This window comes from Arthrobacter monumenti, assembly GCF_054511255.1.
In genome coordinates, this window is record NZ_JBTNCY010000004.1 from 113,684 (window position 1) to 344,369 (window position 230,686).

Genomic DNA, 230,686 nt, shown 5'->3' on the forward strand with positions numbered 1-230,686 from the left:
CAGGGCCTGGCTTAAACTTGATGTACCGGTTATTCCAAGGATGTGGGAACAATGGCTGGACATCGAAGCTTTCTCGATATGTTGATGCGCCAGACGGACAAACTCCAGCGCCTTTTCGGGCCTGCCGACCGCGACGACCCGGGCAGCCCGGTCGTACACCGGCACGATTCCTATGAGGACGCGTCGGACAAGCAACTGCTCGATTTCGACATCGAATCCGATACGCGCGGCCACCACTACGCGGTGCGGAAGTCGGGTAAGCCCTGGGACGTTTAACGTTTTAAAGCTGGAGTGCAGCGGTCGCCTCATCGCCCCTGCGTATTGTCCTCTTGAGGTGATAGTAACGCGGCGAAACGGATCTTAGCAGGTGCCCCCGGACGACGCTAGAGTGACGATCCGTTTGCGATCAAACCTGTGGATTCTCGTTGACGGACCTTCTCCACATTGGAACGCTTGGTTTGTCCCAATCGCTCGATGTTGGAGTTAAACGTGAGTTCAGAAAGTCAAACAAAACAGTCGAAGGCGTCCCGCAGATCCGGCAGGAAGCGCCTGATCGGTTTGGCCGCAGCGGTCGCCTTGGTTCCGATGGGCTTTTCGGCCAGCGCCGTCGCCGAACCACAGAGCACTCCGAACGGCCCATGGAACGGGGAGAACTCTTCCAACCTGGCGGCGATCCACAGCTATGAGCAGCTGTGGTCAACGCTGGAGAGCATCGAGAACCATGCCAAGGGATCGTTCGATCTTTCGCCGGCGCCATTGGAAAGCAACACCGGCAGGGAGATTCCGGTCGTCACCATCGGGGACGGACCGACGTCGGTCATGTACATTGCCAATCAGCACGGCAACGAGTACGTCGTCTCCGAGGCGATGCTCGATATCGTCCGGACCATCAGCGGCAATTCGCCAACAGCCCACAACATTCGTGATGAGATGACCGTGACCATCGTGCCGCGCGTCAATGTGGACGGGTTCGACGCCGATGTCACCGACGCTTCAGGCGCAACAACTCCGTGGCGCCAGAACTACGATCCGACGTGCGTCCTCGCCTGTGATTCGTTCTATGAGGAGGGCCGGGGTTACGACATCAATCGCTTCCACTCCTACAGCGACAATGCGTTCGACCACCCCTATGTAGCGGGCGATGACAACCTTAATCCGGTTCCCGAATCCATCGCAATGCGCCTGCTCTGGGAGGAGCGCCAGCCTGAACTGGTGATGGACTTCCACCACCAGGGTTCCTACGTCGACGAGGCTGGCAAGCTGATTACGGCGTCGACCATGTGGCCGAACGCGCTGGAGGAAGCCGGGAAGCTGGGGATCTCGGAAGAGTTCGACGACACGATTGTCCGGTCGAAGCAGGCAGTCTCAGTGCTGCTGCAGGAACTGGACCAGTACGGCTACGCCAACGTCACCCGGTACCCCAGCACGACGACGCCGGGCATCGCCCGTAACGCCTACGGACTGTTGGGCTCGGCATCGGTGCTGTTTGAGATGCGCGGTGACATCGACGCGAAGTCGAACGGCTACATAGCCAAGACCGCTGAGAAGGCGGGCATGTCAGTGCTGGAGGCCGTCGCCAATGGCGAATGGTTGACCGCGAGCCTGGAGCCCGTCGAGAACATCCGCGAGCGTGGTGACTTCATCACCGATCCGCACGAGTAACACCTGGCAAGCAAAAGGGCGCCGTGGCGGACGGATCGATTTCCCGTCACGGCGTCCTTTGCCTTTGAAGCAGCCATATCCCCAGCGGTATCTGAACGTTAGACTTTGGCCATGGGCATCGAGAATCCGGAAAATGAAGTCAAAGAGCTGGCGCCTAACGAGTGCTGGGCATTGCTCCGATCCGTCCAGGTAGGGCGGTTGGCGGTGCTAATCGACGGTCACCCGGACATTTTTCCGGTCAACTACGTCGTCGACCACGGCGGGATCGTCTTCCGCAGCTCCAAGGGAACCAAACTGGCCGGCGCCCTGTCTGCCTATCCGGTGGCCTTTGAAGTGGACGGATATGATGCAACCACGTCGCAGGCATGGAGCGTCGTGGTTAAGGGCGATGCGGAATCGATCCGTAAAACCGAAGACGTGCTGGAGAGCTTTACCTTGCCGCTCTTTCCCAGGCATGGCGGCAAGAAAGACCATTTCGTGCGGATTGTGTCGAAGTCGTTGACCGGCAGGCAGTTCACGACGACTAACCCCGACCACTGGCGGACTCCGTTCATGGACGCGCCGCACGCCGCCCCGGAATAAGGCGCTCGGCAGCACAGACGGAAGATCCAGCCTCGCCGTTTCCTATTGCGTGGGCTAGCGCGTTCCGATCGTCTCGAACTGGCTGCCGGAACGTCCTTGTAAGCGGCGGTGAATGGATTGGGCGATGCGGCCCGCCTGTATTTTGGCCAGCTCCGCCTTCGGACCGGCATAGCGGTCGTCGACATTCGCGGTCCAGATCGCCAGCCAGCGGTCAAAGTGCTCCGCTCCCAGCGGCGCCTTCTCATGCAGATCAATATGCTTTTGCAGAGCGTTGCGCTGATAGAGCCCGGCACGGAACAGTACCGTCTCCCAGAAGTCGCACATGATCGGCATATGCGCCTCGAGATCCATGTGCGCCACGTCGATGAAAACCGGACCCAAAAGTTCGTCCTGGAAGACGCGCTGGTAGAAACCGAAGACCAGGTCGTAGACGTCATCGCGGTTCCGCAGATCGGGCAATTCTGTTTTCATACCGATAATTCTACAGGGCGTAGAAAATAACCGGGAGGGTGTCGAGCACGTTCACAGCAGCATCCGCAATGGCTCTTCCAAGGTGCGCTTGAGGTCGCGAAGGAACGCCGCTGACACTGCGCCGTCGAGAACGCGGTGGTCCGAGGTTAGCGTGATCTTCATCGTCTTACGGGTGCGCAACTCTCCATCCTGGACGTACGGCTCCTCGGCTGCCGCTCCGACAGCGAGGATGGCGGATTCCGGCGGGTTGATCACTGCAGTGAAGTTGTCGATCCCGAACATCCCCAAGTTGCTGATGGTGAACGTGCCGCCACTGAACTCGTCCGGCTTCAGCCGTCCTGCGCGGGCACGCTCGGCCAGATCGCGCATCTCTGCGGCGATGATGTCCAGCCCCTTGGCGTCTGCGCCATTGATGACAGGGACCATCAACCCTTCATCAATGGCGACGGCGACACCCACGTTAATGTGGCGGTGCCGCAGGATCTTGTCCCCGCCCCAGGATGAATTGATCTGCGGATGCGCACGCAGCGTGACGGCGCAGGCGCGGACCAGAAGGTCGGTCACGCTGACTTTGGTGCCGGTATCCGCGTAGCTGGCGTTCACCTCCTGACGGAATGCCAGCAGCCGGTCGACGTGGACGAGGTTGGTCAGGAAGAAATGCGGAGCGGCCGCGCTTTCGGTCAACCGCCGTGCGGTCACCCGGCGCATATTGGACAGCGGAATCTCCTCGGATTCCTCACTGGTTGGGGTTGGGGCTGCGGCACCGGTGGACGACGGCGGACTGGCAGTTGGCGCCGAAGGCCTAGTAGCAGCGGTCGTCCCGCCCTGACCGCCCTGGGCCTCAACGGCGGCTTGGACATCGGCACGGACAATACGACCTCCCGGACCGGTGCCATTCACGGTTGTCAGATCCAGATTGTTCTCGTGGGCAATACGCCGGGCCAGCGGAGAGGTGAGGAGTCGTTCCGCCCCGGATGGCTGGGACCCTGCCGGCGTCGACGTGGATTGCGCTGGCGCCGGGGCGCCGGCCGCCGCCGCCGATTCCGCCGGAGTGGGAACCGGATCCGCAGGTCCCGGAGCAGGTTCTGCAGCCGCCGTCGTTTTCGTTGCTGCCGCACCACCCGGCGCAGGTCCTCCGCCGGTCCCGCTGCCGTCACCAATGATGGCTACCGGCTCGCCAATGGGGACCGAAGCGCCCTCGGGAACCAGCTGGCGCTCCAACACCCCGGCCTCGAACGCCTCCAGATCCATGGTGGCCTTGTCGGTTTCAATCTCAGCGAGCACATCGCCCTTTTTGACGGCGTCGCCCTCATTCATCAACCAGCGGCTGAGCACACCCTCCGCCATCGTGTCGGACAGGCGGGGCATCACTACTTCGGACATGGGAACTCCTATCGGCCGAAGCTGGTGGCTTCGAGCAGCTCGCGGATGACCTTGATCAGGTCCTTGGCGTCGGGAAGCGCGGCCGACTCCAACGGTTTGGCGTAGGGCAGCGGCACTTCGGCGGCTGCCACCCGGCGCACCGGCGCGTCCAGATAGTCGAAGGCACCTTCCATCAGCGTGGCCGAGATCTCTGCCCCGATGCCGTAGCTGAGCCAATCGTCTTCGAGTACGACGGCGCGGCTGGTCTTCCGTACCGACTCGCAGATGGTGGGCCGGTCCAGCGGGCGGAGGCTGCGCAGGTCCACCACCTCCACGGAGATGCCTTCCTCTTCCAGCTGCCGGGCGGCTTCGACGGCGACCACGCTTGCCCGGGAGTAGGCGATGACCGTGACGTCGGTGCCTTCCCGAGCCACCGCGGCCTTGCCGATCTCTGCAACCTGTTCGCCGTCGGGCACTTCGCCCTTGGTGTTGTAAAGCGACAGGTTCTCCAGGAAGATCACCGGGTCATCGTCGCGGATCGATGCCGTCAGCAGCGCCTTCGCGTCGGCGGGCGTGGACGGTGCAACCACCTTCAGGCCAGGGATATGTGCGTACCAGACCTCGAGGTTCTGGGAGTGAGTGGCTGCCAGTTGCTGCCCGCCGCCGCCGGGAGTGCGGATTACCATCGGCACCGGCGTCTGCCCGCCGAACATGCCGTAAATCTTGGCCGCGTGGTTCACGATCTGGTCTATCGCAATCAGGCTGAAGTTGATCGTCATGATTTCGACGACGGGCCGCAGCCCCAGCATCGCCGAACCAATAGCCGCGCCGACAAAACCCTCTTCGGCAATCGGAGTATCCCGCACCCGCTTCGGCCCGAATTCGTCGAGCAAGCCGGCAGTGATCTTGTAGGAGCCTTCGAAGATGCCGATCTCTTCGCCCATCAGGTACACGTTCTCGTCGCGGGTCAGCTCTGCCCGCAGCGCGTCGTTGAGCGCCTGCCGGTAGGTGATGACGGGCATCTGGTCTCCTCCGCTGGTGGTCATGGCATCTCCACTACCGGGTCGCCGGGCAGTGTATGCGGGGCGTTCGGCACATCAGTGGCGTAGGCGTAGTCGAAGAGTTCGTCCGGTGATGGGTCCGGGCTGGAATCGGCGAAGGCGACGGCGGCAGCCACTTGTTCATCGGCGTCGGCCTCGATCTTCATCGACTGGTCTTCATCAAACACTGACGCCCGCAGCAGCCGCTCCCGCATGGCAGGCAGCGGATCGGCTTCGCTGGCCTCCGCAGTATCTTCTGCCGAGCGGTAGCGTGCCGGGTCAACCACCGAATGCCCCTTCAACCGGAAGCTCATCACTTCGAGCAGATAGGGCTTCCGCTCAGTCCTTGCCCGGTTCATCGCCTTGGCTGCAGCCTCCCGGACGGCGAGGACATCGTTTCCATCGACGCGCTCGCCGGGGATACGGTACGAGGCACCACGCTTATACAGCTCAGGTTCGCCGGATGCCGCCTCCACGGTGGTGCCCATCCCCAGCCGGTTGTTGACGATCACGAACACGATCGGCAAATCCCAGATGGCGGCAATGTTCAAGGACTCATGGAAGGCGCCGATGTTGGTGGTGCCGTCTCCCAGTTGGCACATCACCGCTTCCGCCTCCGGTCCGGGTTCTCCGCGGTAGGCCACTGCCAGCGCGGCGCCGGTGGCTGGCGGCAGCTGCCCGCCGACAATGCCATACCCGCCCAGCATCCGGGTCTCGGTATCGAACATGTGCATGGAGCCGCCGCGGCCCTTCGCGACCCCGGTCGTCTTGCCAAACAATTCAGCCATCACCGCGCCCGGTTCCATACCCTTGCAGAGTGCGTAGCCGTGATCGCGGTAGTTGGTGAACAAGTAGTCACGGCGTTCGAGGGCCGCCATCAGCCCGACGACGGTGGCTTCCTCGCCGAGGTTGAGGTGGCAGTAGCCGCCGATCTTGGCCCGTTTGTACATCTCCGAAGCCGTCAGTTCGAAGGACCGGATGAGCACCATCTGCCGGTAATAGTCCAGCAGCACCTCCGGGCGCTCAGCCTCCCAGGAACCCTCGTCGCTAACGCGGCCCTCCGCCGTCGTACCCGTCGTCTCAGCCATTACGAACCTCTCTCACGAATCCTGCCATTGCCGTAACCCCGGCACGATCAGGGCCCCGGCAGCTGCTCCTGGAAGTGGAATCCCTCGCCGCCGGCATGGCATTTCGGGCAATTGGCGGGCGGACGCTCGCCCCGGGACGATTCGCCACAGACGCCGCACACCCATTCGGTCGCCAACAGCGCCACAATGTCTCCGCGGCTGACAATTCCCGCCAGCTTGCCGTCCTGCAGGATAGGTAACCGGCGGATCCGCTGTTCGACCAGGAGCTGCCGGATATCGGCGATCGGTGTGTCAGCCGTGGCCGAAATGACGGAAGTGCTCATGACATCTGCGGCGGCGGAGCCGGTCTTTGCCAGCAGATCGTATTCGCTGACCAGTCCCACCACGTGTCCGCCGTCGTCGACCACGGGAACGGCACTGATGCGGTGCTGCCGCAGAAGGGTGGCGATGTCCGCCACACATGTGTCCGGCGACGCCGTCAGCACGGGCGTCGTCATGATCTCCGATGCTTTCGTCGCGACTGTCGCTTCCACCGCACACCTTCTTTGGCTCGCCGGCTCCGTCTCGCCTGGACGGGTGGGACAGACTTGCTCTCAACGACGAGCCTAGCCAGAAACGCCGCTATTTCAAACAGCGTCAACAATCGGCGTTCGGTGAGCCAGCGGTGCAGAGCAGTGGCCGCATCTTTTCCACGCAGGCAGGATTGGTTAATGGTTCGATTTCGAACTTGACGGTACGCATTTGGTGAGTTTCAGCATAGGCTTGCCGGACTGTTGCCGCGGGCTTATCGACAACTGCTTAGGGCATGAGGAGAGGGAGCACTGATGGCGGCCAGGACACCCGGTACCTTGTACAGGGGCCAACAAGGTCAATGGGCATGGGTTGGCCAACGGATCACCGGCGTCGTGATCTTCTTCTTCCTGCTGGTGCATGTGCTGGATACGTCACTGGTGCGGGTCTCGCCGGAGGCCTACAACGCCGTTATTGGCGCTTACAAGAATCCGCTCATGGGACTCGGTGAAGCGGCTCTGGTCGCCGCCATTGTGTTTCACGCCTTCAACGGCATCCGCATAATCCTCGTGGACTTCTGGAAAAAGGGCTGCCGGTATCACTTGGCTATGCTATGGATCGTGCTCGGCCTGTGGGCCGTCACCATGACCTTTTTCCTGATCCGGCATCTACCCAACGTCTTCGGACACTGAAGCGCGCAAGTGGGTGGTTTCCGCCGGCACAATGGGGTGTCCGGCGGCGACCGGTCAGTCAAGGGCGCGATGGATCAAGCTGCGCTGTGGGAGTTACCCGCGGCGGGATGGACGAAGCGTGAAGGAGCATCATGTCACTCGATGGCAGGCCCACCCCAGATGAGCTACCGCCCCCGGCGGCCTCCAATATCAATCCGGAGGCATTGGCCGGTTTCCGGGATGAACTGGACCGGAGGAAGTACGACGTCGTAGACGGCTCTTGGGCAGGTTCTGTTCCGGCGCAATATGGCGTCGCACCCCGGCTCCGGATTGGCAGGAGTAAGTGGTTTAATTTGCTGTGGCTGCTGCCGATCGGCTTCGTTCTGCTCATCGTCGGCATCGCCGTGGCCAAGGGATTGCGGGAAATTCCCGTCGTGGCGCAGTTCATGGAAGAGTATCCCGGCACCGTCTTTCCGGGCGGGGCAGAGGCGAATGCGGGCTTCCCCACGTGGGTTGGCTGGCAGCACTTCTTCAATATGCTGCTGATGATTCCGATCATCCGCTCCGGTCTGACGATCATTGCCGACCATCCGCGGTTTTACTGGACCCGGCATTCGACGCCGGGCAAGGATTGGTTCCGGGTGCAGAAGCCGGTTCCCGCCGATCCTTTGTGGACAGCTAAACAGGATTCGATCACGCTGCCCGACGGGGTTGGGTTGCCAGGGCGGCGACATTCCATCGGTCTCGCCCGGTGGTGGCATCTGGGCATCAACTCGCTTTGGCTGCTCAACGGTATTATTTTCTATATCCTCGTTTTCGCCACCGGGCACTGGCTGCGGCTGGTACCCACCAGCTGGGAGGTTTTCCCCAACGCCGTATCGGTGATGATCCAATATTTGTCGTTGGATTGGCCCACCGACGACGCATGGGTTGCCTATAACAGCCTGCAGGTCATCGCCTACTTCATCACGGTGTTCATCGCGGCTCCATTGGCGTTCATCACCGGCCTGGGCATGTCGCCTGCACTGTCCACAAAGTTCAGATGGATCAGTTCATTCTTCAGCATCCAGGTTGCGCGCTCGCTGCACTTCCTGGTGTTGCTCTGGTTCCTGCTGTTCATTGTCATGCACGTGACTCTGGTGGTCGCCACGGACGCATTGCACAACTTCAACATGATGTACGCCAACCGTAACGACGCGGACAGCTGGGTCGGTTTCTGGATCTTCGCCGCGTCGCTGGTCGTGATGATCTTGCTGTGGGTCGCGGTGACCCCTTTCACGTACCGGCATCCGCGTACTGTCCAGCGCATCGGTTATGCCTTGATTGGGCCGGTTCAAAGACTGTTTGAGCATCTTGATTCCAAGCCCGGCCAGTACACCGAAAAAGATATCTCCCCATACATGTGGCACAACGGCAAATATCCGGAAACGCCTGAGTACAAGGAACTCTATGAGAACAATTTCGCCGACTACAGGCTGCGGGTATCCGGCTTGGTGGAAAATCCGTCTGACCTCGATTTGTTCCAGTTGCGGAACCTGCCGTACCACGAGCAGATTACCCAGCACTTCTGCATCCAGGGCTGGTCCGGGGTTGCGAAATGGGGTGGCATATCGATGCAGACCATCGTCGATGTGGTGAAGCCAAAGCCCGAAGCGAAATGGGTAATCTTCTACTCCTTCGCGGAAGGACCCGACGGCGGTATTTACTACGACGCCCAGCCCATTGAACAGATGAGCTACCACCTGACCATGCTTGCCTACGACATGAACGGTGAAGCCTTGCCGTATGGGCACGGCGCCCCACTTAGATTGCGCAATGAAGTGCAGCTCGGATTCAAACTGGTCAAATGGATCAAAGGCATCGAATTCGTCGAGGACTTCTCGGAGTTCGGGGGTGGCGAAGGTGGCTACAACAATGACCACGAGTTCTTCGGCTACCGACAATCCATTTAGCCGATGAGGGAATTGGGCGCTGGCGGCGGTGATGCGGATCCGGCAGAGCCATTCTACATAATGTAGAAATCGTGTAAGTTCGGTCCCATGACGGCGGATATAACACTTGCATCCATCAGTTCAGGAGCAGTCACATGAATGTTCGGCAAGAACGCTTCACCGATACATCACGGCTGAGTCCATTCCGCGTCCTGGGGACTGCCTGGATCATCTCCGGCGGTCTGGTCGCCGCCGTCACTGGACCAATGCGGCTTGAACATGGTTCCTGGGCTGCCGCCTATCAGGTTCTGGTGGCCGGAGTCGCCCAGTATGCGTTTGGCACAGCGCAGTCGGCATTGGCTCCAGGATCTCCTTCACGCCGAAAAACCGCAGCTGAACTTGCTGCCTGGAATGTTGGCAGTGCCGCCGTGATCGGTGGAACTGTCGTCCGAATGCCATTTATCGTTGACGGCGGCGGATTGCTGCTCGTGATCGCACTCGCACTCATGATCCACACCGTGCGGGGGAAGGGCAACGGTCCTACATGGGCGCTGTGGACCTATCGCATCCTGCTTGTCGTCATTCTGGTCAGCATCCCCATTGGGCTGACGCTGGCCCACTTGCGTGCTTAGGGCTGCAGAAGGAGTTTTCCCTCGAGGCTACTGCAGCTTTGCCACGGTCAGGAGCACGACAGAGTCTTCGATAGCCTCCAGACCATGCCGTTCCTGGGGAACGATCAGCAGATCTCCGGGCGAGCCGTTCCACGAATTCTCTCCGGCCGTCATCGACACCCGGCCCTGGAGGACGTGCAACGTTGCTTCCCCCGGATTTTCGTGTTCGCTCATCCGGCTGCCGGCACGTAACGCGATCATAGTTTGGCGCATGACGTGCTCGTGGCCGCCGAAGACAGTATCGGCGCTGCGGCCGCTCGAACTGCGCAGCGCAGTCTCCAATAGTTGGCGCATCAGAGCTGTAAGTGAAACTTTTTTCACGGCATATCTCGTTTCGTCGGCCGTCGTCGTAATTGCATAAACGATACCAATCCGGCGGGTGCTGAAACGGTCCGTTACTCGTTCTTGCGGGGGCCGCTCTCGTGTAGAGCATGCATGGCGAGCGCGGAGTGTGCGTAAGCTCCACCGGCGCGCATCTCCGCCGCCACCCAAATAGCTTCCATCACTTCGTTATCGGTTGCGCCTTTGCGGTTGGCCAGCTTTGTATGTCCGTCAATGCAATATGGACATTGGGTGACATGGGCGACGGCGACGGCGATTAGCTGCTTGGTCTTGCCGTCCAGGGCACCGTCTTTGAACACCTCTTTGCTGAACCGTGTGAAGGCATCCTCAATATCCGGTGCCAGCTCCTTGCGGCGCTTGGCCATGTCGGATGTTGCTTTTTGGATACATGTGCTCAGCCATGACGCTCCTTTTTCAAACGACAGCGATAGCGGTTACCCGCCGATACAGGACACATCCATCATTGCATCGAAAGTCCGGCCTTCCGGCTCCGTGCAAATCGGGGCATTTCAGCCGCCGATATAGGACATCTCGATCTTGCCGCGTTGGGGTAAATCTTTGGTGTTGGCGCTGCGCAACTCGGAGTACCGGTCCGTGCGGGAACGCCACAGATGCGCCATCACTGTCTCCAGCTCGGCATCGGAACAGCCTCCGCGCATCAGCGCGCGCAAATCATGGCCGTCACTGGCGAAGAGGCAGGTAAAGAGCTTGCCCTCAGTAGAAATACGCACCCGCGTACAGGTGGAACAGAACGCCTGGGTAACGGAGGAGATCACGCCGACCTCCCCGCCGCCGTCTTTGTATCGCCATCGTGCCGACACCTCACCGGTGTAGTTGGGGGAGACTTCCTCGAGCGGCATTTCAGCGTTGATCCGGCTAATGACCTCGGCGGACGGAACGACTTCCTCCAATTTCCAACCGTTGGTGGTGCCGACGTCCATGTATTCGATGAAGCGGACAATAAACGGCGAATCCTTGAAGTGGCGGGCGATGTCAACGATGTCCTGGTCGTTCTGGCCGCGCTTGACTACTGTATTGACTTTGATGGGCCCAAGACCGACGTCGTCAGCCACCGCAATGGCCTCGAGGACCCGGGCGACAGGGAAGTCCACGTCGTTCATAGCCTTGAACCGCCCGTCGTCGAGCGAGTCCAATGACACCGTTACCCGCTGCAGCCCTGCATCCTTGAGGGACTGCGCTTTGTGTGCCAGCGCCGATCCGTTTGTCGTCAACGCGATGTCGAGGTCGTTTCCCTCAATGGTTTTTATCCCGGCGATCATTTCGATCAACTGCTCGATATTCTTCCGCAGCAATGGCTCACCGCCGGTCAGCCGGATCTTCTCCACGCCGTGGGCAGCTGCGATCCGCACCAGCCGGGTGATCTCCTCGAAGGTGAGCAGGTCGGCTTTGGGCAGAAACGCGTAATCCCGGCCGAAGATCTCTTTTGGCATGCAGTAAACACAACGGAAATTGCAGCGGTCCGTAACGGAGATCCTCAAATCGCGCAGCGGACGATTGAATTTGTCTCTGACATTTCCGTTCGGCTTTTCCAAGCGCGCGGGGACATCCTCGACGCCACGAAAGTATCTCGGCCCGGGGTCTGGGAGGTCTGCCTTGGTCACCCTTCCAATGTAGGCTCTCCCGCCGAAAATGTCCCGGGCGAGTCCCGGAGTTTCAAAGTGAAAGCCGGTTAATTGATCTGGATTAGCATATGTTTCCGTTGACTAATTCGGTTTCGAGGATTATCTCTGGCCCTTAATTTATTACTGGCCTATGTTGGGCTTATGGCAGCTCCATTCGCCGCCGGGCTTGATGGACCGGCGTCAGATGCAATGTTGAAGTTCGGCCGGTTCTTCACCCGGTGGGATGAGAGCGACGACGGCCGGGCGGTTTTCCGCGAAGGTGGCCGCAAGGGCGATATCTTCTACCGCGACCGCTGGAGCCACGACAAGGTGGTCCGCTCCACCCACGGCGTGAACTGCACAGGCTCCTGCTCGTGGAAGGTGTACGTCAAGGACGGCATCATCACCTGGGAGTCGCAGCAGACGGACTACCCCTCGGTCGGTCCGGACAGCCCGGAGTACGAGCCCCGCGGTTGCCCCCGCGGCGCGGCGTTCTCCTGGTACACCTACTCGCCGACACGGGTCCGCTATCCATACGGCAGGGCTGTGTTGATCGAGATGTACCGCGAGGCGAAGGCACGCCTGAAGGATCCGGTGTTGGCTTGGGCGGATATTGTCGGGGATCCGGAACGACGACGGCGGTACCAGCAGGCGCGCGGCAAGGGCGGGCTGATCCGCATCTCCTGGCAGGAATCCATCGAGATCGCCGCGGCCGCACACGTGCACACCATCAAGACGCACGGGCCGGACCGGGTGGCGGGATTTTCGCCGATTCCGGCCATGTCGATGGTCTCGCACGGGGTGGGTAACCGTTTCATCCAGCTTCTCGGCGGCGTGATGACGTCCTTCTATGACTGGTACGCCGATCTTCCGGTGGCCAGTCCGCAGGTGTTCGGGGACCAGACCGATGTGCCGGAATCCGGCGACTGGTGGGACTCGACCTTCCTGATGATGTGGGGCTCGAACGTACCGATCACCAGGACCCCCGACGCGCACTGGATGACCGAGGTCCGGTACAAGGGGACGAAAGTGGTTGCGGTCAGCCCGGACTATGCGGACAACACCAAGTTCGCGGATGAATGGCTGCCGGCGCAGGCCGGAACGGACGCCGCGCTGGCAATGGGCATGGGCCATGTGATGTTGAAGGAATTCTTCGTAGACCGAAGGGTTCCTTTTTTTACGGACTACGTCCGCAAGTTCACCGACCTGCCATTCCTGCTCCGGCTGGAACGCCATCCCGACGGCGGACTGGTTCCGTCGAAGTTCCTCACTTCCGCCGACATGGAATCGGAGCCCGGCAGCGAGGACGACGCCTTCAAGACGGTGCTGTTCGACCAGAAGACCGGCCGCGCCGTCGTACCGAACGGATCCATGGGGTACCGCTACAACGACAGCGGAATCGGAAAGTGGAATCTGGATCTCGGTGCAGCCGATCCGGCCCTGTCGATGATAGACACCGGCAGTACGGAAACGGCGGAAATCCTGCTTCCGGCCTTTGACGACCCCGCCGGTGAAGGCACGATCCAGCGGCGGGGCGTCCCCGTCCGCGAGGTTGATGGCCATTTGGTGACGACGGTCTTCGACGTGATGCTCGCGCAGTATGGCGTTGGCCGGCCCGGGCTGCCGGGGGAGTGGGCAAGCGGGTACGACGACGTCGACACTCCCTACACTCCCGCATGGCAGGAGCAAATCACCAGCGTCCCGGCCAAGGCGTGCATCCGAGTCGCACGTCAGTTCGCGCAGAACGCCGAGCAATCCAACGGCCGTTCCATGATCATCATGGGCGCCGGAATCTGCCAGTGGTTCCATGGCGACGCCACTTACCGGGCGGTGCTGTCGCTGCTGATGTTGACCGGCTGTATGGGCCGCAACGGCGGCGGCTGGGCGCACTACGTCGGACAGGAGAAGTGCCGCCCGATCACCGGCTGGATCTCGTTGGCCAACGCGCTGGACTGGAGCCGGCCGCCTCGGACCATGATCGGCACCGGTTACTGGTACATGCACACCGACCAGTGGCGGCAGGACGGCTACTCCGCCGACGCCCTCAAATCTCCCTTGTCCTCCGGCAGCCTCGACGGCATGCATACCGCCGACGCGATGGCCCAGTCCAACCGGCTCGGCTGGATGCCGTTCTATCCGCAGTTCGACAAGAACCCGCTCGACCTGGCGGATGAGGCCCAAGGCGCAGTCGACGACGGCAAGGCGGCGGACCCGTCGTCGTACATTGCCGATCAACTGAAGAACCGCCGGCTCAACCCAGCCATTGAGGACGTCGACGCACCGGAGAACTGGCCGCGGACGCTGATGTTGTGGCGGTCCAATCTCTTTGGTTCCTCGGCCAAGGGTAACGAGTACTTCCTGCGGAACCTGCTGGGCACGCATAACAATGTGATGGGTGAGGACCATGTCGAGGGGATGATGCCCAAAGACGTGAAGTGGCACAAGGACGCGCCCGAAGGCAAGCTCGATCTGCTCGTCACCGCCGACTTCCGGATGACCTCAAGCACCCTGCTGTCCGACATCGTCTTCCCTGCTGCCACCTGGTACGAAAAGCACGACCTGTCCTCGACCGACATGCACCCTTTTGTGCACGCCTTCAGCCCGGCGATCGATCCACCGTGGCAGTCGAAGACCGACTTCGAGACCTTCCACCTGCTGGCTAAGGAGTTCTCCCGGCAGGCCAAAACCCACCTTGGCGTCCGGAAGGACCTGGTCAGCGTGCCGCTGCAGCACGACACCAAGGGGCAGGTTGCCCAGCCCGGAGGGATCGTCCGCGACTGGAGGCAGGAGGATATTCCCGGTGTTCCCGGCCGGAATATGCCCATATTCCAGGTGGTCGAACGGGACTACACCACCATTGCGGACAAACTCGCCACTGTCGGGCCGCTGGCGGAAAAACTCGGTTTCACGGTCAAGAACATCACCTACAAATTGGGCAAAGAAGTCGACCGGCTCGGCCACACCAACGGGGTCATGCTTGGCGGTGCCGGTGACGGCCGTCCGGCGATAGACACCGACTCCAAGTTCGCCGAAGCCATCCTGAGTTTCTCCGGCACCACCAACGGACAACTCGCTGTGCAGGGCTTCAAGGACCTGGAAGTACGCACCGGTGTGAAGCTGGCGGACCTGGCCGAAGGCTCCGAGGAAAAGCGGATCACTTTCCCACAGACCCAGGCCGGCCCGGTTCCCGTTATTACCTCGCCGGAATGGTCCGGCTCGGAAACCGGTGGCCGGCGGTATGCGCCCTTCACCGTCAACGTGGAACGGCTCAAGCCTTGGCACACCCTGACCGGACGGATGCACTTCTTCCTGGACCATGACTGGATGCGCGACGTCGGCGAATCACTCCCGATCTACCGGCCGCCACTCGATATGCACCGGCTCTTCGGGGAACCCAAACTCGGGGCGGACGGTTCGAAGGAAATCACCGTCCGCTACCTGACGCCGCACTCGAAATGGTCAATCCACTCCGAGTACCAGGACAACCTGCTGATGCTGTCACTCTCCCGCGGCGGACCAACCGTGTGGATGAGCCCGGCCGACGCTGCCTCCATCCACGTGGCCGACAACGACTGGGTCGAATGCGTCAACACCAATGGTGTGCTGGTCGGCAGGGCGATCGTCAGCCACCGGATGCCCGACGGCGTCGTCTTCGTCTACCACGCGCAGGAACGCACCATCGATGTGCCGAAGTCCGAAGCGACCGGCCGGCGCGGCGGCATTCACAACTCGGTGACCCGGCTGCTGGTCAAGCCGACGCACATGATCGGCGGCTACGCGCAGCTGGCCTACGCCTTCAATTACCTGGGACCCACCGGAAATCAGCGCGACATGGTCACCAGGGCCCGCCGCCGCTCACAGGAGGTTCAGTACTGATGCGTGTTATGGCCCAAATGGGCATGGTGATGAACCTGGACAAATGCATCGGCTGCCACACCTGTTCGGTCACGTGCAAGCAGGCGTGGACCAACCGGGCCGGCACCGAGTACGTCTGGTTCAACAACGTCGAAACCCGGCCGGGCCAGGGCTACCCGCGCCGCTATGAGGACCAGGAGAAATGGAAAGGCGGCTGGGAACTGAACAAACGCGGCCGCCTCAAACTCAAGGCAGGCGGGCGCGCCCGGAAAATGCTCGGCATCTTCGCCAGCCCGGTCCAGCCCGAGCTGAAGGACTACTACGAACCCTGGACCTACGACTATAAGACCCTGGTCGACGCGCCCCTGGGTGACGACTTCCCGGTGGCGAAGCCGAAGTCCCTGATCACCGGCAAGGACACCAAAATCACCTGGTCCGCGAACTGGGATGACGACCTCGGCGGCACCACCGAGATGGGTCACCTGGATCCCATAGTGGAGAAGGTGCGGCAGGAATCCGAAGACAAGATCAAGTTCGAGTTCGAGCAGACCTTCATGTTCTACCTGCCGCGGATCTGCGAACACTGCCTCAACCCATCCTGCATGGCGTCCTGCCCCTCCGGAGCCATCTACAAACGCGTCGAAGACGGCATCGTTCTGGTCGACCAGGACCGCTGCCGCGGCTGGCGCCAATGCATCACCGGCTGTCCCTACAAAAAAATGTACTTCAACCACAAAACCGGCAAGGCGGAGAAGTGCACGTTCTGCTACCCGCGGGTGGAAATGGGCCTGCCAACCATCTGCTCCGAAACCTGCGTCGGCCGGCTCCGGTACCTCGGGCTGTTTTTGTACGACGCCGATAAGGTCACCGAGGCGGCCTCCGTCAAGGACGACAAGGACCTCTACGAAGCCCAACTGGATGTGCTGCTGGATCCCAACGATCCCGCCGTCGTCGCCGCCGCCCGGGAACAAGACATTCCGGACGACTGGATCGACGCCGCCCAGCGCTCGCCGGTCTACGCGATGGCGAAAGTCTACAAAATCGCATTGCCACTGCACCCGGAGTACCGGACGATGCCGATGGTCTGGTACGTTCCGCCGCTGTCACCAATCGTCGATTTGCTCCGGGACCAGGGCCACGACGCCGAAGACCACTCGAACCTCTTCGGTGCCATCGAGGAACTGCGCATCCCGGTCGAGTATCTCGCCGAACTCTTCACCGCAGGCGACTCGGACATGGTCACCGGCGTCCTGAAGAAACTCGCGGCCATGCGGTCTTTCATGCGCGGCATCAGCCTGGGCGGGGATCCGGATGACTCCATCCCGGAATCCGTCGGGATGGACGGCGAAACCATGTACGAAATGTACCGTCTGATGGCGATCGCCAAGTACGAGGAACGCTACGTCATCCCCAAGGCACATATGGAGCAGGCGCACGATCTGGAGGAAATGGGTTGCTCGCTCGACTTCGACGGCGGACCCGGTATGCAGGATTCGCCGTTTGGAGAAGCCAGCGGCAGCCCGACGCCGGTGGCAGTGGACACCTTCAATGCCCTAAAGCAGCGGCAGACCTCGGATGAACCCGCCGGAGGGGAAAGCCTCCGCGGCCGGGTGAACCTGTTGAACTGGGACGGCAACGGTGTGCCGGCGGGCCTGTTCCCGGAAGAACCCACCGACGATCCGGTAATGAGTATCGATTCACCAGCACACGGCGGCGGCCATGCCGGTCCCAGTCCGGATGCTGCCGGGCCAAGTGCCAGCGCATCAGGTTCCAGCGGTGACCCGGAGGACAACCAATCCGGAGGCCGGAGATGAGCTTCAAGCAAGCCTGGGGACGTGATAAATCCGTCAAGGGCACTGCGGGGAAACGCACAGGTTCTGCGGGGAAGGAGGCCGGCTCTGCAGGGAAGCAGACCGGCTCTGCGGGAAAGCCCGCCGACCGGATTACCTATCTGGCAGCAGCGTGGTGCCTGTCCTATCCGGATGAGGAACTGCTCGGACGGATTCCGTTGATCCGCGACGCACTGGCGGAACATGATGCAGGTGAACCCTTCGAACCCGTATTGCAGGAACTGGAGAATACGGAGTTGGCGGCCGTGCAGGCCAGCTACGTTCAGGAGTTCGACCTGAGCCGCCGGCATGCGTTGCACCTGTCCTACTGGACCGACGGCGACACCCGGCGCAGGGGAGAGGTGCTGGTTGAATTCAAGCAGGTGTACCGCCAATGCGACATTCTCGTCGATACCCATGGCGAACTTCCGGACTACCTGCCGATGGTGCTTGAGTTCGCAGCGACCGTCGATCTGGCGGCCGGACGGGAGCTGCTGCTGAAGTTCCGGCCCAGTGTTGAACTGCTGAGGCTGGCACTGATGGATGCGAAGTTGTCCCATGCCGGCGTCGTCCGGGCCGTCTGCGACACCTGGCCTGGTACATCACCGGCTGACCGCAGCGCCGTCCAAGCGATGGCCGGCTACGGTCCGCCGACCGAATCGGTTGGCCTCGACCCCTATGATCCGCGTTTGTTGCCTTTGCAGGGAGCTTAATCATGGACATACTGCTCTGGGGAGTCCTGCCCTACGTCATGATGGTCGTCCTGGTCGGCGGCCTGATCTGGCGGTACCGGTACGACCAGTTCGGCTGGACCACCCGCTCATCCCAGCTCTACGAATCGAGGCTGCTGCGCTACGGTTCGCCGATCTTCCACTTCGGCATCCTCGCCGTCCTAGCCGGCCACTTCTTCGGTCTGGTGATCCCCAAGTCCTGGACTGAAGCCGTCGGAATGAGCCAGGACTTTTACCATTTCAACGCGCTGTTCGTCGGCAGTATCGCCGGGCTGGGAACGCTCGGCGGAATAGTCATCCTGATCTACCGGCGCCGCAAAACCGGCCCCGTATTCATGGCAACAACGCGGAACGACAAGATGATGTACGTCGTCCTGGTCGCTGCAATCGTCTTTGGAATCTGGACGACTCTGGCCAGTGTTTTCCTTGGCGGACACGGACATGACTACCGGGAAACAGTTTCTCCCTGGTTCCGTTCACTGTTCGTTTTCCAGCCCGAAATCGCCTCGATGGCGGCAGCGCCGCTGTCCTTCCACCTGCACACACTGGTCGGCATGCTGTTGTTCATCGTCTGGCCATTCACCCGGCTGGTTCATGCCTTCACCGCACCGCTGCACTACTTTTTCCGTCCCTACATCGTCTACCGTTCCAGGGACAAGACCGCGACATCGAGTTCGCCGGTCCGGCGCGGCTGGGCTGCCGTCGGGACCCAGGACCGCGACACGCACCACCGCTGATCCTTAGTCAGGCGTTTTCGAGTCGTTTCAGCAAGTCAGCGTCATGGGACTTGACGAAGCTGTTCGTCCCGGGAGTACAACGAGGCTTTCTGCTGCACAAAAACGCGAAATTGGGCAAAAGTTACTCCCCGGCCGAACGGGTGGGACGGCGACACCGAGCGGGAACCGACCGTGCCTGGCCGTAGTTCGTTGACAACAGCCGCAGACCGCCTATCCGATAGCGATGCAGAACTGGCACTAGTCGGCCGCGGAATCAGGTTCCGCCTCCTGCCATTACCAAGGCTGAACCAGGTACCAAGGTGAACACGTTCTCTTCGCCGAGGGGTTTATCGGCAGGGCAGGACAACAGCAGGTTTAGCCGCGCGAAAACGCGAAATGGCGAATTTTCCTGTCCGGCCGAACGGGAACGGGATCCCTAGCCGTGGTTCGTCGAGAACATACGCTCGGACCCGGACATCCATGCGGCGATCACCAGATAGCCGCTCCCGAACGCGAGGAGATCATCATCCCACCGGCGGATCTTTTTGCCGCGGTCCGTGCGCAGCAGAAGCACGGCCACGGCAATGTTCATTGCGGACCAGATCCCATTTACCGCGGGACCGGATTGCTTGCCCGCAAGTGGCGTCAGGTGGCGTCGCCCTGCAGCGGCAGTTGCCAAGTGGGGTGCGCTGTTGGCCGCCAACATTCCGGCAATAAACGACCGGGTTCGCGTATTCTTCATCACATGAGCCTAGTTCCTGACCTCAATTGCGGCAATAGCCGCGGCTTCGGCCTGCCACATGGGCAGGAAGGCGCAAAGCTTGTTGTTTCAAGCACCGACTTCGTATATAGTTATGTTCGGCAATTATCCTGCCCACACCCCCTCATTTCATAGCCGCTACGTGCGGTCGTAAAAAATGTCGGAGGCAGACCATAGTGTCGCTTATGTGGGGCTGACGTTGTCTCACTGGCCCCTGGGGAACGGGGCCAACATCACTCGCATCTCAAGGGGAGATCATGTCGAATCATCAATATCATCCTGCTCCGAACCCGGACGCAGGGTACGGTTATCCGCCGCAGCCGGCGGCTCCGCGTGGCAACGGCGTGGGAGTCGCTGCCCTCGTTGTCGGTATCGTCGCAATAGTTGTGGCCCTGATCCCGCTGCTGGGCATGGTCTCCTTCTTTCTGGGGCCGGTCGCTGTCATTCTCGGCGTCATCGGACTCTTCCTGAAGAACCGCAAGAAGGGCACGGCAATTACCGGAGTCATTCTGGGCGTCCTCTCCGTCATCGTCGCCGCCATTTGGACAGCGGCACTCGGCGCTGGAGTCGAGGCCATGGATAAGTCGTTGAATGCCGAGCAGGCCGTTGAGGCACCCGCCAATGAGGGGACGCCCGCCGACGAGGCCTCAGCAGGCAAAGACGCAGCAGGCGATGAAGCAGCTGCTGAAAAAGAGGCAGAGCCGGCTTTCCCAGGCGCACAGGAAAGTGACGTCGTCGGTAAAGCCGGGGACGAACTCAAGTTGGGTGACGTCACGGTCACGTCTCCTGCCCTGACCGAAGGCGCTAATCCGGAGCTTGCCGGGCCAACCCTGTGCTCGACAGTGTCATTGACGAATACCTCGGACGAAACCATCGACTTCAATGGCTTCGATTGGAAGATGCAAGAGCCGGGCGGGACGATCCTTGACGTCGGCTTTATGGGCAGCGACAACATTCTCAGCGCTGGGCAGATCGCACCGGGCGGAACCGCGAGCGGTGACGTTTGCTTCGACAGCAAAGGTGCACAGTCCGGCACATACGTAATGCTCTACGAGCCGATTTTCTCGTTCTTCTCCGATCGAGGCGCATGGATTAACGAACGCTGATTCACAACACTTCGGACGCTGAGAGCCGCAGCCGGACCTGGTCCAGCTGCGGCTCTGCTGTCTGAAAGCGGTCTGGTCACTGCCGGGGGATAAGCGGCTTGTCTTCCCGTACTTTCATCTGTTGCACGGTCCAGGTGTTGCCGTCCGGGTCGCTGAAACCGAACAACGTGCCGCCATCGCGCTCGTCGATGACAACGACCTCGCCAGCGTCAACACCCCGGCCGAGCAGTTCCTCCCGTGCGGCATAGGCATCGGCGACCACCAGTTGCAGACCCCGCATCGAACCCGGCTCCATCTCCTGCTGTGCTGGCAGGGTTCCAATGACGATCGAGCAGCCGGAACCTCGCGGAGTCAGCTGGGCAATATCCATCTGCTCATTAACCGTGTGGTGGTCCAGGTCGAAGCCGAGCTTGTCCCGGTAGAACTCGATAGCGCGGTCGATATTACTTACCGGGAGCAATACCACCTCCAGCGTCCAGTCCATGCCTGGGTTCCTTCCTATGTCAGCAATTCTTCGACGTTTGTATCCCGCGGTCAGGTTGGGGCGGCGCGCACTGGGGCGCGCCGCCGTCGTACTTCTATGCCACACGCTGACTGGAGAGCAATTCATCCAGCCGTTCGTAGCCCTCGGTCATGCCGCCCTCCATGCCGGAAGCCGCCATGCCATCGCGTGCCTCCTGGGTTGGATAGACCGAATGTCCGCGGAGAAGGGTGCGTCCGTTGCCGAGATCCTCGAACGTCATGAATTCGAGGCTGACCACGTCCGGATAGCCGCCGAACTCGAAGGTCTGGATGGCGAACTCGTTCTCCCGGACCGTGTGGAAGATGCCGGTGAAGGTGTAGGGAACGCCGTCGGGGCCGGTGTGGATGTAGCGGTAGCTGCCGCCGGTGCGGAAATCGTAGTGGTCGATCTCCATCTTCATGCCCCGCGGTCCGAGCCATTGCTTGATGAGCTCGGGTTCCTTGTGGGCGCGGAAGACATCCTCAACGGGGAAGTCGACTTCGCGCTCGTAATCGATGAAGGGGAGATTTTCCGGAACAGTGAGTTTCAGAGCGTTGCTCATGATGGATCCTTTGTCTGCGGGCCACGTGAAGCGGCCTGTTCGCTAAGCACGGCATCGAGGCTGCGGAACTGCTCCTCGCGGACCAACCTGTAGCGGTCGATCCAGGCGGTGAGCGCCTCCAACCGTGCGGGGTCCAGGTGCACGGGCCGGCGCTGGGCATCGCGTGTCCGCGTGACCAAATGCGCCTGCTCGAGAACCTGGATGTGCTTCGAGACCGCTTGCTTACTGATCGCGAAGGGTTCCGCCAGTTCGTTGACTGTCGCCGGACCACGGCTGAGCCGGGCGATGATGCGGCGGCGGGCCGGATCGGCGAGGGCAAGGAAAGCCCTGTCGAGGAGGTCGTCGTCGCTGGTGTTCATGGCTCTAATCAACGTTTCTCTTTATAAACCGATTGGTTGATTACAAGTTACTCCTGGTCGGGAGGGTCGTCAATAGGTCTGCGCGAACTTTTTCCGGATTCAAATCCACCACTGACGAACTGGACCTTCATCCGCAGCGTCGGCTTGTACTGCTTTCGCGTAAAGGGTTCGTGTTCGTCAGTCCAGCCCGGTCAGGGTTCGACGGCGACTGGCTGCCTGTCGTCGTCGTAGTCCCCGATGACATCGGTGGGTTTACGGATGAAGAACGCGGCGACGATGGCGACCAGCGAGATGATCGCCCCGGTCATGAACGCCGCCCGCACGCCACCGGCGACGGCGATTCTTTCCGCAGCACCGGCGGCGCCCAGATTTGCGGCCCCGATCGACATCACCGTGATGAACAAGGCGGTGCCGATGGCGGCCGAAACCTGCTGGGTGGTGCCCACGATGGCGCTGCCGTGCGAATACAAGTTGCGGGGGAGCGAGCCGAGACTGGCGGAGAACAACGGCGTGAAGAGCAGCGCCAGACCGACGCTCAACGTCATGTGCGCGGCCACCAGTTGCGGGGCAGTGGTGTTGACGGTGACGGTGCTCAACACCCACAGCACCGTGCTCACCAGGATCGTTCCCGGCAGCACCAGCACGCGTGGGCCGAAGCGGTCGTAGAGCCTGCCGACGAAGGGTGCGAGCAGGCCCATGATGAGTCCACCAGGCAGCAGCATCAGACCGATCTGGACCGGTGGGAATCCCAGCACCTGCTGCATGTAGATCGGCAAGAGGATGATCGTGCCGAACAGAGACGACATCATGATCACCATCATCGCGACCGCCACCCTGAAGATCGGCGAACGGAAGGTGCGCAGGTCCAGCAACGCCCGGTTGGCGCGCTGCAGCAACCGCTGGCGCAGGAGGAAAGACGCCAACGAGACGGCACCCACGACCAGGGCGATCCACATCGGCGCCGACGACTCGGCCGATCCGCTGTCCGCGCCGACCTGGCTGAGGCCATATAGGAGTCCGCCGAAGCCGAAGGCCGAGAGCACAACCGAGAGGACGTCGATCGGTATTTTCCTCGGCTCGGTGACGTTTTCGACCCGGCGGTAACCGATGATCAGCATGGTCACGGCAATCGGCAGCACGATCAGGAACATCCACCGCCACGACAGCGTGCTCAGGATAACGCCGGAAATGGTCGGGCCAATGGCGGGCGCCACGGAGATCACGATGGAGACGTTGCCCATGGTCTTGCCGCGCTCGTTCGACGGCACCAGTGTCATCAAAGTCGTCATCAGCAGCGGCATCATGATCGCCGTTCCGGACGCCTGGACAATCCGTCCCAGCAGCAGCACTTCAAACCCGGGAGCGACGGCGGCAATCAGCGTCCCGGTGCAGAACAGGCTCATCGCGGCGATGAAAACCGGCCTCGTATTAAACCGCTGCAGCAAGAATCCAGTAATCGGAATGACCACCGCCATGGTCAACATGAACGCCGTCGTCAACCACTGGGCCGCGCGGGCGGTGATATTGAGGTCGATCATCAATTCGCGGATGGCGACGCTCATAATGGTCTCGTTCAGGATGACGACGAACGCCGCTCCCAGCAGCAACCGGATGACCAGCTTGTTCCGGCCGGAGTGGTCAGGTGCACCACCTGAGTGACCGGGTGCGCCACCCGAGTGGTCAGGCGCACCACCCGAGCGGTCAGGCGCCTCTGCCGTGCTGCCAACATCGGCGCGCGCCGCTGCCGACGTCGTCGTTTCGGCAGGGCTGTGTTCTGTCACGGATGTGTCCTATCAAAAATCTAAGGTACTGAGGGGAGTGCTGCAGGGTGGAATTGCTGAAGAGGCCGACAGAGAAGGATAACCCTCGAATGTACCCGCGCATTCCCTCCTCATAATAAAAGGGAGGAAAAGGAGGACCAACATGAGAACCGAAACGGATCCGCCGTGGTTCAGCGCAGCCGACATCACGACCAGGATCAGCCCCGGACGGGCACGCCGTCTTATCCAGCAGGTGCTCCAAAGCGATTTCGATCCGGCATCGGATCCGGACCGGATCAACAGCCCTGCCGGTGCCGGCCACCTGCTGTTGATGCCGTCCGTTCTGGGCGATTGGGCCGGGGATCAAGATCGCCTCCGTCTCGACGGACAACCCGGCGCGTGGCCTGCCTCGGATTCAGGCCACGTACCTGCTGATGGATGCGCAGACCCTGACCACGCAAGCGATCCTGCAGGGCTCCGTCCTTACGACCCTGCGGACGCCGGCGATGTCGGCCGTGGCCGCGGACGCCTTGGCACCCCCTGAGGCGGAACATCTGGTTGTGTTCGGAACCGGCCCGCAGGCGCTCGCCCACATTCAGGCATTCGCCGACATCCGCTCCCTCAAGCACATATCCGTCGTCGGCCGTAACCCCGCCAAGGTGGACGCCGTCGTCGTCGAAGCCCGGTCCTGGGGACTGCCCGCGGGCCCGGGAACGGCGGCGGAGGCAGCCGAGGCGGACATTATTGTTTGTGCCACGTCGGCGGCCGAGCCACTGTTCGATGGTTCCGTGGTGAAGGATGGTGCCTGCGTCGTCGCGATGGGATCGCATGAAACCGACCGCCGTGAACTGGACTCCGCGCTGATGGGCCGGTCTCTGGTTGTGGTCGAGGACATCGGAGCGGCGCTGCGGGAGGCCGGTGACGTTGTGATGGCAATTGACGACGGCGTCCTCGGCCGGGACGCGCTGGTCTCCGTCCGCGATGTGGTCACCGGTGCGGTCACCCGGGCCGATGATCGGCCGAATGTGTTCAAAGGCGTCGGTATGTCGTGGCAGGATCTGGCTGTCGCGAGGGGCGTTGTAGAACCGGAGCTCTGAGCCGGGCCAGCTGCGGCGCTCGCAGCCAGACGGGTGCGTGCTTCCGTGCTGGCTTGCCCGGCTGGCCTCAGTCCCGGATCCGGACCGCCGTCTCCCGAAGGTATTGGTCCACCCGGGTGTACGCGTCGCGGGTGAGCGCCCGCCACAGCTGAACCGCCAACCGCGGGTCTTCCTCCTCCAGCTGCTCGATCGCCTCAGCGCTGAGCACCATGAGTTTCACCGCGCCTTCGGCCTTTTCCGTCGTCTCCTGCCGGTCCTCGCTGCCCAGCGCCAGTTCGCCGAAAGTCATGCCCGCGCTGAGGGTCGTCAGTTTGACGCGCTGACCTTCGGGACCTGTCGTGATGGTGCTGATCCGGCCGGAAATGATGAAGAAAACGCCACCGAACCGCTGCCCCACGCGGCGTACGATATCGCCGTCGTCGTACATTTTTGGTTCCATCCAGGCCGCCAGCGCCTCCGCATCCGCAGGCGTCAGCGTGCTCAACGCCGGCGAATCCGTCACCGGGACCGCATCCGGCAGGCTCTGTTCGTCGCCGAATTTTGTGATCAGCCGGTTTTCAGCGAATTCGACGGCGGCCCTGCGCGTTTCGAACGTCGGCACCGCCCGGGCCGCGTCCTGAAAGGTGGCGGACAGCGAACCTTCGCCGTCGATCAGCACCAGCTCCCGGCCTTCGTCGGAAAGGCCTTCCTCCAGCCTGGCCAGCATCCGCATGGCCACCCCGCCGACCTCGTCCACCCGGCGCAGGTCAAGCAGGACAAGTTCGACGTCGGCCTCCAGCGAGCTGATTTCCCGCACCATCGATTCGGCGCCGGCAAAGAGCAGGTCGCCGTTCAGCTCGATCACCCGGGCCCGGTGGCCGTGCTCGCTCAGGATCGCCGCCGCTTCCTCGTTGCGGCGCACGCCCGACGGCGTCTCGGTGATGTCGTAGCTCGCGCGGATCGCGGACTTTCCCGCGCGTGCCGAGCGGACGAAGTGCATCTCCATGTCGTGCGAGAGCCGTTGGCAGGTGGCCAGGCCGCGCACGCTCGCGCCGTGTTCGTCCAGCGGCGGCGAGAAGACGGCCACGCCGACCTGGCCGGGCAGTACCGCGATGGTCCCGCCGCCGACTCCTGATTTGGCAGGCATGCCAACGTCGCTGACCCAGGCGCCGGCGTCGTCGTACATTCCCGACGTCATCATCACCGACAGCACCCGCTCCACCGGACCAATCTCCAGCGCTTGCTTGCCGGTCAGCGGGTTCTGGCCTGCGTTGGCGAGCGTCGCGGCCATGATGGACAAGTCGCGGCAGGTGACCTGCACGGAGCACTGGCGCAGGTAGTTCTCGAGCACGGAGGTGGGGTCGTCCTCGATGATGTTGAACGAACTCAGCAGGTAGGCAAGCGCGTGGTTCCGGTCGCTGTTGCGCATTTCACCCTGGAAGATCTTCTCGCTGGCTGCAAGCTTCCGCCCGGCGAAGTCCGAGTAGGTGTTGATGATGCGTTTGATGGCGGACCGGCCGCCGGAGCCCTTGATCAATCCCGTCGCGGCCAAGGCACCCGCATTGATCATCGCGTTAGCGGGACGGCCGGTGCCGTGGCCGAGCGAGATCTCGTTGAACGAATCGCCGGACGGCTCCACATCCACCTTCTCGTCGACCACATCGGTGCCCCAATCGGACAGGGCGAGCCCATACGTGAACGGTTTCGACACCGACTGCAGCGTGAACTTCTTACGGGTATCACCGACCTCGTAGACGTAGCCATCCACGGTGGCCAGGCAGATTCCGAAGTTGTTCGGATCGGCGTCGGAACGTCCCGGAGTGGCGCTGTAGGGTTCACCGTGCCTGAGCTGCGAAATTTCCGCGTGGAGGGTCCGCAGGTAACTCTCGATGGGCGACTTCATGGCACCAGCCTATTGGGTCAAACTGCGGGTTCGTTCCTCCAGCAACTCGAGCACGTGTTGGTAGTTTTCACCCGTAGCCCGCGTCATGCCCAGTTCGCAGGTGCGGTTGCAGGACGCGTGGGCGGAGGCATCCAGGGCGATGATTTCGGCGCCCTGCCGGTCGGTTGCCGATGCGGTGAGTTCGGGATGCAGCATGCCGCGGTCGCCGGCGAAGGCGCAGCATCCCCAGTTCTCCGGCACCACGACTCGTTCAGCCACCGCACCCGCGACTGACGCGAGGGCATCGTTCAGGCCCAGCCGGGTGGAGGAACAGGTCGGGTGAAGGGCGAGTGAATCCAGTTTCGCCAGCTCCTCCGCAAGTTTCGGCAGGATATGGTCGGCGGCGAACTGAACGGCATCGACGACGGCGAGTGGGCGTTGGCCGCGCACAGGAACGTCCGCCGCAATGGCACCCAACAAACCTTCCGTACAGGAGGTCGCATCGCAAATGATGGGAAGTTCGCCGTCACCGGTGGCTTCGCGCAGGGCAGCGATCGTCTTGTGGCGCATGGTTTCCTGGCCGTCGGTCAGACCCTTGGATGACCACGGCGTGCCGCAGCAGAGAGCGTCGATCCCGTCCGGCACCTTCAACGTGATTCCGGCCCGTTCGCAGAGCTGCTCGAAGCTGTACTGCACTCCACGATTGCCTTCTCCAGCCGCTCCGAACATCGTTCCCACGCAGGCGGGGAAGTAGACGGCCTCCGCTGGAGGAAGGCTGCGCCCGTCACCAACTTGCTCGCCACCCTTCCTGCGCGAGGTCCCGCCGGTGGGAAGTTCGGGGGAGTACAACGGAATGTTGTCCGCACCGAGCACGCCGCGCGCCAGTTTGTTCGGCGTAATAACGACGCTGGCGAGAACGACGCCGGCAGGCAGCTTTGCGACGGCGTCGAGCGCCACAGCGGCTCCGCGGGTGACGGTGCTCCAGTTCTTCGCGGCCGCGTTCCCGATCGTGTTCTTGACCCGCCCGTTCGCTTCGCCGCGCAGCCGCTTCACCAAGTCGCCGGTGTTGATGTCGACAGGGCAGGCCGTCTGGCACATCCCGTCCGCGGCGCAGGTCTGGACCGATTCGTAGTCGTAGTCCTTCTGCAGCTCGGCAACCAGGGCTGTATCGCCGTCGAGCCGTGCCTGTTCAATGGCGCGCAGGGTGACGATCCGTTGCCGCGGCGTGAGCGTGATGTCCTTGCTGGGGCAGACCGGTTCGCAATAGCCGCAGGAGACGCAGCGGTCCACCTCCTCGGCCACGGCCGGAGCGGTTTTGATGTGGCGCAAATGGGCCTGCGGATCGTCGTCGAGGATCACGCCCGGGTTGAGCATTCCGGCCGGGTCGAAGAGCCGCTTCACCTCGCGCATGATGTCGTAAAGTTCGTCGCCGTACTGCCGGCGCACGTACGGCGCCATCACCCGTCCGGTGCCGTGCTCGGCCTTCAACGAACCGCCCTCGCCGAGCACCAACTCCACCATGTCCTTCGTGAAGGCGCTGTAGCGGTCCAGTTCCTCGGGCGTCGCGAAGCGGTCGGTCAGCATGAAATGGATATTGCCATCCTTGGCGTGGCCGAAAATCACGCTGTTCCGATACCCATACTTTTCGAACAGCCGGGTCAGCTCCTTGCAGGTGCGGCCGAGCGCCGGAACCGGAACCACGATGTCCTCAAGCAGCGCCGTCGTACCCTGCGGCCGGGCGCCGGACACCGACGCGTACAGCCCCTTGCGCAGATGCCACAACGCCGCTCGAACGGCCGGGTCCGTCCCGAATTCCGCAGGCACACTCAGCTCCAGAGCGGCCGCGGTTTGGAGTCCTTTTTCCTGCAATTCCGCAAGCGCTTCGGGGGTGTCCGCGGAGTATTCGACCAGCAGCGCGGCATGGTCCCCCACCTCCAACCCATGGACGACGGCGGGTGCCCCGGGAAGCGACTGGCCCACCTTCAGCGACACGGCATCCATCAATTCCAGCGTCGCCGCACCGGTCTCGACCAGTGCCGGCAGGGCGGCCGTGGCAGCGTCGAGGTTGTCGAAAACCAGCAGACCGGTGGCCGTGTGCGGGAGCTTCGGGACCGTACGGAAAACCGCTTCGGCCACGAATCCCAACGTCCCTTCGCTGCCAATCATCAGATGCGCCAGCATGTCCACCGCACGGTCGAAGTCCAACAGCGCGTTCAGGCCATAACCCATGGTGTTCTTCCGGGAAAACAGCCGCCGCACCGTCTCCGCCGAAGCCGGGTTGGACCGCAGCCTGTTCGAAAGTTCCAGCAGGCCCTCATACAGGGCCGGTTCCAGTTCCCGCAGCCTGGCATCCGCATCCGTCGCGCCGGTGTCGAGGACCGTTCCGGACGGCAGCACCACCGTCATCGAATCGATCGTCTGATACGCGTTATCCACCGTGCCGCAATGCATCCCGGACGAGTTATTCGCGACGACGCCGCCCACCGTACAGGCCGTCTCGCTCGCCGGATCAGGTCCAAACTTCCGCCCGTACCGCGCCAACCGGGCGTTGAGGATCCGGACGGTGACGCCCGGCTGCACCCTCACCCGCGCGCCGTCGTCGAGCACGTCAATCTTCTTGAAGTGTTTCCGCACGTCCACCAGCAGGCCGTCGGTCACGGCCTGCCCGCTCAGGCTGGTTCCAGCCGAACGCAACGTCAGCGGAAGGCCCTGCGCGGCGGCCACCTGCAGGATCCGTCCGACCTCGTCCGCGTCGAAAGGAATGGCCACCGCCTGCGGAATCAGCAGGAAATGCGAAGCGTCGTGGGCAAGGGCGTGCAGGTCGATGGCACGCGTCTTGATCCGGTCTGGATCGGCCACCGCGGCGCGGAGCGCACTGAGCATGTTTCTCCCTCATCGTCTGTCGGGACACTCTCAGCGTAGACGCGTGCGGCCCTGTCCGGTGCCTCCGGTTCTCACCAAGCGAGAACGACCCTTTGACCTGAGGGGCGGGCAGCGAAAGACTGCTGTCACCAACACTTCCCGTCCCAGTGCTGAAAGGCGCCGAACCCATGATCTTCATCGTCGTGAAATTCAACGTCAAGCCCGATTGGTCCGACCGCTGGATCGACCTCACCCGTTCCTTCACCGAGACGACCCGCAAGGAGCCCGGAAACCTCTTCTTCGACTGGTCGCGCAGCGTGGACAACCCCAACGAGTTCGTACTCGTCGAGGCGTTCCAGGAGGATGCCGCCGGGGACCACGTCAACAGCGAGCACTTCGCCCAGGCCATGAAGGACATGCCTCAAGCCTTGGTGGAAACGCCGCAGATCATCAGCGAGAAGATCGACGCCGAAGGCTGGGGCCGGATGGGCGAGCTCACCGTCGAATAGACGCGTGCGCATACCCCCCATACGCCGACTAACCGAGCTGGCGCGCGATCTGGGTGGCCGTTTGCTGCATGAGCGGGAGGCGGGCCTTAAGAGTCTCAAGGTCTTGCACCATACGAATGGCGGTCACCGACAATGCTCCGACCACGTCACCTGAGCTCATGATCGGCACGGCGACGCAGTTCACGAAGTCCTCGAACTCTCCGTCGTCTGCCGCCCACCCCTGCTTGGCGATCGCCGCCAGCTCCACGTCGAGTTCTGCGCGCGTGGTAATCGTGTTGTTGGTGTACTTTTTCCAGTCCGTCAAGGCGAGTACTGCATCGCGCCGGGTGATGTCCAGGTTTGCGAGGATCGCCTTGCCGACGCCGCTGCAGTGAGGCTGCACGGGTGCGCCGATCCGCGAGTACATACGCACACCGCTCGCGTCTTCGACCTTGTCGACATAGATGATGGAAGTTTCCACCAGGGCCGCGAGGTGCACGGTGTTTCCCACGACCTTATGCAGACGGCGCAAGGGACCGGACGCGACCTCACGCACGTCGATGCTTTGCAATGAGCTCTGTGCGAGGGCGGCGAGGTGGAAGCCAAGGGCGTAGGTGCCATTTTTACGACGGCGGGCATAGCCAACCTCTTCGAGCGACTGCAGTTCCCGGAACATCGTCGAACGGTGGAGCCCGAACTCCTCGGCCAGTTGCGCGACAGTTTTCGGCTCGGCCGCTATGGCATCCATGATGCGGGCCGCCCGCTTCACGCTTTGCGACATTCGCTATCCCTTCACCGGCTCGCGCCGCAGCCCCCGGCCAGGCAACTCTGGCTGTAGTTCTCCGCCAACGAGCACGGGCACGCCAGCGACGAGAACGTCATCAATGCCAACGGCCTCGCCCAGCGGCGACATATACGTTGCGGTGTCAGTGACCTCCGCCGGGTCGACGACGATGAGGTCGGCGATCCAGCCTGGGGCGATACGGCCGCGCCTGCCCAGGCGGAAGCGCTGTGCGGGCATCGCGGACAGGTGCGAGGCGGCCTCCGGCCACGACCAGGTGGGTGTCTCGCGCACGTACTCGCGCAGATAGCGGGCGAAGGTGCCGCGGGCCCGCGGGTGGGGATGAGCACCGATGAAGATGCCGTCGGATCCACCGATGTGGCCAGGATGGGCGAAGATGCGTGCGAGTTCTGCGACAGGCCGATCGTACCGGACGGCCATGACCGCGTTCACCTGGAGCCGTGCGGCGGCGAGAATGTCGAGGGCAAAGTCGATCGCGTCGGTGCCGGCGCGCTCGGCAGCCTCCCTTACGGTGAGACCGTGTGCCCAACCGAATCCGGGCGCTGCGACGTGCCCAAGTGTGATCATGTCCGGCCACTCCGGGCCAAGGCTCGCCTTGCGGTCGACCTCCGGGAACCAGTCCCGGCGCAAACGCTTCCGTTCGGTCGGATCGGAGATCATGTGAACCACCTCATCCACCGGCCGGGCCGACAGCTCAGGAGGCAGAAGCGGCATCGCGAGCAGTGTGCAGCCGCGGGTGTACGGGTAGGCGTCGAAGCTGACGTCAGCGCCCCCATGCTCGAGAGCGTTGAGCTGACCGAGCACGATGTCGGCCTCCGCATGGAAGTGCGACACGTGGACACGTATTCCGGATGCTGCCGCAATTGCCGCGATCTCATCGATGCCCTCGGCCGAGTTGGCTTCGTAGCCGCCGCGCATATGACTGACATAGACACCCCCAGCGCGCGCCACGGGCAAGCATAGGGCGGAGATTTCCTCGGTGTTCGCGAAGATGCCGGGAACGTAGTCGAGGCCGGTCGACAGGCCGACGGCTCCTTCACTCATGCCTGTTTCCACGAGGTCGGCCATTGCGGAGCTTTCGGCGGTGTCCGCCGGCGCTGTCGATCGGCCACATATCTCCCAGCGAACGGTGCCGGCCGGAATTAAATAAGCGGCGTTGAGGCGGGAAGCACCGTCGACGGCGGCCAGGTACCCCGCGACGCCGCCGCCGCTGTAACCCGGATGCGCTCCGTTGATCGCGGCAAAGTACTCCGACGCATATGCACCGTCGCCGGGGGCGTAGGAGACGCCGTCCTGGCCGGCGATAACGCTCGTCACGCCCTGGCGTAGCAACGCACGCTGCACATCGTCGTCGGTCAATAGCCCGTCGGCGTGCGAATGCGCGTCGATGAAACCCGGCATGACATAGCGACCAGCGCAGTCGATGACGTGGTCGCCCGGGCGGGCGGCATCCGCGCTGACTTCGACGATGTCCCGGCCCTCCACTACGACGTCCGCAGACCTCCCGCCGTCGCCATCGACGATGGTTCCTCCACGCAGCACCACGCGCATGCTTTGCTCCTTCACTCTGCCAGCTCTGTATCAGCCCGTTAGAAGTACGTCCGCACGAGATCAATCACTCGATCGGACTGGCTGGATTCGACGACGGGCAGATAGCGCCACTTGTCGAAAACCGTACAGGGATGAGAGAGACCGAGCGCGACAACGTGACCGATGGACACTTCGGATTCGCCAATACGCAGATAGCTGTGCTGATCGTTCATCGCTGTGACGCCAGCGTCGTTGAGAGGCGACCAGGTACGCCCCAACTCAGGTGCGACCGCCCGCGGGATCGGAAGTCCCTCATCGAACGGGAAGTCGCGTTTGCCGCCGTCGAGCAGAGCAAGGTTGCTCTCGGGGTGTGAGACGACCCGTGCAATGCCGTGCATCGCCGGCCGGAGTGGTCTTTGGACGTTCGTTCCGGCTTCGTCGAGCGGCGAAATGCCGCGGTAGAACCCGTCGTCGTGCGTGATGTAGGCACCGGAGCGCAACGTCCAGTGCGTACGGGGGTCGTCTTCTATCGCTTCGGCGTACACTTCAGCGACGATGTCGAAGTACGCGCTGCCACCGGCCGTGACAAAGACATCGCCGTCGTCATAGAGGTCGTAGATTGCCCGATGCAGTTCGAGCTGACTCTGCAAGTACCCCCGGATGGCGTCGAGCGAGCGCGACGACCTGTCGTGACCGAGGCTGCCCTCATAGCCCGCAACCCCGGCAAGGCGGATCGTGTCGGATGCCGCCGCCCGGCGTGCCACTTCGATCGCCGCGTCGACAGTACGTGCACCGGTTCGGCCACCTTCAGCGCCGAGCTCGACGCACACGTCGATGGGGTGCGGAAGTTCGACGTCGCGAAGCGCGCGTTCCATGGCCTCGAGGGTCGCTACTGAGTCGGCCCAGCACACGAATCGGAACCCGGGGTCGGCAAGCTCGCCCGCGAGGTAGCGCAGGGAGCGCGCATCCACCACCGAGTTCGCGAGCATGACGGAGTCCAGGCCGAACGACCGCGCCGTGCGCACTTGTCCCATTGTCGCGAGCGTGATTCCGAGGCAGCCGGCGTCGAGCTGCTTCTGCCACAGCGCTGGCGCCATCGTGGTCTTGCCGTGGGGCATGAGTTCCAGTCCGCGCTCGCGCGCCCACTCTGCCATGACGTCCAGATTGTTTGTCATCGCCTCGGCATCGAGGACGACGAGCGGAGTCCAGAACTCCTCGAGGCGGGGTTCGGTGCCGAGGAACTCGCGGACGGTCAGCCCGGAGGCGCGGCTCGGAAGCCCTTTGTCTCGTAATGAGAGGCGTTCTTCCGCGAGCTCATCAAGCAGAAGCGATTCCGTCATTGGCGCTACCTCCAGAAGGATGTGTGCAGTTGTTGCACAGTCTGTTGCGAATTTTAGTCTACGTAACCATGACTGACGGGACGATGCAAGCGAATAGCTATGTTGCAATAAATGCAACGATGATTGCATGAAGCGCACACAATGTGCATAGTGGATTCATGCTCCTTGAACCTGTTCCCCGCGTGATCACGATCGGCGAGACCATGGCGCTTGTCACTCCGGCATCGGCCGAACCATTGGCCACGGCGACGGATTTTCACCTCGACGCCGGCGGCGCAGAATCCAACGTCGCCTCCCACCTTGCCCGGCTCGGAGTGCATGCGGCCTGGGTCAGCGCCGTCGGTGATGACGCTCTCGGCGAGCGCCTGCGCGCTACCATTGCGGGTCGCGGCGTCGACATCCGTTGGGTCGAATCGGATGATGACGCGCCCACCGGTGTCTATTTCAAGGATCCAGGAAACGGGGTACTCTACTATCGCGCCGGTTCGGCTGCGTCCCGCATGGGGCCGGCATCGGTGGCGCACGTACCGCTCGAGGACGCGGAAATCGTGCACGTGTCCGGTATCTCGCCGGCACTCTCGCCCAGTTGCGCCGCGCTCATTGAGGCGGTGCAGGACCGTGTCGCCGCGAGCGACGCCATTCTGAGTTTTGACGTGAACCACCGGTCCGCATTGTGGGCGGAGGGTGCGGCGGCTCCTGCACTTCGATCCCTCGCCCGCCTCGCCGATATCGTCTTTGTCGGGCTCGACGAGGCCGAAACGCTCTGGGGATGCCGGACAGCCGGCGACGTGCGGGCTCTCATCCCCGAGCCTGACCGCCTCGTCGTCAAAGACGGCGGGATTGGGGCCACCGAGTTCCGCGGCGACGAGCAGGTCTTCGTCCCGGCGATTCCCACCGAGGTCATCGAAGCAGTCGGTGCCGGAGACGCATTCGCGGCCGGTTACTTGGCCGCCACCCTCGAGGATGTCGACGCCTCCGAACGGCTGCTCGCCGGTCATAACCAAGCACGTCTCGTACTCGCATCGACAAGCGATTTCATCACCAATCAACAGGCACAGAAAGGCTGATATGGTCAGCAACTCGGAATACGACGCGATCTTCGGCAGGGCGCCCCTTATGGCGATCCTGCGTGGCATGGGAGTGGAGCGAAGCCTTGCAACTGCCAATGCGGCGTGGGATCTCGGCATCGACGTCGTGGAGCTCCCCATCCAGTCGGCAGAAGACATCGAAGCCCTTCGTCTAGTGTCCGACGCCGGCCGCCACCGCGGCAAATGGGTGGGCGCCGGAACGGTGGTGACGCCAGCACACGTGGAGCAGGCTGCGGCCGCCGGGGCAGCGTTCACTGTTAGCCCCGGCTTCGACCTCGACGTCGTCCGGGCGTCGGCCGAAGCAGGACTGCCCCCGCTGCCTGGCGTCGCGACAGCCACCGAGGTGCAGATCGCGATGCGCGAGGGGCTGACGTGGCTCAAGGCATTTCCGGCCTCGCTGCTCGGAACCGGTTGGTTCGGAGCGATGCGCGGGCCGTTCCCCGGTGCGAAGTTCGTCGCGACGGGCGGGATGGACGCGTCGAATGCGCGTGAATTCCTCGACGCCGGTGTACGGGTTGTCGCCGTCGGCTCAGCCCTCGAAGACGAATCCCAGTTGCCTCTTCTCGCTCAGCTGCTGAAGGATTGAGGGGATGAGCAGGACGGGGCGGATCGCGTTCGTTGAAGCGCGGCTCGCCTACGAGATCGACGTCGTCGATGCAGCCGGGGCGCAGGCTGACGGTTCGGCGACGATTGTTGATACGCGCAAGACCCGCTCCTGGGACAACGGTCACGTAACCGGCGCGCTGCACCTGCCGTCGAACCGGCTCGACGGCGACGGCGGCTTGGACGACCTTCCGCGGGATTGCACGATCGTCGTCTATGGTTGGGGCCCCGGCTGCAACGGCGCGACGCGCACGGCGCTGGCCCTGCTCAAGCGCGGTTTCGATGTGCGCGAGATGATCGGCGGGTTTGAGTACTGGGCACGAAACGGATTTCCTGTGGAGGACGCGACGGGCGACGCGACCGGCCCCGCTGACCCAATGGTCACTGCCGAACGCTGAACAGCCGAACGCTGAACAAACGTGAACGTGAAGGGCGGATGCTGCCAGCAGGCAGCAACCGCCCTTCATACGTTCGGGCCGCCATGCACCGCACGGCGACCCGGACGGCTTATGAACCTACCTGCCCTCTGGGATGGCCGCGACGACGTCGATCTCCACGAGGATGTTCGCGAGCTGCGACCCGACCGTTGTGCGCACTGGGTACGGCTCGGTGAAGAACTCCTTGTACGCCTCGTTGAATTCGGCGAAGTCGACGAGGTCTGCCAGATGCACCGTCGTCTTCACGCAGTCGTCGAGCGTGAGACCCGCCTCGGCGAGAGCGGACTGGACGTTCCGCAGTACCTGTCGCGTCTGCTCCGCCACCGTGCCTGGCACCGCGTTGCCTTTCGCGACATCCTGGGGCCCGAACCCGGCCGTGTAGACGAAGCCGTTTGCCTCGACCACTTGGCTATACGGCCCCGCCGGTTGTGGAGCCTTCGTTGTTTGGAATGCCTTCTTTGACATGATTCCTCCTCTTTCTCTTACAGGTAATTAACGGATCGACGGATCGCGTCGCGCTCAGTCGAGTGCGTGCAGCCGCCCGGCATCCTCTATGTCAGGCCGGATCCTTGCGTATGCGGTCGCGATGATACCGATGACGGCGATCACCGCTGCATAGATAATGACCGGCCAGATGTTGCCGTACGCCGCGTACAGCGCCGTGCAGATCAAGGGGGCGAAGCCGCCGCCAAGAGTGTTTGAGAACTGGTAGCCGATGTTCACACCGGTGGTGCGGGATTCGACGTCGAACATTTCGGTCAACATTGTGTGCAATGTCGATTGCATGGCAACCCCGGGGATCACGAATCCGATGATCATGCCCAACCAGATCATGACCGCCATCTCGGTGGCAAAGAGTGTGAACGCCGGGTAGAGCAGTAGTGCAAAGGCGATACACGCGCCGATGTAGAACCGGCGGCGACCGACCTTATCGGAGATGTGGCCCCAGAACGGCGCCATGAAGATCTGGAGGACGCCGACGATCATTGTGCCGAAGAACCCGACCTGGGCCTGCGTTCCCTGGCTCACCATGTAGCCGAGTCCGAATGTCAGCACGACGTAGCCGGCGATGCTCTGTGGCAGACCTATGAAGAGTCCGAGGGCAGTGTTTTTCGGGTGGCGCAGGGCCTCCTTGAGCGGGTTCTTGCGCTTGCTGTTTTTGAATGCCGCCGTTTCCTTGTAGGCCTTGAACTCATCTGACTCCTCGAGCTTGCTTCGCAGCACGACGGCGATGATAGTGAGTACGGCGGCGAAGAGGAACGGAATGCGCCAGCCCCACGTCATGAAGAACGACTCGGGTCCAGCTGCCAGCACTCCCATAAGGCCGGCGGAGACCAGGTTCGCAACGCCCGCTCCGGTGATGAGCAACGCGCCGAAGAGGCCACGACGACCAGTTGGAGCGTACTCGACGACGAGGGTGGCCGCCGGCCCCATCTCACCACCGACGAAGAGGCCCTGCAGCATCCGGAAGAACACCAGCAGGATCGGCGCCGCGATTCCGATCGACGCGGTGGATGGGATGAGCCCCATCGCGGCCGTGCAGATTCCCATGCCGACGACGGTTATCATCAGCGACCTCTTGCGCCCGAACCTGTCACCCACGTAGCCAAACAGCAGACCGCCAATGGGGCGCAGCAGGAAGCCGACCGCGAAGCTTGCGAATGACGCCATCATCCCCATGATGGGGTCCTGGCCGGGGAAGAACACGGCCGGGAACACCGCGGCGGACGCCAGACCGTAGAGATAGTAGTCGTAGTACTCCATCATGGTGCCGATGGCACCGCCTGCCACTGTCTTGCGGTCCTTACGGGGAATTGCCCGTAGACCCCGCTCGGATTGTGCTGTTGCGGCCATAAGAGCCTCCTTACTCTTTGTATGGGATCCACCGCAGGCGCTTGGCTGAAATGATGACATATCCCTGTAAATTCGGGAAGGAGTCGTCATTCGCGTACAGTAGATGCGTAGACAAAAAGTAAAACTAGCACCTAAATGAACAGAATGTCTAGGGTGTAGACAAATTGTACGTACTCGTCGAAGGAGTGGCACATGCCGGGACAAGGGGACGCGCCGCCGATCGAAGCCACAGATCGGATGCGGGTGTTCGATTCCATCGACGAGATACTGGAGGTTTATCGTTCGGCCATGCATGCCATGGCTACGGCGGGCGGCCCAGGGTGTGAGGTGGTCCTTCATGATCTGTCGGCCGACAATCCAGACCTCGAGCACACCATCGTGGCCATCGAGAACGGCCATGTGACCGGTCGATCGGTCGGCGGACCGTCAAGCAGCCTTGGCGCCGGCGTGATTCACAATCAGGACGCGGATCACAACGCCTTCGGCTACCGCGGTTTCACAAGTGACGGGCGGCAGTTGCGCTGCTCGTCCATCTACTTTCGAAACACGGCCGGTCGCATAATCGCGGCGCTGTGCTTCAACGTCGACGTTAGCGCCCTGCAGCAGGCGCGGTCCTTGCTCGACGGCCTTCTGCCGGACGCCATCGCCGCTGCCCCAGAGCAGCCGAACGAATTCTTCGGTCAAGATCTTGTCTCGGTGATGGACGCCATGGTCACAGACGCTATCCGGGCCGCCGGTAAGCCCGTCGCGCAGATGACGCGTGAGGACCGGATCGCGGTGGTCCGAAAGCTTGATCTGCAGGGCGCTCTCCAGATGCGCAAAGGAATGGAACACATCGCAACCCGGTTGGGCATTTCGCGGGTCACTGCGTACTCCTACCTCGATGAGGCCCGCGCCGAAACCTCATAGGGCTGCGCAAGACACGGCGGGCGGGCCCGTGGACGACGGCGGCCGCAGGTTTTGGATTGTCCTTGCCGAACCGCCAATATTGAGTCATGGGACGCAATGATGCCTTAACAGGTATGGCTTCGGTGCAGAAGGCTTTTGCCCTGCTCGACGTCGTCGCGTCGGACCGGAGAGGTCTGTCGGCCAAGGAGATTTCCGCTGCCCTGGATATGCCGCTTCCCTCGGTGTACAGACTGCTGAAGGCCCTCGTGGCCTCCGAACATGTCGTGCACCTCAAGGGTGAGAGCCGCTATGGACTCGGCTACAAACTCCATGCCCTGGACGAATCGCTGCGCCGCCAAGTCGGAACGCCGGCCGCCGTTGCGCGGCTGATCCTGGAGCTGCATTCACGCGGGGATGCCGCCGCGTACTACGCCGTTCACCGGGGTGACCATATTGTGGTGGCACACGTGGTGGACTCGCCGGCCCGACGGCGGATCACGCCAATGGGATTCGGTTTCAACGACGCTGCCCATGCCACTGCCTTCGGGAAGATCCTGCTGGCAGGAATGGATACCGAGCAGCGGCGCGCCTATCTTGTGCGGCATGGGCTGCCTGCGATGACCGACCGCACCATCAGAACCGAGACCGGGCTGGAAGCGGAACTGGAACGGGTCCGCGAAGGTGGCATCGCCGTCGAACGTGAAGAATTCATTACCGGCGCATCCTGCCTCGGTGCACCGGTGACCAACGCCGCCGGCCAGATCGTCGGTTCCGTCGCCGTCTCCATGGACGCGGGGGAGTTCGACGCGCGTTCGGCGAAGGTCGCGGTGCTGCTGCGCGATACGGCGGACAAGGTCAGCCGGGCGCTGCGGGCAACATCGGTGCTCCCGCAGCGCCGTGGCGGCAAATAACCCGCCGTCCCACTTTCCGGACCGCCGTCGCTAGTGGACCGCCGTCGCTAGTGGACCGCCCGCCCCGCTAGAGTGCCGACGTCGACATTTGCTCCGCGATGTACTCCGCCTGCCGGATGGCGAGCGCCACGATGGTCAGCGTCGGATTCGCCGCGGCGCCGGTGGTGAACTGCGAGCCATCCGACACGAACAGATTCTTCACATCATGGGTCTGACCATAGGCGTTGACGACGCCGTCTTCCGGCCGTTCGCTCATCCGCGCGGTGCCCATGTTGTGAGTGGACGGGTACGGCGGCGTGTGGTGGGAGGACAGTGCGCCGACTGCTTCGTACAGCAGCGATCCCTGTTGGTAGGCGTGTTCCCGCATGGCCGCATCATTCGCGTGGTCGTCGAAGTGGACGTTGGGCACCGGCAAGCCCAACCGGTCCTGCGCATTGGTGTTGAGCGAGACGCGGTTGGACTCCTGCGGCATGTCCTCGCCGACGATCCACAGACCGGCGGTGTTCTCGTAGTCGTCGAGCAGCGCCGCGAATTCCGGACCCCACGCACCCGGGTCGACGAAGCTTGCCAGGAACGCCGGGCCAAGGGCGATCGTCTCCAGGTAGTAGCCGCCGGCGAACCCGCGGTCGACGTCGTGCCGTGACTCATCCGCGACCAATCCGGCCATCGTCTCACCCCGGTACATGTGCACCGGTTTGTCGAACTTTGCGTAGACCGATCCGGTGGTGTGCCGCATGTAGTTGCGTCCCAGCTGGCCGGAGGAGTTGGCCAGGCCGTCGGGAAAGAGCGGCGATCCCGAGAGCAGCATCAGCCGGGGCGTTTCGATGGCGTTACCCGCCACCGCGACGATCCTAGCCTTCTGACGCTGCAGGTCTCCGTCGGCGTCGACGTAGAGCACGCTGTCCACCAGGCCTTCGGCCGTGTGGGTGATCTGGACCGCCTGGCTGTTGGGCCGCAGATCCAGTTTCCCCGTCCGCAGCGCCTTGGGAATCTCCGAGACAAGCGTGGACCACTTGGACTTGTTCTTATCGCCCTGGAAGTTGAAGCCGTCCTGGATCGAGGCAGGCCGGCCGTCGTACGGTTCGGCGTTCGTCCCGTACGGACCGGTCGCGTAGTGCCGGTAGCCAATACGCTCTGCGCCGGCTGCCAGCACCTTGTAGTTATTGTTGGCGGGCAACGCCGGCCTGCCGTGACGGTGCGTACTGCCGATTTTCTTTTCAGCCTTGTCGTAGTACGGCGCAAGGTCGTCCAAGGTGATGGGCCAGTCCAGCAGGTTGGCGCCGTCGATCCGTCCGTACGTCGAGCGGGTCTTGAATTCGTGCGCCTTGAACCGTGGCGTGGCACCTGACCAGTGCGTGGTGCTGCCGCCGACGGCTTTGACAATCCAGGCCGGAAGGTTGGGGAAGTCCCGGGCGACGCGCCAGCTGCCGGAGGTGGTCCGCGGGTCCAGCCACGCCATTTGGTTGAAGGATTCCCACTCGTTATTGACATAGTCCTCGCTGGTGAGGTGTCCGCCTGCTTCGAGGACGACGACCTTGATGCCCTTTTCGGTCAGCTCGTGGGCGAGGGTTCCGCCACCGGCACCGGAACCGATGATCACGGCGACCGAGTCGTCGTCGTAGTCGAATCGGGCTGATTGTTCCTCGGTCATAGCGTCTTTGCTCCTTCGACTTTGTCGGTTCCTTTGAACAGGTCATCGACCGGTTCCTCTTCGGTTTCCTCCGATGTGGGTTTCACCCGGGCAGGGGCTGTCTGCGCAATTGCGTAGGGCAGCGGGCCGACCTCCGGCAGGTCCTCACCGCACTCTTCGATCCGGGGTTCCGGCAGCCACTTCAGGTCGTTGAAGCCCCGGTCGATATAGCCACCCTTGGAGAACGACTCGCCCTCATAGCCGAACATCTTCCAGACTTCCGGGTCGTCATAGAAGTTCAGCACCGTCGTCCGGCGGATGAAGCCGAAAAACTCCAGGTCGGTGATCCGTTTCAGCACCGCGAGGGCGCGCTCGTCGGACAGCTCCAGGAAGTGTTCCTCAGTCATGGAATCGATGGTCGAGAGCCCCTGCGTCAGGGCCACCCGGAACCAGGTGGATTCCTGCGCCTCGGTCACTATTTTCTCTGCCATCCGCTCGTACGGCCCGTCCGGTATCTGCGGATGCGGGAACGCCACCCGGATGATCCGGGTCAGTGTCTGCTTGGCTTCGGCTGTAAGCTCCAGCGCGTTGAGTGCGGAAAATTTTGCGGGAAACGCCATCGTTACCACCCTTAGGTTTCGGTTACTTGTTGAGGTTCGGGACCAGGATGCCGCGGCCGACCAACTGCCCGTTATCGAGGTCGTGCATCGCCTGGACGGCATCTTCGAGGTCGTAGGTTTGGGTGTGCAGGGTGACTTGTCCCTGCGCGGTCAGCGTCATCAGCTCCACAAGATCCAGGTACGTGCCGACCAGATTTCCGACGACGTTGATCTCGCGGGAGATGATTTCGATCGTGTCCACGTTGACCGCTCCGCCGTAGCCGATGCTGAAGTAGCTTCCCCGGTTCCGCAGGGCGGTAATGCCCGTCGACTCCGTGCCGTTTTCTCCGACGAAGTCGAACACCACATGCGCGCCGCCGTCGGTAATCTCCAGCAGCTTGCCGGCGCCGTCCGTCGAGTTGACCGTATGATCGGCCCCCAGCGACGACGCCAGCTCTAAGGCTTCGGGGGACTTGTCGACGACGGTGATTTCAGCGGCCGTGAGCGCCTTGAGGGATTGCACACCGATATGCCCCAGCCCGCCGCTGCCGATTACGATCGCATGCGTGCCGGGTGGCAACAGCGGGATGGCCTTCCGGACGGCGTGATACGCGGTCAGGCCGGCATCGGCGAGGGCCGCAATGTCCACAGGTTTGAGGCTCGAATCCAGCTTCACCACCGACCGGGCGTTCGTCTTCATCAACTCGGCCATGCCGCCGTCGACATTGAGGCCCGGGAAGGTGGAATTTTCGCAGTGCGAATCTTGTCCCGCCCGGCATGGGAGGCACAGTCCGCAGGTCACCAGCGGATGCATAATGACCGTATCTCCGGGGACGACATTGCTGACCGCGCTGCCGACCTCCTTCACCCAACCGGCATTCTCATGGCCAAGGATGTAGGGGAGTGAGGGATTTTGGATCGGATCCCACTGCCCCTCGATCACATGCAGGTCGGTGCGGCATAATCCAGCCGCACCGATCTCGACAATCACATCCCACGGCCCATCGATCCGAGGCTCGGGAACCTCATCGATCCGAGGATCTTCGTGGTAATTGTGTACCCGGACGGCTTTCATGGTCCTCCTCAGCAACAGTGCTCGTTCTAAAGAGTGTGTCCGCTGTCACAGGTAAAGCCAAGGGGTGTTCTCGCCTCGTGAGAATGGCGGCCGGAGTGCGCCGTGTTCCAACCAGGGTGCTGCGATCTGCAACCTGTTCTGCTGATGCGATGGTGCAGCACGACAGGTGCCTATATACTCTCGTCAATCGTTACTCATGTTGGGGGAAATCGTGGGCCGTTTTGCACGTGCTGCCGTATCTGCAGGTCTTGCCGCAAGCGTGCTTCTATCAGGCGCGGTGATGGCGTCTCCGGCAACCGCGATCCCGCCGTACCCCTGCGGAGCAGAGAGTTCCTTGACAGTGGGCAAAGTTGAATCCCTGACGTTGCCGGATCACGTCATTGCCGGGGACGCCTTGCAGCTGCAGGTCAGCATCAAATGCGAGGGGGACCAGCAAGCCGTGCTCGACCGTATGCACCTGACGTTTGAAAACGACCAAGGGATCACCGCGAGGCTCAGCGTGGACGAGAGCGGGATTGAAGCCGGGGCGACAGATGGGGCGTCCACGACTTACACGGTGACCATTCCCGCGCCAGCTGGGTCGTTGCCGGAAGGGCTGCAGCGGCTCACTTATGCCACCGCGGTGATGGAAAAGATTCCGACCTTTCCCACGGGAGCACAGCCGCCACGATACTCGCGGAGTATCGTGCATCCTTATCTGTCGCTCCATCGTCCGGCCGGATGGGAGGTCGAGGTGGGCCACCCCACGCATTCTGCGCCGACGCCACAGGTTCCGTTGACGTTCAGGGCCGGGGTTCCGGCCGAGGTTCGTTTCCCGGCCTGGGGTGAGGGCGCGGTACTGAGCTACCGGTGGCTGCTGGAGGACGGGACGCAGGTGGCTGACCGCAAAGAATACATCCCGACGGCGGGCAGCGTCTCGAGGATTGTTGTCACCGGGACGTGGCCGGACGGCACGGTGCACGAACGGTCTTCAAGGCTGGTCCGCGCCGTCGAAGGCGACGGCGGATTCAATGACGTAACTGTTGGGGAGGCAATTCCCTACAGTGACAACGCAGTCCGGGTTGTCCGTACCGTCCCGGTGCAGAGTGACAGATCCGGGTGGTACCGGCTGCGGTCCAACGGAAACATCCCGTCAACGCGTGAAGCGTCACCCGATGCGTGGTATCCGCAACCGACCGATGTTGGGCAGCGGTTCCAGTTCATTGAAGCCGGCCAGCGGGGAAGGGGTGCCTCTGCGGTTGTCACCGTCAGTCCAGCGCCGCTGCCGTGCGACCGGCGCAGCGGCTATATCCACCAGGACGTGTTCGTCGACTCCGTGGCGGAATTGCGTCCCCGACTCCAACCCGGGTACCGGCTAACCGCCAGCAATCCGTGGCCTAGTGGACAGGCAGTAACTTATTCTTGGCTGCGAAATGGCAAGATTGTCCCCGGTGCGACCACGGCCGCCTACACCCTGAAGGTTTCTGACGCCGGATCTACTATCCGGGCAGTGGTTCGAACCGGCAGTCCCGGCTATGTCTCCAGTGAGGCCAAGGCCTCCGCGGTGAAGATTCCGCTCGTCAGGCTGAAGTCCGCCGGACCGCTCGCCTCCGGCGCCCCGCGCGTCGGAGTGACCCTGAAGGCGACCACCCCGGGGTGGACCGAGGGGAGTAAATTCAGCTACCAGTGGCTTCGTAACGGCCAGGCCATGCAAGGCGCGACGCGCTCCAGCTATACGGTCCGGGCCAGGGATCGTCATGCGGTGCTGCGGGTGCGGGTCACGGGCACGCAGACCTACTACACGACGGTCACCAGGAAAAGCCCCGAGTACCTAATCAACCACGGCATCATGAGCGGCTCTACACCGCGCATAACGGGAATCGCGCGGGCTGGACGGACGCTCACAGCCGTACCCGGAGAGTGGACGCCGGGGACACAACTGACCTATCAGTGGTACCGGAATAAGCAACCAATCACGCGCGCCACCAAAGTGACCTACAGGATCGCTGCCGCGGACCGCGGTCACGCCATTAAAGTCCAGGTACGCGGAGGCAAGGCTGGATACATGAGCCTTAACCGAACTTCTGCCCTGAAACGGATTCAGTACTGATTAAGGTTCGGAGACGGCCAAGCCCGCTCTGCCTCTCAGTCGCCTTTGCAATTAACGAACTGACGAAGTGTGTGCGTGACTTTGACCAGGTCCTTGGCGTCCATCATGACCTGGTCAATGTCCTTGTAGGCCGCCGGAATCTCGTCGATGAAGGCGCTAGTGTCGCGGTATTCGATACCCTTCATCGCTTCGCGGAGCTGGTCTTGAGTGAAGTGCTTGCGCGCGGAATTCCTGCTGTATTGGCGCCCGGCGCCGTGCGGTGAGCTGTACAGGCTGGCTTCATTGCCGGAACCTTCGACGACGTAGCTTGCCGTGCCCATCGAGCCGGGAATGACGCCCTTCATGCCCCGCCGCGCCTCGATGGCGCCCTTCCGGCTGACCCACACATCCTTGCCAGCGTGGTGCTCCTGCTGGGTGAAGTTGTGATGGCAATTGATGCGCTCGCGTTCCACCACCGGTTTGCCGATCCACTTCTCGAACTGCTCCACCACCCGGTCCATCATCTCCTCGCGGTTCAGGAGCGCGAAGTGCTGCGCCCACCTCAGCTCGCGGATGTACTTATCGAACTCCGGAGTCCCCTCCGACAGGTAGGCCAGGTCCCGGTCGGGCAGGTAAATCTCTTCCTTGTGGCACCACTCTTGCGCCGCCTTGATGTGTCGTTGCGCGATCTTGTTTCCCACCCCACGGGAGCCGGAGTGCAGGAACAACCACACGTCGTCGTTCTCATCAAAGGACGCCTCGATGAAGTGATTCCCTGAGCCGAGTGTGCCCAGTTGGAGCATCCAGTTCGCGGCGTAGTTGTCGGGTGTGAAGTGCGCTTCGTCGGCCAGGTCCTTCAGCTCCTGGACGCTGGCCAGCGCGGAATCGGTCAGCTTTTTGTTGTTCTTGCCCGCCGACATCGGCACCACCGCTTCGATGCCCTGGCGCAGCTTCCGGCGCTCCGGCCCCTCGATATCCTTCGCGGTGAACTGTGATTGCACTGCAATCATTCCGCAGCCGATATCCACCCCGACGGCGGCCGGCATGACCGCTTCGAGCGTCGGAATCACCGAGCCGACCGTGGCGCCCATGCCCAGATGCGCATCGGGCATCAGCGCCAGATGCGGATGAATGAACGGCATGCTCGACGCCAGGACAGCCTGATCGCGGGTCTTATCGTCAAGAACCGATGCCCAGTTGAGGAGCTTGCTGTTGATCTGCTCCATGCTGCTCCTTCCGGTGGGGATCCGGTGGGGTTATCGAACTTTGCGCGGAGATCCTGGCGATGGAGCGGATGCTACACCCCTTCCAGCCACCGTGAGTAGTGTTGGATGCCGGGAAGGGAACAACTTCCTTCACCCTCGGACCTAACGCGGAGCATTACTTATGACCAGTACGACGACGGCGCGGGCACCCCGGATCGCGATTCTTCCGGAACCTGCCGGATACTTTAAGCAGGCCGTGCTCGACGGCGGCGGTTCCGTTGGTCCCTTATCATCCGATACCACCGGACTCGTCATCGGCGGCAAAATCGAGATGGACGATCTATCCCGGCTGCTGAAGGAACACCCCGGTATCGGTTGGATCCAGCTGCCGTCGGCCGGAATCGAACGGTACGCCGATGTGATGAACAGTCATGCCGACCGCACCTGGACCAGCGCCAAAGGAGCGTACGCGCGACCGGTAGCCGAACACATTTTGGCCCTGACCCTCGCCGCGCTGCGCCGCCTGCCCGAACTGGCCAGGACGAAAACCTGGGGACCGGAGGTCGGCACCGCGCTGTACGGTTCGCGCGTCGTCATCGTCGGTGCCGGCGGCATAGCGCTCGAGGCCATCCGCCTCCTGCGGGTCTTCGACACCCACATCACCGTCGTCCGCCGCAAGGATGAACCCGTGCCGGCCGCCGACCGCACCGTCACCACAGACCGGTTGTCGGAGGTACTGCCGGAAGCCGACGTCGTCGTCATTGCCGCCGCGCTCACGGAGGGGACCACAAGCCTGATCGGGGAGAAGGAACTGTTGCTTCTGAAGCCGTCGAGCGTTCTGGTCAACATTGCCCGAGGGAAGCTGGTGGACACGGACGCCCTGATGGACGCGCTAAAGCAGGAACGCCTCGCCGGTGCCGCGCTGGACGTCACCGATCCCGAACCACTTCCGGACGGGCACCCGCTCTGGGACGAACCGCGCTGTCTGATTACGCCGCATACCGCCGACACCGAGGAGATGGTGCGACCGCTGATCTCCGCCCGCGTGCGGGAAAACGTCCGCCGCTGGGCCGCCGGTCAGGAGCTCGAAGGACTCGTCGACGTCGCCGCTGGCTACTGAACCTGAGGGGATGAAAAAACGCTTCATCCGATAGCCGCAGCATGAATATCCTTGACATGTCGGCTCGCATTGTGCTTATCTCTTGGCATAAACAGTCTCTGTGTTTTCCTGCCGGCTCCTCTCGCCGGTATGGCTTCGGTCGACGAACGGTTGGCAATGAACAGTCTCAGCAGCGAGCTCGGCGGATTGGCTACGGAGCGATCCCGACCCGATCTTGCGGACCTCGACACGCTCTCCACACATGACCTGGTGGCCCGCATTGCCGCCGAGGACGCCCAGGTTCCCGCCGCCGTCGCCGCCGTCGGCAACGCCATCACCGCGGCCGTGGATGCGATCGTGGCAAAGCTCGAACGAGGCGGCCGGCTGATCTATGTCGGTGCAGGCACCCCTGGCCGGCTCGCCTTCGTGGATGCGGCGGAATGTGTCCCGACCTTCGGCACTGACCCGGGCCTCGTCGTCGTACTCATTGCTGGTGGGCCGGGGTCGATGCAGGCGGCGGGGGAGGGTTACGAGGACGACGGCGGCGCGGCGGCAGCGGATCTGAGAGCCATGAACGTCAGCTCCAACGATGCGGTGGTTGGCATCTCCGCATCCGGTCGGACGCCGTACGTGATGGGCGCGCTCGAAGCCGCCCGGGTCGCCGGTGCCGTCACGATCGGGATTTCCAATAACCGGGGCGCGGCGATGAGCCGGCTCTGTGACGTTCCGATTGAGGTTGAAACCGGCCCGGAGGTCATCGCCGGATCGACCCGGATGAAGGCCGGTACGGCGCAGAAGCTGGTCCTCAACACCTTGTCGACGGCGTCGATGGTCAAGCTCGGCAAGACGTACGGCAATCTCATGGTCGACGTGAAGGCCAACAACGAAAAGCTCCGGATCCGTGCCCGGCGCATCGTCGTCGAAGCAACCGGTGCGGATGAGGAAGCGGCAGCCGCCGTCTTGAACGAGGCCGATTGGCATGCCAAAACCGCAATCGTCGCGCTGCTGGCCGACGTCGGCGTCCCCGAAGCCCGCCGCAGACTCGCCATCGGTGACGGACACGTTCGCTATGCATTGCGCCAGAAAGCGGGCACAGCGTGACGACGTCAGCCCGGCCCCGACGTCGGCCCATCACCTCGGCCCGACGCAGTGGTGATTTGTCCAAAGTGCTGACTTGTCCAAATCGTGATGCGCGTCATGCTTGACACTCTTCGCCCATGCTAATAGCTTTCAAGCATTACCTGTACTACGAAATATATTTTCATCAAGGCGCAGCGGCGTAAACGAGCGTCACAGCAACGGTGTTGTGGCGCACTGACTGGCGGTTCCGAAGGGCGTTCCGGACCGTCAGAGGATTCACATTCAGATCAGAGGAGTAGGACCGTGAAGCAACTACAGAACCGCCGGTTTACCGGTGTGCTGGCATCCGTTGCGGTGCTGGGCATGCTGGCAGGCTGTGGCTCGGGCTCGACCGGCGAAGGCGGAAGCGACGGTGGCGGCGGCAGCGCCGACGGAGAGGTATCCGGCACCCTGGAAATCCAGTACTTCGTCGGCGGCTATGGCGACGAGTGGTGGAAGTCGGTGATTTCCGACTTCGAGAAAGAATACCCGGACGTCACGGTCGAACAGCACGCCGGGCCAAACATCAACCAGGAAATGCAGACGCGCTGGATCTCCGGCGACCCGCCCGACGTCGTCTACATTGACGGCGCCGGCATCAGCCAGACGCAAATGGTCGAGGATGGCCAGCTGATGGACATCACCGAGTGGATCGGCGGCGTCGAAATGCCCGACGGTACCTCGCTGTCGGACAGCTTCATCGTTCCGCCGGACGAGTATGACGGCAAGATCTACAGCCTGCCGCTCATCTTCGACACCTGGGGCACCTGGTATGACCAGGCCTGGTTCGATGAGAACGGCTGGGAAGTTCCGAAGGACTTCCCGAGCTGGATGGACTCGATGGAACAGATCCAGAAGGACGAGGGGATTGCACCGTTCATCACGGCCGGTCAGTACCCCTACTACTTCTCCCGCGGCGTGCTCTATCCCGCCTTCGCATCGGCCGGCGGCGACGAGCTGCTCAACGCCGTCATCGATGGTGAAGAAGGCGTATGGAAGAGCGACGGCGTCATGACCGTCATGAACCGCGTCAAGGAAATGGTCGACGCCGGTTATGTCGACCAGGGTTTCGCGGGACTGAGCCACACCCAGTCGCAGTCGAACTTCCTGCAGCATGACAACGCCTATATCCCGGTCGGATTCTGGCTGCCCAACGAAATGGCCAACGACACGCCTGAAGGATTCGAGTTCGGATTCATTCCGTCCCCGATGAACGCTGAAGGCGATCCGATGGTGCTGGTCCCGGACCTGCGAAGCATGGCAATCGCCGAGCAGGCGGAGAACCCCGAGGCAGCCAAGGCTTTCGCGGAGTTCGCGTTCCAGAAGCAGTACGCGAAGTCCTTCGCCGAGATGTCCGGCGCTCTCATCAACATCGAGGGTGTCGACCTGTCCGAGGAGCCGAACGTACCGGAATACCTGAAGCAGGCAAACGAACTGATCAACTCCGGGGAAGTGGATGTTCACCACAAGAACCACCCGATGAGTTCGGACATGGAACTGCCGATCGGCGATGCGCTGGTCAAGTTCCTGCTGGGTGAAACCAGCGTTGAACAGTTCACGGACGAAGCTGCCTCGATCGCGGAGCAGTACCGGAACAGCCAGTAACAAACCAGGCAGGTGGAGGGCGAGTATCCCTCCACCTGCCTGCTTTTGCCACGTCCAACTTTGAGGAGACAGCACCATGGTGCAGTCGAAAAAGCAACGGTTTTGGTTCCTTGCTTTTTGCCTGGGCCCGACCCTGGCCGTCTTCGCGCTGATAACCCTGTATCCGCTGGTTAATGGCCTGTACCTTTCGTTCTTCGAGTGGTCGGGGCTGAGCGTCGACAAGACGTTCGTCGGCCTGGCCAACTACGAGCAGCTGCTCAACGACGAAGTCATCCCCGCGACCATCTGGCACGACTACTTCCTGGTCGTCACCAAGGTCATCGGCATCATGGTCATTGCCACCTATTTCGCGGTTGCGCTGACGCAGCTGCGGATCAAGGAAGCACCGTTCTACCGGACTGTCTTCTTCTTCCCGAACATCATGTCGGTGGTCATCATCGGCATCCTGTGGCGCTTTATTTACAACCCCGACGCCGGATTGATCAACTCTGGTCTCGAAGCCATCGGTTTGGAGAGCTGGACCAGACCGTGGCTTGGCAGTCTGGACTGGGCCTTGCCAAGTCTCGTGCTGCCATCGGTCTGGGCCGGTATCGGCCTGTTCATGCTGCTGCTGATGGGCGGCATCATGAGCGTGCCGAAGAGCATTTACGAAGCAGCCGACCTCGACGGCGCATCGGATTGGCAGCAGTTCTGGCGCATTACCGTTCCGATGATCTGGCCACAGATCCGGGTCTCGATTATCTACATTGTCATCACCACACTCAACGGCTCGTTCATCATTGTGCAGATCATGACCGAGGGCGGCCCCAGTAAATCGACGGAGGTCATGGGATCGTATCTCTACGAACAGGCATTCGAGCAGTTCCATTTCGGCTACGGAGCCGCTATCGGCATGATGATCCTTGTCCTGTCACTGGCCACCGTTGCCATCCTGCAGCTGGTGCTGCGGCGCGACCGGGTCGAGCTCTAGAAATGACCGGTGAATACTGATGAAAAAATCACTCATCCAAACGCTGGCCCGGATACCTCTGGTCGTCTGGGCCGTACTGGTCATCTATCCGATCATTTGGATGTTCCTCGGCGCCTTCAAGGACTACGGCGAAATCTTCCGTTCTCCCTGGGCCTTGCCGGAGTCATTCGACTTTGGCAACTTCGTCCAGGCCTGGACCGAGTTCGGCATCGGCCAGAGCTTCTTCAACAGCCTGCTCGTGACGGTGCTCGGCTGCGGGTTGTGCCTGCTGTTGTCCCTGCCCACCGCCTACGCCATCGAGCGGGTCAGGTTCAAGGGCAGCAAGGTGCTCTTCAACGTCTACCTGGCCTCGATGATGATTCCGATGGTGCTGGGCTGGATTCCGTTGTTCTTCCTGCTCTTGGAATTGCAGTTGCTGGACAACCTGTTCGCGCTGTCGCTGATCTACGCAGTCACACAGGTGCCTTTCACGGTGTTCATCCTGTGCAGCTTCCTCAGCGGTGTGCCCAAAGACCTGGAAGAAGCCGCCGCCATTGACGGAATGTCGCAGTACGGCATCCTGTTCAAAATCGTCGCGCCGCTGGTCACCACCGGAATCATCACCGCCTCGATCATGAACGCGGTGATGTACTGGAACGAGTACTTCATGGCGCTGATCTTCCTGCAGACCGACGAGAAGAACACCCTTGGCGTTGCCATGGACCTGTTGGCCAACGAAGCCGAGTACACCAATGCCTGGGGTGCACTCTTCGCCGGGCTGTCCATCGCCATCATTCCAATCATGGTGATCTACGCGGTATTCCAGCGGAACATCACCAAGGGCATGACCGAAGGCGCGCTCAAGGGATGACGACGGACACCCAGGACCCTGACGAAATATCGGCCAGGATCCGTGCGGCGCTGCCCTCACTTTCCCCTGCCGCGGCCAAGGTGGCACGCCTTATCCTCGACGATCCGGACATGGTCACCCGTTCGACTGTGCTCGACCTGAAGGAAGCCACCGGCGTCAGCGAGGCAACGATCGTCCGCGCCGCGCGCAGCCTCGGGTTTGGCGGTTATCCCCAGCTGCGGCTTGCCTTGGCAGCAGCCTCCGGCCGTCGGCAACCGAATCACCAAGTCGTGACGGGGAACGTCTCCCAAAGTGACGCTATCGACGTCGTCATAGCCAAGCTGGCCGAAGCCGAACAGCAAGCGCTTCGCGAGACCGCCGCCCACCTCGATCCGGACTCGATTGATCAGGTGACGGCGGCCATCGCCCGGGCGTCGAGAATCCTGTCATTCGGCATCGGCGCATCCGGTCTGGTGGCTGCTGATTTCCAACACAAACTGACCCGCGCCGGGTTTATCTGCTCTTCGCCCAGCGACATTCATCTGGCCGTGACCGATGCGACGCTGCTCAAGAACCAGGACGTTGCACTCATCGTGTCCCACTCCGGTGAAACGCACGAATCACTGAACGTGCTCGACGTGGCAGGCAACGCCGGCGCGGTGACCGTCGCACTGACCGGTTCGGAACGGTCGACGCTCGCACGCAAGGCAGACTATTCGCTGATCGCTGCCGGCCACGAACGCGGACTCCGACCCGGCGCACTCTCCAGCCGGATCGGCCAGCTGTTCGTCGTCGACTGCCTCTTCGTCTCGCTCACCCAGAAAACCTTCGAGACCACCAGCGCCTCCATCCAAATGACACGCGAAACGGTCGCGAACATGCACTCCGGGAATTCGAATGCCTGAACCGCATGAGCCAATCCGCGGCGTCTGCGGGGTCGACGTCGGTGGCTCGGGCTGCCGCGCCGTCGTCGTCCGCCTTGATCAGCACGGCACATCGGTAACGCGCCAGGGCCGCGGGGTCCAGATCGGTGCCGACGGCGTGATGGTTGCCGATCTGCTGGACCAGGTTGAGGATCTTGCCCTGGCCGCCGCGGGTGCCGCCGGGGTGGACAGGATCGACGCCGTCGCGGTGGGCTCGGCGAGTCTCATGGAGCTACTCAAGGACAGTGTCGGCCTGCACCGTTCCCTGGCAGAGCGGCTGAAGAGCACCACGACCATCGTCGCCTCGGACATGCTGACGTCCCATATCGGCGCCCTGCGGATGGCACCCGGAGCCGTGCTCGCCGCAGGAACCGGGGCCGTGGCCCTCGGGACTGACTTCGACCAAATCTGGCACCGGGTCGACGGCTGGGGACATTTGCTTGGGGACGCCGGTGGGGGAGCTTGGATCGCACAGCGTGGACTCGATGCCGCGATGAAGGCAATCGATGGCAGGGTTGGCGGATCGACCACGTTGCTGGACCGGCTCCGCAAACGCTTTGGCAGCCACCAGTACTTGATCAAGGACGTCTATACCCGCAACGACCGGTCCGGAATTCTCGCCTCCTTTGTGCCGGACATGGCCGACCTCGCCGCGGACGGCAACAGCCAAGCACTCTCCATCTTCAGTCAGGCCGGCGTCGAACTCGCCCACACCGGAGCCGCGGCGCTTCCATCTGGACTTCCACCACAGCTGACCCTGGTCGGTGGTCTCTTCAGCACCTCAGCCCAGCTGCGGAAATCCCTTGAGGAAGAGCTGACCCGGCTCCGGCCGGACGTGCACCTTGTCGAAGCCGCGGGTAGTTCCGTGGACGGGGCCTTGCAGCTCGCGATCGAAGCGGCACACGACGAAACTATCCTGCTGAATCACCCGCCATTCGTCACCTCGATGACCCATGAACGGACCCCGCGCTGACTTAATGGAGGCGGGCTAGCGGCGCACTTCGATGAACCCATCAGCGATGAAAACAGAGGAACCCTTTTCCCCGTTGAGAACGGTCATCTTCCCGGTCTTCACTTGAATGTTGTCCACGAAAACACCCCGTCCAAGGGTGTTGGCATCCGTAGTGTAGCGCCACCGGATCAAGTGCTGGCCACTTGCTGGTATCTCCGCAGTCGCCTTGCCCCACGTACGATCACCGCGGTTATTGTAGGTGCCGTTCGTGCGGACCGTCTCGCCTTGGTCCGTGGAACCGGTCCGTACCGTGTACGGCAATAACGTCCACGTCTTGCCGCCATCCGCAGAGGTCTCTACTGCGAAGGTATCCGTTTCCTCATTGTCGGCGAAGACGTCGAAAGACAGCGCCGCACCACCCGGGACGGCCACGCTGGTCCGCAACGTGTTCTCCGAGCTGTTGTCAGCACCGCCGGACCATTCCGTGCTGCCCTTGCGGGGGAAGACTCCGAGGGCGCCCGCTAATCCATCAGCCACGGTCCGGCGGGCTGGATTGGTCGAGCCCCAGCTACGGCTGGGATGCACCGCGTTCGTCAACAGAATCGCGAAGGAACGCGACTTGTAATCGATGACGATCGACGTGCCTGTGTAGCCGGTGTGGCCTGCGGCGGCTTCATTCGCCAGACCGCCCATGTACCACATCTGATCCAGCTCGAACCCCAGACCGTGAGCATTTCCGGGGAAGGCCTCGTTCTGATTCTCAAGCAGGAACTCAACAGTTTCCTGCTCCAAAATGCGCTTGCCGTCATAGACACCACCGTTCAGCAACGTCTGCGACAAAATCGCCATATCGCTAACGGTCGAGAAAATTCCCGCATGCCCGGCGACACCACCAAGACTCCACGCGTTCTCGTCGTGAACTTCTCCCCACACCATGCCGCGACCTGCGGCCGATTGATACTCGGTTGCGGCGATCCGACGCAGCTTATGCTTTGGCGGATTGAATTCGGTATCGACCAGTTTGAGCGGGCCCGTGATTCTGTTCTCGAGGGCGCGGTCGAGAGGTTTCCCGGTGACCTTCTCAACCAATAGGCCCAGCGCGATCAGATTGAGGTCGCTGTAACCATAGGCTGATCCAGGTTCGTTGACCGGCGCTGTTTCCATGACTGCCTGAATGCGTTCTTCTTCAGTGTCATATGCACTCCACAGCGGCAGCCACGGCTTTAGCCCGGACGTATGGGTGAGCATCTGCCGGAGCGTGATGCCTTCTTTACCGTTGTTCCCAAACTCAGGGACGTAACTGGAATACGGTTGATCAAGGTCAATTTCTCCCTCTTCGACCAATTGCATGACCAACAGAGACGTGAACAGTTTCGTCACGGACGCCATGTCGTAAATGGTGTTCTCGGTTGCCCTGAGCCGCTCGGCCTCGGGCAACTTCGTACCGTCTCCATCGGCATACAGCCGGGAGAATCCATGTGCGTGCGTTGCGACGATCCGCCCTTGGTGTGCCATTATGCCGACGGCGGACGCGTACAACGGTTTGGTCTCAGAATCCACAGGGTTCGCGTAGGCGTCCAACTGTTCCCAGGCGGCATCAATTACCGACTCATCCAATCCCACTGAACCAGGGTTCGCTTCCTTCAGCCGGGTGTTCGACGGCGAGAAAGCGTCGAGAGGCATGTCGAATTTACCGGCCGCGCGCCGTTCGGCGCCCATTTCGTGCCCCCTATCCTGTTGGCTGGCGCCGTCCACAGGCTCGGCGGCGCGTGCCATTCCGCCGGCTCCGCTCAGCACCACACTTACGATCGTTACAGCTACTACGCCGGTGAGAAGCCGCCTCAAGACCGCGGCCCGCCATAGACGAGGAACTCCCGGGTATCGCGTACGAACTGCTTCAGCTCATCCTGCCAGGCGCCAATAATCGTCTCCGCGCTCTCGCCAGCATTGACCTGCTCCTTGAAACGGGCAGATCCGCTCAGCAGGTCCATCCAACGACCCCCATCGCCGCGCCAATCGAATTCCGGATACAGCCGCTTGGCCTCGACGATCATGTGCGTACCTAGTTCCACCGCCCCGACGCTGTCTGCATCCTGGATGTGTACCTGCACACCGCCGCACACCAGGCCCCGATTCTTCGACAAGGTTGGCGAGAAATAGGCTTCCCGGAATTCGACCCCCTTGAGCCGCTTGCTGTTCAACGCTTCGGCCCACCGGTAGTCGACGTAGGGAGCGCCGATCAGTTCGAACGGGCGCGTCGTCCCGCGCCCCTCCGACATATTCGTCGCCTCAAACAACGCGGTGCCTGGATAGACCGTGGCCGTTTCCGGCGTCGGCATGTTCGGACTCGGCATCACCCAGGATGCCCGGTGATCGGGTCCGGTCATTTCGCGATGCCAACCCTGTACCTCGACCACCTGGAGGTCCCGTATCGGCTCGAGGCCGGCCTCCGGCAAGTGCACGGCATTGAAATACCTGGCGAGTTCGCCGACTGTCATGCCGTGCTGCAGTGCTATGCCGAGTTTTCCCACCCCGGATTGGAACCCGTCCTGCAACACCGGCCCGCGTGCCTGGCCGCCAATCGGGTTCGGGCGGTCAAGCACGACGAAACCAGCACCGGTTTGCGACGCCGCCTGCATGGCTTCCCACATCGTCCAGATATAGGTGTAAAAACGCGCGCCGACGTCCTGGATGTCGAAGCACACAGTATCGACTCCGGAGTCCCGGTAGAAGGCTGCAAGGTCCACGGCCTGCGCACCATAGGCATCGTAGACAATGATTCCGGTCCGGGGATCAACGGTGGTTTCTTCGCTGTCTCCTGCCAGAGCCGTTCCGCGGAATCCGTGCTCAGGACCGAAGACCGCGCGTACATCGACCTCCTGACCGGCCATGTCATCGACGATCGAGCGGAAGTTCTTCAGCACACCTGTGGGGTTGGTGATGATGCCGACTTTTCGTCCGTTGAAAATGCTCCAATTATCAGCGGCCGCGACATCAGCGCCGTTGGTCAACGTCCCGCCGTTGCCCCTCCTCTGGCCTGATGGCGATTGAGCGGCAGCCCCGGATACGAACGGTGCAGCCACCGCGACGGCTGCGCCAAGTCCAGTTGCGCTGATCAGATCTCTGCGGTTTAAAGCCATGGATGTGCGCCTTTCAAGTGTGGTTGTTGAAACGCTTGTACTTCAACGAGTCATTGTGCGGAGGATTGCCAACGCCCGTCTCCGGTTGCCCGCCTCTTCGCCGCTTGGCAACCCCGCGTTAGGTCAGCTGTTACTGATCGGCGTCACCGGTTGGGACATCCTGACCAGGTATTCCGGTCGTGAACGTGTAGGACCAACTGGTGACGGCGTCATCGAAGTAGTACCCGTCCTGGGCGACTGCCGTGATGGAGACCGTCCGTGCCTTCCGATAGGTACCCGCCGCGACTACCTCGCCATTAAGGAGGTAATCCACGCCCTCAGCTTCAGGAACCGTAAAGGAGTCCTGTCCCCGCCCGGGCCGATCGGCGAAGACAACATCCCCGGGCGTCGCCTTGATGCCATAATCGAGGCCGAAGCCCAGAGGCAGGAGCACGCCCTCGCCGTTGGCCTCGGGGATGTTGACGGGCAACTTGCCGCTGGGGTTGATTTCACCAGCGATGGCACGCACAGTCCCGTGGAAGTTCACCTTTTTGACGCCATAGCTGTTGATGACGGCGTCTGCCTTCGGGAAGACGCTGATGTCGTACGGATTCCGGGTCGCGACCACAACGACCGGTGTTCCGGTCGCCGATAACTCCGCGACCATCTGTTGCTGAGCGGCGTTGCCAGTCGCATTATTGGAGGTGAATACGACAGCATCGACACCTTCAGCAGCCGCGACTGCACGCGCCCGGTACTCCGCTGATGGAGAGGATCCATTCTCGTAGTCTTCGGTCACCGCAAATCCCTGATCGGCGAGCATTGGTCCCATGAGTTCAGGCCAACCGGAACCAGCACCGACCATAAGTACCGAGCTACTCGGAGCAAGCGGCAGAGTGTCTGCCTCATTGCGTAAGAGGGTGGCCGCACGGTCAGAGATCGTGTTCGCGGTGGCAAGGTGTGCGGGATTACCGACGACGGATGTGACCTTGTCGGGATCGGCCAGAGGATTCTCGAAGACCCCGCGCTCCACCTTCCACTCAAGGATGCGTCGGACCGATTCATCGAGACGGTCCTCGGTAATCTCGCCGGAAGCGACTGCGGCGCGGACTCCGGCAAACGATGCATCGACGTCGGGCGAGTTGAGCAGGATGTCGGAACCAGCCTGGATGGCCATTACCGCGATCTCTTCCTGCGTCCACTCGTCGGCCATCGCCGCCATGTCGAGTGCGTCGGTGGTGATAACTCCCTCGAAACCCATCTCGTCACGAAGCAGTCCGGTGAGTACCTTGTGGGAGAGCGTGCCAGGCATGTCCGGATCAATGGCTTCGACAATGATGTGGGCGGTCATAACCATGTCCACACCCGCGTCGATGGCAGCCTGGAACGGTTCCAGATGCTTGTTCAACGTCTCGCGATCGTAGGTGACTGTGGGCAATCCATAATGCGAGTCGACGGATGTGTCACCGTGGCCCGGAAAGTGCTTCGCCGCTGCGCCCACATACTGCTGTAAACCGTTGATCTGTTCCACGCCGAGGGCGCTGACGACGTCGGGATCCTCGCCCATGGAGCGAATCCCAATGACGGGGTTATCCGGGTTGGAATTGAGGTCAAGCACGGGTGCAAAATCGACGTTGATCCCCATCGCACGAAGCTCGGAGCCGAGGATTTCACCCTGCGCATGTGCCAGCTTCGGGTCAAAGGTGGCACCGAGAGCCATGTTGCCGGGGAGCACAGTGGCCGGCGGACCGATGCGGGCGACCAGGCCACCTTCCTGATCGATAGTGACAGCCAGCGGAATGCCATCGCCGTCCGCTCCCATAGCGGTCTTCTGGAGACCGTTGGAAAGCCCCGCGATCTGGGTTGGATTGTCAGTGTTGCCCGACCACGCGAAATAAAGGACGCCGCCGAGGTCGTACTTCTCCACGACCTGTGCCGGTGTGTCCACGCCGTAACGTGCCTGATTACTCGCCGCCATAGAGGTGTCATCTGCCGAGGATCCATAGACATGCGTCCATGTCATTTGGCCGATTTTTTCGTCGAGTGTCATGCCGGCGATCATCGCGTCAATGTCAGGCTCAGCTGGCGGAGGCGCAGACCGCGTATCTGCAGTCGCGACCCCCACGGTCGAAAGGAGCATCCCCGCCACAACGGCTGAAACGAGTCCGCTTTTTCTTCTGCTGGTTACTAACGATTTGCGCTTCACAATGCCTCCGTTTCGACGGGCGTCCTTGCCCAGGTATTTTCACTATTAGGGACCGATAACGCCCCGTCAACACTTGGAACAAAAACCTTGAACGGTCTCTGAATAAGTGTTATAAGCCACACTTGACCGTCCTCACCGGCGACCATCCCGGCGGCAGAGCGTCCGGCCATAAGAACCGACGGGAGTCAGGGCGAACTCGGCAGGCCAAACTCAGAAGGGAGGCAGCACGTTTTCCAGCTCGGGTGGTTTGCTGGTGTAGTCGGGTCTGGTTTTGTAGGTGTGGCCTGTGGGTGCGGTCCAGCGGAGGATGCCGGCATCGAGTTGTTCAAGTTTCCATCCGCCTTCATGTTTTGCCTTGTGGTGGGCTTTGCATAGGTGGGCGCAGTTATCGTGATCGGTGAGTCCGCCGTCTTCGCGGGCTTTGGTGTGATCGATATCGCAGCCGACTGGTCTTCGGTTGCAGCCGGGGAATCTGCAGTGTCCGTCGCGGGCACGGAGCAGCCGTTTCAAGTCTGCGGGTGGTTTCTTGTGTTTGCGTCCGTAGGCGAGGACTGATCCGGTAAAGGGATCCGTGAGGATCCGGTACCAGCTCTTAGATTCACCGGCGAGGCGGCGTGCGACGTCGGCGGGGACGGGACCATAGCCTTCCAGGTCGCCTGGCTGGTTCGAGTGGCCCATCAGCGTCAGTGCCGGGATGGTGATGAGGACTTCGGCGCGTGGGACCGTGCCGTTGGCGGATTGTTTCCCGAGGAGAAGGTCGGTGAAGACGTCGGCCTTGAGTTGTGTGTGGTTGCGGAACTCGTCCGGTCCTTGCAGGGAGCGGGCCATGCGTTCGAGGTTGTCTTCGATGGCTGCCGCTTCGACGGCCGGCAGGTAGGCGTAGATCTCGGTCATCGCGTCGGGCTGGGGTGTGAAGGTGACTTTGCGGCTTTTCCGGACGCTCTGGTGGCGGTCTTCGAGGCTGGTGGGATTGATGTCGTTGCTGACCCGCATGGCTTGCTTGTCGAGCTGGGCGGGGCTGAGTCCTTCGCAGAGATCAAGAAGTTCGTGTTCATACCGGGCGGTGTCATCGGCGTTGGCCGGTGGGCAGTTCTGCATGATCATTCGAGCGTGGGCGAGGCTGAGTTTGCCTTCGCTCAAGGCGGTGTGGGAGGCGGGGAGGTGTTTGTAGATGAACCAGGATTGGCCAAGCTGGTGCCTGCCACTGCCGGGAGAGATGCTCAGGGCCGCGGAGATCTCACCGCCGGCGTAGCGGCTGAAAGCCTCAAAGTTGCCGGCCTCGTCTCCCATGTTGGGCCGGTGTTCGGTGAACCGGTGCATGGCACCGATCCGGCGGGACTCGGCCCAGGCTGCAAGCCGGGTGGCGGCTTTGAGGTACTCGATCGTTTCAGCATCGTCGAGGGAGGCGAATTCCACCTCAGCGATCATGGGGGCCAGTTCGGGTCCGGTCGCGGCCGACCAGCGGGCGGCCCGGTCGCTGAGTTCCTCCGCATCTGCAGCCCGACCGGGACCATCGGAGTCAACTCCTGCGCCACCGCTGGTATCAGTGCCGCTGCCGTCCAGTTCGGCGCGTTTCCGGTTGAGATACTTCCGTGGCGGCAGTGCGGCCTTCATCCGTGCTTTACGCTTTAGTCGAGCCTTCTTTGGCGTATTCTCGGCGCGGAACCATGGCAACATCCATGCTGTATCTCCCAGGGCAGAGATGGCGTCCTCGTGGCCGATACGCTTCGCGTATTCGCGGTAGATGCGCTCGGCAACGGACGATTCCGCAGCTGAGGCCGCCTCTTCGAGCGGGTCCCGGTGCGATGGTTCCTGAAGCCGGAAAATCTGCCGTCCAGTGCACCTCCAAGTGCATTCACCGCGAGGGTGGTTATAGTGCGGACCGAGCAAGTACCGGTCAGGAGCGGGATACAGTTCTCCCACAACTTTGCCTGACTTGCCGGTGATGTCCATGTACTCAGCATAGTCGAATACATGTTCGATTAGAAGGGCCAGTTGGAGGCAATGTGGATAACTTCGTTCGATTCCTCAAACTTGGCTACCGACTACCGACTACCGACTACCGACTACCGACTACCGACTACCGACTACCGGGCCAACGACCACGGCGCCACCGACTACCGGGCCACCGGCTATCGGCACCCGGCCCTCCGCCACCGGCTACCGCTTACCGACCCGGAATCTCCTGCAGACTCCAGGTGTTGCCGTCCGGATCCGAGAAATAAACGAACCGACCCCAAGGCTGTTCGTCGACCTCGCTCGCATCCACGCCGTTCTCGACCAGGTGCTGCCGCGCCTCGGTGGCATTGGGAACGACGATCTGCACGCCGAGCTGCGAACCGGGTTTCATGTCCGTAATGCCTTTTCCCAGCACAATGGAACAAGCTGAGCCAGGCGGTGTCAGTTGAACAAAACGAACCTCGTCGCTGACCCGGTGGTCATGATCAGGATGGAATCCGACCTGATCGACATAGAACGCTTTCGCGCGGTCGACGTCAGTCACGGGGATGGCAACAAGCTCGATTTTCCAGTCCATTTTTGATCCTGTTCTTCGTGGGTGGTTAGAACTTCAGCAACACTTTGCCCGACTGAGACGGCTCCTTGGCGATCTCGAATGCCTCCAACGCATCGTCGCTGTCGAATTCGTGCGTGACGATCGGCGCCGTTAGCAGGGATCCGTCCGCCATAGCTTCCAACACCTCGTCCAGCTCATCGTTGAATCGGAAGGACCCGACAAGCTCAAGTTCGCGCGTGATCGCCGTGGCAATGAGCGCTGGCTGCTCTCCGCCCGGCAGGAGGCCCACCATCACCACCCGCCCTCCACGCATGGCTCCCCGAATGGCCGAGGACAGGCCGCGCGGATTTCCGGAGGACTCCACGACTACATCGGCTTCGACGACGGCGATCGCGTCGGCATCGGTGGCCATAAGGGTGGAAGTTGCTCCAACGGCGTGGGCGATTTCCAAGGGCTTGTCGTGCATATCGACGGCGACTATCTCTCCGGCACCGGCACGTTTGAGGACGGCGATGACAAGGCATCCGATCGGCCCGCATCCGATCACGAGTACCCGCTTTCCTGCCACTTCTCCGGCGCGTGCGACGGCGTGCCAGGCCACGCTGGCAGGTTCGGCCAGCGCCGCATCCCGCAGCGACAACCCGTCCGGCAACGGTCTCAACATCCGCCCGGGCAGAGCCACATACTTCGCGAATGCGCCTTGGGTATGTGGCAGATGGGCCGCGCTGCCCAGGTACGTTCCGCCGGGCGACAGGTTGGGGCGGTCCTGCGGGTACCTACCTGGTGCGGTCCCGGGGGTTGCGGGATGCACGGCGACGTCGACGCCGTCGTCCGGGCTGGATCCGTCGGCCGCAGCTCTAATGACTGTGCCCACCACCTCGTGGCCCAGCACCATGGGCTCGCGCAGGATCGAATCGCCGGCGGCACCGTGGGTCCAATAGTGCAGGTCGGAGCCGCAGATACCGCCATAGGCAATTTCCACAATCGCCTCATCCGGACGCGGTGCGGGTGCGTCGACGGGTTCTACCCGCAGGTCACCGGCGCTATGCACGACGACGGCGGGCGTGCCCATGGCAGCGGGCGTCGGTTCGCGGGCGTGTGCCTGTGCCGCGGCGAGCGCCTCCGATTCGTTCACTGTTTCCGCTCCCTTAGCTAATACGCTCGAACTTGGACAACGCCGCAGGTACCTAAACGACGACGCTCATGCCGCCGTCGATAAAAATGACCTGTCCATTCACGAAGTTGGAGGCTTCAGAGCCCAGCCACACGACCGGCCCGACCAGATCCTCAACCGTGCCCCAGCGGGCAGCCGGCGTCCGTCCCAGGATCCAACTGTTGAAGGCCTCGTCGTCGACCAGGTTCTGGGTCATTTCGGTGTGGATGTACCCGGGAGCAATTCCGTTGATCTGCAAACCTTGGCCGGCCCACTCGGCGGTCATGGCGCGCGTGAGGTTCCGCAATCCACCCTTGGCCGCCACGTACGGCGCAATGGTCGGCCGCGCCAGATCCGTTTGGACCGAGCAGATGTTGATGATCTTGCCGGAGCCACGCTGCAGCATGTGCCGGGCAGTTTCGCGGCCGACCAGGAACGCGCTCGTCAGGTCCGTGCGGATCACGCGGTCCCAATCTTCCGCTTCGAGGTCGAGCATCGGAACACGGTGCTGGATCCCGGCGTTGTTGACGAGTACCTCCAGCGGACCGACGTTTTCCTCAATCCAATTGATGCCTTCAGTCACCGCCTTGCTGTCCGTAATGTCGAAGGCTGCAGCATGAACCCGGCCGGCCGGGAACCGGTCCGCGAATTCCGCCCGTGCGAACTCGAGCCGTTCGGCGTTGGCGCCGTGCAGCACTACGGTGGCTCCGGCATCGGCCAGCCCTGCGGCGAGCGCTTTGCCGATGCCGCGGCTGGAACCGGTGACCAACGCGATGCGCCCGGTGAGGTCAAAGAGTGGATTACCCATCCCGGGACTTACGCTTCTGCCGTGGCCGCGGCCGTGGTCGTGGCGGTGGTGGCCGAGGTCGTGGCCGTGGCGGTGGCGGGCGCGGGTGCCGGGTCCGGATCTTCAGGGGTGACGACGTCGAAAATCAGGTGGGCGAATTGCCCCATCTTTTCGACGGTGCGCAATTTCAGACGGTCCGACTCGATCCGCCGGGGGAGCAGGGGAGCGCCGCCGGTCAGCGCTACCGGGGCGACGGAGATCTGGAGTTCGGTGAGCAGTCCGGCGTCGAGGAATTGACCGGCCAGGTCGCCGCCTCCGACCACCCAAATGTCCTTGTCGCCCGCGGCTTCCGCTATCGCCGGAAAAGTATCGGCCACGCCCCCGCTCACAAACTGCACGTCGGCGCCGTCGGGCTTGGGCAGTTCCCGGCTGGTGAACACGAAGGTCCGTCTGCTCCCGTAAAGCTCCGCCCACTTTTCCGGTTGCTCGAGCAGGCCTTCAAAGTTCAGCACCCATTCGTACGTCGTCGAACCTTCGACCATGGCCCCGACCGCGCCGAAAAACTCCTCGTACTGCTGCCAATCCGGAGCTTCGACGGCGAACAGCCACTCGAGCGAATTTGCCTCGTCCGCGATGTACCCGTTGAGCGACGTCGCTGTATAGAAAACCACTTTGGACATGGCACCAGCGTAGCCAGCGTTCCGCCGCGGCGACAGGTCAGGGGAGACCTAGCCCTGTTTCCGTGCACCTCTGGCGCGGAGGAAATCGTCCGCTCTGCCCAGAGTGCGTTCAAATGTCCCAAAAGATGACGGCGCGAGGCGTACGACGACGTCGGGCAGCTTGGCGTTGGCGGCGATCAGCAGTCGTCGCTTGCGGTGTTGGACGGCGTCGAGGATCAGTTCGGCTGCCTTATCTGGAGGGAACGTGAGTAGACGTTCGAGGTTCTTCTTCCTTATGGCCTGCTCGGCGGCTGAGAGGAATCCCGACATGCGCGCGTTCCTGGCGATGTTGGTCCGGATTCCGCCGGGATGCACGGTCGTAACGCCAATTCCTTGCGGTCCAAGTTCGCTGGTCAGGGCTTCGCTGAAGCCGCGGAGTGCAAACTTGCTGGCCGAGTACGCGGTTTGTCCCTTCGGCGCGACGAGTCCAAACAGGCTGGACACGTTCACGATATGGCTGCCGGGGGATTCCTTGATCCGGGTGAGCAGGGCGTGGGTCAGGAGCACCGGCGCCCGGAAGTTGACGGCCATCACCCAGTCGAAGTCGTCGATGCCGGCCTGGTCGAAGCTTCCGGCGAGCGCGACTCCGGCGTTGTTGATCAACAGCGAGATCTTCGGCGTCGCCGCAAGGATGTCCTCCGCCAGTTCGGTCACCGCGTCGGCGTCGGCAAGGTCCACCACATGCGTGTCGACACTCAACTCTGGGTGCCTTTTGCGGATGGTTTCGGCGACGACGGCGAGTCCCACCGCATCCCGGTCCACCAGCACGAGCGCACTTTCCCGCCCGGCCAGCCCATACGCAAGATGCTCGCCAATGCCTCCGGCGGCACCGGTGACGACCGCCGTTCCGTGCTGGAAATTGTAGGCAGGGATCTTCACCGTCCAACCCCCGCCGCATCGACGTCGTTGGCGGTCCTTTCCGCCCGCGGTGACGGGACAGCGTCGTGAGGTGACGGGACAGCGTCGAACTTCATTTCCGCGGAAACATTTCCCAGCAGTGCCGAGGGAACATCCAGCAGGTAGTTGTGCCGCATGGTCCACGGGTTGCGGCTGCCCTGCTTGGGGAAGGCTTCGGCGGCACGCAGGACGTAGCCAGAGGTCAGATTCATCAGAGGTTTCTGCCCGACGGCCTCGCCTGGATCCGGGACGGCGGAGCGGTAGCCGTGTTTGTCCATGTGCTTAAGCAGCCGGCAGACGTATCGCGAACTGAGGTCGGCGCGCAGGGTCCAGGAGGCGTTCGTGTAGCCGACACAGACTGCCAGGTTGGGCAGGCCGCTGAGCAGCACGCCCCGGTACACCTGCGTCCGGCCCAGATCGACAGGCTGTCCGTCGACGGTGAATTCCACGCCGCCCAGCGGCAGCATGGACAACCCGGTGGCGGTGATGACGACGTCGGCTGCCAGTTCCCTGCCCGAGGCCAGCCGGATGCCGCTTGGAGTGAAGGTGTCGATCCGTTCGGTGACCACTGACGCCTTGCCGGATTTGAGCGCGTGATACAGATCTGCCCCGGGTGCGACGCAGAGCCGCTGGTCCCAAGGGTTGTAGGTGGGGACGAAGTGTTCCTGTACCTGGCCGTCATCGCCCAGCACGTTCCGGGCCTGCCTGCGGAGCAGCTTCTTCGCCATTTCGGGACGACGCCGGCACAGCTGGTAGAAGCCGGATGTCACGAGGATGTTCTTGGCGCGGGTCAGCCGGTGGGCCATCTTTGCGGACAGATGTTTCCGCACGGCATCGCCGAACTTGTCGGTGCTTGGCACGGTGGCGATGTAGCTGGGGGAGCGCTGGAGCATGGTGACGTGGGCGGCGTCATCAATCATGGCCGGAACCAGCGTCACTGCGGTGGCGCCGCTGCCGATCACGACGACGCGCTTGTCTTGGTAGTCCAACTCCTCGGGCCAGAACTGGGGATGGACGACGTCGCCGGCGAACTTTTCGATGCCGGGGAAGTCCGGCCGGTAGGCGCGTTCGTAGTTGTAATAGCCGGTGCATGAGTAGAGGAAGGAACAGGTGAGGGTCCGGCGTTCGGTGCTGCCGCCGTCGTCGCTCACTTCCAGCTCCAGCGTCCAGCGGGTGTCCGCAGAGGACCAGGCGGCGCTGACCATTTTCGTCCGGAACCGGATGCGTTCGGTAATGCCGGCGTCGGAGGCGGTGTCGCGGATGTAGGACAGGATGGTCGCGCCGTCGGCCATTGATTTGGCACCGGTCCAGGGGCGGAACGGGTAGCCGAGGGTGAACATGTCGGAGTCCGAGCGGATGCCGGGGTAGCGGAAGAGGTCCCAGGTGCCGCCGATCGTGTCCCGGGCCTCGAGCAGGGTGAAGGATTTGGATGGGCACTCGGTCTGCAACCGGTAGGCGGCGCCGACGCCCGACAGTCCTGCACCCACGATGACGACGTCGAGGTGCTCCGGTCCGGCACCGCGGGGCGTGATTTCAGCGGCAGCCATGGGATAAGCGTAGTCAGGAGGGACTGGCAATGTTCAGCCCCGCTTTCTCTGCGGCCTGTAGCAGTTCTGCGTCGTAGGCGACGAACTGGTCGACGCTCAGACGAAGCGCAGTAGCAAGGTGGATGGCGTCTGCACTGCGCAGCGCCCCCGGCATGGCGGCGGCAAGCATCAGATCGCTGCGGTCGATATCGTCCAGGTTGATCGTCCGGAGAATGCTGTTGATGGAAGCGGCCGGAGGCGGTGCAGGAAGGCGTTGTGCGGCGCAATGGAGTTCGGTATAAAGCAGCATGGATGCGATGAGGATGTCACCTTGCCGTTGCGCTTCGGAGAGGTACTGGGCGAGGGCATCGGACTCGGTCTCTTCGATGGCGAGCTTCAGCGCAGTCGAGGTATCGACATAGATAATCATCGGTCCCCACGCACGTCGGCCAGTATTTCAGCCGTGCTTTCCGGGGACGGGACCCGCTCAACAGTGATCAGATCGACGACCCCAATGGCCGCGGCGGGCCGGATATGGCCGGCCAGCAGCCTGCGCTCAAAAGGAGATGACGACGGCGGTACAAGGACTGCGGCCACGTCGCCATTGTTGGTTACTTCAACCGTCTCGCCATTCTTGACCCGTTGGAGAATCTTGCTGCTTTCATTGCGTAGCTGTCGATGCGGAATCGTAGACACCGTCGTAACCTCCTGAATACCGGTGTAGCAAGTGTAGCAATCGATCGGTGCGGCGGGAAGGGGTGCTATGTAAAAGGCTTGAAACGGGCTTTCCGCCGCGGAGTTGGCTAGACTTGATTGGTGCGGATGTGCCGCTTGAGTATCTGGAGGAGCGATGTTCAGGCCCGGGGCGCCGATCGATGAGATCGAGCGTGATGTCGAGTCAATCATCATAGAGCTGGTTCACGAGCTCGGGGTTCTGGCCGAGGCCGATCCCATTCACGATGGCGCTGATGAACGCGCCTATATCAAGGTCTTTTCGGACGTGTATGCCAACAGCGACCGGGACCAGGCGGCTCTATTGTCGTCCGCCATCAATCGTCCCAACCTCGCTGAGTCCCTGCTATACCTGAACCGTTGGCTCGATGGCGCGACGCGCAGCGAGAAGGAACCGTCGAGGGCAATGCGGATCCTGGTCCGTCTTGCTATGGACGGGCTGTGGGTGAGTGACATCCTCGACCCAACGCGGTTCACTAAAAACCAGCGCGGCAGGCTTACCGAAATTCTTGGAGCGCTGACGTATCTGACCGACAGTCAGGTCGATGGACTGGTCAGAGATTCCGGCGGGGTTTTAACAGGGGCAGGAAATAAATAAACAGGTCCGGATTTATTAGAAAAGCCGAATCCGAACGGTTTTTGTTTATTTCTTGCATTGTCGGTAAGAAAACCCGCAAAAAAGCGGAAAAGTTCTTAACGCAGGAAGCCCAGCGCCGCCGTCGTGATTTCGACGAATGGCGCTGGGCGTCCAGGAATTCGGCTCAGATTAGCCTGAGCGCAATGACTTACGCCTTACGGCTCTTGCGGGGCTTCACGAATTGCAGGTCGCTGGACTCTGCCTTCGCCCGCTTATCGGCTCTCTTTTCCAAGATCGTCTTGCCCGTCTTTTTGGCCTTGGAGTTCTGTGGAGATTTGCCTGACAACTGGATCACTGCCTTTCCTAGGTAGATACTAGGAACCATACCCACTTAAAATAAAAAAGCCAGTCCTGGACTTTTTCTCCCAGTTGCTAACCGATTTCTTTCAGATAGAATTGAAGATCCACCGGTTGGCCTTTTTTATTTTTCTGCTTTTTGTATGCCTGAAAGCCGCCGGTGAATTCCAGCAGCTGCTTGCTCATAGAAGGATGAGGAAAATGCTTCCACAAACCGCACCCATTTCCTGGCTCACTCAGCAGTCGTACGACCGGCTGAAGGGCGAGTTGGATGTACTGCTGGACGAACGCAACAACCGAAGCGGCGCGGAGCCCGGCTCCGTGGAAGCGCGGATCCGCCAACTGACCGCCTTATTGAAGAACTCACGCGTACATTCCCCCGACGACGACGGCGTGGTCGAGCCGGGAATGCTGATCGAGGCCGAAATCGCCGGCCACCGGGAGCGATTCCTGATGGGCAGCAGGGAAATTTCCGACCATGGCGACGTGGACGTCTTCAGCGAAAGAAGCCCGCTCGGAGCTGCGATCTACGGCAAGAAACCAGGCGATACGGTCAGCTACACCGCCCCGAACGGCCGCCTCATCGAGGTCAGGATCCTAACGGCGAAACCATTCCTCTGATCGGACTCTAGCTGCTGAGCAAGAGCCGTTTCGTTTGTGGTGATATGGCGTTGTTGAAGACAGTACAGGCGGCGCCCACCGCACCGACATCGGTTCCGAGTACGGTACCGTCCACCTGGAGAGGGTGAATTGAATGCTCCACGGTGAGAGCGTGGAGCGCTTCGGGAACGATATCGAGATAGACCTCGGAAAGCATCGGCCAATATGGACCTCCGAAGACGACACGGTTAAAGTCCAGAGCGTTGGTCAGCACAGAGGCGGCCTTGGCGACCCGCCGGGCGGACCGTTCGATGATGGCGCGCGCTAGTTCGTCGCCGGAGTTGGCGGCTTTGCAGAGCAGGATGAAGGCAGTCTCGATACTGAGTGGATCTGACGTGTCGACTGGGTCAGGTAAGACACCGAGTTCGTGCGCCTCATCGACTAGATTGGCCGGCATGCAGGTGACGGCGAGGCATCCGCGGAGGCCACAGACACACTCTGGTCCATCGGGGTCGACGACGATATGACCGACCTCCCCGGCGTTTTGCGTGCTGCCGCGAATCACGCCCTCACCTGAAACAAGTCCCATGCCGATTCCTGTGCTGAGATAAACGAAGACGAAGTACTCACGGCTGTTCCAGTCGCCACCCCATATTTCAGCGACGGCGGCGGCCGCTACATCTTTTTCAAGAACGACAGGAAGACCAGTTTTGCGGCTCAGCGCGTCGCGGATGGGCACATCCTGCCAACCGTGAAGATTGGGCGGATTGACCACTATTCCGCGTGTGCAATCAACAGGGCCGGGCGAGGCAACACCGATCCCAATCACGCGGTCCTGATCCACTGATGTTTGGTCCAACAGGTCGGTAATGACTGTCACCATCACGTCGATGGTCACCTCGGGATCGGTCGCCGTGGGGGTGCGGAACGTCGAACGGGCCACCACTTTTCCGCTGAGATCGAGGATGACACACGTTGTAATCGCCGGATCAAGGTGTACTCCAACGGCATACCGGGCGGTTGGATTCAGACTGAGAACGGTGCGTGGCTTCCCCCTGGCGGATTGGATTTTGCCGGACTCCACCACAAGAGCTTGGTCCAGCAGTCTCTTGGCGATGTTGGAGAGGGTCTGGGCGGAGAGTCCGGTCGCGGCTGCAAGCTCAACCCTGCTTAGTCCACTGCGTGATCGGCGTATCGCATCCAAAACCACGGTTTGGTTGAAGTCGCCCATCCGGGGCAGGTTTGTGCCCCGGCGGGCGGTGGTTTTGGGCACGGCGCTCAGCGGAGGACCTCCAGTCACATCGGTTCTATTAGCATTTTAGGCCTGGGGCGAGAACCTCAGCGTGACAAGCTGGAATGGCCGCAGCTCAAGCTTTGCCGCGCCGTCGGAATGCGCGGTGATCCCACTGGCGGAAACCTCCCTCTCCAACAGATCAGTTTCGATGATCGATGCGACCGGAAAGTCAGCCGCCACGGTGCCGCGCGCCCTTGTGCCATGGGCTTCGTACAACCTGACAACGACGTCGTTGCTTCCGTCCTCTGCCATCTTCACCGCCTCGACAACTATGGCTGGATTGCTGACGCTAAACAACGGTGCAGCTGTGGAGCTGGCGACTCCGGTGACGGTCCGCACGGGTAGATTCATCCGGTAGCCTTCGCGGACTGCGTCCGGAATTGAAGCCCCGATGCGCAGGGAAACGTTCATGGTGTGCTCTCCCTGGTCGGCTTGTGGATCGGGGAATTTGGGCGCTCTCAGCAGAGACAGACGGACCGTTGTGGTGTTGCCGCGGCTTTCAGCACGCGTGCGCGTGATGTCGTGGCCGTACGTCGAATCGTTGGCCACGGCGACGCCGTAGTCTTCCTCCCCGACGTGGACCCATCGATGGGCGGACGTTTCGAACCGTGCAGCGTCCCAGGACGTGTTCGCGTGGGTGGGGCGATACACATGCCCGAATTGGATTTCAGAAGCGGCACGGTCGGCATGGACATCAAGCGGGAAGGCCAACTTCAACAACTTCTTTTGCTCATGCCAATCAACCTCCGTCGAGATGTTGATCGTGGGGTCGTCGTCTTCCAGGCGAAGGGTCTGTACGAGACGCGAAGCACCGAATTCACGGGTGATGCGAAGGGCATCCTGGACTTCGCCACGGGCGACCTCCAGCTTGACCGCCCCTGACAGGTCTTCGGTATTGCGCCGGTAGTGCTCGTCAATGTCCCAGGCGTCCCATTGCGTCGGCGTATCCCGGTGCAGCTGCAGCAGGTTCGCCGCGGCACCTGCGGGTACGAGTTCGCGGTCGGCGGCGAGGTCCACGATTGACCGAATCAGCCCGGCGTGGTCCACCCGCATCCGGACCTTGCCATTGTCGGCAACGAAACCGTCGTCGACCTCGGTAATCCGGTTCGACGTTTCGGTAGGAGTGGTCAGGCGTGCGCCGCTCATGGCGGGCACGCCCGAAACTTCGTAAGGTGACGCGTTGAGGCTGGCGGTCTCCTCGCCGTCGCCAAGCAGCGCCCGTGCGGCAGTATCGATGATTGCCTCCAGCCGGGCAACGACGTCGGCATAGTTCCGTTCCGCCTCCTGATGGACCCAGGCGATTGACGTTCCGGGCAGGATGTCATGAAACTGCTGCAACAGGACGGTGTGCCAGATCTTCTCCAAAGCCTCCGCCGGATACGCCGCTCCCGTGCGCACCGTTGCTGTTGTCGCCCAAAGCTCGGCTTCGCGGAGGAGATGCTCGGAGCGTCGGTTTCCCCGTTTAGTCCGGGCCTGCGAGGTATAAGTGCCGCGGTGGAACTCAAGGTACAGTTCACCCGACCACACGGGCGGTTCGGGGTACTCGGATTCGGCATCCTGGAAGAACGTACGCGGACTGGACAGCGTAACCGTCGGCGAGCCCTCGAGGGATTCGACGCGTTTTGCCGCTGCCAGCATTTCCCTGGTGGGCCCGCCACCGCCGTCGCCATAACCGAACGGGACCAAGGAGGTCGTGCCGATTCCCTTTTCCGCGTACTGCCGTTCGGCGCGCGCCAGTTCTTCCCCGCCAAGGTCCGAGTTGTAGGTGTCGACGGGCGGGAAGTGGGTGAAGATCCGTGTGCCGTCGATCCCTTCCCAGTTGAAAGTATGGTGCGGCATGACGTTGGTTTCGTTCCAGGATATTTTCTGGGTGAGGAACCACTTCGCACCGGCAGCTGCCACGATCTGGGGGAGGGCTGCCGAGTAGCCGAACGAGTCGGGGAGCCACACCTCTTCGCAGTCGATACTGAATTCGCGGAGGAAGAAGTTCTTTCCTGCGACGAACTGCCTGGCCAGGGCCTCTCCGCCGGGAAGGTTGGTATCGGACTCAACCCACATCCCACCGACTGGAACGAAATTGCCGGACGCCACTTTTTCCTTCACCCGGTTGAAAAGTTCGGGATAGGACTCCTTGAGCCATGCGTATTGTTGTGCCGAAGAGGCAGCGAACACGAATTTCGGATTGGCGTCGATGAGGTCGCAAACGTTGGAGAAGGTCCGTGCCACTTTGCGTACCGTTTCACGGGTCGGCCAGAGCCATGCAGAGTCGATGTGCGCGTGCCCGACGGCGTGTAGCCGGTGGGCGCTGGCGGTCGCCGGCTTGGCCATCACCGGTTCGAGAATTGCCCGGCCGGTTGCCGCGGTTCCGGAAACGTCATCGGGATCCATGGCATCGACCACCCGGTCCAGGGCGCGCAGGATTTCGGCACGGCGCGGGGACGACGGCGGCAGCTGCTCCAGCAGTCCGACGAGTGCCGTGAAATCCTGCTGCAGTTCCCATACCGGGACGTCGAGCAGTGCGATGTCCAGTTGGTTGAGGCGGTAGAGCTGTTCGTCGCCTGCCGTCGCCTTATCGCCGTAAGGGGTGGGGGTGAAGACGAAGTCCTGGGCGACATTCGGATTGGCTGCGGCTTCGATGTACAAGTCGACAGCGCCGTCGTCGTTGATATTAAGGGTTACAGCACGATTGAGCGGCTCAACGGCTTTAACAATCCGGCCCGTGGGAGTGTACACAGTTCCCTCCGCCTGGAAGCCGGACTGTGCACTCGTAAAGCCCAGATCGACCACCAGTTCGGCGCGCGTATCGGCCTCCGTTGCCCACTGCGGAGGGATGGATCCTGTGGCGTGGAACCACACCGTTCCCCAGGGTTTGCCCCAGGCCGACCCTATGGAGAATGGCAGGAAGGAGTTGCTTACCGCTTCCGCGAAGGGCACCGGCTCGTCCGGGACTTCCCACGCGGTGACATTGAGCGGCGTAGTGCGGCGGTACACGGCCGGTTCGATCCGTTCGGCCCGGAACCGGCGTATGCGCGCTTCAACGAGGGAGCTGTCGTAGTGCATGAGGTAGTACCTTTCGGGGTTGAAATGCGTAGGCAAAGTCTATGTTTCGGGCGAAGTAGTTGTTGGATATACACTAGACATATCCAGGAAATTAGCAGGAGGAGCCATGTTGACGGCGAAGCTGTTTAGGAGTAACCAATCGCAGGCGGTCAGGCTGCCCAAATCGTTGGAACTACCCTCTTCGGTGAGTGAGGTAGCGGTCTTTGCTGTTGGCCATTCCCGGATTCTGACGCCAGTGGATATGGTCTGGGACAGCTGGTTTGACGAACCTGTCGTCTCTGAGGATTTTCAGCGCGAGCAACCACTGCAGCAAGACCGCGAGCGGCTTTGATGATTCAGTTCATGCTCGATACGAACACCGTCATATTTGTGCTCAAGAACAAGCCCGACGATCTCCGTCGGCGGTTCAACGAACATCAAGGAAGACTCTGCATTTCCTCGGTCGCGCTGTCTGAACTGATTTACGGAGCGGAAAACTCCTCACGCGTCGATGCGAATCTGCGAACCATCGAAGGATTTACGGCGCGCCTGGAGGTTCTTCCCTTCGACGGAGCAGCGGCGCACCACACGGGCAGAATCCGCGCCGAACTGCGGCGGCTGGGCACCCCTATCGGCCCTTACGATGCCATGATCGCTGGCCATGCCCGGTCGGCAGGTTTAACGGTCGTGACGAACGACATTCGGGAGTTCGAGCGGGTTCCGGGACTGCAGATCGAAGACTGGACCGCATGACTGCCACGAGCGGCCGCCGCAGGGCAAAGCTACTTCGGCGATACCGTGAATATTTGCATAACTAGAGCCTTTAGAATTTCCTGATGCGAGAGTTTCTGTTTTCCCAGGTCGACGTCTTCTCTTCCGAGCCGGTGAAAGGCAATCCTGTGGCCGTGGTCCACGGGGCCGATTCCCTGACTGATGAGCAGATGGCACAGTTCGCTCGTTGGACGAACCTGTCCGAGACGACTTTCTTGTTGGAGCCTACCGATCCGGGTGCGGATTACCGGGTGCGGATATTCACCCCCGGTGGGGAACTTCCGTTTGCCGGTCATCCCACGCTGGGGACCTGTCACGCCTGGTTGGAGAAGGGCGGGGAGCCGGCACGGGAGGGTGTGGTGATTCAGGAATGCGGACTCGGGCTGATCACTCTTCGGCGGGATTCCGGCAAGCTGGCGTTCGCGGCACCTGCGTTGCTGCGTTCCGGTGCGCCGTCGGAGGCGGATCTGAGGCAAGTTGTGGCCAGTCTGGGTATCAGCGACGATCAAGTGCTCGGGGCCTCATGGGTGGACAACGGTCCCGGATGGTTGGGCGTCGAACTCGATTCAGCGCAGACGGTGCTGGCCCTGGAGCCTGACATGTCTGCGATGGGGGATTTCAAAGTGGGCGTCATCGGAAAGTATTTCGATGACGGTCCGGCGGATGTGGAAGTCCGCGCCTTTGTCCCCTCTCTCGGCGTACCGGAAGATCCGGTAACCGGTTCGCTCAATGCCGGTCTCGCGGGGTGGCTGATCGGGGAAGAGCGGCTGCCTGCCAGCTATGTAGTATCCCAAGGAACCGCGCTTGGCCGCCGCGGCCGCGTCTTCATCGACCAGGACGACGACGGCGTCTGGGTTGGCGGCCATGCGTTGACGTGCGTGGATGGGCAGGTCAGGATCTAGCGGCTTCGCCTCAGGGGACAATTAGTGTTGGTCAGTTTAAACTCGACTATCAGGAAGTACTGGGGTATCGCCCGGCTGACTCCAGGAACCAGCACCGGTCAGCAGTTTTTTGAATACAGTCAACTTGCCCAGAAAGAGAACTTCGCAACCACATAACCAGGGAGGGCCGACACATAGGTCGAGATCAGGGCGCCGACGCCGGCGTAGAGGGCTGTGTTCAGCATCAACTGCCAAAAGATGCGGTCGCAGCTGGCAGCTTATTCGGAAACGTTGTCGGACAGGGACGTACCCGGCGCAAAGGTGAAGGTGTACCCGGCGCAATGGTGAAGGTGGAGAAATACTCCGAAGCACCTTTCGTTGATGCCGCCACAATCCAGAACACGCGGAGCAAGCGCTACAAGGCTCCCAGCAGCAGGATGCCGGTTGCAACTATGCCTGACTCCTCACGCGAGGGGTGGTCTGATGGAGAGTGTGCTCACTGAGGTTCATCAAGAAGAAATAAAATGATAACGAAACGATAAGTATCGCCCCCACAAGGCGCATTAGAAGCGACTGCATGAGAGGATCAACGTCACGACATATTGGTTTGGGGGAGGACGAACTTGCATGAGTGATATCGATCAGGCCATAGACCGCCTGTCATACGCAATTCAACATGAAGAAGATCGCAAGATCGTTTTTCTTACCGGTTCAGGACTTAGCGCTCCAGAGGTGCCGAGCACCAAGGCTATGGTTTCAATATTCTTAAATGAAGTCGGTAACGATCCTAAGCTCAAAGAAAGAGTGAGAACGTTATCGGAATCGGACCAATATCAAGCGGCGGCTAGGGAAGTTCAACGCCGAAGAGGTGACCGGGGTCTTGCTGCCGCTATTGGAAAAGGCGTCCTGCAAGCGTTGAATTCGGACGCGATATCTGCGGGTGTAGACCCAGAATCCATTAAAGACACCGATTGGAATCTCCCAGTAGCTCAAAAATTATTGGGAGAATTGTTCTCGCAAATCCCACACCAGCAAAAGGGTGCGGTGATTACTACCAATTTCGATTCATTGACAGAGGCGTCATTTAATTTACACCAGATTTCATCGACGCCATTGGCTGTGCCCGGTACGCAGGCCTTCCCAATAGATGCAATCTTAGGTCCATTGCCAATAGTGCATCTGCACGGGTCGTGGGAAAAGACCGCCACTCTTAGTACGGCTCTCGAACTTGGAAAAGAGCGTCCGGATATCCAGCGCATGATTACCCGATTACTGGACAAGTCCATTCTCGTAGTTTTAGGGTATGGAGGGTGGGACGACTCGTTTACTCGCACATTAACTCAAATGATTAAAGATGGCCATACTTCCTCTCTTGAAACTGAAATCATGTGGCTTCAGTATGGGCCTCAAAGTGGAATCAAGGCGCACCCCTTATTGAATGATATTAACGGAATTGCGGGGATCAACGTCTATTGTGAAATCCGCGCTGAAGACTTCTTGAAGGGTGTTATTGATGAAGTTGGAATCCTTAAACGAGCATCTAAGACCGTTCCTCTAGGTTGGTCAGCTGCTCCTTCCTCCACAGATAATACTTTCACAAAGAGCACTCTCTTGAGATATATGGATGGGGCACATCCTTCTTGGGCTTCCGCCCAGCAAATGCCTATGTTAGATAATGCAATAGATGCCTTATCCACAGTAAAGGAAGCATGTTCATCAGGTGATTCTAAGTTTATAGTCATTTCAGGCCCGGCAGGAGAAGGAAAATCCACGGCACTGCATCAGGTCGCGATGAAACTCGTGACGGAACATCCCGACGCCAACATATTGAATCGAAATCCCGCTGCTCCACGGATTACGCCGGATTGGATCGAGTATGTTGCGGTGAGTAGTGACTTATCGATCCTATTTATTGACGACGCTGACTTGGTATTTGATCAAGTTTATCAATCGCATTTGGCCCTGGAAGAGGGAACTAGGGGCCGAATTATATGGGTCTTGTCCATGCACACATCGTATTTGCGTTCTCAACATGTTCAGAACAAGTTGTCGAATCAGAATGCAATAGTCCTAGAATTTGAACAGTTTAGTGAAGGGGATGCCCTAGCACTTGCCGAGGCTTGGCAGCACCACAGCTTGCTTCCAGCGTCTTATGCTGACTATTCCAAAGATGCCGTCGCTTCTATGATCTCTGATGCAGGTGAATCCTCACAAGGTCGTTCGCTTTTTGGGTCGATTCTTCATCTATGGGGTGGGGAGGGACTGTATGATCGCGTTAACGATTTGCTTGCTCGAATTGCACGATTGGCAATAGCTGGCATCAGCTTTAAGCACTTGCTTAGTGCTGTTGCGGTTACTCAAGTAGCTTGGGACTTGGAAGCTGATCAGGGTGCAGGTCTTAGCCTTGCTGCATTAGGCGTGCTCGCTAACGTCACGAACCAAGACGTCGTGCGGCTAGTAGTTGAACCTTTGGGTCGAGAGGTTGGCATATCCCAAATTGGAGATCGTGTCTATGTGCGCCATCCATCGATCGCCAATGCTATTTATGACATTTTAAGTGGTCATGAAGAGTTGGAAAGTGTTGTGGTGGACATAGCTCGCAAGGGCGCCGCAATGAGGTATTCAGGTGACTATACGAGTGCAGATTACGCATGTGCCTATAAGATAGCTCGTCAACTATCAGGGGGTGAGGCCCTGGCAGCTAGTTTTGCCGCAGTTGATGGTGCGCCGGGCAGACTGGAGCCTCGAGTAACTGCAATCGCTGTCCGTCGCGAAAATGGACAATTACGGACCGCGCAAAAATACGCCTTAGAGATTTCTAAACGACTTCCCGAGTTTGCGGATCACATGCAATTCCAGCGAGGCTTCTATGTCGAGTGGGCCGTCGTTGAGTCACGGCTTGGAAACTACGAGCGTGCCCTCAATCTTGCGATCCATGCGGTGAGTGATCAGGTTTCTGGGTTCCTCCCACTCGACAAGTTGCAATACGGTCTGGTCAATATCGCCGCTTTCTCAGACAAACTTGTTCGTTCTGGTGGTTCTTCTGCAGTCCAGTTGAGGCAGGCAACGGGGAAAGCGCTAAATCGTGTTCCGGAAAATTCGGACCGGTTTTCTCGTTTCGCGGAACTCGGGGACAATTCAAGTTTGTTCACAATTACGCGAGAATTTCGTACTGCTGCATTGGCATTTGCTCCGTCCGGAGCAACGTTTCGTAAGATGCAAGAAGTGATTCGTTTAAACGGATTCTGATGATGATACCGATAGATATACGTCGCCGGGCGGGGAACCCGGTTCCTGAAGATTAGCGATGGCCAGGTTGATCTCCAAAGTTGCTTGGGTGATGGCAACCCCAGCGAAGTCAGCGGGCCGGATCGGGAAGAATCGCCAGGTCGAGAAAGGCGCGAAGCGTGGCTGCCACGTCGACGCTGGATGGGTCGTGAAGCCATTGCACCTGGATGCCGTCCCACAGGGCCACGAGGGATGTGGCCAGCATGTCCGGGTCGGCCCCAGAGCGCAGCCGGCCTTCGTCCTGTAGCTTGGCGAATTCCTGTGCGTAGCGTTGCCGCAATCCCGCGAAACGCTCGGCGAAATACTGCCGGCCGGGATGATCCTCTGTGGTCGCTTCACTGACGAGTACCGAGTACAGCTGCACCACGCCGGGAACGTCCTCGTTCCACTTGGCCTGTTGCTCAAGCTCAGTGTAGAGATCGACGTAAGCATCGCCGTCGGGCTGGGCTCTGACGCCGATCTTATCCCGGTGATTCAGCACGGCGACCAGTAGATCCTGCTTGGTGGGGAAGTAGTGAAAGAGGCTGGTTTCGCTGATTCCGGCGGCGTCGCTGATGTTTTTCAGCGAGGCTGCGCGGTAGCCGCGTTGGGAGAACACTTCATGCGCGGCGTCGATAATGGCGCCGCGTTTTTGCGTTGACTTCGCGTACGGTCCGCGCGATCCGCTGCGTCCCGCCGGCTTCCGTCCCGCCTGTTTCGTGGCCACTGGCCACCCCCTCCTTTGTGTCGGCCCAACCGGCCGCTGCCGGCCCAAGCGACCGAAATGCTCCTGTCCAGCAGACTACCGTAACGCAACGTGAAAGTAGAGTGACCGCTCGAATTTTGTGTTACTGTGCTTGACATCACGACGTCGGCAGCCCGGTGGCGATAGACAGCAAAGCCGGGCGGGCAAGCCGGAATGCGTGAGTGTTTGCTCTTCTTTTCAGCACAACGAGGTGAACTTATGACAGGACCGGTGACACGGCGGCAACTGCTCGGCTACGGCTTGGGCGCCGCGGTCATGGCTTCCATCGCAGGGTGTGGAACGCCCGGAAGTACGTCGATCAATGCTGCTCCAACGATTCCGCAGGCGGGCAAGAAGGTCACGCTGACCTATTGGTCCTGGCTGAAGAATCTGCAAAAGGTCGCGGACATCTGGAATGCGAAGAATCCGGATGTGCAGGTGCAGACGGTGTGGATTCCGGCCAGCAACGACGGCGGGTATCAGAAGATCTTCTCCGCGCTCGCCGCGCAGAGTGGTCCGGATCTGGCGCAGATCGAGATGCGGACACTTCCCGAATTCATCCTGGTCAACGGCCTGGTCGATCTGGCCCGCTACGGCGCCAACGACTATGCCGGCCGCTATGACCCAACGTTGTGGAACCAGGTCAGTTTCAATGACGGCGTGTATGGGATTCCGCAGGACTCGGGGCCGGTCGGTTTCTACTACCAGACCGAACTGCTGGATCAGGTGGGAGCGAAACCGCCCGAAACCTGGGGTGACTGGGCGCAGTTGGCCGCGGAACTCCGGCGCGCCAAGGTGTACCTCGATTGCTTCCCACTGTCGGATCCGAGCATCTTCACCGCTTACGCGATCCAAGCCGGAGCAACCTGGCTGAAGACCACCGACGACGGCTGGACCATCGACATGACCGGTGATGCCACGATGCGGGTCGCCCGTTTCTTCGACAACGCCCTCAAGAAGGATCTGGTGACGACGGCGTACGAACCCTTCTCGCCGGCATGGTTCTCCTCCGCCGCGAATGGCAAGCTCGCCTCGATCACCAGTGCCAGCTGGGCCGACGCACTGATCCAGGGCGTCAGCGGCGCCGAGGGCAAATGGCGGGTGGCGGATATGCCCAGATGGGGCAAGCAGGGGTATGGGTCCACACAAATTGGTGGATCCACGGCCGCCGTCCTCGCGAACAGCCAGCATCCCTACGAGGCGCTGCAATTCGCGACGTGGATGACGACCAGCCAGGAGGGTATCGACGCCATGATCGAGCACAGCGGCATCGGCTGGTCGCCAACTCCCGACGTCATCGGCACCTCGAGGCTGGGCCCGTCAGAATTCTTCGGCGGCCAGAGCTACAACGAAGAGGTCTTCGCGCCCGCGGCCAAGCAGCAGAATCCGGATTGGAACTGGTGGCCGCTCACGCAGCAGTCGTTCAACATCCTGTCCGACGAGTTCCGCAAGCAGGCATCGGGCGGCACCCTCGTCGACGCCGTCGCAGGGGCCGAAGGCAAGATCATGGACGCGTTCAAGAACAAGGGCCTGAGCATCCGAAAGGCAGACCACTCATGACAAAGAATCTCAAGCGCACGCCGTGGCTGTTGCTGGCACCTTTCCTGTTGCTGTTCCTGCTCACGTTCATCCTGCCGATCCTCGCGGCCGTGGGCAGCAGCTTCACCAGCGTTCGCCGCGAAGGTCTCTTCGGTGAACAGGGCGTGGTCTCCGAATTCGCCTGGTTCGAAAACTATGTCCAAGTACTGGCCGACGCCGGCTTCCTCGCCTCGATCGGGCGGATGGTGCTCTTCGGGCTGGTCCAGGTACCCATCATGATGCTGCTCGCCACCGTGCTGGCGATCCTGCTGGAATCGGCCTCCGCCCGCTGGCCCGGATTTTTCCGCGCCGCGTATTTCCTCCCGTACGGCATTCCCGGCGTTATCGCGACGATCCTCTGGTCGTTCCTGTATGTCCCCGGACTGAGTCCGATCATCGATGCGGCCGCCGTCGTAGGAATTGAATTGGACTTCCTGGGCCCATCCACCGTGCTGTGGTCCATCGCCAACATCGTGACCTGGACCTACACCGGCTACAACATGATGATCATCATCGCCCAGCTCAAATCCATCCCCGGTGAGATTTACGAAGCGGCGAAGATGGACGGCGCGAGCGGTTGGCAGGTGGCGTGGAAAATCCAGGTCCCGCTCATCCGCCCGGCGCTGCTGCTGACCACCGTCTTCTCGATCATCGGGACCATGCAGCTCTTCGCCGAACCGCAGGTCCTCGCCTCAACGTCGCCTGCGATCGACAGCCAGTACACCCCGAACCTCAGCGCATATACGACGGCGTTCGCGTACAACGACTACAACGATGCGGCTGCCCAGGCAGTGTTGATTGCGCTCGCCGCGTTCGTGCTCTCGTTCGCGTTCCTGCGCCTGACCAATAGGAAGTCCGTATGACCGCCACCCAGAACGTCATCAGCCGCGAGGCCGCCAAGGCCCAAACCGCGCCGGACGAAACGAAACGCTCAACCGGCCGGCCCCGTGCGGCGACGATCCTCATCACCGGGGTACTCGTCGTCGTCGCACTGTACTTCCTGGTTCCCGTGTACTGGGTTGTCCTGGCCGCGACCAAGACCACCGAAGATCTCTTTGCCAGCAACGGGTTCTGGGTCGGAAGCACCTTCAACCTCTGGACCAACGTGGTGCAGGTGTTGACGTTCGACGGCGGTGTCTTCGTCCGCTGGTTCGCCAACTCGGTCTTGTATGCAGGGGTGGGCGCACTGGGTGCCACCTACTTTGCGGCGGCGGGCGGCTATGCGCTGTCCAAGTACAACTTCCGCGGCCGGAACCTGATCTTCGGCACAGTCCTCGGCGGTGTCCTTGTCCCCGGGACCGCGACGGCGCTGCCGCTGTTCCTGCTCTTCAGCCAGATGGGCCTGGCCAACACCTACTGGAGCGTGCTGCTGCCTTCGCTCGTTTCGCCGTTCGGATTGTTCCTGTGCCGGATCTACGCGGACGCCTCCGTGGACGGCTCGCTGATGGAAGCGGCCCGGTTGGATGGAGCAAGTGAATTGCGGATTTTCCATACCGTCGGGCTGCGGATACTGACCCCTGCACTGGTCACGGTATTCCTGTTCCAGCTGGTCAGCATCTGGAATAACTACTTCCTTCCGCTGGTCATGCTCGCCGATTCAAACCTGTACCCAATCACCCTGGGCCTCAAGAACTGGAGCACCCAGGTGGAGCGGCTGCCCGAATTCTACGAACTCACGACCGGCGGCGTCCTGCTGTCCGTCATCCCACTTGGAATTGCAATGATCGTTCTGCAGCGCTTCTGGCGCGGCGGACTCACGGAAGGATCCGTCAAATGACGATGCCGGTTGAACAGTACCTCTCGGATCGGGCACCCGGCAGCGGCAAACGCCTGCCACCCCGGTCATCGCTCCGATCAGACGCACCCCGGATGTCGCTCAACGGGCACTGGCGGTTCCGCTTGCTGGATGCCGCGCCCGGCCAGAGCCACAGCACCGGAACCCTTCCCGACGGCGAGATGCCCGACGACGTCGCGGCGGGAAGTTTCGACGACTCCAGCTGGGACCACATCCAGGTTCCTGGTCATTGGGTGCTGCAGGGGGATGGGAAGTGGGGCCGGCCGATCTACACCAACGTCCAGTACCCCTTCCCAGTCGACCCGCCGCATGTCCCTGACGAGAATCCCACCGGTGACTACCGGCGTCGCTTCGCGCTCCCCGGGGACTGGGCCAGTGCGGAACGAATCGTGCTGCGGTTCGACGGCGTGGAGTCCACGTACCGGGTCTGGATCAATGGCCAGGAGATCGGCGTCGGAAAGGGCAGCCGCCTGGTGCAGGAATTCGACGTGACGGACGACGTGAGCGCCGGGGATAACCTCATCGTCGTCCGGGCTCATCAGTGGTCGGCCGCGAGTTACCTCGAAGACCAGGACCAGTGGTGGCTGCCGGGAATCTTCCGCGACGTCACGTTGGAGGCCAGGCCGGAGGGCGGGATCGACGACGCCTGGCTGCGGACGGGCTACCTCGACGGCGGCGGATCCATATCGCCGGAAATCATCGCCGGGGCGGACGCGTACCCGGTCACTCTGCGCGTGCCCGAACTCGGGATCGAGCAGGTCTGGGAAACGCCGCACGACGTCGATGACATCAGCATCCGCCGGGTGGAACCATGGACCGCGGAAACCCCGCGGCTCTACGAAGCCACCGTTACAACGGCGGCCGAGACCGTAAACCTGCGGCTCGGCTTCCGCACCGTCGAGATCATCGGGGACCAGTTCCTGGTCAATGGCCGGCGCGTGGTGTTCCACGGCGTGAACAGGCATGAGGCGCATCCCGACCGGGGACGTGTCTTCGACGAGGAGCACGCCCGCGCGGACCTGTACCGAATGAAACAGTTCAACGTCAACGCGATCCGCACCAGCCACTATCCGCCCCATCCGCGGCTGCTCGATCTGGCCGACGAGATCGGGTTCTGGGTGATCGACGAATGCGATATTGAGACGCACGGCTTCGAGAAGAATGGCTGGATCGATAATCCCAGCGACGACCCGGCCTGGCGGTCCGCGTACCTTGACCGGATTGAACGCATGGTCGAGCGGGACAAGAACCATCCCAGCATCGTGATGTGGTCGCTCGGTAATGAAGCCGGCACCGGCATGAATCTCGCCGCCACCTCGAGCTGGGCGCACACCCGCGATCCCGGCCGGCCGGTGCATTACGAGGGCGACTACACCGGCGAGTACACCGACGTCTATTCGCGCATGTACTCGTCGGTGCCGGAGACGGAATCGATCGGCAAGGACGGCTCTTCGGAACTCCTCCTCGGCTGCAATGCCGCGGAATCGGCACGCCAACGCAGCAGGCCCTTCATCCTCTGCGAGTACGCCCACGCCATGGGTAACGGACCCGGCGCCCTGGACCAATACGAGGAACTCGTCCGTCGCTATCCACGGCTGCACGGCGGCTTCGTCTGGGAGTGGCGCGACCACGGTATCCGCACCAAAACCGCCGACGGAACCGAGTATTTCGGCTACGGCGGGGACTTTGGCGAGGTGCTCCATGACGGGAACTTCGTCATGGATGGACTGATACTCAGCGACGATACTCCCACCCCCGGTCTGCACGAGTTCAAGGCCGTCGTCCAACCGATCCGGTTCGAATTCGTCGACGACTTTGTCCGCGTCATCAATGCGCAACACACCGCTGACACCTCCGGCCTGATCTTCACTTGGAACCTGGAGTACGACGGCGTCACGGCCGACGGCGGGGAGCTCGACATCGCTTCGGGCAAGTTGGCTGCGGGTGAGACCTCCAACGTGGAACTTCCAGCTTTCAAAACTGCGGAGGACGCTGAAAGCTGGCTGACCATCACCGCCGAACTGCGCGAAGACACCGTGTGGGGGAGTGCCGGACACGTTGTGGCTGCTTCGCAGAAGGACGTCACCCGCAAGTCCAGCCGCTCCCTTTCCACGACCGGCCGCTCGGCCTATGCGCGGCAATCGCTGTTTGGGCGTGGACAGTTGCGGCAACATTCATCGACGGTGGGGGAGTCGCGAACTCCAGCGGTTGGCGAGCTCACGCTTGGTCCTGCGACATTCCGCGACGGCCGGCTCACTCGCCTCAATGGTCTCCCGGTGAACGGTCCCCGCCTTCAACTGTGGCGGGCTCCAACCGATAATGATCGCGGGTCATCATTCGGTAGCTACCACCGCACTGATCCACGGGCCAGTCTCGGTCATGGCCAGCCGGCTCCTTCATCGGAAGTGCAGTGGCTTTCCGCCGGCCTGGACCGGCTGGAGCACCGTATCGACAGCGTTGAGGTGGGGGACTCGCAGTTGCGGATGCGGACCAGATCCGCCGCCGCCAGGGACGTGCAAGCTGTGTGGACGCAGACCACCTGGACGTTATTGGACGAACCGGGGTCTGACGATGCCAGCCTGCTGTTGCAGATTGAAATGATGCCGACGACTGGCTGGGACATCCTGTGGCCACGCCTCGGAGTCCGCTTCGACCTGCCGTCAACGATCTCGGGAGCAACCTGGTTCGGAAGTGGGCCGCACGAGTCCTATCCCGACAGCATGAACGCTGCCATGACCGGCCAGTTCCAAGCGGCGATCGATGACCTCACCTTTCCCTACGCGCGGCCGCAGGAGAACGGCCACCGCAGCGACCTACGGTGGCTCCAGCTCGCGGAAAAGGACAAGCCATGGGCGGATATCACCGCTCAGCGGGACGCCGCAGGTAGGTTCCCCGGTTTCACGCTCTGCCGAAATACCGCAGAGGAAGTTGCCTCGGCAGGACATCCGCATGAAATTCCGGCCAGCGACCGGACGTACCTGTATTTGGATGCTGCACAGCACGGGTTGGGAAGCCGCGCCTGCGGCCCCGACGTATGGCCAGACTTCGCCTTGGCCCCGGAGGCCCGTACTCTCGAACTGAAAATCACCATTCCATCCAGTATGTGAGAGTCTCCAACAATCCTGGGCAAGTGAGGGGCTATGGAACCTCTACGTCGATCTTGATGGAGCTGCAAAAGTCGATTAGCCAGTCCAGATCCGGCCCGTTGGCAAACTCCATAGGGGTGCTCCCTGGATCTATGTCCAGGGAGCCATTGGCTTGCCCGAAAAGGACATAGGCCCGCGAAGAATTAAGCTTCGACGACATCCAGACGCAACCGTCGAATCCAGCCTTCCAAGCGGCTTCCGCCCAAGTGACCGTACTGGAATACAGTGCGGCGTTGCAGGATGTCAGCTGATCGGGGACCAGCCCGAAGCGGCGCAGCCCAGTGCCGTGGAAAGCCGCCAGCCGGAGGTCCCGTGTTGTCACCAGTCCGGCGCATATCCGATCCAGGTACTTTGCCGGGTACAACGTACCGCCTTTGGCCGGAAGATGGTGCAGGATGCTTTCGCAGACGGCTGCCTCCACATTTTCGGCCGCATACAGCACTGGCACGGGCGGGTTCCCGAAAAAGGCGAAACGGGTCGGCTCGCCGAAACCTGGATTGAATTCGGTGGGCTTACGCCGGTTGCCATAGCTTCTATACAGCACCATTCCGGCGGGCAGCACCTCGCTCTCCGGATCGAAGGGAACCGGGGGAGCGGGGACGACTACCAACGCTCGGCCAGGTCCGACCGGGCGGCACTGATCAGACGGTCAGCGTCCTCAATGTGGTCCACTGGGCGGTCACCATCCAGGTATCCGTTCGGTGTGCACATCCACTGGAGCAGGTGCCGCTCCTCCCATCCCGCGGTGCGGCCAATTTCAGCCAGTTCAGCAATGACCTCACGGACTTCGCCTGCCTCGTGATTGAACTGGAAGCCGGGGAAGAGAACTTTCCGCCCGCGCTTCACGCCCAGTATTCTGCCTTCCTTGGCTAAGGCGTGAGCCCGGTTCCGATTGGTCGGACTCGACCCGAGAAGCTCCGCGACGCCGCCGCTGTCCAGCATGCCAAACTCGCGCTCCATGGCCCGCCACCGGTTTTCTGTCGCCTGCAGAGACCGCGCTACGGCAGGTGTGGCCTCCATGCCAACCTCGACATGGGCGAGGACTTCGGAGAGTGCAGCGGCACTGCGGACCAGATTTTCATCCCGGCGGCGCAGCAACTCTTCGACCCGGGTGATGTCTTTAGCTTGGCGTGGGTGCTCCGGCGGGGTCTTCAAAGGCACTGGATGACGAATCATACAAATCATTATAGTGTCATCTGCGTCATCCTCATAGGGCAGCGGCACCGGGGCGGCTCCTCACATCGCTCCACGGCAACATAACCGCGCTCATAGAGGGAGTAGCAGTCGCGGTTGTCAGAGAAGCAGCAGGACTCATTCATTTCTTGAGTCGGATGTGGAAGAGTTATTTGCATGCCCGATCTGAAACTGTTCCGAATTGATGGTGGCAAAGCCACAGAACTAGCGTCCCAAACGCTCGCGCTGGAGCGGAATCTTCAGACCCTTATCGAAGAGAATATGGACACTACGTTCGGTGTTCGATTTCTAGCCAGTGAGTACACAACAGGCAAGATTCACCGAGGAAGGATCGACTCTCTGGGGCTGGACGAAAACGGCTCACCCGTCATTTTCGAGTACAAGAGAACCACGAATGAGAACGTCATCAACCAAGGCTTGTTCTATCTTGACTGGCTCATGGATCACAAAGGTGAATTCCAAATATTGGTAGCTTCGAAAATCGGGGCCGATGTAGCCGACAACATCGATTGGTCAGCCCCACGGCTCATTTGCGTAGCAAACGACTTTACCCGCTATGACGAATATGCCGTCAGGCAGATCAACCGAAATGTCGAGTTAGTGCGCTATCGAGATTTTGGTCCTGACCTGCTGGCCATCGAACTAGTTACTACAGTCACGACCGAGACAACAGCCACGAGGAAGAAACCAACGACGGTTTCGCCTGACACAGGAAAAAAGTCCAGTCGGTCAAAAACAGTCGCCGAACTGCTTGCTCAAGCAGACGACGATCTCAAGTCCCTATATGAAAAGTTTGAAACCTTCGCTCTGTCATTAGGAGATGACGTCGTCAAGAACGAACGGTCCCTGTACTTCGCTTTTCGACGCCTTAAGAACTTTGCATGTGTGGAAGTCCATCCAACATCCAAGAATCTTTTGATTTATTTGAAGCTGGATCCCAAAACGGTCGACCTTCACGAGTACTTCAGCCGAGATGTAAGCAACATTGGCCACTTCGGAACTGGCGACTTGGAGTTGAGAGTCGCGTCTGGGTCGCCTTGGTCATTGGTGGAGGAGCTTACTCGCCGGGCGCACGCTGCCAACTGAGTGGGCTGCTCTTCACAAAGCGAGTCCAGATTGAGCGTTGCACAAAAAGCCACTAGGTTTCAGCCCCTGAGATCCGCGACGCCTTTGTCCTTTGGTTGTATCTTGGATTCGGCGATTAACGAAACCTGGCAGTAGATCGAGACCGGCCCGGGCTCCACAGCCCTCTTCATTCCTCGAGTCCGAAGATGGTCAAATCCTCGATTGTAAGTTGGTTGCGTAGCTTGCAATGCACTGTTTGGTTGGCGAACCTGCCTAGTCGCCAATGCGCTTGATCCTGATCTACGGTTGAGATCCATTCGACTGGAGCGATGTACTCATCTGCGTCGGCGTCAGAAGCGCATCCGGGTGAGCGTACCGGCCTTGTACCTGCAGAGAACTAAATTGGTGTTCGACGCCGTCACTGCTCAAGGTTGCTTCATCTGCGGGAGCACTGCGCCCTGAAGTCGAACGTTTCAGGGTTTCATCCTCGTTGGAGTATTCCAGTTATCGAGGCGCTGCTACCGTCGCTTCCCTTAAACGTTTGACCATTGAGGCAGGAAGGTACGACTACGGGACGACCGGTCCTGTCCTTAGTTTGTCCAGTGCTACAACAACCTTATCGATGGCTGAGTCAGGCAGATCCGAAAGGGCGATGTTGGGGCGCTTGACGAAATTGCTATCTCTCATATCCTTCAAGATTCCCGCTGCCTTCTGGAAATGCGGGACCTGGTTCAATGAGTAGAGAAACGCCTCGATAACCGCTGGGTTCATCCGTTGTATCACTGACTTGTTTTCTTGATTGGTGAAGCTAAATTCCAAGGAGGTCCGCCCTCCCTCGTAGTGGTAGATGTAAAGAGTTCCGATCCATCCCAGCTGTTCATTATTGATCCTAAGCCCACCGGAAGGAATGGTCTTCAAGCCGACGGGAGAGCCGGCGAAGGTCATGCCACGGCTATCCGCTTTCGCGATCAGGTTGTTGAACTTATCCAAATTTTGACGATCGTTGATCTCCAGCCAGTCTTGATATTCGCGAAGGGTCCACGTCCGCTGTTGGCGTTTCGCAACTTCTGCCTTGGCTTCTGCGATTTCTTCCCCATAAGTTTCGTGCATGAGTATGTCTATGTCGCCGGTAGACATTCTGGTGTACTGGACTGCGATAATTGACGTTTCTGGTCCCGCCATGAAGTTGAGGTATTCAACCATCCGTTTGAGGCCAGCGCTTATTTCATCGACAGCGAGTACGATACTGAATCGTCCGGCCGTCAGATTTTTGGCCAGGTCTTCTTCGAAGTGGATGTCCTGATCGGCGGCGCCAACCAGCGGATGCCCGGTGCGTGCCTCCCATTGCGTTTGAAACTCGACTGCGTTCATTTTCCAGAAGCGGGATGCATAATCGAACATTTGCCCAATGATCTCGCGTCTAATCTGTGGATTGGAAGCGAGTTTGCACTCAACAAGCGTGATCGATCCATCGCTTTCAACGGCGACCAGATCAGTGCGTCCGACATCAGAACGGAACTCTTTGCAGGTTCTAGCTGCGGGGCCCACCCCCGGGATTAGTTGAGGATGGTCCGCCAGGATTTCCTGTAAATGGGCCTCCAGTTCGAAGCGGCTGGGCGCTGGCTCTTCCCAAGGTCCTGCGCCCTTGTTCCGAATCAGAATGTTGCTCATAACAATCCATGCTCCTCCCAGGCACCGTTATTGAATAATAACTGTGAACCTCCGGACCTGAGATCGCAAGGCTGACTTTGCCTGCGTAGGCCTCGTCCATCGTTGAGTTTTCGCAGAAAATGGATGCTGTGTCCAGGCGTCAATGTGCTTGCAATTCCCACCTACGGGGCTTTCCACTGCGCTTCTTCGAGGTTAAGTGCCACGCACCACAATGTTCGCAAGTGTAGATACGGACCGGGACCTTTAGCGCACGGGAGCGACCCTTATTTCTGATCGCCTTAAGTGCGAGAGCGGCGTTCCATCGCGTCGAATATTTGATGTTGATGCAGGTGGCCATTGCGGCACCCTCTCTGTCGAGAAGATTGCTCGCATGGCTAATACCCACACTTGAACGCGCACTTAAATGAAGCGTTCCTACGACTCACTTTAATGTGATTTCTGTCAGTCTACTCGCGGCAGGCACGCAGGTTCAGCGACGGCGCAACTGATCCTGCCCTGAAAGTCCGTTGGCGTGCATCATCACAAGGAGATTTGCTTGATAAATCGGTAGCCCACGGCCTCAGCCCCTACAGCAGAGGCCTTCTTGCTAAGCACCTCGGCTCCCGCATCCCGGCAGAAGATCAGGTTCAGTTCGCTGACGTTCTGCTTGGTGATTTGCTGAATCATCTGCGCATAGGTGGATAGCTGACGCCAGTAGGCGGTCATTGTCTCTGTCGTAGGCCTGATATCGGTTTTGAAGTCGGCGATCACTAGCGTGCCGTCATCCTCCCGGTACATCAGATCGATGACGCCCTCCACGGTGGTATCGCCGGCCGAGGCAACTACGGGAAGTTCCAGCCAGTGTTCGCGGTCCGCTGCGCGCTGTACCGGCTCGCTGGCCAAAGCAGATCGCGCACGCTGGGCAAGACCGGCAGGATCGCTGAGTCCAGCCGCAGCCGCAACGTTCTCCGCAAGGAGATCGAAGTCCGCAGTTTCTCTCAAATCACTGAGTTCGAGAAGCCGGTGCAGGGCTGTGCCGAATTCCTTGCCATGCTCCCCGCCGAATGGGGCGATGGAGGGGAGGCCGTCGTCGTCCGTGGACACAAATTGAATGGTGCTATCCGTGCCGAATCCTATTGGAGCTGGCTCGCCGGTGCCCTTCGCGATCGCGGTGACGGATGTGGTGGAGACGATCGCTGAATTCTTCTGCCAGAGGTCACTTCGCTGCTGCCATGTGCTGAAGGTTTCAACGGGAGCGACGACGGCAGGCGCCTTGGGCTGTACCGACAGTTCTTCAGGGAGCTCGAGGGACGGGGCGGCTACGGCGTCGTCGTGGTCTTTGAAGAGTTGGCCCAGGCTGCTCGTCGAATTGACGTAGTGGGACACCACGAGGTGGCTTTCCGCCCGAGTGCAGGCGACGTAGAGCAGCCGGCGGCGTTCGGCTTCACTGAATTCCTTTTCGACAGCCTCGGCGCCACGGTAGCCGGTGGAGCGGATATCGCTGATGAAGTGCACTTGCAGCTGCGAGTCCTGGTCCCAGAGCGCCGCGGTTTTCCGGTTGTTGGGACTGGAGCCGGTGCCGGCGAGGATGACCATGGGGAACTCGAGGCCTTTGGAGGCGTGGATGGTCATGATGCGGACTGCTTGAACATCTGTCTCGGGAACCACCGCCTCCCTGACACGCGAGTTCTCCTCTTGCTGGGCGCCCGCCCAGACGAGGTAGTCGCGCAGGCTTCCGTGCGTTGCTTCGGTCCATGCGCGCGCCTGGTCGACGACGAAGCGCAGCCTGCGCCAAACATCGCGGTAACGCGGAGCGTCGATCGCGGCTTCAAGGACGCGACGGTCGCTGACCACTCGGTCCATGAGCTCGCCGGGATTGAGCCGGCCGATCTCCCGGCAGAGCTGCGCGAGATACTGCATCGACCTGGCAACGGTTGATCCCTGCAGCCCCTCGGGTGCTGGAGCAAAGATGTTCCAGCGGCCCTGGGCCTTCTTCCACTCCAAAAGTTCGTCATCGCCGCAACCGAACAACGCGGAACGCAGCGACAGGACGAGAGCGGCTTCGTCGGCAGTGTTGGCGATCGCCCGCAGCGCGAGCAGCACATCGGTCACTTCCTGAGTGGAATAGACCAGCGAGGATGCTTCTGCCCGGTACTCGATCCCGGCGTCGTCGAGCGCGTCTTCCAGAGCAGCCAATGCCGTCCTGGTCGGCAGGAGGATACAAATGTCCTTGAGTTCAACCGGGGTGTTGGCGAAATTATCGGTTCGCTTGCCTTGCTTCTGCCAGCCGGGCGCCCCGGCTTGGCCGATTGCGACTTTGATCGCCGCGGCGACGTCGGCCGCTTCCTGCCGGCGCATGTCTTCGGCGGAGACCTTTCCGGATTCGCCCGGGACAGCTCCCGCCCGGCCAATGACGGAAACAGCCATTCCGTGCTCGTGCCGCCATTCGGGGCGGGCAGGATCGGGGTTCACCGAGTGGTACTCGGGCTGAAGGGTGCCGCTTTGCTGGATGAGCTCGCCGAACGTCCCGTTGATCCATGCGAGGAGCTTCCCGGTGGAGCGGAAGTTGGTGTTCAGGAACGCGGTTTCAGAGTGCTGGGCACCGTGGGCACCGTCGAAACGTCGCTGAGCGGCCAGATAGGTGGCGATATCGGCGCGGCGGAACCGGTAGATGGATTGTTTGGGATCACCGACAGTGAACAGGCGGCCGGGAGGGATCTCCAGGTCTTCCCATCCATCTGGACCGCAGACGGCCGCCGCCGCAATGCGGGTGGCGATTTCCGCCTGGACGGGGTCGGTATCCTGGAACTCGTCCAGCATGATGCATTGGTATCGCTGGTGCAGAGCGTCATGGACAGCACGCTTTTCCTCACCGACGAGCAGGTCCCGGGCGTGAATCAGGAGGTCGTTGTACTCGAGCTCCCCGCTGTGCTGACGCTCCCGTGCCGCCTCGAGGAGTACCTCGGCCAGCGCCGCGGTGACCGTCTCCACCGCTGGGCCAACGAAACTGTCCCGCAGCTCCAGTGCCTTCGCCGCGACGTCCTGGCAGGAGTCCCGGACATCGTTAATGTCGATGGACCAGTTACCTTTCTGCCCGCCCTTCAGCCCCTTCTGCGGCACGGACTGCAGAATTTCGAGAACCATGCCGAGTTCACCGGTCTCCGCTTCGGACAACCGGCCGTGCCAGGTCTTTATCGTCTCGAATGCCGTCAGCAGCTTGTCGGCCGGATCAGTGCAGTGCTGCGTCTGCTCCAGGACTTCGGCAGTCTGGCGCAGCAGCGGTGAAAGGTCGACGGCGGGAATATGTCGCCTCCGGGGCGGGTGGCTTTCGAGCCTGTCCCAGTTGGCATCCAGATCGGCGGCGACGTTCTGCAGATGATCCAGCGAGACGCCTACGGCAAGCAGAATCCTGAGAGCGCTGTCCAGCGACGAATCGGTAAAGAGTTTGTGTCGTGCCTCTTCCCAGCGCCGCGTGAACGCGATTTGGGATCGAAGCTCGTCCACTACGGTGATCAGCGGAGGCACACCTGCCTCGATGGGGTGCTCGCTGATGATTCGTGCAGCGAAGGCGTGAATGGTTCCGATCGGGGCAGTATCCAGCTGGTTCAACGCCCGCTCCCGCAGCGCCGAGGGATCGCCGTCGTCCAGCCGCCGTCGCACACGTTCGCGAAGTTCGCCGGCAGCCTTTTCGGTGAAGGTAATGGCGGCGATACTTTTGAGCTGCACACCGTTGTCCACCATGGCGCAGATCCGCTCGACAAGTTCACGGGTCTTGCCGCTGCCCGCACCCGCTTCAACAAAGATGTTGGCGTCGAGCTTTTCCTCGATCAGAGTGCGGTCGCTCTGGTCTGCCAATTCCAGTACGTCGGGGTTCATTTCTGCGCCTCCAAAAGCTCAGCATAGGGTGCAAGTTTGGGCGCGTTCTTCAGCAGGGGCCAATGCTGATCCAAGGCAAGCTGGCCCATCAGGGATGTGAACGTGACGCGGGCAGTGTTGCGGGCGGTGTACCTGGCGGATTCCGGCCGCGGCGGGAACACTCCTTTGCGCACGGCGTCGATAATCAGGCCCGCGTCCGCGCGCAGCTGCTCAATGACCTCCTCAGAGACGGGATATCCGATGCTGGCAAATCCGCCCGCCTTGGAGATGAACCAGTATTGGGCGCTGATTTCGGCTGTCTTCGTATCGGCGAGCGTCCGCGCGAACAGTCCATATACGGGAAGCTGGAAACGGGTGCCGTTGGCAGTGGGATGCGACTTCAGGTCACGGTAACTGTCCGCTTTGCCGGTCTTGTAGTCGATGACCCGGATGCTGCCGTCGTCGTGCCGGTCAATCCGATCCACTTTCCCGCCGAACCGCACACCGGAACCGTCGTCGAGCATCAACTCGACTACCGGATCACCCTCAGCAAAACCGAAGGGAGCCTCCGCGGCGACATACTTCCAGCCGTCGGCGGCCGCGGCTTGATCGGCGTCGAACACTTTTTGGAGGTCCTGGCGGATCATGGCCTGGTTCCGCTCCCACACATGGCTCAGCCAGGACGGGTTGGCGACGTCGGCAAAAGCAGCTTCGGCAAGTTCCAGAAGAGGGTCCGACGACGGCGCTTGGCCTTCGAGGATCCCGTTGACGTAGTCCTCCAGCACCTGATGAACCAGGTTTCCCCGCTGCAGGGGGCTGATCTCCACCTCCAGTTCCACATCCTCGAAAATGCTGATCCTGAGGATGCGTTTTAGGAAGTAGGTAAAGGGGCTCCTCACCCATTCTTCGAGGGCGGTGGGGGAGAGCGCCTTCTCCGAATCGATGATTCTGTCCGCATGGGCACCGAGGTTGCCGTTGAACCGGGAGAAGACGCCGTGGCGGCGGTCGCGGGTGACGGCGACGGCGCGTTGCAGAACGGCGTCATCGGGAAGTGCAGGGATGCCCCGGGTGAGCAGGTGGCGGAGCCGCCATTCCTGCGCGGTCGGCGGGAGCGCTGCCTGGGTCGGAGCGCCGTTCTCGATGCCATGAGCAAAGGACGTTAGTTCCGTTGCTTCGGTGGTAATCCATCGGGAGAGTTGGTAGTTGCCGGAGCCGCGCAGATCGCCGCGCGGGCTGGTAATAGTTCGCTGGGCGCCGGAGGCCAGAGCCGCGAAGAACTTTTCCTTGCTGGCTTGAGCCCGCTGCTCCACGCTGAGCAGTTCGACGTCGAGCAGTTCGTGGACGCTATCCGGCAGAAGTGGATTCTCCCGGATCCTGGTCGGCGCCAGCCCCTCCGCGGCGCCAAGTAGGAACACGGAATCCAGGTCCCGGGCGACTGCGTCTGCGTAGCCACCAATGACGACGCCGGTGCCGCTCTTGCCTGCCCATCCTCCTTTTGCAGCAATGCCGTCCTCGACCGCGCTGGAAATAAGTTGCAGGCGTGGGGCCGGGCCGATGCCTTCCAGCTGACCGAGGTCGCCGACGATTTGCAGCAGAGCGGCGCGTTCCTCGGCCTTTTCGGGCAATTCTGTTGCGGTACGGGGTCCCATGAACTCTTCGATGAGCGTCGTGAGAGCGGCGGACACCTCGAGCCAGGAAGCAGCGTCGAGAACCCGCTGGACGTGCGAGCCAAGGGCAGCGACGAACGCGTGGAAGAGCGCCAGTTTTTCGCGCTGGCCGACGCGGTATCCGGAGTCGTCCTCATCCTCGCCGTCGGTATCCTCCGGGGGAGGATTGGTGTGCAGCCTTTCGCACGTGGCACTGCTGGGAAGTTCGTGGTCACGCCAGACCAGCGTGCCCTCCGCCAGGATGTTGAGGATGGTCCGCTTGTCCGGCTCATCCGGATCCAGGGTCAGTAACTGGAGGAGGCCGCGGGCGAATGGTGAGTCACTGAGCCGGTGGGATGTCGGCCCGGTGAAGGTTACTCCCGCCTGGGTGAGCCGTTGGGTCAGCAGTGCACTGTAGGGGCGGGCCGCGGAGTGGAACACGCCGATGCGATGTCCGGGGGTTCCTGCGTCGAGCTGTTCGATGATCAGGCGGACGACAGCACGCACTTCATCGTCGGCGTCGGAGGCCCGGATTACTGTGACGGCGTCCTCGAGTGATCCGGCGGCGTCGATGTGTCGCATTCCCGCCGCTTCGAGACCTTGTCTGAATGCTGCGGCGTCCGGTCGAAGTTCGGTGCCCAGCATGAAACCGATGGTGGTTCCGAGGCGTCGTCGTACTGCTTGATTTTGGAGGTTCTGATTCGCGAGCATGAAGGCCTCGTGATCCGCGTACCACCGGGTATTCAGGGCTGCTCCAGCGGTTTTGTGGACGCGGAGAACCTCCTGCATCAACGGAGGCAGCTCAGTTGCGGACGACGGCATTGCGGAGTCCAGCAGGACGGCGGTTCTGGCTATGGCGCGGGCAGTGGCGGGTTGTTCTGCCACATGCTCGAAGATGCCAGCCCGCTCTGCCAGAACTTTGCTGACGGCACCTTGTCTGACGACAGGCGAAAGAGGCGTCCGCCCGTGGACCGTTGAATCCGTGCTGACGAGTTCCGTAGCCAGATCCTTCAGGGTGAAGGCCCTGATGGAAACGCTTCCCGCACCCGAGTTCAGGGTGCGGCCGAGGTAACGAGTCACGTCCAGCCCCGCGGCGTGGGAGGGAACGAGGATACTGATCGGGGAGAGCGGGTCCGTACCTTGAGACTCGGTAACGAGACGGCTCAATTGCGCCAATGCATCGTGCACAGATCGATATGAGTGACTGGCCATTATTCCCCTTGTCCGCGTACTCAGGCATGCCCGTGACTGGACCGTTGAGCGAGCGCCCTTACAAATCTTTCATTGGGCCCCGCATTCGGCAAGACCTTGCGCACTTCCTCCATCAGCCAGAATGAGGCACGGTCTTTGTCTGGCACGTGGGTTTCCGCCGTTCCGACTCTGGAGAGGGAGACGACGGCGTCGTAGTCGGTGCACTGCAAGGCTGGCGCTCCGCGCCGGACGGTCACTGCCGACCATGAATCCCGTTGGCGGATGCGAACCTGCCGGTCTCACGCCCTCCGGGTTTCTGCTCTGGGAACACGGGGAGCGCCGCATCCCGGCCCTAGCGCCACAAGTCCCCTCCACACACGCGACTAGGCCGAGCGATCGCGTCCTCGTCGGAGGAATGCATCGAAGCCTCGGTGTCTCGAATGCATAGGACGTGAGGCACTTTCGTTATGAGATACAGTCCGTCTTGGACGTCGAATTCGTTGGATTAGGAACCGATCGCTTCGTTACTGCACCAACCTCGTCATGCCTGGGTCATTAGACTGCCTTGACCGCGCGCTAAAGACTCTTATCAACTCATCTGACGTCTCTTCGTCAAGCAACGAGGGATTCGTCTCAAGCATCAGTTTAATTCGATCGGCAAACTGCTTAGATGTCAGCTGCTCTGTTGTGCTCTTCTTATCCGGGAGGGCGTCGCCGTCCTCAATTCGGGCGTTGGAGAGTATTCGCCATTGCTCTTCTTTGAAAGCCCCAGCTGCAAGCATCGCACGAAAACGCAACTCCCACTCAGTACTCCTCATCCCGATTTTGGATTCCGCCTCCGCAACTTCTATTGCCGTTGCGGAGGCTACGAACGTGACCCGCGTTACAGAGGAGGACGTGGCGGCAGAGGCCTGAATGTTCGCCTTGCGCAGTCCCACAATGCGCTTCCACGCAGATCTCATGGGCGGAACGGCCGTCTCTTTCCACCAGTGCTTGACGTGCGGTGTCGCCGCTACGACGGCCCGAGCGGTGCCTAACAAGATTAGCGCAGCAATTATCTCGGCCGTCTCCCGCTCCTCTGGCGTAAGTTCACGCGACGCTTCGTATTCGTGACTCGGCGAGTAGTCCTCTTCGGGGTCGTCGACCCATCGCCAGGCGGCGTGTCCTTTGAGATCGTTCGTGCCATCCTCGAAGAGGTGGCCTGTGACAGCACCATCAACTAAGTGTGAAGTCCCGAGGTGCTGGCCCTCAGGAACGATAGGCTGATAGGGCATGTTTCGATAGTACAGGTGGTCGCCCATCAACCAGCATGGAGTCCCGCTTCTGAGGTGCAGTCGTCGAACATGAAAACAGGCGCTAGTGGTCTCGTCACCGGAGCCAAGGGTGCGAATGTCAGCGTGCTGGATTACTCCTCTTGGCATCGCCTCCGCATCGATCGAACCGGAACGCAGCCTGAAGAGAAGCGCGAACGCCACCGGATCCAGCTAACCCACGGGATGAAGACTATTTCGACCAGCTGCTATGACTCGCATCTTCAGAGCGGCACCTGGCGGCACGGGTTTTATTTTTTTTGTAAAAGTTGGAAGTTTTTTAATTTTTGTAAGAAAAGGAGATTGCCCAATGGGAAAGAAGAAACTGCGCAAGTGTCCGGTCTGTGGCCACGAGTCCTGGCCGATCGCCTATGGAATGATGACCCCGGACGCGATGGAGGAGCTGCCAGCCGAAACGGTGTTCGCTGGTTGCGCCGTAGTGGAGGAGCAGCGGGTGTACCCCGCCACCGGACAGATTGAATACGGCGTGCCTTCCTGGCAGTGCCAAAACGACCAGTGCCGCCACCAGTGGTGGTGAAGCACCGTATCGCTTAGCTCAGGGGCCTCCAGGACTGCGTCCGCGACAGTGCCAATGCAAGCTGGTTCCCGCCGGCTTCGGCCAGCAGTTCGGAGTCACCTACGACGACGAGCAAGCTGCGGGCCCGCGACAGCCCGACGTAGAGCTGTTCAGCGGCACGGTCCGGATCTTTGAACCCGTCCACGCACAGAACGACGGCGGAACGTTCCAACCCCTTAAACCCCAAAACGTGGCCGTAAAACTCGGCCTCATCGGCGTGGAACTCCCGCCAATATTCGTCCAGCGTGCCTTGTTCAAAATGTTCCTGGTGCATTGGATGGCGGTGCCTGGTGGTGAGTAATACGATCTGATTGTTCGCCCAGCCTTCTTTGATCAAAGCGTCAACACAATCGCTCGCAACTTCCAGCGCATCATCGGTCGGGCATTCAACCCGCCTGACGGGAAGACCCGAGCTCGCCCGGGGCGTGAAATAGTTGTCGGTGAAGCACCTGAACGTTTCTGTGATCTTCCGGGTATTGCGCAGGTTTTCGTCAATGTGGATCGGCACGAGATCGGTGAGTGTATTGAAGTCGCCGCTCGCTTCTGCGCCCTGCCATCTCCGGTAGACATCCTGCCCGTCGTCCATGAATGCATGGATCTGTCCGACAGAAGGGTCTTTGAGGCAAGCCACCAAGGAATCCCACCAAAGGGGCGCTATGTCCTGGGCTTCATCGACGACGACGGCATCCAGCTTCCGATCCAGCGGCAGGCCCTCTGCCAATTCCTTCAACTGACGCGGCATCCCGATTTCGAAGTATTCCTGCCCGGACCCATCCACCACACCAAGCGACTTGGCATACTCGTGGAACTCACCGGTAAAGCTCGGCGTGGCCTGCCTTCGTCCCGACATCTGATTCTTGAGGTATTGGCCCAGACCCTTGTTGTAGCAGATCAGACCGACCTTCTTGCCTTCTTTACAGAGTCGCCGTGCCTTTTCGACGGCGAGCCACGTCTTCCCGCTGCCTGCACCGCCGGTGTAGCGAACCCTGGTCAGTGATCGAGTGGCGGACAGCAGGACTGACTGACCTTCGGTTAGGTGATCTTGTTCGTCTTCAAGCTCCCGCGTGCTTCCGCTGACGGTCTCTATCGAATCGAAATCGCCTTGTAGCCGCCTCGCAATCCGTTCCAGGTACGACGGCGTGAGCCGGCTGATCCCGCTGCCTTCCTTTTCGATGGCTCGCCGGATTGCGACGGCTGGATCGACGATGTCGCCCTCGCCCAGGATGAGTTCTCGCGGATATCCGGCCATGGACCAGTCGCGCGGGACTTCGGTATATGGGAAACAAACCATGTCGGCGAAGCGGCTGGTTATCGGAGTGCCCAGCTGGTCGCCAATCCAGGATTTGAAGGCATGCTTGGACGATTGACATTGGGCCACGGGGCTTTTGATATTCCGCCAGCCACCCTTGTCCGACTGCTGCCACTGCGCGTTGTCAACGCGGACCAGCCCACCTTTAACCTCGATGGCTGCCAGGCCGACGCCCGGCCACAGCACCAGCAGATCTATCTCGTGCTCGACCCCACTATTGCGCACGTGAACCGAGTGAGCGAGCACCACGTCATCAGGCAGTCGCAACCGAAGCCGCTCCCACACCGCCTTCTCCGCAATCTGCTCGACTCCGAACTCCGGTTCAGCTGGTATGCAAAGCACTGATTCCCCCAAATTGTTAGCCTCTGTGGCTGTTCCCCTACTCCTTGTTATACCGGAACCGTGCTGCTTGTGTAGGACCGATGACCAGCCGCGCTATCTAGCTGCTGGGTAAATACAAGGGAGCGGGAGCGTCAATCGCGTCGTCCGCCGAGTTCCTTGAGTATTGTGCGTACCCTCGCGCGCGCCGCCACTGCTGGCTCGTTCCGCGGCCGAGGTGAGCGCGGTGGCGACATCGTGTTCCCCGGCCGAGAATTCCGGAAACGCGCGCCGGACGTCGTGGACGATTTCATGGAAGTGGTCGTCGGTAAGCCCGAACCGACAAACAGCAGGTGGTGCGTGATGAGGTTCGCCTTCACCAACGCAGACAATGCCGAGCGGGTGGTGTTGAACCCAAGGTAATCCTCCGGGGTGAGCACTTGAAGGACCAGTACGACGCCGACACCAGGGACACTCGCAGGAGGGCACTCACGACTTCGCCGCGGATCGGGCCGGCATCGCCACTTTTGGCGCCGAAGAGCGGCAGAGCGAGGAGCGGAACAGGTCGGTTGGACTGCGTCTTCATGGTACCCGGACAAACTTGTCGGTCGCCGATCTTCGTCTGCCGCGGCCGTCAGCTAAGCCGGCCGACCTTGATAGACCACGGGATCCAGCTGCGCAGTCTCTTTGAGCGACCCACGCAGAGAGTAGAAACCCACCTTTGGCTTTCCGAATTGGAATAGGCGATACAGATGGAATTGGTCCTGGGATTCCGCGGAGAATGACACCTCGTTCCGTGTCACCAGGAACGGAAGCTGCATGATGCTCCTGGTTGTCTTCACCTCGATGAACTTCTCTTTGCCGGACGGTTCGAACGAAAGGATGTCGTAGCCAGTCCCATCCCCCTGCGTGAGGGAAATGTGCTCCACCCGGTCCGCGAGTTTGCCGTAGCCAGCGGCTCTCAAGTTTCGCTGCTCGTACGCGAGGATAGCTAGTTCTCCTGCCGTTCCGAGATCGCGTCGTTGGGCTTCCAGCTGTTGGAAATCCACAAAGCGTCCTACTCGCGGCCGCACGTGCGGGTGCCGAGCTAGGTCAATGACAGGAGGGTTGGGATGAAACTGTAAGTCAGCCGGCGCAGGAGTGACATTCCCACCGTCCTCTTTGACCGACCGAAACATCTGCTGACGCAGGGCACCGTCCGTTTCGAATCGTGCCAAGACGACGGACCGGAGGCGCTCCTGAACATTACTCATCGGCTTGTAGCCATCGATGGGGATGCCCCTTGCCTCGATGATGACGGCGGATATGTTCTGATGTTTGAATTCAATCGAACCTTTGGAACGCCCAATGGACCCCTGCAACCGGCGATTCTCCGCTGCTTTATTGAATTTTTCGCCTGCCAATTCTCGCCGCAGCATGCCGAAGTAGCTGTCTATTACCGCCTCAACCTCTGAATCGGTCCAGTCGGTGCCCGACTTCACATCCATTATAGAAGCGTAGCGGACCCAGCTCGACGAGCGAAGAGGCAAACGGTAAAGCGACCGTCACCGACATCTACGAACTAACAGGTGCTATGCCATAAGGCTGCGAGGAGAACTGAAAGTCAAACCCCTTTTGGATACGGCCGCAAATCTAGCGGCTTCAGCTTCGCCCCATCCTGGATGAGTCCAAGCAGATCATCCTGCCGGGCCTGGCCAAGTGTCAACCGATACTTAGCGAGGCCAGAGAGCATTTGGTTTGTTCGCGGCACATCCCGGCTCAGAGGATGATCCAGTAGACGCCGCTGAATCTTGTGCTGCCCCCGATGAATCCAATGAGGCGCGAACCCATTCGCCTGATCCTCGGGCTGATCAGCAACATGCGCTACCGCGGCCTCGAAGAGGGCCTCCCACGGATTCGTTATGCCCGGCCGAAAGGCAGCCGCACCATGAGCCTCCGCGACGTTTTTCCGCACAGCGTGTCCGAGATACCGATGCACTCGGCCCTCCCGCTGTTCAAAGTCGACAGGATTCCCGGGAACATTCCAGTGGATAACGGAGTGTGCCCACCAATGAAAGTCGATTCCCTCTTGCCCTACAGAGGTGGACGCCAGGACGAACGGCCAGAACGGACTATTGAACGCACGGCGGACGTCCGGCATACGGTTGCTGTCGCCGTCGTCGGTTTTTGTGTTGCTGTATCGCACCGCGAAGCGGACACCCATCCGCAGGTCGTCATGGGATTTGTCCGGGTATTTGGCCAACATTTGTGAGGGTTTCAACGAGAGCGATTTGCGGATGTCATCGGCAAGAGCCCACAGCTGCTCGACGCTGATAGGACCAGGCGCTTGCTGGCTCCTAAGCTGAAAAACGTACTCGTCGAGTACCGCCTGCAGATTGCCGGCGGCACAGTATCGGAGGACCTTCTGCCAGTAGTCACCGTCGGGATAAAGTGCATCGAGCAACATGGAGACGTCCAGCCGGTTGAACAACGTCCGTAAGCCTGTGGCGGCATAAACTGCAGCCTTCCACAGCTCGGCATCGTCGAAGTCGGCGGGCAGGACCCGCATGAGTGCCCGATATACGCAATTTGCGGGGGAGTTGGCCGCGAGGTCTGCCAATTGCTCGTCCCAGCCGGCCGGCGCGTCGGATGCTGCTTCAAGCATGCGATCGATGTGCCTCATATAGAGCCCGGTCTCGGAGGATGCACTCTCCTCACCGTCATCTATCTCCTCGGGCGACTTGCCCTGCTGTTGAGTGAAATCGTCCAGCGCCTGAATCTGTCTCCCCGCCAGCTGAGCGTCTCCGAGCCAGTTCTGAGGAAGGCCGTCTGAGATCGAAAAGTAAGCGGCCCAAGCGCCCAGGCGATTTCCCTCGTCCTCGGACGCCCCGTTCGCCTGACTTCCACCGGCGGCGTCCACTCGATCCAGGACCGTTGCTTCGGAGACCTGCGTGCCGGCCTTCCCGGCGGCACTGAGCGGGTCGCCCATGACCGCCAGCGCAGCGTGTGGCACAAAGAGCGCGAGTGTTGACATCGCCATCGGTTCGTCGTCGCGCACCCTGTAACGCAGGCGGCCACGAAATCGCTTACGAGCTTCTGCGGTGTTCTCGCCATGCAGCTCCGAACCCTCAAGTACCTGGCGCTCCGCATCGTACGAAAGCAGTGCGGTGATCGCCGAAGGAGCGGCATTCCATGCCGAAAAGATGAGCTGCTTGGTCACACCGCTACCCACCTCCGCGAACGGGCCCGACGGTTCGACATATGGCAACGACGGCGGCATCCACAACAGTTGCCACCACCGGTTCCCAACGGTGTGGTCGGCCACAGCGCGGTACTTCGCATTGTCCGTTTCGATAGCACCGTACTGACGATACGAATCCGGATTGATCGTCGTCAGCGCAGGCAGGAACGGGTCCACAGCTTCGTGGTCGCAGTGAATCTTGTCGTCCAGCATCCTGCCGATCTTGTAACCGGTGAGGTAGTGAGCAAACAGGGGCACTGACTTCCAGTACTCCATGGGGCTACCGACGTGTGCGGCGCGGAAGAGTGCAGACAATGATTTGTAGCTCGATAAATCGCGGGGGCGCACATCGGTGGGAGACATCTTGACGACCTCAAGCATGTCGTCATCGCCGAGCTGAGGCCGTTCAGTCCGACTCATAAAGAGCTTCAAATTCGACTCAATCCGTCCCGTGACGACTTTGTCCGCGGCTTGGTTCATAAGCTGCGTACGACGAAGATCGAGGTCCGTCATCAACTGCTCCATGTACCAGGGCCGTGTTCCGCTGAGGAACTTCAAGAGCTGCAGGAAGTCGGCGGCGTGGTCGTCGCCTTCCTCCTCGTGTGCCGCCGTGTGGGCTTTGTAAGGCGTAGCGGAAAGCAGAAGCAACTTGGCGCCGTCGCAATTCAAGAACTGGCGGGCAAGCTCCGCGGCTGCATCCATATCGTCGGAATCTGCATCGGGAGAGTACAAGAGGTCACGGAACCGCTGGAACTCATCGAGGATAATCAGATCCGGCTCAAGACAGTCCAAACCGGCCTGAGCGAGGTCACCGCGTAACCCACCAATGATGGCAGCCATCCGCGGCCGCACCCCGTCCACCCCGAGCTTTTGTGCATTTCGCATCGCCTTCCGAAAGCCGGGCAGGTTTCCGCTATGGTGCGCGAGAGTACGGAACCGCTTCTTGACCGAGACAGCGAAGCCGTTCGGGAACTGTTGCTCCATGTAGCGGACACTTCGGTTGAAGTTGTCGAAGTAAGCGGTCGCGCGCAATAGCTCGACGGCGACGTCGTGCCGGTCTTCATCTATGAGACCGAGCTGGGACAATATCCGAAAAAGTACGACACGTTCCTTCGCCTGGCCGGTCGCACCCGTCACGTTAAACGATGTGCCAGGAGTGAGGGAAATGAAGTTGACCCGTTTGCGAGTTCCTTTCCCAGGCGGTGCGTTCAACTTGGCGAGTTCAGTGGGAAGTAGCGTGAGCCGGCCGGACTCGATGATGTCTTTCTGCCGGGTAACATTCAGCCTGCCCAGATTCTGCTTGGCCAGGTCCACGTTGGAGCACACATAGACGATATCGATGCGATTCACTCCCGAATTTGGCTGATCGAGGCGTTCGATCGCTTTCGCGATTACACCGCTCGCCACGAGGCTCTTGCCGAGGCCTGTCTCGTCCGCGACAAGGAACCGGTTCGCGGGCTCATCGTCGAGATAGAATCGACGGAACACATGCTCGACAGTGCGGCGCTGGAAGCTCCGCAGACGTTCAAGAGCGGGGGCAGAGTCAAACCCCATGATGCGCACCTTCTTCACGCAGTGTTTCCACGGCGGCTGTCCAGAGCGCGTGCAATTGTTGAACCTCCGGGTCATTGGCGCGGAGCTCCAGCAAGCGATTCATGACTACTTCCAGCTCCGCGAACATCATGGCTGCATCCGTGCCCGACAATGCACCGACCAGGGCTTCGTAGAGACCTGCCCCGGTCCCGGCACCGAAGGACGGACCCGCAAACCACCCTGTTCCCATCCCGCTGCCCGGAGGGGAATCTTCGGGCGTGAGAAACAGAAGGAGGAATTGGCGCAGTTTCTCCGGATCGTCGAGCTGTCGGGCGATAATTTCCTCAATCCGTCCGGCAGGGTCGGTCCGAAGGCTGCCTTGAATGACGGTGCTTTTCACTAGCTTGGCGGCCGGATCCTCCAGTGTGAGCACGAGAAAGGGGGTCACATCGGCGAGAGGAATGCCCTGGAAACGATGCTCCTGGTGCTTACTACCGTGCTCTACGACGGCGGTTGGCTGGGGCAGCGAGAGCAGTCTCAATTGCGCTCGCAGTCCGTCATCTGATGACCAGGAATGCGCGACCGTCACGGTGTACGTGCGATGTTGGTCGTCGTCCGTCACTGCATCGAGAAGGAATGAATGCGCCGCGCCTCGACGAAGTGCGTTCTCAAGCCGGAATGCAGCTTCGTCTTCCTCGGATCGGGTCTCGCCGCCTGTGCCCAGGTAGTCGGCGAACGGTACATCTTTGAGGCTTTCGATGATGCGTTGGACGCCAAGACGCTTCTTCGGTCCGCGCATTTCGAGAAGGAACTCCACATTCTTGGTGAATGCCGCCTCGGTTGCATTCGTGGAGCCGAGAAGTGCGTACGTGTAGTGCTCGTAGTCGCAGAAGTATGCCTTGGCATGCAAGCCGGTGAGATCATCCCTAACGCTCAAAGTCTCTGGATGATCGCCATCGTCCATTGCCGTAGAGGCACTCTCCGGTACACCGAGTTCATCAAAGCCCCTGAACGATGTTCGAGGGTCTGCGATGGTCGAAGTTCTGAGGAGGTCGAGCTGGTCTGCTCGCGATAACACCGTCAGTCTGTTGGTCCACTTGTCCTGGAACCGCCCGATCAGCTTGTCGTCAACGAAGGGCGAGATCACGAGTTTCTCGCGGCCGAGGAAGGCGCCGGTGCCGGTCTTGTTGTTCAGCGCCGGCGAGTTCTCAGGATCAGCAAGATGAGCCACGATCGATCCCGCCGGCAACGGGTCGCCGATTCCCATCGGACGGAACGCCAGTTGACGAATGTTTTCCGGCAGGTTCCAGTGAACCGATTCCAGCCGGGACGCAAAGGACTGCACTCGTGCGAGCCGGTCAGCGTCGGGCATCACAGTGCACAATTCCGGTAGGCGGGCGATGAAGCTGGCCAGCGGTTCGCCGTCTGGCCCGTTCCCGGCCGCACCGTCTGACGGTTCCCCATCCAACCGTACGAGCAGATCCCAGCTCGCGTCGGGTGTTAGGTTGCGGCTGCTGCAGAGGAAACGGTAGCGTCGCTCGTCGTCGTTCTCGAATTCCAGCGCCCAGACCTTCGGATGAAAGAGGCCTCGCCGCGTGCTCACCTGGTGAACCATTGGTTCGAGCAGGGCCAGGAGATCTGAAGCATCGAAAGGTGCCTTGATGTGTCCGGCCTGGCAGAAGACATCGACCCGGGCGGAGACCTTGCGGAGCGCGCTCAGAACGGCGACCGGATTCGTGAAGTCTTCGCCTGAACCGGCTACGAAGCTGAGTGGCACGGATAGTGCGCTCGTCATGTCGAGGGTAAATGTGGTTCCTACTGCGTGGGACAACCTGAAACCAACGGGTGGCCGAAGCTGCTGTGTCAACGCTTGACGGTTGGCGGGATCAAGCATCGATGACCTCCTTGCGCTCCAAGCCCACATGGATATCGAGGATCGTGCGGCGGACTTGGGTCCATCGGTAGCCTAAGGCGGCCACCTGGACGGGAGGTTGCCAGACCCTTAGTCTGCGTTCGTTCCGGAAACGAGAATTACCCTTCTTCATGAGCTTTTCCCGATGTTCGACGGCGGTGCGTATCTCTTGATTGTCGGTCAGCGGCTGTGGGCGGGAGGCGGCATCAAACATTATCCTTGCGAAACCGACCGTGCTGCTGCTGATTCCCCGGTTCAAGTCCTTCGCCCGACGGAGGAAGTCCTCCACATCCCACGCGGCGACGAGTTCCTGTTTGGCCGCCCGTTGATCCTCCCAGTCCGCCAAGAGCGACTCTGTCTGGTTCACATTCTCAGACTCTGCATGGAACGTCATAGCTGAGCGCTCGGCAAGTAGGTGCTGGTACAGAATGTTGGCTCCGTTATGGATCAGGGAGAAGATCTCTGCATCGTTCAACCACCGTAATGTGTCGCCATTCGCGGAACGGCACACGTTCTCGAGCCACGGATACCGGGCATCGGGGCTGGGGCCGGCCGGCGCCCCAACCAAGTGCGCGAGCATAGTTCCCGGGCAGGAGCTTAGGATCCGTTCCTGAAGCCAACGTGCTTCGGCGTGGGTGAGGCGCAGCCCGTTCTCCTCGGCTGACGGGAAATCGTGGGGCATTTTCGGAAGACTCGGTAGCCACACGAAATACGCGTTTTCACCTTCCTCCGGGGTCCGCAGTTCGGCGGTCATCAGCTGACCGATGGTGGCCCTGTCCACATCGGGATTGACGATCCCGTAACGACGGAGGGCGGACCAATACGCTGCAGACGGCAGTTGCTGAACATTCCTGCCTGCATCCCGCCCGATGAAGCTCTCCTCGCCTAGCTGGCGAAGACGATCGATGAGATCCCGCTCCAAGTCTTCGGCACGGGCACGAAGAACGTCCGGATTTCGGGTCGAGCGGTGGGCCGCCTGGAATGACCAAGGGACCAGAAGCATGTACCGCGCGCCGAGGTGCAGGACGGACGTTCCTGGGAAGAGGCTGTTGCTGATCGCGTCGCGGAGCTGACCGGTTCCAAGGTCATCAGTGGTTTCGGGAGTGCCGAAGAGCTTCACGAGCTCGCGCATTCTTGTGTTTTCCTCGGTGGAGGCGTCGAGCCAGGAGATCAACGACGTCATATGGTTGGAGAGCTCGTTTCTTGTTCGGGGTGAGCTTTAGAGGAACTTGGCGGAACGTGCTCAAGGGCCCCCACCTTATGCAGGGAGGTGAAGCGCTGTCTAAGCTTGGAGGCGAAAAGGGGATCACGGATGAGAACGCCGGCTTCCAGATTCCCCTGAGCGGCGGCATTGCTGAAGTTGGCGCTCGTCACCAGGGCCAGAGTGGAGTCCACTATGACGACCTTCGAATGTTGAACCCCGTATTGCCCTCCAGGAGGGACGTATTTGAGGAAGCGTGCTCCTTCGAGCTTTGCTTGGAGCTTCGCGGTGGTGTCTTCCATCTTTGACGCCTCAAGTACGAGCGTGACGGAGACACCTCTGGCGATTGCCCGCCAAAGGGCCTCGACGAACGGCGAGCCGATCGATGCTGAGTAAGTCGAGGCGAGGACGTCTTCCTTCGCTTGGTCCACCAGATGCGCGACAGCTGCCGTCGTGTGGTCGCCGTCGCCAGGGAAGCTGTGACCGCTCCAGACGGCCCGCGACGGGGCGGGCGCCCGATCCGCCGCGGCGGCATACCCCCTGAGTACCGATGCCAAGAGTCCTGGGTTTCCGAGCGATGACAGTGCCTGCCCAAGGAGCCCGGAGGTAACTTGCGAGGGCTGGGGCAGGAGCGAGGCTGCGTTATCCAGCCGCCCATCAATTTCCAAAGATGCGGCGAGACTTGTCGCTTGTGAGGCGGTCAGGGCTTGCGCCAACTGAAGCAATGGATCTCCCACAGAGCCTAGTCTCCGGTCATCGCAAGCACAGGCTGGACCAGACCGTTGATCGCATGTTCGGCGCCAGCGTTCAGCGTCAATGCGAATCTACGATCCAAGAAGCGATTTGCTTTTTCACACGAGGTCTCAGACACGAACAGGCAGAAGTGGCAGGCTGCGCCATGGAGGAAATCCTCCTGGCCGCTGGGTACGCGATGTGCACAAATCGGGTCCGAGGAACACCGTTCCGCGCGCCGCAGCGCGTCACGGAAGACCACTTCGAGGCGCTCGGTTCTGGCCAGATCGACCAGCCCTCCGAGCGTTCCCTCGCTGTCCGGGGACGTCGTGGCAATCAGAATGCCTGCGGCTGCTTCCCGATCCTCCGTCTCACGCCACGCATAGAGACGCTCGGAAAGTGATGCCGAGCCATAGCCGCTCGACATAGCCATCTCACGGATAAGCAAATGTGACATGGTGTGCAGAGCCCAGTACCGCGGCGGCGGCATCCGGTCGGCCGCATCGATTTTCTCCGCCGTGCGGCTTTGTCGACGACCTACGTTTCGCTGATGTGCTGCGACGTGCGCCCGCCAGACGTCGGAATTGAGCGCCGAGTCCTCCCAGGTGCGAATTACATCTTCATCGAACCGCAGGAATACCCCTTCGCCGCGGTCCTCTGTCGCTGGTACCCACTTGGGCTTTTCGGACTGGACGAGCGGTGCGATGCGGTTGGGTGCGTCCCCCACACGGTCCAAGGCATCGATGCGCGTGAAACCGAGAAACGCGTTGGCCTTCTTGACCCTCTCTACCGCAACGACGTGTGAAAGAACTGACTGTAGGGTGTGCGCCACCTCCACTGGGCGCACACGGAAGCCGGCCTTTCGGTCTTCGCGCTCGAATTCCTCTGGGTGAACGAGAGTGTCCCACTCTGGTTCCAGCAGGCTGATCGGGTCAAAACCTGATGGAGTGGCCGGAGTATCGGTTGCGGCGGTGGCATGGCCCCGAGCGATCTTAATTCCGTTCCACAGTGCGTCATCTGGGATCCCGTCGAAGATCGACCGAGCATCCTTCGGTCCGTACTTTCGCCATCCAGGTAGATCATCAAGCGTTTGCACATCTGCGAAGGTGACGGCTGGCAACCCCTTCACCGTATCTGCCACGTCTGCGGTCGTAATGTGCTTGCGTGCCGGGAGTACCAGTACGCTCACTGATGCTGGGAACCACTGGTTAGCGGCGCCTAGCAGCATCAGCCTGACGTCCGCCTGACACGGCTTATCAGCCGGAGCGTATGTGGGAAGGTGTGGATGCCGTCCACGGCAATCTGGGAGCATCTCTTCTCCGCCGGCCCGCGTCAACTCAGCGATATTGCGTGACGCCTCGCAGGCCGCACAAGAGATCTTCACCTGCGGTCCGAGGTTTGAACGCCATTCCATCATTCGCATCTCGGGCTTGGCCACCTTGCACTTCACGGGTTCGCCGTCGCCGCCATGCACCCACTCGACATACGGGAACTCATCGAGATGCCCGTCTACGCACGCGATCAAGTAACGGGCGGGCACAGCCAAACGGTCGCGCGCGTCCAAATTCCCCTGCTTCTGTCCCTTTGTTGGCCTGCCCTTACACGACTTATGCACGAACTGCGCCTTGTCAGGCCGATGCTTGCTCGTGTTCACGAACTCGAACTTGTGCGATTCCGAAATAGGTGCCAGCAGGTCGCAGCCGGTGCAGCGTAGCCACTGCGGGAACACCCGAGTCGGGATTCCGATGGGGGTGCCGCCCTCGTGAGTCTTTTCCGGCAGCCATGGGGGTTGCCGGAGTTCTTCAACTCGCGGCAGCACCTTGCGCACCGCTTCAAGCAGTCGTGGCACGAGCACCAGTTGCGCGCCACCCTGCTTTGAGTATGCGATTTCCCATGCGTCAAGCCCCTGAGGCATGACCGCGATGTGAGGCATGTCAACGGTAGCCCCAATGCCTGAGGTGTAGAGCAATGCGCTCGGTCGCACCGATCCGACCCTGCTGTGGTTCTTCCCGCCGATGGCTTCTAGCTCCGCGAACGGATTCGCTACTACTCCCGCAACGGCGATTGGCTCTTCCGCTACCTCTTGACTCATTTCGTATCCTTCTTCGAGAACATCCACTTTGGCGCAGCTGCACTCAGCGGTTCCGCTAATTTGCCAACCATTGGTGTGACAAGAAGATTGATCTCAGGTTGGACCTCGCGCATCGAGTTGGCCACCTGAAACAGACGGCTGGCTTCGTCGGGAACGACCGTTTCAGGACTCACCAGGAGGGGAGCGACAATCTGTCCACCTCCCACGGAGTCCTTCTGATATGTCAACGCGCCCGACCACCTGTCCGACTCATCCGTCCACTTGTCGAGACGCAGGATCAGTTTGCTCTTGGTCTCGTCAGCGACCGTGTCGTCACCGCCGCTGGCAACCCTGATTCGCGCCACGATCCGATCAACAAGGGTGTCGACGAAGGGCCGCCGCTGAGCGATGGTCCCGGCTCCGGTTTCGGGTGACAGGGATGAGTTACTCCGTTGGTCGGCGACGCGAGCCGCCGATACCAGCACTCCGGTCAATCCCCGCTCCAACGCAGCATCGGAGAAGGGGGTCACTGACAGTGCTTCGACGTGGGCATAAAAAGTGTCGTGGTAGTGCTCAAACTGCTCGTAGTGCGCCATATCGCGGGGCCTGGACCGATTGGCGAGCGTTACCACGAGGCCGGGTTTAGCGGCTTCACGACCAACGCGCGACGACGCCTGAATATACTCGGCGGTGTTCTTCGGTTGGCCAACGACGAGCATCAAGCCGAGACGGGGCACGTCCACACCGACTTGAAGCATGGAGGTGGCCAGTACTACGTCATACGGCATGTCTCTTGGAGGAAGCTTTTTGCCGGCTTTTTTAGCTGCTGCTGCCCGCGCACCGTACTGCCGCTTTGCCTCGGTCGCATCCTTTTCGGGGTCGAACGGGACACCCAGATTGGTCAGAGTATTCGAGATATCCGCAGAGGAGATCCGAGACGTCAATTCGCCGATCCGCAGCCCACTGGATCCACGCCGCGGGTATCCCGAGTCTTTGTCTGGGTTGCTCGTGCGGGTGACGATGTCGTCTTCGAGATATCGGCGCATGCCTGCCAGCTCTCGGGTGGCGGAAAAATAGTCAACTAGGGTCACGTATGGCTCGGCCGCAGCCCCGTGCGCATCAAACAGCTTCTGTCCCGCGAGCAGAAGGATTTCACTGACCCGGATCTCAGCAAGGGTCAAGCGGGCCCCGTGGGCGCAGACTCCGACATAGCGTCGGCCGGGATCTTTCTCACTGACAGCGACTTCCTTCGAGAAGAAGGTGTCTGTCACGGATAGGACCTGGGGCGGGAAGATTTGGACCTGACGTGCATATAGTTTCATCACCTGGTCCCGGGCGTTCCGTACGGTCGCGGTGGAAGCGATGACCAAGGGCTTTACCAACGCAGGGTTTTCGGCAGAGCCGTACTCCCACGTCGAAAGCGTGTCTATCGCTGCCTCGAACAACCCCACTGCGGTACCGAGTGCGCCGGTGATGAGGTGGAGCTCGTCTTGGATGATGAGGTCTGGCGGGCGTAGCCGCTCCACGGACTTGACTGTGGCTTTCGGGTAGACAAGGCCGCCCTCCGACTTTGAATTGTGATCGCTGGCTCCACATACCGAGGCCATGGTGTCCGGGTGTTTGTAGCCGTGCCGTTCGCACCGCTGAGACACGTAGCCAAACAAACTCGCTGCCTCACCTTCCCGGGCGAGTCGGGCGAACTTATCGACGGTCGCCAGCAGGAAAGTCGGTGGATTCCGGTAGATTTCGTCGTCCACGGTTAGCACGGGAAGCCCCTCCACGGCGGTGCCGCCTTGAGAGAACGGGCACCGTGCGAGCTTGTCTCCGCAGTACACCTGGATGCGCTGAGTCGTTTTTACAGCAACGACATCCGCCTTGGGGTTGATCGGCGTACCGCACCACGGGCAGCTGCTGAACTGAAGCACTGTGAGCCCATAGGCTGAGTTGCCATCATCGTTGCGAACATCACGAACCTGTTGCTCTGCCTCGGCAAAGCGCTTGGGGCTGACACTTGAGCCCACCCACAATCCGATGCGGAACGGTTCCTGACCCCAGGTTGCAGGGTCTTCGCGCCGGACCAGTTCGGCGGCGCACATGAGCGTGGTGGCACGTAAGAACTGCTGGGAGGTGAGCAGACGGAGCGTGTACCGCATCAGTACGGCGACACCGTCGCGGCCGTCGATCAAGCCACCAGGTGTCTCGATGATGCCTTGGAGTCGGCGGATGCCGAAGGTGAATGCCGCAAGCCCCAGGTAGGCCTCAGTCTTGCCACCACCGGTTGGGAAGAACAGCAGTTCTGCCCGGGGTAGGTCACCGGACCGCCGAGATACGGTCGGGTCCACGATCGAAGGCAACTGCATCAAGATGAAGGCGAGCTGGAAGGCTCGCCACGATGCAGCAACGTCACCTTTCGCATCGATCGCTGCCCTCGCATCCTTGACTGTCAAAGAGCGGTCTGCAGCTCGGAGTGCAGCAACTTGGGAGCGAATTCGCTGCTCGCGCATGGTGCGGTTCATGAAGGCGAAGGACTTGCGCGCTCGGTCGCTCCCCTGAGCCGTGGGGTCTGTGTTCGTTAGCAGTTCCAGGCCGGCGCGCAGACGCTTGAGCGCGTCCTCACCGTCCATGGTCCCTGTCTCGGCGACCTTTTGAAGGTGCTGAGGCAGGGCTCTAGCCTCGGCGCATCGTTCGCTGAGCCACGTTTCATACCCGTCTATCAATGGCTTCAGGTAATTTCCAAGCTGTTGAGGTGACGCCTCCATCAGTAGCCGCATGCTCATTTCGGCACTCGGGATGGTTGGGGCAAGAGTTTGAGGGACTTCCGCGGTGGGCAGCCAAGTGGTCCTCACCGTCTTCGCGGTGCGCGAGTTCGGATATGGGAGGATCCAAGTGGCGGAGGCTGTGCGGCCGACGGCGAATTCAAGGCGGTCGCGGTACAGGAGGTCGAGCTGGAGCACCTCGGGGTCACCGAAGTCGCGTGCCTGCACGAGTGCGTCGCGGGTAGGACGAAAGACAGCAGCCCCGTCGACGGCGCTAACTTCCAGCTGGGTCTGAAACAGCCAAACCTTAGGCGGGAGCTCTTTACCTGTGACCTTGGTGTTTTGAAGCGCTGCTTCGACCACTCGAAGCCCGTCGTGGTCGAAGACCTCAACAGATATAGCGACGTGGCCCTCGACGATTACCTGCGTATGAGTCTGCCCCGAATCGACGTCTGCAATGTTGATGATTCGAGGTACAACATGGTCCGAACGGTCGTAGTAGGTCTGGGTACGCCCTTCTTCGTCGGTTTCCCGGCGGGACTCGTACTGACCCCACTTCGCAGTAAAGACGAGGCTGTCCACCTCGGGTCCCACTTGGAAACGGAGGCCCATCGACGACGGCGCGATAAGTTTCGACTCCGGACCGCGGTCTTCGTCTGTGTCGGCGCCACCCGCATCAGTTATTGCCTCGTCGGCTTCCTCCGGAACGCCTTGGACGTCATGGCCAGCATCTGTATCTAGGACCGCCGCCTCACCAGAGTCGCGGAAGTCGTCCGGGTTGTTCACCTCTGATCGCGCCTTCGCCTGAGGCAGTGGGTCGTCGTCGCCGATCGCAACCGGTGCGAGTGCTCCGACTAAGTAGCGGGCTCGGGGTGTGCCGTTGACGGTCTCGTCAGCCTCGCCCCACGGCCCGACGAGATCCCGCTTCAACAGGTCTATGAGCTCGTCGCGAACTTGGCCGGAGTTCACCGATTGGAGGGGTACTGTCTGGGCGGTCAATTAGAACATCGCTCCTTCTGGGGCAGTCTCCGGATCAAGGTCGAGCTCCGTCGAGGGGTTTACCTTTCGGCCCCTCTTCGGCTCCAAGCCTGCACGACGATGGTTCTCCTCAAGCAGTCTGTCGAGGATCTCGACGCGCGCGGCTGGGCTCAAACTGAAACGCTCCATCTGCCGGTAGGTGTGAAAGTCATGGTCGAGTGGGATGTCGGTCCAGCCATAGGCATCCAACATGGAATGGTCGATTTCCGCGTGAATCTCACGAATACGAGCAACGTCGACATCGCTGGTAACGGTGGGGTCGTTCACGAGGTTGTACAGTGCCGTGAGCCCGAGCTGACGACGAACCATTATTCCCCTACGTTCCGAGTCGAGAGCGGACCCGCGCTGTCGTAGTGCGGTGGTTCTCGGCGGGAGCGGAAAGGTATCGAATACGTCAGAGGGAGTGTATCTAAAGTCGTTCTTCATCGAAGATCCCCAGCGCATTACCCAGGCCTGATGAATAAGGCTCGAAAGGGCTGCAAGGAGAGCCCGATCCGCACTCGGAAACACAATTAGCGCCTGCGAGAAGACCTCCGTTGTCGGCCTAAGAACCGGAATGATCGTCGAACTGGTTTGAACTATGACAATTGCCTCATCGAGTCCCTTGAGGGCCTTCGTCATGGCCGGGCGATTTTCTTCGTAAATCCACCATTTCTCGGGGAGTGGATCTCTAAGAGAATATTCTCCGTCCGCATTTCTGCGCTGACGGACGGGTTTCACCAATCGCTCCACGATTTCGAACGCCTCAGCGTAGGACTTGGCTTGCTCATACGTTCGATTGCCAAAATTGATGACCCACCGGGAGGCTCGCAACTCTGGGAAACCATTAACATCTGTCTTTCCGTCTGGGAATGGAAAAACTATTTCTTCAAGCTTTGGATTGGCTGAAATTAAGGTTTGCGCTTCATCGACTTCTAGAAGGAATCCATCGCCGCGCAAAGTGATCCCGCGATATGCGCCGCCCACCTGCTCTCTGAGGCGATACGGTTCGCCATCCATCCCTGAGGACGGTTCCAAGGAGCTGGAAATGCTCTGTACTGGCCGGCCATCACAGACCGGATGTACGCCTTTGGTAAGATCCCTTCGGCCGCCCCAGATGGCTGCATATTGGAGACTTGCACTCCTCGAAGGCCACTTTGCACTCTGTATCGCCCGACGCAGGGAATAACCTCCACGGAGTGTTGGATCGAGGCCGACAGAGCGGGATTTCCCTTGTCCCACGGAATTAGTCGCAATTAAACCAAATTCCCCGTGGCCAGTTAAAAGTTGGGTTACCCGGCGAATAAAGTAGGCCGCCAAGTCGGCGCTACCGGTTTGGCCATCAGCCAGTATGAATATCAACCAATTTCGTACATTTGTACCAAGTGCCCCGGTTAGCTTGTGGCCGCCTAAGAATGGCGGATTTCCGATGACAGCATCGAAGCCGCCGTGGTCAGCCATCACATCCGGCGCTTCAATTACCCAGTGCAGTGGCTTCCAGCGCGCTTCACCGGTATCAACTGTGGGGGTGAGCCCCGCGCCGAGTATCGCTTCGATGTGGCCTCGGTTGCCTTCATCACCGTTTGGCGGGTAGGCCGAGTAAAGGGCGTCAGCGAGATCGTCGTATCGGCGTTCAAGGGCAGGGCCTGGTCGCCCCCCTTCGAGCAGCCCCGAAGCGATGACGGCGTCTGCCACTTTGCGGAGCCGAGCGGTAACGTCCTGCGACTCTTCTAGGAGCTTCCTCTTAGCCCGCGTGGAGCGCATCCGGTCCGCGTCGTCGACCTGGCCGCTTGAGAGTTCACGACGGAGTCGGGCCGAGCGGGCCAAGTCCCTATCGACGTCGAGTTGCAGGAGCTTCCTCTGAAGGAGACGACTGCTGTTGGGGTCGATGTGCTGAGCGCGGAGCTGTCGTTCAGTGGTTAGGCCAAGTAGCGAGTTGCCATGGAATACGCGGTCATCAACGAAGGAAAACGGTTTGCCCGGATCCATGGAGACTAGCCAGAGTGACAGCTTGCACATTTCGACGGCCATGCCGTTGATGTCGGCGCCGTATAGGCAGCGGGCAACCACTTCACGTATAGCCCACCGCTTGGCGTCCTCGTTAGTGGCTGCGCTCAGCCCTTCCTTTGAGCGTGCTTCGATGAGGCGTGCGGCGAGGTATCGTGCCGCAGCGACAAGAAATGCGCCGGAACCGACGGCGATGTCCGCGACCTTGAGGTTGAGGATCTCAGTGGAGCTCTTCAGGACCCAGTCGTCCCGGTTCTCGGTGTCGAGGGGACCAGGCGAGAATACGAGCGGTTCCAACGCGTGAAGTACCACCTCCTCGGCCAGTGACCGAGGGGTGTAATGGGTCCCGGTGTTGGCTCGCTGCGGGGACTCTGTCATCACGAGTCCGCCCTCAGGAACCACATACGGGAATACACGAAGGTCGCTTCGGATCAGGGCGTGCAGCGGCGCGAGCTGATCGACCAACTCGGTATGATCGAGCAGCACGAAACCGAGACGGGTGCGGGCGTCGGCGGCTGCTGTTTCGTCATTCCCATCGAATGCCTTAGCTATTTGTCGTGCTGTAGCGGGCTTCGCGTTGGGTTGGGCTTTGCCCAGATGCTCGATCAGCTTTTTGGCGAAGTCCGCTCCGCCCGTGGCGGTCTCGGCAATGGCGCAAAGCTCAGTCAGAGCGACCTTAGGCTCATACCCGCTCTTGCCCTGGAGTCCTACGACGACGTCGTCGGTGTACTCGGCGGAATAGCCGAGCAGGCCCTCGTAAACGTAGCCAATCTGCTCGACATCGAGGTCGCGGAACGACAGCTGGCGGGCTTCCCCGCCTACATGTGCGATCTGCACGGCTTTGAGAACTTGCAGCATAACCCTGTCAGAGACGCGCACGGCAAGCTGCCCCTGCGCGTTCGTCGTCCGGAGCCATGGGAAACGATTCGGATCGAATAGCGACCCGCCGTACGCCGGCATCCGGGTGTCTTCGAAGGTCGCGCCGGAGTAAATTGCGGTACTGGCAGCGAGTAGACGGTGCCAGGTCTCCCAGGTGTGATCAAGTGCTTCTTCGGTGCCGTTTTGCGCTGACTGCTCCAAGTTGATGCGCACCCCGGAAATGGCGTAAGAGTCGCGGTACATCTGGTGCTGCGGCAGCAGGGCGCGTTCCTCAGCGAAGAGGAGGAAGACGACGCGCATCAGCACGGAAACGGCGGCTTCGTACACTTGCTTGCTGTCGTCGGGGAGCGGGGTCTCCTCTCCGTTGGCGATCGCACGCAAGTGCGACTCCGACATGGCTTGCAGGACGAGTTCGACCGCGCGACGGACCTGATCACCCAGGGCCTCGGTGATTGCCTCGGCGCTGGCGACACTGAGCTCGAACAATTTCGGTAAGCGCTTCTCGGCGGCACCTCCAGCGAGCGAAACCAGCCCGGCGAGGGCTAGGAACGCATCCCGGCTGTCCCGTTCCTCACGCCAGATGAGCGAATCGAAGACACCACTCGCAGTAGTGACGCCTTGGACAGCAGAGACGATAGCCCACCAGCGCCCGTCAGTGACAAGCCCGATGCTAACCCTCGTTTCGCGCAGGAGGGCAGCAGTTCGGTCGATTGCGTCAGCGGCCCACCCGTCGGTGCCGGTTCCCCGGAGATCGTCGGTGGGGTCGACGACTACGACGAGAGCGGCCGGGCCGGAACCTGCGTCCAGCGCGGCCCAGGGCCGTACGGTCACGTCGCCGTCAGGCGAACTGGCGACGATCGAGGAGTCGGGATGCCCGTCCAGGTGCTCACCCCACTGCAGCAGGTCGCGCAGGACTGCGGCGACCCAGCGGTCGCGCCAGGCGAGATCCTTAGCGGGATCTGGCCTGCCTTGTCGGGCGGCCCACGCCTTCGACCAGAGAGTGTGTTCGTACACGAAGGTGCTGTTGACGTCGTCGATGGCGTTGTACGGGCGGTCAAGTCCGTTGGGGAACACCGATTTGAGGGCAGCGCGCGAAAGGAACGGCCCATCAGCGTCGACGAGAGACAGCCACTCCCAAGGGTCCTTAATTGCCATCGTTCTTCCCCAGTCTCTCTGCATCGGCCGGGCTCAGGGCGAAAACGACCGCGGCGACGAATGTGTGCGGTTGCAGATTGGCGTAGCGTCTGGACACGGCGTCCCGCTCATCGCGTTGCTCCTCGGCGAGGGCGTCGAGGCGCCGCCTGATGTTTGCCAGGTCCTTTTCACGCTGTCGCTGCTCTTCATGGAACAGCATGTCCTCCAGCTCGCGTTTGCGTGCCTCCGCATTGTCAAGGGTGCCGGCCAATGTCTGACGGAACCGGGCGAAAACCTCGTTCACACGTTCGAGATCGGCGGTTTTGCGCTTGACCAGGTCCTGCTCGATCCCGCTGCGAAGCCTCTGAGCCCGGGAGGCGACGGCCTCGGCCACGCGCTGGCGAATGCCGCCGTCGTCGGCGCCATCTGCGTTCCAGAGGTCGGCGAGTCCGGAGAGCACGCCGGGGGAGGGCGCAGTCAGCTTCTCGGCGTCCAGGGCCGTGACGAGAAGGTCCTCCGAGCGTTCGACGCCGAGTTCCTGGCGTCGGGTAAGCCGGGTTCCGGCAAGAAAAACTTCCTCATGCAGACGAGTGCCGCCGTCGCCGACAACGACCAAGCGCGCGACGCCAGCCACGAACGACTGATCCAGACCGTCGACTACCACGGCGCTGACGCCATGAATGTGGTTCGAGCGGGTCCAAATTTGGCCACGCAGTTCCCGCGCGGCGCGCTGGATGAGCGGGTGTCCCAAGTGGGCGAAGACGATGTCGCTACGGCCCTTCGCTTCTTCACCATCGAAAGTGACGGGGCGCGCTACATCTGGACGAAGCCGAGTGCGGAGGCCCTCCAGACCCGGCGTCCATGTACGGTCGAGTCCGGCTGGTAGGTCGTAGAGAGAGGCCAACTCGTATGGGTCATCCGCGTCAAGAAGCCCCGGTTGTCCGGATACACGTAGTCCGGTTTCAAGGACGCGTCGCAAATTGCGGCCGTGCAAGTGCAGTCGGTCACGTGAGCTCTCGAGCCTGCTGGCAAGGGTGGTTAGTTCACGGCGGAGAGTGTGCTCGCCCTGCATAGCCGTCTGAATGATTTGTTCGCCCGAGCCTTTGGTTAACTTGGGGCGTGCGCGCAGATCTCCGTAGCCGAGGGTTCGCTGAATATCAGGATCGATGATGTCTCCAGCGGATCCGAGGTCTTCCTGTACCCGTGAGATTTTGCGGGCAACCCGGGCAAGATAGTCAGTGTCCCTGGCATAGTTCGAGGCGGTAACCGCCTTGTCTGCCGGATCCGGGTGGTAGATCTGCGGGCGCTCGTTCTGACCATAGCGGTCAATGCGGCCGATGCGTTGCTCAAGGCGGTTGGGGTTGAAGGGGATGTCGAAACTGACCAGGCGGTGGCAGCGAGTTTGCAGATCGATTCCCTCACCTGCGGCGTCAGTCGCGATGAGGATCCGCACGGGGTCCTTGGAGGGATTCTCGGTGAAACGCACTCGGATGAGTTCGCGCTCTTCGGCATTGGTCGAGCCCTCGATCACCGCGAGGCGGTCGCCTCCAAGGCCAACGGCATTGAGGACGTCGCGAATCCAGTTGAGCGTGGCGACGTACTCGGTGAAGATGACGAGGCGTTCGTTCAGCCACGTTCCGTCCGGAGTCAGTAACTGACCTCGGATCTGATTGATGAGCGCCTGGAGCTTTGTGTCAGGCAGCGAGGCGTAGCGCCATCCCCAGTTGATGAGCCATTCAAGATCAGTGATGTCTTCAGGCGTCAGCGGGACTTGGGCGCGCTGGGCCGAGCGGAGTGCCTCAAGCTCTGGCTGCTCAAGGCGGCCTTCTTCTTCATCAGGTGCTTCGTCACCGAGCACTTCGTCGTAGTCGGGCAAGTCGATATCGTCGTCACCACGCAAACGGGTGGCGAGATATGTTTCTGCCGTCGAGGCGAATGCTGTGGGCGAGGAGAAAAAGCGCTTCTTCAGGATCAGCGTCGCGAGGTCGGCGGCGCGCTTGCCCTTTTCCGCTTTCACGGCCGCGTTGCGTCTCTTGGCGAAAGCAATCAGCCGGTCATAGGCCTCAGACTCGTCGTCGGAGGGCTGGAACACCAGGGCGTGCACTTCCCGCAGCTTGAAGCCCTCATCAGGCAGGTCCTTCTTAAGCCGGCGGACTGCCACTTCGCGCAGCGCCTTGCCATCGAGATCGGCGCCACGGGCGAAGCGTTGCGGATCGACCATCTCCATGAGGGCTGTGAACGATTCGGTGTAACCATTGTGCGGGGTGGCGCTGAGGAAGAGCCGGTGTTCGCAACGCCGCGCGAGTTCGCGGACGGAAACCGTGCGCTGGCTGTCAACAGCGTAGCGGCTCTTGTCATAGCCGCCTCGCGAGGGTGTAGCCGGGGCAACGTGGTGGGCTTCGTCGACGATTACGACATCGAAGGCGTAGCGGTCGGCAACACGCTTGTCGTCGGCGCGGGCATATACGTCCCTAAGGAGGCGCTCGGCCCGCGGTGACGGCAGCCATGACATGGAGACAATCACCCGGGGGAACAGGATGAACGGGTTCGCGTGCACTCCGAAGCGGCGACGGAAGTCGCGCATGGTGTTCGAGTTGACGATTTCGAAGCCCAGACCGAACTTGTCGCGCATCTCTTCTTGCCACTTGATTACGAGACCGGCCGGGCACACGATGATGACGGACCGGGCGCGGTGGCGAAGCAGCAGCTCTTGCACCACCAGTCCGGCTTCGACGGTTTTGCCGAGACCGACATCATCGGCAAGTAGGAGGTTCGCTCGGGGTGCTTCCAGTGCGCGGCGGAGCGGATCAAGCTGGTACGCCTCAATAGTTGCGCTGCTGCGGAAGGGGGCTTGCAGGGTCCGGGCATCTGCGGACGTCAGCGCGCCCCAACGAAGGGCGTCAACGTACGCGGCGAAAGTGGTCGGATCGTCAAATTGTTCCGGGTCGACAGCGAGAGGGAGTCCCTGCTCAAGGATGACACCGCGTCCCGGCTCAAGTTGCCAAATGGCGGTCATCTCTCGACCGTAGTGCTCTTCTTCTATGGATTGGAGCGACACCGCGTGCTGCAGCTCAGCTTTCCCATCATCGGCGCTTGACCGCTCCAGAGCTTGTGCCGATACATCGGTGACTATCCATTTTGAGCCCCTGGCTGTGACGAGCTGGCCGACTTCCGGCACTTCGTCGTGCACAGTTGAGCGAGTAGCCCCCACCGTCATCTCAGCCCCCAACGCCTTTGACTTCAACAGTTCCCTGATACTACTACCTTCACTGCAGCTACTCGGACCTTATAGGGAAGCGTACTCATTGAGATCCTTCATGAACGCGTCTCGGTACCGCAGATTGCTCCTGCGCAGCCTATCTGAAAAACCACGGGTCGCCTTTACGGAAAGCGCGTTGGATCCTCTTTTCTCAAGGAGCCTCTGCAACGAGAAACTTCTTCGAAGTGAGCCGGTGAGTGGACCCTCAGTGACAACTATTTTTTGGACGGCTCCACTAATAGCAATCCCCGCATTGCCCCAACCGCGCTCCACTCCCATTCCAGTCGGCAGCTCAACCCTTTCAAGATATTCGTAGCCTTTGAGTCCTTCAGCTATCCATTGCGCCGCCGGTATAGCAACCGCGTTACCAACAAGTTTCCATCGATCCCGTGCCGGTGCTGACTTCGTCCAACCGGGACGAAATCCTTGAAGACTTTCCAACGCTGCAATGGATGGCGTCCGAAATCTCACCTCTAGGGGAGCGCCGGGCAGCCAGACGGCCGGAGCTGAGGGGATCCCAGCGGTTGTGGATCCCTTGATTGTGGGGACGACTCCATCGCCCCAACCGACCCCGCGATTACCTTCGGTCCAGTAGAAACCGTGGGCCTTAGTTCGTCGAGTGGTTTTAGGGAGTTTGATGTCCGGTTCCTCGGCGTAATCCCGGAATAGAACACGCGCTGGGTCGTGCTGTCGAGAAGCTAGGAGAAAAACGCGCTTTCGGCGTTGAGCCACGCCAAAGTACTGCGCATCTAAGGTGCGGTAGCACCACTTGTATCCCGCCTTGCTAAATAGCGCGCCAATCTCAGTCATTGCTTCTCCCTGATTCAGCCGCAACATATTTGGCACATTTTCAAGTAGAACCCATTCTGGCCGCTTCTTCTGTATAGCTTGCAATACCCCAATTATGAGACCAGAAGCCTCACCACCAATTCCGATTCTGCGGCCGGCAGACGAAAGATCAGTGCATGGGAATCCTGCGGTGATTATTTCCGCGTTGTGAAGATTAGGCGGCAGTTCACGTACATCCTCAAATAAGGAGGCAGTAGGAAACCGCATACGAAGGACAGCTTGCGCTGATGGCCAGTTTTCGTAGGCCACCACGTTACCTGTGAATCCCGCTTGGGTGAAGGCGCGCTCAAAGCCACCAATACCGGCGAAAAGACTTAGAATTCCGGATTCAGGATCCATGCTGCTCACTATTCTCACTTGCTGCCTATTGAACCGGGCGTGCTTATAGATCTTAGCTGAGCGCCCGACGCCGCCGGACAGTCAGCACCACACCGTCCAACATGCGACCGCCAGCATCGAGGTGCCACGAAAGATAGGAAATCTTCGACAAAATGGCGAAGTGGTCGACTGCCCGAACAACATTTCGTGTTGCCCAGCTCACCCAGTCGCCCTCGTTTGCCGGTCTACCAGCAAGAAAGGGAACCAGCCGCTGTCTCCGTTTTGTGTCACTACTCGGATGTGCGGCGTGATTTTTCTTCATTGGCTGCGAGGGTTACGTCCTCCATTCCAAAGGAGAACCCCCAATAGAACTCATGATCGTCCGGCTCTGCATCATAATCTTGGTCATCATCTGATGGGATAATGCTTTCAATAGCGTCGTTCCATGAGTCGTAATGCCGCAATATCGCAACGGCCGATGGACGCTCCCCACAGGACGCTATTTCGCCGATAACCCATCGATCATAGGCCAACAAATCGCCACCAGGGCAAGTGACAGTGAATTCTTCGAGGGCTTGAAAGCATTCGTTCTCCGAGTAGATTTGATCTATGCGCGGAGACGCAAGCCCTACCGCTCTTAGGGCATCCTCCCAGAAACCATTTCCTAGACGAACGCGTAGGAGATCAGCAGGAGCCGGCCAAGACTCCTCGGGATCGATACTGACTTTTCCATTTTGGCGAGAAAACTTTCTCGCGGCGGTTTCGTACTCGAGGATACTCAGCGTGAGCTCACGGTCGGCGCGGATTGCTTGTGCGGTTGTCTCGATGACCGCAAGTATTTCTGCCATACGTCGATATGGCAGTCCTTCATAAAGTAGACCACGTAGCTCTTTAACAGCGGAAAGCGACATTTTACCTAGCCCCAGCTCATAGTCGGTTGCTTTCTCATGGTGCCTGCCGGTGATATAGAGGAGACTCAGCTTATCGCTGAGCAGCGGGAGCTTTGGGGCGTTGCGGTCGGCCAGTATTGGGCTATCAGGAGTGCCCCGGGTATGTAGCAGCTCGACTGCCATGTCTTTATCGATGATGCTACCGGTGACTGCTCCCAGGACCTTGGGTACGTCTTCGATGGAAACGCCGGAGTCAACTAACCTGCGCACCATAGTTTCATGTGTTTGAAGCTCCAGGTGCGTGCGGTGCGTGCGGTCGCGCACCGCACGCGTCCTTATGAGATCGTTGTCAGTAGACTCCGACGCAATGAGCCGGATGCAGATCTGCTCGGCGCTCAATTCAAACTCGGACACGAGCATGCGCATTGGATCACCACGCCTGTATGTCTTTTCGAGCTCGTCAAATGAGCCTACGTCCAACCCGGTACCGCCTACTTGGTCATGCAAAATGAGCTCCCAAATACTTCGATTTATTTGCCCGGTGCTGCAGTGTGCCGGATGATGTTCGTTTAGTTTAGAACGAGTGACTCCTTCAGCGGGCAACGCGTCCCATTCCTCTAATCGCCAGAGGGAGCTCCGAATAACCAGCCGATCCGCCGTCCTCGGGTTTGGTCTATCAAGCCCCTTCAGCTTGGCAAAGTCCGATGCGATTGCGGAGGTGCTGCCCAACGCCGGGTTTTGCGGCTCTTCGCGGTTCGTAGAGAAATGTTTCCGCGGGATGATGTTCATGCCGCCGTCCGGGCGGCACTTCTCAACAGGATACGCGTTCTGTAGTTCTCTGCGTTGGTGAAACCCCGGCCGGTGCGTTTGATGTTCTTGATGGCGGTGTTGTTCGCCTCGACCTTCGCGGTGGTGGCGCCGGTGACGATGAGGACTTCGATCTCTTTGCTCCAGCGGCAGACCGTGCGCCAGAGCCGGTTCGTTTCTGGCTGGGCTGCTCTTTCGACCAGTGGCTGCACATCGACGACGCCGAGCACTTGGCCGGTGTCAAGATCGACGATGGTGCTCATCCACGGCTCGTACCGCGTCCACGCCTTCGTCGACGGGTTCTGGAAGAACCGCACCGACCGGTACCGGTGCTCATCAATGCCCAGCATCCGCGGCGACAGCGCGTCCACGTCCGGCAGCGTCAACACCGCCGAATCCAGCGCCCGCTGCACCAGCCACCAGGAGACCCCGAAGGCAGCAGCTGTTTCAGCGGCGGCACGGCCGGAGCCGATCACGGCCTCCACCAGAGCGTCCCGGAGCCGGCGGGTGGAGCGCGCCCGGGCCGGCACCTGCGCCGTCGCCTCGGTGAACGTCTTGCGCTCACACAGCCACTCATCGCAGAACCAGCGCCGCTTGGACCAGAGGACCTCAGTCGCGCCGGCGACAAGGATGTCACGCACGCGCTGCCATCGCCGGGAGTGCCGGCGGATGCTGATCACTCCGCATTGCGGGCAGCCCGGCGGAAACGTTGATTCAACACAGATCCTGCGCTGGCCGAAGGCAAGCGTTTCGGCACTGATAACACGGTAGTCGGGCAGATTGAAGATGGTGGTGGCGGCGTCAATGCGCGCGCAGGTAGGCTCGAACAAGGCTCGTAGTTCCTGTCGTCGATGAATGCGTAGATAACATCCATCCCAGCAGGGCTACGAGCCCTTCACTTTCTCCGACACGTAGCTATTTCTCTACGAACCACGGAGAGCCGGTTTTGCGCCAAGTGCCAGGTTGAACGCCGCCAGCGGTAATCCTTTCGAGCTGTTGCGGACTGAACGCTGTGGGCCGTCGTGTCAGCCAGCGGAGCAGTTGATGCTGGGTTACCACCGCAATCCGCGGATCTACTTCTTTGACAGTGGCGTTCTTGGCGCCGACGATGACGGCTGCCCGATTGACATAGATCGGCCGGCCGAAGACGGTCGCAGAGCAGTTTGCTGCCCGGTCAGCCCCGAATTCGGCGTTGTAGATGTGCGGTTGCCTCTGGCTGGCGACCATAAGTGTGCTCTTGGCGGTTCAGGCTGCTTGGACCCCATGGTTCTTGGTGTTGGGCCTGAAGATAACGCAGCGGACGGGAACCACGTGCAGGAACTGTCCTTTGCGGTTCAAGTCGATCGAGCAATGCGCGAACCGCGGACGGAGTGACCCGGTATGCGGTCGCTATGTTCCCCCAGATGGCAAGGGTGACGCGGAATTCAATTGGGAACCGTGTTGTGAGCTTCGGCCACCGGATCTTCCTTCCGTACTTGCCGTACTTGCTTGCCGGGTCTCGATAGTCGGTGCGATGCCGTTCATTCATAGGCTAGAGCCGAGCAACTGCGCCTGGGGCATATCACCGCTAGTCAGGGTGGGATCTCATCACCCTAATTATGTATGAACTTTTCCGCAGTACTTCGACCGCCTTCCACAAGCTAATAGCGACTCGCTGTGGTTGCTATTTCATTCTGGCCCTGCCGTTGAGTATACGGAACACTTTTTGAACACTTATAAAACATAGCTGCGTCAATCCGCAGTCTTGTGGAGAATGCAATCATCTTGCCCGTTTCAATTCCCGTCCCAGTCACTTATTAGCGAGGCAGGCTGCTGACTCCTCAGGAGATCATCGAGATATTGCTCCACAGCTTCAACGGCCTTGCGCCCTGCTTGCACCCATTGCCTAATCTCATCCGGATCGTTGTTTGCAGTTATCGCAGTCACCTTATCGGTGTAGGGAGACAGATGACCGGCCGCCCCACGCTTAGCGCCGAGATTGTCTAGGTCAGCTAACTCGGCTGTCAACGCATCCTCAAAATCTTTCCAATCGAGGCCGACAAGTTTCGATAATGACTCCACATTTGACGATTTAAGACCGTGGTTGGAAGAAAGCAACCTGATAAATTCTTTGCGAGCTCCTTGCGAAATTAACTGGGGCAGCGCCCGCTGTTTGTAACCGACGACGAGGCGCTCTGGAAGCCAATCACACACTGCAAACGCTAGGCGAGCAGTTTCCACAGGGATCGTCTTATATCCTAGCCAGCTAGCCAATCGGTCAAAATGCTTCTGGAAAATGTCTTCCAGCCGCTCTTCAAGTACCGCGTGCGCGAGAACTAAAAACGCATGCGTCACAGCTCTATCCCGCTCGGAAAGAACATCAGGAAACTGTATCGTCACATTGGTCAGTAGCGTCTCGTCGAGATGCGCTATCTGTTCTGAAAATTTCACTGTTTACTCACGCCCAAGAGGAGCGGGCAGGTCATAACGAATGCCGAGAGCCTCATTCAGTATCCGTGCCCAGGTGCGATGACGGGTTATGAATGCATCTGCGGTCTTCGTAGTGGCCGTGATGGAACGCAGAAACACTTCATCCTTCTCACACGCATCCTTAAATGCCTCTACAATCTGGTCAGTGCTCCGTCGGGCCGCACTTCGTACGTGCTCAATGCTCAACGAATAAACTTGCACGTCAAATAGTGCACGGTTAAGTGGTCGCTCAAACTTACCTTCCGTGGAACCTTCAGATGGACCGGACCATTTACGACAAAATTTTTCAGGACCGAATATTTCCATGCCGGCCTGGAGGGCTTCTGCGAAATCGTTCAAACTTGCTTCCGCTTTTGGCTGGACTTCTTCCCAGTTATTATTGAGGTATCGGGAAGTATCATCGAGGAAAAGCTTTAAGTTTCCTCGGTATCTTATGGGCGACATTGTGAACGAAAGGTGACGGAGCATTAGCTCGGCGTCTACCATCCGACGATCAGGATGATAGTTGTTCAACAAGGTGCGAAGGGGTGGAAGATCCCCAGAATGTGCGTCTAGCCATTTAATAAATTCACCGTGAATTAGTGCTTGGCGAAGTTCCTGAGGTGAGAGGGCAACGCTGCCTGTGTTTAGGCGAAGAAATAACGACAGTAGCAGGCGTTCGGAGTTCCAATTGCCGAGAACCACCGTCCTTATACTATGATTTTCGATGGCTGCGAAAAGATCGGGCCTCAGATCTTCGAGACTGCTGGCATCCTTGCGATTCAGCTCTGAAAGCACCTCTAGCCCGTTTAATCGAAGGGGTATAAAATCTTTATCGCGGGGATCGTCAGGATCAACAAAAAACTGACGCAGAGCTAACAATCGTTGCTTTCCGTCTAATACGAAATAGTGACCCTGCTGACTTCTTTTTTCAGCGAGCACGATTTGCGGAATCGGGAAGCCCAACATTATTGACTCTATCAACTTGCTTTTTCGGGCGGCCAACCACGCGTTACGCCGCTGAAAGGATGGTTCGAGATCTATCCGTCCTTTCCTCATTTGCGACACAAGCGTTTCCACGGTCCAATCTTTTCCACCGATTGAAGCCTTGAAACCGGACGCCGGTTCATCTAGATCGCCTTCGTCTTCACCTTGGTCCGGGACCAGGGGGACACTCTCTAATTCCAATGTCTCGTCGTCGGCCTCTAATTGGCCCCATGCGTTGGAGCGCTGCTCGAATTCTGCCATGGCATGAATCTACAGGATGCGAACGCGATTCAGAGCGTTACATTGACGCATCGTGCTTGTTGCCGGCGCGGTTGTTGATGGCGACAAAAAGTGAGGCTTGGCTATTATGAGCGAAGCGTCCTTGACCTCAAGCCTGTCAGTGTGGGTCGACAATCCACACTCCGGCGATTCCGCTGATTCGAGATCGTGGGGACCTGGCGCTCGATGTCGAGGTCCACGTTGACCAGACCGCAGTTGCCGAGTGCAGGCCAACTTTCAACCGTCCTAACGTTGTGGAGGGTAGCTGATGCTTCGTCCTCGCCTAATGGCCCTGGCGGCTCGCGGCTTCGATCATCTGTTTCGACGTTCCAGGTCTTTCAGTTTGACTGGCTAGCGGACTTCTTGAAACAACCTTCCGTCACCCATCATTCAGGCCTCTTAGCCTATAAGGTTCGAAAGTCTCGCCAGCAAGTCTTTGACTCGGGTGTCTTGGTTTTCGGCGAGCATTTCGTTGATGAGGAATGAGAAGCCGATGTTGTGGGTGGGCCAGGTGCCGTGGAGGCCGCCGCCGGCGCCGGAGTGGCCGAAGGCGGGTTCGACGGGGCCGTAGGTGCCGATGGGGTCGGTGAGTTCGTAGCCGAGGCCGAAGCGGAGGGGCCGGTCGTTGATGGCGTCGGTGCCTTCGGACCAGGTTCGTGTTGCCTCCGCCAGGGTTTCGGGGGAGACGAGTTCGCCGGCGGCGAGTTGTGAGTAGAGGTTGGCCATGGCGTCGGCGGTGGCGATGCCTCCTCCGGCGGCGAGTTCACCGCGGTGCATTTCGGGTTCGTTGGTGCGGAGCTTCTCGCCCATGAGGGTGCTGCCATACATCCGGTCGACAATCCTCCGGCGTTCGGGATCGGTCAGGTAGGTGCTGATGGCGTAGTTGTCGGAGCGGAAGATGGTGGCGACGCGGTTTTCGAGTTCTTTGGGCAGGCCGAGGTGGATGTCCAGTCCGAGGGGTTCGGCGATGAGTTCGCGGATGAGTTGTCCGGCGCTTTTGCCGGTGGTCCGGACGAAGAGTTCGTTCATCAGGTAGCCGTAGGTGATGGCGTGATAGGCGACCTTCGAGCCCGGTTTCCAGAGTGGTTCCTGGGCGGCGAGGACGGCGGCGTTGGCGGCGTTGTCGAGTTGGGCCCATTCGCCTTCGGGTTCGGGGTCGACGTAGACGAGTCCGACCGTGTGGTTGAGCAGTTGGGAGACCGTGACATCTTGTTTGCCGGCGGCGGCGAACTCGGGCCAGTAGTGGGCCACCCGCCGTCGGACGTCCAGCTTGTCTTGGTCCACGAGGATCGCGGCGACGGTGGCGACGAGGCCTTTGGTGCCGGAGAACATTACGGCCATGGTTTCAGGGGTCCACGGGTCGGTTACTTCGGCGTCGGGTGAGTCGCGGCGGGTGGTGCTGCCGCCGTAGAAGCGCACGAGGGGCTTGCCTTCGCGGTAGACGCAGAAGGCCATGCCGCCTTGGGACTGGTCCAGGTGTTTGGTGAAGGTTTCACTCAGCCGCTCGAATCCTTCGGTGGGGAGGCCGCCGTCGTTATACGCCTGGAAGTCGGTGCTCACGGGTGCTCCTTATCGAGTTGGGGTGAGGTGTGGGCAGCCCGGCCGCGTCCGACGTCGGAAGCGGCCGGGCACAGCCTACAGCGAGGGGACGTTGGTCAGCAGTTCGCGGGTGTAGCTGTGCTGCGGGTTTTCCAAGACGTCGCCGGTGGGTCCGAGGTCGACGATACGGCCTTTCTGCAGCACGGCGAGGCGCTGGGAGATGTGCCGGGCGAGGGCGATGTTGTGCGTGACGAAAAGCATCGCCATGCCGGTGTCGACCTGCAGGGTGCGGAGCAGGTCGATGATGGAGGCCTGCACGGACACGTCCAGGGCCGAGGTTACTTCGTCGCAGATCAGCACGGATGGAGCGTTGACCAGGGCGCGGGCGATGGCGGCGCGCTGGCGTTCGCCGCCGGAGAGCTGGCCGGGGCGGCGGTCCATGTAGGAGGCGCCGAGCCGGACCTGGTCGAGTGCTTCCTGCACCTTGGCGCGGCGCTGTTTGGCGTTCAGCCTGCCGGACATCTGCAGCGGGACTTCGACCGATTCGGCGATGGTGCGGCGCGGGTTCAGCGAGGAGAACGGTGACTGGAATACGTACTGGATCTTGTGCCGTTCGTCCGCGCTGCGCTGGCGGGTGCCGCGCTCGAGGGTGTTGCCGGAGAGCGCGACGGAGCCTTGGTAGGCGTCGTTGAGGCCGGCGATGCAGCGGGCGAGCGTTGTTTTGCCGGAGCCGGATTCGCCGAGCAGCATCATGGATTCGCCTTCGGCGAGCTGAAAGTCGATGCCGTCGAGTACCTGGTTGTCGCCATAGGCGAGGCGGAGGTCCGAGACGGAGAGCAGGGCGCCGTCGTGCGATGTTTCTTGAGCCGTTGGCGTGGCCTGCGGAGTTGGTTCAACGATGGGGTGTTCGCCGGTGATGGCGGAGACGTCGCCGATGCGGCGGCGGCCGGCCAGGTCGGGGACGGAGTTGAGCAGCCGGCGGGTGTAGTCGTGCTGCGGGCGGTAGAGCACGTCCTTGACGGAGCCGGCTTCGACCACGTCGCCGGAGAGCATGACGGCGACGTCGTTGGCCACTTCGGCGACGACGGCGAGGTCGTGCGTGATGTACAGCCCGGCGACGTCGTACTTTTCGGCCAGGCCGTGGATGGTCTGCAGCACCAGTGCCTGGGTGGTGACGTCGAGGCCGGTGGTGGGTTCGTCCAGGACCATGACCTCGGGGCGGCAGGCGAAGGCCATGGCGATGCCGACGCGCTGCTGTTGCCCGCCGGAGAGCTGGTGCGGCCAGCGGCGCTGGTAGTCCGTGTCGGCGGGCAAGCCGACGTCGGTCAGGACCCCGGCGAGGCGCTCGCGGCGTTCGGCGTCGGTGCTGCCGTAGCCGTGCACGCGCAGCACTTCGAGGATCTGGTCGCCGATGCGCATGGCGGGGTTCAGCGACAGGGCCGGGTCCTGCGGGACGTAGGAGACGGAGCCGCCGCGGAGGGTGCGCCGGGCGGCGTCGGACAGTTCCAGCAGGTCGGTTCCGGCGCTGAGGAAGATGGAGCCGCCGGTGTGCTGGAGGCCGGTGCGGAAGTGGCCCAGGCACGCGAGTCCGGCGGTGGTTTTGCCGGAGCCGGATTCGCCGACCAGCGCCAGGATCTTGCCCGGCGTGAGCTCGAAGGAGACGCCGTGCAGGATTTCCTTGCCGCCGAGGGTGGCCACCTTCAGGTTGTCGGCGCGCAGCACTGCCGCGGGCGCCGTCGTCGTTGGTTCTGCTGTTTCTGTACTCACTTGCTCTCCTCCACGGTGGCCGAGGCGCGGGCCAGCGAATCGGTGATCAGGTTGCTGCCGACGGTCAGGACCGCGATGGCGAGGACCGGCAGGATTACGCCCCACGGCTGGACCGTCAGGGCGATCCGGTTTTCGTTGATCATCAGGCCCCAGCCGGCGGTCGGCGGCTGCAGCCCCAGGCCCAGGAAGGACAGCGAGGCGATGGCGGCGATCGAGTAGGTCATCCGCAGGCCGAGCTCGACCATCAGCGGGCCGGTGATGTTGGGCAGCACGTCCTTGGCGAGGATTTTCCAGCGTGGGACGGCATACATTTCCGCGGCGCGGACGAAGTCCTCGGTGATCACGGCGGACGCGGCCGAGCGGGTGACCCGGGCGATCCGCGGGGCGTGCGTGATGCCGATGACGGTGACCAGCACCCAGCCCTGCGGGCCGAGCACGGTGATGGCCAGCAGCGCGAAGACGAGCTGCGGCAGGGCGAGCAAGACGTCGTTGCCGCGCATGATGACGCTGTCCAGCCTGCCGCCCTGGTAGGCGGCGAGCATGCCGGCGGCCGAGCCGAGAAGCATGCCCAGGCCGGTGGCGAGTGCGGCGTAGATCAGCAGCCGGAGTCCGCCGTCGAGGAACCGGGACAGGATGTCGCGGCCCAGGTTGTCGGTGCCGAAGACGCCGTCGGGCTGGAAGGGCCGGCCGGAGAATTCGGTGCTGGTGTAGCCGGTGGCCCAGGGCAGCAGCAGCGGACCGATCACCGCAACAAGTACGACGGCGCCGGTCAGCGCCATGCCGATCTTCGCCTGCCGCTGGCGGATCATCCGGCGGAACAGACCGGGCGGGGTTTCTATTTCCCGGGCGACGGCGCCCGGTGACTCGTCCGGCGTCGTGGGCTGTAATCCTGTGGTGCTCATCGTGCTCCCTCCGTACGCAGCTTCGGATTGGTGAGGATGCCGACGACGTCCGCCAGCAGGTTGACCACGATGTAGAGGACGGCGATCAGCATGGACAGCGCCTGAACCACCTGCACGTCACGGTTGGTCACCGCGTCCACCAGGGCCTGGCCGACGCCGGGGTAGCGGAACAGGAACTCGACGACGACGATGCCGCCGGCCAGCCAGGCCAGCTGGATCGCGACCACCTGGGCCACCGGGGCGACGGCGTGCGGCAGCGCGTGCCGCAGGATCACCTGCCGCTCCGGAACGCCCTTAAGCCGGGCCATTTCGACGTGCCCGGAATCGAGCACCTCGATCATGGTCGCGCGCATCATCCGGATGATGTACGGCATCACCACCAGCACCAGGGTCAACACCGGCAGGATCAACTGTGCGGGGAAGTTCCACACGTTGGCGCCCGGCGGGGCCATGGTGACCGAGGGCAGGACGGAGAACACGGTGGTGGAGAAGACGGTGACCAGCGCGATGCCGATCACGAACTCCGGCAGTGCGGCGAGCACCAGCGAGATGCCGGTGGCGGCGTGGTCGCCGGCCTTGCCGCGGCGCAGGGCGCTGTAGGTTCCGACCACGATGCCGGCTGGCACGCTGATCAGGGCGGCGGCGCCCATCAGCACCAGTGAGGCGGCGATGCGATCGCCGAGCAGTTCGCCAACGGATCCGCCGGAAGCCGCGGAGACGCCGAAATCGCCGACGAACAGGCCGCCGAGCCAGGTCAGGTAGCGCTGCCAGACGGGGTCGTTGAGGTTCATTTGCTCACGGAGGGCGGCGAGGCGCTCCGGCGTGGCCTGCTGGCCGAGGATGGCCTGGGCCGGATCTCCCGGCAGCAGTAGGGTGGCAACGAAGACGAGCATCGACACCACGAGCAGGATGACCAGGCTGATGGCCAGCCGGCGGAGAATCATGGTCAACATCAGTTCTGCCCTCCCATCCACACGCGGCGGAATTCGTAGCCGGATAGCGCCAGGCCCGTCTTATTGGGCACCAGCCCGGCAACGTAGCGCTGGTAGGCGTCCGCCTGGTTCGGGTGGCCCCAGATGATGTAGCCGCCTTCTTCGTATTCGATTTGCTGTGCCTGGGCAATCAGTTTGTTGCGGGCGTCGTCGTCAATGGTGGCCTTGGCCTCTTCGACCAGGGCGATGAACCGCGGGTGCGCCCAGTGCGTCTCGTTGAACGGCGAGTCCGGCAGCGAACCGTTATTGGTCTGCGGCAGGAAGTTGCGGGTGTACCAGAAGTCCTGGGCGAAATCCCACTGCAGGTAGTTATCGCCAAAGAACGTGGTGGTGTCCACCCGGCGGATCTTGACCCGGATGCCGGCGTCCTTGGCCTGCTGGGCAAAGACCTGCGCGGCGGCCACGGCGCCGGCCTGGATGGGCGCGGTGACGAGTTCGACGTCGAGCCCGTCCGGGTGTCCGGCTTCGGCAAGGAGCTCCTTGGCGCGTTCGAGGTCTTGCTTGCGCTGGGGGAGGTTGTCTGCGAAGCCGGGGTCGTAGATGGCGTAGAGGTCATTGCCGACCGTGCCGTTGCCGCTGAGCACCTGTTCGATCATCTGCTCGCGGTCCACGGCGAGGCGGAAGGCCTGGCGGACGCGGACGTCGTCGAACGGCGGGCGGTCCACACGCATGGTGAACGGCAGCCACATGCCGGTTTCGGAGTTCAGGATGTCCACGCGCGGGTCCGCGTTCAGGACCTCCAGCAGCGCCAGCGGGATCTGGCCGATGGCGTCCACCTGGGTGGAGAGCAGGGCGTTGATCAGCGCATCGTCGTCGTTGAAGTTGAGGATCGACAGCTCGTCCAGATAGGGCTGGCCGTCGCGCCAATAGTTGTCGTTGCGGGAGAAGACGCTGCTCTGCCCGGCTGTGAAGGACTTGACCTTGAACGGGCCGGTGCCCACCGGGTTGGCCGCGTCGTAGTCTTCGGGCACGATGCCCAGCGCGTACTGACCGAGTGAGTCGTCGAAGGTCGAGGTGGGGGTGTTGAGCCGGAATTCGACGCGGTGGTCATTGATCACCTTGACCTTGTCCAGGATCTTCAGACTGGCCGCGCCGGACTTGGGAGCGTCAGGATCGACGACCCGGGCGAAGGTGGCCGCGACGTCGCGGCCGGTCATGGGACGGCCGTCGTGGAACGTGACACCCTTGCGCAGTTCCACGGTCCAGGTCATGGCGTCCGACGACGGCGTCACCTTGGTGGCCAGCAGCGGCTTCAGTTCGAAGTTCTCATCCCGGTAGAGCAGGGATTCGTAGAGGTTGACCACCCGGGCGATGTCGGTGGTGCCGACGGGGATGTGCGCGTCGAGGGTATCTGCGGCGCCGCCGCCGGCCAGACCGACACGGAGGTGTCCGCCGCGCTGGGGCTCACCGGTGGGCTTGGCCAGTTGGCTGGCCGTGTTGCCGCCGCAGGCGGTGAGGACGGCGCCGAGGCCGAGGGCCATGCCGCCGCCGAGGACATTCCGGCGGGACAGCGGTCCGGGCGGATTCGGTTCGAGGGGTGATTGTGCTGAGGTATGCATTGACTCGTTTCCTTTCGCAATGCGAAGCGGCGAGCGGCCGCAGACTGGACTAGAGGCTGACGGAGCGGCCTATCCAGTCCGGGGGTTCGAGGGTGTCCGGGAGCCGGTAACCGTCGATGGTGTCGGCGATCCGCTCCGGGAAAGGAGCGGTTCGGCCGGAGGTGGAGTTCACGTGCAGGGCGAGCAGTTCCTCGGTGGCGATCAGGGTGCCAGCGTTGGATGCGCCGTCGTTATCAGCGCTGCCGGTGACGGCATCATCCGCTTTACCAATGCGCATTTCGTGCGCGAGGTGGAGCTTCTTGGCACCTGCGCCGGCGACCGTCGTCGTAATGGTCAACGGTGCGCCTTCGCCGGTCTCGGACAGGTAGCGGACGTGCGCCTCGACCGTGTAGAGCGAGTTTCCGGTCTCTTCGCGGTACTGCGGGCCCATGCCGAGCGATTCCATCACCTGGTCGGTGGCGAAACCGAACGCGAGCACGTAGAACGCCTCGGACATGTGGCCGTTGTAGTCGATCCACTCGGGCAGCACGTTGCAGCGGTACTCGAGGGTACGCAGGTCCTGTTCGGGGGAAGCCATCAGCGCCGGCCCTTAATGCCATCGATCACGCCGCGGATGGCGATGATTGCTTCATCCCGCTCGGCGATCAGTTCGTTGACGGAGCGCGACTCGGCCTCGTCGACTCCGGCCACGACGGCGTCGCTCAGTTCCGGCGTCAGTTCAGGCGCCTCGAGCCGGGTCCAGGGGGACTTCAGCGACGGGCCGAAGTGGTGCAGCATGTGCTTCATTCCGCCCTGACCGCCGGCCAGGTGGAAGGTGGTCATCGGGCCGTGGATCGGCCAGCGCAGGCCGGGGCCGTCGGTGATGGAGCGGTCGATCTGTTCCACGGTGGCCTCGCCGTTGTCGATCATGTGCAAGGCTTCGCGCCAGAGCGCCTCCTGCAGCCGGTTGGCGATGAAGCCGGGGACTTCGTGGTCCATGGTGATGACGGATTTGCCGATGTAGTCGTAGAACTCGGAAGCCCACTTCACGGCTTCGTCGGACGTCGCCTCGCCGCCGACAACCTCGACCAGCGGGATCAGGTACGGCGGGTTGAACGGATGCCCGACGACGAGCCGCGACGGGTCGGCCGCGGTGGTCGCCATTTCGGTCATGCTGTAGCCGGAGGTGGAGGAAGCGATGACGACGCCGGGGGCCGCGACGGCGTCGATCTGCGCCAGCAGGTCCTGCTTCAGTTCGAGGACCTCGGGGGCGCTCTCCTGGATGAAACCGGCACCTTCGACCGCCTCGGCGAGATCGGTGTGGACGCTGAAGTTGTCCGGATCCGCGCCGTCGGCCAGGCCGAGCTTTGTCAGCGCCGGCCAGGCGGCGTCGATCAACTGGCGCAGCTTGTCGCCGGCGTCGGGGGAGGGGTCCCAGACCTTGACGCGGTAGCCGCGGGCGAGGAAGTAGGCAGCCCAGCCACCGCCGATGGTGCCGGCGCCTACGCACGCGACCGTGCCGACGTCGGGCACGTTTGTTGCGATGGAGTCCAAAACCTAGCCCTTCCGGTTGATCTGCAGGATGTCGCGCGCTTCGTCCGGCGTGGCCACGGAGGAACCGAGGTCGTTGACGATGCTGATGGCGCGTTCGGTCAGTTGCGCGTTGGTGGCCTTGACGCCCTTGGAGAGGTAGAGGTTGTCCTCGAGGCCGACGCGCACGTGCCCGCCGAGCAGCACCGACTGAGCCACCCATGGCATCTGGTTGCGGCCGATAGAGAACGAGGTCCACTGGGCGCCGTCGGGAAGCATATTGACCATGGCCTGCAGCAGACCCGGGTCGGCCGGAGCGCCGTAGGGGATGCCCATGCACAGCTGGTACAGCGGCGGCGGATCGATCAGGCCTTCCTCGACCATCACGTTGGCGAACCAGAGGTTTCCGGTGTCGAAGATTTCCATTTCCGGCTTCACGCCGAGTTCCTGGATGCGGGCGGCGCCCTCGCGGAGCATGTCCGGGGTGCTGACGTAGATGTTGCTGCCTTCGCCGAAGTTGAGCGAGCCGCAGTCGATGGTGCAGATTTCCGGGCGCAGTTCTTCCACGTGCGGGAGCCGGTCCCGGCCGCTGATCAGGTCGGTGCCTTCCAACTGCTTCGTGGGTTCGGACGGGTCGACGACGAGATCGCCACCCATGCCGGCGGTCAGGTTGATGACCGGGTCGACGTCGCTGGCCTTCACCAGGCGGACGACCTCGCGGTACAGCGCGACATCGCGCGAGCCCTGCTTGGTTTCGACGTCGCGCACGTGGATGTGGACGACGGAGGCGCCGGCGCGGGCAGCGGCGATGGCATCCGCGGCGATTTCCTCGGGCGTGACCGGGACGTTCTCGCTCTTGCCGGTGGTGTCTCCGGCGCCGGTGAGTGCGCAGGTGACGATGACCTTGCGGTTCATGATGTGCTCCCTTTCGGGTTGTTACTGGACGATGTTTCGGTCTATAAAGCTTTCGATTTGCGCATGCATCTGATCGGAAGTCAGCATTCCGGTCAGGACTTTGACGTTCAGTCCATCGATCAACGAGGTGAGGTCCATGGTCAGGACATCAGCGTCGGTGCTGAGGAAGACTCCTGCTTTCTGGCCGTCCACGATGATGTTGTGAACGGTCTGTTCCCAGCGCCGGTAGCTCTGTGCGTGGCTGTGCTGAGAGGCCGGATCGACGGCCGCTTCAGCCCAGGTCTGGAGCCAGATCGACATTTCCGCCCGACCGCGCTGGCCGGCAGGTAGCTGGAGTTCCGCCAACCGTTTGAGCCGGTCGACCGGATTGGGGTGGAGGTGCAGCTCGGCGATCTGGCGGTCGAAGGCGAGCTTGACCGAATACCGCAGCGCCTCGGCGAAAATCTCCCGTTTGGTGGGGAAGTAGTAATGCACCGTGGCGCTGCTGGTCCCGCATGCCTTGGCGATATCGGCGATCCGGACCGAGGAGTAACCCTGTTCGGCGAAGAGCCACCACGCCTTCTCGATGATCGTCCGGCGCTTACGGGCCTTCTCGCTGTCCTCGCGATGACGCGTTGGCAGAATCTTCGCCGTCGGAGCCGCTGAAGCTCCCGCCGTCTCGTCCGAACCGGACAACAACCAGTTCACCGTGACGCCGGCGGCATCGGCCAGCTGAGTCAACTCGTCCGGGCGGAACCGCCGGGTGCCTTTCAGTGCCTTGGAGAGTTTGGTTTCATCCAGGCCGATGTAGCGGGCTACCTCGCGCTGGGCGAGACCGGACTCCTGGATGGAGGATCGGACACGCGTCAGCAGCGCCGCTTGGCTATCGGCCTGGCTTGTGTTCGGGACCTCGTTTTGCGATTGCACCTGACTGACTCTAGTTCAAACTTGCGATACTGACAAGTGGAGCGACTGAGAATCAGCCAAGCTTGCGATCTAGTTCCAGCCGCTTGTTGAGCCCGGCTCGCGGTGATAGGACCAACATCGGCAACGCAATTGTTCGTGAAGGCTTCTCGCTCTCAACTGCCCGAACTAGATGGGTTGACACGTCCTACGATTTTTGCAACAGTTAGCGCAAACGTTAGCGCAAGTGGCATAGATCACGATGATGGGAGATCGATGGGAATCAGGGAAGTCGCGGAATCAGCGAACGTTTCCGTCACCACCGCCTCACGAGCGCTGAATGGCACCGGGCGGATTGCCTCTGCGACCCGGGCAAAAGTGCGCCAAGTTGCGAACGAACTCGGTTACCAACCAAACGAGGTCGCTCGGCAGCTCAAAGAGGGAACGAGCTCGACGGTGGGAGTTCTCGTTCCTGATATCACCAATCCATTCTTCCCCGAACTGGTGCGCGGCATTCAGGAAGTGGCCGACAAGCATGGTCATGTGCTGCTACTCGCGCCGACTAATGGAGAACCCGCAGGCACCGCAAAAGCCCTTAGGCAGATGCGGTCCCGTCACGTAGCAGGAATCGTGATTGTTGATGATTGCCTCGACGATAATGCTCTCGTGCAAGAGCTTGGCGGCTTGCGGTTCGTCGCGCTTGACCGAAAGCTCAATACACCAGACTGCACCTGGGTCGCGAGCGACCACCTGGCAGGCGGCCGGTTGGCCACCGAGCACCTCATCGCACTAGGCCACGAGCGAATTGTCCATGTAGCTGGAGAGCAGCGGGTTGGAGTAGCCCGCGATCGGCTCGACGGATACCGCCAGGCATTGGCAGCCGCTGATCTGCCCGTGGACGACGATCTGGTGGTCGCAGCTGACTTTACTGAAGACGCCGGCTACCAAGCAGTCCTCAGGCTACTGAACCGGGATGTCCACTTCACCGCAATTTTTGCTGTTGATGACCTTGCAGCGATCGGAGCAATGCGTGCCCTTGATGAACACCGTTTGCATGTCCCCGATGACGTCAGCGTCGTGGGGTTCGACGACATCCATCTCGCCTCCTACGTTCGACCTGGGCTGACTACTGTGAGGCAGCAGATCACTGAACTCGGCCGCGTGGCAGCGGAGCTCCTTCTGGATGACGATGCCGGAACCAACGGCCGCTCGCGGACCCTTCCGGTGAGCGTGGTTACCCGGGGAACAACCGCGCGGGCGGCGCAGCGGCCGGGACGTCAGTTATGAGCGGCGTCGTACTGGTGCTCGGCAGCCTCAATGTGGACGAGGTAGCCAACGTGCACAAACTACCCGCCCACGGAGAGACCGTGACAGCCCTCCACTATGAGGTGCATCCGGGCGGCAAGGGTGCTAACCAGGCGGTCGCAGCGGTTCGGGCAGGAGCTACCGTGCGCATGGTCGGCGCCGTTGGAGAGGATTCCTCAGGAAGATTCCTGCAGGAATGCCTCGAGCGGGAAGGGATCACGTGCTCATTGAGGTCGGTTCAAGGGGCTACAGGACGGGCGTTGATCCTGGTGCAGCGTGATGGCGAAAACGTCATTACGCTGATCCCCGGCGCCAATCACGAGGTGACGGTAAAGGATGCTGAACAGGCATGCGAAGACCTGACTCCCTCTGACCTGCTGCTCATGCAACTTGAGCTGCCTCTTGGGGTTGTCCGCGCTGCCGCCCGGAAGGCAAAGGCAAAGGGCGCCCGAGTGGTGCTCAATGCCGCGCCTGCTGCTGAGGATCTGATGCTGGCCGACGTCGACGTCCTTGTTGTCAATGAGCACGAGTGTCTGCAGATTGCTGGAAAACCAGCAGATGCCGACCCGCTCCGCACTGCCAGTGAACTGGCAGTACGGCATGGCCTCACAGTCATCGTGACCTTGGGCGCGGATGGAGCAGGCTATACCGGCGGCGGCACGGTGATCACGCTTCCGAGTCCGTCGGTGCACGCAGTGGATACCACCGCTGCCGGAGACACGTTCGTCGGATACCTTGCCTCCGCTCTGCTGAACGGCGACTCAATGGAAGATGCGACGGCGCTTGCCATCCGGGCCGGATCCCTTGCGGTGACAAAGCCAGGGGCACAACCTTCCATACCGCGGCGACAGGAACTGGTCGGCCGCTTCACCCCATACGAAGGCGATGCAGGAGCATCGCCCCGACCGGCCACTGCCGGCACGAGAAAGGAAACACATGCGACTGACATTGGGCGCTGACCACGCCGGATTTCCCCTGAAATCCAAAGCTCGACAGATTCTGGAAAGCCTTGGACATTCGGTTGTCGACGTAGGCACGTTCAGCGAGGCACCCGTCGATTTCCCGGATATCACCCAAGATGTGGCGACACCGATCCTCAAAGGCGAGGCCGACCGCGGGATACTGGTCTGCGGCACCGGGGTCGGAGCCAGCATTGCGGCGAATAAGATTCCCGGAATCAGGGCCACCATCGCCCACGAAACCTACTCGGCCCGGCAGGGCGTGGAGCACGACGACGTCAACGTCTTATGCCTTGGCGCCTGGCTGATTGGTCCAGCGGTTATTGAGCAGGTGCTCGTTGAATTCCTCAAAGCTGAATTCTCTACAGACGCCGATTGTCGTCGCCGCGTTGAAAAGCTTCACCAGCTGGAACGCGACGCGGCAGCTCGAGTCAACTGATCTTAACTGGCACTAAAAGAACTGGAGGGAACTGATGCATTTCATGCATAGCAAGGCCCGGGGGAGTGGAACACCCAGCAGTCACGGACTTGCCCAAGATTCATGCCACATCCAAATTTCGGGGACACACCTCGACGCTGCGGTCGTCTCACGAAAGGGAACGCAATGACCCAGAACGAAAAATCGACACTGGAACTAACTTATCCGGAACCGCCGGCGAGACTTAGGCGACGCCTAACGATCGTGACCGCGGCCGCCTTCCTGGGGCCAGGTGCCATCCTTGCCTCAGCGAATATCGGAAGCGGCGAAATGATTTTCGCAGCCCGTGGCGGAGCGATATTCGCCTACGGACTGATCTGGGTCTTTATCGTCGCCGCAATTAGTAAAGCGGCGCTTGCTTATTCAATGAACCGCTACACCGTAGTCACGGGCGAGCATCCGATGACGCGATGGGCGACCGTTTTCCCCGGTCCAAAGGGATGGTTTCCGCTGGTATTCGGGCTCGCCTCTATCCTGGTGGTGCCCTCCTGGGTGAGTGGGCTCGGATTAGCCATCGGCGACCTTATTGGCAGCGCCACTATTGGGAATGGACAAGTATGGGCGACTGTACTGATTGTCGTTTCCTTTGTCCTTGCGTGGGTCGGTGGATACAAATTCCTCGAGAAAGCTCAAACGTTAATTGTGTCGTTCATGCTTCTGGCCGTCGCCATTAGCGTGATCGTCCTGCAGCCTGATTGGTTCGGTGCTCTCGGTGGACTGGTTCCAAATGTCCCGGAGTACGCAGGATGGCTCAACATTGACTACCCGGAGATCGCCGATCGCTCCATCTGGTTGGAAATCGGCACCTATCTCGGCGCAGTCGGCGGCGGCACCTACGACTACATTGCCTACGCAGGGATGATGCGGGAGAAGAAGTGGGGCCTGCTGGGACACCGCGACGTGAAGGATCTCAGCGAGATATATTCGAACATTGATAAGGGACAGCAGCTTCCAATCGCAACATCTCCCGATGAGGTCGAGAAGTCGCGTGCATGGGCGCGCGCGCCGCTCGGCGATCTTATTCTCAACTTCTCGGCAATTGTCCTCTTTGCGATGATGTTTATGATCAATGGCGCTAATCTGTTGTTCGAGAATCAAACCGTACCCTCCGGGAACGATACATTGACGTATCAGGCTGGTTTCCTGTCTGATATAGCTCCCGGGTTCGCCTACCTCTATTACGTTGGCGTGTTCTTCGCATTCTTTGGTTCCCTGTATGCGTTTTGGGAAATGTACAGCCACACCGTTTACGAGAGCCTTGCGCCGGTTTCGAAGAGGATCCGGCTAGCCGGCCAGCGTGCGGTTCGCCCCTACATGTATTCGTACATGCTGATTGTGGCACTACTCTTGGTGTGGTCAGGCGCTTCGTTTATCGTTATCGTTACACCGGCGTCCATATTAGGTGGCCTCTTCATGTCAGGGGTTTTCTGCCTGGCTGTCGTCTATGCCGAGCACCGGGTAGTCCCCAAGCAGCTCCGACTCTCCACGGCAAGCCGCTGGTGGGTCATCCTGTCAGGTTTGTTGCTCATCGTCCTGGGTCTTATTTCGATCTGGGAACTATTCGCCTAAGGAGGCCAGCATGCGACCCGGTTCCATTTTTGCATCGGTCTGTCTGATGTTGCTTGCGTCAGTGAATTTCACAGAACAGTCGTACGTAATAGCAAGTGTTTTAGCGGTGCTTTCGTTGGTATTCCTCGTCGTCGGACTTGGGTTCCCAAGGGCTGCGGCACGCAGACCGAAGAGTGCTCCCTCATCCGGTGAAATGTTGGAGGCGCAGCACGAGCATCATCGCAATGCCCGCGGATGGCGCTACATAGCGTTAGGTGGAATGGTCCTCAGCGTCGTCGGAGTGTTTGTATTTCCGCCGATGTCGCTGGTGGTCGCCGCGCTCTCGGTGTATTCGGTATACCGGATGCGGAAGTCGAACCAATCCGCTGATCGCTTGGGCAGTACCCTTCCGAAAGTGTCCAGAGCTGCCAACTGAGAAGAACCAATGCGGAACGGCCCCAAACGGATCAGTTGCGCCGTGAGGGGCCGTTCCCTATTCCGGGTCCTGGATGCCTGGTCCCGTGAACAAGTAGTTGAGGAAGCACAATTTTTTTGGAGGACTGATGCACTTCAATCTGGATGACTTCGCCAACCCTCTCATGGAGAATCGATGAGCGCGTCTGACCTTCGGGTAGGGGTCGTGGGCCTGGGAAATCTTGGACTTGCCGTAGCGCGAAGGCTGGTAGAGGCGGACGTGGCGGTGCACGGGTTCGACATCAACGCGGCGAATCTCGCTGCAGCCGAAGGGGTGAGGCCGGCTTCTTCTGTGCGCAATCTGGCGGAGCAAGCGGATGTAGTCCTCGTCCTGGTGAGTACTGCCGATCAAGCGGCAAATGTCATTTCCGGTCCCGAGGGGATTACATCCGCAGATTCCCCGCCCGATGTCGTCGTAATGATGGCAACTATCGGACCGGATGCCGTTCGAGAGGTGGCCGTTCCACTCCGAGACATCGGCTGCTCACTGGTGGACGCACCGGTCAGTGGCGGTGCGGAGCGCGCCCTTATGGGAGAACTGGCACTGATGGTGGGTGGCGACGACGAGCACATAGACCAATGTCGGCACCTTCTTGAGGAACTCGGACAGGTCTTCCTATTGGGCGGCATCGGTGCCGGCCAGAGTGCAAAACTGGCCAATCAAATGGTATTTTTCGGTGCCCAGGCTGCCTTGCAGGAAGCCGTTGCTCTTGCCGATTCTTATGACGTTGACCGGACGGTATTGCTTGAGGCATTGTCAGGGGGTACTGCTGACTGCTGGGCAGCTCGAAACTGGGGATTCTTCGATGAGACTGCTCAAGCATATGACGACGCAGGCGTTGAACCGTCCCACCGGCCCTGGCACAAGGATCTTGAGAAGGCAGCGAACGTAGCGCGGAGCCAGTCCCTGGAGGTTCCGGTAACGGATTTGCTTGCCCAAGTATTCGGGGACCGGGTTGATCGGGCTGCGCGCAGGCGCTAGTTCATTTGCATCTTGCACTCAATCTTCGCACTGCAGGTGGCACACGGTCATGCTTTGCATGGGTTCTCGATAGAGTCCGCCAGCTCACCAATCAAATTGGAAGAATACCCGACGCCGTACCAACCACTGCGGCCACTGTGCCGAGGAACCAGCTGATCCGTCGTCGTCGGGCTTGGTCTATCAGGCCTTTCAGCGTGGCGAAGTCCGCTGCGATAGCGGAGGTGTTGCCCAAAGCCGGATTCTGGTGCCAAGTGCGAGGCTGGACGGCGGCTGCGGAAATCGCTTCGATCTGGTGCGGATTGAGCACTGTGGGCCGTCGTGTCAGCCAACGCAGCAGTTGATGCTGGGTGACGACCGCAATCCGGGGATGATTTTCTTTGACGGTGACGCTCTTGGCGCCGACGATGACGACTGCACCATTGACGTAGACAGGCCGGCCGAATGCCGAGGACAGCAGTTTAGCGGCACGGTTCGCCTCGAATTCCGCGTTGTAGATATGGCGCTGCTTCTTCCCGGCGATCATAAGGATGTTCTTCGCGCTCCAGACCGCTTGACCCGTATGGCTCTTGGAGTTGAGCGTGAAGACACCAGTTGGTCCGATGACCACGTGATCGATATCCGAATTCCCCCGGCCGACGGGGACAGCGTGCAGGACTGTCCATTCCGGTCCCAATCGATCGAGCACACCGCCTACCGCGACTTCTCCCAGTGCGCCCCAGTACCAGGAAAGACTGTCCGCTCCCAACAGGCGCGCACCAAAGATGCGACTGATTCTCGACCTTGGTGTGTCCTGCAAATGGGCCAGCAGCAGTTGGTGCATGACCGATTGTCCCGGTATCCGGTCGCTTAACTGGCCGCGAGGCAAGGGCGGCACGGAATCCGCCGATGAGCCCGTCTGTGCGCCGTCCATTGTCATCGAAATTCCCCCATTTTCGTTTTCGTTGTTCTCATTGGTCACGGTGATAAGAAATCCTGGTGTCCGCGCCAGTGGGGAGCTGATGGTTTATGCCCGGCCGAGACGGAGGCGGAAGAGGAGAATCTCCCGCACGTAACTGGTTACGCTACCGTTCGCAGGATCTCTACGCTACCGTTCGCAGACCCTTCCGGCTTAGAAAGGCTAGAGCACGGACACAGGGCCGATCGGACTCTCCCTTGTCAGCAACCTGCCACCCGCATAGCATCCATTCATGGGGCTCGTAGAATTCACACCCACACGGGAGCAGTTGGCCTATACCTTCGGCGGCGCAGCGCCAGTGATGACTGTCCGGCCCGGGACCGTGCTCAAGCTGTGGTCCGAGGACGCCTTCAACCACGCCCTCACGTCCGTTGAGGACATTTCGTCCGAGAAGGTGGACCTTCGCTTCGTTAACCCGCAGACCGGACCGTTTTTTGTGGAGGGTGCGGAGCCGGGGGATACGCTGGCGGTTCATATCGTGGATCTGACTCCGGCCCGTAATTGGGGCGCTTCGGCGACCATTCCCTTCTTCGGCGGACTGACCAGCACCGACCGGACCGTATTCCTGCAGGAATCCCTGCCCGATACGACTTGGATCTATCACCTGGATACGGAACGGCAGACTGTAGGTTTCCAGGCACGGTTTGGTGATTTCGAGGTGGCTCTTCCCTTGGAACCGATGCTGGGCACCATCGGCGTCGCACCGCCCGGAGGCGAGGTCCGTTCGTCCCTGGTGCCCGAGCGGTTTGGCGGCAATATGGACTCTCCGGAGGTCAAGGCCGGCACTACCGTCTACCTCGGAGTGAACGTTGAGGGTGCGCTCTTTTCCATCGGTGATGGGCACTATCGGCAGGGCGAGGGCGAAGCCTGTGGCACCGCCGTCGAAGGTGCTATGACGTCAACCATCATTGTGGAGCTGATCAAGGGTGGAGCGCCGGCTTGGCCGCGGCTGGAGACTGACCGGCATTGGATGGTGGTCGGTTCCTCGCGTCCGATGGAAGATTCCTGGCGTATCGGGCAGGTGGAGTTGATCCGATGGTTTGGAGACCTTTTCGGCCTGCATCCGATGGACGCCTACCAGTTGCTCACGCAGACAGCCCTGGCGCCCGTAGCCAATGCCGTGGATGCCAACTACAGCGTGGTGGTGAAAGCAGCGAAGTCACTATTTCCCGCGGCACAGGCATTTGACGGCATGCACGCTGAGCTGCGGAACCGCGCAGCCCGACTATAGGAGACGGATATGGATCTACAGCTCGGTGGGTTGACGGCTTTGGTCACTGGAGGCACCAAGGGCATCGGACGGGCGATCGTGGAGACGTTCGCGGCGGAAGGGGCCAACGTGGGTTTCTGCGCCCGGGACGCCGACGAGGTTAAGGCAACGGAAGCGGCATTGGCGGACAGCGGCGGCAGGGTAACCGGGACCGTGATGGACATGGGGAACGCCGACGACGTCGCAGGCTGGGTGCCCGCTGCAGCCGAAGACTTCGGCGGGATCGACATTGTGGTCAGCAATGTCAGTGCGTTGGCCATCCCGGATACGGACGAGAACTGGGAGGCTTCCCTCCAGGTGGATCTGATGGGCACAGTCCGTTTGGTCAAGGCCGCAATGCCGTATCTTGAACAGAGCAAGGCCGCCTCTATCATCGGCATCTCAAGCGTCTCCGGCCGGGAGGTCGACTTCGCCTCCGGACCCTACGGCACCGTGAAGACCGCCATCATTGCCTACATGGCGGGTCTTGCGTTCCAGCTGGCGGAGAAAGGTATCCGCGCCAACACGGTCTCTCCGGGCAATACTTATCATGATGGCGGGGTCTGGCAGAGCATCGAGCAGAGCGACCCCGAAGCTTTCAAAGAAGCCCTGGCACTGAACCTGACTCCGCGGATGGGAAGACCTGAGGAGGTTGCCCAGACTGTGGTGTTCCTTGCCAGTCCATTGTCCAGCCGGACCACTGGCGCGAACTTCCTGGTCGACGGCGGTCTGTCCCGCGGGATCCAGTTCTAGAACGGGCGTCGGTAGCCCTCGACGCCATTTCCATAAGTGTCAAGAGCGCATCTCTGATCAGCTTTGTAACTGAGCCCGGTACCCGACTAACAAGTCCGTGAGACGGATCGTCTCCGTTTGATCGAGGACCTTCATCGTTTCGGCAAACATTTCATCAGTGAGATCCTCGGCCTCTTGCCAGCGATGTCTTAGGTCGGAGCGGGATTCGGCCTTCCTGATCACTTCGTCTGCGTCATCGGGGCGCCATCCGGTACGAAGCAGACGCTCGCGGCCACCGTGGGGATGGGCGACCGTGGCTTCGGCGACGCCAAGGCCGCAGGTCCGTAACGCCGCAAAGTGGAATCCTCCGCGAATCTCGCGGGCCAGCATCAGGGCGTGGGCGAGGCGCTCGACGTCGTCGTCGGGGCGTTGCTGCATGCGCCAACCGGCGGCGAGCGGGAGCGCCGTGAGATCAGCGTGGTCGACAATCCGGAGAAGCAGATCCGCAGCTTCCCCGGGTGCCTCCACGGATTCCAATTTCGCGCTTCCCCACGCGGCACAGCTACGACTGTATGCCTGGATGGCTTCGTCTGCAGGCAGGTCTGAGCGCTCCAGCATCAAGGTGACCAGACTTTCGGGAAATAGGCCGAAGACGGCTGTGATCACGACGGCTGGAGGATCGCCAAGTACCGCTGAACGTCCGCGGAAATACAAACTGTGTTTTTGCTGGCCGAGCTTGGATTCCTCAGCTGCCAGCTGAGGTGAGGTCATGAAGGCGCCGCCCAGGGAGACGATGGTGTCCCGGGTCAGACGGGCGCTCTCGAGATGTTCCATGTTGATGTCCTTTCAACCGGATGAAGGCCGTAGATGTGGGATGTTGGCAGGTCTTGCTGATCTTCCAGCAGTGTTCGGTCATGCTCTGGAGCCGAGCAGTTGTGCCCGCGTTTGGCTTGCCAGCTTCTTATCAAACGTCCAAAGTGGTTCGTTGCCCTTCGCAGCGGTTTGGGAAACGAGATAGCAGTCCTCGAAGGATAGTTTTGGATGGGCGCAATAGAGGTCAAATGCAACGGCGAACACATCGATGCTTCCGATGATTTGCGGTTGCTGCAGCAGTCCCATGATGGCCTCGTCCTGCTGATGACGGGTAAGTCCATAGGCGCGGCCCAAAACAAAGTTCACCTCAATCAAGGCAGTGTCGGAGACAGCGAACTCGCCGCCCTCCGCCAGCAACTTCATGGCCGCTGCATGCTGGTGGGGCACATCGTCCAAGAGCAGGCGCAGCAGGATATTCGCATCCAATGAGCCGGAGACTGTCACGGAGCGGGTTCTTCGGTTCGATGCGCCTGGTAATAGGAATCAACGTCAGTCACCGGCTTGGAGCGTTTGGCATAGCTTGAAACGCGCGCGCTGAGTTCGGCAATTGGGGCAATGGGTGTGATGGTGATCCGTTGCTGGTCCTCATCGAACGATGCCTCGAGGCGGTCGCCCTTCTTCAGACCCATACTCTTGCGCACAGCCGAGGGGAGAGTCAACTGTCCCTTGCTGCTGATCGTCAAGATGGTCTTCATGTCTTACATTTTACTTGACGAAAGACGCATGGACAGATGTAAGTGACGGCCAACTTTTGCGCTACCACAAAGGCCGAGAGCCGGCGGCTGGGTCAGCCGGCCACCCTGCGGGGGATCGGGTTATATTTCTGGCGATCCCGCCCAGCCCGAACTCAGTGTTGTGGGCCAGGGCAACCGCCTCATCCGCGGTTCCGCCGGCGTCGTGGGTCGGTCGATATCGAAGAGATCTGCGCGATCATTGACGGGACTCACTCACTTTCGAGGAAACCCTCCGCGTCTGCGGTGCCCGCGTCCACGATTACCTCTTCACCGGACCGGGCAGTGCGATGGCCCGAGCGCTCGCCGCCGTCGCATCCGTCAATCTCGTCCCGCAGCGACAAGCTCTGGAAGCCAACGGCTAGCGACGTACAGCGAGGACTACTTGATGGCTTGTGCCGGGAAGTCACCGAGCGGACAGGCGTTCAATGCTTTGGGTACATGGGTGCAAGGCTTATTCGGTGACGTCGTTCATGGTTGGGTCGGTGGAGCATCCGCTTTCGACGACGATCTGGGTGCCATGGGTGCCGGGTTGGTAGACGAAGGAGGCGCCCTCGTCGTTGATCATGGAAAAGACGATGTACCAGTCTCCTTTAAATTCCGATTTGAACCGGTTGCTGACTCGGAAGTCACGTTTGGTGAAATACTCCTTGATGTTCGCCATCGCGGCTTCAGGGTCATTGACTGGCGGGCCGTCGACGGACATTTTGTATTGCAGAGAGTCTGGATCGGTGGCGCAGGAGGTTCCCCGATAGCCTTTCGTCCGCTCCGGGTCCCAAGGCTGGCCAATCCCATATTTCCATTGGCCACCGTGCAGGTCGATAAAGGTCTGACTGATTCCGAGCATGTCCTGCAATAGTTGTTCCGGCGGTTTCAAGTCCACGGGCCGCTCCTTTGCATTGATGCCACACCCGGCAAGAGCCAGCATGAACGCCAGCAGCAGGGCGACGGCTGCTGAACGTGATGCACGGCCGCGTTGGGGGCGGTTTCGTTTCCGGTTTTGGCTGGGCATGGGCAAGTTACTTGGTGGTTTTGTCGATCTCGGGATGGGTCGAGCACTCGCTCTCGATAATTAGCCCGGTTGATCTTGGCGACCGCGTCTTCGGGGCTGTCCACGGGCGGGCCAACAATCGCCAAGCGGAACTTTTGGGCGCCCTTCCATCTGGCACGGTTGGGCGTTGTACCCGTCGGTTCGGTCCTTCTCCCATATGGTTGTTCCGTCGCCGTAGGTCCATTGACCGCCGTGGAGGTCCACGAGTTGGCCGGCCAGCTTGTGGAATTCGGTGACCAGTTCGGTCGGTGGCTTGTTACTCACAGCGTCCTCCTTCGAAGATGGCCCGCAAGCGGCCAGAATGAGGGCGAGCAATGTCACCATCGCGGCGCCAAGGGTGCTGGGCAGGCGGCGGTGACCGGGCATAAACATGCGCGTGACTATTTGGTGGTTTGGTCCATGTCCGAGTGGGTCGAACACTCGCTCTTAACGAGCAGTCCGCTGGCGCGCGTTCCAGGTTGATATACGAACGCTGTACCGTCATCAGTACCCATGGAGAAGACGATCACTTTGCCGTTCTTGACTGTCCCGCTGAATCGGTTGGTGACGGTGAAGTCCTCGTCTTTGAAATGGGTTTTGACCTTGGCGACGGCATCTTCGGGGCTGTCCACGGGTGGTCCAACCAGGGAGACTTCGAATCGGGAGGCATCTTCCTCCGGACAAGTAGTTTGGGAGTTGTAGCCTTCGGTGGCTTCCTTTTTCCACGGTGTTGTTCCGTCGTTGTAGGTCCAGTCGCCGCCGTGAATTTCCACGATTTGGCTGGTTACGTCATGCATATTCTTGACGACCGTCGTCGGTGGTTTGTTTCCCACGGTGTACTCCTTCGTTCCCAGCCCACACGCGGTCAACCCAAGGGCAAGCATCAGTATCACCGCAAGAGCGCCAAACACCCACGTCGATCGGTCACGGTGGGTGTGTCGCCGTTCAGTCGACATAGCGTAGACCGCTCTCTAGGATTTCTTCATTAATCCGGTGGGTCACGTCCGCTTCGGTGGTCTTGACCTCTTCGGCCTGCCCAGTGATAATCCTGCCGATGCTGAATAGGCTTTGGGTATTATCATCGAGGTATCCGCCGCCTTCGTCAGTGTGCCAGAAGACGAGATTCTCGCCTTCCCCGATGACGCTGTGTCCGGTGGTTGGGGCCAGCCCATTGGCGCCCTCGGAGCTGAAGACCTTTGCCCCAAAGTGGCCGTCGGTTGGGCTGATCCGGTTGTCATCACTGAGCAGGTGGGATCCGGCGATCCCCAACGGTGCGATGGTTTCTCCAGCCGCTTGTGTGGCATATACCTCGGGGTCCCCATCCGGGTTGGTGGTTACGTGCATGTCCTTGGCTTTGGGGACGAGGTCGGGGTCGATGCCGGCCGAGCCGTAGAACACAGCGGTATCAAGTTGGAAGCTCGTTCTGGCCAACGCGTTGGCCGCCGTCGTGGTCCCGTAGGAATGCGCGGTAACGGATGTGAAGGGCATATCCCCGTTCGCGGTGCGGGCGGTGTGGAAACCGTCGAGAGCCGCCGACAGGCGCTTCGCCCCGGTTTCGGCATGCTCCATAGCGAAAACGTCATACTTGCCCCACGCGAACATTTCCGGTGGCTCATAGCCAACCCACGCCACTACGGCCTGATCCAAGCCGGGGGCGATCCTGGTTTGTTCGTCGTAGATATTCTGCGACGCCTCCGTCCAGCCGGTCATATCGCCCGTGTGCGAACCCATGCCAGGCACATTGAAGGTTACATAGTTGGCTGTATCCACATCTCCGATGGCTACGGCGGCCAGTGGCGGATCAGAGGCGTCAAATGAGATCAGACTTCGCTGTCCGCGGCCTTTGTCCGAAGACTGGATACTTCGTTCGATGCTCTTGTGCGCGTTCCGTTGTTTCTTAGTGGTGAAGGGGTGGCTGACGGCGAGGGCCAGGGCGGTGGCGTTGGCTGCGGAGCGGGTGTCGTAGTCGATGCCTTCGAGGTTACCTACCAGTGAGGGCAGTTGCTGGCTCAGTCGTTCCCTGGCGTCTTGGTTCAGATCGTTCCACCATGTCCGGTTTGCTATGGGATCGTGTCCGGCCGCCCGCAATGGCGTGGTCAAGGCGGCTGCCGGGTTGCTGGCGACGAAGCGGTCCAACTGACTTGCGCTTAGCCCGGCGAGGAAGGCCAGGTATTTATCGAAACCGGCCGCCGGATCCGTTCCCGCCCCGGTCTGCAGACGGTGGAATAGTGCCGTCCCGCCGGCGACTTCGAATGCCTCGCCGCCGCCGTCTACTTCGTTCGAATAGTGGAGGGGCACATCGGTTGAGGAGCGCTCGAACGCGCCGAGGGTCCTGGAACAATCGTCCTGGATGGTGCGGTAGCGTTCGGCCAGCCGGTCAGCCCGGTCCTGTAACTCCCGCTCCGCGACGTTGAATCTCAGATCTTCCTGCGCCGGACGGAGGCCAAGACCGCCGTCGTCGTCGGCCTCTGCCTGCAATGCTGCGGCGTCAGCGGCCAGCTGGGTGTGGGCGGCTTGGATGCTGCTCACCTCGGTGGCGAAGACCTGCAGTGCTTTGGCCGCGGTGGCTGTGGTGTCGCGAACCGCGGTGGCGATCTGTTCCGCGCGGTCCAGTGCCGAGAGTACGATTTCCTGCTCCGGGGCCTGGTACAAGCCGGTCAGCTGGTTCCATTGGCCACGGGCGGCTTCGAACGTGTCGGCGAGCCCGTCGCCCCATTTGGCCAATCCAGCGGCGGCGTCACTAATCGCGGAACCATCGGGAAGGTTGGCCGTGGCGGAGACATCGACCGCCATACTCACTGCCACCGCACAGTGGCTGAAGAGGGCGCCATCGTTGTCTCCGAGGCACTGCTGTGGGAGGCTGCCTGGACGCGGCAGTGGCCATCTGCGCATCGCCGGACGCGTAAGCGGTTGTCGCCTCGCGGGTGGCGCCGATGGCGTTGGCCGCGCCGAACATGGCCGCCTTCACATCGGCCATTACCACCGAAGTGGCGAATCCGGTAAATGACTCACGGACGGTGCTGGCCGCAAGGCTGATTCCACGGTATCGAATGCCGCTTGAGCCGTCCGGTCAGCGCTTTCCGCCTCGGAGAGCTCACCATCAACGCCAGCAACAATGCCGGACACCGCAGCGGTGTCGATGCTGTACCTGACCATGGATTCCCTGTTGTTGTGAGACCGAACTTCCCCATCCATTTCATCGGAAGAGTGGATAGAACCAAAATTCGTCCACGTGTTACGCAGCTGGTCGTTCGTCCAAGCAGTAAAACTTGCTGGGACGAAACCAAGCGGCGCCGCTTCGCCGGAGGGTCTACTTCAGGGGCCAGCCGGTGTAGGCCTCGGCTAGGTAGCTGGAGCCGGCGCGGGATGAGACGACGGAGGACAGCTCGCCGAGCTGGCGCTTGTTCTCGAACGGAGAGCTGTCCGGGTGTTGGTGCAGCATGCTGGTCATCCAGTAGGAGAAGTTCTGTGCCTTCCAGACTCGTTGCAACGCCCGGTCACTGTAAGCATTGAGCAGCTCAGCGTTCTTGGAATTGAAGTACGACTCCAGCCCCTCGTGCAGGACCTTCACGTCCGCCAGGGCCAGGTTCAGCCCTTTGGCGCCGGTGGGCGGGACGGTGTGGGAGGCGTCGCCAGCGAGGAACATGTTGCCGTAACGCATGGGTTCGCAGACGTAACTGCGGAAGGGCAGCACCATCTGTTCGAAGATCCGGCCAGTCTTGAGCTGGAAACCGTCCTGGCCCTCCATGCGGCTTTGCAGTTCCTCCCAGATCATCTCCTCCGTCCACTTGGAGGCATCCTCGTTGGGATCGCACTGGAAGTACATGCGCTGGATCTTCTCCGTGCGCTGACTGATCAGAGCGAACCCGCGGTCGGAGTGTGCGTAGATGAGTTCGGGTGCGCTGGGCGGTGCTTCGGCGAGGATGCCGAACCAGGCAAAGGGGTACTGGATGAAGTAGTCCTTGCGGTGTTCGGCCGGGATGCTCTTCTTGCAGATACCTCCGGAGCCGTCCGAACCGACAACCACCTCGCAGTGAAGTTCCCAGGGCTGCCCGTCGGCGTCGGTGAAGCGGACCTTGGGGGTGTCGGTTTCCAAATCCAGCACGCTGGTGTCCGATGAGCTGTAGCGGACGTCGCCGCCGGTGCGGTCACGTGCTTCTGAGAGGTCCACAAATACCTCATTCTGCGGGTAGAGCCATACGGATTCGCCGACCAGATTGTGGAAGTCAATGCGGTGGTTCTGTCCATTGAAACGAAGCTCAATGCCGTCATGCCGGTGGCCCTCGCGCAGCACGCGATCCGAGACGCCCGAGTCAACGAGCATATTGACGCTGCCGTGTTCGAGGATGCCGGCCCGTTGGGTGGTTCGAATGGTCTCGTGGCTGCGCACTTCAACCACGGTCGAGTCGATCCCCGAGGTGTAGAGCAGGTGGGAGAGCATGAGCCCGGCCGGACCTGCACCGACGATGCCGACCTGCGTCTTGACGATTCTGCGTTCCACCAGCGGGTTCTCCTCTAAGAATTACGAGCCTTACTCCATCAGTGTGAGGACAAGCACAAGCCCGCGCGAGCGGCATTCTCATTGAATGCGAAAGCCAACCGTCGCCGTCGTACTTCTCTTCACTATTCTCACGCGACGGCGCGGGCGATGCCACGGGCCGCCGTCATCAACGCCGGTACGGTGGCCGGAATGTTTTCTTCTCCGGCAGCGACGACGACTCCGAGGGCCGCGATAACTTCCTGCCCCCGCCCCAGTACAGGGACTGCGATCCCGCTGGTGTCGGCGACGACATAACCCGCCAGCGCCGCATATCCGGACTGGCGGACACCGGCCAGGTCGCGGCGCAACTGTCCGGCGTCGACCGCTTCGGCGTTCCGCTTCAGGTACGCTTCCTGCACCGGCGGCGGTGAATGGGCCAGCAGGACCATGCCCGACGACGAGACGTGGACCGGCAATCTGCCTGCCACCTTCGCCTCGTTGACGACCGAATCCCTGCTGGAGAGCCGCTCGACGAACAGCACCTCGTCGTCCTGCAGTATGGCGAGCTGGGTGTGCTGGCGGATGACCGCCTGGACGTCTTCCATGAAAGGCATCGCTGCCTGCCTCAGTGACAGCACTTCCGAGCTGCGGCTGGCCAATTCCCACAGCCGCAAGCCGAGCCGGATTTGGCCGCCCGGTTCACGGCGGAGCACGCCTTCGTCCACCAGTTCGTTGACCAGCCGATGTGTGGTGGCCAGTGGGATATCGGCGCGTTTGGCCAGTAGGGCGACGCTCATGGCGGGTTTACCATGGTCGAACGACGAGATGATCCGCATCAGCCGGCGGATCATTGAGTCTCCGGAGGGGGAGTTGGCCATGCCTCGATTATTGCTTATCCTCCAGCGCCGCCTGTGGCCTCACACACAAGCACTGAGTGGGCCGGTATGGGAAGACTAACGCTCGGGCTTCGGCTCGGGTTCGGGTCCCGGTCTGGGCGGCTCCCCGGGGCCGGGGAACGGCCCCGGTTCTGGTGGTGGTGCCGGTGGCTCGCCAGGTGCCGGTTGCGTGGGGTCCGGATTCGGTTCTGGTGGTGGCTCTGGAATCGTCATTTCGGATGCCTTTCAGACGAGTGCCGACCAGGCGGCGGGTCCAGCGCCAGAATACAGCCGCCGTCGGACCCGGACAATGGGGCGGGTCAGCTCGGACTTGGACATGGTCCTGCGCGAATGGCTAAGGGACCGTAGCTTGATTCCGTTACCCCTCATTGCGCCGGTTCCGATCTTCCTTGAGCCGATTGTCATCCCAACGGTCCAAAATGCGAAGGGCTACTACCGCGGCCAGACCTGCTGCTGCACCACCGACGAGTCCGGTTGGAAAATCTTCCTCCCATATGGCTTCGCCGGTGAAGGTGACTAACCACGAGGCTCCTACAGCAGCCAGCAGAATTGCCAAGAATCTCATGTTGCCACTCTTGCATGAAGCTGTCGCAAGCTGGCCTTCTGGATACCGGCTGATCGACGGATTTCCGAGTCACTGCGGAGAATGCACAACTCGTTTTCCCTCAGGATCGGCGAAGACCACGCGCACCGGTGAAGAGTTGCCAAGGGAGTCAGTTCGCCGCAGCCGTCTCCTTGCTTCGCGGGGCGGTGTTTCGGCGGGCATAGGCTCGTGCGGCGCGCACGCGGTCGCCGCAACGGGTCGAGCACCAGTGTCGCCGCGCGTGGGTGCGCAGCATGTAGCGATTGCAGGACGGTGCGCTGCATGCGGAGAGAATGCCGGCGTCGGGTCCGGTCAAAAGGTCGGCAAGGTCCGCGGCGAGACCTGCCATGGCATGTTCGACAACCTGCGTTGCCGGATGTTCCGCTACGCGTTGTAGGCCTTCGCCGTCGCTCCAGTGCAGCAGCGAGGCGCTTGGGACCTTGGTCATGGCCTCGTTCACGGCCTGCAGGTCGGTCTCTCCAGGCGCCTGATCATCCGCGCGGGCCGCGAGCAGTGCGCGAGTGTGGGTGCGGAGTTTATGCAGACGGTTCACGCACACATCCCACAGCTGCGCATCGGCAGGGGCGAGATCCCGTTCAATGAGCCATTCGGTTGCGTCGGCGGGGGTATCCAGTACGTCGATGATCCGGGCGCCGGGCAGGGCTACGGCGCTGTTCGCGAAGTCCAGCGATACATGCTCAGCAGTACCAGGAGCTGGGGGCAGAGGGTAACCGGTCATACCTCTCATGGTACAGGTTGTCTTTTCACGTGAGAAACACTTAGACTATCTCATGTATAAACAGTCTAGTTTCCGTGAGGTATCTTCCGTGTCCAATATTAATGCCGCAAACGAGCAGGTCCCCGTCCGCGTGTTCGGCGGTCCCACCGCACTCATCGAGTACGGCGGTCTGCGTTTCTTGACTGACCCCACCTTTGATGGTCCTGGCGATTATCAGCTGGGTGACCTTACGCTTTCGAAGACTGCTCCATCGTCCATCGACCCGGCGGACCTGGGTACGGTGGATGCCGTCCTGCTGTCCCACGACGAACACGCCGATAACCTCGACTCTTCCGGGCGCGCGTTCCTGGCAGATGTGCCCCTTACGCTGACGACACCCAGCGGAGCCGGCCGGCTCGCTGGCAATGCCCGCGCCTTGGCCCCCTGGGATTCGGTCGAGCTTGACCGCCCGGGAGGTGGCAACGTCACGGTAACCGGCATGCCCGCCCTGCATGGCCCCGAAGGCAGCGAACCGTTTGTGGGCGAGGTCATCGGTTTCATGCTCACCGCCGAAGACCTGCCAACCGTCTACGTCAGCGGCGACAACGCTTCGGTTGACGTCGTGCGCGAAATCGCCGACCGCTTCGGCACGGTCGACACCGCGGTCATCTTCGCCGGCGCCGTCCGCACCCCAATGTTCGACGGCGCGCTGCTCACCGTCGACGGAACACGAGCTGCGGAAGTGGCCGGAATCCTCGGTGCCCGACGCGTGGTGCCGGCTCACGTGGATAGTTGGAAGCACTTCACTGAGGGCCGTGAGGAGCTCGTAGCCGCGTTCGAGGCAGCCGGAATCTCCGACCGCCTGCAGCTGAACTAACTGTCACCCAAGAGAAAGACCGGTAACCCCATGACCCCCGGAACCCGCTTCGGCTCAGCCCCCGCGCCGCTGTCCATCGTCGACAGCGCAATGACTGGCACTGGATACACGGCATCCGACTCCCTTGCCTCAATGATCCGGTTGGCCGAACTGGCTGACCGGCGCGGATTCACCCGCTTCTGGGTGGCCGAGCACCACTCCATGCCCAGTGTCTCGACGTCGTCCCCGGCGGTCATATTGGCTCGGCTAAGCGCTCATACCGAGCGGATCCGGCTCGGCTCCGGCGGTGTCATGCTGCCCAACCACGCTCCGTTGGTGATCGCGGAACAGTTTGGCATGCTCGATGCTCTCGCCCCGGGTCGGATCGACCTGGGCCTGGGCAGGGCTCCCGGCACCGACCACCAGACCGCCGCGGCCCTGCGACGCGATCACGGGTCCGGCGAAGACTTCCCGCAGCAGGTACAGGAACTGCTTGGCTTCCTCAACGACGACTTCCCCGACGGCCACCCATACAGGTCCGTTCATGCGGTGCCCGGACCGTGGCAGAACCGGGAACATGGGGTCGCCGAAATGCCGGCCGGCCCGTCGGTATGGTTGCTCGGCTCCTCGGGCTTCTCCGCCCAGCTCGCCGGCCAGCTGGGCCGCCCGTACGCGTTCGCCCACCAGTTCGGCGGCGAGAACGCTGCTCCTGCACTCGAGCTGTACCGGCGGTCCTTCCGCCCCTCGGATGTTTTGTCGGAACCGTATGCGGCCATCAGCATTGGCACCATGGCCTGCGAGGACGGGCACGAGGCCCGCCGCCAGGCCCGCACCTTCGCGTTCAGCATGCTGCGGATGATGCAGGGCAGGTCCTATCTCGTTCCGACCCCGGAGGCCGTCGAATCCTACGATCCGAGCCTCCAGGAACGCGAAATCCTCGACAGCTGGACCGACCGCATCATGCACGGCACCCCCGAACAGGTGACTGCGGAAATCGGCCGGCTGCAGGACCAAGCCAAGGCCGACGAGATCATGCTCTTGCCGGTGGCGCACTCGCTCGAGGCGCAGTACCGCTCCACCGAGCTGATCGCCGACGCCTACGGCATGCCGACACCCGGGGCGTTGAACGCTGACAGTCTGGCAGTTTCCGCTTAGGCGTGGTGGATCTCAACGTCATTTCTCAGGCGTGGGATGGTCAACGAGCGGATCAACGTTCGGCTGGGGAGTAGAACAGGCGGTTTTCCTGCAAAAACGGGCCGAAATCGGGCTGGAATACTCCTCGGGCGAACCATGCGAGCAGTTGCGTGGGCTCGGCGACCCGACTAAGCCGGACGGTTCAGGAGCAGCGAGTACTTCTCCAGCAGTTCCGAAAGCATGTTCAGCGCAGCGTCAACTTCGACGGCGGTGGGAAGTCCGGCGTCGGAGTCCAGCTGAGCGTGGGTCACGTGTTGATCCACGTAGCGTTTGATGCCTGTGCAGGCGGTCTCCAGGGCTCGAAGGTCCTCGCGTGTAACGGTCGAGTCGAGGTGGCCGGATTTCCATGGGTCGGCGAGGCGCGTGAAGACCGCGTCTGCCTCGACGGCCCGTTTTGCTGGAACGTTCTCAAGGAACCAGCTGCGCGCAAGCCGCGGCGTAGCTTCCGTCATCTTGTGCAGAAGCCGCTTGAAGGATCCTGCCCGCCGGTCACCGTCGATCATGCGCCGGATGCCGAGCATCTGCGTACGGATGTATAGCCCGCCGACCCATTCGGCTGGTTTGCCCGCCGGTTGATCTGTGCTGGTCAACTCTTCCCACCTTGCGCGGTTCTGCTGAAGCTGCCGCACCTCGACGTCGATCCTGTTGAGCAGGACGAACCAGTCGTCCGGCGGGACGGGAACTGGCGAGCTGGGGCGCGATGGGGTGGTGCCGGCGTCGTTACCCATGGCGCTACCCTTGCAGACGTCGATACTTACCGGCCTTCAGGCGGCAGCGCCTCGTGATTCCGCCGCCCATGGGTGCGGCGGTCTTCCTTCATATCCGCTTCGTAGAGATGGCGTTTGCCATCAGCGAGTTCCTCGCGGGCGCGCTTTTCCGCTGCCTTGAATTCCGCGTAGTAGCCGTCGTCGTAGTCCTCGATAATCTGGAACGTCCACCGACCCTCGATGACGTTCCGGCCCACGATCTCCCGGTCCAACCGCTCTGCCACCTCGGTGTGGCCTGCCTTGCGGAGCATCTCAACCGCTTCTCCAAGGGCCAAGTCCGCCGTGCCCGTCAGCCGGTGGAAACCGTACAGATAACCGCGCGCGTGCTCCACCGCCTCGAAGGCTTCGGATAGCTTGCCGAGCGCTTCGACCGTTGCATCCGTTACGCCGCCGGGACGCTGATGGTTTGCGTCGGGGCCGTCCGCCGCGTCACTAGTCATGATCCATACACTATGTGCAGAGCCGGGCGGCGTGAACTGTCGAGGCGGGCCGACGTCGTTCCGCTGAGGAGTACAACGGGCCGTTTCGCAGCACGAATGGGGCGAAATCGGGATGAAATACTCCTGAGGCGAACCGCACAACCATTTCGGGCATGGAAAGCCGGGTTTGGCCACGTGCCCGCACCCAGCTTCGGCACCCTAAACTGGTCCGGTGAGTAAAGCTGTGATGACCCCCGCCCCGTCCGCCACCGACCCGGAAGCCGTCAACGCGAAGATCTACGCCAAGATTGCCGCTGAGCTGGGGGTGCAGACCTGGCAGGTCAAGGTTGCCGTGGAATTGCTCGACGGCGGCTCGACCGTGCCGTTCATCGCCCGGTACCGCAAGGAGGTCACCGGGACGTTGGACGACACCCAGCTCCGTGAGCTCGAGGAGCGGCTGCGGTATCTGCGTGAGCTGGAGGAACGCCGCGCGACGGTGCTGGAATCAATTGCCGAACAGGGAAAGCTGACCGATGAGCTGAAGAAAGCCGTGACGGAGGCCGACACCAAGTCCCGGCTCGAGGACCTCTACCTTCCGTATAAGTCCAAGCGGCGGACCAAGGCGCAGATTGCCCGCGAAGCCGGTCTGGAGCCGCTCGCCGACGGCCTGCTGCAAAACCCCAACCTGAATCCGGAAGCCGAAGCGGTGAAGTACCTGAACCCGGAGCACTCCATTGCCACCGCGGAAGATGCGCTCGCCGGAGCACGGTCCATCGTCGTCGAACGCGCCGGGCAGGACGTTGAGCTGGTCACCGAGCTGCGGGAGCGGTTGTGGAAGACCGGCCGGCTGCGCGCGCAGGTCCGCAAGGGCAAGGAGGCCGAGGGGCAGAAGTTCAAGGACTATTTCGACTTCGCACAGCCGCCGCATTCGCTGCCGTCGCACCGGGTCCTCGCGTTGTGGCGCGGAGAGAAGGAGGAGGTGCTGGAGCTCGCCATCACCGAGGCCGACTCGGCGGACAAAGACGCTCTGGACGCCGCCCGCAAACGGTACGAGAACGCCGTCGCGCATTCGCTGGGAATCGCCGACCGGGGACGTCCCGCCGACGCCTGGCTTCTGCAGAGTGCACAGCTCGCCTGGCGCACCCGGGTCCTGGCGCGTCTCGTCACGGATCTGCGTGTCCGCCTGGTCCAGAATGCCGAAGAGGATGCCGTCAAGGTCTTCGCCGCGAACCTGCGCGATGTGCTCCTCGCCGCGCCGGCCGGGAACCGCACCACGCTCGGGCTGGACCCGGGTCTGCGCACCGGGGTGAAGGTCGCCGTCGTCGGTGGAACCGGCAAGGCCGTCGCGACCGACACCATCTACCCGCACGCGCCGGCGAACAAGTGGAATGAGTCCCTCGCCAGCCTCGGCGCCCTGGTGAAGAAGTACGATGTCGAACTCGTCGCCATCGGCAACGGCACCGCGAGCCGCGAAACTGACAAGCTGGCCGCCGAACTGATTAAGTCCCTGCCGGACCGGAAGATCGACAAGCTGGTGGTTTCCGAAGCCGGCGCGTCAGTCTACTCCGCGTCGGCTCTCGCCTCGGCCGAACTGCCCGGGATGGACGTGTCGCTGCGCGGCGCGGTCTCGATCGCGCGGCGGCTGCAGGATCCGCTGGCCGAACTGGTCAAGATCGATCCGAAGGCGATCGGCGTCGGGCAGTACCAGCACGATGTGACGCCGGTGAAGCTGGAGCGGTCCCTTGGCGCGGTGATCGAGGACTGCGTGAACTCCGTCGGCGTGGATGTGAATACTGCGTCGCCGGCGCTGCTGTCCCGGGTGGCCGGCGTCGGGCCGCTGCTGAGCGAGAATATTGTGGCGCACCGCGATGAGCACGGCCGGTTCGGCAAGCGTTCAGACCTGAAGAAGGTGCCGCGGCTCGGGGCGAAGGCGTTTGAGCAGTGTGCCGGATTCCTGCGGATCAGCGGGGGAGCGGAGGCGCTCGATGCCTCCAGCGTGCACCCAGAAGCCTACGGTGTGGCGCGGCGCATCCTGACGGCTGCCGGCGCAAAGAAGGCCGACGCCGTCCGCGGCACGGGTGCGCTCGCCGCCTTGTCACCGCAGGACTTTGTGGACGAAACTTTCGGTCTGCCGACCGTGCGGGACATTCTGGCTGAGCTGGAAAAGCCGGGCCGCGACCCGCGTCCGGAGTTCAGCACCGCGTCGTTCGCCGAGGGGATCGAGAAGATTTCCGACCTGCGGCCCGGCATGATCCTGGAGGGCACGGTCAGTAACGTCGCCGCGTTCGGTGCCTTCGTGGACGTCGGTGTGCACCAGGACGGACTGGTGCACATTTCGGCGATGTCCAACAAGTTTGTGCAGGACCCGCATGACGTCGTCCGCTCCGGGCAGGTGGTGCGGGTGAAGGTGCTCGAGGCCGATCCGGACCGCAAGCGGATCTCGCTGACCCTGCGGTTGGAGGACGATGCTCCAGCGCCGGGCAGGGCAGGAACGGGCGATGGGAAAAGTGAAAGCACGAACGGCAAGCAGAGCGAAGGCCGGCAGCCTCGCCAGGGTGGGAATTCCAACCGCGGACAACCACGCAATGAATCGAAGCGTCCGACGCCGGGCCAGCGGCCGCCGTCGGACCGGCGCCCTCCGAAGCCACAGCAACCGGAAAGCGCCATGGCGCAAGCGCTGCGTGAGGCCGGGCTGGGGAAGTAGGGATGTAGTAATTGGAAATTGGCTGATTCCACTTCGACCGAAGGCTTGAATCAGCGGGCAATCCGGGAGAAGCTGAAACCGGAGGCGGCATGGAAGTCATTACCATCGATACCCCGCAGTTGGGGGACCACAGTTACCTGGTGCATGACGGCACGAATGCCCTGGTGATTGACCCGCAACGCGATACCGACCGGCTCGAAGCCGCCGTGCGGGACGCGGGGGTGAAGATTACCCATGTGGCCGAAACGCACATTCACAACGACTACCTCACTGGCGGGCTGATGCTGGCCAAGGAGCATGGCGCGGCCTACCTGGTCAACGCCGCAGATCAGGTTAGCTATGAACGGACGCCCGTCATCGACGGCGAGACGTTCCAGATCGGGACGCTGGCGGTGAAGGCCTTGGCCACGCCCGGGCACACCCACAATCACTTGTCCTACATTGTCAGCGACGGCAATGAGCAAGCGGTTTTCTCCGGCGGTAGCCTGCTGTACGGATCGGTCGGCCGAACGGACTTGCTCGGTCCCGACGATACTGAGACGCTGACCCGGGACCAGTACGCGTCGGCCCGACGGCTCGTTGCGGAGGCCTCCGACGACGCTCCGTTGTATCCGACGCACGGGTTCGGTTCTTTCTGCTCAAGCGGACCTTCCTCCGGTGCGGATACGTCCACTATTGGGGAGCAGGCCCGGAGCAATCACGCGCTGACGGACCCTGATGAGGACCATTTCGTGTCTGAACTGATCGCCAACCTGACCGCCTATCCCGCTTACTACGCGCACATGAGTCCGATGAACAGCGACGGCCCCGGGCCCGCGGATCTGACGGTGCCCGAATCGGTCGACGCCGGTGAACTCGCCCGCCGCCTCGAGGACGGGGAGTGGGTCGTCGATCTGCGCAACCGGGTGGCTTTCGCCGGGAACCACCTGGACGGTTCGGTCAGCTTCGAATACGGCCACGGTGCCAGCTTCACGGGCTATCTGGGCTGGGTACTGCCGTGGAACACCAAGCTGACGCTGCTTGGTTCACATGAGGACGTGGCGAACGCTATCCGTGATCTGTCCCGGATCGGCATTGATTCACCCGACGCGACCACGGGCATCGGGCCCCACGAATGGGCGGCGAAAGCGCCAACCACCAGCTACCGGCAGGTCGGCTGGGGCGAGGTACCGCGCGGCAGCACTGGCGACGAGATTATCTTCGACGTGCGGCGCACCGACGAATTTGAAGCGTCCCACATTCGAGATGCCATCAACATTCCCGTCCACGACCTGCTTTCACGGATGGGCGACGTTCCGCCGGGCCGGCTGTGGGTGCATTGCGCTTCGGGCTACCGGGCCGGTATCGGCGCCAGTCTGCTGCAGCGCGCGGGCAAAGAGGTGGTCCACATCGACGCAAAGTACGACGACGCCGGACACGCCGGAATGCCGCTGGTCACGCCCTAGCCAGTAGCGATATCCTCGCCGAATCGTGAATTTGTAGAGGTGCGTTAAGAGCTGGGTGAAAGGGCCATGATGTGAGGCAGTTTTGGTGGGCGACACAGTCTGACAACTACGGGCGGGTGGAGGGAACGCCATGGACAAACTTTTTTGATTCTCAAGGAAAACGTCGTCCGGGTTCCGCGGCATTAGCCAGCACAAAACCCGGTGACATCGTTTTTCATTGCCAGGAACGATACATCAGGGCAGTCAGCGAGGTCGTGTCGGAACCGACTGTTGTGTATCGGCCCGAGGCGTATAAGGACTATCAGACTGGATCGGAAAATGATGAAGGATACTTAGTCTTGGTGCGCCCACTCAAGACCAACCTTCAGATCGATCGGCGCACAGACATGCCGTTCATCGAGTTTGGTGGAGCCGGTCCGCTAAATAAAAACGGGGGATTGAAACGGGGGCAATACCTGTCACCTCTGCCAGTGAGCTCCGCCGAAGTACTTCTTCGACTGGCCGGCATGCAGATCTCTGCACTCCCGGAAGTAGCAGCAGATGAATATCTTGAACCATTCTCCGGAATAGGACTGACTGAAACTGACAGGATCGGTCTGGCCAAGAGGAGATTAGAGCAACGCTACCTGCGATCGGTTTTACTAAATGAGGCTGCCGCGCAATGTGCGATATGCCATCGCGAGCTACCGGATGACTTGCTCGTCGCTGGACATATCAAGCCACGGTGGGCATGCACGGAGAGCGAGCGGAAAGACTTCACTTCAGTAGCGATGCTGATCTGCCTAGTCGGCTGTGACAGTTTCTATGAACGTGGCATGATTTCCGTGAATGAAGCCGGTGAGATTGTACGGACATCACATTCGGATTCCACGGAACTCGACTCACTTCTCGATGCTATTACGGGTAACAAATGCCTACGATACAACAGTAGAACTGCCGCACATTTCCAATGGCACTACAACAACACTTTTGCGGGGTAACGACTGCGGGGACAGAACTATCCTTGTCATGCGTCGAGAATCGAAATGGAAGACGACTGTCATCGCTCCTCAAAATTCGTTTCTCAACGGAGGAGAGTCCGGCTGTGGCGATTTTCCATCACCGGTGGGTCGAAACTCGTGTCTTTTTGGATTCCGCCATCATGTTCCCAACCACGACTGGTGTAGAACCGGATGGCACGATCGTTGTTTTGTTCAACCCATAAGAAAGCCCGGCTGTAGCCAAGCTGAACCAATTGATCTTCCGCCGCTTTGATCAGCGCAGTTCCAATTCCCTGAGCCCAAAAGTCTGGATGCAGGTTTATCGCATAATGTTTCCCGGTGCCCGGCTCGGCATCCCCGTCCGGCGGACCAACAATGACAAACCCGGCAACTTCACCACCTGCGTCAGCGACGAGACACACGAACCCTTCTAGCGGCTCGATTATGCGACTCAGCCAAATTTCGGTCTTGCGCTCAGCGTCCAATCCGTCAAGAAACTCATCTGTCATCACGCCCCGGTAGGCAGCGCGCCACGCCGCAATATGGACCTCAGCCAGGCGTCGAGCGTCCTGTTCGGCTGGTGGCCTGATAACTACGTCCGGGTGCGTCATGGATTCGAACCTATCAGTCTGGGCTGGTCTTGTTACTGGAAAGTTCTGAGATGCTAGTAGCACAAACAGCGTCAGCCGAGGAAAGGCGCATCATGAGTCTGCGAAGCCGATATCCCAGTGGGGTGCCCTGTTGGGTGGAGACAATACAGCCTGATCCTCGAGCCGCCATGGATTTCTACGGACCATTATTCGGTTGGGAGTTCCGTGACGCGGGCGCAGAGTTGAACGGCCAGAAGGACGAGTACTTCACTGCCATGCTTAACGGGCAGAAGGTGGCCGGGATCAAGTCGGTTTCGGCACCTGACGATCAACCTATTCCACCGATGTGGAGTACCTCCGTCCGCACTATGGACATCGGGAAGGCCATCGAGGGTGCGGTCGGTGCCGGCGGAAGATTGTTGCTGGGACCGCTGGCTGAGCCAGGTGGCCAGTGGGCGATGCTCATGGATCCGACCGGCGCCGCTTTCGGACTTCTCGATAGCAGCGGCACAGCGGGCGCCGAACTGCTCAATGAACCCGGAATGTGGATGATGAGCTCCCTGCACACACCCGACACTGCCGCGGCAGGTAAGTTCTACCGCGACATCTTCGGGTGGGAGGCGGAGCTGAGAGGGTCCGGCTCAGCTGTGTCCTTTCTCCGTTTGCCCGGCTACGCCGGCGGCAAACCCGGCCATGACATTCCCGAGGATGTCGTCGCTGTCATGACCAGCATCGATGGCGGCAGTGATCCAGTCAAAACACCGCCGCATTGGGGCGTAAATCTTCGGGTCGCTGACACAGATGCAACAGCAACAAAGACTCGCGAGCTCCGAGGCCAGGTTTTAATGCCGCCGACAGCAACGCCGGAGTTTATCAACGCGGTCCTCATGGATCCCCAGGGCGCCGTATTCTCAGTCAGCCAGGTCCTGGCGCCGGTGCAGTAGGCATTAACGGGCGTCGACGTCGTTGCCTTCCGGCTTCTCTTGAATGAGCTGAATGAGATTTCCGCACGTGTCATCGAGGACGGCGACGACAGCAACGCCAATGTCGGTCGGCGGCTGAGTGAACACCACACCTTTGCTCGTCAGCCTGGCGTGCTCGGCCTCGAGGTTTTCGACGGCGAATTGGGCGAGTGGTATGCCGTCCTCGACAAGAGCATCCCGATATGGCTTCACGGCGGGGTGGTCCGACGGCTCCAGTAACAGCTCCGGCCCGTCAGGCGATTCGGGAGAAACGACGGTGAGCCAGGAGTTTTCACCAAGAGGGACGTCGTGGCGTTTCGTGAAGCCGAGCACCTCGGTGTAGAAGGCGAGGGCTGCTCGCTGGTCGTTAACGAATACGCTCGTCAGGGCAATCTTCATTGTTCGGTCCTCTTTCTGGTGGGCCATCGCCCGGTGATCACGGCGAGTGGCTCGGGGTTGAAGTAGTGGAATTTGGAACGTCCGCGTCGCTCCGTCACGACGAGGCCGGCCGACTCGAGCACGCCGAGGTGTTGAGAGATGGCCTGACGCGTCAGGCTGAGGCCATGCCTCATCGCGAGGGTGGAACAGATCTCGAACAGAGTCTGGCCGTCGCGCGCTGACAACTCGTCGAGAACGATGCGCCTCGTCTCATCGTCGAGAGCTCGGAAGACATCGACCATGGATCCACTATATGCAAGTAGCTGCTTGCATATCAACAGGTAGATTGAAATGAACCGAAACTGCCACATGGTCAGGGGATTTGCATGCCGATGTCGGTCGAACCATATGAGTCAGAACCTCATCAAACAGAGTTGGGGTTGGGTCCGCATCACGTTCAGTTGGCGTTGCCGCCAGGCGGCGAGGAGGAGAGCCGCAACTTCTATGTCGGTGTTTTAGGTTTGACGGAAGTCCAGAAGCCACCGATTCTCGCGGCTCGGGGCGGACTATGGGTTCGGGCTGACGGTTTGGAGATTCACCTTGGGGTGGAGGAAGATTTTCGACCGCAGAAGAAGGCGCATCCTGGGATCCTCGTCCGAGATATCGATGCGCTTGCACTGCGGGTGGAAAGTCATGGATATGAACCGGACTGGGACAACAACTTCCCGGGAATGCGCCGGTTCTACTTGTGGGACAACAACGGCAACCGGCTGGAATTTCTTTCGCCTTCGACGCAAACGGAGACAGCAGAGGCACTTACTCGTGACCACATGAAAGATCTGGTCCGCGCGAAACTGCAAGGAACCAATCTGGTCGATGAATTGCTGGCCGATAGGCGGCGTCAAGCGGCTGCAGAAGACACACGGTGAATCTGTTCGAAGCAACGGCGTCCAGGTACGCCAGGTTCGCTAGGATACGTATCTATGTCTGATGAGAGCTCCGCGTCGCCTGCCGCCAGTACCGATGATAATGGCGCACCCATCCCGAAACTGATCCTCGGCGTCGTAGTCTCCCCACAACTTGCCCCTACTGTTCGCAAGGAAATCACTGAAGGTTTCCCGAACCATCTCCGTAACCGGATGCCGGGAGTGGATTGGCAGGTCGTGGTGGTCGAAGACAGACTGTTCGATCCGCCGGTTGATCAGCTTGAGCTGCTGGAGGCGGCCCGCGACAGGATGCTCGACGAGGATTGGGATTTGGTGGTCGTACTGACCGACTTCCTGCTGAAACACCACAAGAAGACGGTGCTCACAGAAGTCAGCCCCGTCCACGGTGTCGGTCTCGTCTCCGTACCGGCTCTTGGTGCCGTCCGCGTACGTGAGAAGGTGCGCGAGACGACCGTGCGGCTGATCGGAACTTTGCTGGGATACGACCCGGATGATGCTGCCAGCCAGGTGGAACTGGCGCGGACCGCGCAGGAGAGGTCCGCAGACCTGGACGCCCACGCAGAGGAAAATGCGGCCCAGTTCACGGCCCGGGTGATCGGCGGAAACTTCCATCTTTTGCTGGGGCTGATCAGGGCGAACCGTCCATGGTTGCTGGCGGTGAGCCTGTCCCGGGCACTCACGGCTGCGGCCGCGACGGCGGTGATTGCGCTGGTGACCTCCGACCTATGGTTACTGGCGACGGCATACGGCACGTTCCGGCTGACAACTCTAGGTCTGCTGGCAGTTGGTGCGGTGAGTGCGACCCTTGTTGTGGGGGCTGGCCTGTGGGAACGTCCGCGGCGCCGGGAGGAGCGCGAGCAGGTGATCCTCTTTAACCTGGCCACGACGACGACAGTGGTAATTGGGATGTTGACCTTTTATGCTGCTTTGTTCTTTCTGTCTCTGTTGGCGGGGCTGCTGCTGGTCGACGCCGGGGTGTTTGCCGGCGTCGTTGGCGGCCCGGTCGGAATCTTGGAATACATAAAACTTGCCTTGCTCACCACGGCGCTGGCCACGGTGGGTGGTGCGCTGGGCGCCGGGCTTGAGGATGATGCGGTGGTCCGCGCTGCGGCGTTCACCCGTAGGGAAACGTGATTCTTTGACTGCCGGGGCGGGCGGACGGGCTCGTCCATTGTGCAATGCGGCCGGTGGTGCTATCCCTTGAGAGGAAGCCCGTCCCAGTTCCCCATATTGAAGGAAAAGTGATGACCTACAGCGACGACGAAGAACGCACGTTGATCGAATGGAGCATGCGGATCACGCAGGCACTGCAGCTTCTTGACCTGAAGATGGATCAGGCGAAGATCCTCGAGGTGGCGGAGAAATCATCCCAGGGCGTGACCAAGTCGGCAGGTCCGATCAGCACCTTCGCGATGGGGTATGCAGCCGGGATGGCGGCCAGAAACGGCAGGAAGTCCGGGGACGAGGCGGCACGGTCGGCGGCCGACGTCGTTCTGGACCTGGTCGAAGGTGGAGCGGCGGGCGGACCGGACCGCGATGGCTGGACGGGCACCGCTCAATAAGTCAACAGATCAAGACAGCAGAAAGCGCGGTTACGGCTCCGGATTCTTGAAGCCGCGGCCGCGCTTTCCGGTCTTAGGCCGGTGCCGGCGCCGCTGCTGCGGCATCCTCCGGCATCGTGGTGTCGCTCTCTGCTTCGGGACTTGGTTCAAGCCGGACAATGACCGCCTTGGAAACCGGGGTATTGCTGCCTTCGGCCAGATGACCGAGTGGCACCAGCACATTCGCTTCCGGATAGTACGCGGCTGCGCAACCACGCGCAGTCGGGTACGAAACGACACGGAACTTGCGCAGCACCCTGTCAGCGCCGTCGTCGTACTCTCCGTGGACATCCACCAGCTGGCCGTCCTTGATGCCGAGCTCGGTCAGATCTTCCGGATTCACAAAGACCACATGGCGGCCGTTCCTGATGCCCCGGTAGCGGTCGTTGTGCCCGTAGATGGTGGTGTTGAACTGGTCATGCGAACGCAGCGTCTGCAGGATCAGGGTTCCGGACGGGCGTTCGACATGCTGCAGTTCGTTCACCGTCAGCATCGCCTTGCCGGTGGGGGTGTTGAACGTCCGTGAGTCCCGTGGGCCGTTCGGCAGGACGAATCCACCCTCCTGGCGGATCTTCTCGTTGTAGCTCTCGCAGCCGCCGACCACATGGGAGATGTGCTCGCGGATGACATCGTAGTTCCGTTCGAAGCCGGCCCAGTCAACGTTTACCTTGTCGCCCAGAACAGCGCGTGCGAGACGGGTGACGATGGAGACTTCCGAGAGCAGGTTTGGCGCGACCGGCTCCACCTTGCCCCAGGACGGATGCACGGCGCAGACCGTATCCTCCACCGAAACGAACTGCTCGCCGGCCGCCTGGATGTCGATTTCAGTGCGGCCCATGGTGGGCAGGATCAGCGCTTCCTCGCCGATCACGGCGTGGGACCGGTTCAGTTTGGTCGAGACCTGGACCGTCATGTCGGCACTCTTCATGGCGGCCTCGGTCGCGTTCGTGTCCGAGACGGCGGCCACCAGGTTTCCGCCGACGGCCATGAAGAACTTGATCTCGCCGTCGCGCAGTTTCTCAATGGTCTGGACCGCATCGGTTCCGTGGGCACGCGGCGGATTGAAGCCGAATTCTTTCTCGATCGAGTCCAGGAAGGCCGGAGGCATTTGCTCCCAGATTCCCATGGTGCGGTCGCCCTGCACGTTGCTGTGGCCGCGGATGGGGGAGGCGCCGGCGCCGGGTTTGCCGATGTTGCCGCGCAGCAGCAGGAGGTTGATGATCTCCTTGATGGTGGCGACACCCTTGGTCTGCTGCGTCAGTCCCATCGCCCAGCAGATGATGACCTTCTCGGCCTTCATGTAGCGGTTGGCGAGCTCGTCGATTTCCTCGGCGCGCAGACCCGTCGCTTCCAGCACGGCCTGCTCATCGAGATCGGCGAGGTGCGCGCGCAACTCGTCCAGGCCCTGGCAGTGCCGCTCGAGGAATGCGTGGTCCAGGACCGATCCCGGTTTCTTCGCCTCGGCGTCGAGCACGCGCTTGGACAGCGCCTGCATCAGCGCCATGTCGCCGCTGAGCCGGATCTGCAGGAACTGATCGGCCATCTCGGTGCCGCTCCCGACGACGCCACTGACGCGCTGCGGGTTCTTGTACCGCTTCAGACCGGCTTCCGGCATCGGATTCACGGCGACGATCTGGGCGCCTTTATGCTTCGCATCCTCCAGGGCGGTAAGCATCCGCGGGTGGTTGGTGCCGGGGTTCTGGCCCATGATGATGATCAGGTCGGCCATTTCGAAGTCTTTGTAAGTGACCGTGGCCTTGCCGATGCCGATGGTCTGGCCCATCGCCCAGCCGGAGGACTCGTGGCACATGTTGGAGCAGTCCGGCAGGTTGTTGGTGCCGTAGGCGCGCACGAACAGCTGGTAGGCGAAGGCGGCCTCGTTCGAGGTGCGGCCGCTGGTGTAGAAGGCGGCCTCGTCGGGGGAGTCCAGACTGTTCAACTTCTTGGCGATAACCGAGAACGCCTCTTCCCAGCTGACTGGCCGGTAGTGGTCCTCGCCGGCAGGCTTGTAGACCGGCTCAGTGAGGCGTCCCTGCATGCCCAGCCAATACTCGGAGTGCTCCAGCAGGTCGGTGACGGAATGCTCCGCCCAAAAATCAGAAGAGATGACGACGGGCGTGGCTTCCCAGGTGACTGCCTTCGCCCCGTTTTCGCAGAACTCGAAGGTTTTGCGGTGACCGGGATCCGGCCACGCGCAGCTCATGCAGTCAAAGCCGTCTTTCTGGTTCAGCGAGAGGAGCGTTTTCGCCGTCCGCTCGACGCCCATATGCTTTACGGCAGGCTGCATCGAGTAATAAACGCCCGGAATACCCGCGGCCCAATCTTTCGGCTTATCGACCTCGAGTTCGTTCTCGTCGACTTCTTCCACCGGGGGTTCATTATGAGTCATTGTTGCGGGTCCCTTCGCTCACCCTTGCCTGTACTGAAGGCGTGCTCGTTCTGGAACGAGGCGCATGGTTAAGGCCTAGCAGTAAAGACACGGCGCCGCAATGGAACCGCGGCGGCGGAGACTGAAATTTTGACCCGGACATGGGTGTGGCACCCGCCCCGGCTGGGATGGGTGCCACACAGTTCCTTGAGGGTTGGGCTAGAGCAGTCCGCCCAGCAGGCCCTCGTTGTCGGATCCGCCGTAGTAGGCGTTGTCCGTGGTGCTGTCGGCCGAGGTGTCGGCGTCGACATTGCTGCCGGCGTCTGAATCGGCGTCAACGTTGCTGTCCACATCAGGGTTGGCAGTCACGTCAGCGTCGTTTCCGCTGGCGATGCCGTTGAGGTTGTCGGAGACGTCGGCGTCGATTCCGCTGAGCACGTTGTTGTTGCTCGCGATGTCACCGGTGTCGACCGCATCGTTGAGGATGCCGCCCAGCGACAGGTTGCCGCTGTCGTCGACGCGGTTGTCGGACACCTCAGTGGTGACCCCATCCAAGTTGGTGTTGGTGGAATCTCCGGTGCTGGCGCTGGCCATGCCGGCGCCTCCGACGAGCATCAGACCGCTGACGGCGGTGACGGCGAGGGACTTGGTAAACGTGTTCTGCATAATGTTGCCTCCATAATTTCCTGTTGGGGTAGAGGACATTAGTGCTTCGGGACGCGCCCCGTTACCGGATTGGTATCGATTTGAGATTTTTTTGCTGAGGCTCAAATCGCCTGTGACACCGGTACTCGGCACCGGCTTTACTCGGTCAGCGCGCCAATAACTTCCTTGGCGACATCCTCACTGGACTGCGGATTCTGGCCGCTGATCAGGTTTCCGTCGCGGACCACATAGCTCGACCAGTTGGGACCGACTTCGACGACGGCGCCCTTGTTCCGCAGCGCAGTCTCCACCAGCCACGGCGTGTTTTCGCCGGTGCCGCCGCCCAGTTCTTCCTCATTGGTGAAGACCGTGACCTGACGGCCTTCGAAGCGGAACTTACCATCGGCGCCGACGGCGCTGAGGAGGGCCGCGGGACCATGGCAGAACGGGGCGATGATCTTACCGGCCTGATCGGTTTCAATCAGGATCCGTCCCAGGTCCGTGTCCTCGAAGAGATCAGCCATCGGGCCGTGTCCACCGGGAATTACGACGGCGGCATAATCGGCTGCCGCAACATCGGCAAGTTTGAGGGGAGAAGACAATTCATCATCGATTCCGGCGATGTACTCCCGGAAGTCGTTGGCCTTTTCCTCGCTGCCCGCCGCTCCCGGGTCCAGGCTGACCTGGTCCACGGTCGGCTTTACTCCGCCCGGAGTGGCGATATCCACGGTGTGACCCGCGTTGCGGAGTTCGCGGTGGGATGCGACGAGCTCCTCGGCCCAGTAACCGGTCGGATGCTCGCTGCCATCCTTCATGGTGAGCGAATCTGCGGCCGAGACGACCATCAGAATGTTAGCCATAGTGTTTCTCCTTCTCTCGTGATTCGTTTTACTACGCGACGGTCGTTTCCACCGACACCTCGATATTGCCCTGCGTAGCGTTGGAGTAGGGGCATATCTTGTGTGCGGCTGCGGTGAGGCCTTCAGCCGTTTCCTGATCCACGCCGGCCATTTCGACGGCGATGTCGACCGCCAAGCCATAGCCGTCGTCGTCGTTATTCAAGAAGTGCACATCGGCTGTTACCGCCGAATCGCTGATGGAAAGCTGCTGCTGGCGGGCGCTGGCCTTCAACGCGCTGTGGAAGCAAGCTGCGTAACCGGCGGCGAAGAGTTGCTCCGGGTTGGTTCCTCCGCCCGCACCGCCCATTTCCGCGGGAACGGCCAACTCCACGTCCAACACTCCGTCGCTGGTCCGGGACCGTCCTGTACGTCCGTCGCCGGTGGAGATTGCCGAGGCGGTGTAGAGAGCGTTCATGGGTTGGTCCTTCCAATTGAAGTTTTCGGGGATAGTGCGTGCAACGCGGGCAGTGCTGGCGGAATTCCTCGCGCGGTAGAGCTCACGGCGGTAGAGGCGGACAATTGCCGAAACGCTGATCAGCGCCCGAGTTGGGATTCCGGTTTGAGAGCTTCGGGGAGTCCGTTGCCTGTGGCGGCCGCGGCGAGTGCTTCGCCAAGGGCCGGCGCCTGCTTGAACAGATTGTGCCCGGCCACCGCCGTCAGGCCGTCCTGCGACCAGGCGCCGACGCCGTCTTCGCCCCAGGGAAGCAAGGTGACCCAGCAGTGCACATAGTCGACGGGATGCGGGTCGAGCCCGGGCAGTGCCCGTTCTACATAGGCGGCAGTCCGGTCAGCCAGTTCGGCGAGGGCGAAAGGATCGGCCAGGCTGCCGTCGTCGAGCACATTGACAGTCTCGCTCAGGCCCACGGAGTAGTACCGGTTGTCCGGATTGGGCGCGGCGTAGATGCCGGTTTCGCCGAACGCCCCGCTGCCGTCCTGAAACGTGGGCAGTCCCGCAGGAACATTCTCACGTAGCTCAAAGGTGGCGCGCACATGTGCGGCGAGGTTCACCGGGATGGTCATTCCGGCGCCCCTGGCCAAGGCTGCTGTTCCGCGGCCAGCGCACAATACAATATGGTCGAACACGTCGCAGCGGGTACCGGTACGCAGCTCCATCTTTCCTGTTGCAGTCCGGCGGACGGAGAGCACGTGATCGGTGACCAGCTTTTCCTGCAGCCGGCTGGATAACGCACCGATTGCCGAAAGCGTCCGGATCGCGCCGCCGTCGACGTCGAACATGGCAGGATCCGAATAATCGGCAAGGATCGGGAGGACGTCATGGAGCTCCAGCGGGTCGAGGATCCGCGCGGGGATGTTGTCGAACTTCGCCAAGGTCTCCAGCTTGTTCCCCACAGTTTGGCCGATCGCCACGGCGCCGTCGGGCGATATCAGCTCGATACCCCAGTCCTGTTCCCACTGTCGCCACAGCCCCCGGCTGGTCCGGACAAAGTCCACGAGCCGCGGATCGTTGTGGGCGTGCCGGAAGATCCTCGATTGCCCGGCGGACTGGCCGCTGCCGGGAGGAGCAGCGTCATACAGAGTGATGTCGACACCGCGCTGCTTGAGGGCGTACGCCGTCGATAATCCGACGATTCCGGCACCGACTACCGCTACCTCACCGTTCACGCGAGCTTTCCTCCCTTCTTTGCTACTCGGCCCCGACTTTGTCGGCGTCGTTGCGCTTAGGGAGGATCTTCGGCATCAGCGACGGCAGTACCAGGATGGCGACTGCCACCAGCAGGAGCCCCACGGTCAGCGGCCGGGTGAAGAACACCGAGAAGTCGCCCTGGCTGATCGAGAGCGCCCGGCGCAGTTGGGTTTCCATCATTGGGCCCAGAATGGCACCCAGGATGGCCGGGGCAACCGGGAAGTCGTAGACCCGCATGAAAAAGCCGGCGACACCGATCGCGCAGACAATCAGTACCTCGACCAGACTGCCCGAAATCGAATACACACCGAGAATGCCGAACACCAGGATGCCGGTGTAGAGCAGCTGCTTCGGGATCTCGAGGATCTTGATCCAGAGTTTCACCAGCGGCAGGTTGATCACCAGCAGCATCACGTTGCCGATGAACAGCGACGCAATCAGCGTCCAGACCAGGTCGGGAGAGGTCTCGAAGAGTTGCGGCCCCGGCTGGATGTTGTAGATCTGGAAGGCGGACAGGATGATGGCTGCCGTGGCCGACGTCGGAATTCCGAGAGTCAGCAGCGGCACCAGGACACCCGAGAAGGAGGCGTTGTTGGCCGCTTCCGGTCCGGCGATACCTTCGATGGCGCCCTTGCCGAACTCGTCCTTGTGCTTCGAGAGCCGCTTCTCCAGGTTGTAGGAAAGGAAGGTCGGAACTTCCGAACCACCGGTGGGCATCGAGCCGAAGGTGAAGCCGAGCAGGCCGCCGCGGATCCATGGTTTCCAGACGCGCTTGCGTTCTGCCTTGTTCAACCAGATCCGGCCGGAGAATTCGACCTTTTCCTCCTTGGCGAACTGCAGCCGGGCCAGTCCGTAGAGCGCCTCGCCAATGGCGAAGAGACCGATCACGACAATGACGATGTCGACTCCGCCGAGCAGCTCGGGTGCGCCGAAGGTGAAGCGCTGCTGTCCGGTAAGGAAGTCGAGCCCGATCAGGCCGATAAACAGGCCGGCGAAGAGGCTGATCATGCCGCGGATGATGGAAGTCCCCACCAAAGCGGTGACAGAAACGAAGGCGAGCACCATCAGGGCAAAGTAATCGGTGGCCTGGAAGGACTTGGCCAGGTTCGCCACAAGGGGCGCGAGGAACGTCAACCCGAGCGTCGAGATGATGCCTGCGAAGAAGGAGCCCATCACCGCCGTCGCCAATGCGGGACCGGCACGGCCGGCCTTCGCCATCGGATGCCCGTCTATCGCCGTCGCAACCGACCCTGCTTCACCGGGGGTGTTGAGCAGGATGGAGGTGATGGCGCCGCCGTAGAGGGAGCCGTAGTAAATACCGGCGAAGATGATCAGTGCGCCGGTCGGGTCGAAACCATAGGTCAGCGGCAGCAGCAGCGCCAGCGCCAGGGCCGGGCCGATGCCGGGCAGGACGCCGACGAAGGTGCCAATAGTGACGCCGACGGCGGCGTAGATCAAATACTGCAGCTCGAAGGCGTTGGCAAAGCCACCCGCCAGATCGGATAAAACATCCATACGTTGTTACAACACCATTTCCATTAGTCCGGCTGGCAACCGCACGCCGAGCACCTCGGTGAAGAAGAAGTAGACAGCGACGGAGAAGAGTACAGCGACGATGATGTCGCGGATCCATTTACGGCTCCCGCCCACCCAGGCGATGGCCACAAAGAAGATTGCGGTAGCCGGAATGTAGCCGATCGGTTCGAGCACGTAGGCGTAGATCACCAGGCCAACGATCACCGTCCACAGTGTTCGCCAGTGCGTGTCGGCGTGCTCCTCGGCGGCCTGTTCCCGAAGGTCGTAATCCGGCTTCAGGGTGGTGCGGACCAGGAAAGCGATCCCGAAACCCATCAGGCCGATGCCGACGATGACAGGGAAGAAGCCGGGCTGCTGCGGCCCGAAACCACCCTCGGAAGCAATGCGGAACGCGTCGAACAGGACCACCGCCGCGCCAAGAATTATGACGGCGGCGGCGATCCTGGTTCCGAGCTTGCCCCGTGAGAGCTGCGCGGAGTCGATGTTGCTGTCGATCACTCGACGATCCCCAGGTCCTTCAGGGTCTTGGTGATGTCCTTGTCTTCCTGATCGATGTACTCGGAGAACTCCTCACCGGTCAGCAGGTAGTCCTCCCAGTTGTTCGCCTCAAGGACCTGCTGCCATTCTTCGGTGTCGTGCATTTCCTCGATCATGGAGACGACGGCGGCACGCTGCTCGTCGGTGATCTCCGGCGGTGCGACGACGCCGCGCCAGTTGGCAATGGAAACGTCGTAGCCTGCCTCGATGATGGTCGGAGCGTCCACGCCTTCGATCGGCTCCTCGCTGGAGACGGCCAGCAGGCGCATCTCCCCGGCGGCGATCTGGTCAGCGAACTCCGCGAGCCCGGATGCGGCCGCGTCGACGTCGCCGGACAGGATGGCTGGAGTCAGCTCGCCACCACCGGAGTAGGGGATGTAGTTGATCTTGGATGGTTCGATGCCGACAGCCTCAGCCATCTTGGCGATCAGGATCTGGTCCACACCGCCGACGGACCCGCCGCCCCAGGCAATGCTGCCCGGATCCGCCTTGAAGTCCTCCATCAACTGCTTGAGGTTCTTGTACTTCGAATCAGCCGGCACCGCGATGGCGTCATATTCGGCCGTCAAGCGGGCGATCGGCGTCGTGTCATCAAGGTCGACCTGCGAGTCGGTCTGCTCGATGGCGCCGACCAGGATCTTGCCGATCACCATCAGCTGGTGCGGGTCGCCGGCGTTTTCGCCGACGAACTGGGTCAAGCCAATGGTGCCGGAGCCGCCGGGCACGTTGTAGACGTCGGAGCCGGTCTCGATCACACCACCCTCGTCCAGCGACCGTGCGATGGAGCGTGCGGTCATGTCGTAGCCGCCGCCGGGATCGGCCGGAGCCATAACTTGAATGGCCTCGGTGGGATATTCGGCAGCCGCATCGCCGCCACCTTCACCGCCTCCTCCGCCGCTTCCGCCACAGCCCGTCAGCACCAGCAGCCCTGCCGCAAGCGGTGCGCCCCACTGCGCCAAACGGCGTTTTCTGGAAACGTTCCTGGAAATTCTCATTTCTGACCATCCTCTTCGATGAAGGTGCGGGTGTTGTTCTGGGAGGCCATTGCTGTGACCTGCGCTACTGACGATATAGTGGCCCGGATCACTGTTGGTGCTTGTTTCAATTTTCGTCGCATAATGCTTATTGTTTGAGTTCTGCTCATTTTGATCACAGAGTTTTTGCCGGGGAGGAGGCGCCATGAACCTGCGGGATACAAACAGTTCGACCCGGACCGGGCCTGCCGCCGCGCCTCCGCCGGAGCGGTTCGTGCAACCGCCCCGGAATCTTTGGCGAATGCGCCTTCCGGGGCTGAACTTCGCCAGCCAGATTCTGCTGCTGCAGCTCGCCGTCGTCGCTCTCGTCGTGCTGGTAACCGCGTCCGTGCACGGGTGGCTGACGTACCAGCGCCTCGGCATGGAAGCCGAACTTCGGGCGTTATCCGTCGCCCGGACCGTCGCCACTTACGACAAGGTGCGTTCCGGAGCCGCCCGGATGACGGAGGCCAATGCCGCGGAGCTGCCGCAAAGCCAGTTGGAGAACGGGCCGCTGGTGCCGCTGGCGAAGGATATCCGCGCCCGCACCGGGGCCTTGTTCGTGGTGACTACCGATGACGAGGGCATCCGGCTCACGCACCCCAACCCGGAGCGGCTGGGTCACCGGGTCAGCACTGACCCGACGGCGGCGCTCAACGGCCTCGAGGTGACCAATGTTGAGCGGGGCACGCTCGGCCTGTCGGCCCGCGCGAAGGTACCGATCTACGCGCCGGGATCCGAATCGCTGGTGGTGGGCGAGGTCAGCGTCGGTTTCGCCATCGCAGATATTCTGAACAACCTGCGTAAAGACATCGTCCCGATCGCCCTGACCGCGGTCTCCGCCCTGGCGCTCGGTGTCGTTGGTTCCTGGTTGCTGGGCAGGCGGCTGCGCCGGCTCACGCTCGGGCTCGAACCGGAGGAAATCACTGCATTGGCGCAGGACCAGGAAGCGGTGCTGCGCGGGGTGGACGAAGGCGTAATCGGCATTTCGGCCGACCGGCGGATCACGGTGGTCAACGCGGAAGCTCGCCGGCTGCTCGGATTAAGGCCCGGGGACGACGTCGTTGGGTGCCTTCTGGACGAAGCCGGACTGCCGCCGTCGTTATCAAAGCTGGTGGAGCAGGCGATGCCGGAATCGCCGTCGATCGAAGAGGTGATCAGCTCGCGGGTGCTGATCATGAACGCGCGGGCAGTGCAGCGCCGGGGCCACGGCCCGGACCTCGGCACCGTCATCATGCTGCGCGACCGCACCCAGCTGCAGTCCCTGACGCGGCAGTTGCAGGCGGTCAGCGCGATGACGACGGCGTTGCGCGCCCAGCGGCACGAGTTCGCCAACCGGCTCCACACGGTGTCCGGCCTGCTGGGCATTGGCGATTACCGCGAGGCGGAGGAATACGTGGGCGGACTGCTCGCCACCGGACCATTGAAGTATCCGGTGGAGCAGGCGGAACTGCTCGATGATCCGTATCTGCGCGCGTTCATTGGGGCGAAGAGTGTGGAGGCGGCCGAACGCGGAGTGCACCTGCGGATCGGGCCGGAAACCCTGGTGCGCGGGCGGATCTCGGACGCCCACGACGTCACCACGGTGATCGGAAACCTCATCGACAACGCAGTGCATGCGGCGGTGCACGGCAGCAATACCGACCGCTGGGTGGAGGTCGAACTGCTGGATGAGCTGACCGGCGGCGACGGTGTTCTTCACGTGGTGGTGGCGGACTCCGGTGACGGCACACCCGGCGGCGCGCAGATCTTCACCGAAGGTTATTCCACTGCGGCCGCGACACCGCTGGATGCGCACGGGCAAGGGCTGGGGCTGCCGCTATGCAGGCAGATCGCCCGGGACCGCGGTGGCGATGTTTGGTTGGCCGAAAACGGAAGCTCAGCTGGGCCCGGTGCGGTGTTCTGCGCGCGGCTGCCCGGTACGGTGGAACCGAGGCCGGCTCCGCGACACACAATTTCGGTAGAAGAGCCGGCTGGAGGGGTTGAATGAGTGAGGATCTGCACGTACTGATTGTCGACGACGACTTCCACGTCGCGAAGCTCCATGCGGCCTATGTGGATTCGGTTCCCGGTTTCAAGGCCCTGAGTCCTGCCGGAACCGCCGAACAGGCCCTGCGCTCCGTCGAAAGCCAGCATCCCGATCTTGTTCTGCTGGATGTCTACCTTCCGGACGCCTACGGCCTGGACCTGCTGCGGACCCTGGACACCGACGTCCTCATCCTCAGCGCCGCGGCGGAGGCTGCTTCAGTGCGCCAGGCCCTGCGGCGGGGCGCGATCGGCTACCTGATTAAACCTTTCGCCGCCGATCAGCTGACGCAACGGTTGCGTGCCTACGCGCGCTACCGGCGCATGCTGGCCGGAGACCAGACCGTCGACCAAGACACGATCGAACGCGCCATCCGGTCGCTCAGTCCCTCGACCCCGGCCGGCCCGAGCCGTGCGCGTTCCGCCACCGAAACCGCCGTCTTGGAGGCGCTTCAGCCGGGCGAGCAGTATTCCACCATCGCCGTCGCCAAGCAGGTCGGCGTCTCCCGGGCCACCGCGCAGCGGTATCTGTCCGCACTGGTCGACGACGGCGCCGTCGACATCCAGCTCCGCTACGGGAACACCGGACGCCCCGAACACAGGTACGGCCTCGCACACTAGACAAAAAAGAGTGGCGCGCCGCCGTTCCATGCATACCTGTCAGGGGCGGTGCGTTCGCAATTCGTCATTACGACGGCGATGCTTGCTTTGCCGAGACAGACCTGCGTAACGTAGACAATGGTTGAGCAAGGGCCAAACGCTCTTTTCAGCATGGAGAAATTTTCTTGGATTCCAATCTGCGGTCACCCGTTTCCACCCGGACCAAACAAGCCTCAGGGCCACTTTCCGGGATTGCGTCATGGGTCCGCACCGCCCTTAGCCGGCGGGCAGGTAAGCATTCCGCCATCGTTTCTGTTTCCAACGCCGGCGACGTCAGCGAACAAGGACCCAGCAGGATCAACACCGCCCTCAACAACGGTCCCGCCGTACTCAGCGACGAGGCGTATTCGCGGATTGTCGATCAGGACCCCGGCCCCGAAACTCTGCAGCACTACTACCAACTCGCCGCTGAACTCTCCGCCACCGGAGATGCTTCAGAAAACTCGATAATGCGCCGCCATGATAAAGACCAATAAGCTACTGTCCGGCGCAGCCGCGGCGCTGCTGGGCCTCGGCCTGCTCACCGGATGTTCGGTCCCGGCGGATTACAACACGAAAACCGCCAAGGAGCTGCAAAGCAAGGTCCTGACGATTACCGGGCACGCCGCCGATGGCGAGTACGGCAAAGCCATGAAGGCCCTCGTGACATTGACCGATCTGGTGGAATTTGCTGCGGCAAATGGTTTGCTCGATGCCGAACGCAGCGACGACATTACGGCCACCATCACGGTGGTGCGCGCCGATCTTGAAGCAAAAATCAAGGCAGAGCAGAAAGATAGTTCTTCCCAGGACTCGCACAACGATTCGGACAATGGGTCGGACCACCCGGCGCCTTCGGTACCAGATGTAGCGCCTGCCCCGGCTCCTGCCCCGGCACCCGCCCCGGCACCCGCACCGGCGCCAGCTCCCGCGCCGGCACCAGCGCCGGGCTCCGGGTTCGTTCCCGCGCCCGCTCCCGGCGGTACTCCGGCACCCGGTACCCCGCCGGGTACGCCAGTGGCCCCGACCCCGACACCGTCGGGAACGCCAGGGGGCGGTGAATCGCCACCTCCAGCCCCGCCGCCATCAACCACGCCGCCACCGCCTGAACCTGAACCTTCATTGCCACCGGAAACGGAGCCGGTCGTTCCGCCCGTAGTCGAGTCTCCCGAACCCTCGCCTGAGCCGGGAAGTGCCGCACCCGCTCCTCTACCCGGGGGCGACGGCGACTCTTCCGGCGATGACGGCGATGACGGCTGAGGCTTCGCGCCGCGGGAGGTAGCTGACACCCAGGGCTAAACCGCCAACCTGGCCCGGATCCTGTTCCTCCCACTTAGACTGGGCAGATGACGGATACGCCGCTGCTCGGTCCGTGCATGGCACCGGAGCTGCACTTGATGACGTTCAATATCCGGCGCCCGATGCCGCATTTGAACAAGCGCAGTCCGGACGCGTGGACCTACAGGCAAGGGGCGGTCCGGCGGTTAATGACAGCCGAACAGCCGACACTGCTTGGTCTGCAGGAAGCCATGCCCATCCAGATGCAATTCCTCGCTTCGGTTCTTCCCTCGAGCTTCGATTCAGTGGGCCATGGCAGGAAAAGTGATGGCAGCGGGGAACACTGTCCTATTTTCTTCGACTCCAACCGCTTGGAACTGTTGCGCTGGGATCAACAGGCACTCTCGGCCACACCGAAAGTGCCCGGCTCCACCAGTTGGGGAAACCGGATTCCCCGCATCCTGGTATCTGCCACCTTCCGGGATCTGGAGACGGGTCACGAATTCGTTGCGCTCAATACGCATCTGGACCATATTTCGCTCAAGTCCAGGGTCAGATCCGGCGCAGCGATCCTGGACGACGTCCTGGCGGCCGAATTGCCGGTCATCCTCGTGGGAGATTTCAACGTGGATGTAGATTCACGCCTCCACCGCTTGCTGGTCTCCAGCGGCGCCCTTTCCGATGCCTGGCGCACCGCAAAGGATCGGCTCACAGCACACTGGGGAACCTTTCCCAATTACCGGCCGCCGCGCAATGATGCAAAGCGTATTGACTGGATTCTAGCTGGTTCATCGATCGCCACCGAGCGCGCCGGCATCAACATCAACACCTACGACGGCGTTTGGCCCTCGGATCATGCCCCGGTTCAGGCTGCAGTGCGGTTCCGGTCGGCTTGAACACGCCGGGTGGACGTTGAACTCCAGGCGAATATCGCTCCGCAGACAATGGCGCCGAGTCCTCCCGCCACAAGATCGCCGAGCGTATCCCGGTAGCCCACATTGATGGCGGCATCGATGTAGGTATAGCCCCACCATTCACCGAACTCCCACAAGACGCTGAGTGCGAGGCCTTGGGCGGTGATGAGATACACGGCAGCACCACGTCCTGTGATGGCACCTTGCCGGATGGATTGAGCCGGCGTGATTGAAGCAGTCCCTGCGGTACGCAGAACAAGCAGGTGCGAAGTCCCGGCGAGCACACCGGTTGTGGCGGCATGTATGAGGAAATCCCACCACTCGATCGCCTCATACACATTGGTAATGCTGCTCCAGGCGGCCGCGAGCAGAATGACGCCTGTGGCGATGTCAGCCGACGGTCTAAGCCGGAGGGAACGGGCGATCAGCAGGCCGAGCAACACCAGCAGCAACACGGCGGCATCCACCAGGCTCAACCACAAGATGGCAGCAAGGAAACTCAAGACGCCCACGACCCTGACGCCGTCGGCCGCTGATTCTCCAACGGTGGCGGGCCTGCGGACGACGGCTTGCAGCATGTAGTTAACCTACCTCTGTAGGCTCGGAAATATGCTGCCTTCGGTATCCGTCGTGGTTCCCTGCCTGAACGATGCAGGCCCGCTTGAGGCATGCCTGAAATCGTTGGCCGCTCAGACGCATCCGCCGAGGGAGATCATCGTTGTCGACAACGGAAGTACGGACGGCAGCGCCGGTGTTGCGCGCCGTCACGGAGCGAACCTGATCAGCGAGACCGTTCCCGGCATCGCCGCCGCTGCATCGGCCGGATACGACCACGCCAGCGGCGACGTCATTGCCCGTTGCGATGCGGATTCGCTGCTGCCTGCTTCGTGGGTCCAGCAGATCGCGACTGCCTTCCACGAGGATCCAGCCCTGGGAGCGCTGACCGGCCCGGGAACCTTCTACGAGCTGAGGCGTCCCTGGTCCTGGCTGTGGAATGTGGTCTACGTCTACGGATACTTCGCCGCAGTCGGTTCGGCACTGGCCGGAATCCCGTTGTTCGGTTCCAATATGGCAATCCGCCGCAGCTGCTGGGAAGCGGTCCGGTCCGAGGTGCACCGGAACGATGTCGGGATGCATGACGATATGTGCTTGAGCATGCATCTGGGGCTGCGGTTCCGGATCCGGTTCCAGCGCTCGCTGCAGGTGGGAATCTCGCCACGTGCCTTGGTGGGCCGTGGAAACCGCCGTCGTCGGGTTCGGCGGGCTCTCCATACGCTTGGCGCCCATGGAACCGAAAACCTTCCGTGCAACCGCTGGGCACGGCGGCTGGGCCTCGGGAAAACTACCGGACGGACGCATACCAAATGAGCAGCATTGTAACGAGGAAACCGGTGAGGTAGTTGAGCCAGAGAAACCGCTGCCAACCGGCATGAGCGCGTCCCGATTCTTTATCACTGACTGACCTGAACGGCCACACATTGGCCATGTAGGGGAGCACCAGCAAGGCAGCCAAAGCGGCCGGCCATCCGGTGGGAAGCATCAGGATCCCGGCCAGGCCGTAGGCGGCGAAGGACAACCAGACGGTGGTTTTTGCTCCCAAAACAGTGCCTACGGACCCGACTTTTCCGGCCCTGTCGGAGACGATGTCCTGCACGGCGCCGAAGGCGTGACTGGCCATTCCCCAGAGGAAAAAGGCGGCGAGAACACCAATCAGCGCGGGTGTGTAGGTTGCTCCCGCATAGGCGAGGCCGAAGAGGGCAGGGCTGACAAAGTGGAAACTTGAGGTGGCAGAATCGATGAACGGCCGTTCCTTGAACCGCAGACCGGGAGCGCTGTAGGCGACGACGGCGAAGACGCTCAAGGCGAGCACCGCCGTCGAACTCCATGTGCCTGTGATGGTGAGGTAGGCCAGGAATGGAACGTTGGTGGCCAGCACTGACAGCAACGTCGTGCGATGCAGGCGGCGGTCGAGGACGGCCCCTTCGGTGCCGCCCTTGCGCGGGTTGAGGATGTCCGATTCGTAGTCGAACACGTCGTTGATGCCGTACATGGCGAAGTTGTAGGGGATCAGGAAGTACAACGTTCCGAGGATGAAGCGCCAGTCGACGGTGCCGGTTGTCAGGATGTAGGCGGCGGCGAACGGGAACGCGGTGTTGACCCAGGAGACCGGGCGCGACGTGACGAACAGTTCCGCCAGCAGCGGCCTGCCTGTGCCCTTTGTCTTCGCGCTCGTGGGTTCATTCACGACGGCGGCTCCCCGGCTTGGCTGCCATTAGTTGCCAGAGTGCGGGCAGCAGCAGGGCTGCGGCCAGGACGTAGAGGAAATCTTCCACCGGCGCGGCTCCAATTCTCCAGCCGGAAATCTGCTCGCTGCTGTAGCTGAAGAAACCGGCTGCGATCATCAGATTATCGAACACGGCCGTCAACACACACAGCAATACGAGAGTCACGGCCACCGCGATGCCCCAGGATTTGATGGTTCGCCCGCCCCGGCGCCGGACCGAGAGAATGTACGACGCCGCCACGGTGGCAGCAACGAGCGTGAAGCCAAGATTGAGCAGCCAGTACGTCATCGGTGGGCCGCCTCCATGTCCGGCTGTAACCGTCCGGTGGCCAATCTCCGGTGCACAAGTTGGAACAGATTCATGGTCAGGTAGCTGAGGAACGTCAGGAAGAAGAGCTCCTCGAGGGGCAGCTCGGGCGCAACCTCGATGCCGGTCATGAACGCGCTTTCGCCGCGGAAGAAGATGCCCAGCGATATACCGGCAAGATCCCAACTGGTAAAGAAAACCAGGCCGGCCGCCGTCACCACCGCAGCGCGCACGGGTGCCAGCCAAAAGAACAACTTGAGCCGGGCATCGAGGATCACCATCCCGGCCAGCGAAAATAGAATCACCGCCAGATACGTTATGCCCATCATGGCCGCGCCGCTTTTTCCCCACCGGAACCGCTGCTGCTTCCTGCGGGTGCTGCCGGTTCGGGCAGGGCCGTGGTGCTGGTGTCCCCGGTCAGTCTTTTCAGGAGTATCTCCGCACTGATCAAACACATAGGCAGACCCACTCCTGGAATCGTCGAACCACCGCAGTAATACAGTCCGCGTACTTTGGAACTCATATTACGTCCGCGGAGAAATGCGCTTTGCCGCAGCGTATGGGCGGGCCCGAGAGCCGTACCGTTCCAGGCGTTGAAGTTGGTGACGAAATCTTCGGGGCCGATACTCCTGCGGACGGTGATCCGGCGTCGTAGATCCTTAACGCCTGTCCATTCCGAGATCTGCTCGATGACAACATCGGCCAGCTGCTCCAGCTGGGAGTCACCATGACCATCGATGCCGCCGGAGCCAAGCGAGGTGTCCGCCGGGATAGGAACCAGGACAAACAGGTTCTCATTGCCAGCTGGCGCCACGGTGGAATCGGACGCACTGGGCTTGCAGACATACAGCGACGCAGGATCCGGGATGGCAGGCTCCCGGCCGAAGATGCTCTTGAAGTTTTTCGTCCAGTCTGTGGTGAAGAGCAAATTATGATGCAGCAACTCGGGGAGCTTGCCCTCCACCCCCAGCAGCAACAAAAGGGCGCCCGGCCCCGGCACGCGCTTTTTCCAGTAGCGGGCGGGATAAGTGCGCAGTTTCTCCGGCAACAGTCGCGTCTCGGTGTGGTGCAGGTCGGCGGCCGACACCACGATCTCCGACGCCGATGCTTGAACGGTTCCATCGGCGTCGACGTAGCGCACACCGCGTACCTGTTCCTTGCGGCCGCCTCTGCCTCCTCCACCGGGTGTTGTGAGGATTTCCGCCACGTTGGCGTTGCAGATAATCCGGGCACCATGTTGTTCCGCCAGCGACTTGAGCGAATCGACGAGACTGGTGAATCCGCCTTGCGGATAGAGCACGCTTCCGGCCAGGTCCAGGTGGCTCATCAGGTGGTACATGCTGGGAGCCAGGTTGGGGGCAGAACCGAGGAAGACGGCGGGATAGCCCAGGATCTTCTGCAACCGGCCGTCCTTCACATAGCGGGCGGCGAACCGGTCCAGCGGCTGCAGCAACAGGCGGGCCAACTGCGGAAGGTTCCGCAGTACCTCGGTTGTCAGCAGCGGGCGGAAGGAGGCGAAGCTGGTGTACAGGAAGTACTTCTTTGCCAGGTCGTAGGTCTTCTTGGCGGACTCCAGATAGCGTTCCAGAGCGGCTCCTGCCCCGGGCTCCAACTCCTCGAACGTGGCTGCGTTTCGTTCCTTGCCGTGACGTAGATCGACGGATTCCTGTTCGTCCTGGAAGAAGACGCGGTACGCCGGATCCAACGTGAGCAGATCCAGTTGCTGCGTCGTTGAGGTGCCGAGCAGTGCGAAGAAATGGTCGAAGACGTCCGGCATCAAATACCAGGACGGGCCGGTATCGAATCGGAAGCCAGCGTGCTCCCAACTGCCTGCCCTGCCGCCCGGTGCAGGTTGTTTTTCCAGCACGGTAACGCTGTAGCCGGCTTTCGACAGGAGGGCCGCGGCGGCCAGTCCCGCGACGCCGGCACCAATGATCGTGACGCGCTTGCCGGTCCCGCCGCCAGCCCCGTCCTCGGGAGCGCCGTAGCCGCCGGCGCTCATGCGGTTCTTTTCCGAGAACGCGGCCACACCGATACTTGCTGTGTAAGTAATGTCAGGGCCGTCAAACGGAGCTTCCTCGGATTGGGCACCCGGATCCTTTCTTCGGCCAGAGTCGCCGCGGGCGTCCGGGCGATCCGGTCCGCCAGCTCCCTGAACAGGGACTGCGCCGCCGCAACGGCATATCTGCTGCTGCGTGGAAGCTTGGCTATCGCAGGCAGTGCGGCGTCCAAATCATTGTAGATATCGCGCAGGACGGCATCTTTCGCAGCTTCATTCAGGTCGCTAATGCTCAGGGCTGGCAGGTAGCGCCGGTCCAGGGTGTTCGTGTCCTGTGCGAGATCGCGCAGGAAGTTTACTTTTTGGAAGGCCGCACCCAGGCGCCGGGCACCGCCGTCGAGCATGTCCATTTCAGCGGCAGGTACATAACGGCCGGAGAGGAACGCGCGCACGCACATGAGACCGACAACCTCGGCAGAACCGTAAATATAGTCCTGCAGGGTTTCGGGGGTATGGACGATGGGACTCAGATCCGAGCGCATCGAGGCGAAGAAGGGCCTCGTGAGGTCGGTGGTGATTCCGACTTCGCGTGCTGTCACCGCGAAGCTATGACTGATGAGATTGGAGCTGTAGCCGGTGCGCATTGCCTCCTCGGTTTCCAGTTCGAACCCGTCAAGACATTCGCGTACGCGGTGCTGCCCGGCGCCGGAACCGGAGGCGGCGCCGTCGACGATTTCATCGGCAACCCGGACCAGTGCGTAGATGTTCTGCACATGCCTGCGCACCGGCTGCTCCAACAAGCGGCAGGCTAGGGAGAACGACGTCGAGTAGCGGCTGATCACGAGGGCGGCGGCTTCGTGCGCCACCCGGTTGTACATATCTGCCTGCGCTTTAGTGCTCATCAGCAGCTCCGGGCGGCAGCATGGTCGAGCAACGACGATAACTCTGCGGTGAGGTCGTGGGGCAGGTCGGAGGTCCGAAGCAACTCGAGGGCATCTCGCGTGCACCGGGCGGCCTGGTCCTCCACATACCCGCGGGCACCGCAGGATTCCAGCAGGCCACGCAACGCCTCTGCCTGGGCGCCGCCGATAACCGGGTGGTCCAGCAGCCGGCGGATCCCGGGCCAGCTTGCGGTTGTCGACGCGTAGGACATGAGAAGAGTGTATTTTCCTTCCACAAGATCCGAAACGGTCGATTTGCCGGTCAGGGCTTCATCCCCAAAGGTTCCGAGAAGGTCGTCGATCAGTTGGTAGGCCGTGCCGGTCAGTCTGCCAACAGTACCCACCAACGCGGCAGTATCCTGGCCGGCTCCCGCCAGCAGCGCACCGGCCTGCATCGGCGCCTCGAAGGAGTAGACGGCGGTTTTCAGACGGCACATGTCCATCACATCCGAAAGCGCAGGAGCCGCGGATGGAGTGGAGAAATCGACGTCGAGAATCTCTCCACCGGCGGAAGCGAAAACTGCTTCGTCCAGCAGGTTCAGCATCTGGTTCTGCATGCCGGCGGGCAGTTGTGCCTCGGTGATCAGGCGGAAGGCGCTGGTCAGGGCGAGGTCACCGGCGACGATGGCCGCCGATGTGCCGCGGTGTGCTGCTTCGGCCGGTTCCAGTCCGGACTGGCTCGCACGGTGCTGATAGATGCCCGCGAGGTTCGGAGCGCCGCGGCGCACCGTGTCGTGGTCGATGACATCGTCGTGGATGATCAGTGCAGTGTGGAGCATTTCGAACGCGGCTGCCACATGGGCAGCCTGGTAGGTGTTTGTCCCGTTCAAGCCGGCGAAGACTGTCATCACGAGCCGGGGGCGGAACCGCTTGCCGCCGTGGGTGTTTTTTCGCAGGGTCTCCCACAGTTGGCCATACTGCCGGCCCATGCTGGCCGCGCGGGTGCAGGACGTCTCAAAGAACCCGTCCAGCACCATCTCTACTTGGTCCATCGCGGCAATCGTGGTGGCCGGCATATCCAAGGTCATGTGCTCAAGTGTACAGATACCTCCATCATCGAGATATATGTATGATGAAGTTTATGTTTCCGGCAGCACAGTATCCGTCAGGCCAAACCGTGGTGCTGGCAGACGACTCCGGGCGCCCTGCGGGAACGGCCGACAAAGCCACCGTGCACACAGACAGAACGCCGTTGCATTTCGCTGTTTCCTGTTACGTATTCCGGAGCGGCGGTGAACTGCTGGTCACACGCCGGGCGCTGACTAAGAAGACATGGCCGGGAGTATGGACCAATTCGTTCTGCGGCCACCCTGCCCCTGGCGAAAGCAACGAGGATGCCGTCCGCCGCCGGGCGCGTCAGGAGTTGAGGCTGAACGTGTCGGAGGTGCGCCTGCTGCTGCCGGACTTCCGGTACCGCTCGACGGATGCCTCCGGAATCGTCGAGAATGAGATTTGCCCTGTCTTCAGCGCCGTCACGACGGAGGAGCCCATCTCCGATCCGGACGAGGTGGCCGAGTGGCGTTGGGTCCAGCTGGATGATTTCGCCAGCGCAGTTGCTTCCGCACCATGGGCTTTCAGCCCCTGGACGGCTCTGCAGTTGCCGCAACTAAAAACCTTGATATGACCGAACCGACTATTGGAGGAACCATGGAAGACAAGACAACATCCACAGCACCTGATCTTCCCCAGGGAAGGCAGCAAATCGGCGATTGGGCAGATCTTGGCCAGCAGATGTGGTCCTACCTGACCGGACGTGGCGCTGCAGTCAATTACGAGTTTGTCGATATGAGTGTCGAAGTTCCGCGCGACATCGGACCCGATGCGCCGCGGGCGGTTTGGAAAATCAACGGCAGCTTGCGCGTCACCACGAGCGACGACGAGGCTCCGGGCGCCGACCCTGCGCGACGCTGAGGAGCGGCACCATGCGCCTCGATATCGATATGACCTTCAGCGTGGCAGAGCCCGGCAACGGGTCCGGCCGCATGGCTCAGGGGACAATCCAGGCGGCCGGGCGCGAGGTGCAGGTCTATCTTGACGATCCGTTGCTTTTTCCAACGGACAAGATTCCGGCGCTCGCTCCGGTCAAGGCAATGGCGAAATCTCTCGCCTCCCGCGGACTTTCGGTTTCTGTCAGCGGGCCGCAGGGTGAACTGGTCAGCCTGGGAGCGGTGAAGGCATCAGTTGCCCAGCGCCTGGTTACAGGGTCTCCATTCATCCGGCTCGGCTCCCTCCGCGCTCTGGCACCCCTGGCGGGACGCTTCAGCAGGAGGGAGACGCAAAAACCGTCACTGCTGCCACCCGGAACGCCGTGGCCGCTGGTGCCCATGGTGCACCGCCGCATTCCGCGCAGAATCACCACGACCCACTACAGCGCGGGTGGCGGACGGCCAAGGCTCATCCTGGTCAAGGACGGCGAATACTGGGATGGCAATATGCCGGAGGAATTCGACCTTAAACCGGGTACGACGACGATCGGCAGTTCCGCTTCAGCCGACCTCGTTCTCGAAGGATTGGAGCCAGTGCATGCCGAAATCCACCATACGGATACCGACGAATACGTCCTTTCCAGTCACGGACCGGTCGGCGGGAGCGTTGACGATCAGGCGGAGACAACCACATTGCGTACCGGCTCACGCCTGGTGATGGGTCAGTGGCGCCTGGGATTCTTCCGGGAGGAGTATGCCGACCATGGCCGCCCGCACGGTGGACGGAGTGGTGGTGAATTTGCCCATCAGAAAGCGCAGTACAACCCCCGGACGGGCGCAGTGGAACGGGATGAAATATGAGTTCTATGTTGAACGACGACGGCGAGGCAGCTGGGGCTGCACAACTCGTCCTGGTCACCGGCTCAACCGGCTACATCGGCGGCCGCCTGGTGCCGCGGCTCCTGGAAGCCGGCTACCGGGTCCGCGTGTTGGTCCGGTCTCCGGAGAAACTTCGCGATGTGCCATGGGCCGATGAGGTCCAAATCGTCGAGGGAGACCTGACGGACGAAGACGAAACGGCGAAAGCCTGCGAGTCCGTCTCCGCGCTGTACTATCTCGTCCACGCGATGGGTTCGGGAAAAGGATTCGAACAACGCGAGGCCGAGGTGGCACGGACGGTGGCCCGGGCCGCTGCGCGTTCCGCGGTCCGCAGAATCATTTATCTGGGCGGCCTGCATCCTGAATCGGAAAAACTGTCAGAGCATCTGGCGTCACGCAAGGCGGTCGGCGAGGAGCTGATGCGCGGAAGCGTTCCCACCGTCGTCTTCCAGGCCGGCGTCGTGATCGGCTCTGGATCCGCCTCGTTCGAAATGATCCGGCACCTCAGCGATGTCTTGCCCGTGATGCCTGCGCCGCGCTGGGTCAAGAACAGGATCGAACCGATTGCAGTCCGGGATGTGCTCCACTACCTGGTCGAAGCGCTGGAGCTGCCCGAAGATCTGAACCGGACCTTCGATCTCGGATCCAAGGACGTGCTGACCTACGCCCAGATGATGGACCGTTATGCGACGACGGCGGGCCTGCCTTCGCGGAAGATCCTGGCCTTGCCCGTGCTGACGCCCCACCTGGCCGGTCACTGGATCAACCTGGTTACGCCGATTCCGCGGAAGATGGCCATGCCCTTGGTCGAGTCGCTGCAGTACGACGCCGTGACGAAGGAAAGCGATATCGACCAGTACATCGAACCTCCTGCTGGTGGTCTGTTGACGTACCAGGAGGCCGTTTCGCTGGCGCTGGAAAGGATGCGTGAGGGCCAGGTGGAGACCCGGTGGGCGGCGGCCAGCCAGCGTGCCGCGTCGGATCCGTTGCCCACAGACCCGGACTGGGCCGGCCACACAGTGTTTATGGACCGGAGGGAACGCCATTGCGACGCCGATGCCGGGCGTCTCTGGGACGTCGTCGAAGGCATCGGCGGACACAACGGCTGGTACTCCTGGCCGGTCGCATGGGCGGCCAGAGGATGGTTGGACAAGCTGGCCGGAGGCGTTGGGTTGCGCAGAGGACGCCGGGATGCCGACCGGCTCCGCACTGGAGAATCCCTCGATTTCTGGCGCGTTGAAGAAGTCGTTCGCGGCAGCAGTCTCCGGCTGCGCGCCGAGATGCGGCTGCCGGGAAGAGCGTGGCTGGAGCTCAGGGTCGACCCCGGATCCGACGGACACGGCAGCGACTACACCCAGCGCGCGATCTTCTTTCCTCAGGGTTTGGTTGGACGGCTGTACTGGCTCGCCGTGCTGCCCTTCCACGGCAGGGTTTTTGCGTCGATGGCCGATAACATCGTCCGCACCGCCGAAACCAACAGCGACGCGGGACGTCCGGCCTCATGATGACGACGGTTGTTTGGCTGCGGGACGACCTTCGGCTGCAGGACAATCCGGCCTTGCATGAAGCTGCCCAAAACGGCGGGCAGACTGCAGTGTTGTACGTGTTGGATGAATCGAGTGATATCCGTCCACTGGGCGGGGCGGCGAGGTGGTGGCTGCACCATTCACTGCAGGCCCTTCAGGAGGAGTTGCGCGGCATCGGAGCCCGGCTCATCCTGCGCCGCGGGAACGCAACCGCCGTCGTCAAGGACGTGGTGGAGGAGACTGGTGCGGAGGCCGTGCTGTGGAACCGGCGTTATGGGCTGGCCGAACGCAATGCGGACGCCGGACTGAAAGAGTGGGCGCAGGAGAAGGGCATCCATGCCCAAAGCTTCCAGGCGAACCTGTTGTTCGAACCGTGGCAGGTAAAGACCGGTCAAGGTGAAAACTACAAAGTCTTCACGCCGTTCTGGCGGGCCTGCCTGGCACAACCGGAACCCAGGGAACCGTTGCCGGCGCCCAAGGATCTGAAACCGGCGAAGCTCGCCGGTACGAACAAGAACCCCTCCTCGGACAAGCTGGACGACTGGCCGCTGCTTCCCACGACCCCGGATTGGGCCGGTGGGCTGCGGGCGGAATGGACGCCGGGGGAGGTTGGCGCGCAGCAGCGGCTGGACGAGTTCCTCGATGAACGCCTCACCAGCTACGTTGACGGAAGGGAGCGCCCGGATAAGGAGTCGACCAGCAGGTTGTCCCCGCACCTGCGTTTTGGGGAAATCAGCCCGTTTCAGATCTGGCACGCTGCCAAATCCAGCCGGACTGCCGACGTCGAACATGAACTGCAGACTTTTGGCTCCGAGGTGGGCTGGCGCGAATTCTGCTGGCAACTCCTCTACTACAATCCCGATCTGGCCTCCCGGAATTACCGTCGGGAGTACGAAGCCTTCGAGTGGGAGAAGGATACCGACGACGACGTGCGGGCCTGGCAGCAAGGGCGGACGGGCTACCCCATGGTCGACGCCGGCATGCGGCAGTTGTGGGAAACAGGTTGGATGCACAACCGGGTCAGAATGGTGACGGCGTCGTTCCTGATCAAGAACCTTCTCGTCGACTGGCGGGTCGGTGAACAGTGGTTTTGGGACACGCTCGTCGACGCCGATGCGGCAAATAATCCGGCAAACTGGCAGTGGGTGGCCGGCTCCGGGGCTGACGCGGCACCATACTTCCGGATCTTCAACCCGGTGACGCAAAGCAGGAAGTTCGACCCGGACGGCGCTTATCTGCGGCGGTTCCTTCCGGAGCTTTCTGAGCTGGACTCCAAGGACGTGCACCGACCGTGGAACAGTTCCGGCGCCGCGGACGCCGGCTATCCGATGCCCATCGTGGATTTGGCAGAAACCCGCCAACGGGCGCTGGACGCCTACGCGAAAGTTAAGGACAAGGACAAGCCCAGCTGATAACGCCCGGACCGGCGGCGAAGATCAGCGGCGGACTTCCGCCCCGGCTGTTTGGCCAGCGGGAGTTTTTCGACGTCGGCCGTGCGCAGATTCGGGGTATTTCTCCGAGCGCGGCAGCCGTCCGGGCCACCACACTGCCGGTCCGATGTCGTACGCCAGGGCGGGCACCAGCAGCGAACGGACGATGACCGTATCGAGCAGGACTCCGAACGATACGATGAACGCGATCTGGACCAGGAACAGGATCGGGATAACGCCCAGGGCGGCGAAGGTGGCCGCGAGGACAATGCCGGCACTGGTGATGACGCTGCCGGTCTTCACCAACCCGCGCAGGATGCCGGCACGAGTGCCCAGCACCGCGGCTTCTTCGCGCACCCGTGTCATCAGGAAGATGTTGTAATCCACGCCCAAGGCGACGAGGAACACAAAGCCGAACAGCGGCACGGAGGCATCGGCGCCGTCGAACCCGAAAACGTGGTTGAACACCAGCGCGGAGACGCCCATCGCCGAAGCGTAGGACAGCACCACACTGGCGATCAGCAGCACCGGCGCGAGGACTGAGCGCAACAGGAGCATCAGGATCACCAGGATCACTCCCAATACCAGTGGAATGATCGTGTACAGATCCTCCTGCGCCGCCTCATTGGTGTCCACGGCGATGGCGGTGGTACCTCCCACCAGTGCTCCCGGGTCCGTATTGGGCAGCGTTTGGCGCAGTTCACCGACGACGTCCTCAGCCGCCTCCGATTCGGCGGAGACACCCAGGGTCGCGTTGATCAAGACCCGGCCATCGCGCACCAGCGGCTCGGGTTCAGCGGGACCGGCGCCCGGGGACCCTTCCTGCCCGGCTCCTGGGGGTCCTTCCTGCCCGGCTGCGGGACGACTTTGCTGCCCGGTGACAAATGACGCTTCGGCGATGTTGCCGGTTTGTTCGACTTCGGACAGGACTTCCTGCGCCTGCTCCTCACCGGCGACGATCACCACGGGGCTGCCCGCGCCGGCGTCGAAATGTTCCGCTTGAACTTCCTGGCCGGCGACAGCGTCGGATTTGGTCAGGATCAGCTCGGATTGGGGGACACCCGAGGCCTGCAGTTGCAGCACCCCGGCGGCCGCAGCCAGCAGGAGTACGAGTGAGCTGATCCAGGTGACTCTCGGCCTGGCCGCGACGAGGGAACCTACCCGCTTCCACAGTCCCTTCGACCCTTCGAGACCGGGCGCCTGAGCATTCGCCGTGACCGCTCCCGCACCTTGGCCAGCCGTGACTGTTCCGGTACCTTGGCCAGCTGTGACCGTTCCGGAATCGCTGTCCGCGACCTTGGGCCGGAAGGGCCAGAACGCCGCCCGGCCGAACAACACCAGCAACGCCGGCAGGAACGTCAAGGCGGACAGCAGCGAGAAGACAATTCCGATCGCGGCAATGGGACCGAGGCTTTGATTGGATTTCAGTTCCGAGAAGAGCAGGCACAAGAGGGCGATAATGACCGTCAGACCCGAGGCCAGAATGGGAGCGAATGCCGCTTTCAGGGCCTTCCAGATCGCTTCCCACCGCGAGGAATAGTCGAGCAGTGCTTCCCGGTATCTCGCCACGAGCAGCAGCGAATAGTCCGTGGCGGCTCCGATCACCAGAATGCTCAGAATTCCCTGGCTCTGGCCGCTAAGGGAGATCCAGCCCCAGTCCGCGAAGTAATAGACCAGCAGGATCGAGGCGCACAGGGCAAACACCGCTGAAAACAGCACCAGGAACGGCAGCAGCACTGCCCGGTAGACGATCAGCAGAATGATGAAGACCGCGGCCAAAGCCACCGCCAGCAGGATCCCATCGATACCGGCGAAGGCCGCCACCAGATCGGCCGTCAATCCAGCTGGGCCGGTGACGTAAGCGGAAGCGCCGGACGGAACCGATCCATCCAGCACCGAGGTGAGCTCCGTAATAACTACTTCGACGTCGGCGCTCTCCGCGACCGGGACAATGTACTGCACAGCCTGGCCGTCTTCGGAAGGAATCGGCCCTGCCACGCCTCCGCCGTCGTCGACCCCAAGGACACCTTCAACGCCGGCAAGTTCCCCGCGCAATTCGGCATACCGCGGCAGCTCGGCTCGCGAAATGCCGTCTTCTGACTCAATAACGACGACGGCTGGAATGGCTTCCGAGTCCCGGAACTTGGACTGCCACTGGGAAACCTGGGTTGACTCCGCGTCGGACGGGAGGAACGAGGCCTGGTCATTGCTTGAGACCGATGAGAGCTTCCCGAACGTTGGTCCACCAAAACCAGCGGCCAGCAGCCATATGATGATGACGACGGCAGGCAAGAAAATCCGGAGCCAACGGCTGGTCTTTTTCGGCACTTCGCGCTTTTCGGATGTTTGTTGAGGAGGGCGCATCAGGGGTGCACCGCAGCAAAGCAGTATAATCTATCTTTACCGCAAAGTGTCTCCATGATGGAGATACTACATTGGAGTGATGGCATGTCAAAAGATGAACAGCAGAGCCAGGGGGAGGGGCTGGACGCGACGGCGTCTCTGCTGATCCTGCTGCAGCAGTTCACCATGGAAACCGATCGCTTCATCAACGGCCTGAGCACCAAACATCACCTGCACCGCACGGATCTCAGCGCCTTGGGGTCGGTCATGTCGGCTCTAAGGCGCGGAGAAGAGGCGACGCCGGGGAAGCTCGGCCAGGAGCTGAATCTGAGTTCGCCTGCCACCACAGCCCTCATCGACAGGCTGGACCGGGCAGGACACATCAAGCGCAGGCGCAGCGAGACCGACCGCCGCCAGGTTAATTTGGACGTTACGCCTCTCGCCCGGGAAACAGGGAAGGCGCTGTTCGGTCCGCTGAACCAGCATCTGGGTGCTGTGGTCGCCTCCTATTCGGACGAAGAAAAAGAACTTGTAACCCGTTTCGTGGCCGAAATCATTGCTGCCACGGTCCGTGCCCGGGAGGAATAAGCGGCAGCTGGACTGTAGGAACGAATGCGGGTCACTGCTGGACCCGTGGGAAGAAACTACCGCGGCTAAGAGCGTCCCCGCCGAAGGGCAAACCAGGAGGCGCCCGAGACAATAGCCAACATTCCCGCCGTCGCACCGAAAACACCGGCAACCCCTGCCGCCGCAGCGACGAAACCGACGGCGGCCGGAAGGCCGGACTGGCCAAACCGGTTGGCACTGAGCCGCAGCGCAAGCCACGTCCCGCGGGTGCCCGGCGGGGCCGCCAGGGAGATGACCGTCATCGTCAACGGTTGCCCGATGCCGAGCGCGAACCCGGCGACCACAAGGACCGCACCCAAAGCCCAGACCGGCATCGGCACCGCCAGCGCGCCGAGGGCCAAAGCAGACAGGGCGGTTGAGGCGACAATGAGTTCAGACCGGCCGATCCTGGTAACCAGTCCTCCCAGGTAGAGGCGTGACGCCATCGTGGCCACGGCCCGGACGCTCAGCAGGATGCCGATGGCGGCCGCCGGGATGCCGCGTTCGACACCGAGCGCGGGCAGGTAGACCGCGATCAGATCCACCGCGGCGAGGACCATCATGGACACCGTCATCGCGCCGAAGAGCTGCTTGCGGGCCGCCGGCGTCGTATCTGCCAGAGCATTCCTGAGCTTCTTCGGCGGGGGAGTGGCGGCCGGTCCGGTGCCCGGTTTTTGCCGGACCAGGAACACCGTCAGGACCATCATCAGCACGCAGGAAACCGTGTAGGCGGCGAAGAGCGCGGTGGTGTCGGGCACCACCTGGCCGCCGCCGAAAACGATGATCAGCGAAGGTCCGATCGCCTGTCCCGCGGAACCGGCGAACGTGTAGAGGCCGAAAGCCGAGTCAAGCTTCTTCGCGTTTCCGCGGGCGATCCTGCTCTGCTGGCCGATCACGCTCATCAGGTGGCCGAGCCCTAAAATGACGTTCCACAGCAACAGCATGGCCAGGGACGAAGACCAAAGAATAAGCCCGACGCCGGCACCCACCATGAGGACCGCCCCGATGCCGAGGACGGCGGGCTCCCGGCCGGCGTCGGTGGCCCTGCCAACCAGGACGGCGACGAAAAGCGGGACGATGGCGAAACTGGCGGCGATCAGACCGAGGTAGGCCGGTTCGACGCCCAGTTCCAACGCGCGGTACGCGGCGGCTGGCCGGACAATGTAGGCGGCGAGCTGAAGAAAAACGGCGTGGAACAGCAGTATCCACGGCCAGTTCTTCATAGTTTTATGTTGTTCCTTGTCGTTACGTTATTCCGCGCGCCGCGGTTCCTTGGCCGGCTCCCGGTCAGCATCCCGCCGCTCGGCTTCCTCATAAGCGGCTTCCTCGTCGGCGTCCCGTTGGACATCCTTGGCGGACTCGTCCGCAGCTTCCTTGGCCGCCTTGATCGGATCCCGCTTCCGGCCGAACCTGTGGATGCTGTAAATGATCAGCGCGAAAGCGATCAGCCCGGAGAAAATCATCGTGCTGCCGGTGCCCCAACCGCCCGGAAGCCACCAGTCATCATTGACCGGCCACCAATTCGGCACCGCGGGCTGCAAACCCCAAACGATGCCGACGGCGATAATCCACACTCCACCGAGGAAGCTGATGACGATCCGGGGCCACGTTTTTACGCCGAGTGCGGCCGCGTGGAAGGCCTTGACCTTGATGGGGTGCAGTTGCTTTTCGGCCCACACATATTGCTGGGAGAGGACCGCCAGGCCGGCCACCACGGTGAGCAAGCCGGGGCCGGGCAGCACCAAGGCGCCGATGCCCACGACCACCAGGGTCCAGCCGAGAATCTCGATGCCGGTACGCCTCAGCCAGCCAGGCCGTTTCCGCCGCGGGATTTCGGATTTAACCATGCCGCTCACCCATCCCGGCAAGGACAGAACCGTAACCTTCACGGTACGTGGGATAGCTGAACTCGAAACCGCTGCCCCGCAAAAGGGCATTACTGAGCCGCTTGTTTGAACCTCGTTTTGGAATCCTGCCGCCGGATGAAGGATGTGGCATACCGAGTTCAACGGCCAAGAACCCGAAAACGTCCCCTTGCACGGCCGGTTCATTGTCGACGCCCACGTAGACCGGTGCGGGCGCGTCCACGGCAGTGGTCAAATGTACGACGGCGGCAGCGGCGTCATCGCGGTGGATGCGGTTGGTGTATTGAGAGGTGAGCGGAATTTCTGCTGTCCCATTCCTTATCTGGTCAATCAGCCGCGTCCTGCCCGGGCCATAAATGCCACCGAGCCGGAGTACGACGGCGGATGGCAGGCGGGCATGCAACAGGCGCTCCGCTTCAAGCAGGATTTCCGCTGTCCCGGAGCCAGGCCCAGGTTCGGTCGACTCATCAACCCAACTGCCGTCGTCGACCCCGTAAACAGCGGTTGACGAGATAAGCAGGACCTTATGTGGTTCCACGCCGCTCTGTTCCAAAGCGTCAAGCAGGTTGCGCAATGAATCCACGTAGGCCGAACGGTAGGCGTCTTCACTGCGGCCGTCCGCGGAGGTCGCCATCACGACGATCCCGGTGTCGGCAGGCACGTGCGGGACTTCACTGGCGAGATCGCAGCGGATTCCCTCAATGGCAGCGGGCAAGACTTCCGGCGAACGACGCAGACCGACCACCCGGTGTCCGGCGTCGGCAAAGCGCAAGCCAATTTCCGTCCCCAGATCGCCGCATCCAGCGATGAGCACGGTCATGGCTGCACCACGTGCCGGCCAGCGGCCATCGCAAAGTTCCCCATGGGTCAATACTAGGGGTCATAGCGCGATCCAGTAGAGCCGGAAGACCCCGACCACGTTGCTGACGCTCCTCTTTACTGCTCCGGATCCCCGGTGTTGTAGCCGCTCAGAGGGCGCCCGCCCGCGTTGGCAGGATCATCGCTGCCATCCATCTCTTCCTCCTCAAGCGCATCGCCGAAGTCGACGTCGCCCGCGGCTTCGCCGATCGTAGGTTCTTCCGGCGCAATCTGCTCATCGCCGGCGCGGTAACGTTCCTCGGCGGTTTCGTCGCGCAACGTCTGGTCCGACAGTTCGTCCTCCGTTGTTACATCCGAAGCCGCACCGCCCGAAATCAATGGATCCTGCCGCCAATGGTCCGGGTCGTTTTCGGCGGCCTGCGGATAACTGTCGGGCTGCACCTCCTCGGACTCGACCGTATCTTCGTCGCTTTCGACAATTTCCGGCGGAACGGCGTCGACGTTCTGGTCCGGAATGCCGGTCTCGTCGTCACCGACGATCGTCAGGTCATCTTCGGGTTTCTGCTCAGTCATGATGCGCCCTTTCGACGTAGGTCAATGCCGTTCAGCGTACGATGCTAAGTATACTGACTACTCCCGTCCGGATGTCGAGAGATGGGTCATACGAATGGTAACCAACGCCGTTGAAGGCGGTATCGTTGATACATGACACGACGTTATTCTGCCCTTCTGCTGGTGCCCTTCGCCTTGTTTTTGGCGGGCTGCGGTGAGGTGGAGCAAGCCGTGAACGATGCCGCCGACGAAGCCGTTTCGGACGCGACCCAAACCGTTGAAGATGCCGCTTCCGACGTCGCCGGTGCAGCCACCAGCGAAGTCGTCAAGCAGATCTGTAAGCCACTGCAGGATGGCCAGGTCAGCGCCGAGGACCAGCAGTTCCTGTCCGGGCTTGTTTCCGGTGCTGAATCCGCCGGGGTCCCGGACGGCATCGTCGATCCGCTGCGTGAGATCGCGGAGGCGGGAGACCAGGTTCCGGCGGAGTCCGTTGAGGCGCTCCGCGGGAAGTGCGACGCAAACTCAGGGAAGTAGCACAACAATAAACCATCCGCCGCTACGGTGAGCGGGAATCCTCCTCCAGCAACCAGGACTGACATGAATGTAGATGTCGAGACCGCGATTGATATCCAACGTTCCCGGTTGGAGGTGGCAGCGTTCGCTTCCGATCCCAACAACGCCACGATCTGGTACAAGAACATCAAGACCGTGGAATGGGTGACAGAGAAGCCGCTCGCCGTCGGATCCAGGTTTTCCTTCGTGGCGCATTTCCTCGGCCGGCGCCTTGCCTATACGTACCAAGTCCGAGAGTTCGAGCTTGGCGAACGGTTCGTCATGAGTACGACTGAGGGCCCCTTTCCCATGGAGACGATCTACCGCTGGGCGGATGCACCAGACGGCGGAACCCACATGACCCTGATCAACCGGGGCGAACCGTCGGGTTTCTCGAAGCTGGCGGCGCCGCTGATGTCAGTGGCCATGCGCCGTGCCAATAATAAGGACCTGAAGAAGCTCAAGAAGATTCTGGAAGCTCAGTAGCTTCGGTCTGGTCATCCTGACTGGCGGTGGGTGATTTCCGATGCCGTGTGGCCTTCGGGTGGCTTCCGCCGGCGGCAACGAAAATTCGCTCGTTCCTCACGAATTATTAAAGCCGCCTCACGGAAGCCAGCCCTTCGGCATTTGTGCCGCTCGCTGCCAATGGATAGGTATATGCCACCTCGTCGTCCACAACATGGAACCAATGGCCGACAAATCAACTTTTCGTTATCGTTTCGTGATATGTATCCATCCAGATATTCGAATACTGTCGGTGGCGAGTCGTAGCGTTGGTGACATGAAGAACGCAGCAGGTTTCAGCACCGGATCCGGCACCGACGCCGGCCCCGCTGCTGCTGCCCTGCCTCGTTCGACGGCCGGCACTCATTCGACAGCCGCATCCCGCGCCGCCACAGATTCTGTTCCCGGCGCTGGTTCTGTTGTGTTGGAGGGGATGGCGGATGAGTTGCGGGTGCTTTCGCATCGGGCGGCTGCGGGCACCGCGGGCGTGGTGGAGGCTGGTGAGGCTGCGTTGTTCGCGCACCGGGTGGAGGAACTCTCCCGGACCGTGGAGCATTTGCAGGTCGTCGCGGCCGGACGGCTCGAACAAGTCCGCTCCGACGCCGAATCGGACGGTAAGACCACGTCTTGGGTGAGTGCGGATGGGAAGGTGCAGCAGGAATACCGGCATACCGCCGACTACCTCCGCGCGGCGCTGCGGATTGGCCGCAGCGAAGCGGCCAAACGGGTCCGCCTCGCCGCGACCCTGCTGCCCACTACGGGGATGACGGGGGCCCCGGTTCCGCCGGTGCATGAACATTTGGCGGAGGCGATGGCCGATGGCGACGTCTCCACCAGGGCAGCGGTCGCGGTGACGACGGTGCTGCGGAAAGCCAAGCCGTTGGCCGATCCTGCCACCCTGGCGCGGATGGAGGAGTCGTTGACGGCTACCGCCGCGGAACAGGACCCGGATTTCGTCAATATCGCCGCGGCCCGGTGGATGAACCACATCGACCAGGACGGCGCCGAACCGTCCGAGGAAGTGCTGCGGCACCGGCAGGGGATCTTCACCCGCAGCAAACGGGCCGGGCTGCATCACTTGGAGATCTTCGCCACCGACGACCAATACGAGCACTTGATCACCACGGTCAATACCGCCGCGAACCCCCGCGCCCGCGGCTGCGGCACCGACGACCCCACGCCTGCAGATAGCAATCGAACCGGCAAAGATGAAGCCAGTGCTGCGGCCGATGCGGGTGTGGTGGATGGCCGGTCGCGGCCGCAGAAACTGCTCGATGGTCTCGTCGCCGCCTGCAAAGCCGCCCTCGCCGCCGGTGGGATGCCGGCCACGGGCGGGCACCGGCCGCAGGTAATGGCCGTGATCGACTACCAGGACCTGATCAACGACCTCGACCTTGACTCCGGCACGGGTTCGTACACATACACCGGCCCGGTCACCGCGCAGAACATCCGCAAACTCGCCTGCGACGCGGAAATCATGCCCGTCATCCTCAGCACCGAGGGCCGGATCCTCGACGCCGGCCCCGGTCAACGCCTCTTCCCGCCGCACCTGCGCAAAGCACTCATCGCCCGCGACGGCGGCTGCGCGTTCCCCGGCTGCTACATGCCCGCCTCCTGGTGCGAAGCACACCACATCGACTACTGGTCCAAGAACGGTGCCACCAGCACAGACAACGGTGTCCTGGCATGTTCGTTCCACCACCACCTGATACACAAGGAAAAATGGCGGATCCACGTCGAAAACGGGGTCCCCTGGTTCATCCCACCCCAATACGTCGACCCGTACCAAAAACCATTACGGAACCACTACTTCGACCGGAAACCCCACACAACCGGCCACCACCAACCACAACTCCCGTTACTCGCCATGGGGTAGAGCTATGTCCTTTGCCGCTGACCGGCCGATACTCTTTGGGCTGGGATGTGCCATGACGACCTCAAGGCGGCTCTCGCAGTGCTCGTCGGACGGTAACTACTGCACATCATTGAGGCGACGACGGGCGCGCCCGGCCTCACGTCTCGCATCTTTGGCGGCTCGGACGGCGTCATCTTTCTCGTCTTCCAGGGATCCGAATTCCCGGTCTGCATCCTTGCTGTTCCGTTCGAGTTTCCGCAGCTGCTTCTTCAGCTCTGCGATTTCCGCCTCCAGCTGCTCTTGCCGGGACACGGCTTCCTCGTACCGCTTCTCGGTTTCCTCCTGCTCGGACTCTGCCTCTTCCACTCGACGCTCGGCTTCTTCGAGCTCAGCTTGGGCTTGTTCTTTGCGCCGCCCTTGCTCCTTGGCCTCCGCAGCTTTCCCGTCGTCCCGCTCAGTCTTCTTTGCACTGCCGGTATTCCGATCGGACTGCTTGTCCTGGCCGTCTTCCTGGGATGGTTCCTTGGCCTTACCCTTGGCCGCACCTTTCTTCTTGGACGGTTTGGGGGCGACGGCGGTGCGCCCGACGGCTTCCGGAACGGCGACTGCACCGGACAGATCCACCGGTTCCCATCCGGTTGAAGACAAGGACCGGGACAGCTGGCCACTCGCTACGGCGTCGGCGGCGTCGGTGTCTGCCATGGCGGCCCGCAACGTCTGCTCCACTTCCGATGCAACCGACTCACTGGCCTTCTGCCCCAGCTCCTCGGCGAGTTCACGTCCGTCCTTCACCACGGAGGCCAGGAGGCGATGCCGTTGATCAGTCAGCTCTTTCAACTGTTTCTGGTCCAGATCTTCCTGTGCCTGCCGCAGCGACGCTCCCAATTCGAGGACCTCGTCAATCTCCTCCCGCCGGTGTGCAACGAGCATGTTTACCAGCCATGCCGACGTCGAGGGTTTGGGCAATTGACGGACCTGCTTGGCCAATTCCTTGTCGCCGGACCGGCCGAGCTCCTTGGCCTGCTTGTTCCGGGCCGCGGTGAATTCTCCGGGCAGTAGAGCATAAAGTTCGACGGCGGCGGTTGCCAGATCCATAACCTCTCCTACAAGTCAGTCGCGGATGCGCACGGCGGTTTCACGGAGGTACTGGTCGACACGCGAATAGGCGTCCCGGGTCAGGGCTTTCCACAGTTCGAGTGCCAGCGGCGGATTTTCCTTCTCAAGTTCCTGCATGGCTTCCGAAGTGAGCACCATCAGCTGCACAGGCCCAACTGCCTTGACCGTCGTCTCCTGCCGGTCGTCACTGCCGAGCGCGAGTTCGCCGAACGTCATGCCCGCGGTCAGTGTCGTCAGTTTTACCCGCCCTTCGGGCCCCGGCACGGTGCTGGTCGTCTTCCCGGAAACGATGAAGAAGACCCCGCCAAAGCGCTGCCCGACGCGGCGGATGACATCGCCGTCGTCGTACTCTCTGGGTTCCATCAGCGACTCGAGGATCTCTGCATCCTCACGCTCCAACGGGCTCAAGACGGGACTGTCGGCAACCCTGACGACGCCGGGGACCTCCAACTCCAGCCCATACCGCGCGATCAGTTGATTCTCCGACCACTCGACGGCGGCGCTGCGGGTCTCGAATGTCGGCACCTCACGGTCCACATCCTTGAACGTTTCCGCCAGCGTTCCCTCGCCGTCAATCAGCACCAATTCACGATCGGCGTCGGTCAGTTTCTGCCGCACATCAGCGAGCATCCGCAGCGAGACATCTGCCACCTCGTCCACCCGGCGCAGGTCCAGGATGACGTGTTCGACGTCGTCGGGCAGGGCGCTGATTTCCCGCACCATGGACTCGGCGCCGGCGAAGAGCAAGTCACCATTGAGTTCTATGACGGTGGCCCGGTGGCCGTGGTCCTCGAGGACCTGCGCGACCTCGTCATTGCGGCGGATGCCCGAGGGGGAGCGGGTGATGTCATACGTGGAACGGATGGCCGAACGACCCGTCCGCCCGGCGCGGACGAAGTGCAGCTCCATGTCGCGGGAGATCCGCTGGCAGGTGGCGATGCCGCGGACGCTCGAACCGTGTTCGTCCAGTGGCGGGGAGTAGACGGCCAGTCCCAGTTGGCCGGGAAGGACCGCAATGGTGCCGCCGCCGACTCCACTCTTGGCCGGCATGCCGACGGCACTGACCCAGGCGCCGGCGTCGTCGTACATTCCGCAGGTGATCATCACCGAGAGCACCCGCTCAACCTCGCTGATGTCGAGCACCTGCTGTCCGGTCAGCGGATTTTCGCCGCCGTTGGCCAGCGAGGCGGCCATGATCGACAAGTCGCGGCAGTTCACCATTACCGAGCATTGGCGGACGTAGTCCTCCAGCACCGGTTCCGGGTCGCTCTCGATGATGTCGAACGAGCGCAGCAGGTAGGCAAGGGCGTGGTTGCGGTGTCCGTGGGCGAGTTCGGACTTGTATACGCGTTCGCTGACATCAAGCGGCCGGCCCGCAAAGGCCGAGTAATTGTTGAGGATCCGCTTGAACCGGTTGCTGCTGCCGGCGCTCTTGACCAGCGAGGTGGCGGTGAGTGCGCCGGCGTTGATCATCGCGTTTTGCGGCCGGCCGGTACCTTTGGCCAGGGAAATCTCGTTGAAGGATTCGCCGGAAGGTTCGACGTCGATCTTCTCGTCCACCGCTTCCATGCCCCGGTCCGCCAACGCCAATCCATACGTGAATGGTTTGGAGATCGACTGGATGGTGAATTCCTCGTCCGTCTCGCCGACCTCGTAAACATAGCCGTCAACGGTGGCCAGGCAGATACCGAAATTGTCGGGATCCACTTTGGCCAGGGCGGGAATGGTGCTGGCCGGTTTCCCGTCCCGCAGTTGGACAATCTCGTCGTGGATCCTCTGCAAATAGGTCTGGATGGGCGATTCCATGGAAGCAACACTATGTGGAATCGAACTCCATGACAGAAAGAGACGCGGGCGGCGGTGCGATGCCGATGCCGTATCGTCAAGAGCTGTGGATCCATCGCGATTCCAGATAGAGGAGCAACGATGACGAGTACTGATCTGATGAGCCTTGGCGTGATGTCGACATCGCGGAAACGGGACGAGCGGCGGCTGCCGATCCATCCGAGGCATTTCGAGCGTATCGACAAGGATCTGCGTGACCGCATGACGCTGGAACGCGGCTATGGTGAACGGTTCGGGCTCTCCGACGCCCAGCTGGAGCCGTTGGTGGGCCGGATCGCTTCCCGTGAGGAGGTCCTGGCCGGATCCGACATTGTCCTGTTGCCAAAGCCACAGGCCGCTGATCTTGCGGAGTTCTCCGATGGACAGATCCTGTGGGGATGGCCGCACTGCGTCCAGGACCGTGACGTCACACAATTGGCCATCGACAAGCGCCTGACGCTGATTGCCTTTGAAGCGATGAACCACTGGACCGTCGGTGGTGGCTTCGCCCTGCACGTCTTCCACAAGAACAACGAGCTCGCCGGCTATTCATCTGTGCTGCACGCCCTCGAGCTGTGTGGCCAGACGGGCGACTACGGGCGCCGGCTGAGCGCCGTAGTCATCGGGTTTGGCGCCACCGCACGTGGGGCAATTACGGCGCTGAACGCCCATGGTGTCCACGACGTGCAGGTGCTGACGAACCGGAACGTGGCCGCGGTAGGATCGCCGATCCATTCGGTGCGGATCGCCCAGTTCGACCACGACCCGGACGACCAGTACAACAGCAGCGTGATCACCGACCGTGGCCGCGTTCCGCTGGCGCCGTTTTTGGCAGGCGCAGACATCGTCGTCAACTGCACACTGCAGGATCCGAACGCTCCGTGGATGTACCTTCGCAACGACGACCTTGGCGCGTTCGAACCGGGCAGCTTGATTGTGGACGTCTCATGCGATGAAGGGATGGGTTTCGAATGGGCGCGTCCGACGTCGTTCGCCGACCCAATGTTCGAAGTCGGAGACCACATCCGCTACTACGCCGTCGACCACACCCCGTCGTATCTGTGGGATTCGGCCTCGTGGGAAGTCAGCGAAGCGCTACTGCCGTTCCTGCGGACGGTGATGGAAGGACCGGCATCGTGGGACAAGGATGACGTGATCAGCCGTGCCATCGAGATCCGCGACGGCGGCATCGTCAACCCTGCGATCCTGGAGTTCCAGGGGCGCTCACCGGAGTACCCGCACCTTACCGATTCGAGTCAGGCACAGCACCAGTAGATTCCCGGATGTTGAGCCGGGTCGCGAGTTCGACGCGGCGCGAATCCAATGCCTTGCCGTTGACCTGCTGCAGTAGTGAGCGCAAAGCCGCTGCGCCCATCTCCTGCAGGGGTTGGGACACCGAAGTCAGTTTGGGTATGGCTTGTTCGGCCAGATAAGTGTCGTCGAAACCGACCAGACTCAAATCCCGGGGGACATCAATGTTCTGGCGGCGTGCTTCACCGAGAACTCCGACGGCGATGGCATCACTGGCCGCGAAAATGGCGGTGGGCGGGGATTCGAGTGCAAAGAGTTTTCGTGCGGTTTCGGTGCCGTGTTCCGGCTTGAACTGGCCGTGCACTATATAGTCCTGGTTAATGTCGATGCCCTCAGTTTGCAGAGTCGACATGTATCCATGGAGCCGGGCCTGGTTGCATTCCGACCTTTCGACACCACCGATGTAAGCGATGCGGCGATGGCCCAGGTCCACCAAATGTTGAGTGGCCGCCTTTCCGCCCGCCCAATTGGTTGCCCCCACGCTGACTATCTTTGACCCCGGAGGGTTCATTGGATCGATTACGACAACGGGAAGGCTGCGGCGCTGGAACGCCCTCAACTGCGATTCCTTGAACGCTGAAGTGACGACCACCATACCGCTGCGCCCGTAGTCAATCATCCGTTGTGCATGTTGCTCCGGGGTGATCCGTGACGGCATGTCGGCGCCTATGCTGCTGACGACGACGTCGACGTCGATCCCGGCTGCGTACTTCAATACTCCGTTGAGGATTTCGGTGCAGTAGGCGGACGTGACGGAATCAAGCACGAGCTCGATAGTGAGGTTCTCCGGAACTATCCGGCGCTGAACCGGCGAGCGATAGTTCAGCTCTTTGGAAATTCTCAGCACTTTTTCACGGGTGCTGTCTGCGACATCACTGCGCCCGTTGATGACCTTGGAGGCCGTAGGAGCGGAAACTCCTGCCAGCTGGGCAATGGTCTCCAGCGTTGGCTTGGATTGTGCAGCTGCATCGATCGTCACTACATCTCCTGTGATGTTCGAAAGGTTTCGTTAAGAGCTACCACGGAACTGGCAGGTAGTCCACGGTATTGATTTCGTATAGGTTATAAACTTTTTGTCAAAATCCCTTGACCCTCACAATCAATCGCGGTTTAGTGGACGGTGACCCACTTCACTACAGCTCGAAAACTTTCGAAAACATGAGCGGCTTTCGGGGTCCGATGAATGGGATTGCCAGTGCAAAGCGAACGCGACACGAAACGGATGTAAAGATGAAGACTCGAAAGACGCGCTCGATGGCCACCGCCATCGCCGCAGCGACTCTGTCCATTAGCTTGGCCGCGTGCGGTTCGAGTGGTCCATCAGGCGCCGGAGGTGGTGGGGGCAACGGGGAAACGACTATGTGGTCCCTGACCGGTGGTCCGGAACCGGTGTATGAGGCGTCCGTCGAGCGCTGGAATGAAAGCAATCCGGAACAGCCCCTCAGCATAAACTTCTTTGCCAACGACGCTTACAAAAACAAGATTCGTACCGCCCTCGGAGCCGGGGAAGCACCCACATTCATCTTCGGGTGGGGCGGCGGGACCCTCGAATCCTATGTGGAAACCGACAAGGTCATGGACCTGACTGGGTTTCTAAACGACAACCCGGAGGTCAAGAACCGCTTCCTGCCCTCGGTTCTTGAAAACGGCGTCGTTGATGGCAAGAACTACGCTGTGCCCAACAACAGCATCCAGCCAAAGGTCCTCTACTACAACAAAGACTTGTTCGAGCAAGTAGGCGTCCAACCACCCGAGACCTGGAACGACTTGATGGCACTGGTACCGAAATTCCAGGAGGCCGGGATCGCCCCGATTTCACTAGGCGGACAGTCCAAATGGACCAACTTGATGTGGCTCGAGTACCTGGTCACCCGGATTGGTGGAAGTGAGGTCTTTGACAAGATCGTCTCCAACGAGCCTGGCGCCTGGTCCGATCCGGCTGTGCGCGAAGCGCTGACCAAGATCCAGGAGCTGGTCGAGGCCGGCGGCTTCATTGACGGGTTCTCGTCTATCGCTGCCGACAGTGGTGCCGACGTCGCTCCGCTCTACACCGGCAAGGCGGCCATGCTGCTGCAAGGTTCCTGGGTCTATACGGATATGAAGACGGCCGCCCCGGAGTTCGTTGAAAGCGGCAAGCTTGGTTGGATGGAATTCCCCGCAGTCGAGGGTGGCGAAGGGGATCCTGACAGTATCGTCGGCAATCCGTCCAACTTCTGGTCCGTTGACTCCGACGCCACCGAGGCACAGGAGAAGACGGCCAAGGAATACATCAAGAACACGCTGTTCGATGACGAATATATCCAGGGCATTATCGAAACCGGCGCTGTCCCGCCGGTCACCGGTATCGAAGATGAACTGCAGGAGTCCCCGGACAGCGACTTCCTGACTTTCGCCTACGAAATGGCCAAGGATGCTCCCAGCTTCCAACTGTCATGGGACCAGGCGCTGACGCCTGAACAGGCGGATAAGATGCTCACCAATCTGGACCTCATCTTCCTGGGTGAGATCACGCCCGATGAGTTTATCGATCAGATGAACGAAACGATCAAGCCAGGAGCCGGTCAGTAGTGAGTACACAAACCAGTACCCGGAGGGTCCGCGCTGCGGGCCCTTCCGGGTGGATGGCGGTTCCGGCCCTGCTGTTCTTCCTGGTCTTCGCGATCATTCCACTGGGCGGGGTGGTGATCCTGAGTTTCTCCAACTGGAACGGACTGGGGGCCATTACCTGGGCCGGATTGGGAAGTTGGACAGAGGTTGTGACCTCGTCCGTAACGGTCAACGCCCTGGTGGTCACCGCCAAGGTAATCGTCTACTCATTCGTGGTGCAGACGCCCATCAGTATGCTGCTCGGAATCTTCATCGCAGGCAACCAGAAGTACAGAGCTCTGCTGGCCGTGCTGTATTTCGTTCCATTGCTGCTCTCTTCCGCCGCAGTGGCCATTGCCTATAAGGCGTTGCTCGACCCGAACTTCGGCCTGGCAGCGGGATTGAACGTGCCGGCACTCGCGCAGAACTGGTTGGGCAATCCTGACCTGGCTCTTTTCGTCGTCATCTTCGTCATCGCCTGGCAGTTCGTGCCGTTCCATACGCTGATCTACCAAGGCGGTGTCCGGCAGATTCCGGCGTCCTTGTATGAAGCCGCCGAAATTGACGGTGCTGGGCGGATCAAGCAGTTCTTCCACATCACGCTCCCGCAGCTGAAATACACCATCATCACCTCCTCCACGTTGATGGTCGTCGGTTCGCTGGCCTACTTCGACCTGGTATTCGTGCTCACGGGCGGCGGCCCCGGTTACAGCACCAGAATTTTGCCTCTGCACATGTACCTGACTGGCTTCCAAGCTAATGACATGGGTGCCGCCGCCGCGCTGAGCGTGATTCTGGTGGTCATCGGACTCGGTCTGGCACTGTTCCTGCAGCGGCTCGGCGGCAAAGACCGTTCGGCCAGCCAATTGGAAGGACTGTAGATGACTACGACCAAAACGGCTGAGGTAAGACGTCGCCAGGAGCAGCGGCCGGAAGCGCATTCGCCGAAACCGGCACGGACTATCGGCGGGCGCCGGCTTCCAAATCTGCCTGGCAGCCTGGGCGCGTGGCTGTGGCTGGCGGTGATCATCCTTCCGATTTACTACGTCATTATCACCAGCTTTAAACCTCGGGCCGGCTTCTTCAGTACCAACCCGCTGTGGGTGCCTGATCCCACGCTGGAGAACTATGCCCTGGTGCTCCAGAACGACTTCCTGCGTTATTTTGCCAACAGCCTGATCGTGACGGTCGGCAGTGTGCTCCCCGCACTGCTGGTGTCCTTCATGGCCACCTACGCGATTGTGCGGGGCAAAACGAAGTTTCTCGGCATGACCAACAGGTTGTTCCTGCTCGGGCTGGCGATCCCGCTGCACGCCACGATCATTCCGATCTATTACATGGTCGGCAAGATGCAGCTGTATGACACGCTGTTGGCTTTGATCCTGCCGTCCGTCGCCTTCGCCATACCGATTTCGGTGCTGATCCTGGCGACCGCCATGCGGAATGTGCCGAATGAGCTGTTCGAATCAATGCGGCTCGACGGTTGCTCGGACTGGGCAATGATGTGGCGGCTCGCACTGCCGATGACCCGGCCGGCGGTGGTCACCGTGGGCATCTACAACGCCCTGCAGGTCTGGAACGGTTTCCTGTTCCCGCTGGTGCTGACCCAGAGTCCTGACCTTCGCGTTCTCCCCTTGTCCCTGTGGGCCTACCAAGGACAGTTCGGGTCGAACATTCCCGCGGTGTTGGCCGCCGTCGTGCTCGCAACACTGCCACTGCTTGTGCTCTACGTTGTTGCCCGCCGACAGCTGGTGGGCGGTCTAGCTGCAGGTTTCAGCAAGTAACGTTCATTTCAATCTCTCGAGGTAATTACGTATGACCATTAATGCCAACGCGACCGACGTCGACAATGCTTGGCTTGATCAGTCCTTGACGGCTGGGGAACGTGTGGAATCACTCGTGGCCCAGATGTCGCTGCCTGAGAAAGCCGCGCAGCTGTACGGCTTGTGGTTGGCTCCGCCCAAGGAAGGCGGTGACGTCGCTCCACACATGAGCGACCTGTCCGGAAACGTCGATATCGAGTCCCTCGTACCGCACGGTGTGGGACAGTTGACCCGTCACTTTGGGTCAGCGCCGGTGGATCCCGCCGAAGGAGCGGCATCGTTGGCCCGCCTTCAGCAGCGGATTGCTGCCGGCAACCGTTTCGGCATTCCCGCTGTTGCGCACGAGGAGTGCTTGGCGGGTTTTACGGCGTGGGGTGCGACGGCGTACCCGGTTCCGTTGTCCTGGGGCGCGACGTTCAACCCCGGACTGGTGGAGGAAATGTCCTCACGCATCGGCGCGGGAATGAAGAGCGTCGGCGTGCACCAAGGACTGGCACCCGTACTCGATGTGGTCCGTGATGTCCGCTGGGGGAGAGTCGAAGAGACGATCGGTGAAGATCCGCTGCTGGTGGGCACGATTGCGACGGCGTATGTCCGCGGTCTGGAATCGAGTGGCATTGTCGCGACCCTGAAGCACTTCATTGGTTACTCTGCGTCCAGGGCGGGACGGAACCTTGCTCCTGTTTCGATGGGGCCGCGCGAGTTTAACGACATCATGGTCCCGCCATTCGAAATGGCCGTCCGCGACAGCGGTGTACGTTCAGTCATGCACTCCTACACCGACCTCGATGGCATTCCAACCGCAGCCGACGAGACGCTGCTGACCGGACTGTTGCGGGAGAAGTGGGGCTTTGACGGGACGGTCGTCGCCGACTACTTCGGGGTCTCGTTCCTGAAGACCTTGCACCAGGTCGCTGGCACATGGGGCGACGCCGCTGCGCAAGCCCTGCGGGCGGGTCTGGACGTTGAACTTCCCACGATGAAAGCCTTTGGCGATCCCCTTATTGCAGAAATCGAGGAGGGCCGGCTCGACGAAGCGTATGTCGACCGTGCTCTGCGCCGCGTGCTGCACCAGAAGCTGGAGCTGGGCCTGCTTGACCGGGACTGGTCAGCGTTGCCTCAGGGATGGACGGAGGACGACCTCGACGACGCTGCCGGCATCCGCGGGCGGGTGGACCTGAATCCTGCTGCGGACCGTGACGTCGCCCGCAAGCTTGCCGAACAAGCAGTAGTTTTGGTCAGCAATGACGGCACCCTGCCAGCCGCGACACCCCAGCGGATCGCCGTCGTCGGGCCCAATGCCGACGACGCACTCAACTTGTTGGGCTGCTACTCATTCCCCGGACATGTAGGCCCTGCCTATCCGGATGCTGGGCTTGGGATCGAAATCCCAACGGTGCTGCAGGCTCTTCGGGCCGAGTATCCGGACGCGGACATTGAGTTCGCCCCCGGTGTCAGCGTCGACGGGACCGACACGGGCGGCATTCCGGAGGCGGTTGCGGCAGCGTCCCGTGCCGACCTCGTGATCGCGGTGCTGGGGGACCGGCCCGGATTGTTCGGACGGGGCACTTCGGGAGAAGGGTGTGACGCCGAAACCCTCAAGCTGCCCGGCGGCCAATGGGAGCTGCTCGACGCCGTGCTGGACTTAGGAACCCCGGTGGTCACCACGCTCGTGGCTGGCCGGACATACTGGCTGCAGGATGCACCCGAGCGTTCGGCCGCCATCGTGCAGTCGTTCTTTCCGGGTGAAGAGGGAGCTGGGGCGCTCGCAGGGGTCATCAGCGGGCGGATCAATCCGTCGGGCAGACTGCCAGTTGGTATCCCGGCGCAGAGCGGAGGCCAGCCGGGGACGTACCTTGCCGCGCCGTTGGCGGGGCCAAGCCAGGTGTCCAATACCGATCCAACGGCACGGTTCCCGTTCGGACATGGGTTGGGATATTCGGAATTCATATGGACTGAGCCCCGGATCTCCGAGACTGCCATTGCTACGAACGGCGCCACCAGAGTAGGGATCACGGTGACCAACAACGGAGCAGGGGCAGGTGCCGACGTCGTGCAGTTGTATCTGCACGATCCGGTGGCCAGCGTTGTCAGGCCAGTGATCCGGCTCGTGGGCTATCAGCGGGTGGAGCTGGAAGCCGGGCAATCCGTGGACGTGGAATTTGAGGTGCACGCTGACCTGGCTGCGTTTACCGGCAGAGACTACCACCGGATTGTGGAGCCAGGCGTCGTCGAGCTTCGATTGGGTGCGTCAAGCGGCAATATCATCCACATAATTGAATGCACGGTGACCGGCGAAACCCGGGTGGTCAACCACACCCGGGCGTTGCAGGCGCAATCGACGGTTCGCTCAGCCCAAGCCAGGGTTTGAAAGCCCCCGAAATACAAAAGGGCGGGATCCGCGAAGAGTTGATCCGGTCCTTTTGATCCTCAAATCCGGATACTGGCCCTTTTGGCCATACCATGAGGTGCCTGCGCGGCTATGAAGTGTATCCGAAGTCTCTTCGGGTCAGGATCTGGCCGTTCAACTCGATCCGTGCATAATCCGGCTCAGTTCTGAAGCCGTCATAGTGGTCGCCGAAAACGAGCAGCGCTTCAACTGCAATTTTGAGCCAATTGAATTTATCGTCGAGGCCCCTGGGCTCGTGGTCGCCGGCCTCCGACACCTGAAACGAGAAATAGCTCTTACCGAAATGTTCAATGCGGGTCACTCGGTATGGTTCACCGGTATTAGAATCTACGAGGCCGTGCTCAATCGAGGTGGTGAAACGAATTCGTGCATCGCCTTGAGCAAGGATGAATACGCCACCGGGTGAGCGGAAGTTAAGCGACACCAGCTGTAGCGTTGTTCCCGTTTCCGGATCCAGCACCCTTGTAGCCCCGGACGAGCGGCCGTCGTCCCGCGCGTAGATAGTAAACATCGAGACCGGTACCCCCATGACATTGGTGGTGCCCATCAGGAGCAACGTTACGCTCGCACGTTTTGACCAATAAACCTATACCACCGGCACTGCGCATTAACAGGTGCCGCCGGCGCCCATCCAATGGGCGCGGGCGGCGATGTGCTTTGGCGTCTATCAGCGGGCGTTGAGCAGGTGTTCCATCGCCAGCTGATTGAGACGTACGAAGGCGAACGAACGCTGTGCGGCGGCATCGGCGTCGAACTTCTCGAAGGATGCTTCATCGTTGAGCAGGTCTTCGGTGCTCTCCCCGGCGGCCAAGGTCGATTCGGAGAGGTTGAAGACCCCGGACTCTTGCATCGCTGCCTGGACTTCGGAGTCCGCGCGGAAGGCCTGGGCACGTTCCTTGAGCATCAAGTACATGGACATATTCGCCTCTGCCGATGCCCACACGCCGTCGTAACCGTCGGTACGTGAAGGCTTGTAGTCGAAGTGGCGGGGACCGTCGTAGCGGGGTCCGCCGCCCGGGAAGCCGTTCTCGATCAGGTCGACGGTGAAGAAGGCGCTGGTGAGGTCGCCGTGACCGAAGACGAGGTCCTGGTCGTACTTGATGGAACGCTGGCCATTCAGGTCGATGTGGAACAGCTTGCCGGACCACAATGCCTGCGCGATGCTGTGGGTGAAGTTCAGGCCGGCCATCTGTTCGTGGCCCGTTTCCGGGTTCACGCCAACGATGTCGCCGTGGTCCAGCTGGTTGATCAGAGCGAGGGCGCTGCCGACCGTGGGCAATAGGATATCGCCGCGGGGTTCATTCGGCTTGGGTTCAATGGCGATCCGAAGATCGTAACCCTTCTCCTTGATATAGCCGGCAACCGTATCGATGCCTTCCTTCATCCGGTCAAAAGCGGCCGACAGGTCCTTGGAACCGTCGTATTCGCTGCCTTCCCTGCCGCCCCACATGACGAATGTCCTGGCATCCATCTCGGCCGCCAAATCTACGTTGGCGAGCACCTTCCTGAGGGCGAAGCGCCGGACACTGCGGTCATTGGAGGTGAAGCCTCCGTCCTTGAACACCGGATGGGTGAAGAGATTAGTCGTGATCATTGGAACCGCCAGGCCTGTTTCTTCCAGAGCGGCCTTGAAGTTCTTCAGAATCAGCGACCGTTCGGATGCATCCGCATCGAAGGGAATCAGGTCGTTGTCGTGGAAGGTGATCCCGTACGCGCCCATGTCACTCAGCCGGTGCACGGCCTCAACCGGATCGACCGGTGTGCGGGTCGCTTCGCCAAAGGGGTCCTGGCCGGTCCAGCCAACCGTCCAAAGTCCGAAGGAAAAGCGGTCGTCCCGGGTGGGTTGTACAGTCATTGAAGGCACCTCATGCTGGTTATTTGATGTGATCTGAATTAGTTTTCAAGTTGAACTATATGATGCTGGCGGCGGCGGGTCAATAGATTTGCTAACCGGAAAAGGCTGAAGCGAGGAGTACCGTGACCACTAGTGCAGACGCGGCACTGCGGACCACCAATCGTGGAACACCGGGGCGGGTTGGAGATGTCCGCCGTCAGAATCTCGCCCTGATCATGCACCGGCTCGACGCAGCCGGGCAGATGACAAGGGCACAGTTGGCGGCCGGGACGGGACTGACCAAGGCCTCCGTGTCGAGCTTGGTTGCAGATCTCATGAGTGCAGGGCTGGTGAGTGAGGTTGGGCTGAACCGGATCGGTGAGCGCGGCCGCCCAGGGCTGGGGGTCGCATTGAATACCGCAGCGGCGGCATTGGGAATGGAAATCAACGTCGACTATATTGCCGTCGGCGTCCTGGACTTCGCCGGTGAACTTCACTTTCATGCCGTGCGGGAGGAACATAACGCCGGAAGGCCACCCGCAGAGGTCCTGAGCTCGCTTAAGGTGCTGGCGGATGAAGCGCTGGAACAGGCAAGTGATTCAGGAATGAGAGTCCATGCCGGCGGACTGGCCGTTCCCGGTTTGGTTGATCCCGCCAATGGACGCGTTCAACGTGCCCCAAATATCGGCTGGCGTGATGTGGATGTCGCGCAATGGGCGGACGCATTAGTTCCCACGGCAAGTTTCGGTACGGCCGTCTTCAATGAGGCGAACACGTCTGCACTGGCGGAACTTTGGTACGGGCACGGCCGGAATCTGGACAATTACCTCTTCATCTCCGGCGAGGTGGGTATCGGTGGCGGCGTCATTATTGGATCGGAACTCTTTGAAGGACCCGGTGGCAATGCCGGCGAGATCGGCCATGTCGTCGTGGACCCTAACGGGCCGGAGTGCTCCTGCGGAGGAGCCGGGTGTCTGGAAAGATACGCCGGACAGGAGGCAATACTGGGCCAAGCCGGAGTAGCTGGCAACAACACGGTTGAACGGATGACGGCGTTGGTCGAATCTCTGGACAATGGGGAATCTGCCGCAATGGCCGCCGTGGAACGCGCCGGACACCACCTTGGCGTGGCCACAGCATCTACTCTTCGGATGCTTAACCTCGACGCGGTTGTCCTGGGTGGCCATTTCGCGCAGCTTGAACGCTGGATAATCCCTGCGTTCAAGAGCAGCGTGAACCGGCATGCGCCAACTTTGCTGACTGAGGATCGGACCCTGGTATCGGAACTCGGGCCGAGGGCCGCCGTCATGGGAGCTGCTGGAAGCCGCGTCAGGAGTGTGCTCCAACAACCCTACGAACTATTCGGCTGACGAGAGTTGAAACTACTCCGGGGCATGCACCAATTTGTTTTGCGGTATGTCTCAATTTCGTATAGGTTCTAAACTTTTTACGAAAATCCTTTGACCCCTTCATGGGATGCCCGTAGTTTTGCCTGCAGTCGTATCGCCCAGTGGGTGGCCACACCAGCGGCTTGGGCGCCACATCCTTGAAGGGAATCTCAATGAAGAGAAGCAAATTTTTTACCGGTATAGTAGCGGCCGGAGTTCTTACTCTTGCCCTGACGGCATGCGGCGAGGGCCGTGCCGACACCGGAGGAGGTTCAGAGTCCAACGAGGGCGCTCTGGTGGGAGTGGCAATGCCGTCGCAGCAACTGGAACGCTGGATTGCCGACGGCGCGAATGTTAAAAGTGAGCTGGAAGAGCGCGGCTATAAGGTCGATCTTCAGTACGCGAATGGTGACATCCCCACTCAAATCTCACAGGTCGAAAATATGGTCACCAGCGGTGTCGAAGCGTTGATTATCGCTTCCATCGACGGAACAACACTGACAAGCGTGCTCGAGACGGCAGAGCGGCAGGATATTCCGGTAATCGCCTACGACCGCCTGATCAACGGTTCCGAGACTGTCGACTATTACACGACGTTCGACAATTATCAGGTCGGCGTCCAGCAGGGTACGTCACTGCTAACCGGTCTTGGCATCCTCGACGAGAACGGAAAAGAGACCGGCGAGAAGGGACCATTCAACATCGAGCTCTTCGCCGGTAGCCCGGATGACAACAACGCTGGTTTTTTCTGGAACGGCGCCATGGATACCCTGCAGCCCTATCTCGATAGCGGGGTGCTGAACGTGCCCAGCGGGCAGACAAAGTTTGAGCAAGCTGCCATTCAGGGTTGGCTGCCAGCCAATGCACAGTCCCGGATGGAGGACCTGCTGACCGTTGGCGGCGGCGCCGAGCTCGATGGCGTCCTTTCCGCGAACGATGGTCTGGCCATCGGCATAATTTCGGCGCTCACTTCCGCCGGGTACGCCAAAGACGATCTGCCGGTGGTCACAGGTCAAGATGCAGATCTGGCCTCGGTCAAATCAATTATCGCGGGCGAGCAATACTCCACAATCTTCAAGGACGTCCGCAAGCTCGGCGAAAGGGCAGTCATCATGGTCGACGACCTGCTCAAGGGCGAGAAACCGGAAGTCAATGATACCGAAACCTATGACAACGGCAAGAAGATCGTGCCCGCATACCTGCTTGAATCCGAAATTGTGACCGTTGAAAACTACGAAGAAGTCTTGGTGGACAGTGGCTTCTATAAGGCCAAAGAGCTCAAATAGGCGGTCCGAGCATTGAGACGACCGCCACTGGGTTCTGGGAAAACCTGACGGCGGTTGTTTTATAAATGGGATCGGTCAGATTCTGATCGGGATGACACTCCAAGAAAGTGGCGGCGAGCCGATTGCGGGAGTCGATTTTGCACCATAGCACCAGGGGCCAAGAGCGGCAATAGGAACGCGATTTATCGAGTCGAACCGGCCGGCACCCGTTGACGCCCCTTCTCCTCGTTGTAACGCTTGGCTTGTCCCAATCACTCAATGGTGGAGTAAATCGTGAGTAGATCCCTCGAAAGTCCTCGCAGACTTCTCGGTGCGATCGGTGCCGGAGCAATGCTCTGCACCTTGGTCGTAGCAGCCCCAGTGAACGCGGCTCCTGCCTCGACAGCGCCCGGGCACGGAACGTGTAAAACATCGGACCAGCCACAGTTCAATGGTTGGACAACGTATGAAGAACTCGGTCCAAAACTGGAAAAGATCGAGGCAACAAGCGGTGGTCGGGTGGAGGTGGAAGTGGTCGGCCAAACTGAGCTCGGACGCAACCTCTACACGGCTCGAGTTGGAACAGGAGATCGTGTTGCTCTGGTTCAGAGCGCTATCCATGGCAATGAACGCACGGGTACAGAAGCGCTCCTCGCCATTCTCAAGAAACTCGGTTCGAGCAACGACCCTGCCACGCTCCGTGCACTGGAAGGGGTGACTCTGGTCGCCATGCCGATGGTCAATCCCGACGGTGGTGAGCTGAATCGCCGCACCAACGTCATTTCGTGGGAAGAGGTTGAGCGCCGCCATCCACAGCTTGAGGAGGCCCCTCGAGCCTGGTACCACAGGCTCACGAATGGAGGGATCAATTTGCCCGGTTTTGACCTGAACCGGGACTTCAACGCCGACCTCGACTACGTGCCACAGCCCCAGGATCTTCCGGGTGATCCAAAAGACGCCGGTTTCTACCTCTCTCCCGAATCGCAGACCATCCGGGATGTCTACGTCGACCTGCAGGAAGAATTTGGCGAAGTCGATGTCGTTGTCGATCTGCACCACATGGGTCCCTGTGATCAGCAGACAGGCGGCGAACAAGATGGCAAGCACATTTCAGTGGCACTGGACTACCCGCCACTTGGAGCCAACGATGGCGCCGCATATAAGGAGGACTGGCCGCTACTGGACCAGGACAAGTCCCGACGTTACGCCTTGGCGGTTGCCAACGGTATCAAGGACAGCTACGGGATTCAGTCACCTCTTGCAGCGGTAGGCCGTTACTATCATCCTGATGAGCGCGAATACGCCGGTCAAGGGCGGTCTGCTTTTGCCCTTAATGGCTCGGCGACCGTTCTCTTTGAAGTCAGAGGACAATCTGACGGCTTTGGTCAAAAGATGAAGGGCATGCTCGTCAAGACGGTCCAAACCGGCGTCGAGGCCCTCATCGATTCGATGGCAACCGGCGACGTCGATTCCCTCAATGGTGATGACTTCTTCGACTACCCGGACTACGGCTGGGACCACTCAGATTAATCTGCTGAGGAAACAAAAACCAGTGTCATGAAGACAGCTATGGGCCCGCAGTAATTTTTCGCTGCGGGCCCGTAGCTGTCCTACCCGAGCGTCTTTTCGAGGTAGGGATTGCCGAATTTGCCAGTCGGGTCGTGCTTCTCCATCAGGCTCCGGAAGTCGTTGAAGCGCGGGTAGAGGGGTGCAAGTTGGTCGGCGCCGGCGGCGAAGAGTTTGCCCCAGTGCGGTCGTGCTCCGAGCGGCGCTAACGCTGACTCGATGTCCGGGAGCAGGGTTTCGACGTCGGCCTGGCGGGGTTTCCAGGTCAGGTGGAACGCGACGCTGTCCTGTCGGTAGCTGGGGCTGAGCCAGAATTCGTCGGCGGCGATGGTCCGTACTTCCGAGACATACAACAGCGGAGCGATCCGGTCTGCGAGCCCGCGCAGCTGTTCCAGGGCGGCCGCCGCGTGTTTGCGCGGAAGAATGTACTCACTCTGCAACTCGTCGCCGTTGCTCGGGGTGAATTCCGGGCGGAAGTGGGGCAGCCGTTCCAGCCACGGTCCGGGAACGCCGAGTTGCTCGGTGCAGTTTTCGCCTGACATTTCAGGCAGCGGGTGCCGCGGGATGGTTGCGGCGGTCGCCCCGAAGAAGGTCTGCGGGCCAACGTCACTGCCGCCGTCGTCGTCAATCCGTGCCTTTTGCCAGACCTGGGCGATACTGTCTTCGTAGTAATCCGTGAATAGGCTGACGCTGTAGGCGCTCGCGGCGATCTCCTCGAAGTTTTCCAGGGCCGCTGCCCATGGCAGCCGTTCGAAGACGCGCTGGCTCACCTGGTAAGTCGGTTCGATGGCGAGCTCGACGGCGGTCACGATGCCGAGGGCGCCGAGTCCCACCACGCTGCCAAGTAACTCGTCGCCGTCGGACTCCTCCAGCCTTTCGATTTCGCCGGAGGCTCGGACCAGTTCGATCGCTTTTACCGCTGAGGCGAGACCACCGTTGCCGACGCCGGAGCCGTGGGTTCCGGTCTGCAGGGCGCCGGCTACGGAGATGTGGGGGAGGGAGGCCATGTTGTGCAGGGCATAGCCGCGTTCGTGCAGGTGCTGGGCCAATTCTCCGTAACTTGTGCGGCCGGGAACCCGGACGATGCCGCGTGCCTCGTCGATCTCCGGGCGGCCACCCAATCCGTCCAGCAGGATATGGGAGCCGCCGGTATCGGCGATATTGTTGAAGCAGTGCAGTGAGCCCAGTGGTTTGATCTTCGCTGCGGCGGCGACTGTTTCAGTGAGTTCTGCCAGCGACGAGGGACGTTCCACCCCGGTTGCTGAGTAGTCCAGATTTCCTGCCCAGTTTTTCATAACAACTTCCGGTGGAGGTGGATGATCGCATTGTGTCCGTACCGTGATCGGTCAGACGCTATCGGACACACGAGGGCAATGCTATGTTAGCGGTAACAATGTGTCGAGCATTGCTCCTATGATGACGCCCGGAGGATCCGCAGATGTCTGAAACAGCCCAGCGGCAGGGGCGCGCTCCGGTGATGGGCGACGTCGCCAAGAGGGCGGGCGTGTCGCACCAGACGGTGTCGAGGGTGCTCAATGACCATCCCAACGTCAGCCCGAAAACCAAGGCGCTCGTGGAAAAGGCGATCGCCGAGCTCGGTTACCGGCGCAATATTGCTGCGCGGAATCTGGTGACGCGCAAGTCCCAGACGATTGGCGTGCTCGGCAGCGAGATATCCCAGTACGGTCCCTCGAACACGCTGCTTGGCGTTGAGCAGGCCGCACGCGCCGCCGGGTACTTCGTCAGCATGGCCGCGTTGCGTGAGGTAACCCCTGCGGCGATCCATGATGCGGTCGGCCACTTCATGGACCAGGGCGTGGATGGCGTCGTCGTCGTGGTTCCACATCCTGGAACGATCGAGGTGCTCCATGAACTCAAGATCGACGTTCCGTTGGTTGCTGTGGGTTCCAGCGGCGACGGCGAATTCCGCGGGGTGGCGGTGGATCAGCGGTTGGGCGCGATGCTGGCCGTCAACCACCTGGTGGAGCTGGGCCATCGAAGGATTGCCCACTTATCTGGTCCTGCGGATTGGATCGACACGGACGCACGCATCCAGGGCTGGCGCGATTCGTTGGCAGGTGCCGGATTGACGGAATCGGTGCTGCTGAGTGGTGATTGGAGTGCCGAATGCGGCTACCGAACCGGCTTGCAACTGGCCCGTGATCTGTCCTTCACCGCGCTCTTTGTCGCGAATGACCAGATGGCGCTTGGTGTCCTGTTGGCCTTCCACGAGGTGGGGATCAAAGTGCCCGACGACGTCAGCATTGTTGGCTATGACGATCAGCCTGAGGCGGCGTATTTCATTCCTCCGTTGACTTCCGTTGGTGCCGACTTCGAGGAGCTGGGCAGGCGTTGCATTGAAACCTTGCTTAATGATGCCGACGCCGATAGTGCGGTACCCGGGGTCACTTCAGGTTTGGATTCCGGCAGCGGTGCACCATTGGTGAAACCGCAGCTCATCGTCCGGTCGACGACGACGGCACCGCCGGCATAGTTTTCAGACGCACCAGGAGTGATTCTTGACACTTCATGTTGTTAGCGCTCACAATTGATCTCAGTTCCACTTCCCTTCTCTTAGAAACCGGCACCGGGAAGTCCTGTATGCCGGATGGAGGCTTCATGTACTCGGACGATTCAGCCGGCGGTAGCGCCGAAAAGTATGTGATCGGCGTCGACTTCGGCACCTTGTCCGGACGTGCCGTCGTCGTCCGGGTTTCCGATGGCGCCGAACTTGGCAATGGCGTTTTCGAGTACCCGCACGCTGTCCTTACCGGCCGCATCCCGGGCGGCGACGGGCTGCCCAATGATTGGGCGCTGCAGGTTCCCGAGGACTACCGTGGCGTTCTGCGCAACGCGGTACCAGCCGCCGTGAAAGACGCCGGGATTGATCCCGCGGACGTGATCGGCATCGGGACGGATTTCACCGCCTGCACCATGGTTCCGACGACGGCGGATGGCACCCCGCTGAACGAACTGGAGCGCTTCGCCGACCGGCCGCATGCCTACGTGAAACTGTGGCGCCACCACGCCGCGCAGCCGCAGGCGGACCGGATCAACCAGCTGGCCGAGGAACGCGGCGAGGCGTGGCTGGCGCGCTATGGCGGCCTAATTTCCTCCGAGTGGGAGTTCGCAAAGGGTCTGCAGGTGCTGGAGGAGGATCCGGAAGTTTATGCCGCCATGGACCACTGGGTCGAGGCCGCGGACTGGATCGTCTGGCAGCTCGCGGGTGGGTATGTCCGCAATGCGTGCACCGCCGGCTACAAGGGCATTTATCAGGACGGCGAGTACCCGTCCGAGGATTTCCTGTCCGCGCTGAATCCGGAATTCAAGGACTTCGTGGCGGCCAAAGTGGAGCACAGGATCGGGCGTCTTGGCGAAGCCGCCGGGATGCTCACCGAAGAGGCTGCTGCCTGGACCGGACTGCCGGCGGGCATCGCTGTGGCGGTCGGGAACGTCGATGCGCATGTCACCGCCCCCGCCGCCCGTGCGGTTGAGCCGGGCCAGATGGTCGCAATCATGGGAACGTCGACCTGCCATGTGATGAACGGGGAAGGCCTGGCCCAGGTCCCGGGCATGTGCGGCGTGGTCGACGGCGGCATCCTGGACGGGCGTTGGGGTTATGAAGCGGGCCAAAGCGGTGTCGGTGACATCTTCGGCTGGTTCGTGAACAACTGCGTTCCGGCCGCCTATTCCGAAGCGGCAGCCACGAGGGGTGTCGGAGTGCACGAGTACCTGACCGATTTGGCATCCGGACAGCGGATCGGCGAGCACGGCTTGATCGCGCTGGATTGGCACAGCGGAAACCGCTCGGTTCTGGTCGACCACGAACTCTCCGGCGTCGTCGTCGGTCAGACCTTGGCGACCAAACCGGAAGACATCTACCGCGCGCTCCTGGAAGCCACCGCTTTCGGCACCCGCACCATCGTGGACGCGTTCAACTCCTCAGGCGTGCCGGTGCGCGAACTCGTGGTCGCCGGGGGACTGGTGAAGAACCCGTTGCTGATGCAGATTTACGCCGATGTCACAGGACTGCAGCTGTCCACGATCGGCTCCACGCAGGCGCCCGCATTGGGATCGGCGATTCACGCGGCGGTAGCGGCGGGAGCGTATGCCGACGTGAAAGCGGCATCCGAAGCGATGGGCAGCGAGCCGGCAGCTGTGTACACGCCCGTTCCGGAGAACCAGGAGGCTTACGAGGCGCTCTTCGCGGAGTACACGGCGCTGCACGACTACTTCGGCCGGGGAGCAAACGAGGTGATGCACCGGTTGAAAGCCATCCAACGCGCAGCGGCGACGACGGCGACGGTGTCGGCTTCCGCTGATGATGGCGCCGGTGCCGGTGACAGTAACGGTGCCAATAGCGGTGCCTCGGTTGCCGAAACATCGACGACGGCGGTGTCCGCGTGAGTGCGCTGCTTGAGACGATCCGCCGGCTCCGGGTAGAGGTCTGCGAACTGCACGCGGAGCTGGTCCGCAATGAACTTGTCGTCTGGACGGCCGGGAATGTGTCGGCGCGAGTTCCGGGGGAGGAGTTGATGGTGATCAAACCGTCCGGCGTCTCCTATGCCGACCTCATTCCCGAGTCGATTGTGGTCACCGATCTCTATGGCATCCCGGTCGATGGCGAGTGGGGCAACCCGGGCTTCTCGCCGTCGTCGGACACTGCTGCGCATGCCTACGTCTACAGGCACATGCAGGAGGTGGGCGGCGTCGTGCATACGCATTCGACCTACGCCACCGCCTGGGCCGCGCGCGGAGAAGCGATTCCCTGCGTGCTGACCATGATGGCGGACGAGTTCGGCGGGGAGATCCCGGTCGGGCCGTTCGCGCTGATCGGCGACGACTCGATCGGCCAGGGCATCGTCGAGACGCTCCGGACCTCGAACTCGCCGGCGGTGCTGATGAAGAACCACGGCCCCTTCACTATCGGCAAGGATGCCCGTGCCGCCGTGAAGGCCGCCGTGATGTGCGAGGAAGTGGCCCGGACGGTGCACGTGTCGCGCCAGCTCGGCCAGCCGCTGCCCATCGAGGCCGCACAAGTCGCTTCGCTCTACGCCCGGTACCAGAACGTCTACGGCCAGCCGGCCGGCACCGCTGCAGAGTAACGCCATAACTCCGGCCGACGCGGCCACTTCCAATAAGGAGAAACTTGAATAACGCATCATCGACATCGCTGGACGGCTACGAGGTTTGGTTCCTGACCGGAAGCCAGCACCTTTATGGCGAGGACGTCCTGCGGCAGGTCGCGGAGCAGTCGCAGCACATCGCCGAAACATTGAACGAAGCCAGCGAGGTTCCGGTCCGGATTGTCTGGAAGCCGGTGCTGACCGATTCGGACGCGATCCGGCGCACGGCTCTGGAGGCAAACGCGGCGGACCACGTCATCGGTGTTTCGGCCTGGATGCACACTTTTTCTCCGGCCAAGATGTGGATCCGCGGGCTCGATGAGCTGCGCAAGCCGCTGCTGCACCTGCACACGCAGATCAACGTCGAGCTGCCGTGGGCCGATCTCGACTTCGACTTCATGAACCTGAACCAGTCCGCGCACGGCGACCGGGAATTCGGCTACATCCAGTCCAGGCTCGGGGTCCCTCGCAAGACCGTCGTCGGGCACGTTTCCAATCCCGACGTCGTCCGCCAGATCGGGACCTGGCAGCGCGCCGCCGCCGGCTGGGCAGCCATCCGCTCGCTGAAGTTAACCCGGTTCGGTGACAACATGCGCAACGTCGCCGTCACCGAGGGAGACAAGACGGAAGCCGAACTGCGTTTCGGCGTTTCGGTCAATACCTGGTCCGTCAACGAGCTCGCCGAGGCGGTGCACTCGGCGCCGGAGTACGACGTCGACAAGCTGGTGGCCGAGTACGAGGACATTTACGACGTGGCACCGGAGCTGCGGGTCCACGGGGAACGGCATGAGTCGCTCCGCTACGGCGCCCGGATCGAGCTGGGGCTGCGCAGTTTCCTGGAAGCCTCCGGCTCCGCGGCCTTCACGACGTCGTTCGAGGACCTGGGCGAGCTCCGCCAGCTTCCCGGACTGGCGGTCCAGCGGCTGATGGCTGACGGGTATGGATTCGGTGCTGAAGGTGACTGGAAGACGGCGATCCTGGTCCGTGCCGCCAAGGTGATGGGCTCCGGCCTGCCAGGCGGCGCGTCGCTGATGGAGGACTACACCTACCACCTGGTGCCCGGCCAGGAGAAGATCCTCGGCGCGCACATGCTCGAGGTCTGCCCCTCGTTGACCACATCCAAGCCGCGGCTCGAGATCCATCCGCTCGGTATCGGCGGCCGCGAAGATCCCGTCCGGCTGGTGTTCGACGCCGATCCGGGCGCGGGCGTCGTCGTCGCGCTGTCCGACATGCGCGACCGGTTCCGGCTGGTGGCCAACGCCGTCGACGTCGTTCCGCTGGATGAGCCGCTGCCAAACCTGCCGGTCGCCCGCGCCCTGTGGGAGCCGAAGCCGGACTTCGCCACCTCGGCCGCCGCGTGGCTCACCGCCGGCGCCGCGCACCACACGGTACTGTCGACCGGCGCCGGAGTGGAGGCCTTCGAGGACTTCGCCGAAATGGCCGAAACCGAGCTGCTGTTGATCGACGAGGATACCTCGCTGGGGCAGTTCAAGAAGGAAATCCGTTGGAACCAGGCGTACTACAAGCTCGCCGGCGGGCTTTAAGTCTGCCTTCGGCGCCGTCTTAGTCGAGTTGCAACACCAGGCGCAGAGAGCTGTCAATTGCTTCCAGCTCCCGGCGGTTGGTATGGCCAACACGTTCTCCCAGGCGCTCGGGGGCTACTGCGACGGTTTGCTCAGTCAGCACCTGCGTCTCGTCCTCTCCGATGGTAATCGTGGGGCGGAAAATCCGTGGTGGTGCAGAGGGGGAAGTTGGCGCCACGAGTAAAGTCGACAGCAGCAAGTCGTCGGACTGGACGACGACGGCGTACCTGGCCCCGCGCTGTTCATTGCCACGTGCTCCCCGAGGGGCCTTGAGGCGGTGGATGTCACCACGCACGTAACTCGGCCATCTCAGTGAGTACCTGTCGGCTCTCGGCAAGGTCGGCCGGGTCGCTGGAAAGCTCCAGAGACTCTCGGCGCATTTGTTCCCGCCTACGCAGCCGAACGGCGTCCACCAGCGCCTGCCGGATCGCGTCGGACACGCTCGACCCATCGGCCGTCAACTCCGCCAGCGCGCGCTCGGCCCGTTCGTCGGTTCTGAAGTGCACGACAGCCATAAGTCAATGTTGCGCCATGTGGTAAGACGATGCCACTACAACTTCGGCCTTACTGCTTGCGATCCATTGCGACATCTTCATGGGTCTGGAATTCGAGTTTTCTCCAGCCGCCCTTACGGTAGACCGGTGTGCCGACGAGCAGGACCGTCACCATCACCGCCACAATCCCCACCATGACGCTGGCCATGGACAGCGCACCGCCGCCCAGGAACCCGACCAACGGGCTGATGATCCCCGCAATCCCGGATTTGAGGGCACCCATGACAGCCGAGGCCGTACCGGCCATATGCCCGTAGTTGTTCAGCGCGAGCACAGTGGCATTCGCCGCGATCATGCCTTGGGTTGCGAAGATCAGCCACAGGCCCACCAGCACCCCGGACAGACCGCCGGCACCGGTGACGACAATTAGCAGCAGCACCACTCCGAACGTGAACTGCGCGAGGACTCCTGTGCGCAGAATCTTTGCCGGTGCGACCCTGCGCACGAGGCTGGCATTGACCTGCGCCGAGATAATCAGCACCACACCGTTAAGCGCGAAGACCAGCGCGAACTGGGAGCCACTGAGACCGTACTGATTCTGGAACACGAACGGCGAACCCACCACGTAGCTCATAATGACACCGAGCCCGAGTCCGGGAACGATCGCCAGGGACATGAACTGGCGGTCGCGCAGCAGGAACCAGTATGACCGCGCAATCTGTTTCGGCCGGCCTCCACGGCGGCTTTCAATCGGCAGGGTTTCCGGCATCCATTTCCAGACGATGATGACCAAGACCAGGCCGATGAGCGCCAGGGCGTAGAAGACGGCGCGCCAATGCCACTGGTCAGCGATGACCTGCCCGATCGATGGCGCAAACAGCGGCGCGACGCCAATGACGAGCACCAGCCGAGACATCAGTCGTGCCGCATCTGAACCGATGAAACGGTCGCGGATCACGGCGATTGCGACGACGGCGGCCGCGGCGTTGAAGAAACCCTGCAGGATCCGCAATCCGATGAGCGTGGCAATATCGGGAGCGATGGAGCAGGCCATGGAGATGACGATGTGCAGCGAGATGCCGACCATCAGAGGCAGACGGCGTCCAAACCGGTCGGACAACGGACCGATGACGAGTTGGCCGAAACCGCCGCCGATGAGCATCGCCGACAAGGTGAACTGCACTGCGGCCTGGCTCGCCTGAAGGTCGTCGGCCACATCCGGCAGCGACGGAAGGTACATGTCGGTCGACAGGGCAGGCAGCGCGGCCAGTGCCCCGAGCATCAGGACATACTTGACGCCGGGTACATGACGGGGGCGGTTTCCTGAGACGTCGGTCACTCACTCAACCCTAGCGAAGGTCACGAGGCCTGTCTCCGGGACCGGCTCTATCGGTTCAACTGAGCCTGATCATGACCTTTGATGAACCGGTGGAGCGGTCCGCCGCGAGCCCGAACCCGCGGATCGCGTCTTCGATGTCCACTTCGTGGGTCATCAGTGGCCCGACGTCGACCCCGCCCGCCATCAGCTCGAGGGCCCCGCTGATTTCGTCAACAAACCGATAGGAACCGCGGTAGTCGATTTCGCGGGTAACGATGTTTCCGAGCGACGCCTGAACATCGCCGGCCGGGAGGTTGCCGACCTGGACCAGGACACCTCCGCGCCGGACTGCGGCAATCACGCCGCCCAGCGCGCGAGGTGCACCGGAAGCCTCGATCGCGATATCGACGTCAGCGGGCAGGACGCCGTCCCGGGCAGGGTTTACCGTTTCGTCGGCGCCCATGCGGCGGGCGATGTCCAGGGCGTCGTCGGCGAGGTCGGCCGCGATCACGCGCTTCGCGCCGGCGGCCTTGGCGGCGGCAACGGACAAGGCACCGATCGGTCCGCAGCCGTTGACCAAAACCGTTCGGCCGGCCACCGCACCGGCCCTGGACACGGCATGCAATGCCACGCCGAACGGCTCGGCGAGTGCGGCCTCCTTGAGCGATACGCCGTCGGGCACCCGGCCCAATTGGTCCGGCCGTACCGTGCGGAACCTGCTGAAGGCGCCCTGTTCGTGAGGGTGGAAGGCAGCGGAACCGAAGTAGCGGACTTCGGGCCAGATATTGGTACGGGCAGTAAGCTCCGGCGCCACCTCGTGTTCACCGACCAAGGTCGCGGGATGCAGCGTCACCGGTGTTCCGACATCGGCCCCGATGCCAGCCACCGCCTCAGTTGCATTAGCCCCGATCTGGACCACGCGGCCGGAGACTTCGTGGCCAAGCACCAGCGGATCGGACAGAACAGCGGTGCCTGAGGCGCCGTGTTTCCAGTAGCCGATGTCGGAGCCACAGATGCCGCCCCATTCCAGCTCCACCAGGACCTCATCCGGCCCGCACACCGGATCCGCGATCTCTTCGACCCTCAGGTCATCCTTGCCATGGACGATAACTGCCTTCATGCCGCGCTCCCTGTCTTCCGCCGTCGTCTGCTGCTTCCCGTCGTCGGACCTTAGAACATGTTGACCAGGCCCATGACTCCGACGAAAAATACTGCGACGGCGGACAGCACGAGCATAATCGTGAAGAACTTGCCGTCCTTGACCAGCGGATCGGTCTGCCGGCGGGCCAGGTAGACCGTGCAGGCCGCAACGCCCATAAGGAACACAGCATTGAGGATGCCGGCCAGGACCACCAGGGCCAGCGGCGAGGACACGATGGTGCCAAACAGCCCCCACACAATGGGCAGGATGATCATAATGGCGCGCATCCAGCGGTCGCGCTTGATCTGGTTGTCCCAATCGAAGGCACCGAATACGGCCAGTGTGTTGCCTACCTGGCGTCCCAGGCTTGGAACGTTGGCGATGATCGTCTTGAACAGTGCCAGGCCGGCACCGACGAGGAACACCACGGCACCCCACTGCCCAACCTCAGTGGAGAAGATGCTGGAAATCGTGGTCATCACCTCGTCGCCCGCGGGAACGATGCCCTGCGGGTGGAGAACTGCGGCGCCGAGGATGTAGAAAGCCGCCGTGGAGATGGTGTAGACGAACCATGCCACCCAGGCATCGATCTTCATGACGGAGATCCAGCCACGGGCACGCCTCACCCATGCCTCGGATCCGTCGTTCTTGCCCGACCAGGCGGCATAGCCCTTTTCGACGCACCAGTAGGTATAGGCGGTGATTTCGCCGGCGCCAACACCGGTCAGGCCGAACATTGACAGGGCGACGCCGAAGGAACCAATGGCAACCTGGAACCGCATGCCGTCCATCAGGTCGCCTGCGGTCCAGGAGAACTCCGTGCCCTGGATTGCGAACACCATGACGACCGCAAAAACGCCGACGAGCAACACGAGAGAGGTCGAAATCCGCTCGACCACGGTGTACTTGTTGGTCAGGTGGATGGCGATCGCAATGGCCACCAGGATGGCCACCCAACTGCCGATCGACACAAAGGAAAAGGGATCACCGCCGATTGGCATCAATGCGGAGAAGGCGAACGCGGAGGCG

The 230,686-nt window shown here is 61.4% G+C and carries 201 protein-coding genes (1 of these 201 only partly in view); 82 read left to right on the top strand and 119 right to left on the bottom strand.

Annotated elements, in window-relative coordinates:
* Positions 1-51: 51 nt before the first annotated feature.
* The 3 genes from ACX80B_RS07140 to ACX80B_RS07150 all read left to right on the top strand — a co-directional run bounded on the left by ACX80B_RS07140 (position 52) and on the right by ACX80B_RS07150 (position 2,244).
* Positions 52-276 (top strand): hypothetical protein, encoded by a 225-nt coding sequence (locus ACX80B_RS07140; RefSeq protein WP_459294535.1) that lies wholly within the window; start codon positions 52-54, stop codon positions 274-276.
* 213 nt (positions 277-489) lie between these two features.
* Complete coding sequence (locus ACX80B_RS07145; RefSeq protein ID WP_459294537.1) at positions 490-1,662, top strand: M14 family zinc carboxypeptidase; 1,173 nt, start codon at positions 490-492, stop codon at positions 1,660-1,662.
* A 111-nt stretch (positions 1,663-1,773) separates the two neighbouring features.
* Positions 1,774-2,244, top strand: a complete 471-nt coding sequence (locus tag ACX80B_RS07150) for a pyridoxamine 5'-phosphate oxidase family protein (protein ID WP_459294539.1) — start codon at positions 1,774-1,776, stop codon at positions 2,242-2,244.
* 54 nt (positions 2,245-2,298) lie between these two features.
* On the opposite strand, the gene ACX80B_RS07155 is transcribed toward ACX80B_RS07150, so the two are convergent.
* The 5 genes from ACX80B_RS07155 to ACX80B_RS07175 are packed head-to-tail and all read right to left on the bottom strand — an operon-like array spanning position 2,299 to position 6,738.
* The gene (locus tag ACX80B_RS07155; RefSeq protein ID WP_459294541.1) at positions 2,299-2,715 is read right to left on the bottom strand and encodes a group III truncated hemoglobin; all 417 of its coding nucleotides are present in this window, start codon (positions 2,713-2,715) and stop codon (positions 2,299-2,301) included.
* Positions 2,716-2,766: 51 nt separating this feature from the next.
* A complete protein-coding gene (locus ACX80B_RS07160) occupies positions 2,767-4,098 on the bottom strand; it encodes a pyruvate dehydrogenase complex dihydrolipoamide acetyltransferase (RefSeq protein WP_459294543.1) in 1,332 nt (443 codons plus the stop codon).
* Between the two features lie 8 nt (positions 4,099-4,106).
* The gene (locus tag ACX80B_RS07165; protein WP_459294545.1) at positions 4,107-5,123 is read right to left on the bottom strand and encodes an alpha-ketoacid dehydrogenase subunit beta; all 1,017 of its coding nucleotides are present in this window, start codon (positions 5,121-5,123) and stop codon (positions 4,107-4,109) included.
* Positions 5,120-6,205 (bottom strand): pyruvate dehydrogenase (acetyl-transferring) E1 component subunit alpha, encoded by a 1,086-nt coding sequence (pdhA, locus tag ACX80B_RS07170; protein WP_459294547.1) that lies wholly within the window; start codon positions 6,203-6,205, stop codon positions 5,120-5,122. Before pdhA ends, ACX80B_RS07165 begins: the two co-directional genes overlap by 4 nt.
* A 47-nt stretch (positions 6,206-6,252) precedes the next feature.
* Entirely contained in the window at positions 6,253-6,738 is a 486-nt protein-coding gene (locus tag ACX80B_RS07175; RefSeq protein ID WP_459294549.1) for a CBS domain-containing protein, read from the bottom strand.
* A gap of 291 nt (positions 6,739-7,029) precedes the next feature.
* Here ACX80B_RS07175 and sdhC point away from each other — a divergent pair, with 291 nt between their 5' ends.
* The 3 genes from sdhC to ACX80B_RS07190 all read left to right on the top strand — a co-directional run bounded on the left by sdhC (position 7,030) and on the right by ACX80B_RS07190 (position 9,949).
* A complete protein-coding gene (sdhC, locus tag ACX80B_RS07180; RefSeq protein WP_459294551.1) occupies positions 7,030-7,407 on the top strand; it encodes a succinate dehydrogenase, cytochrome b556 subunit in 378 nt (125 codons plus the stop codon).
* Positions 7,408-7,538: 131 nt separating this feature from the next.
* A complete protein-coding gene (locus tag ACX80B_RS07185) occupies positions 7,539-9,338 on the top strand; it encodes a molybdopterin-dependent oxidoreductase (protein ID WP_459294553.1) in 1,800 nt (599 codons plus the stop codon).
* Between the two features lie 134 nt (positions 9,339-9,472).
* On the top strand, positions 9,473-9,949 hold the full coding sequence (locus ACX80B_RS07190) for a hypothetical protein (RefSeq protein ID WP_459294555.1): 477 nt from the start codon (positions 9,473-9,475) through the stop codon (positions 9,947-9,949).
* A gap of 27 nt (positions 9,950-9,976) precedes the next feature.
* Here the strand turns inward: ACX80B_RS07190 and ACX80B_RS07195 are convergent, their stop codons facing one another.
* The 3 genes from ACX80B_RS07195 to moaA all read right to left on the bottom strand — a co-directional run bounded on the left by ACX80B_RS07195 (position 9,977) and on the right by moaA (position 11,883).
* Complete coding sequence (locus tag ACX80B_RS07195) at positions 9,977-10,309, bottom strand: cupin domain-containing protein (protein ID WP_459294557.1); 333 nt, start codon at positions 10,307-10,309, stop codon at positions 9,977-9,979.
* 74 nt (positions 10,310-10,383) lie between these two features.
* Positions 10,384-10,695: a carboxymuconolactone decarboxylase family protein gene (locus ACX80B_RS07200; RefSeq protein WP_459294559.1), complete on the bottom strand. Its 312-nt coding sequence runs from the start codon at positions 10,693-10,695 to the stop codon at positions 10,384-10,386.
* A gap of 144 nt (positions 10,696-10,839) precedes the next feature.
* Positions 10,840-11,883: a GTP 3',8-cyclase MoaA gene (moaA, locus tag ACX80B_RS07205; RefSeq protein ID WP_459294958.1), complete on the bottom strand. Its 1,044-nt coding sequence runs from the start codon at positions 11,881-11,883 to the stop codon at positions 10,840-10,842.
* Between the two features lie 231 nt (positions 11,884-12,114).
* Here moaA and ACX80B_RS07210 point away from each other — a divergent pair, with 231 nt between their 5' ends.
* From ACX80B_RS07210 to narI, 4 genes are read left to right on the top strand one after another with little or no spacing between them, the layout of a single operon-like run.
* Complete coding sequence (locus ACX80B_RS07210; protein WP_459294560.1) at positions 12,115-15,828, top strand: nitrate reductase subunit alpha; 3,714 nt, start codon at positions 12,115-12,117, stop codon at positions 15,826-15,828.
* Positions 15,828-17,621 (top strand): nitrate reductase subunit beta, encoded by a 1,794-nt coding sequence (narH, locus tag ACX80B_RS07215; RefSeq protein WP_459294562.1) that lies wholly within the window; start codon positions 15,828-15,830, stop codon positions 17,619-17,621. Before ACX80B_RS07210 ends, narH begins: the two co-directional genes overlap by 1 nt.
* Entirely contained in the window at positions 17,618-18,349 is a 732-nt protein-coding gene (gene narJ, locus ACX80B_RS07220; protein ID WP_459294564.1) for a nitrate reductase molybdenum cofactor assembly chaperone, read from the top strand. The genes narH and narJ overlap by 4 nt, the downstream gene beginning before the upstream one ends.
* A gap of 2 nt (positions 18,350-18,351) precedes the next feature.
* On the top strand, positions 18,352-19,104 hold the full coding sequence (narI, locus tag ACX80B_RS07225; protein ID WP_459294566.1) for a respiratory nitrate reductase subunit gamma: 753 nt from the start codon (positions 18,352-18,354) through the stop codon (positions 19,102-19,104).
* A 415-nt stretch (positions 19,105-19,519) separates the two neighbouring features.
* Here the strand turns inward: narI and ACX80B_RS07230 are convergent, their stop codons facing one another.
* On the bottom strand, positions 19,520-19,825 hold the full coding sequence (locus tag ACX80B_RS07230; protein ID WP_459294568.1) for a hypothetical protein: 306 nt from the start codon (positions 19,823-19,825) through the stop codon (positions 19,520-19,522).
* A 275-nt stretch (positions 19,826-20,100) separates the two neighbouring features.
* On the opposite strand from ACX80B_RS07230, the gene ACX80B_RS07235 reads away from it, so the two are divergent.
* Positions 20,101-20,949 carry a DUF4352 domain-containing protein gene (locus ACX80B_RS07235; protein WP_459294570.1) on the top strand — a complete coding sequence of 283 codons (849 nt, stop codon included), beginning with the start codon at positions 20,101-20,103 and terminating at the stop codon, positions 20,947-20,949.
* 76 nt (positions 20,950-21,025) lie between these two features.
* Here ACX80B_RS07235 and ACX80B_RS07240 read toward each other — a convergent pair whose 3' ends face one another.
* From ACX80B_RS07240 to ACX80B_RS07255, 4 genes are all read right to left on the bottom strand, one after another.
* Complete coding sequence (locus ACX80B_RS07240) at positions 21,026-21,433, bottom strand: VOC family protein (RefSeq protein WP_459294572.1); 408 nt, start codon at positions 21,431-21,433, stop codon at positions 21,026-21,028.
* A gap of 94 nt (positions 21,434-21,527) precedes the next feature.
* On the bottom strand, positions 21,528-22,013 hold the full coding sequence (locus ACX80B_RS07245) for an SRPBCC family protein (protein ID WP_459294574.1): 486 nt from the start codon (positions 22,011-22,013) through the stop codon (positions 21,528-21,530).
* The gene (locus tag ACX80B_RS07250; RefSeq protein ID WP_459294576.1) at positions 22,010-22,372 is read right to left on the bottom strand and encodes an ArsR/SmtB family transcription factor; all 363 of its coding nucleotides are present in this window, start codon (positions 22,370-22,372) and stop codon (positions 22,010-22,012) included. The genes ACX80B_RS07245 and ACX80B_RS07250 overlap by 4 nt, the downstream gene beginning before the upstream one ends.
* A gap of 191 nt (positions 22,373-22,563) precedes the next feature.
* The gene (locus ACX80B_RS07255) at positions 22,564-24,153 is read right to left on the bottom strand and encodes an MDR family MFS transporter (protein ID WP_459294578.1); all 1,590 of its coding nucleotides are present in this window, start codon (positions 24,151-24,153) and stop codon (positions 22,564-22,566) included.
* 392 nt (positions 24,154-24,545) lie between these two features.
* On the opposite strand from ACX80B_RS07255, the gene ACX80B_RS07260 reads away from it, so the two are divergent.
* Complete coding sequence (locus ACX80B_RS07260) at positions 24,546-25,229, top strand: ornithine cyclodeaminase family protein (RefSeq protein ID WP_459294960.1); 684 nt, start codon at positions 24,546-24,548, stop codon at positions 25,227-25,229.
* 67 nt (positions 25,230-25,296) lie between these two features.
* On the opposite strand, the gene glsA (ACX80B_RS07265) is transcribed toward ACX80B_RS07260, so the two are convergent.
* Together glsA (ACX80B_RS07265) and ACX80B_RS07270 are read right to left on the bottom strand one after the other, a co-directional pair.
* Positions 25,297-27,111, bottom strand: a complete 1,815-nt coding sequence (glsA, locus tag ACX80B_RS07265) for a glutaminase A (RefSeq protein ID WP_459294580.1) — start codon at positions 27,109-27,111, stop codon at positions 25,297-25,299.
* A 9-nt stretch (positions 27,112-27,120) separates the two neighbouring features.
* Positions 27,121-29,973 (bottom strand): FAD-binding and (Fe-S)-binding domain-containing protein, encoded by a 2,853-nt coding sequence (locus tag ACX80B_RS07270; RefSeq protein WP_459294582.1) that lies wholly within the window; start codon positions 29,971-29,973, stop codon positions 27,121-27,123.
* Between the two features lie 167 nt (positions 29,974-30,140).
* On the opposite strand from ACX80B_RS07270, the gene ACX80B_RS07275 reads away from it, so the two are divergent.
* On the top strand, positions 30,141-30,461 hold the full coding sequence (locus ACX80B_RS07275) for a putative quinol monooxygenase (protein WP_026535811.1): 321 nt from the start codon (positions 30,141-30,143) through the stop codon (positions 30,459-30,461).
* A 28-nt stretch (positions 30,462-30,489) separates the two neighbouring features.
* Here the strand turns inward: ACX80B_RS07275 and ACX80B_RS07280 are convergent, their stop codons facing one another.
* The 3 genes from ACX80B_RS07280 to ACX80B_RS07290 are packed head-to-tail and all read right to left on the bottom strand — an operon-like array spanning position 30,490 to position 34,112.
* Entirely contained in the window at positions 30,490-31,221 is a 732-nt protein-coding gene (locus ACX80B_RS07280; protein WP_459294584.1) for an IclR family transcriptional regulator, read from the bottom strand.
* A gap of 3 nt (positions 31,222-31,224) precedes the next feature.
* Positions 31,225-32,793: an N-acyl-D-amino-acid deacylase family protein gene (locus ACX80B_RS07285; RefSeq protein ID WP_459294586.1), complete on the bottom strand. Its 1,569-nt coding sequence runs from the start codon at positions 32,791-32,793 to the stop codon at positions 31,225-31,227.
* A gap of 38 nt (positions 32,794-32,831) precedes the next feature.
* The gene (locus tag ACX80B_RS07290; protein ID WP_459294588.1) at positions 32,832-34,112 is read right to left on the bottom strand and encodes a type III PLP-dependent enzyme domain-containing protein; all 1,281 of its coding nucleotides are present in this window, start codon (positions 34,110-34,112) and stop codon (positions 32,832-32,834) included.
* 158 nt (positions 34,113-34,270) lie between these two features.
* Between ACX80B_RS07290 and ACX80B_RS07295 the strand changes: the two genes are divergently transcribed.
* From ACX80B_RS07295 to ACX80B_RS07305, 3 genes are read left to right on the top strand one after another with little or no spacing between them, the layout of a single operon-like run.
* The gene (locus ACX80B_RS07295) at positions 34,271-35,179 is read left to right on the top strand and encodes a sugar kinase (protein ID WP_459294590.1); all 909 of its coding nucleotides are present in this window, start codon (positions 34,271-34,273) and stop codon (positions 35,177-35,179) included.
* 1 nt (position 35,180) lies between these two features.
* Entirely contained in the window at positions 35,181-35,786 is a 606-nt protein-coding gene (locus ACX80B_RS07300; RefSeq protein ID WP_459294592.1) for a bifunctional 4-hydroxy-2-oxoglutarate aldolase/2-dehydro-3-deoxy-phosphogluconate aldolase, read from the top strand.
* A 4-nt stretch (positions 35,787-35,790) separates the two neighbouring features.
* Positions 35,791-36,201: a rhodanese-like domain-containing protein gene (locus ACX80B_RS07305; RefSeq protein ID WP_459294594.1), complete on the top strand. Its 411-nt coding sequence runs from the start codon at positions 35,791-35,793 to the stop codon at positions 36,199-36,201.
* A 117-nt stretch (positions 36,202-36,318) separates the two neighbouring features.
* Here the strand turns inward: ACX80B_RS07305 and ACX80B_RS07310 are convergent, their stop codons facing one another.
* Together ACX80B_RS07310 and ACX80B_RS07315 are read right to left on the bottom strand one after the other, a co-directional pair.
* Positions 36,319-36,705 carry a RidA family protein gene (locus tag ACX80B_RS07310; RefSeq protein WP_459294596.1) on the bottom strand — a complete coding sequence of 129 codons (387 nt, stop codon included), beginning with the start codon at positions 36,703-36,705 and terminating at the stop codon, positions 36,319-36,321.
* Positions 36,706-36,759: 54 nt separating this feature from the next.
* Complete coding sequence (locus ACX80B_RS07315; protein WP_459294598.1) at positions 36,760-38,094, bottom strand: MFS transporter; 1,335 nt, start codon at positions 38,092-38,094, stop codon at positions 36,760-36,762.
* 192 nt (positions 38,095-38,286) lie between these two features.
* Here ACX80B_RS07315 and ACX80B_RS07320 point away from each other — a divergent pair, with 192 nt between their 5' ends.
* Both ACX80B_RS07320 and ACX80B_RS07325 read left to right on the top strand, forming a co-directional pair.
* Positions 38,287-39,003: a helix-turn-helix transcriptional regulator gene (locus ACX80B_RS07320; RefSeq protein ID WP_459294600.1), complete on the top strand. Its 717-nt coding sequence runs from the start codon at positions 38,287-38,289 to the stop codon at positions 39,001-39,003.
* 86 nt (positions 39,004-39,089) lie between these two features.
* Positions 39,090-39,893 carry an IclR family transcriptional regulator gene (locus tag ACX80B_RS07325; RefSeq protein ID WP_459294602.1) on the top strand — a complete coding sequence of 268 codons (804 nt, stop codon included), beginning with the start codon at positions 39,090-39,092 and terminating at the stop codon, positions 39,891-39,893.
* A gap of 67 nt (positions 39,894-39,960) precedes the next feature.
* On the opposite strand, the gene ACX80B_RS07330 is transcribed toward ACX80B_RS07325, so the two are convergent.
* Genes ACX80B_RS07330 through ACX80B_RS07340 form a run of 3 tightly spaced genes read right to left on the bottom strand, consistent with a single transcriptional unit; the run spans position 39,961 to position 43,197 of the window.
* A complete protein-coding gene (locus tag ACX80B_RS07330) occupies positions 39,961-41,544 on the bottom strand; it encodes a GMC family oxidoreductase (protein WP_459294604.1) in 1,584 nt (527 codons plus the stop codon).
* Positions 41,541-42,143: a hypothetical protein gene (locus ACX80B_RS07335; protein WP_459294606.1), complete on the bottom strand. Its 603-nt coding sequence runs from the start codon at positions 42,141-42,143 to the stop codon at positions 41,541-41,543. The genes ACX80B_RS07330 and ACX80B_RS07335 overlap by 4 nt, the downstream gene beginning before the upstream one ends.
* 22 nt (positions 42,144-42,165) lie before the next feature.
* Positions 42,166-43,197, bottom strand: a complete 1,032-nt coding sequence (locus tag ACX80B_RS07340) for an NAD(P)-dependent alcohol dehydrogenase (RefSeq protein WP_459294608.1) — start codon at positions 43,195-43,197, stop codon at positions 42,166-42,168.
* A 280-nt stretch (positions 43,198-43,477) separates the two neighbouring features.
* Between ACX80B_RS07340 and ACX80B_RS07345 the strand changes: the two genes are divergently transcribed.
* Positions 43,478-45,286 (top strand): hypothetical protein, encoded by a 1,809-nt coding sequence (locus tag ACX80B_RS07345; RefSeq protein WP_459294610.1) that lies wholly within the window; start codon positions 43,478-43,480, stop codon positions 45,284-45,286.
* A 35-nt stretch (positions 45,287-45,321) separates the two neighbouring features.
* Here ACX80B_RS07345 and ACX80B_RS07350 read toward each other — a convergent pair whose 3' ends face one another.
* Positions 45,322-46,491 carry an RtcB family protein gene (locus ACX80B_RS07350; RefSeq protein WP_459294612.1) on the bottom strand — a complete coding sequence of 390 codons (1,170 nt, stop codon included), beginning with the start codon at positions 46,489-46,491 and terminating at the stop codon, positions 45,322-45,324.
* A 160-nt stretch (positions 46,492-46,651) separates the two neighbouring features.
* On the opposite strand from ACX80B_RS07350, the gene ACX80B_RS07355 reads away from it, so the two are divergent.
* From ACX80B_RS07355 to ACX80B_RS07385, 7 genes are all read left to right on the top strand, one after another.
* Entirely contained in the window at positions 46,652-47,590 is a 939-nt protein-coding gene (locus ACX80B_RS07355; RefSeq protein WP_459294614.1) for a D-isomer specific 2-hydroxyacid dehydrogenase family protein, read from the top strand.
* Positions 47,591-47,719: 129 nt separating this feature from the next.
* Entirely contained in the window at positions 47,720-48,670 is a 951-nt protein-coding gene (gene murQ / locus ACX80B_RS07360; RefSeq protein ID WP_459294616.1) for an N-acetylmuramic acid 6-phosphate etherase, read from the top strand.
* Positions 48,671-48,952: 282 nt separating this feature from the next.
* Positions 48,953-50,293: an extracellular solute-binding protein gene (locus ACX80B_RS07365; RefSeq protein WP_459294618.1), complete on the top strand. Its 1,341-nt coding sequence runs from the start codon at positions 48,953-48,955 to the stop codon at positions 50,291-50,293.
* 76 nt (positions 50,294-50,369) lie between these two features.
* Positions 50,370-51,263, top strand: coding sequence for a carbohydrate ABC transporter permease (locus ACX80B_RS07370; RefSeq protein WP_459294620.1), 894 nt, complete (start codon positions 50,370-50,372; stop codon positions 51,261-51,263).
* 19 nt (positions 51,264-51,282) lie between these two features.
* Entirely contained in the window at positions 51,283-52,113 is an 831-nt protein-coding gene (locus ACX80B_RS07375) for a carbohydrate ABC transporter permease (protein WP_459294622.1), read from the top strand.
* Positions 52,110-52,997, top strand: a complete 888-nt coding sequence (locus ACX80B_RS07380) for a MurR/RpiR family transcriptional regulator (protein ID WP_459294624.1) — start codon at positions 52,110-52,112, stop codon at positions 52,995-52,997. The genes ACX80B_RS07375 and ACX80B_RS07380 overlap by 4 nt, the downstream gene beginning before the upstream one ends.
* Positions 52,990-53,988 carry an N-acetylglucosamine kinase gene (locus tag ACX80B_RS07385; protein ID WP_459294626.1) on the top strand — a complete coding sequence of 333 codons (999 nt, stop codon included), beginning with the start codon at positions 52,990-52,992 and terminating at the stop codon, positions 53,986-53,988. Before ACX80B_RS07380 ends, ACX80B_RS07385 begins: the two co-directional genes overlap by 8 nt.
* A 15-nt stretch (positions 53,989-54,003) precedes the next feature.
* On the opposite strand, the gene ACX80B_RS07390 is transcribed toward ACX80B_RS07385, so the two are convergent.
* From ACX80B_RS07390 to ACX80B_RS07445, 12 genes are all read right to left on the bottom strand, one after another.
* Positions 54,004-55,767 (bottom strand): serine hydrolase domain-containing protein, encoded by a 1,764-nt coding sequence (locus ACX80B_RS07390; protein WP_459294628.1) that lies wholly within the window; start codon positions 55,765-55,767, stop codon positions 54,004-54,006.
* 41 nt (positions 55,768-55,808) lie between these two features.
* Positions 55,809-57,107, bottom strand: a complete 1,299-nt coding sequence (locus tag ACX80B_RS07395; RefSeq protein WP_459294630.1) for an exo-beta-N-acetylmuramidase NamZ family protein — start codon at positions 57,105-57,107, stop codon at positions 55,809-55,811.
* Between the two features lie 130 nt (positions 57,108-57,237).
* Positions 57,238-59,226 carry a glycoside hydrolase family 3 protein gene (locus ACX80B_RS07400; protein ID WP_459294632.1) on the bottom strand — a complete coding sequence of 663 codons (1,989 nt, stop codon included), beginning with the start codon at positions 59,224-59,226 and terminating at the stop codon, positions 57,238-57,240.
* Between the two features lie 276 nt (positions 59,227-59,502).
* Complete coding sequence (locus tag ACX80B_RS07405; protein ID WP_459294634.1) at positions 59,503-61,245, bottom strand: HNH endonuclease signature motif containing protein; 1,743 nt, start codon at positions 61,243-61,245, stop codon at positions 59,503-59,505.
* Positions 61,246-61,459: 214 nt separating this feature from the next.
* The gene (locus ACX80B_RS07410; RefSeq protein ID WP_459294636.1) at positions 61,460-61,828 is read right to left on the bottom strand and encodes a glyoxalase superfamily protein; all 369 of its coding nucleotides are present in this window, start codon (positions 61,826-61,828) and stop codon (positions 61,460-61,462) included.
* 25 nt (positions 61,829-61,853) lie between these two features.
* Positions 61,854-62,879 carry an L-idonate 5-dehydrogenase gene (locus tag ACX80B_RS07415; RefSeq protein WP_459294962.1) on the bottom strand — a complete coding sequence of 342 codons (1,026 nt, stop codon included), beginning with the start codon at positions 62,877-62,879 and terminating at the stop codon, positions 61,854-61,856.
* Between the two features lie 115 nt (positions 62,880-62,994).
* Positions 62,995-63,768 carry an SDR family NAD(P)-dependent oxidoreductase gene (locus ACX80B_RS07420; protein WP_459294638.1) on the bottom strand — a complete coding sequence of 258 codons (774 nt, stop codon included), beginning with the start codon at positions 63,766-63,768 and terminating at the stop codon, positions 62,995-62,997.
* An 8-nt stretch (positions 63,769-63,776) separates the two neighbouring features.
* Entirely contained in the window at positions 63,777-64,427 is a 651-nt protein-coding gene (locus ACX80B_RS07425) for a dihydrofolate reductase family protein (RefSeq protein ID WP_459294640.1), read from the bottom strand.
* Positions 64,428-64,475: 48 nt separating this feature from the next.
* Positions 64,476-65,345 (bottom strand): SDR family NAD(P)-dependent oxidoreductase, encoded by an 870-nt coding sequence (locus ACX80B_RS07430; protein WP_459294642.1) that lies wholly within the window; start codon positions 65,343-65,345, stop codon positions 64,476-64,478.
* Complete coding sequence (locus ACX80B_RS07435) at positions 65,342-66,910, bottom strand: flavin-containing monooxygenase (RefSeq protein WP_459294644.1); 1,569 nt, start codon at positions 66,908-66,910, stop codon at positions 65,342-65,344. The genes ACX80B_RS07430 and ACX80B_RS07435 overlap by 4 nt, the downstream gene beginning before the upstream one ends.
* 13 nt (positions 66,911-66,923) lie before the next feature.
* Positions 66,924-67,319, bottom strand: a complete 396-nt coding sequence (locus ACX80B_RS07440) for a type II toxin-antitoxin system VapC family toxin (protein WP_459294646.1) — start codon at positions 67,317-67,319, stop codon at positions 66,924-66,926.
* Complete coding sequence (locus ACX80B_RS07445) at positions 67,316-67,585, bottom strand: type II toxin-antitoxin system Phd/YefM family antitoxin (protein ID WP_459294648.1); 270 nt, start codon at positions 67,583-67,585, stop codon at positions 67,316-67,318. The genes ACX80B_RS07440 and ACX80B_RS07445 overlap by 4 nt, the downstream gene beginning before the upstream one ends.
* Positions 67,586-67,739: 154 nt before the next feature.
* Between ACX80B_RS07445 and ACX80B_RS07450 the strand changes: the two genes are divergently transcribed.
* Entirely contained in the window at positions 67,740-68,219 is a 480-nt protein-coding gene (locus ACX80B_RS07450; protein ID WP_459294650.1) for a TetR family transcriptional regulator, read from the top strand.
* 187 nt (positions 68,220-68,406) lie between these two features.
* Here ACX80B_RS07450 and ACX80B_RS07455 read toward each other — a convergent pair whose 3' ends face one another.
* Entirely contained in the window at positions 68,407-68,553 is a 147-nt protein-coding gene (locus tag ACX80B_RS07455; protein ID WP_459294652.1) for a hypothetical protein, read from the bottom strand.
* A gap of 203 nt (positions 68,554-68,756) precedes the next feature.
* Here ACX80B_RS07455 and ACX80B_RS07460 point away from each other — a divergent pair, with 203 nt between their 5' ends.
* The gene (locus ACX80B_RS07460; RefSeq protein ID WP_459294654.1) at positions 68,757-69,176 is read left to right on the top strand and encodes a GreA/GreB family elongation factor; all 420 of its coding nucleotides are present in this window, start codon (positions 68,757-68,759) and stop codon (positions 69,174-69,176) included.
* 7 nt (positions 69,177-69,183) lie between these two features.
* Here ACX80B_RS07460 and ACX80B_RS07465 read toward each other — a convergent pair whose 3' ends face one another.
* Positions 69,184-70,455, bottom strand: a complete 1,272-nt coding sequence (locus tag ACX80B_RS07465) for an ROK family transcriptional regulator (RefSeq protein ID WP_459294656.1) — start codon at positions 70,453-70,455, stop codon at positions 69,184-69,186.
* A gap of 18 nt (positions 70,456-70,473) precedes the next feature.
* Complete coding sequence (locus ACX80B_RS07470; protein ID WP_459294658.1) at positions 70,474-73,509, bottom strand: alpha-mannosidase; 3,036 nt, start codon at positions 73,507-73,509, stop codon at positions 70,474-70,476.
* Positions 73,510-73,615: 106 nt separating this feature from the next.
* Here ACX80B_RS07470 and vapB point away from each other — a divergent pair, with 106 nt between their 5' ends.
* The 4 genes from vapB to ACX80B_RS07490 all read left to right on the top strand — a co-directional run bounded on the left by vapB (position 73,616) and on the right by ACX80B_RS07490 (position 78,389).
* Positions 73,616-73,840 (top strand): type II toxin-antitoxin system VapB family antitoxin, encoded by a 225-nt coding sequence (gene vapB / locus ACX80B_RS07475; RefSeq protein ID WP_459294660.1) that lies wholly within the window; start codon positions 73,616-73,618, stop codon positions 73,838-73,840.
* 11 nt (positions 73,841-73,851) lie between these two features.
* Complete coding sequence (vapC, locus tag ACX80B_RS07480) at positions 73,852-74,241, top strand: type II toxin-antitoxin system tRNA(fMet)-specific endonuclease VapC (protein WP_459294662.1); 390 nt, start codon at positions 73,852-73,854, stop codon at positions 74,239-74,241.
* An 83-nt stretch (positions 74,242-74,324) separates the two neighbouring features.
* The gene (locus ACX80B_RS07485) at positions 74,325-75,161 is read left to right on the top strand and encodes a PhzF family phenazine biosynthesis protein (protein ID WP_459294664.1); all 837 of its coding nucleotides are present in this window, start codon (positions 74,325-74,327) and stop codon (positions 75,159-75,161) included.
* 606 nt (positions 75,162-75,767) lie between these two features.
* Positions 75,768-78,389 (top strand): P-loop NTPase, encoded by a 2,622-nt coding sequence (locus ACX80B_RS07490; RefSeq protein WP_459294666.1) that lies wholly within the window; start codon positions 75,768-75,770, stop codon positions 78,387-78,389.
* 109 nt (positions 78,390-78,498) lie between these two features.
* Here ACX80B_RS07490 and ACX80B_RS07495 read toward each other — a convergent pair whose 3' ends face one another.
* The gene (locus ACX80B_RS07495) at positions 78,499-79,134 is read right to left on the bottom strand and encodes a TetR/AcrR family transcriptional regulator (protein ID WP_459294668.1); all 636 of its coding nucleotides are present in this window, start codon (positions 79,132-79,134) and stop codon (positions 78,499-78,501) included.
* 237 nt (positions 79,135-79,371) lie between these two features.
* On the opposite strand from ACX80B_RS07495, the gene ACX80B_RS07500 reads away from it, so the two are divergent.
* From ACX80B_RS07500 to ACX80B_RS07515, 4 genes are read left to right on the top strand one after another with little or no spacing between them, the layout of a single operon-like run.
* Entirely contained in the window at positions 79,372-80,712 is a 1,341-nt protein-coding gene (locus tag ACX80B_RS07500) for an ABC transporter substrate-binding protein (protein ID WP_459294670.1), read from the top strand.
* Entirely contained in the window at positions 80,709-81,593 is an 885-nt protein-coding gene (locus ACX80B_RS07505) for a carbohydrate ABC transporter permease (RefSeq protein WP_459294671.1), read from the top strand. The genes ACX80B_RS07500 and ACX80B_RS07505 overlap by 4 nt, the downstream gene beginning before the upstream one ends.
* Positions 81,590-82,507: a carbohydrate ABC transporter permease gene (locus tag ACX80B_RS07510; RefSeq protein ID WP_459294673.1), complete on the top strand. Its 918-nt coding sequence runs from the start codon at positions 81,590-81,592 to the stop codon at positions 82,505-82,507. Before ACX80B_RS07505 ends, ACX80B_RS07510 begins: the two co-directional genes overlap by 4 nt.
* A complete protein-coding gene (locus ACX80B_RS07515; protein WP_459294675.1) occupies positions 82,504-85,632 on the top strand; it encodes a glycoside hydrolase family 2 TIM barrel-domain containing protein in 3,129 nt (1,042 codons plus the stop codon). Before ACX80B_RS07510 ends, ACX80B_RS07515 begins: the two co-directional genes overlap by 4 nt.
* A gap of 31 nt (positions 85,633-85,663) precedes the next feature.
* On the opposite strand, the gene ACX80B_RS07520 is transcribed toward ACX80B_RS07515, so the two are convergent.
* Together ACX80B_RS07520 and ACX80B_RS07525 are read right to left on the bottom strand one after the other, a co-directional pair.
* Positions 85,664-86,281: an RES family NAD+ phosphorylase gene (locus ACX80B_RS07520; RefSeq protein WP_459294677.1), complete on the bottom strand. Its 618-nt coding sequence runs from the start codon at positions 86,279-86,281 to the stop codon at positions 85,664-85,666.
* Complete coding sequence (locus tag ACX80B_RS07525; protein WP_459294679.1) at positions 86,275-86,847, bottom strand: hypothetical protein; 573 nt, start codon at positions 86,845-86,847, stop codon at positions 86,275-86,277. The genes ACX80B_RS07520 and ACX80B_RS07525 overlap by 7 nt, the downstream gene beginning before the upstream one ends.
* 174 nt (positions 86,848-87,021) lie before the next feature.
* Between ACX80B_RS07525 and ACX80B_RS07530 the strand changes: the two genes are divergently transcribed.
* The gene (locus tag ACX80B_RS07530) at positions 87,022-87,951 is read left to right on the top strand and encodes a DUF5655 domain-containing protein (RefSeq protein ID WP_459294681.1); all 930 of its coding nucleotides are present in this window, start codon (positions 87,022-87,024) and stop codon (positions 87,949-87,951) included.
* 546 nt (positions 87,952-88,497) lie between these two features.
* Here ACX80B_RS07530 and ACX80B_RS07535 read toward each other — a convergent pair.
* From ACX80B_RS07535 to ACX80B_RS07550, 4 genes are all read right to left on the bottom strand, one after another.
* Entirely contained in the window at positions 88,498-89,601 is a 1,104-nt protein-coding gene (locus tag ACX80B_RS07535) for a hypothetical protein (protein WP_459294683.1), read from the bottom strand.
* A 519-nt stretch (positions 89,602-90,120) separates the two neighbouring features.
* Positions 90,121-93,456, bottom strand: a complete 3,336-nt coding sequence (locus tag ACX80B_RS07540; protein ID WP_459294685.1) for a UvrD-helicase domain-containing protein — start codon at positions 93,454-93,456, stop codon at positions 90,121-90,123.
* Entirely contained in the window at positions 93,453-96,293 is a 2,841-nt protein-coding gene (locus ACX80B_RS07545) for a PD-(D/E)XK nuclease family protein (RefSeq protein ID WP_459294687.1), read from the bottom strand. The genes ACX80B_RS07540 and ACX80B_RS07545 overlap by 4 nt, the downstream gene beginning before the upstream one ends.
* Positions 96,294-96,796: 503 nt before the next feature.
* Complete coding sequence (locus tag ACX80B_RS07550) at positions 96,797-97,546, bottom strand: hypothetical protein (protein WP_459294689.1); 750 nt, start codon at positions 97,544-97,546, stop codon at positions 96,797-96,799.
* 346 nt (positions 97,547-97,892) lie between these two features.
* Here ACX80B_RS07550 and ACX80B_RS07555 point away from each other — a divergent pair, with 346 nt between their 5' ends.
* Positions 97,893-98,120 (top strand): hypothetical protein, encoded by a 228-nt coding sequence (locus ACX80B_RS07555; protein ID WP_459294691.1) that lies wholly within the window; start codon positions 97,893-97,895, stop codon positions 98,118-98,120.
* Between the two features lie 13 nt (positions 98,121-98,133).
* Here ACX80B_RS07555 and ACX80B_RS07560 read toward each other — a convergent pair whose 3' ends face one another.
* Positions 98,134-99,810 carry an NERD domain-containing protein gene (locus tag ACX80B_RS07560; protein WP_459294693.1) on the bottom strand — a complete coding sequence of 559 codons (1,677 nt, stop codon included), beginning with the start codon at positions 99,808-99,810 and terminating at the stop codon, positions 98,134-98,136.
* A gap of 156 nt (positions 99,811-99,966) precedes the next feature.
* On the opposite strand from ACX80B_RS07560, the gene ACX80B_RS07565 reads away from it, so the two are divergent.
* Positions 99,967-100,209: a hypothetical protein gene (locus ACX80B_RS07565; protein WP_459294695.1), complete on the top strand. Its 243-nt coding sequence runs from the start codon at positions 99,967-99,969 to the stop codon at positions 100,207-100,209.
* Positions 100,210-100,424: 215 nt separating this feature from the next.
* On the opposite strand, the gene ACX80B_RS07570 is transcribed toward ACX80B_RS07565, so the two are convergent.
* The 24 genes from ACX80B_RS07570 to ACX80B_RS07685 all read right to left on the bottom strand — a co-directional run bounded on the left by ACX80B_RS07570 (position 100,425) and on the right by ACX80B_RS07685 (position 138,174).
* On the bottom strand, positions 100,425-101,273 hold the full coding sequence (locus ACX80B_RS07570; RefSeq protein ID WP_459294697.1) for a protein NO VEIN domain-containing protein: 849 nt from the start codon (positions 101,271-101,273) through the stop codon (positions 100,425-100,427).
* Positions 101,274-101,389: 116 nt separating this feature from the next.
* On the bottom strand, positions 101,390-104,560 hold the full coding sequence (locus ACX80B_RS07575) for a helicase-related protein (protein ID WP_459294699.1): 3,171 nt from the start codon (positions 104,558-104,560) through the stop codon (positions 101,390-101,392).
* Entirely contained in the window at positions 104,550-106,334 is a 1,785-nt protein-coding gene (locus tag ACX80B_RS07580) for a phospholipase D family protein (protein ID WP_459294701.1), read from the bottom strand. The genes ACX80B_RS07575 and ACX80B_RS07580 overlap by 11 nt, the downstream gene beginning before the upstream one ends.
* Positions 106,335-106,425: 91 nt before the next feature.
* On the bottom strand, positions 106,426-107,634 hold the full coding sequence (locus ACX80B_RS07585; protein WP_459294703.1) for a DUF6361 family protein: 1,209 nt from the start codon (positions 107,632-107,634) through the stop codon (positions 106,426-106,428).
* The gene (gene drmC / locus ACX80B_RS07590; protein WP_459294705.1) at positions 107,631-108,389 is read right to left on the bottom strand and encodes a DISARM system phospholipase D-like protein DrmC; all 759 of its coding nucleotides are present in this window, start codon (positions 108,387-108,389) and stop codon (positions 107,631-107,633) included. The genes ACX80B_RS07585 and drmC overlap by 4 nt, the downstream gene beginning before the upstream one ends.
* Before the next feature lie 5 nt (positions 108,390-108,394).
* The gene (gene drmB, locus ACX80B_RS07595) at positions 108,395-110,476 is read right to left on the bottom strand and encodes a DrmB family protein (RefSeq protein WP_459294707.1); all 2,082 of its coding nucleotides are present in this window, start codon (positions 110,474-110,476) and stop codon (positions 108,395-108,397) included.
* Positions 110,473-114,210, bottom strand: coding sequence for a DISARM system helicase DrmA (gene drmA / locus ACX80B_RS07600; protein ID WP_459294709.1), 3,738 nt, complete (start codon positions 114,208-114,210; stop codon positions 110,473-110,475). The genes drmB and drmA overlap by 4 nt, the downstream gene beginning before the upstream one ends.
* Positions 114,211-118,269 carry an Eco57I restriction-modification methylase domain-containing protein gene (locus tag ACX80B_RS07605; protein WP_459294711.1) on the bottom strand — a complete coding sequence of 1,353 codons (4,059 nt, stop codon included), beginning with the start codon at positions 118,267-118,269 and terminating at the stop codon, positions 114,211-114,213.
* The gene (gene drmD, locus ACX80B_RS07610; RefSeq protein ID WP_459294712.1) at positions 118,259-121,465 is read right to left on the bottom strand and encodes a DISARM system SNF2-like helicase DrmD; all 3,207 of its coding nucleotides are present in this window, start codon (positions 121,463-121,465) and stop codon (positions 118,259-118,261) included. The genes ACX80B_RS07605 and drmD overlap by 11 nt, the downstream gene beginning before the upstream one ends.
* Before the next feature lie 69 nt (positions 121,466-121,534).
* Positions 121,535-122,695, bottom strand: a complete 1,161-nt coding sequence (locus ACX80B_RS07615; protein ID WP_459294714.1) for a DNA cytosine methyltransferase — start codon at positions 122,693-122,695, stop codon at positions 121,535-121,537.
* A gap of 269 nt (positions 122,696-122,964) precedes the next feature.
* Positions 122,965-124,353 (bottom strand): hypothetical protein, encoded by a 1,389-nt coding sequence (locus ACX80B_RS07620; protein WP_459294716.1) that lies wholly within the window; start codon positions 124,351-124,353, stop codon positions 122,965-122,967.
* A complete protein-coding gene (locus ACX80B_RS07625) occupies positions 124,350-125,201 on the bottom strand; it encodes a transposase (RefSeq protein WP_459294718.1) in 852 nt (283 codons plus the stop codon). The genes ACX80B_RS07620 and ACX80B_RS07625 overlap by 4 nt, the downstream gene beginning before the upstream one ends.
* Before the next feature lie 85 nt (positions 125,202-125,286).
* The gene (locus ACX80B_RS07630) at positions 125,287-125,598 is read right to left on the bottom strand and encodes a hypothetical protein (protein ID WP_459294720.1); all 312 of its coding nucleotides are present in this window, start codon (positions 125,596-125,598) and stop codon (positions 125,287-125,289) included.
* A 546-nt stretch (positions 125,599-126,144) separates the two neighbouring features.
* Positions 126,145-126,801, bottom strand: a complete 657-nt coding sequence (locus tag ACX80B_RS07635) for a HEPN domain-containing protein (protein ID WP_459294722.1) — start codon at positions 126,799-126,801, stop codon at positions 126,145-126,147.
* A gap of 3 nt (positions 126,802-126,804) precedes the next feature.
* Positions 126,805-128,067, bottom strand: a complete 1,263-nt coding sequence (locus ACX80B_RS07640; RefSeq protein WP_459294724.1) for a DUF262 domain-containing protein — start codon at positions 128,065-128,067, stop codon at positions 126,805-126,807.
* Positions 128,068-128,484: 417 nt separating this feature from the next.
* A complete protein-coding gene (locus ACX80B_RS07645) occupies positions 128,485-129,645 on the bottom strand; it encodes a serine hydrolase domain-containing protein (protein WP_459294726.1) in 1,161 nt (386 codons plus the stop codon).
* 75 nt (positions 129,646-129,720) lie between these two features.
* The gene (locus ACX80B_RS07650; RefSeq protein ID WP_459294728.1) at positions 129,721-131,391 is read right to left on the bottom strand and encodes a dipeptide ABC transporter ATP-binding protein; all 1,671 of its coding nucleotides are present in this window, start codon (positions 131,389-131,391) and stop codon (positions 129,721-129,723) included.
* Positions 131,388-132,293 (bottom strand): ABC transporter permease, encoded by a 906-nt coding sequence (locus tag ACX80B_RS07655; RefSeq protein ID WP_459294730.1) that lies wholly within the window; start codon positions 132,291-132,293, stop codon positions 131,388-131,390. Before ACX80B_RS07655 ends, ACX80B_RS07650 begins: the two co-directional genes overlap by 4 nt.
* On the bottom strand, positions 132,290-133,246 hold the full coding sequence (locus ACX80B_RS07660) for an ABC transporter permease (protein WP_459294732.1): 957 nt from the start codon (positions 133,244-133,246) through the stop codon (positions 132,290-132,292). The genes ACX80B_RS07655 and ACX80B_RS07660 overlap by 4 nt, the downstream gene beginning before the upstream one ends.
* Positions 133,246-134,844 carry an ABC transporter substrate-binding protein gene (locus tag ACX80B_RS07665; protein ID WP_459294734.1) on the bottom strand — a complete coding sequence of 533 codons (1,599 nt, stop codon included), beginning with the start codon at positions 134,842-134,844 and terminating at the stop codon, positions 133,246-133,248. The genes ACX80B_RS07660 and ACX80B_RS07665 overlap by 1 nt, the downstream gene beginning before the upstream one ends.
* 49 nt (positions 134,845-134,893) lie before the next feature.
* Positions 134,894-135,421 carry a thioesterase family protein gene (locus ACX80B_RS07670; protein WP_459294736.1) on the bottom strand — a complete coding sequence of 176 codons (528 nt, stop codon included), beginning with the start codon at positions 135,419-135,421 and terminating at the stop codon, positions 134,894-134,896.
* Positions 135,421-136,377 (bottom strand): 3-hydroxyacyl-CoA dehydrogenase NAD-binding domain-containing protein, encoded by a 957-nt coding sequence (locus ACX80B_RS07675; protein ID WP_459294738.1) that lies wholly within the window; start codon positions 136,375-136,377, stop codon positions 135,421-135,423. Before ACX80B_RS07675 ends, ACX80B_RS07670 begins: the two co-directional genes overlap by 1 nt.
* Before the next feature lie 3 nt (positions 136,378-136,380).
* Entirely contained in the window at positions 136,381-137,268 is an 888-nt protein-coding gene (locus ACX80B_RS07680) for a beta-keto acid cleavage family enzyme (RefSeq protein WP_459294740.1), read from the bottom strand.
* 21 nt (positions 137,269-137,289) lie between these two features.
* A complete protein-coding gene (locus ACX80B_RS07685; protein ID WP_459294742.1) occupies positions 137,290-138,174 on the bottom strand; it encodes a TetR family transcriptional regulator C-terminal domain-containing protein in 885 nt (294 codons plus the stop codon).
* Between the two features lie 252 nt (positions 138,175-138,426).
* Between ACX80B_RS07685 and ACX80B_RS07690 the strand changes: the two genes are divergently transcribed.
* The 5 genes from ACX80B_RS07690 (at position 138,427) to ACX80B_RS07710 (ending at position 143,896) form a co-directional block, all read left to right on the top strand.
* Positions 138,427-139,437 carry a LacI family DNA-binding transcriptional regulator gene (locus ACX80B_RS07690; protein WP_459294744.1) on the top strand — a complete coding sequence of 337 codons (1,011 nt, stop codon included), beginning with the start codon at positions 138,427-138,429 and terminating at the stop codon, positions 139,435-139,437.
* Positions 139,434-140,414: a ribokinase gene (locus ACX80B_RS07695; protein ID WP_459294746.1), complete on the top strand. Its 981-nt coding sequence runs from the start codon at positions 139,434-139,436 to the stop codon at positions 140,412-140,414. Before ACX80B_RS07690 ends, ACX80B_RS07695 begins: the two co-directional genes overlap by 4 nt.
* On the top strand, positions 140,392-140,853 hold the full coding sequence (locus tag ACX80B_RS07700; RefSeq protein ID WP_459294748.1) for an RpiB/LacA/LacB family sugar-phosphate isomerase: 462 nt from the start codon (positions 140,392-140,394) through the stop codon (positions 140,851-140,853). Before ACX80B_RS07695 ends, ACX80B_RS07700 begins: the two co-directional genes overlap by 23 nt.
* Before the next feature lie 165 nt (positions 140,854-141,018).
* Entirely contained in the window at positions 141,019-142,461 is a 1,443-nt protein-coding gene (locus tag ACX80B_RS07705; protein ID WP_459294750.1) for an Nramp family divalent metal transporter, read from the top strand.
* Between the two features lie 589 nt (positions 142,462-143,050).
* On the top strand, positions 143,051-143,896 hold the full coding sequence (locus ACX80B_RS07710) for an NAD(P)-dependent oxidoreductase (RefSeq protein WP_459294752.1): 846 nt from the start codon (positions 143,051-143,053) through the stop codon (positions 143,894-143,896).
* A gap of 91 nt (positions 143,897-143,987) precedes the next feature.
* Here ACX80B_RS07710 and ACX80B_RS07715 read toward each other — a convergent pair whose 3' ends face one another.
* A complete protein-coding gene (locus ACX80B_RS07715) occupies positions 143,988-144,854 on the bottom strand; it encodes a nuclease-related domain-containing protein (protein ID WP_459294754.1) in 867 nt (288 codons plus the stop codon).
* A 229-nt stretch (positions 144,855-145,083) separates the two neighbouring features.
* On the opposite strand from ACX80B_RS07715, the gene ACX80B_RS07720 reads away from it, so the two are divergent.
* Both ACX80B_RS07720 and ACX80B_RS07725 read left to right on the top strand, forming a co-directional pair.
* Positions 145,084-146,082: an acetamidase/formamidase family protein gene (locus tag ACX80B_RS07720; RefSeq protein ID WP_459294756.1), complete on the top strand. Its 999-nt coding sequence runs from the start codon at positions 145,084-145,086 to the stop codon at positions 146,080-146,082.
* 9 nt (positions 146,083-146,091) lie between these two features.
* A complete protein-coding gene (locus ACX80B_RS07725) occupies positions 146,092-146,853 on the top strand; it encodes an SDR family NAD(P)-dependent oxidoreductase (protein ID WP_459294758.1) in 762 nt (253 codons plus the stop codon).
* A 57-nt stretch (positions 146,854-146,910) separates the two neighbouring features.
* Here ACX80B_RS07725 and ACX80B_RS07730 read toward each other — a convergent pair whose 3' ends face one another.
* From ACX80B_RS07730 to ACX80B_RS07780, 11 genes are all read right to left on the bottom strand, one after another.
* Positions 146,911-147,666, bottom strand: coding sequence for an SCO6745 family protein (locus ACX80B_RS07730; RefSeq protein WP_459294760.1), 756 nt, complete (start codon positions 147,664-147,666; stop codon positions 146,911-146,913).
* A gap of 78 nt (positions 147,667-147,744) precedes the next feature.
* Entirely contained in the window at positions 147,745-148,149 is a 405-nt protein-coding gene (locus ACX80B_RS07735) for a PIN domain-containing protein (RefSeq protein ID WP_459294762.1), read from the bottom strand.
* The gene (locus ACX80B_RS07740) at positions 148,146-148,400 is read right to left on the bottom strand and encodes an AbrB/MazE/SpoVT family DNA-binding domain-containing protein (RefSeq protein ID WP_459294764.1); all 255 of its coding nucleotides are present in this window, start codon (positions 148,398-148,400) and stop codon (positions 148,146-148,148) included. Before ACX80B_RS07740 ends, ACX80B_RS07735 begins: the two co-directional genes overlap by 4 nt.
* Before the next feature lie 490 nt (positions 148,401-148,890).
* Positions 148,891-149,319, bottom strand: a complete 429-nt coding sequence (locus ACX80B_RS07745) for a hypothetical protein (RefSeq protein ID WP_459294766.1) — start codon at positions 149,317-149,319, stop codon at positions 148,891-148,893.
* 548 nt (positions 149,320-149,867) lie between these two features.
* On the bottom strand, positions 149,868-150,299 hold the full coding sequence (locus ACX80B_RS07750; RefSeq protein WP_459294768.1) for a hypothetical protein: 432 nt from the start codon (positions 150,297-150,299) through the stop codon (positions 149,868-149,870).
* Between the two features lie 112 nt (positions 150,300-150,411).
* Positions 150,412-152,271 carry an alpha/beta hydrolase gene (locus tag ACX80B_RS07755; protein WP_459294770.1) on the bottom strand — a complete coding sequence of 620 codons (1,860 nt, stop codon included), beginning with the start codon at positions 152,269-152,271 and terminating at the stop codon, positions 150,412-150,414.
* Positions 152,207-152,518 carry a DUF6507 family protein gene (locus ACX80B_RS07760; protein WP_459294964.1) on the bottom strand — a complete coding sequence of 104 codons (312 nt, stop codon included), beginning with the start codon at positions 152,516-152,518 and terminating at the stop codon, positions 152,207-152,209. The genes ACX80B_RS07755 and ACX80B_RS07760 overlap by 65 nt, the downstream gene beginning before the upstream one ends.
* A 258-nt stretch (positions 152,519-152,776) precedes the next feature.
* On the bottom strand, positions 152,777-153,967 hold the full coding sequence (locus ACX80B_RS07765) for a 4-hydroxybenzoate 3-monooxygenase (RefSeq protein ID WP_459294772.1): 1,191 nt from the start codon (positions 153,965-153,967) through the stop codon (positions 152,777-152,779).
* 128 nt (positions 153,968-154,095) lie between these two features.
* Entirely contained in the window at positions 154,096-154,824 is a 729-nt protein-coding gene (locus tag ACX80B_RS07770) for an IclR family transcriptional regulator (protein ID WP_459294774.1), read from the bottom strand.
* 376 nt (positions 154,825-155,200) lie between these two features.
* Complete coding sequence (locus tag ACX80B_RS07775; protein WP_459294776.1) at positions 155,201-155,407, bottom strand: hypothetical protein; 207 nt, start codon at positions 155,405-155,407, stop codon at positions 155,201-155,203.
* Between the two features lie 148 nt (positions 155,408-155,555).
* Positions 155,556-156,164, bottom strand: a complete 609-nt coding sequence (locus ACX80B_RS07780) for a CGNR zinc finger domain-containing protein (RefSeq protein ID WP_459294778.1) — start codon at positions 156,162-156,164, stop codon at positions 155,556-155,558.
* An 88-nt stretch (positions 156,165-156,252) separates the two neighbouring features.
* Between ACX80B_RS07780 and ACX80B_RS07785 the strand changes: the two genes are divergently transcribed.
* Positions 156,253-157,020, top strand: coding sequence for an MBL fold metallo-hydrolase (locus ACX80B_RS07785; protein WP_459294780.1), 768 nt, complete (start codon positions 156,253-156,255; stop codon positions 157,018-157,020).
* Positions 157,021-157,050: 30 nt separating this feature from the next.
* Complete coding sequence (locus ACX80B_RS07790) at positions 157,051-158,154, top strand: LLM class flavin-dependent oxidoreductase (RefSeq protein WP_459294782.1); 1,104 nt, start codon at positions 157,051-157,053, stop codon at positions 158,152-158,154.
* Positions 158,155-158,321: 167 nt separating this feature from the next.
* Here the strand turns inward: ACX80B_RS07790 and ACX80B_RS07795 are convergent, their stop codons facing one another.
* Positions 158,322-158,921, bottom strand: a complete 600-nt coding sequence (locus tag ACX80B_RS07795; RefSeq protein ID WP_459294784.1) for a hypothetical protein — start codon at positions 158,919-158,921, stop codon at positions 158,322-158,324.
* Between the two features lie 26 nt (positions 158,922-158,947).
* On the bottom strand, positions 158,948-159,400 hold the full coding sequence (locus tag ACX80B_RS07800) for a hypothetical protein (RefSeq protein WP_459294786.1): 453 nt from the start codon (positions 159,398-159,400) through the stop codon (positions 158,948-158,950).
* A 226-nt stretch (positions 159,401-159,626) separates the two neighbouring features.
* Between ACX80B_RS07800 and ACX80B_RS07805 the strand changes: the two genes are divergently transcribed.
* From ACX80B_RS07805 to ACX80B_RS07815, 3 genes are all read left to right on the top strand, one after another.
* Positions 159,627-162,083, top strand: a complete 2,457-nt coding sequence (locus ACX80B_RS07805) for a Tex family protein (RefSeq protein WP_459294966.1) — start codon at positions 159,627-159,629, stop codon at positions 162,081-162,083.
* A gap of 89 nt (positions 162,084-162,172) precedes the next feature.
* Positions 162,173-163,528 carry an MBL fold metallo-hydrolase gene (locus tag ACX80B_RS07810; RefSeq protein WP_459294788.1) on the top strand — a complete coding sequence of 452 codons (1,356 nt, stop codon included), beginning with the start codon at positions 162,173-162,175 and terminating at the stop codon, positions 163,526-163,528.
* A 71-nt stretch (positions 163,529-163,599) separates the two neighbouring features.
* Positions 163,600-164,508 carry a hypothetical protein gene (locus ACX80B_RS07815; protein WP_459294790.1) on the top strand — a complete coding sequence of 303 codons (909 nt, stop codon included), beginning with the start codon at positions 163,600-163,602 and terminating at the stop codon, positions 164,506-164,508.
* A gap of 83 nt (positions 164,509-164,591) precedes the next feature.
* On the opposite strand, the gene ACX80B_RS07820 is transcribed toward ACX80B_RS07815, so the two are convergent.
* Positions 164,592-165,119 carry a GNAT family N-acetyltransferase gene (locus tag ACX80B_RS07820; RefSeq protein ID WP_459294792.1) on the bottom strand — a complete coding sequence of 176 codons (528 nt, stop codon included), beginning with the start codon at positions 165,117-165,119 and terminating at the stop codon, positions 164,592-164,594.
* 92 nt (positions 165,120-165,211) lie between these two features.
* Here ACX80B_RS07820 and ACX80B_RS07825 point away from each other — a divergent pair, with 92 nt between their 5' ends.
* Positions 165,212-166,042, top strand: a complete 831-nt coding sequence (locus ACX80B_RS07825) for a VOC family protein (RefSeq protein WP_459294794.1) — start codon at positions 165,212-165,214, stop codon at positions 166,040-166,042.
* A gap of 3 nt (positions 166,043-166,045) precedes the next feature.
* Here the strand turns inward: ACX80B_RS07825 and ACX80B_RS07830 are convergent, their stop codons facing one another.
* Both ACX80B_RS07830 and ACX80B_RS07835 read right to left on the bottom strand, forming a co-directional pair.
* On the bottom strand, positions 166,046-166,459 hold the full coding sequence (locus tag ACX80B_RS07830; RefSeq protein WP_459294796.1) for a VOC family protein: 414 nt from the start codon (positions 166,457-166,459) through the stop codon (positions 166,046-166,048).
* Positions 166,456-166,740, bottom strand: a complete 285-nt coding sequence (locus ACX80B_RS07835) for an ArsR/SmtB family transcription factor (protein WP_459294798.1) — start codon at positions 166,738-166,740, stop codon at positions 166,456-166,458. The genes ACX80B_RS07830 and ACX80B_RS07835 overlap by 4 nt, the downstream gene beginning before the upstream one ends.
* Positions 166,741-166,824: 84 nt before the next feature.
* Here ACX80B_RS07835 and ACX80B_RS07840 point away from each other — a divergent pair, with 84 nt between their 5' ends.
* The 3 genes from ACX80B_RS07840 to ACX80B_RS07850 all read left to right on the top strand — a co-directional run bounded on the left by ACX80B_RS07840 (position 166,825) and on the right by ACX80B_RS07850 (position 168,947).
* Positions 166,825-167,367 carry a VOC family protein gene (locus ACX80B_RS07840; RefSeq protein ID WP_459294800.1) on the top strand — a complete coding sequence of 181 codons (543 nt, stop codon included), beginning with the start codon at positions 166,825-166,827 and terminating at the stop codon, positions 167,365-167,367.
* A 54-nt stretch (positions 167,368-167,421) separates the two neighbouring features.
* Positions 167,422-168,519, top strand: coding sequence for a hypothetical protein (locus ACX80B_RS07845; protein ID WP_459294802.1), 1,098 nt, complete (start codon positions 167,422-167,424; stop codon positions 168,517-168,519).
* 110 nt (positions 168,520-168,629) lie between these two features.
* Positions 168,630-168,947 (top strand): DUF6457 domain-containing protein, encoded by a 318-nt coding sequence (locus ACX80B_RS07850; RefSeq protein WP_459294804.1) that lies wholly within the window; start codon positions 168,630-168,632, stop codon positions 168,945-168,947.
* 73 nt (positions 168,948-169,020) lie between these two features.
* Here ACX80B_RS07850 and ACX80B_RS07855 read toward each other — a convergent pair whose 3' ends face one another.
* From ACX80B_RS07855 to ACX80B_RS07890, 8 genes are all read right to left on the bottom strand, one after another.
* The gene (locus ACX80B_RS07855) at positions 169,021-171,375 is read right to left on the bottom strand and encodes an FdhF/YdeP family oxidoreductase (protein ID WP_459294806.1); all 2,355 of its coding nucleotides are present in this window, start codon (positions 171,373-171,375) and stop codon (positions 169,021-169,023) included.
* Between the two features lie 198 nt (positions 171,376-171,573).
* A complete protein-coding gene (locus ACX80B_RS07860; RefSeq protein ID WP_459294808.1) occupies positions 171,574-172,020 on the bottom strand; it encodes a hypothetical protein in 447 nt (148 codons plus the stop codon).
* A gap of 137 nt (positions 172,021-172,157) precedes the next feature.
* Positions 172,158-172,859: a type 1 glutamine amidotransferase domain-containing protein gene (locus ACX80B_RS07865; RefSeq protein WP_459294810.1), complete on the bottom strand. Its 702-nt coding sequence runs from the start codon at positions 172,857-172,859 to the stop codon at positions 172,158-172,160.
* Positions 172,860-172,890: 31 nt separating this feature from the next.
* Positions 172,891-173,313: an organic hydroperoxide resistance protein gene (locus ACX80B_RS07870; protein ID WP_459294812.1), complete on the bottom strand. Its 423-nt coding sequence runs from the start codon at positions 173,311-173,313 to the stop codon at positions 172,891-172,893.
* A gap of 119 nt (positions 173,314-173,432) precedes the next feature.
* Complete coding sequence (locus ACX80B_RS07875; protein ID WP_459294814.1) at positions 173,433-174,521, bottom strand: NAD(P)/FAD-dependent oxidoreductase; 1,089 nt, start codon at positions 174,519-174,521, stop codon at positions 173,433-173,435.
* Positions 174,522-174,543: 22 nt separating this feature from the next.
* A complete protein-coding gene (locus ACX80B_RS07880) occupies positions 174,544-176,058 on the bottom strand; it encodes a tripartite tricarboxylate transporter permease (RefSeq protein ID WP_459294816.1) in 1,515 nt (504 codons plus the stop codon).
* A gap of 6 nt (positions 176,059-176,064) precedes the next feature.
* Entirely contained in the window at positions 176,065-176,577 is a 513-nt protein-coding gene (locus ACX80B_RS07885) for a tripartite tricarboxylate transporter TctB family protein (RefSeq protein WP_459294818.1), read from the bottom strand.
* Complete coding sequence (locus tag ACX80B_RS07890) at positions 176,574-177,611, bottom strand: Bug family tripartite tricarboxylate transporter substrate binding protein (RefSeq protein WP_459294820.1); 1,038 nt, start codon at positions 177,609-177,611, stop codon at positions 176,574-176,576. Before ACX80B_RS07890 ends, ACX80B_RS07885 begins: the two co-directional genes overlap by 4 nt.
* Positions 177,612-177,795: 184 nt before the next feature.
* On the opposite strand from ACX80B_RS07890, the gene ACX80B_RS07895 reads away from it, so the two are divergent.
* From ACX80B_RS07895 to ACX80B_RS07915, 5 genes are all read left to right on the top strand, one after another.
* Positions 177,796-179,619: a sensor histidine kinase gene (locus ACX80B_RS07895; protein ID WP_459294822.1), complete on the top strand. Its 1,824-nt coding sequence runs from the start codon at positions 177,796-177,798 to the stop codon at positions 179,617-179,619.
* Positions 179,616-180,275, top strand: a complete 660-nt coding sequence (locus ACX80B_RS07900; RefSeq protein ID WP_459294824.1) for a response regulator — start codon at positions 179,616-179,618, stop codon at positions 180,273-180,275. The genes ACX80B_RS07895 and ACX80B_RS07900 overlap by 4 nt, the downstream gene beginning before the upstream one ends.
* Positions 180,276-180,439: 164 nt before the next feature.
* Positions 180,440-180,790, top strand: coding sequence for a hypothetical protein (locus ACX80B_RS07905; protein ID WP_459294826.1), 351 nt, complete (start codon positions 180,440-180,442; stop codon positions 180,788-180,790).
* Positions 180,774-181,553, top strand: a complete 780-nt coding sequence (locus ACX80B_RS07910) for a hypothetical protein (protein WP_459294828.1) — start codon at positions 180,774-180,776, stop codon at positions 181,551-181,553. Before ACX80B_RS07905 ends, ACX80B_RS07910 begins: the two co-directional genes overlap by 17 nt.
* 86 nt (positions 181,554-181,639) lie before the next feature.
* Positions 181,640-182,467, top strand: coding sequence for an endonuclease/exonuclease/phosphatase family protein (locus ACX80B_RS07915; RefSeq protein ID WP_459294830.1), 828 nt, complete (start codon positions 181,640-181,642; stop codon positions 182,465-182,467).
* Here the strand turns inward: ACX80B_RS07915 and ACX80B_RS07920 are convergent.
* Positions 182,437-183,063, bottom strand: coding sequence for a hypothetical protein (locus ACX80B_RS07920; protein WP_459294832.1), 627 nt, complete (start codon positions 183,061-183,063; stop codon positions 182,437-182,439). The two genes, ACX80B_RS07915 and ACX80B_RS07920, sit on opposite strands and share 31 nt — an antisense overlap.
* A gap of 31 nt (positions 183,064-183,094) precedes the next feature.
* Between ACX80B_RS07920 and ACX80B_RS07925 the strand changes: the two genes are divergently transcribed.
* Complete coding sequence (locus ACX80B_RS07925; RefSeq protein ID WP_459294834.1) at positions 183,095-183,853, top strand: glycosyltransferase family 2 protein; 759 nt, start codon at positions 183,095-183,097, stop codon at positions 183,851-183,853.
* Here the strand turns inward: ACX80B_RS07925 and ACX80B_RS07930 are convergent.
* Genes ACX80B_RS07930 through ACX80B_RS07955 form a run of 6 tightly spaced genes read right to left on the bottom strand, consistent with a single transcriptional unit; the run spans position 183,828 to position 189,044 of the window.
* Complete coding sequence (locus tag ACX80B_RS07930; protein ID WP_459294836.1) at positions 183,828-184,730, bottom strand: prenyltransferase; 903 nt, start codon at positions 184,728-184,730, stop codon at positions 183,828-183,830. The two genes, ACX80B_RS07925 and ACX80B_RS07930, sit on opposite strands and share 26 nt — an antisense overlap.
* Positions 184,723-185,058: a lycopene cyclase domain-containing protein gene (locus ACX80B_RS07935; RefSeq protein ID WP_459294838.1), complete on the bottom strand. Its 336-nt coding sequence runs from the start codon at positions 185,056-185,058 to the stop codon at positions 184,723-184,725. Before ACX80B_RS07935 ends, ACX80B_RS07930 begins: the two co-directional genes overlap by 8 nt.
* Complete coding sequence (locus ACX80B_RS07940) at positions 185,055-185,405, bottom strand: lycopene cyclase domain-containing protein (protein ID WP_459294840.1); 351 nt, start codon at positions 185,403-185,405, stop codon at positions 185,055-185,057. Before ACX80B_RS07940 ends, ACX80B_RS07935 begins: the two co-directional genes overlap by 4 nt.
* The gene (gene crtI / locus ACX80B_RS07945; RefSeq protein WP_459294842.1) at positions 185,402-187,078 is read right to left on the bottom strand and encodes a phytoene desaturase family protein; all 1,677 of its coding nucleotides are present in this window, start codon (positions 187,076-187,078) and stop codon (positions 185,402-185,404) included. The genes ACX80B_RS07940 and crtI overlap by 4 nt, the downstream gene beginning before the upstream one ends.
* A complete protein-coding gene (locus tag ACX80B_RS07950) occupies positions 187,075-187,977 on the bottom strand; it encodes a phytoene/squalene synthase family protein (protein ID WP_459294844.1) in 903 nt (300 codons plus the stop codon). Before ACX80B_RS07950 ends, crtI begins: the two co-directional genes overlap by 4 nt.
* Complete coding sequence (locus ACX80B_RS07955) at positions 187,977-189,044, bottom strand: polyprenyl synthetase family protein (protein WP_459294846.1); 1,068 nt, start codon at positions 189,042-189,044, stop codon at positions 187,977-187,979. The genes ACX80B_RS07950 and ACX80B_RS07955 overlap by 1 nt, the downstream gene beginning before the upstream one ends.
* Before the next feature lie 53 nt (positions 189,045-189,097).
* On the opposite strand from ACX80B_RS07955, the gene idi reads away from it, so the two are divergent.
* Genes idi through ACX80B_RS07980 form a run of 5 tightly spaced genes read left to right on the top strand, consistent with a single transcriptional unit; the run spans position 189,098 to position 193,758 of the window.
* A complete protein-coding gene (idi, locus tag ACX80B_RS07960; protein WP_459294848.1) occupies positions 189,098-189,640 on the top strand; it encodes an isopentenyl-diphosphate Delta-isomerase in 543 nt (180 codons plus the stop codon).
* A gap of 23 nt (positions 189,641-189,663) precedes the next feature.
* Positions 189,664-189,927, top strand: coding sequence for a hypothetical protein (locus ACX80B_RS07965; RefSeq protein WP_459294968.1), 264 nt, complete (start codon positions 189,664-189,666; stop codon positions 189,925-189,927).
* Positions 189,928-189,938: 11 nt separating this feature from the next.
* On the top strand, positions 189,939-190,802 hold the full coding sequence (locus tag ACX80B_RS07970) for an FHA domain-containing protein (RefSeq protein WP_459294850.1): 864 nt from the start codon (positions 189,939-189,941) through the stop codon (positions 190,800-190,802).
* Positions 190,799-192,325 (top strand): SDR family oxidoreductase, encoded by a 1,527-nt coding sequence (locus tag ACX80B_RS07975; RefSeq protein ID WP_459294852.1) that lies wholly within the window; start codon positions 190,799-190,801, stop codon positions 192,323-192,325. Before ACX80B_RS07970 ends, ACX80B_RS07975 begins: the two co-directional genes overlap by 4 nt.
* Positions 192,322-193,758: a cryptochrome/photolyase family protein gene (locus tag ACX80B_RS07980; RefSeq protein ID WP_459294854.1), complete on the top strand. Its 1,437-nt coding sequence runs from the start codon at positions 192,322-192,324 to the stop codon at positions 193,756-193,758. The genes ACX80B_RS07975 and ACX80B_RS07980 overlap by 4 nt, the downstream gene beginning before the upstream one ends.
* A gap of 24 nt (positions 193,759-193,782) precedes the next feature.
* On the opposite strand, the gene ACX80B_RS07985 is transcribed toward ACX80B_RS07980, so the two are convergent.
* Positions 193,783-196,140 carry an MMPL family transporter gene (locus tag ACX80B_RS07985; protein WP_459294856.1) on the bottom strand — a complete coding sequence of 786 codons (2,358 nt, stop codon included), beginning with the start codon at positions 196,138-196,140 and terminating at the stop codon, positions 193,783-193,785.
* A gap of 84 nt (positions 196,141-196,224) precedes the next feature.
* Between ACX80B_RS07985 and ACX80B_RS07990 the strand changes: the two genes are divergently transcribed.
* Positions 196,225-196,707, top strand: a complete 483-nt coding sequence (locus ACX80B_RS07990; protein WP_459294858.1) for a MarR family winged helix-turn-helix transcriptional regulator — start codon at positions 196,225-196,227, stop codon at positions 196,705-196,707.
* 65 nt (positions 196,708-196,772) lie between these two features.
* Here ACX80B_RS07990 and ACX80B_RS07995 read toward each other — a convergent pair whose 3' ends face one another.
* The 4 genes from ACX80B_RS07995 to ACX80B_RS08010 all read right to left on the bottom strand — a co-directional run bounded on the left by ACX80B_RS07995 (position 196,773) and on the right by ACX80B_RS08010 (position 199,982).
* Entirely contained in the window at positions 196,773-197,948 is a 1,176-nt protein-coding gene (locus ACX80B_RS07995) for an MFS transporter (RefSeq protein WP_459294860.1), read from the bottom strand.
* 27 nt (positions 197,949-197,975) lie between these two features.
* Entirely contained in the window at positions 197,976-198,572 is a 597-nt protein-coding gene (locus ACX80B_RS08000; RefSeq protein ID WP_459294862.1) for a PGPGW domain-containing protein, read from the bottom strand.
* Positions 198,565-199,410: an SDR family oxidoreductase gene (locus ACX80B_RS08005; RefSeq protein WP_459294864.1), complete on the bottom strand. Its 846-nt coding sequence runs from the start codon at positions 199,408-199,410 to the stop codon at positions 198,565-198,567. Before ACX80B_RS08005 ends, ACX80B_RS08000 begins: the two co-directional genes overlap by 8 nt.
* A gap of 116 nt (positions 199,411-199,526) precedes the next feature.
* Positions 199,527-199,982: a hypothetical protein gene (locus ACX80B_RS08010; protein ID WP_459294866.1), complete on the bottom strand. Its 456-nt coding sequence runs from the start codon at positions 199,980-199,982 to the stop codon at positions 199,527-199,529.
* A 132-nt stretch (positions 199,983-200,114) separates the two neighbouring features.
* Between ACX80B_RS08010 and ACX80B_RS08015 the strand changes: the two genes are divergently transcribed.
* The 3 genes from ACX80B_RS08015 to ACX80B_RS08025 all read left to right on the top strand — a co-directional run bounded on the left by ACX80B_RS08015 (position 200,115) and on the right by ACX80B_RS08025 (position 202,893).
* Positions 200,115-200,495 (top strand): hypothetical protein, encoded by a 381-nt coding sequence (locus ACX80B_RS08015; protein ID WP_459294868.1) that lies wholly within the window; start codon positions 200,115-200,117, stop codon positions 200,493-200,495.
* 63 nt (positions 200,496-200,558) lie between these two features.
* A complete protein-coding gene (locus tag ACX80B_RS08020; protein ID WP_459294870.1) occupies positions 200,559-200,999 on the top strand; it encodes an SRPBCC family protein in 441 nt (146 codons plus the stop codon).
* A gap of 295 nt (positions 201,000-201,294) precedes the next feature.
* The gene (locus ACX80B_RS08025) at positions 201,295-202,893 is read left to right on the top strand and encodes an HNH endonuclease signature motif containing protein (protein WP_459294872.1); all 1,599 of its coding nucleotides are present in this window, start codon (positions 201,295-201,297) and stop codon (positions 202,891-202,893) included.
* 96 nt (positions 202,894-202,989) lie between these two features.
* On the opposite strand, the gene ACX80B_RS08030 is transcribed toward ACX80B_RS08025, so the two are convergent.
* Together ACX80B_RS08030 and glsA (ACX80B_RS08035) are read right to left on the bottom strand one after the other, a co-directional pair.
* A complete protein-coding gene (locus ACX80B_RS08030) occupies positions 202,990-203,967 on the bottom strand; it encodes a hypothetical protein (protein ID WP_459294874.1) in 978 nt (325 codons plus the stop codon).
* Positions 203,968-203,982: 15 nt separating this feature from the next.
* Positions 203,983-205,794, bottom strand: a complete 1,812-nt coding sequence (gene glsA / locus ACX80B_RS08035) for a glutaminase A (RefSeq protein WP_459294876.1) — start codon at positions 205,792-205,794, stop codon at positions 203,983-203,985.
* 120 nt (positions 205,795-205,914) lie between these two features.
* Between glsA (ACX80B_RS08035) and ACX80B_RS08040 the strand changes: the two genes are divergently transcribed.
* On the top strand, positions 205,915-207,087 hold the full coding sequence (locus ACX80B_RS08040) for a N(5)-(carboxyethyl)ornithine synthase (RefSeq protein WP_459294878.1): 1,173 nt from the start codon (positions 205,915-205,917) through the stop codon (positions 207,085-207,087).
* On the opposite strand, the gene ACX80B_RS08045 is transcribed toward ACX80B_RS08040, so the two are convergent.
* The gene (locus tag ACX80B_RS08045; RefSeq protein ID WP_459294880.1) at positions 207,056-208,102 is read right to left on the bottom strand and encodes a LacI family DNA-binding transcriptional regulator; all 1,047 of its coding nucleotides are present in this window, start codon (positions 208,100-208,102) and stop codon (positions 207,056-207,058) included. The two genes, ACX80B_RS08040 and ACX80B_RS08045, sit on opposite strands and share 32 nt — an antisense overlap.
* A gap of 251 nt (positions 208,103-208,353) precedes the next feature.
* Here ACX80B_RS08045 and ACX80B_RS08050 point away from each other — a divergent pair, with 251 nt between their 5' ends.
* The 4 genes from ACX80B_RS08050 to ACX80B_RS08065 are packed head-to-tail and all read left to right on the top strand — an operon-like array spanning position 208,354 to position 213,903.
* Positions 208,354-209,691, top strand: a complete 1,338-nt coding sequence (locus ACX80B_RS08050; RefSeq protein ID WP_459294882.1) for an ABC transporter substrate-binding protein — start codon at positions 208,354-208,356, stop codon at positions 209,689-209,691.
* A gap of 53 nt (positions 209,692-209,744) precedes the next feature.
* On the top strand, positions 209,745-210,590 hold the full coding sequence (locus ACX80B_RS08055) for a carbohydrate ABC transporter permease (RefSeq protein ID WP_459294970.1): 846 nt from the start codon (positions 209,745-209,747) through the stop codon (positions 210,588-210,590).
* The gene (locus ACX80B_RS08060) at positions 210,591-211,493 is read left to right on the top strand and encodes a carbohydrate ABC transporter permease (RefSeq protein WP_459294884.1); all 903 of its coding nucleotides are present in this window, start codon (positions 210,591-210,593) and stop codon (positions 211,491-211,493) included. It begins immediately after the preceding gene.
* 31 nt (positions 211,494-211,524) lie between these two features.
* A complete protein-coding gene (locus tag ACX80B_RS08065; RefSeq protein ID WP_459294886.1) occupies positions 211,525-213,903 on the top strand; it encodes a beta-xylosidase/alpha-l-arabinosidase in 2,379 nt (792 codons plus the stop codon).
* Between the two features lie 109 nt (positions 213,904-214,012).
* Here the strand turns inward: ACX80B_RS08065 and ACX80B_RS08070 are convergent, their stop codons facing one another.
* Together ACX80B_RS08070 and xylA are read right to left on the bottom strand one after the other, a co-directional pair.
* Complete coding sequence (locus ACX80B_RS08070) at positions 214,013-214,489, bottom strand: hypothetical protein (RefSeq protein WP_459294888.1); 477 nt, start codon at positions 214,487-214,489, stop codon at positions 214,013-214,015.
* Positions 214,490-214,609: 120 nt separating this feature from the next.
* On the bottom strand, positions 214,610-215,797 hold the full coding sequence (gene xylA / locus ACX80B_RS08075) for a xylose isomerase (protein ID WP_459294890.1): 1,188 nt from the start codon (positions 215,795-215,797) through the stop codon (positions 214,610-214,612).
* 122 nt (positions 215,798-215,919) lie between these two features.
* On the opposite strand from xylA, the gene ACX80B_RS08080 reads away from it, so the two are divergent.
* From ACX80B_RS08080 to ACX80B_RS08090, 3 genes are all read left to right on the top strand, one after another.
* Positions 215,920-217,146: an ROK family transcriptional regulator gene (locus ACX80B_RS08080; protein ID WP_459294892.1), complete on the top strand. Its 1,227-nt coding sequence runs from the start codon at positions 215,920-215,922 to the stop codon at positions 217,144-217,146.
* A 191-nt stretch (positions 217,147-217,337) separates the two neighbouring features.
* The gene (gene chvE, locus ACX80B_RS08085) at positions 217,338-218,450 is read left to right on the top strand and encodes a multiple monosaccharide ABC transporter substrate-binding protein (RefSeq protein ID WP_459294894.1); all 1,113 of its coding nucleotides are present in this window, start codon (positions 217,338-217,340) and stop codon (positions 218,448-218,450) included.
* Positions 218,451-218,723: 273 nt separating this feature from the next.
* Complete coding sequence (locus ACX80B_RS08090) at positions 218,724-219,959, top strand: M14 family zinc carboxypeptidase (RefSeq protein WP_459294896.1); 1,236 nt, start codon at positions 218,724-218,726, stop codon at positions 219,957-219,959.
* A gap of 80 nt (positions 219,960-220,039) precedes the next feature.
* Here ACX80B_RS08090 and ACX80B_RS08095 read toward each other — a convergent pair whose 3' ends face one another.
* Positions 220,040-221,290, bottom strand: coding sequence for a D-arabinono-1,4-lactone oxidase (locus ACX80B_RS08095; protein ID WP_459294898.1), 1,251 nt, complete (start codon positions 221,288-221,290; stop codon positions 220,040-220,042).
* A 143-nt stretch (positions 221,291-221,433) separates the two neighbouring features.
* On the opposite strand from ACX80B_RS08095, the gene ACX80B_RS08100 reads away from it, so the two are divergent.
* The 4 genes from ACX80B_RS08100 (at position 221,434) to araA (ending at position 226,665) form a co-directional block, all read left to right on the top strand.
* Positions 221,434-222,489, top strand: a complete 1,056-nt coding sequence (locus ACX80B_RS08100; RefSeq protein ID WP_459294900.1) for a LacI family DNA-binding transcriptional regulator — start codon at positions 221,434-221,436, stop codon at positions 222,487-222,489.
* 125 nt (positions 222,490-222,614) lie between these two features.
* Positions 222,615-224,402: a ribulokinase gene (gene araB, locus ACX80B_RS08105; protein WP_459294902.1), complete on the top strand. Its 1,788-nt coding sequence runs from the start codon at positions 222,615-222,617 to the stop codon at positions 224,400-224,402.
* On the top strand, positions 224,399-225,100 hold the full coding sequence (locus ACX80B_RS08110; RefSeq protein WP_459294904.1) for an L-ribulose-5-phosphate 4-epimerase: 702 nt from the start codon (positions 224,399-224,401) through the stop codon (positions 225,098-225,100). The genes araB and ACX80B_RS08110 overlap by 4 nt, the downstream gene beginning before the upstream one ends.
* A 44-nt stretch (positions 225,101-225,144) precedes the next feature.
* Positions 225,145-226,665, top strand: a complete 1,521-nt coding sequence (gene araA, locus ACX80B_RS08115; protein ID WP_459294906.1) for an L-arabinose isomerase — start codon at positions 225,145-225,147, stop codon at positions 226,663-226,665.
* 19 nt (positions 226,666-226,684) lie between these two features.
* Here the strand turns inward: araA and ACX80B_RS08120 are convergent, their stop codons facing one another.
* The 5 genes in view from ACX80B_RS08120 to ACX80B_RS08140 are tightly spaced (at most 58 nt apart) and all read right to left on the bottom strand, a layout consistent with a single transcriptional unit that may run on beyond the window.
* On the bottom strand, positions 226,685-226,999 hold the full coding sequence (locus ACX80B_RS08120; protein ID WP_459294908.1) for a type II toxin-antitoxin system PemK/MazF family toxin: 315 nt from the start codon (positions 226,997-226,999) through the stop codon (positions 226,685-226,687).
* Complete coding sequence (locus ACX80B_RS08125; protein ID WP_459294910.1) at positions 226,989-227,210, bottom strand: hypothetical protein; 222 nt, start codon at positions 227,208-227,210, stop codon at positions 226,989-226,991. The genes ACX80B_RS08120 and ACX80B_RS08125 overlap by 11 nt, the downstream gene beginning before the upstream one ends.
* 58 nt (positions 227,211-227,268) lie before the next feature.
* Entirely contained in the window at positions 227,269-228,537 is a 1,269-nt protein-coding gene (locus tag ACX80B_RS08130) for a multidrug effflux MFS transporter (protein WP_459294912.1), read from the bottom strand.
* 55 nt (positions 228,538-228,592) lie between these two features.
* Positions 228,593-229,636, bottom strand: a complete 1,044-nt coding sequence (locus tag ACX80B_RS08135; RefSeq protein WP_459294914.1) for an L-idonate 5-dehydrogenase — start codon at positions 229,634-229,636, stop codon at positions 228,593-228,595.
* A gap of 50 nt (positions 229,637-229,686) precedes the next feature.
* Positions 229,687-230,686, bottom strand: partial view of an Nramp family divalent metal transporter gene (locus ACX80B_RS08140; RefSeq protein WP_459294916.1) — the 3' portion only. It continues 407 nt past the right edge of the window; only the last 1,000 of its 1,407 coding nucleotides appear in the window; the start codon falls outside the window, past its right edge; the stop codon is at positions 229,687-229,689.

What these genes read in the sequence shown, in the direction of transcription:
- ACX80B_RS07140 (WP_459294535.1), top strand. Translation starts at nt 52, where the DNA reads ATGGCTGGACATCGAAGCTTTCTCGATATGTTGATGCGCCAGACGGAC.
- ACX80B_RS07150 (WP_459294539.1), top strand. Translation starts at nt 1,774, where the DNA reads ATGGGCATCGAGAATCCGGAAAATGAAGTCAAAGAGCTGGCGCCTAAC.
- ACX80B_RS07155 (WP_459294541.1), bottom strand. Translation starts at nt 2,715, where the DNA reads ATGAAAACAGAATTGCCCGATCTGCGGAACCGCGATGACGTCTACGAC.
- ACX80B_RS07160 (WP_459294543.1), bottom strand. Translation starts at nt 4,098, where the DNA reads ATGTCCGAAGTAGTGATGCCCCGCCTGTCCGACACGATGGCGGAGGGT.
- ACX80B_RS07165 (WP_459294545.1), bottom strand. Translation starts at nt 5,123, where the DNA reads ATGACCACCAGCGGAGGAGACCAGATGCCCGTCATCACCTACCGGCAG.
- pdhA (WP_459294547.1), bottom strand. Translation starts at nt 6,205, where the DNA reads ATGGCTGAGACGACGGGTACGACGGCGGAGGGCCGCGTTAGCGACGAG.
- sdhC (WP_459294551.1), top strand. Translation starts at nt 7,030, where the DNA reads ATGGCGGCCAGGACACCCGGTACCTTGTACAGGGGCCAACAAGGTCAA.
- ACX80B_RS07185 (WP_459294553.1), top strand. Translation starts at nt 7,539, where the DNA reads ATGTCACTCGATGGCAGGCCCACCCCAGATGAGCTACCGCCCCCGGCG.
- ACX80B_RS07190 (WP_459294555.1), top strand. Translation starts at nt 9,473, where the DNA reads ATGAATGTTCGGCAAGAACGCTTCACCGATACATCACGGCTGAGTCCA.
- ACX80B_RS07200 (WP_459294559.1), bottom strand. Translation starts at nt 10,695, where the DNA reads ATGGCCAAGCGCCGCAAGGAGCTGGCACCGGATATTGAGGATGCCTTC.
- ACX80B_RS07210 (WP_459294560.1), top strand. Translation starts at nt 12,115, where the DNA reads ATGGCAGCTCCATTCGCCGCCGGGCTTGATGGACCGGCGTCAGATGCA.
- narH (WP_459294562.1), top strand. Translation starts at nt 15,828, where the DNA reads ATGCGTGTTATGGCCCAAATGGGCATGGTGATGAACCTGGACAAATGC.
- narJ (WP_459294564.1), top strand. Translation starts at nt 17,618, where the DNA reads ATGAGCTTCAAGCAAGCCTGGGGACGTGATAAATCCGTCAAGGGCACT.
- narI (WP_459294566.1), top strand. Translation starts at nt 18,352, where the DNA reads ATGGACATACTGCTCTGGGGAGTCCTGCCCTACGTCATGATGGTCGTC.
- ACX80B_RS07230 (WP_459294568.1), bottom strand. Translation starts at nt 19,825, where the DNA reads ATGAAGAATACGCGAACCCGGTCGTTTATTGCCGGAATGTTGGCGGCC.
- ACX80B_RS07235 (WP_459294570.1), top strand. Translation starts at nt 20,101, where the DNA reads ATGTCGAATCATCAATATCATCCTGCTCCGAACCCGGACGCAGGGTAC.
- ACX80B_RS07240 (WP_459294572.1), bottom strand. Translation starts at nt 21,433, where the DNA reads ATGGACTGGACGCTGGAGGTGGTATTGCTCCCGGTAAGTAATATCGAC.
- ACX80B_RS07245 (WP_459294574.1), bottom strand. Translation starts at nt 22,013, where the DNA reads ATGAGCAACGCTCTGAAACTCACTGTTCCGGAAAATCTCCCCTTCATC.
- ACX80B_RS07250 (WP_459294576.1), bottom strand. Translation starts at nt 22,372, where the DNA reads ATGAACACCAGCGACGACGACCTCCTCGACAGGGCTTTCCTTGCCCTC.
- glsA (WP_459294580.1), bottom strand. Translation starts at nt 27,111, where the DNA reads ATGAAGTCGCCCATCGAGAGTTACCTGCGGACCCTCCACGCGGAAATT.
- ACX80B_RS07270 (WP_459294582.1), bottom strand. Translation starts at nt 29,973, where the DNA reads ATGCTCAGTGCGCTCCGCGCCGCGGTGGCCGATCCAGACCGGATCAAG.
- ACX80B_RS07275 (WP_026535811.1), top strand. Translation starts at nt 30,141, where the DNA reads ATGATCTTCATCGTCGTGAAATTCAACGTCAAGCCCGATTGGTCCGAC.
- ACX80B_RS07280 (WP_459294584.1), bottom strand. Translation starts at nt 31,221, where the DNA reads ATGTCGCAAAGCGTGAAGCGGGCGGCCCGCATCATGGATGCCATAGCG.
- ACX80B_RS07285 (WP_459294586.1), bottom strand. Translation starts at nt 32,793, where the DNA reads ATGCGCGTGGTGCTGCGTGGAGGAACCATCGTCGATGGCGACGGCGGG.
- ACX80B_RS07290 (WP_459294588.1), bottom strand. Translation starts at nt 34,112, where the DNA reads ATGACGGAATCGCTTCTGCTTGATGAGCTCGCGGAAGAACGCCTCTCA.
- ACX80B_RS07295 (WP_459294590.1), top strand. Translation starts at nt 34,271, where the DNA reads ATGCTCCTTGAACCTGTTCCCCGCGTGATCACGATCGGCGAGACCATG.
- ACX80B_RS07300 (WP_459294592.1), top strand. Translation starts at nt 35,181, where the DNA reads ATGGTCAGCAACTCGGAATACGACGCGATCTTCGGCAGGGCGCCCCTT.
- ACX80B_RS07305 (WP_459294594.1), top strand. Translation starts at nt 35,791, where the DNA reads ATGAGCAGGACGGGGCGGATCGCGTTCGTTGAAGCGCGGCTCGCCTAC.
- ACX80B_RS07310 (WP_459294596.1), bottom strand. Translation starts at nt 36,705, where the DNA reads ATGTCAAAGAAGGCATTCCAAACAACGAAGGCTCCACAACCGGCGGGG.
- ACX80B_RS07315 (WP_459294598.1), bottom strand. Translation starts at nt 38,094, where the DNA reads ATGGCCGCAACAGCACAATCCGAGCGGGGTCTACGGGCAATTCCCCGT.
- ACX80B_RS07320 (WP_459294600.1), top strand. Translation starts at nt 38,287, where the DNA reads ATGCCGGGACAAGGGGACGCGCCGCCGATCGAAGCCACAGATCGGATG.
- ACX80B_RS07325 (WP_459294602.1), top strand. Translation starts at nt 39,090, where the DNA reads ATGGGACGCAATGATGCCTTAACAGGTATGGCTTCGGTGCAGAAGGCT.
- ACX80B_RS07330 (WP_459294604.1), bottom strand. Translation starts at nt 41,544, where the DNA reads ATGACCGAGGAACAATCAGCCCGATTCGACTACGACGACGACTCGGTC.
- ACX80B_RS07335 (WP_459294606.1), bottom strand. Translation starts at nt 42,143, where the DNA reads ATGGCGTTTCCCGCAAAATTTTCCGCACTCAACGCGCTGGAGCTTACA.
- ACX80B_RS07340 (WP_459294608.1), bottom strand. Translation starts at nt 43,197, where the DNA reads ATGAAAGCCGTCCGGGTACACAATTACCACGAAGATCCTCGGATCGAT.
- ACX80B_RS07345 (WP_459294610.1), top strand. Translation starts at nt 43,478, where the DNA reads ATGGCGTCTCCGGCAACCGCGATCCCGCCGTACCCCTGCGGAGCAGAG.
- ACX80B_RS07350 (WP_459294612.1), bottom strand. Translation starts at nt 46,491, where the DNA reads ATGGAGCAGATCAACAGCAAGCTCCTCAACTGGGCATCGGTTCTTGAC.
- ACX80B_RS07355 (WP_459294614.1), top strand. Translation starts at nt 46,652, where the DNA reads ATGACCAGTACGACGACGGCGCGGGCACCCCGGATCGCGATTCTTCCG.
- murQ (WP_459294616.1), top strand. Translation starts at nt 47,720, where the DNA reads ATGGCTTCGGTCGACGAACGGTTGGCAATGAACAGTCTCAGCAGCGAG.
- ACX80B_RS07370 (WP_459294620.1), top strand. Translation starts at nt 50,370, where the DNA reads ATGGTGCAGTCGAAAAAGCAACGGTTTTGGTTCCTTGCTTTTTGCCTG.
- ACX80B_RS07375 (WP_459294622.1), top strand. Translation starts at nt 51,283, where the DNA reads ATGAAAAAATCACTCATCCAAACGCTGGCCCGGATACCTCTGGTCGTC.
- ACX80B_RS07380 (WP_459294624.1), top strand. Translation starts at nt 52,110, where the DNA reads ATGACGACGGACACCCAGGACCCTGACGAAATATCGGCCAGGATCCGT.
- ACX80B_RS07385 (WP_459294626.1), top strand. Translation starts at nt 52,990, where the DNA reads ATGCCTGAACCGCATGAGCCAATCCGCGGCGTCTGCGGGGTCGACGTC.
- ACX80B_RS07395 (WP_459294630.1), bottom strand. Translation starts at nt 57,107, where the DNA reads ATGGCTTTAAACCGCAGAGATCTGATCAGCGCAACTGGACTTGGCGCA.
- ACX80B_RS07400 (WP_459294632.1), bottom strand. Translation starts at nt 59,226, where the DNA reads ATGCTCCTTTCGACCGTGGGGGTCGCGACTGCAGATACGCGGTCTGCG.
- ACX80B_RS07405 (WP_459294634.1), bottom strand. Translation starts at nt 61,245, where the DNA reads ATGGACATCACCGGCAAGTCAGGCAAAGTTGTGGGAGAACTGTATCCC.
- ACX80B_RS07410 (WP_459294636.1), bottom strand. Translation starts at nt 61,828, where the DNA reads ATGGACTGGAAAATCGAGCTTGTTGCCATCCCCGTGACTGACGTCGAC.
- ACX80B_RS07415 (WP_459294962.1), bottom strand. Translation starts at nt 62,879, where the DNA reads ATGGGCACGCCCGCCGTCGTCGTGCATAGCGCCGGTGACCTGCGGGTA.
- ACX80B_RS07420 (WP_459294638.1), bottom strand. Translation starts at nt 63,768, where the DNA reads ATGGGTAATCCACTCTTTGACCTCACCGGGCGCATCGCGTTGGTCACC.
- ACX80B_RS07425 (WP_459294640.1), bottom strand. Translation starts at nt 64,427, where the DNA reads ATGTCCAAAGTGGTTTTCTATACAGCGACGTCGCTCAACGGGTACATC.
- ACX80B_RS07435 (WP_459294644.1), bottom strand. Translation starts at nt 66,910, where the DNA reads ATGGCTGCCGCTGAAATCACGCCCCGCGGTGCCGGACCGGAGCACCTC.
- ACX80B_RS07440 (WP_459294646.1), bottom strand. Translation starts at nt 67,319, where the DNA reads ATGATTATCTATGTCGATACCTCGACTGCGCTGAAGCTCGCCATCGAA.
- ACX80B_RS07450 (WP_459294650.1), top strand. Translation starts at nt 67,740, where the DNA reads ATGTTCAGGCCCGGGGCGCCGATCGATGAGATCGAGCGTGATGTCGAG.
- ACX80B_RS07460 (WP_459294654.1), top strand. Translation starts at nt 68,757, where the DNA reads ATGCTTCCACAAACCGCACCCATTTCCTGGCTCACTCAGCAGTCGTAC.
- ACX80B_RS07470 (WP_459294658.1), bottom strand. Translation starts at nt 73,509, where the DNA reads ATGCACTACGACAGCTCCCTCGTTGAAGCGCGCATACGCCGGTTCCGG.
- vapB (WP_459294660.1), top strand. Translation starts at nt 73,616, where the DNA reads ATGTTGACGGCGAAGCTGTTTAGGAGTAACCAATCGCAGGCGGTCAGG.
- vapC (WP_459294662.1), top strand. Translation starts at nt 73,852, where the DNA reads ATGCTCGATACGAACACCGTCATATTTGTGCTCAAGAACAAGCCCGAC.
- ACX80B_RS07485 (WP_459294664.1), top strand. Translation starts at nt 74,325, where the DNA reads ATGCGAGAGTTTCTGTTTTCCCAGGTCGACGTCTTCTCTTCCGAGCCG.
- ACX80B_RS07490 (WP_459294666.1), top strand. Translation starts at nt 75,768, where the DNA reads ATGAGTGATATCGATCAGGCCATAGACCGCCTGTCATACGCAATTCAA.
- ACX80B_RS07500 (WP_459294670.1), top strand. Translation starts at nt 79,372, where the DNA reads ATGACAGGACCGGTGACACGGCGGCAACTGCTCGGCTACGGCTTGGGC.
- ACX80B_RS07505 (WP_459294671.1), top strand. Translation starts at nt 80,709, where the DNA reads ATGACAAAGAATCTCAAGCGCACGCCGTGGCTGTTGCTGGCACCTTTC.
- ACX80B_RS07510 (WP_459294673.1), top strand. Translation starts at nt 81,590, where the DNA reads ATGACCGCCACCCAGAACGTCATCAGCCGCGAGGCCGCCAAGGCCCAA.
- ACX80B_RS07515 (WP_459294675.1), top strand. Translation starts at nt 82,504, where the DNA reads ATGACGATGCCGGTTGAACAGTACCTCTCGGATCGGGCACCCGGCAGC.
- ACX80B_RS07525 (WP_459294679.1), bottom strand. Translation starts at nt 86,847, where the DNA reads ATGATTCGTCATCCAGTGCCTTTGAAGACCCCGCCGGAGCACCCACGC.
- ACX80B_RS07530 (WP_459294681.1), top strand. Translation starts at nt 87,022, where the DNA reads ATGCCCGATCTGAAACTGTTCCGAATTGATGGTGGCAAAGCCACAGAA.
- ACX80B_RS07535 (WP_459294683.1), bottom strand. Translation starts at nt 89,601, where the DNA reads ATGAGCAACATTCTGATTCGGAACAAGGGCGCAGGACCTTGGGAAGAG.
- ACX80B_RS07540 (WP_459294685.1), bottom strand. Translation starts at nt 93,456, where the DNA reads ATGAACCCCGACGTACTGGAATTGGCAGACCAGAGCGACCGCACTCTG.
- ACX80B_RS07545 (WP_459294687.1), bottom strand. Translation starts at nt 96,293, where the DNA reads ATGGCCAGTCACTCATATCGATCTGTGCACGATGCATTGGCGCAATTG.
- ACX80B_RS07550 (WP_459294689.1), bottom strand. Translation starts at nt 97,546, where the DNA reads ATGCCCTATCAGCCTATCGTTCCTGAGGGCCAGCACCTCGGGACTTCA.
- ACX80B_RS07555 (WP_459294691.1), top strand. Translation starts at nt 97,893, where the DNA reads ATGGGAAAGAAGAAACTGCGCAAGTGTCCGGTCTGTGGCCACGAGTCC.
- ACX80B_RS07570 (WP_459294697.1), bottom strand. Translation starts at nt 101,273, where the DNA reads ATGGATGTGAAGTCGGGCACCGACTGGACCGATTCAGAGGTTGAGGCG.
- ACX80B_RS07575 (WP_459294699.1), bottom strand. Translation starts at nt 104,560, where the DNA reads ATGGGGTTTGACTCTGCCCCCGCTCTTGAACGTCTGCGGAGCTTCCAG.
- ACX80B_RS07580 (WP_459294701.1), bottom strand. Translation starts at nt 106,334, where the DNA reads ATGACGAGCGCACTATCCGTGCCACTCAGCTTCGTAGCCGGTTCAGGC.
- ACX80B_RS07585 (WP_459294703.1), bottom strand. Translation starts at nt 107,634, where the DNA reads ATGACGTCGTTGATCTCCTGGCTCGACGCCTCCACCGAGGAAAACACA.
- drmB (WP_459294707.1), bottom strand. Translation starts at nt 110,476, where the DNA reads ATGAGTCAAGAGGTAGCGGAAGAGCCAATCGCCGTTGCGGGAGTAGTA.
- ACX80B_RS07605 (WP_459294711.1), bottom strand. Translation starts at nt 118,269, where the DNA reads ATGGCAATTAAGGACCCTTGGGAGTGGCTGTCTCTCGTCGACGCTGAT.
- drmD (WP_459294712.1), bottom strand. Translation starts at nt 121,465, where the DNA reads ATGACGGTGGGGGCTACTCGCTCAACTGTGCACGACGAAGTGCCGGAA.
- ACX80B_RS07615 (WP_459294714.1), bottom strand. Translation starts at nt 122,695, where the DNA reads ATGGATCCTGAATCCGGAATTCTAAGTCTTTTCGCCGGTATTGGTGGC.
- ACX80B_RS07620 (WP_459294716.1), bottom strand. Translation starts at nt 124,353, where the DNA reads ATGAACATCATCCCGCGGAAACATTTCTCTACGAACCGCGAAGAGCCG.
- ACX80B_RS07630 (WP_459294720.1), bottom strand. Translation starts at nt 125,598, where the DNA reads ATGGTCGCCAGCCAGAGGCAACCGCACATCTACAACGCCGAATTCGGG.
- ACX80B_RS07640 (WP_459294724.1), bottom strand. Translation starts at nt 128,067, where the DNA reads ATGGCAGAATTCGAGCAGCGCTCCAACGCATGGGGCCAATTAGAGGCC.
- ACX80B_RS07655 (WP_459294730.1), bottom strand. Translation starts at nt 132,293, where the DNA reads ATGAGCACCACAGGATTACAGCCCACGACGCCGGACGAGTCACCGGGC.
- ACX80B_RS07660 (WP_459294732.1), bottom strand. Translation starts at nt 133,246, where the DNA reads ATGTTGACCATGATTCTCCGCCGGCTGGCCATCAGCCTGGTCATCCTG.
- ACX80B_RS07665 (WP_459294734.1), bottom strand. Translation starts at nt 134,844, where the DNA reads ATGCATACCTCAGCACAATCACCCCTCGAACCGAATCCGCCCGGACCG.
- ACX80B_RS07670 (WP_459294736.1), bottom strand. Translation starts at nt 135,421, where the DNA reads ATGGCTTCCCCCGAACAGGACCTGCGTACCCTCGAGTACCGCTGCAAC.
- ACX80B_RS07680 (WP_459294740.1), bottom strand. Translation starts at nt 137,268, where the DNA reads ATGAACCGCAAGGTCATCGTCACCTGCGCACTCACCGGCGCCGGAGAC.
- ACX80B_RS07690 (WP_459294744.1), top strand. Translation starts at nt 138,427, where the DNA reads ATGGGAATCAGGGAAGTCGCGGAATCAGCGAACGTTTCCGTCACCACC.
- ACX80B_RS07695 (WP_459294746.1), top strand. Translation starts at nt 139,434, where the DNA reads ATGAGCGGCGTCGTACTGGTGCTCGGCAGCCTCAATGTGGACGAGGTA.
- ACX80B_RS07700 (WP_459294748.1), top strand. Translation starts at nt 140,392, where the DNA reads ATGCGACTGACATTGGGCGCTGACCACGCCGGATTTCCCCTGAAATCC.
- ACX80B_RS07705 (WP_459294750.1), top strand. Translation starts at nt 141,019, where the DNA reads ATGACCCAGAACGAAAAATCGACACTGGAACTAACTTATCCGGAACCG.
- ACX80B_RS07710 (WP_459294752.1), top strand. Translation starts at nt 143,051, where the DNA reads ATGAGCGCGTCTGACCTTCGGGTAGGGGTCGTGGGCCTGGGAAATCTT.
- ACX80B_RS07720 (WP_459294756.1), top strand. Translation starts at nt 145,084, where the DNA reads ATGGGGCTCGTAGAATTCACACCCACACGGGAGCAGTTGGCCTATACC.
- ACX80B_RS07725 (WP_459294758.1), top strand. Translation starts at nt 146,092, where the DNA reads ATGGATCTACAGCTCGGTGGGTTGACGGCTTTGGTCACTGGAGGCACC.
- ACX80B_RS07730 (WP_459294760.1), bottom strand. Translation starts at nt 147,666, where the DNA reads ATGGAACATCTCGAGAGCGCCCGTCTGACCCGGGACACCATCGTCTCC.
- ACX80B_RS07740 (WP_459294764.1), bottom strand. Translation starts at nt 148,400, where the DNA reads ATGAAGACCATCTTGACGATCAGCAGCAAGGGACAGTTGACTCTCCCC.
- ACX80B_RS07770 (WP_459294774.1), bottom strand. Translation starts at nt 154,824, where the DNA reads ATGGCCAACTCCCCCTCCGGAGACTCAATGATCCGCCGGCTGATGCGG.
- ACX80B_RS07775 (WP_459294776.1), bottom strand. Translation starts at nt 155,407, where the DNA reads ATGAGATTCTTGGCAATTCTGCTGGCTGCTGTAGGAGCCTCGTGGTTA.
- ACX80B_RS07780 (WP_459294778.1), bottom strand. Translation starts at nt 156,164, where the DNA reads ATGACCGGTTACCCTCTGCCCCCAGCTCCTGGTACTGCTGAGCATGTA.
- ACX80B_RS07790 (WP_459294782.1), top strand. Translation starts at nt 157,051, where the DNA reads ATGACCCCCGGAACCCGCTTCGGCTCAGCCCCCGCGCCGCTGTCCATC.
- ACX80B_RS07795 (WP_459294784.1), bottom strand. Translation starts at nt 158,921, where the DNA reads ATGGGTAACGACGCCGGCACCACCCCATCGCGCCCCAGCTCGCCAGTT.
- ACX80B_RS07800 (WP_459294786.1), bottom strand. Translation starts at nt 159,400, where the DNA reads ATGACTAGTGACGCGGCGGACGGCCCCGACGCAAACCATCAGCGTCCC.
- ACX80B_RS07805 (WP_459294966.1), top strand. Translation starts at nt 159,627, where the DNA reads ATGACCCCCGCCCCGTCCGCCACCGACCCGGAAGCCGTCAACGCGAAG.
- ACX80B_RS07810 (WP_459294788.1), top strand. Translation starts at nt 162,173, where the DNA reads ATGGAAGTCATTACCATCGATACCCCGCAGTTGGGGGACCACAGTTAC.
- ACX80B_RS07820 (WP_459294792.1), bottom strand. Translation starts at nt 165,119, where the DNA reads ATGACGCACCCGGACGTAGTTATCAGGCCACCAGCCGAACAGGACGCT.
- ACX80B_RS07825 (WP_459294794.1), top strand. Translation starts at nt 165,212, where the DNA reads ATGAGTCTGCGAAGCCGATATCCCAGTGGGGTGCCCTGTTGGGTGGAG.
- ACX80B_RS07830 (WP_459294796.1), bottom strand. Translation starts at nt 166,459, where the DNA reads ATGAAGATTGCCCTGACGAGCGTATTCGTTAACGACCAGCGAGCAGCC.
- ACX80B_RS07835 (WP_459294798.1), bottom strand. Translation starts at nt 166,740, where the DNA reads ATGGTCGATGTCTTCCGAGCTCTCGACGATGAGACGAGGCGCATCGTT.
- ACX80B_RS07840 (WP_459294800.1), top strand. Translation starts at nt 166,825, where the DNA reads ATGCCGATGTCGGTCGAACCATATGAGTCAGAACCTCATCAAACAGAG.
- ACX80B_RS07845 (WP_459294802.1), top strand. Translation starts at nt 167,422, where the DNA reads ATGTCTGATGAGAGCTCCGCGTCGCCTGCCGCCAGTACCGATGATAAT.
- ACX80B_RS07850 (WP_459294804.1), top strand. Translation starts at nt 168,630, where the DNA reads ATGACCTACAGCGACGACGAAGAACGCACGTTGATCGAATGGAGCATG.
- ACX80B_RS07855 (WP_459294806.1), bottom strand. Translation starts at nt 171,375, where the DNA reads ATGACTCATAATGAACCCCCGGTGGAAGAAGTCGACGAGAACGAACTC.
- ACX80B_RS07860 (WP_459294808.1), bottom strand. Translation starts at nt 172,020, where the DNA reads ATGCAGAACACGTTTACCAAGTCCCTCGCCGTCACCGCCGTCAGCGGT.
- ACX80B_RS07865 (WP_459294810.1), bottom strand. Translation starts at nt 172,859, where the DNA reads ATGGCTAACATTCTGATGGTCGTCTCGGCCGCAGATTCGCTCACCATG.
- ACX80B_RS07870 (WP_459294812.1), bottom strand. Translation starts at nt 173,313, where the DNA reads ATGAACGCTCTCTACACCGCCTCGGCAATCTCCACCGGCGACGGACGT.
- ACX80B_RS07880 (WP_459294816.1), bottom strand. Translation starts at nt 176,058, where the DNA reads ATGGATGTTTTATCCGATCTGGCGGGTGGCTTTGCCAACGCCTTCGAG.
- ACX80B_RS07890 (WP_459294820.1), bottom strand. Translation starts at nt 177,611, where the DNA reads ATGAGAATTTCCAGGAACGTTTCCAGAAAACGCCGTTTGGCGCAGTGG.
- ACX80B_RS07895 (WP_459294822.1), top strand. Translation starts at nt 177,796, where the DNA reads ATGAACCTGCGGGATACAAACAGTTCGACCCGGACCGGGCCTGCCGCC.
- ACX80B_RS07900 (WP_459294824.1), top strand. Translation starts at nt 179,616, where the DNA reads ATGAGTGAGGATCTGCACGTACTGATTGTCGACGACGACTTCCACGTC.
- ACX80B_RS07910 (WP_459294828.1), top strand. Translation starts at nt 180,774, where the DNA reads ATGATAAAGACCAATAAGCTACTGTCCGGCGCAGCCGCGGCGCTGCTG.
- ACX80B_RS07915 (WP_459294830.1), top strand. Translation starts at nt 181,640, where the DNA reads ATGACGGATACGCCGCTGCTCGGTCCGTGCATGGCACCGGAGCTGCAC.
- ACX80B_RS07920 (WP_459294832.1), bottom strand. Translation starts at nt 183,063, where the DNA reads ATGCTGCAAGCCGTCGTCCGCAGGCCCGCCACCGTTGGAGAATCAGCG.
- ACX80B_RS07925 (WP_459294834.1), top strand. Translation starts at nt 183,095, where the DNA reads ATGCTGCCTTCGGTATCCGTCGTGGTTCCCTGCCTGAACGATGCAGGC.
- ACX80B_RS07935 (WP_459294838.1), bottom strand. Translation starts at nt 185,058, where the DNA reads ATGACGTACTGGCTGCTCAATCTTGGCTTCACGCTCGTTGCTGCCACC.
- ACX80B_RS07940 (WP_459294840.1), bottom strand. Translation starts at nt 185,405, where the DNA reads ATGATGGGCATAACGTATCTGGCGGTGATTCTATTTTCGCTGGCCGGG.
- crtI (WP_459294842.1), bottom strand. Translation starts at nt 187,078, where the DNA reads ATGAGCGCCGGCGGCTACGGCGCTCCCGAGGACGGGGCTGGCGGCGGG.
- ACX80B_RS07950 (WP_459294844.1), bottom strand. Translation starts at nt 187,977, where the DNA reads ATGAGCACTAAAGCGCAGGCAGATATGTACAACCGGGTGGCGCACGAA.
- ACX80B_RS07955 (WP_459294846.1), bottom strand. Translation starts at nt 189,044, where the DNA reads ATGACCTTGGATATGCCGGCCACCACGATTGCCGCGATGGACCAAGTA.
- idi (WP_459294848.1), top strand. Translation starts at nt 189,098, where the DNA reads ATGTTTCCGGCAGCACAGTATCCGTCAGGCCAAACCGTGGTGCTGGCA.
- ACX80B_RS07965 (WP_459294968.1), top strand. Translation starts at nt 189,664, where the DNA reads ATGGAAGACAAGACAACATCCACAGCACCTGATCTTCCCCAGGGAAGG.
- ACX80B_RS07970 (WP_459294850.1), top strand. Translation starts at nt 189,939, where the DNA reads ATGCGCCTCGATATCGATATGACCTTCAGCGTGGCAGAGCCCGGCAAC.
- ACX80B_RS07975 (WP_459294852.1), top strand. Translation starts at nt 190,799, where the DNA reads ATGAGTTCTATGTTGAACGACGACGGCGAGGCAGCTGGGGCTGCACAA.
- ACX80B_RS07980 (WP_459294854.1), top strand. Translation starts at nt 192,322, where the DNA reads ATGATGACGACGGTTGTTTGGCTGCGGGACGACCTTCGGCTGCAGGAC.
- ACX80B_RS07985 (WP_459294856.1), bottom strand. Translation starts at nt 196,140, where the DNA reads ATGCGCCCTCCTCAACAAACATCCGAAAAGCGCGAAGTGCCGAAAAAG.
- ACX80B_RS07990 (WP_459294858.1), top strand. Translation starts at nt 196,225, where the DNA reads ATGTCAAAAGATGAACAGCAGAGCCAGGGGGAGGGGCTGGACGCGACG.
- ACX80B_RS07995 (WP_459294860.1), bottom strand. Translation starts at nt 197,948, where the DNA reads ATGAAGAACTGGCCGTGGATACTGCTGTTCCACGCCGTTTTTCTTCAG.
- ACX80B_RS08000 (WP_459294862.1), bottom strand. Translation starts at nt 198,572, where the DNA reads ATGGTTAAATCCGAAATCCCGCGGCGGAAACGGCCTGGCTGGCTGAGG.
- ACX80B_RS08005 (WP_459294864.1), bottom strand. Translation starts at nt 199,410, where the DNA reads ATGACCGTGCTCATCGCTGGATGCGGCGATCTGGGGACGGAAATTGGC.
- ACX80B_RS08010 (WP_459294866.1), bottom strand. Translation starts at nt 199,982, where the DNA reads ATGACTGAGCAGAAACCCGAAGATGACCTGACGATCGTCGGTGACGAC.
- ACX80B_RS08015 (WP_459294868.1), top strand. Translation starts at nt 200,115, where the DNA reads ATGACACGACGTTATTCTGCCCTTCTGCTGGTGCCCTTCGCCTTGTTT.
- ACX80B_RS08020 (WP_459294870.1), top strand. Translation starts at nt 200,559, where the DNA reads ATGAATGTAGATGTCGAGACCGCGATTGATATCCAACGTTCCCGGTTG.
- ACX80B_RS08025 (WP_459294872.1), top strand. Translation starts at nt 201,295, where the DNA reads ATGAAGAACGCAGCAGGTTTCAGCACCGGATCCGGCACCGACGCCGGC.
- ACX80B_RS08030 (WP_459294874.1), bottom strand. Translation starts at nt 203,967, where the DNA reads ATGGATCTGGCAACCGCCGCCGTCGAACTTTATGCTCTACTGCCCGGA.
- glsA (WP_459294876.1), bottom strand. Translation starts at nt 205,794, where the DNA reads ATGGAATCGCCCATCCAGACCTATTTGCAGAGGATCCACGACGAGATT.
- ACX80B_RS08040 (WP_459294878.1), top strand. Translation starts at nt 205,915, where the DNA reads ATGACGAGTACTGATCTGATGAGCCTTGGCGTGATGTCGACATCGCGG.
- ACX80B_RS08050 (WP_459294882.1), top strand. Translation starts at nt 208,354, where the DNA reads ATGAAGACTCGAAAGACGCGCTCGATGGCCACCGCCATCGCCGCAGCG.
- ACX80B_RS08055 (WP_459294970.1), top strand. Translation starts at nt 209,745, where the DNA reads ATGGCGGTTCCGGCCCTGCTGTTCTTCCTGGTCTTCGCGATCATTCCA.
- ACX80B_RS08060 (WP_459294884.1), top strand. Translation starts at nt 210,591, where the DNA reads ATGACTACGACCAAAACGGCTGAGGTAAGACGTCGCCAGGAGCAGCGG.
- ACX80B_RS08065 (WP_459294886.1), top strand. Translation starts at nt 211,525, where the DNA reads ATGACCATTAATGCCAACGCGACCGACGTCGACAATGCTTGGCTTGAT.
- ACX80B_RS08070 (WP_459294888.1), bottom strand. Translation starts at nt 214,489, where the DNA reads ATGGGCACCACCAATGTCATGGGGGTACCGGTCTCGATGTTTACTATC.
- xylA (WP_459294890.1), bottom strand. Translation starts at nt 215,797, where the DNA reads ATGACTGTACAACCCACCCGGGACGACCGCTTTTCCTTCGGACTTTGG.
- chvE (WP_459294894.1), top strand. Translation starts at nt 217,338, where the DNA reads ATGAAGAGAAGCAAATTTTTTACCGGTATAGTAGCGGCCGGAGTTCTT.
- ACX80B_RS08095 (WP_459294898.1), bottom strand. Translation starts at nt 221,290, where the DNA reads ATGAAAAACTGGGCAGGAAATCTGGACTACTCAGCAACCGGGGTGGAA.
- ACX80B_RS08100 (WP_459294900.1), top strand. Translation starts at nt 221,434, where the DNA reads ATGTCTGAAACAGCCCAGCGGCAGGGGCGCGCTCCGGTGATGGGCGAC.
- araB (WP_459294902.1), top strand. Translation starts at nt 222,615, where the DNA reads ATGTACTCGGACGATTCAGCCGGCGGTAGCGCCGAAAAGTATGTGATC.
- ACX80B_RS08135 (WP_459294914.1), bottom strand. Translation starts at nt 229,636, where the DNA reads ATGAAGGCAGTTATCGTCCATGGCAAGGATGACCTGAGGGTCGAAGAG.